Below are 230,686 nucleotides of genomic sequence, written 5' to 3'. Positions count from 1 at the left end.
CATATTTTCTATGGCAAGAATCTTTAGGTAACGGTGATCCTGCTTTTCCAAATCTGGAATATCCAACAGATTTAAACCCAACACCAGCATGCCATACCTGAATTAATTTTGTATCTTTATACAAAGTTATTGTTTTAAATATAGGAACATAATCATCTACAAAAATGTAATCCTGTTTTGCAATAAGCCATAATAATCTTGACCATGTAAAAAAAGTTTTAAGTTTACTTTGCTGTAATGTTTTTGAAAAAGAATAACTTATTTTGAATTCTTTATCTAGACCTCGTTCCTTTATTCTTGAGTCTATCGCTTTTAAATTACCGCCAATAGGCACTCTAGTTTCTGACATAAACAAAATATGTTTCCCATCTTTTTTTCTTATTTTATTTAGTATTGCGTAAATACTTCTTATTGTTGATTTTGTAACTATAAAAACGATTTTTCGTAATCCTTGCTTTAATGAATTCGATTCCAAAATCACATCTTTTTTTTCTGGATGTTTATTTTTTTTCATGTATGTAGTAAACATGCAAAGTATCAAATCATTTTCATTAATAAGGAACTTATCACCAACTATATTTTGCTGGCTTATTTTTTTTTCTAAAATAGATTTATCTACTATCTGAAAATTTATAATATACGAATAACATTCACTTCCATATCGATATATTTTATCTAAATTTTCTAAGGTATATCCAAATTTAGGGTTTATTGATAAAATATTTTTTTTATCATTTTTCATATAATAAAAGTACCATTTACCATTATCTAATAGTTTTGTATCATTTATATTAACGATATTAATCACTAATTGATTATTATCTGCTTTTCCTAAATTATAATCATTTTTCAAATCTGTAACATAATAATCAAAATCATTGACTTCCTCACCTTCAAATTTAATTGTTAAATAAATACTATGCCATGACATTTCTTTTATTTTAACTTTTCCCATCAGGCGTCACCTCTTATCTTCATATTACTAATGATGAACTCCGCAATATCTTTACTTGCGTTTTTGTGATAAATCACATATTTTTTGCAAAATTTATCTAATTTATCAAAATCATAAGTCGTGTTCTCTATTGCATTTATTAATTTTTTAGGATCTTTACTAATGACACCTGGTAATTCATGCTCATAATCAATAGCCAATCCCCTTACACCAGTATACTTGTACATATCAAAATTATAGAAATATAAAGGAATATTTAATAATGCCGCCTCGTAGATAATGCAAGAATAATCGCTAATCAAAGCATCAGCCACAAATAGCATATCAAATGAATCAAAATCAGGTGTTAATAAAACTTTCAAATTATCTATATTAAGTTTAGACAAAGGATGCAATTTTAGAACTAAAATTTGATCATCCTTTAAAGATATACTTAATTGTTCTACTGCTTTTTGCATTTCTGACTCATCTTTTCTAAAAGTTGGTGCATATAATATTACTTTTTTCTCTTTCAATTGTGGATATTTTTGGTAAATCTGTTTCTGTTTTTCAATTTTAAAATTTTTATCTTTTAAAAGATCTACTCTAGGTAATGGCATTATTTTAACTATTTCTTTTGAGCAATTAAAACCTTTAGCTAAATCACTAACATAAGCTGGTGAACTAGCTAAAACATAATCATATTGTTCATGCATCCTCATCATTTTAGCTATACTTTTTTGAGTTCCTTCAGCTGTATCAAGCGTAGTATACCCAAATTTTTTCATAGTCCCAATTGAATGCCACATTTGAATAATGCATAATGATTTTTTGTGTTTTAATAACGATACAACAATACAGTAAGTATCTAATACAACTACTTTACTTGTTGCTATTTCTTTCATTTGTTTCAACATATGAAAAGCATATTTTATTTTATTTAGAATTGATGAATGTAATCCGCCATCTAAAGTATGGCATAGAAATACAACTTCAATATTTGGATTCAATTTATTCAAAGCGATTTTCAATAGTTTAAAATCTCTAGATGGTTCATTACTCTGTCTAGAAATCATAACAACTTTATCTCTAACGGGTAAAAGTTTTATAAAAAAATATATAAAATTTAAAATAGCTGTTAAAAATTTAATTAGTATTTGCATAATTATCCACCATTTCCTTAATCCTTTATAATTATTTTCTTTAAAAACATTGGCATTTTTATTATAAATTTCAAAAATTTATTTATAAACCAGATAATAGGTATCATGATTATAAATATAATTATTGAAGCTAATACTGCATAGACTTGATTTTTTTGAAACAAAGGAAAAAACGCTTGTAAAATGCGTAATAAAGGAATGTGTAATGCCAAAATAATTAACGTATTTTTCCCAATATATGATAAAGCCTTAAAATGCACACCACTTCTGAAAACAACATAAATTAGAACAAACGAAAAAGATAAAGATGTAATTAAAGTATACGTAAAATTCCTATATAATTCATTAGATAAATCCACTTGTTTATTTATTAAGCAAAAAAACGAAGCTATGATAACAATTGCAAGAATTTTCAAAAAGGTTTTATTAGCTAAACATTTTTGAAAGTATCTAAAATTTTTCCTTAGTATATAGCCACTACCATAATAAAACTGAGCTACTAAAGCTACATCAAGATGTAATGGAGCATCAAATTCTTCTTTTCCTAAAGGTGCAATTAAACCAGTCAAGCATATAACGCATGACATTATAAATACAGATTTATCGTCCTTTAAATAATGATATAAAGTATAATAAATAATTTGTGTCAAAAACATAGTCATTAAAAACCAAGTTGCATTAGATGGAGCTCTTACAACACTAGCATTGGAATAGAAAATACCAATTAAAACTTTTATAAATGAATCATGTGGAACCATTCCAGTTATTTTATTAATATACCACAAAGGTAAAACCAAAATATTCAACATTATATAGGGATAAACTAATTTTATAATTTTATCCTTTATACATTCTGATATCCGTTCATATTTATTTGGATTAAAAGTAAAGCCAGAGATGATAAAAAATAATGGCATATGAAATGAATATATTACTTTAAACATTAAATGTTTTTTAAATTTTAGTAAAGAATGCCCTAAAATGACTAAATACATAGAAATAGCTTTTAACTGATCTAGCCAAATTAATCTTTTTGAATTAACACAAATCGTATTATCCATAAAAACCTCCTTTTTTATCATTAGATAGAGCAAAAGCAACAACTAATTGTTGCTGCCTTATTTCTTTGAAAATAGTCTATCAAAAAAGCCTAGTTTAACATCATGTATAACACGTTGTTCAAATTTTTCTTCAAGCTTTTTTTTCTTTTCTTTATCACTTAAAGCATTATATTTATCCACATATTCAGAATAATGATCGCAAACCTCATCAATATTCCCAATTTCTACCAATTTTCCACCCTCAATCCACATTCCTGTTTTACAAAATTCTCTTACTTGTGGTAATGCATGAGATATAAAGAATATTGTTTTACCTTCCTCATCACGTAATTTTTTCATACGGTTCATACATTTTTGAGCAAACCCTTTATCACCAACTGATAATGCTTCATCTACAATAAATATATCTGGATCTAATGCCAAAGATATAGAAAATCCAAGTCTAGATTTCATTCCACTTGAATATTTTTTTACTGGTTGATAAAGAAAATCGCCTAATTCTGCAAATTCAATTACATCATCTGTTATTTCTTGAATTCTTTTTTTAGAAAGTCCCATTAAAGCACCTTTAACATTAATATTTTCTAACCCTGTAAGTTGCTGATTTAAGCCTGTATTGATAGATATTAGCGCTTGTTCCCCATTAATAGTCATTTCTCCACCATCAATATCAGAAATGCCTGCCAATATTACGGACAAAGTAGATTTTCCAGAACCATTTGTTCCTAAAATCCCGACAACATCGCCTCGTTGAATTTTCATACTTATATCCTTCAGAGCATAAAAGCTTTCATGATCATTACTTTTTTGACCATCTTTTTTTTGTAATTTATATATTTTAGAAACATTTTTTAATTCCACAGCATATTGACTACTCTCATACATATTTTTTGACATGATATCACCTCGTTAAATTAAATCAATAAATTTGCGTTTAAATTTATACATTAGCATACATCCTATACCAAAAAGCACTAATACTACACACCAAAAATATAAACCTTGAGCAGGATGTGCTAAGATTGATTTATCATAAAATACTGAATCACGATATCCATTCACTATATAGTATACTGGATTTAATTTCATTAAAGAATTTAAAAGATTATGAAAAGGTACTTTAGCATCAAAATGGCAATCCCATATAACGGGAGAAAAATACATTAACATTCGCATTAATGATGTTATTAGTTTTCTTACATCTCTCCACAACATAGTCAATACTGATAAGATCAAAGATACTGCTTCTACAAAAGCAAATGCACAAATAGCATAATATATCATTCCTAACCAATAAAAATTAGGATAATATCCGCATATCAACAATGTTACAATAGCAATTGCTAACATACATAAATGATTAAAAAATTCTTTCGCACATATTGTCGCAGGTAAAACACTTACTGGAAACTTCATTTTAGTAATAACGCTTGTTTTAGAAAATACAGCGCTACAACCATTTTGAATACAGGGTTGTATAAACCACCATGCTGCATAACCAATAACTAACCAAGGTAGATATTCAACTTTCCCAATTGGTTTTTTATGCCATGCAATTCCAAAAATCAGCCAATAAGTTAGAACTTGAATAGCTGGAGATGCAAAATTCCAAAATAAACCAAATTTAGAATCTCGCATATCTGCAAGTAATTCGTATTTTGCTATACAGAATATACGGTATAGATTTGTAAAATTTTCTTTTAAAACATATTGAATACTCTTAAACATAATAGTAACTCCTTCATCTTTTTTCATCATTGATATACAAAAATCATACACAGCCGACCATATTATACTACAGAAGACAATAAGAAACTAGAAAACTTTTAATTTTTCGTTATTTTCACATTTTCAGACTAATGAAACGCTTAATTTTTCTGATATTTCTGATTTTTTCCTTTCAAATTTACCACCATGATCCCTATTACAACAAGTAATAAAGCCATAATTCCCTGCAAACTAAAAGCCTGTGAGCCTTCCTGCAGAATAATTGCAGATAACAAAACACCAAATAATGGGTTCATAAAGCCATAGATACTTACTTTACTTACAGGATTATACTTCAACAGAATACCCCATAATGTATAGGCTACAGCTGATATAAAAGCCAGATATAATGTAATTAGATAAGAAGATAAATTACCAAAACAGATTTGTCCACCCATCACAAATCCAATTCCAGCAAGTACGATTCCTCCAATAAAAAACTGACCTCCACTCAACATGACAGGATCATCTTCATTTCCAAATTTCTTAATAAAACCACTAGATAAAGCATAAGCAACCTGCGCCAATAATACAAAGCCTTCTCCCATAATCGAAAAAGAAGCATCTAATTGGGCACCAGGAGTTATATTGATAATAACAATTCCAGCAAATCCTAAACAACATCCTATCATTTTTCTTTTACTTAATTTTTCAAAATGGAAAATAAAACTGGAAACTAAAATCGCTAAAAAAACATTCATCCCTGTAATTATCGCACCTTTTACTCCACTTGTATGTGCAAGTCCTACATAGAAGAAAAAGTATTGCCCAATTGTTTGGAATAATGCTAAAATAGCAATTCTTTTCCCACTTCCTCTTTTAAACTGAATACATCTTTTTGTTAGTATCATCTGTAGTAGTAATACCATTACACCAGCCAGCATAAAACGAATACCAGCAAACAATAGAATTGATGGTGTATCTTGTGCATTAATTTGTAGTAATGCATAACCAGTCTTGATAGATGGTGTTGCACTTCCCCATAAAAAGCAACAAATCGCTGCCAATAACAAAACTACTGGACCTTTACTTAAATATTTCTTCATTTCTACCATATGTTCTCTCCTTATTTCAAAACTTTGCTTATTATACTACAAAAATTGGAAAATTCTATCAATATATAAAAATCATTATATGAGAAAAGCGATAGAATCCCCTTATACAAGCTTTGAAATCTAATTTTTTATTTCCCCATTAACAAATAAGAATCATATCATATTTCAGCTTTTTCACTTTATATAATTAGTAATCAATTCTGATGGTGTCATATTTGACATAGAGAATAATGTTAGAACATCTTTTTAAAACACCACTTTTTCTTTATTATCAATCATCACAATATCTATTAAATAATTCTTTTGCTTCTGCTTTACGTTTTAAAGGCTCATTCAGTAAATATTCAATCAATGTAGATATAGATTGTCTACAGTCCTTATTTTCTAATTCCGTTAACGAAATAATCAGTGAAAACAATAAATCTTCTGATTTTTCGTTATGATGTAGATCCTGATAAACCTTGTCAATATCTTCATCTAGTAAACCTTTGACAATCTTTGCGCCTCTTTCATTTAATGTAAAGCATCTGTTTAAACAGAGCAGCATCTGTAATCTTAATTCAACTGATTCTACTTCTTCTATTTCATCATATAATGTATCCAATGTTTCATCATAATCTCCAAATTCTTCATCCACATCATATTCTGCTTCTGATACCCTTAATGCAAATTCCTCTAATTCCGTAACATCTAATGAATAAGGTTTTTTCATCACAGGTAATTGAGGATGATCTTTCAAATACATCAAAGCAGCAATCTCATGTTTACAATCATCCATATACTCACAATTACATTCTAAATCTTCTTCTCCACCATCAAAATGAATGATTACTGTATAAAGAATTGTGCCTTTTACCTTGCATATGACAGTTTTTTCATCGAATTCATAAGCTTCTTTGACTTCACCTTCTTCATAAAGTTCTATACCTCTACTCCAGATTTTCCCCTGAAATAGATTGAATACATGTTCTGGCAACGTAAATGTGTAATACTCCATATGCCTTATCTCCTTTATCTTTTTAATTGTTTAATATCTACTTGTAAATCTTTGTAAGAATAACCATATTTTATACACCAGCCAATACAGGCTAAAGTGATTTCGTTTTGTTCATAACACTCATAATCCTTTAAGATATTATATTTTCGAAATGCATCTTTACAGTTGCGAAATGCTTTCCTACCATAAAAGCAATTATATAAATAATCTGTATCGTAGCGATTAGGATTTAGTCGATCAATAAACCGTTTTAATATTTCTTTCTTATCCAATTCTATTCGATATATTTCATCTTCTTCATCAATATCCATATACATCATATCATCATCTGTATAAAACGATTTTGTTGTTTCATCATAATATCCGTCATTTCCATAAGATGTTAATTGCATTGATGCTTCCAATATCATGGTATCTATCTGTTTTAATTTCATATTTTTAAATGATGGTATCTTCTGTTTAGGAAACATTTTCTTGATTCGCTTTAGTAATTCCATATCAGTTTTATTTTCTGTTTCATATGCTTCTATATAACAAAGATAGTAACTTAATAAATCAGTTGCATATAAATACTTCAAATCATCAATGGTATCATAATGAAAATATGTACAGGTTTGTTCAATTTGATCAATGAATGATGGCAGCATTTCATGTGCTAAATACCAATTGCTTTCTTCATATTCATAATCTCCATTCAAAAAGCTGCAATCTTCACTGATATTATCAAAATATCGATAAGGCAGCTTATCGCTTCGACAAGCAAGCGTTAGAATAGAATCCAGCATTTGATGTTTATTTATCATCGAATATTCTTCATCAAAACCTGGAAACATACAATCTTTTGAAAAAAGTTCTTCCATTGCATCCTCAACATTTGAAAATCTTTTAAGATGTTGTATACAATCTTCTTCATCTTTAAACAAACGCATATGGATCAAATATTGTATGGCATCTTTTGTATTCATTTGTGAAATCATTTTTTTTAAGTTTTCCTGCTGTTTGAAAAAGTCATGTTCTTTCATATACGTATACTCCTTTTCTAAAATTTATCGATTATCTTTGTATGCTTCATTTGTTCTTCAAAATTCATTATTATTCATACTCTTCATAATCCATATAGTTAGAAATAACATCTATTTGATGATATTCCCTAATCACTTCCTCCATCATATTTTTGCTTGTAATTTTATCATATCTAGTTACATTTTTGATTAATGTTGCTTTGACATCATACATTTTTTCCTTAGACCACTTATTTACCGTATCTAATAGTTTCATAAGTATTCCTCATTTCTTGTATAGCTTTATAGTATCACAGAAACAAGGATTCCATTAACAAAAAAATAATTTCATTCTATATTAAGCATTTCTTTACAAATCGCAATTCTTTTTTTAGGAAATTCATCATAGCATTCCCTTCGCACAAATCCTCCACTTTCTAAATTCATCTGACAATGTATAGCTGCCTCAAACCAGTACATTGCCTGCATCCACTGTCCTCGATCAAACAAATGCTGACCTATATCACAACATAGTTCTGCACGTGGAACATCATATAAAAAACTTTCAAAATAACAACGTAGGGCATCTTCTTCCTGATTCACATAGTAACAGCAATACCCCATCATCTCACAGGCATCAATATTATTTTCAATCCAGCCCTGTTTCCCATTTAAAAAGGCTTGGAATTGATCAATTGCTTCTGCATATCTTTGATGATAGTATAATTCTCTTGCATAATAAAATTGTTCTCTTGGTGAGAAAGAAACACCTTTTTGTATCAAACCTTCAAATATTTTTATATTACGATCAGGGTCTGCCACATGTTCTTTGCGATGTGTAATCGCAATGTCTTCATATTGCAGTTTTCCTATCAAAGGAATCACTTCATGAATCACTCCCTGCCACTTTAAATGACTATTGGCATTGATCAAACGCTCCCGATAATACGTGAATACAGGATTCCCGTCTTGATCGAATGCGGTATGATATTTCATCAATACGATATCCACATCTAATGTCAGACGTTGTTTTAAATCTTTGATTTTTTGTATATCCTCATCTAATATGACATCATCCGCATCTAACCACATCCTGAAATCCTTTGTTGCTTTCTCAAATGCGAAATTTCTTGCCTTACTAAAATCATCGCACCATACAAAATCAAATACCTTATCCGTATATGTTTCCGCAATTTTACGACTTTGATCATCACTTCCTGTATCAACAATAATCATTTCATCTGCGAATTGTTTTACACAGTTTAAGCAGCGTGCCAGGACATCCTCTTCATTTTTTATAATCATACAGACACTGATTTCTATCATATCCATCCCCCTATGTACAGGCAGGTTTCCCTGCCCTTATGCATTGATCTGATATGCCACCAGATAGGCATTCACGGTATTATTGCGACAGCATAATGTGATACAGTTTTGACTATCCGCAAGCAGACCTAATTCATCTCCCTCATTTAATGTAAGAATACATACCCCACTGACAAGTGTATTCTCACATATTGCTGGCATTCTGCTTTCTTCTATCAACATGGAATGATTTAACTCCAATGCGATGCTATCTCCATCACATGGTGCATTTCCAATCAACATACCATATTGGACCACATAAGTGCCTGGCTGATGAATGATTAAACTTTGAAAATCATTTGATACGCCTAATCCATAGTTGATATTACTGACATCAAAAGCTACTGGTGCTTGTGAACAGGCTTCTTTTCCACTATAGGAATATAACGCTCCACTGGCAAATTGTGGCATAACTGCAGACTCTCCAGCAGGACCTGTTGCTCCCATGACACCTTGTGGTCCTTGTGCACCTGTTGCTCCAGTTAATCCCCTAGGGCCTTGTAACCCCATAGGGCCTGTTGGTCCAGGAATCCCCTGCATACCAGGTGTGCCTTGTGGACCTGTTACCCCTTGTGGACCTCTTGGGCCTTGTAATCCTTCTCTACCCTGTTGTCCTTGTAAACCACGCGGACCTTGCGGACCACGTGGACCTCTTGGACCCATTGGGCCTACACAACAGGATGACTGTGTACAATTCTGTTGAAAATCATCATCAAAATCATTGTTAAAATCATTGTCATAATCACAATTGCAGCCACAATCACAGCAATCCTCACATCCGCAATCATACTCATATCGATTCTGATACATAGCATGTCCCCTTTCTTGTGAAACACTTCTTTGCTGTTTCAATTTACTATATGCCTGATTCATAAATGTGTTCCTGTCCTATATTTTCCGCCTATGCAAAACAGCGCAATAAACACTCTGTCAACGTTTCCCCATGTTTCGCAATCATATCAAAATCCTCCGGTTTTACCCTTGTTAAGGTTGTCTTATAATCAGCTACTTTCTTTACATCCTGATCATTTAAAGCAGATACCAGTAATTCATCTTTTTGATTTTGTGTCAATTGACAATGATCTAATATTTCATCAACATGTGCATTGATTTTGATATACAGTCCTCGATGATACATTTGAAAATAATTCATAACACTTCTGCTTTTTAAAGATTCTACCTGATCCATATTGATATCTAATAACCGTTTTAAGTTTTGAATAGAAAAACTCATATGCCGGCTTTGATGTTCAATATTGCCAGAGGCGTTGCTTATAATCAAATAGTCAATATCATCAGAAAGACCTGGATGTTCATCAATATGAAATAAGGGATCTAAGCCCATATTATCGTAAACCCCACCATCCCATAAATGTAAGATTTGATCTTGTGGAATGATTGGATTTGCATGATCATCTACCCAATGGTAATCTTTGGTTTTTAATTTATACGGACCAATGAACACAGGAAAACCTGCACTTGCTGCCATGGCATGTGTCAACATAAAATGAGGCTTTACGACATAGCCACTTTGTAAAGAACCCATCTGTGTGGTATCCATACGAAAATCCTTTCCTGTTTCATAAGCGGTTGTATTGATTGTCCATTTGGGATAGACAAAAATATCTTGTAGACAGCCACTTACTTTCCAGCGTTTTTCCATTACATTCGCTAACAGATTTACTTTCTTATCCCAATAATAAGGTTCTACGATTAAACGCAATATCGCATCCCATTGGATATCTTTTTGTGTAATCATCGCTTTAATTTTAGGCAATACAGAAGTTAAGAATACATCATCATTTGGCCAACAGTTTCTATTACAGCCATAAATCAAACCCATACAAATACTTGCGCCTGATACGGTAGAAATATGGGATACCTGAGCTAACATCTTATGCTTCGCCAAGGCTTTTAAAACACCCAGATGAAATACTGCTGCACGCATGCCTCCACCGGATGATGCCAATCCTATTCGCTTTTTCATTATTTTCACCTATTGCATTATATGAAAGCATCTTTCACATGTACAAAAAAGCTCAATCCAATGGATTGAACCTCCTGAATCATTCATGCTTTGGAAATAATACTTCTGTGACAAATCGTTGTGCTTCCTCAACATCTTTTTCATGCACATACAATTGATAAGCATCGCCTAACTCATCATAACCAAATTCTGATTTCGTCGTACGTACCAGATATTCAATATTCTCTTTATCTAATATTTCCTTTACCCGCTCTAAATTTTCTTTGGTATATGTGGAATATACCACAATTCTAGTGACGTACTCCCACCACTTATGCAAAGCATAGAAGTGGGGGCTTCTTGTTCGATGAAACTATCGTTTCAAGCATTCGCAAGCTATCCCCGCTCGTCCTTCGGTTTTTTTTTATTATCCTTCATTAGATACTTTCCAGTATCCGTTTTCCTTCTTCTCTTAGATTCTTTGCTGCATTCTCATCTCGGTCTGCTTCATATCCACATTTTGGACAGATATATCGTCGTTCTTTTAATTCCATCTTTTGTTTTGATCCACATTGATGACATATCTGTGAACTTGCATACCATTTATCTACCTTGACTAAGACTTTCCCTTGTTCTTCTAGCTTGTATTCCAGCATCTTACGAAACATTCCAAATCCATTGTCTAATAGATTCTTTGCTAAATGAAGTGCCTGACTCAATGCTTTCATATCGATATCTTCTACAGCGACATAATCGTAAGAATTGGCTATCTTCCTGCTTTCTTTGTGTAGAAAATCTTTCCTTTGATTAGCGATATGTAAATGTAGTTTTGCAATCTTTGCTTTTTGCTTGATGTAATTGTTACTTCCTTTTTTCATCTTTGATAGTTTCCTGTTTTCTCTTGCCAGCTTTCTTTCACTGACACGATAATAATGTGGATATCCACAATGATTTCCTTCACTATCTACATACAGTTCTTTTTGAGAATAATCTAAGCCAATACCTTTGGTTATCGGGCATTCGCGTATTTCTACTTCTTCTTCAAATAGAATAGATACATAGTATCTGTCTGCTTGTCTGAATACAGTTACTGACTTTAAACTGCCTTTTGGGAGCCTATGAAGTTTTATCTTGACTTCGCCCATTTTGGGAAGCTTGATATACATCCTGTGATCCTTATCTGATTCAGTGATTCTGATGTTATGATTTACGCAATTGGTCGTATAGCTTGCTCTGCACTTATGCTTACATTTGAACTTAGGAAATCCGATATCAGGTTCATCAAAAAACTTTTTGAATGCTGTTTCTAGATTTATCTGTGCATTGGTAAGTGCCATAGAGTCTGCATCTTTTAAGAATGGATATTCTGCTTTATATGGTGCAGGTGTCAAACGGATAGACTTTTTGTTTGTTTCATAGTACTTTATTTTATCTTCTAGCAGTTTGTTGTAGATAAAACGTGCACATCCGATATTCTGTTCGATCTTTTGTGCTTGTTGCTGTGTAGGAGCGATAGCATATTGATATCCTTTTCTCATCTTAATCATCATGTTGTTCACCAAGCTTTCCTTGTTTCTTGATGTAATAAATAAAAAAGACTGAATGTATATTACTATCTAATTGCACTATAATCACCGTCCTTAATTATAATCGACTGACCATACTGCTACCAGCTAATTGATGAGCAAATTATAACACAGAATAGTTGTGATAGCTATAAAAAAAAGAAAAAAACGATAACAAAAATTACATATTGCTGCATTCACGCCCACAGGGTGCACAGAGTGTCCCACCACTTACTTATCGCCGTTGAAGTGGGGGACTTCTGCCTGCTTTTGGTTAAATATTGTCAACATGTATGTGACCCCCTTTTTTTCCTTTGATTCTTATATCTTCATTATACACTTGATTTTGTAAAAATTCTTTAAAAAACAATCAAATAATGAATTACTTTCTATTTACGTAAGAATGGAAGATTTGTATGAGAAAATAGAAAAAGCATCAAAACTTGTGTATAATAAGAACAGGTGGTGAACTTATATGTATAAAATAATGATTATAGAGGATAATGAAAAAATAAGAAATGAATTAAGTGATTTTTTAGGTAAAAACGGTTATGAAACACTTGCGCCTGATGATTTTGAACATGTTATGGAAACAATCCATCAACAAAAACCTGATCTATTATTACTGGATTTAAATCTTCCAGTATATGATGGTCATTTTATCTGTCGTGAAGTACGTAAAACCAGCAATCTGCCAATAATTATCGTCACAAGCCGTGATTCTGATATGGATGAATTGATTTCCATGAATTTAGGTGCAGATGATTTTGTGACCAAGCCTTATAATCTGCAGATTCTGTTAGCAAGATTATCCCGCGTGCTTCAAAGGACCTATGAACATGCCAGCAGCAACATCTTATCTATTCATGATATTGCTCTTGATGTTAGTAAAAGTACCCTTACCTATCAGGGAAAAACAATTGATTTAACCAAAAATGAGCAACGCATCATGCATTGTTTGTTTCAGAATAAAAATAAAATCGTATCCCGCAATGAGCTGATGCAGCATATGTGGGATTGTGACTTGTTTGTGGATGATAATACTTTAACTGTCAATATCAACCGTCTGCGTAAAAAGCTGGAATATCTTCGTTTAGATGATCTGATTCAGACAAAACGTGGTATGGGGTACATCATTTATGAAGACTAGTGCCTATATTAAAGAAAAGCTATATTTGATATGCATTGCTTTTTTAACATCATGTATTACCATATTATTTCTATCCGCAATCAACGTCAATCATGAAATGATCTTGGTGGTATCTTTCCTGTTTTGGGGAATGGTGCTTGCTATTTTGATTATCGAATATCTTCGACGTGTGGGTTATTATCGTCGTCTACAAGAAACCCTTACGCAACTAGATAAAAAATATCTTATCACTGAAATCATGGAAGAACCTCTATTTATGGATGGAAGGATCATGTATGATACATTAAAAATTGTTGATAAAAGTATGAATGATTATGTAAACAGCTATAAGATCACACAAAAAGAATACAAGGAATATGTCGAGATGTGGGTACATGAAATTAAAACACCACTGGCTGCCGCAAAACTGATTATTTCTAATAATCCAAATGAAGTTACACATAGTATCTATGAGGAAATTGAAAAGGTGGAAACATATGTTGATCAGGCGTTATTTTACGCCCGCAGCACTTCTGTGGAAAAAGATTATGCGATCAAAGAAATGCAGCTTGCCCCAACGATTTCAAAGGTGATTCGTAAGCACTCCAAAACCTTTATCTATGAAAAAATCAAAATCACATTAACAGATCTGGATAAAACGATATACAGTGACTCTAAATGGCTGGAATTTATATTTGATCAAATTATCACCAATGCTTTAAAATATACTCCATCACAAAGTGGTGAAATAAAAATCTATACAAGTGAAGAACCACAAATGACTTATGTTCATATACAAGATAATGGTATAGGAATCCCTGCAGCAGATCTGCCAAGAATCTTTGATCGTGGCTTTACTGGAAATAATGGAAGAAAGAATGAAAAAGCTACCGGTATGGGATTATATTTATGTAAAACCCTGTGTGATAAATTATATCTAAAGATTTCCGCATCCTCTGTGCCTTCAAAAGGTACCACAATCACCATTGGTTTTCCAGCAAGTGATATGTATCGAATGCATTCATAATCATAAAATTTTAAAGTTATGGAAGGGAAAATCACACCCTTCCTTTTCTTCCTTACAAGAATGTAAGGATAATGTAATAGACATCCATGGAAGAACTTTTCAGAAACCATTAAACTATAGGTGTAAGGAAGGTGAACCAAAATGGAAGCACTATGGAAATATCGTTTTGAAATTTGTATCGCCTGCTCAGGAGCTTTGTTATTTATCAATATACTGCTGCCTGATTTTCTAAGTGATGGCATCAATCTTTGTATGTTGTTTCTATTTCTGATGTCCATCATCCTATTGAAATTATCAACAATCAATGAACATTTGAAAACTAAAATTCATCAAGGAGGAAATTTATGAAAAACATTTTATCAGTTGAGCATATTGAAAAGTATTATGGTAATAAAGGAAATCTGACAAAAGCCGTCGATGACATTTCTTTTCAGGTAGATGAAGGAGAATTCGTCGGTGTCATGGGACCTTCTGGTTCTGGTAAAACAACCCTGTTAAACTGTATATCTACCATTGATACGGTTACCAGTGGACATATCTTCATCAATGGTTCTGATATTACAAGTATCAAAAAGAATAACTTAAGCAAATTCCGTCGAGAAGAATTGGGCTTTATCTTTCAGGACTTTAATCTGTTGGATACATTAACTGCCTATGAAAACATCGCTATCGCTTTAACCATTCAAAAAGTCAAAGCCAGTGAAATCGATCGTCGTATCAAAGAAGTTGCGATGAAGCTGGATATCATGGAAGTCTTGCAGAAATATCCTTATCAAATGAGTGGTGGTCAAAAACAACGTGTCGCAAGTGCGCGTGCCTTAATCACCAACCCAAGTTTGATTCTGGCAGATGAGCCTACTGGCGCATTAGATTCTAAAAGCAGTCGCATGTTGTTAGACAGTATGGAAAAATTAAACACAGAATATAACGCAACGATCATGATGGTTACTCATGATGCATTTACCGCATCTTATGCACACCGTATTCTGTTTATCAAAGATGGTAAAATCTTTAATGAATTGATTCGTGGAGAAGATTCCCGTAAAGAATTCTTTAACCGTATCATGGAAGTTGTGACATTATTAGGAGGAGAAAACGGCAATGTACTTTAAACTTGCCCTGCGTAATGTCAAGAAAAGCTTTCGGGATTTCTTGATTTACTTTATCACACTTGCCTTCTCTGTATGTCTGTTTTATATGTTTAATTCTTTCCAGGAGCAACAATATGTCATGCAGCTAACCACGGCACAGACAGATATTGTGGAATCTTTATCCCGAATCATGAGTAGTCTGTCAATCTTTGTGGCAGTTGTACTGGCTTTCTTAATCTTATACGCTAACAATTTTCTGATCAAAAGACGTAAAAAAGAACTTGGCGTATATACCTTGCTGGGTATGCCAAAACATCAGATTTCACGTATTCTGGTGTATGAAACATTCTTAATTGGTTTATTGTCTTTGATATCCGGCCTGATTATCGGCTTTTTCCTATCACAGCTGCTTACGGTTGTGACAGCTCATTTATTTGAAGTACAGTTGAACTATACCTTTGTCTTTTCCTTTAAAGCTACCATCATGACTGTCTTGTCTTTTACACTTATTTTTGTGGTAATCATGTTCTTTAATTCCTTTATACTGAATCGTTACCAATTGATTGATTTATTAAATGCTGATAAAAAACACGAACAGTTAAAAATCAAAAATATCTGGGTATCTGTACTAATCTTTATTATCTCCATTATTTGTATCGGATGGGCATATTATAAAGGAATTCATGAAGGCTTATTAGCAATCGAACTATTAGGACCAATCATTCTAGCAGGAAGTATTGGTACAGTATTGTTCTTTTTATCACTGGCAGGTTTTATGTTGACAATTCTACAAAACAGTAAGAATCTTTATTTCCGTAATCTGCACTGCTTTATCGTTCGTCAGATTCATGCTAGTGTCAATAGTAACTTTTTATCCATGAGCGTGGTATGTATTATGCTGTTATTAAGTATTGGCGCATTATCCTGTGGAATCAATATGAGTAGTATTTTAAATAAAACAATAAAATTCTCTACTCCTTACGATTATACATATACCAATCATATGCATTACTATGATTATGAAAAAGATGAATTTGATTTATACACAACTTCTCCTTTAAATATTGAAAAAGCTATTGATGATATTCACTTAGATCCATCATATATTGCATCTAAAACGATAGCCCGCACATATATGGATAAAGATTTATCCACTTCAAATCCAGTATTTATTGATCATATTAAAAAACAAGATATCAAAGATTACTTTAAAAATCAGATTGGCTTTGTGGAAATTGTATCCCTGCATGACTATAACACAGCACGCCAGGCTTATGGTATGGATCCCATTCAATTAAAAAATCATGAGGCTTACTTATATAGCAATTATGAAATGGTCATGGATGGTGTAAAAGAAATTATATCTAAACATCCTGAAATTCCTGTATTTGATCAAAAAGTTAAAGTCGTCAATGATGACTTTGAACGTGTATCCTTATTTACAACCGTGGATAATGGTTCCATGGAATATATGACGCTTGTTGTCCCTGATGCTATAATCCCTGCCAATGCGATTATACATGATGAATATTGGAACGCAAATCTAACAGATAAAATCACACCAGAAAAATTTAGCACATACTTTAAAGATCAGATGTATAAAACATATGATGTTCCTGAGGATATCCATCGTTTCCTACAGGAATATTACATAATGGATAAAGATAATGTTTATCAATCCAGTAAAGGATTATCCGTAACCTTTACTTATATAGGCATCTATTTAGGTATCGTATTTATGATCGCAAGTGCTGTGATTCTTGCGCTTCAGCAGTTATCTAATGCGGATGAAAATAAAAAGCGTTATCTTATCCTAAATAAAATTGGTACGGATCAAAAGATGATTAATCGTACAATTTTCTTAGAAATTGCAGTATATTTCTTACTGCCACTGCTGCTTGCCATTGTTCATAGTATCGTTGGTATTCAGATTGTGAATAATATTATGGTTATGTTTGGAAAAGGAAATATCTTTGTATCTGCTCTGTTTACCGCTGGTATCATCGTTTTAATCTATGGTTCTTATTTCTGTGTAACCTATATTGGATATAAAAACATTTTGAAGTCTTAGCAAAAAAGTGCAAAAAAATTGCACTTTTTTAATTTATATATGATAGCAATTCAGAATATGCTTCTTTATGAAATTTAATATAGCTTCTTTTAAATTCTGCAAACATAGATTTTTTATCTAAAAAACCTTTTAGCGTTCGCTTAACTATGATTGAGTGGTCACCATTTCTATAACGCTCTAAAGTATCAAAAAAAACATTCATTTCACTCAATAGCGCATTTAATCTCATTTGACTTTTATTTTCTCTCATTCCTGTATTTTTTTTATTGAATACTTCCATCATTAATTTTGCAGTAATGACAGCCTCATAATCATTTTCATTTTTTGCTCTAACAACTATATTTTTCCCATTAAATATAAAATCTATGCATTTCTCAGGATCCCGTTTACAACAATCCAAAACATTATCATCATATATATCTTGATTTTTTATACTATTACAATGTCCACAAGACAAAAACAAATTGTCCCAATCAAATTTTCTATCTAAATATTTACCATTTTTATGCGGCAATCGATGTTCTATTTGAGGATCTTGTAATGGAGCTATACCACAGATATAGCATTTATTATGAAAATCATTTATTAATTGCTTTACAACATCTTTTCCATCATATCTCCCGTTTACCTTTTTAGATTCTGTTTCTAATGATTTTGGAGCTGGATAACTTCTTTCAATTTTGATCATTGCAAATCTGTTCTCCTTTCAAACTCCAATTTTAAAGCCTGATATTCTGTCGTAATATCTAATGCTAAATAATCCGGAATTTCCTCTAAAAACATTTGTAATCGTGCTATTTCACTAAAATCTTCATCCTCTAACTGCTCTTTTTTTACTAATTCTTTATAACGGTTAAATTTTTCTTCTAAATCTTTAGACAGTAAATTTACGTTAAAATAGCTTTCGATAATACCCTCATATGGAATATCGTTTAATCCATTTGGAATTAAGGTATGATTTTCTAAATCGTAAATTACTACATTGTTAATACTGTTTATTACAAAAGGTGAATGCGTTGTAACGATAAATTGTATATTAGGAAAAAAACTAGTTAAAAGTTGCAAAATATTTTTCTGTAATTCCAGATGTAAATGTGTTTCTATTTCATCAATTAAAACAATACCAGGCATACGATATTCAAATTTTCTATTTGTATATTTTTCCATTCGCATGATAATATCTACTACGATATCTAAAATAGCTGCGTATCCACTGGATAAGGTATTAAAATCAAATTTTTCTCTATTTCGCATACTAATATAGAATTGAAATTGTTCTTCATCAAAAATCAATTTAATTGATTCATCTCCAAAAATACTTTTTAATAATTTTTCAAGAGATTGAAACCATTCATCAATCTGATCTGCTTTTTCTTTTTTATTGCCTGTTAATGCTAATGCCTGTGTAACTTTTAAATCAACTAAATATTTCACAAATTTCGTGCTCGGCTTTTCATTTATCGAATATTTTTCATTAAAATTAACTTTCTCGACATTTTTCACTTCTTCTGTTTTAAAAACTCTATCTGCGCTGTAATATGCTAGAATCATATTACCATTTTGAAACGCTCTATACATATCAGCTGTTTCCACATTAAAACTGATTTTTAAACCTTTTCTTGTTTCTTGAATTTTATCCTCATAAAATTGAATTTGTGCTTCACATTGATTTATTTCCTGAATATTATTTTGCTGTTTCAATTCTTCTAATCTGTTTTTATAAAACACAAGAGAATCTTCATAATCATTAAATGAACGATCATCAGCAACACTTTTTAAATAAATTGATAATGCTTCTAATACACTTGTCTTTCCACTGCCATTTTTACCTGTTATTATTAAATTTTTTCTCTTCTCACCAAATAAAGGAATATTAATATCTTTTAAATGCCTTACAGAATCAATTTTTATATTAGTGATATAAATTTGTTTCATAATTACCTCCAATGTCTCCTTTATGGTATCATTATAAAAGAGAACTACACGATTGTGTTTTCCATTTTATTATAGCCTTAAAAATAAGTTATTACAATAACATTCTCCCCATATATGTAATGCCACTTTGATAATTGAAGTCAATATAAAAAGTGCAAATTTATGCACTTTTATATTGATAAATCTTTCTTTTTAAATATCATCATACCTAATGTAAATAATAAAATTGCGCCTACATATAGGATGCCTACACTCCATAAAGCACCTTGATCCATAGCGATAATCTCTTCTGGTCGAAATAAAGTTAATGGTGTTACATATTTTAGATTTTCTAATTTATCTCCAACTTGTGACAGCATCTGAATCAATACAGAAACAATACACAAAGCAGCACCTACTCCTGTTGCAAATCTTGTTTCATTAAAGACACATGCAAATAGAAAACACATACTTGCAAAAAACAACATCATGCCATATAAACCAATATTTAATGTCAGGAAAGCAGAAAGATCAATTCCTTCATCAAACATTAAATTTCCACATATAATAACCAAAATCGTTACATACGCAACTAAAATCAATATACCCATTGCAAGCATACACAACTGTGTCAGAATGATTGTTGAGCGCTTGTGTGGTGTAGAAAGTAAATAAGCCATAGAACCACGATCTACATAACGTACAATCAAACGATGACACATAAGGATTACAAAAATCAATGGAAAAACAATCAGAATAAACCCATATAGATAATTTGCGATGAATTCGATTAATGTTGAACCAGGGTTGCTCATGCCAAATGCTTCAAATACGCCTGGCATAGATTCTTTAAACATCTCTAAACTTTCTCCAAGTTTTGGATCATACATCGCCACAATCAATGAGCTATATAAGCTGAGCACCAGTAAAAACAATAAAATAACTTTTATATTTGCTTTGCATTCCCTTTTCCACAATGTTTTAGAAATCATTGATCTTCACCTCCATAATACTGCATAAACAGTTCTTCCAGACTTTGTGTACGCATTTGAAGATCCCGAATGGTATATTTCGATAAATCTTTGATAAATGCATCCACCTGTCCCTTTAAGGTGATCATGATTTCTTTTCCATCCCTTGTACATCCTTCATGGTTTTCCACAAATGCGATTGCATCCTGCTCATTTTCAAAACGCACTTCATAGATTTTTCGCTTATTATGACGTAATTCTTCCATATCTTTTGTGGCGATAATACAGCCATCTTTTATGATGACAACACGATCACATGTATGTTCAACTTCTTCAAAGATATGACTGGACATCAAAATTGTTTTCCCTTTGGCTTTTTCTTTTTTGATTAACTCCACAAATTTACTTTGCATCAAAGGATCGAGTCCACTGGTTGGCTCATCCAGAATTAAAATAGAAGGATCCTGCATAAAGGCAATCACAATGCCAATCTTTTGTTTCATCCCTTTTGACATTCTGCGAATCTTTCCTTTTGGATCTAATTCTAAATAATCAATCAATTCCTGTGCTTTGGAAAAATCTTTGATATGTTTCATATCTGCCATAAAATGGATAAACTCAATTCCTGTCATATCCTCCATAAAGGCAATTTCTCCAGGCAAATATCCAAGCTGTGCCTGTACCTTATCTGCATCCTTGAAACAATCTAGACCCATGATGGATACACTACCTTTATCTGGCGCAATAAATCCCATCAATTGACGAATGGTTGTAGTTTTCCCAGCACCATTAGGTCCTAGAAAGCCCACCACTTCCCCTTTTTCTACTGTAAAGCTTACATCAAATACACCTTTGTGATCCCCATAATCTTTGGTGATCTGGTGAATTTCTATCACACTCATAAATACTCCTTTCGATAGACCATCTGTTTAAACATTTCTTCCCAACGATCATAATCTTCCATAATTTCATTGATATCCAGTTTTTCTTTTGTTTTTTGCTTCGTACGAATATAACCATCAGCCATCCATTGCAGCATCTGAAAGATATAAAATGGATCAATTCCCTCCTTGAATTTAAAAAGATCAATATGTGAAAAATAATCCGCAAACATTGTATTCACTTTTTGTTGGATATCCTGCGTTATTTCTTCTGCAATATTTTCATCATTCATATAATATGCTTTCATACAAAACTCCATAATATAAGCATGATTTGCGATTAATTCCATTTTCTTATCTGCGCCAAATCGCATAATTTCAAAGAAATCTGTTTTATTTTTTACACCAGCTTCATCAATTGTATCTATTAATAATTGTAGACAATATTGATAAACGTATTGATATAAGCTCTTCTTATTTTTAAAATAATAAAACAATAAACCTTTTGATATCCCTGCTTTTCTTGCGATTTCATCGGTCACTGCATGTTTGTATTCATTTGTGCCAAATACTTCCATTGCCGTATCAATAATACGCATTTGCTTTTCCTCTGTTAATTCCAGAAATTTCTCATTCATCTTTTTCCTCCATCACAAAGCATTAACTGACCTGGTCAATTACCATTGTAAAGCATTGACTATTTTTTACAAGCCCCCTTTGATATAAATTCGATATATTTATAAAAAGGCGTTGTCTATTTCTGGAAATATTCTTATTAATCATGCAGACATGATGTTTATGAGCATAGCCTATTTTGCTCATAGTTTATGCTGAAAAACGCCTTTTTATAGTTTTTGTACTGATATGACATACAATATAAAAGGTATAATAAAAAAAATACACTTTATTCATATATATGAGTCAGTGTATTTTTATAAAACTAATTTAATTGTTGTTTGCTTCATTTACCAATATAATGTTTTCACATGCTTCTTTAATTTTTTTCAATTCTTCTGGTTGCATGCGATCATCACTGATCAATGTATCAATCGCGTTAATATCACATAGACTCCAACGCTTAACTAAGCCATATTTAGAACTGTCCGCACATAAAATGATATCTTTTGATGATTCCATCATTGCTTTTTTTATGAGTATATCATCATAATCTGTATGTGTGATACCACATTTAAAATCAAATGCAGATGTTGCCATAAAATACTTATTTGCATTCAATGATTTTAAGATATCTACAGCAGTTGGTCCATAAATATCAAATGAATCTTTATGTTTCATTCCACCTAAGATGATCAATGAAATATTTTCATTTTCAGACAAGGTATATGCTACCTTTAAGTCATTCGTAATAACTGTGATATTTTCTAAATCTTTTCTTGCAAGTAATGCTCTGGCAAGATAATACATCGTACTGCCTGAATCTATGATAATAGATTGATTATTTTCAATCATTGATACTGCTTTTTCCGCAATTTGTTTTTTATAATCTTTATTATAAACTTCTTTTTTACTGCTGGATAATTCAAATACCTGTGAAGCTATTTTACTAACCACACCACCATGGACCTTTTGAATACTGCCTTCATTTTCTAAATCTGTTAAATCACGATTCAGGGTAGCTTTTGATACCTGAAATTTATCAAGCAGTTCCGCAATTGTCACATGTCCTTTCAAATTAATATATTGTTGAAGATCAATTTGACGCTGAAATTTCATCATATCAATTCCACTATCCTTCCATAATTAAACGTTTCAAACTTAATATACCATCTCTTTTCTATATTTTCAATCAATTTTAGCCCTGTTCAGGTATATAATTCACAGAAATTGTAAATTTCTTTATCCGCTTTCGATGTGTCTTGCTGTATAATAGAGCCTTTATATCCAATCACATACATATCTGCAGCTTTACCAGCCTTGATACCATTCACAGAATCCTCAATCACCATACATTCATCATGTTTACATCCTGCCTGCTTTGCCGCAAGATAAAATATTTCCGGATCTGGCTTAGAATGCTTTAGATTTTCTCCACTGATAATGATATCGAAATATTCCCGTACATGTATGCCATCTAATACTGTATTGATCCAATGCATATCAGAGGATGATGCTAGAACAATGGTCATATCTTTTTCTTTTAAATATTTTAAATACGTAATCAAATGAGGCATAGGTGTAAGTATCGTTTCTTTTAATTCTTCATCAAAATATAAATCCTGTTTTTCCATTAATTCCTTTATTGGAATATGATGCAAATGATAAGTATTTTGTAGTTTTTGGGTAATATCTTTTGCATTCATACCAACAAGACAGGATAATGTTTGTAAGTCTTCTTCTATATCAAGGGTTTTCAAATACTTTTGTAATGATTTTAAATAGATCACTTCACTATCGATCAGTACACCATCCATATCAAAGATTACAGTCTTCATCATATTTTTTTCTTAATTCTTTTACTTTATTCATAAATTCAGATACACGGTTCTGATCGATTTCATTTCTGAATACACCATCTCGTTTGAAGCCAGTTCCAATAAAGAATCCATCTACAGTATCCATATAATCTTGCACATTATTGATTCTTACTCCAGTTGCCGCAAATATTACAGCATCTGGGAAAGCTTCCCTACATTTTTTCATAACATTAGCATCTGCTTTTTGTCCTGCTACCATACCTGCAACTGCTATCGCATCAGGTCGATCAAGGAAATATGTAGGCTTCATAATCGAAATGGCATCCCGACAACCCAAATCTGCACTGGATTCTGGCATTAGATAATGTACTAACTTAAAATCAGGAATACTTAACTGATGTTTTAAACGTACAGCTCCTCCACCATCACTATTACAAAGTCCTGCGCTTGTGGCCCATGTTCCATGGAATACACCTCTAGTAAATAAAGCACCGGTTGCACTTGCTAGAGAAATACTAGCCATATCATCACTGATACAGTCATTACCATAAGGCAGTTTGATTTCATCTTTTAATGCGCCCATTACATAAGCCATTGCTGCTACTGTTTCTGGTCCTACTTTAGAAAGATATGGAGTTGAAAATTCATTACTGAATAATAAACCATCTACACCGCCTTCCTGTAAACATCGTACATCATGTCTTGCCATTTCAATTACTTTTTCCATGCCACCTTTTTCATCATAATATGGATCACCAGGCAATGGCTGCATATGTACAAGCCCAATCACTGCTTTTTTTGTATGAAATGTTGATTCTATCCAATTTTTACCCATAATGTTTCTCCTTTAAAATATGCCAACAAAGGCCCCTAAAATACCAATAACAACTAACACACCCATAATCTTTATCACAGAAACATTTTTTCTGATTAAAGCATATAGAATAAATACAGTGCCAACGCTTAGAATGCCTGGCATAATTTCATCTAACAATGTTTGAATTTCTATAACTGTATCACCCGAAGTAAATGTTGCGACTGTTTGTATCGATACATAATTTGCGATCATACAACCAGCAACCGTCATGCCAAGTACACCCATGCAATCTGTCAATTTTCTAACGATGGATGTATCACTGATTTTACTGAATGCATTTTTTCCAAGTTTATACCCAGAAAAGAACATGGTATATCCTACACCAAGAATATAGGCCGTATATAAAACGAAGAAGATAATGGATCCCCAGACATTGCCTTTTAAGCCCATTTCAACACAGATTGCCAACAGAATTGTTTTCACAAGTCCTTGTGTAATTGTATCTCCAACTCCGGCAAGTGGTCCCATCAAACCAATTTTCAACCCATTGATTACTTCATCAGAATAATCTGTGCCATTCGCACGTTCTTCTTCAACAGAGGCAATCATACCAGGAATCAAAGCACCAAACTGATTTTCTGTATTAAAGAACGCCATATGTCTTGTCATTGCATCTGCTAAATCATCTTTATCAGGATATAATCTTTTTAAGATAGGAAGCATTGCATGACAAAATCCTAATGACATCAAACGTTCATAGCTAAGACACATTTCAGATGTCAGTTCCCATATCGCAAAACTTTTCATTAAATCAGATTTTCTTAATTTAATTCTTTTTTCTTCCATAATTTCTTGATTTTCAGCCATGTCAATTAAACCTCCTCACTATTTTCTGGTTCACGATAAGAGAACCAATACATCAATGCAAATGCAACACCTACAAGTGATACGGCGATCATGCCAAGTTCTAGATATGATGATAATACATAACCAATGATGAAATATGGCAAGAATTTCAAGTTGAAAATAGCTTTCATCAACATTGCGATTCCTAATGCAGGAAGCAGCATACCAACAGCTTCAAGACCTGTTAATATCACTTCTGGAAGTGCATCTAGTAAATCAGTTAAATATTCAGCGCCAAAACGAACTGCCAAAAATGCTGGAATAAAATAGAAGAAGAAATTGATGATCTGTGGACATACCACATTATAGAAAGTAATGCCTTTCGTATCTGCCCTGGCGGCACACTTATCTGCACGATGGACAAAGATAGAACAAAGTGTCATTTTTCCAGATTCTGCAAGCATTCCAAATAACCCAAAAGATACCGCAATCGTAACCCCCATTTCCGGTGCAGCACCTGTCGCAACTGCAAGAGCTGTGGCAACACATCCTGCCATAGGATAATCCACAGAGCCTACACCACCAACCATGATGTTTCCCATGTATACTAACTGTGTCGCACAACCAATTTGTAAACCTAATTCCATATTTCCCATGATAGCTCCAACAATTGGTCCAAAAATGATAGGTGAACACAATTGAATAGACCAGCATGTAAATTCAATACCTGAAGCACAAACCCATGTACATAAAGCGACTAAAACTGCCTGTAGCATTATAACCCTCCTTTTATGAGTGAATGTAACTCAATCTGCTTATCATTTGGTGTCGCCTGAAAATAAACTTTCACACCCATTTCTTCGATTTCTTTTAGAATAGCAACTTCTTCCTTGCTTGCGGATACGTTTTTATAAAGCGCTTCACGTTTCGCATTAGCTCCCATTCCACCAACATTTAATTCTTTCAACAGCACTGGACTTTCAAATACTTTTTTAGCAGTATCTGGTGTTTTCATCAAAAGAATAGCATTTGCTTTATTTTCTTCAATTGCCTGAATTGTTTCATCCAAATGTTCTGTTCCTTTGATGATCAGATCCACACCACTAGGTTTTACCATTTTTAATACGTTCTTTAAAAACTCATCCTTTGCAACGATATCATCAATGATTAAAATTTTCTTTGCCTGATATGTTTTAATCCATGCGGTTACGACTTGTCCATGAATCAATCGATCATCGATTCTAATAAACTTTATTGACATTATCAATCCCTCCTTACTAACTTAAGATATCATCTTTTGTGATAATGCTTTGTATCCCTTTCTCTTTAGCAAACGCACATGCATCTTTTAAATCCTTGATTTCTGTATTTAATACGATTTCAAGTAACATCCCCAGATTGGTACCAGCAATAAATGATACTTGCTCTGATTTAAGTTCCTGAATCAGACTATTGAATGGCGTTCCTCCAACGATATCCAAAAATACTAATGTCTGATCATTCCCGATGCAATCAACAAGTCTTTCACGATAGTCATCCACTGACATATCAGGCTGAAGTCCTAAAGCCTGAATTTCAGGATGCTGTCCTACAATCATCTCCATTGTTGATTTTAATGCGTCAGCGAGATTTCCATGAGTCGCTATGATATATTTCATCATGTCCTCTCCTTTCTATACTCAAAGTATATCATAACATTTCATTTTATCAACAATAAATTTCATTATTATATCATTATATTTCTGTTTTATATCGATAATTTCATTATTTTATGAAACAATGAGATAATTCGAAACATTAAACACTTGATTAACATGCGTATTTACTGTCATTTCATAAGAACAGACGGAATTTACTCACAAATCATCTCATTTTTAAATTTTTTTATGAGATTTTTTCCAAATACTGTAAGCACCGTTATTTCAGCCATTTTAATCATTTCAAACATATAAAAACCATGAAGTATATTAGCCTCATGGTTTTTATAGTTTATTTTGTTGTTTTCTTTTTCGTTTTTGTTACTTTATGTTCCAACATTATGCCACCAAATGGAGGAACATTTACTGTAATCGTAAATGGCTGTTTATTGCATTCACCTTTCACAGATTTCACTTTCTGTTTTTCTGTAATTGCACCACCGAATACATCAGATTCTGTATTGATGATTTCATTATAAGTGCCTGCATAGCCTACGCCAAATGTATGAGCTTTATACGTATTAGGTGAGAAGTTTAGAATAATGATATATTCCCGATCTTCACTTACACGTTTGTAAGTAAACATATTTTCATCAGCATTATCCGCATCAATCCACTGGAAAGACTGCCAATCATATTCTTTTTCATACAGTGTTGGTGTCTTTTTATAGATTTCACCTAATTTTGCGAAATATTTATGGAATGCATCATGTACAGGATATTTCAATAAGAACCAATCACATTCTTTCGTTTCATCCCATTCTCTAAAGTGAGCCAGTTCATTACCCATAAAGTTTAATTTCTTACCAGGATGTGTAAACATATACAGATATAATGTTCTTAACTGTGAGAATTTCTGTTCATAAGTACCCCAGATTTTGTCTACGATTGTTTTCTTTCCATGTACAACTTCATCATGAGAGAATTCCATAATAAATTTTTCAGAATAGAAGTATGCCATAGAGAATGTAATATTATTGTGATGCCATTTACGATAAACAGGATCTTTTTCAAGATACTTCAAAGTATCATTCATCCATCCTAAATCCCATTTATAATCAAATCCTAAACCGCCATCCAGTGTGGATTTCGTAACATTTGGATAATCAGAAGAGTCCTCAGCAATCAGCATGACACCATGGAATTTCTGACTCAGATTCCAGTTCATACGTTTTACAAAGTCAATTGCGCCAGTATTTGCGCCTAATTCTTTATTTCCATGCCAGAAAATCACGTTACTGATTGCATCCATACGTAAACCATCAAAATGATATTTATCAATCCAGAATGCTGCCGCAGACATTAAGAAAGAACGTACTTCTTCTTTCCATAGATTAAAGTTTGCAGTTCCCCATTGAGAATCAGCATCTACAGCTTTCTCATATTCATATAATGGTGTTCCATCAAAATAAGATAGTGAGAAATCATCTCTAACAAAGTGTACAGGCACAAAGTCCATAATCACACCAATTCCTGCTTTATGGCAGGCGTTTACCAAATACATCAAATCTTCTGGTGTACCATAACGTGATGTTGCGCTAAAGTATCCACTACACTGATATCCCCAGCTTCCATCAAATGGATGTTCATTTAATGGCATTAATTCAATATGTGTAAAATTGTTCTCTTTCACATATGCAATCAATTCTTTTGCGATTGCTTTATAATTTACCCACTCTACATCTTCATCTTTTCTCCAGCTGCCAATGTGTAATTCGTAAATATTCACTGGTTTATCAAAGTTTTTATCTCTGGCAGCTAACCATTTTTCATCAGACCATTTCTTATAATTTAAATCCACAACAATACTTGCTGTATTCGGTCTAAGTTCACTATAGAATGCATATGGATCCATCTTATCCACAACACGACCTGTTGCCTGGGTTACACGATATTTATACATATCGCCAACTTTTGCACCACCTACAAAGATTGACCAAATACCCTCTTTATCTTTTCTTTTCATTTGATGACCTTTACAACTCCAGTCATCAAAACTTCCGATTACCTGGATCTTTTCCGCATGAGGCGCAAATGTCGTAAAACGAACACCCTTTACACCTTTTTCCACACATGGATGAGCACCGAAATAATCATAGGCATCTAATGCCTGTCCCTTATAGTAATTATCCACAATTTTATTTTTCACAGTCTTGTCCTCCCTGTCTTTTTCTATCTTCTATTTTACTCTATTTCACTCATAAAATATAGCATTTTTATATATTTTTAGTATTTTTTGTAAAGGGTTACATAATTTTTTGCGTTTTTTACGCATATTTGATTAATATTTCATAATACTTTGAAAACGAAAGTTTTCATGCTTTGATAGTAAAAGTTTTTTATTAATCTTGTTTTATCTGATATATTTTTCCCTCTTTAGGACAACTATTGTCATAGTTTTTTACCATATTTTAAATGCGCTATAATGTGGACAATTACTTCAAAAAAACATGTGCATAAAATCAAGCACATGTTTATTCATTTGGGAACACAACAACTAAACACATTTTGAAAGGTTCAATTGCATATACAGAATGTGGTTTATTTGCAGGCATAACGATGGATTCACATTTTGATAGTTCAAAGACTTTTCCATCAATAGTAAATCTCCCTTTTCCATACAAAACGCTAACCATAGCATCACCACCTGATTCATGCGTACTAATTTCTTCTCCCTGATCAAATCCAAATAATGTAACACTTACAGAACCATTTTGTGCAAGTGTTTTACTTACCACCTGCCCTGGCAGGATATCTATCTGATCAGCCAGACGTACTACTGTTTCATGATTCATATTTTTTATACCATTGTTCATAGGAAAGCCTCCTTGTTTTACAAAGCAAGCATAACATATATTCCATACCAATTCCGTTGTATTTCCAACATACGAAAAAAAAGATGAAGTCATTTGGCCTCATCTTTTCATCTTGTTATAATTCTTCACCATTTGTTTCAATTACATGTTGATACCATGCAAATGAATCTTTTTTCATTCGCTTCTGGCTGCCATTGCCAAAATCATCACGATCAACATACACAAAGCCATAACGCTTACTCATTTCTGCAGATGAAGAACTTACAATATCAATAGGTCCCCATGCACAATATGCAAAGATATCCACACCATCTTTAATACATTCTTTTAATTGTTCAATATGCTTTCTTAAAAAGTCTATACGGTATGGATCATGAATGCTTCCATCACTTTCTACTGTATCTAACGCTCCAAATCCATTTTCTCCAATCATCATAGGTACCTGATAACGGTCCCAGTATTGAGATAAGCAGTTATAAAATCCTAAAGGATCCATGCGCCATTCCCAAGGTGTAGGCTGTAAATTTGGATTTTGTTCAGCATCAGTTGGTGACATCCCATTTTTCGTACTATCCACAATTTTACTTGAATAATAAGATACGGCCAAGAATTCCATAGGATTTTCTTTGATAACTTCTTCATCCCCATCTTCCATATGAATATGGATATCGTGTTCTTCAAAATAACGAAGCGCATAAACTGGATATTCTCCACGTAGCTGTACATCTGTGAAGAAATACTGCATGCGATTTCTCTGCATTGTTAATACAACATCTTCTGGTTTACAACTTGCTGGGTAATATGTGCAATCTGCAAGCATTGTTCCTAGTTTTGCTTCAGGATCAATTTCTTTTCCTAATGCTTTTACTTTTGCACATGCAACAAACTGATTATGTACTGCCTGATACATCAGTTCTTCCATATTTTCTGCTTGATCATCATAGATTCCCAGTGAACCAAATTGTACTGTAGGTACAAGATTAATCTGGTTACAGACAATCCAATATTTTACTTTGCCTTTAAATCTTTTTAATAACACACTTGCATAGTTCACAAATAAATCAATAACTTTACGATTCGCAAATCCTCCATATTCTGTTACTAGGTATAATGGCATATCATAATGTGACATTGTGATTATTGGTTCCATGCCATCTCTGATAATTTCATCAATTAAATCATCATAAAATTTTAAACCAGCTTCATTGGGCTCTGTTTCATCTCCATTAGGAAATATTCTGGACCAGGAAATACTTGTACGGAAACATTTAAATCCCATCTCTTTCAATAATGCTAAATCTTCTTTATATGTATGATAGAAATTGATTCCATAACGTTTAGGATAGTATCCTACCTGGTCTGCAGCTTTTGCCTTGATTTCTGCTAATGTTCCACCACCTTCTTTTTCGATAAATGCGCGATTTAAATTTTTCGTATATTCATGGATATCAGATGTAGATAATCCTCTTCCATCTTTATCATATTCTCCTTCACTTTGACAAGCAGCAAATGCGCCGCCCCATAAAAAGTTTTCAGGAAATGTCTTAGGTACTAGTTTCATATTGTTTGTTTCTCCTTTATTTTTAATATATTTTGTAATGGTTTATCCATGCTTTTCATAAAGAAATCAGAGCATGGTCCTAGTAATATCAATACTAATATTGTGCCAGTTGCAAAAGTTCCACCTAACAGGATGCCAATAATCAGAAAACTTCCATCTATCATCCAGCGAACTTTTGTATATGTCAATTTATATCTTTCCAAAATTGCGAAGGCTAAAGAATCATAAGGATTATAGCCAACATTTGTCTTTGATCCAACTGCAATCGCTATTGCCATTAAAGCTATACCTGTAAACAACATAATGTAACATGCAATTATCTGATCACTTTCAGGTAAAATATTCAATCCAATATTCATTGTTGATGAACTAATCAATGGATATAGAAAGCTTACAATACCAAGTCTTGTTTTATCGATCAGAAAGGTTCCTGCCATCATTGCGTACATGATGATAAATATTGCGATATCCACACGGATTGGTGTGTGATGTTGAATGCCCAAAGCGAAGGTGCTCATTGCATCAGTCCCTAAATCTGCTTTAACAAAACATGCAGTACCAAGCCCCAATATCATAGCACTGATGAAAAACACAATCACATGTCGTATGTATGCTGTAAGGGACAAGTTTTGCTTCATAAATCAGTCTAAATCTTCTCCATTACTGCCAATCACTTTTTGATACCAATAGAAAGAATCTTTTCGAATCCTTGTACATTGTTTTGGATCATCATCGCTGCGATCAACATAGATAAAACCATAGCGTTTCTTAACTCCATTGCTGGTAGATAATAAATCTAACGCAGACCATGGCATATATCCAATGACTTCCGCACCATAGTGAATTGCTTTTTTCATTGCTTTTACATGATCTCTTAAATATGCAATACGATATTCATCATGAACTTTTCCATCTTCAGTCAGCGTATCATAAGCTCCTAATCCATTTTCTGTAATCATTAATGGCCTATTGTAACGCGTATATAAATCACGGAAGATATATTCTAAGCCTGTTGGGTCAATTGCCCAATCCCAATCTGTTGTATCTAGTTCAGGATTTTTACACATTTGATAGAAACCAGGCTGTGTTTCAAAACCTGAAATTTCTCCTTTTTTACCTGATTGATTGAATCCAGACCATCTGCGCTGAGTAGTTTCTGGACAGTATTTTGCACATTCACTTGCATAATAATTTAAGGCAAGGAAATCAGAAATTCCTTCTTTCATTAATTCTTCATCACCTGGTTCCATGATTGGTGCCAGATTATTTTCTTCTAAATAAATCCATGCAGATTTGTTGTAGAAACCTTTGAAGTAAACATCCAGATAATAAGAGTTACGTAAATCATGTGCATTTTGCGCTGCCATGACATCTTCAGGTTTACTGGTCAAAGGATAAACTGGCGCATATCCTAGTGCTGCGCCTGCCATACCACCAGGCACTAATTCATGTACCAGTTTTACAGCTATTGCATGGGCTAAATTCATATGATGATTGATCTGATAACGTAATTGATTGTTGTCTTGTAATTCAGGTCGTATATAACATTTCTGCGTCCAATATTGAACGATAATACTTTGTTCATTTATCGTTAGCCAGTATTTGACATCATCTTTAAATTCATTAATCACAAAGCGGGCATAATGTTCAAAGTCTTTCACAACTTCACGATTTACCCAGCCATCATATTCATCGACAAGTGCCATTGGCAAATCATAATGATATAATGTTACAACTGGTTCCATTCCATTTGCTTTTAATTCATTAATCAAATCATGATAGAATTTTACTCCTTCTGGATTAGGCTCTCCTTTTCCTTTAGGGAAAATACGACTCCATCCAATAGAGAATCGATAACAGTTAAATCCCATTTCTTTAAACAATGCCACATCTTCTTTATAATGATGGTAATGATCAGATGCAATGCTTGCATCTGCAAATCCTGTTTTCTGAGAGTATTCTTTATTGACAACATCCTGTTGCGACAATCCTTTTCCTCCTTCTAATGCTGCACCCCATAAAAATCCCTTAGGAAATCCTTTTTCCATCTATATAGCCTCCTAGTTATTTTCTATTTTATTATTCATTATTTCAAAGAAATCAATCAGTTCTTTTGCAAGATTCAATTCACTCATGATTGTCATTAACGTATCCTGAGCATGTGCAAATAATAAACATGGTTCATAAGTTTTACCTCTTGTTTCATTCTGAATGACTTCTGTTTGTGAAATATGTGCCTGATGTATGCATTCTTCTGCTTCCTGAATTGTTTCTTTAGCTTGTGTAAAATTAAACTGTTTTGCCTGTTTTAAAGCTGTTTCTACTTTAATTCGGGCATCTCCAGCATGCAAGATAATCTGCATTGCCACACTAACCAATTCGTTTTCCATGATATCCATAACCTTACCTCCTAGTTTGTTTCTATGCTATGTTTTTATTTTCTTCTTCTAATTTTTCTTTTTCAAATACCTTGAAGAATGGGTACCAAATTGCGAAGTATACAATGAATAATACAACTGCCCATAAGATACCACGCATATCCTGTGTGATCATAACGGTTGAAATTGGTACTGGTACTTGCCCTACCTGGTTCAATGTTGCTGGAATATTTAATAATCCAAGTTTCATAACAACATATACAATCGTTGGTCCAACAATTGCGTTGATCCACATAGGAAGCATCAATAATGGATTGAATACGATTGGCGCCCCAAACATAATTGGCTCATTGATATTAAAGCATGATGGTCCAATAAAGATTCTACCCAATGTTTTCAACTGTTTAGATTTAGAGAAACACATCATGACATTCAAGGCAAGGGTTGCTCCCATACCACCCATTGTAATTAATGCTGCAGTAAATACTGTTTCACTTGTAGCAATATTCGTTGCTGGAAGTCCTCTAGCAACTAAATCAATATTTTCCTGAATACCAGCTAAGAAAATTGGTGTAGTAACTGCACCAAATAACCAGGAAGAAATACCCATAGTATACAATACAGCTGGAATAAAACAACATAATACAAAGCCTGGATATGTCTGTGCAAAGCTTGCTAGTGGTGAGAAAATCCATAAAACGATTTCAAAGATATCAAAGTTACAGTATTTTGTCAGAATCATACCTAATCCTAAAGTAATCAACGTAGGCAGGATATAATTGATCCATCCAACTACAAAATCAGGAATAGAAGTAGAATCTTGTAATACATGTAATTTTGCATATAAGTTAAAGATGATAGATGTAAATAAACCAGCAACAATTCCTACCGCAATACCCGTTGCACCAAGTCTACCTCCTTGAATAATCATATTACCTGCTTCATCAGTTGTTGGTATGATGAACATCATAAATACAGCCATACATACAATTCCACAATTGGTTGTATAAAATGGATGTCCTAATTTTTCCATACATTGTTGACCAACTACAAATGCCAGAATTAAAGAAATTAATCCAAAGCTATAATCTGCGATCATTCCCAAATCAGGAAGCACAGTGATATATGAGCGGAATACGTTATAGAAATAAATAACAGAGCCAGTTAAGATAAATGGTATAATTTTCTGCATAGAAGCGGATACTGCCGCAATCCATGGTTTACTACAAATCTGATTCATTTTTGGTGCAAACGAATTTGCCAGCCAATTCATAAAACTTTTCATTTTTTTCTCCTCTTTTCTCTTTCTTTTTCTCCATAACTTCTTTATAATGGTTATGAAGAAATCTTTTATGAAGTCTGATTTCTTTAAGCTAAGACATCCCCTCTTAGCTTTTTTTATTTATTGATTGTTTTTACAGCAAGATCTAATAATGCATCCCCATTTAACTGGGCATAAACATCTTGTGGTATTACAACTACTGGTACATTATGTGGATCACATAATGTTTTCCATTTGTCTATTTCTCCACCATAGTGTGGTCCAAGCATAAGAATGCTGATAGATGATAAATAGCTTGCTACATCTGTGTGTGAACGTGCTTCAATTGTCACATCCATTTTCTTCTTTTTTGCTGCCTTTCTTGCCTGATTTGCCAAAAAACCACTTGACATTCCGGCACCGCAACAAAGCATGATAAACATTTTTTCCATGAGGTAATGTTCTCCTTTCCGCTTTTATAAGCTGATGTACCTCGTACGCCTATATTATTTCGTATTTCTTCATATCTCTCAACTTGGCTTTTGCACCACATGGTGAAAAACTCATCAATCATTTTTTTGCACCATGTGGGGAAAACTTTCAGTTGTAACACTTATAATGGTAAATTATAATAGTAATAGAAAACGCAAACGGCTGTATAAGGAGAATCATGTGATGAAGAAGAAACATATAGAATTGTTAAATTATTTGTTAAATCATATAAATGCTACAAGCAAAGAAATAGCAGCTGCTTTATCTATTTCCACACGCTCAGTAAAAAACTATGTGAATGAAATTAATTTATTAAATAAAGAAAAAGTGATTCTATCCAGTAAACAAGGATATACCATTCAGAAAACATTAGCTAGAAATTTATTATCTTCTCATGACGAAGAACTTCCACAAACCAGCGAACAAAGGGGCTTTTATATCATTAAACAGATTATGCTGGAACATTCTTCACACGTGGATATCTTTGATTTATGTGATAGTTTATACGTCAGTTATTCCACGATCAAATCAGATATAGCCAAGATGAATAAGACATTCGCAAATTTTCATATTCATTTTACATGTGAAAATGATGTTGTTCGTCTACATGGAAGTGAAAAAAACAAGCGTAAATTAGTTAGCTATGTCATGTATGAAGAAACAGATCAACAGTTCATGGATGCTGGTATTATCAAAGAAAGCTTCTCTGATGTATCGATTGATAAGGTATCTAATATCATCAGAAATACCTTTCAAAAGTATAATTATTATATCAATGACTTTTCTTTTGTAAATCTATTACTGCATTTTGCAATTATCATTGACCGCATGCAAGAGGGAAATTTATTAGAATCGCAAAACGAAGATTTTTATATTGAAAGTGAAATAGAACGTTCTCTAGTTCTTGAATTATGTCAACAACTGGAAGATGTTTTCCACATTAAATTTAATAAAAATGAACAATTTGAAATTTATATGCTATTCAAGACAAACGCCAATTACTCTATGCCCAGCTCAGAAGAAAACCTAAGGAAACTTGTAGGTAATGAAATTCTCCAGCTAACAAAAGATATTGTGCAGAAGGTTAATGAAAGTTATTTGATTGACTTAAATCATGAAAGCTTTGTTACACCTTTTTCTTTACATCTAAAAAATTTATTACTGCGTGCTAAAAATGAAACTTATACCAAAAATCCAATGGTTGACGCAATTAAATCCAGTTGTCCCACTGTTTATGATATTGCTATTTTTATTTCATTAGAGTTGATGCATCGCTATCAAATAGAAATTAATGAAGATGAAGTCACTTTTTTAGCATTACATATTGGTGCGGAGATTGAACGAGAGAAAACTAACGATAGTAAAATTAAATGTATTTTATTATGCCCTGATTATATGAATATGACTTCAATTATCTACAACAAACTATTAATTGATTTTGGGAATCAAATTAATATCATAAAAACAATATCTTACGAACATGAACTGGAAAAACTGCATTATGATATGTTGATCACGACAGTTCCCTTAAAAAACCAAAATGAACATGAGATCTGTACAATACCACCATTTAATTTTGAATCCAGTTTTTCACATCTTCAACAATGTATTGAAAACTTTAAAATAAATCAAAAAAATTTTATTTTAAAAAAGAATTTTAATGATTTTTTCTCAGAAGAACTCTTTTTGGCAAATCCTTTGGAAAATGAAAAAAATGCAGTATTACATCGATTATGTGAGCGAATGGTAGAACTTGAATACGTTACCTCTGATTTTGAAGAAAATGTTCTCGTACGTGAAAAAGCTGCCTCTACTGCTTTCGTAAATATTGCGATACCACATGCTATGGAAATGGAAGCGTTAAAAACATGTATTGGCGTTGTTATTTCTAAGCAAGGTATTCGATGGGATCAACAATGTATTCACCTTGTTTTATTAGTCGCTATCAATAAGGTGGATAAACGTATTTTTCACGACTTATACGAGGCGCTTGTCATCTTATTCAGTAATGATAAAGTGATGGAATTAGTATCTGAATGTACATCTTTTTCTGACTTTGAAAAATTAATTTACTCTAGTATTTCTTATCATGAGGAATAAAAAAAGCAGTTATATATAAGTAAATATAACTGCTTTTTTTTATAATTCGCATTTAAATCCGCTGGCCTTCATTCCGTTGATAGTTTTATCTAAATCAATTTTAAAACGTTTTCCGTCAATATTTGCCTGTCCATTTGTCACAGTATTATAATCATCTGCGGAAATCTTGGTAAAATCAATTGACATGATTTCTGATACCTGTAATTTTTCTTCATCATATTTCAATTCATAGGTAACACCTTTCATATCTTTAGTAGAATCTTTCATATTTGCGCTTTCCATGTATTTTTTTGCGAAGTCATAATTTTCTTTATCTTTTGCGGTAATGACTGCATCCTGGGTTTGTTTCACTACAGTTTTATCCTGATAATCATATTTTGTTGTGATATCCATTGTCAATCCATTCTGCTTTGTTGTATTTGTACATGTTGCTGTCTTTGTTTCTACTGCCTTAGATCCACATCCACATAATGTAAGTGCGATCAAAGCCCCTGCTAATAACTTTTTCATAGTATTCTCCATCCTTTCCAATGCAAGGAAAGTATATCATAAAACTATTGAAAAATATCTGTATAAATCAAAATTTAGAAAACGACTTTTGTAAGCGGTGCTAATTGGACATTAACGCTTATTCATATCTGAAATTTTTACATAGGATAAGCTGATATATGCAATATATGTGCAATACCTGCATGAATAACTCCTACAGGAATATACACAATCAACAACAGGATCATCCCTATTTCATATAATAATGAACTGCGTTGATCTACCTTATCTTTTTGTTTCGTGATTCTTCCTTTTAACGATCCAAAGATAATGCCATATGTATTTCCTGCCATGATTACACAGATTGCGCCCATCATGGCTTTTGTTTTTTCTTTGCCATATTCCTGCATTATTTTTTCCTTAGAAGCCTTAGATGGATGTCCTCTTTGATCAGCATATGCCTGCGCGAACAAAATCGCATTCATTTCATCATCTGGAATATCTTTGAATTCACCATTCAACATAGCTATGATTTCATCATGATCCATACCGCTTTCTAATGCCATTTGCGTATGTGCATAAGAACACATTGCGCATCCATTTACCTCAGTTACTGCCAGCATAATACGCTCTTTTAACTGTTCATCTAATACACCAGATTGTATTGCTTTCTTTAATTGTAAAAAGCTTCGCAATGCTCTATATAAAATCATATACGCCTCAAGTGGCTGATATAACTTTTTACCTTTTTGTTTCATAGACATCATTCCTTTTGTTGTTGATATTATATGTCTATTGAAAGGATAACGTCAAAACATTTGCTTCATTTAAAAGAACAGGCATTAACCTGTCCTTTATCCTTTTAGAATATGTAAACAAACACATAACCGATCCGCAAAGACCATTTCTTTTGGTACTTCTATAATTGTTTCGTCTTCACTTTTATGTACTTTTGCCAATCTTTTTTTGATTTTATGAACGGGCATCTTCTCCATTTTTTCTTCCATCTTTTTCATCGTGCGATAATCTTTGATAAAAGAAATTGCGGCACCTGCTGCAGCACCTACGGCAATCACACTCGCTACTTTTACAATTTTTTTCATATCCGTATCCTTTCTAAAATGGTAAAATGCACCGGCGAACCAGTGCATTTTCTATTTTTATTTGATCATTTCATCCATTGCTTTCTGATAAGCAAGCGTTTTGCTGTGTGCATCTTCTAATGAAGTTCCTTTTACACAGTAATAGAATTTACATTTTGGTTCTGTTCCACTTGGACGAATTGCAATCCAGCTTCCATCTTCCAGATAGTATTTCAATACATCAGATTTTGTAAATCCAGTTAATTCACTTTCTTTACCATCTTCAACGATACGACATTCTTTATAGTCTTCAAAACGTGTAACTTTTACACCATTGATAGCTTCCACATTGCTTGTACGAAGTGTTGCTAAGATTTCCTGAATGCGGGCAGCACCTTCTTGTCCAGCAAGTTTCAAAGAAGTCTGGCTTTCTTCATAATAGCCAAGTTCTGCATACAAATCATAAAGAACATCTACTAATGTTTTTCCTTTTTCCTTGTAGTAGCAAGCTGCTTCTGCAAGCATCAGGCAGGCCTGTGGTGCATCTTTATCACGTACGAATGGTTTGATTAAAGAACCATAGCTTTCTTCATATCCAAAAACATATTGTTTTTCATTTGTTTTTTCGTATTTTGCAACTTTTTCACCAATAAATTTAAATCCTGTCAATGTTTTTTCTGTAGCTACACCATATTTATCTGCGATTTTTTCTCCTAAATCCCCAGTAACAACAGTATTAAACATAACTGGATTATTAGGCATACGGTCTTTATCAATCAATTGAGAGAAAATATATTCAATCAATACAGCACCACTCTGATTACCAGTTAATAAGTGCCATTCACCTTCATGTTTTACGCCTACACCCATTCGGTCAGCATCTGGATCACATACCAGAATAATATCAGCGTCTTCACGTTTTGCATATTCCAATGCTAAATCATATGCGCCTTTTTCTTCAGGGTTTGGTGTTGGTGTATTTGAAAAATCTGGATCTGGTGTACATTGTTCTTCAACTGCAACAAAGTGATATCCAGCTCTTGTATACACTTCTTTTACAGGAATATTTGCTGTACCATGTTCTGGTGTAAAGATGATTTTTACATTATCTTTATTAACATTTGGGTTCAACTGAATACTCAATACATTTTCATAGTACTCTTCATCAACATCTTTTCCAATGACAGTAATCAGTTTTTCCTGATCTGCAGATGGATTTGCGGTAATTGCAAGTTCATCTTCTACTGCATTAACACGATCAATAACCTGTTGTGCAAGTGCTGGAACTAACTGACAACCTTTTTCATCATATAATTTGTATCCATTATATTCTTTAGGGTTGTGTGATGCCGTAACCATAATACCACCAAAGCAATTAAAATGACGTACTGCAAAGCTTAATTCAGGAGTTGGTCGTAAACTCTCAAATACATAGCTTCTAATATTGAAAGTTGCTAATACCTTCGCAGAATCCATAGCGAATTCATATGACATATGACGATTATCATAACCGATTGCCACACCACGTTCCATAGCTTCTTTACCATGTGCTACGATATATTCAGCAAATCCAACATTTGCTTTACGAATCGTGTGAATATTGATACGGTTAGTACCAGGTCCTAATAGTCCCCTCATTCCTGCGGTACCAAACTCGATGGTCGTATAAAAAGCATCTGATTTTTCTTTTTCATCCATGTTTTCTAATACTTCTTTATAAGAAGGATCAAGGTTAGGATGATGTAACCATTTTTCGTAAACATCTTTGTACATATTTCTATCGTCCTTTCCGTTCTCTGGTTCCATTATATCATATTTATCATTGGTTTTCTCACTAAATTGCATTTAAATGTAAGCGAATACATATTTTAATGATAAAAAGATTACCATTTTATATAAACGATATTGATCACCAGTAGCTATATCAATGGAAAATCTTTCTTTGATATTAAACATTTTCGCAATAAAAGTAACATGAAATCCTTCATAGTCCTCTATCTTTTTTATATCACTAATATCCATAATTTCATATGTAACATCTTGGTCATTTACATGCGCAATAATATTTTCAACAATGGATCTAATATTTTCATGATTCAAAGGAATTTGCTGGATATTAAAATCTATATCTGTAGTTGTTCGTGTACTTAATCCTAAAATAGAAGAAAGTAAAAAGCCGCCTTTAAACACAAAATAATTCTGATAGTCACTTAATGAAATTCTTTTTATAAATTCTTCCATGAAAAAGAATAACAATAATGTATTGTAATTAATATTTTGTTCCTTGGCTATTTTCATTAGATGATAGCGTAGTTTTTGCTTATCCATTGGCAAGTACCATAAGATCATCTAATTTCTTCTGTATTTTCATAATATTTGCGTATTCATACAAGTTACTTAAATTCTTATCATTGCAAGCTAAATACATATAGATGGCCTTCCGAAATATTTCTTCATCAATATCATTCCTATGTTTTATCAAATCACAAATCGTGCGTTCTTTATCGTAGACTCTTACTTTATTTCCATAAGCCGTTTCTACTTCTGTTAAGCCTAAATAAAAATATTTCTTATCAACGAAGTGTATTTCAATATCATTCTTTTTCATACTATGAGGATTATATCCTTTATACATTGTAACCTCAATTTTGTATGGAATACGATCAGTTATTTTATGAAGATATAAAGCTGATTGATATGAGTAAATACTCTTTTTATACTTATTTTGAAAAAAATAATAATCATCTAAATCTCCATATGTGGTGTAACTTTAGAAAATCATTGAAACCTCCAAAAAGCCTTTATCTATCGTACTTTTTGCAAGTTTCAAAAAGGATTTATCATTGAATTTATCATTTTCACGGAAAATCTACGTCTTTTATATGCACCTATCTATTGGGTATATGGTACCTGTGTGCAGTTGTATGCGATTATGAGTAATCCAACGTGGAAATAATAGAAGTTAGCCTTAAGTGCCTAGAATTCTATTTGATCGCTGTTCATTTAGCGTGAATCAACAATACTGTCAAACTCTTTATCTATTTAAATCTAGATATTTTTTCCATTACACATATAATAATGGTGTACATGAAGGTTGCTTAGAAATTTGCACAGAAAAGGAAGGTATTGCAGTACTTTCCTTTTTATATGCATTCGTCTGCATAAAAGTTTCTAGAAAGTACTTAAAAATTTTATGAGTGCAAAGCAGCACAAAGCTCCAATTGTACTTAGCAATGTTCCTATTAAGTACTTTTCTTGAAAATGATTTTCATTATTATTGATATCCTTATATCTAACTAAAGTTTTTGCAGCAATAATAAAACCTATGGTAGAAATAGAATCAAAGATACATAATAAAAAAATTATAATCCTCTCTAAATACCCTATATATGTACCAATTTTCAACTCATTATTGCTTTTCTCTTCTTTGAAGATAACTTTAAAAGCCAATGAGATCAGTACGCCAACTGGTTTAATTAATATTAATATCGCTAAAATTGATATTAACGTCATATTTGAAAATACGATTGTTAAATTCATATATGATGAACATAAATAAATAATGAACAAATGAATAAACTGATCACTGCAAAATATTAAGCACTCTTTTTCTTTATATTTATTTTTCAGTTTAACAGAACAAATATCAATTAATAAATGAGATAATGTGATTATTATGAATAAGGATACATCAATTTTAAAATAGATAAAAAGTAAAACAAAAGGTATTGAATAAATAATTGAATGTATCAGCATAAAAGAGTTTAAGTTTTCTTTATGCTTTGCTACTTCATCGCTTTGCAAATAGAAATCTCCAACAACATGAAAAATAATCAATAGTAATATATTATTCATTATCAAGTTCCTCAATCAGCCAACAAGCAATAGAAAAATCAATATTTCTATTTTCCTCTATCTTTCCTAAGCGAATATGTTTATCAATATTTTGACGTGTAGTTCCTAATATTTCTGAAATCATCGTAGACATTCCCTTCTTCCATGTATTTTCCACTAACATATTACTATCCTCTAAAAGCTTATGTAATGGCATAAAATATACTTGCCTAATATCGTTTGAAAGAACTATGTTGTTTTTTAATTCTCCCTTACGAGAACTTCCGATTCTTGAATAACTCAAAGATTGCATAGGTACTATATTAGCTTTCATCTCTAATATCAAATTTAATTGGTCTTTAAATTCAATGTATGAAACCATAATGTTTTCATCAAAAATCGGATATAATAATTCAGCAATTAATTTAACATTTTGTGCATTCAACGATTGTTGTCTTTGAAGAAGCTGTGACGAGTATAACATTGCATTCAAATACTTATCCTTTTTTGTTTTGGTATTTATTCTAATTCCAAAACTGTTTTTACCAGAAAAGCTTTCTATAGCATATCTAGCATTATGATATACTTCACCATCTAATTCTGATGATTTCCAATTTTCATTATCAAAAGCTAATTCTCCATACCCGATTCCTGCCCTAATTTTAACTGGATAACAAATCATCATGCAGAATCGAACACATAAATACGCTGACAATGGTTCATAAAACAAGCCTTGAATTTCATCACCTGCACTAAACATTAGCGGTTTTTTTAAAGATTTATAAAATGTTTTATTCAAGTAGGCAATAATACATTTCATAAACTCTTGGAGCTCATTACGATTTTTATATTTTCTAGAATCAACTATATCGATCATAATAGAGCAATACTTTTTGTTTGACAATGCCTTCACCTCATAACTTAAGTATATAGTAAATAGATAAATAACGCAACCTATTTTGGTTGCGTTATTGAATCGCAACTATTTTAGGTTGCGTTATTCCTGCGATCCTTCATGTGTGGGACCAATTTTTGAATATATAGAAAATGATAAGTTATAATATTTCTAGCTATAATCAATACTTTTCCAAATGTATATTCATTTTCTATTTTATATTAAGTAAAGCAATACTTTTTAATACTCTATATTTAACATTAATTTAATAAATACGATTTTATTATTTCACAGCGATTTCTTATTAATACCAATCATCTGGAATTAATTTTGTTCCCTTATGCCAATCTTCCAATACTGATGACATAAAATTTTCATTATTTTCTAAATTTGCATGATCGACAACAATAACTTGCAATTTCCCCGATAATAATTGTACTTGATTATAAATAAAATCATACATCTTTTCCACCATTTTCCAATCTATATCTTCTTCCTCTTCACCAGATGGGAAATAAACTTGAGATGGTTGATCTATAAATATAAATTGAGGTACAGGCCGCGCATTTTCTATAAAATATTTTTGCAAAGCAAAATATACAATTAAATGTACACCTACCCAATTTGATCCACTTCCTAACTGTCGCAAAGGAACAGGTCGATCTGGTTTATCAACTACCACAGTTACTTTATTCATATCTAATCTATATGGATTTTCTAAATGCTCTAATTCTAATGTTTGAGCCCATTTAGTCATATTACTAGATATACGGGATAAGACAGATTGTTTCCTATCTTCTAAAGTTTCTTTATCTAATAAATTATCTATTTCATCTAATCTTCCTTGAAGTTCTTTTATTGCAAGTTTAATAGAGTTAACATCTGATTTATCAGCAACACTTTCTACCCAGAGACTTATTCTACCTACTATCTTAGCTCTGCGTGTATACAAATCTCTAAGTTTCTTTGCTTCTTTATTATGATTATAAATACCATCTATCTCATACTTTATCTTCTGAATTTCTTCCTTAATTTGTTGCCTTCTTTTTTCTAAACCGTCTATATGTTTTCGAAGTTTTGGTTTCTCTTTACTTACATTTTTAATGTTAGCATCTAATTTCTCTATAGCCGTCTTAATCATATCTACTTCAGGAATTGGATTTGTCAATACATTACTACATAAAGGGCAATGGCCTGGATCAAAATTGAGTTTATCAAACAAACCAATTGAACTTAATCTCAACTTTTGGTGTTCAGCTTCCGTTGAGAACCCCTCCGTTTCACCATTGAAAGACTTAGCAAAGAAAATATCTTCATTTATTTCTACTAACTCAGTTTGCAATGAATCTAACTGATTCTGCAAATAACTTATTTTATCCATTCCAATCACTTCTACAGATTTTGGCTTCCATTCTTCTATGCTGGAAAGCACATAAAATATTTCATCAAAATTATCAATATCATAATCCTCTTTTGAAGATAATAAACCTACAGCTTTTGCTTCTGAAATAAGTGTTAGTGCCTTTTTCATACCTCCACCTTGAAGCATTTCTAGTTCATCAAGTTTCCTTTTTTCAATTGCCAATTTCCGTTTTATAATCATTCTTTCATTTTCTAATTCTAAAGCCTTCTCATTTACTATCCCTAAAAAGTAAGGAAGAGTGTCTTTTATAGATTGTGTAATAAAAGGCTCGGCTTGTCTGTGAAATAAAAACGATCTGGCTGCGATTTCATCTTGAAATTGAAAACAATAATATAAAGCATGTCTTATATTAGCGGCTAAAGCACCCCTTGTTTGACCTTCAGGAGGAATATTTAAATTTTCATTTATTTTTAATCTCTTAGATATCAGTTCTTCTACTCCCTCTACAGTATCATTGGCTTCAAAGTCTTTATTTTCAGGAATTAAAATTTCTTTCCCTATTTCAACATAACAAGCATTAGTCGTTTGCTTACCTACTTTTGGATTTTTTCTTGCAATAAATATCTGCTCATTCTCTAATTGTAATATTATTGCATACCATGTTGAGTTTTCTCTTACTACACCATCAGAAATATTACATGAACTTCCACCTAGACAATAATTTATTATTTCACCTACTGCTGTTTTCCCAGATTTTGAATTTCCAGTAATTATATTTAACTTTCCTAAATTAAATGATAATCTTCGAATTTTCCCATTTTTTCCATATATAATTATTTCCTTAATTTGCATTACGGACGCACCCCCAATCCAATATATATTGTTTCAACTTTACCAGTATTTGCAAACCATTTTCCAACATGTTCACTCTTATTTAAACAATCTTTAATTTCATTATCAATATATTTAGTTTTACTTAACCCTTTGATTTTAGAATTTATTTTTAATTCAGCGTTATCTGTAATCTTTATTATTCCAGTTTGTAAGAGAAACTCTATAGCCTCATTAGTTATTTCGATTAGATTGCTTGCTCTTTGAGCATATCCTATTAATAAGTCAGGATTCATTTGAATCCAGTTCAATAGCTTAGTTCTACTTGAAATCTTTTCTCTGGTCTTTTTATGCAAAATAAGCGGAAGTATTAGGTATACTAAAGGAAAAGGAAATGATTGCTTAGAAGATAGGTTATACTGTCTAACTACTGTATATATTATTCTACCACAAAATGCTGGATTTAATAAAAATGCTATTTCCTGTGGTCTGTTTTCCCAATTATTCATCTCTACTATCCTCTTCTTTCAATAAATACTTTAATCTATTTTTAAAATCAGCGTGCCAACCTATTTTGAATTGATCTGCCAACATGTGATAACTTCCTCTCATAATAAAAGGTTCACTACAACGCTCTCTAACTCTAATATCTTTGCTTTCAATTTGATTTAATAATTGCCTACCTAATTTCTTTACATCAATATCATCTGAAATATTATTCATATCAATATTATCTAGCATATCGATAAAACAATGTTCCCACTCATCAATTAATCTTCTTTCATAACTATCTAACTCGTTTAAATATAATAAATCATTCCTGACCCAGTTAGCACGTTGTCGAAATGCTTTATAATAGTCCTGCAATGCTATAGTCAATTTCCTTGAGCTCACACCTATTAGTTTTAATTGTTCATAAAACATTTGCGTAATAAACTTAGCGTTCTCAAAATCTAAATCATCCTCATATATATCTATTGGGAGATTATCATCTCTATATTGTTGGTTTAAATCAACAATATATGATGTTACTTGTTTCGCATTTATAAATACTGGATCCACAGAATTTAGAGCTTCAATGGATTTATTGTACCACCATCCCTCTAATCGTTCAAACACTGATGAAATATGTTGTTCTTTACACCCATATCGTAACCTCTTTTTTATTTCATTTGCCGATTCGACAATATTATAAGCATTATCTATTATATATATATTTTCAACCAGTTTTTTCGTTATAGTATCTGATTGCACCTTAAAATTTTCATAAAAAAATTCATGGGCTTTATTGTCAGAATTATTACAAATATATAGTAACTTTTCAAAAGCCTTTTCTGTATTTCTAGAATTCATATCATCACTTAATAAGCTGCACGCTGAATCAACAGGTGATTTTGCAGTGGTTATAATCAAAAATTTAGTATTATTTAATATACTTATATCCTTTTTTATTTCATTAATCCAGGCATTTAATGTACGCCAAACATCAGTACTGGAATCAGTTAAACTACCATGATTCTTTGTATGATGTTTTAATTGTATATAAGTATTTAAATTATCATCTTCAGTTGTTAATGCTATATCATCGAATTTTTCTATACTAATGATAGCATCAGGATCATCATTTTGTAATAAAAGATATAATGCGTATCTTATTTGATATATATATCCTAACATTTGCTCGGGTGCTTGATGATTTGACATAATCTCCCTCCTTTTTTTCTGAGTATTTTCTTATTTTTATTATACTTTTACATAATAAAAACTTCAACCATATTTTAACAAATCCATCTCCAACATAGTAAATTTTCACATTGTTATATATTTAATGATTAATCACATTGGAAAGCATTGTAATAAATAGCTTTTTTCACCTTCAAATCTATTTTAATATCTTCTACCCTTCTCATTTCATGTTATACATACAAAATATATTGTAAATGATGCCCATTCATAAAAATGCACCTAAGAAACATTGAAAATTAAACAAACATTTAAATTTTATATAAACAAACTAGCACTTTTAATACTATATCACCAGAAATTGATCTCAATACGACATAAAAAAAGACCAGTCATACATAATAATAACTGGCCATTCTCACGACTTTTTCACGACTTTTTTATTTTTTATCCTTAAACTACTTATTTTTTATCTTTTATATCACATACCTTTCCTTCTCTAATCTTTATGGATTTCCATTTTTTAAGTTAACGCGTTATGGATAGTTTAACATGTTTTTTTAGATTTGCAATAAGATTTTTTACATTTATTCAGGACAATTTTTCATTTATTAATTTTATGTTATTTATTTGATAATAGTATATATTTATATATATAATATAAATGAAACTTTTTTTGCATTTTAAATGACAGAAAATGATACACTTTTTTGACGTTTCATTAATTATTTATCATAAAAATGTTGTTATATGCTCACATGATGCAATAAATCATACACACTCATCGTTTATTGTATATGATTTGTTGCACATATGAATAATATAATTTCATATATATATCCCATCTTTAAGTAAACCGGTTTTGCACTTTTTCTACTATTTACAGCAGTTTCTTCTCATATTTTTTATTTTATCCATGAAAACGCTTGCATTAATTTCGATAATCATCTAGAATATCTCTGTGCATTAGTAAACCGGTTTATATGCAGTTGGGAGGTTCATATGTTAACAAAAATGAAAAAATGGATGTGTCTTGGATTTTCTTTTCTGTTGATTTGTTTCTCTGTCTTAGGCAGTACAAACATATTGGCACAAGAAAAGAAAAACTACATCGCTAACCCAGAATTTCAGGATGTGGATGGAAATTCGCAATTTGATTCCTGGAATTACTGGAGCTCTGGGGGATCAGGCCGTGCGCAAAGCAGTGCTGATCAGGGTATTTTAACAATCAGTGCTAGTGGAGAGAATCTTGTTTTAAATCAGATATTATCGAATGTAACAGCAGAAAACAGCTATCATTTTCATGCCACATTAAAAACAGAAAAATTCACTCATGGAGCCGCAATCATTCGCTATCAATTTTTAAACAAATCCAACCAATCTTTATCAACAACAGAAATTGTAAAAGTCATGAACAATCAGGATTGGAAGGATATTGATCAGGATATCACGATTCCAAAATCTGTGGATAATTCAAAATTCACGGATACGCTTGTCGCAAAAGTAAAACTGGAAATCATGGTATCATCGCCAACGACTGGTGTTATGCATGTAAAAAATCTTCGATTAGAAGATTCCATACAGCCAGCGCAAGATAACCTTTTGATAAATCCTACTTATCAGGATACCAATCAAGATGGTAAAATTGATCATTGGAATTACTGGCCTGCGACTGGTGATTATAAAGTAGCAGCAAAACAAGGTATATTATCAATGCAAACGAATAATACAAATATTACATTGCATCAAAGCGTCATGCTTTCTTCAGAACAATTAAACAAAAAATATCATTTTGAAGGTGATATCGCTTGTGATGAACTAAAAAGTGGCACGGCTTCTTATCGTATCCAGATTGTAGATCATTCTAATCGCAGCCTCATGGTGCTAAATACAAATACTAAAATAAAAGACACCACAGACTGGCAGCACGTTCAACTTGATTTTGATGTACCAAATACCCTAAACAATACTGCAGTTGCGGGTATCAAGCTGGAGCATATCGTATCTAAATCTACTGGGACTGCCTATTTCAAAAATATAAAAGTATCATGCATTGGTGAAATGGATAAACATGAAGAAGGCGATCCTATGAATAGTCTTATATTCAATGGTGGATATGAGAAAGTGAATGGAACAATGCCTGAAAGCTGGAGCTTATGGAAAAGCAGCGGTGGTCTAAATGTGGAAAGTGATGAACATGTATTTAAAGATGGTTATCGCAGTGTACATATACATGATGTTTCTTCTACCACACCATCAAGAGGAACGATTTACCAAAGTATTTCCCCAGTTTCTGATGAGATACAAATGCATGCTTTAAAAATATCTCAATGGATAAAAACAAAAGATTTTACTGGAAAAGGTTTATCTATTCGTTTACAATATGTCGCAGAAAATGGCAGTATACCAACCATGTATACGCAAATACTTCCTGTATCCAATACACAGGACTGGACACAATATACGTATACAATTAATCTGCCGCCATTGCCATTAAAAAGTATAAAACTGGAATATTTATATGATGAATCAAATGGTGATGTCTGGATTGATGATACGTTAGTAAATGGATATGTGAAAGCTGAAAACATTGAAATCACGCCTGCTTCCTGTATCATGAACGTTAATGATACGTTACAATTATCCGCTGATATTACACCAAAACAAGCAACCATATCTACACTGACTTTTGAAAGCAGTGATACATCGATTGTTACTGTTGATGATCAGGGACTGTTACATGCTTTGAAAAATGGAATGGCCGTTATTCGTGTGAAGCATGTAGATGGTATTGAAAAGGAAATCGCGGTAGTGGTAAATCCACAGGGAAAAGAGAATGCCCCCATCCATTTCACTACTAAAATGAATACCATGATTACAAAAAAAATACTGGCAAATGCTGAACTGCTTGCTTCCCCATCTCATGGCACGGTAATATTAGATCATGATCAAATGTCTTATTATCCTGAAAAAGATTATACAGGATCAGATGCTTTTACATTCGTCTTAAAATCAGAAGATGGTTCTGTTGCTTTACAGCCTGTAAATGTTGATGTCACTGCAGTCAATGAAGCTCCACAAATAGAGAAACTCATTCTTCAGATGAACATGAATGAGCCGGTATCTGGTAAATTTCAGGCAACGGACAAGGAGCATGATTCTTTAAGTTATACGTTATTACAACCTGCATCACATGGTACATTTGACATTCATGATGACACGTATACTTATACACCAGAAAAAGATTATCATGGCTATGATCATGCAATGATTCAGGTAAAGGACACTTATGGCAATATTACAAACAGTGAAGTTGTAATCTATATTGCTAATACACCTCAAGCACTCATACAGTCTGTAAAAGATGAGCATCCTCGACTTTTAGCTACTGCAACTGATTTTGATCATATCCGCACAAACATCCAAAAAGATGCAAATGCCAAAGCATGGTATCAGGATGTATTACATGCTGTAGATCCTTTACTAGAAAAACCGGTTGTTCCCTATCAGTTAAGTGATGGTGTGCGTTTGGATACACAGGGGTCTAAAGATGTTGTAAATCTTGCCTTTGTATGGCAAATCACACATGATGAAACATATGCCAAACGCGCATGGAAAGAACTTGATTCCTTATGTCGTCAATATCCAGACTGGCATCCAGATCACTTATTAGATACAGCTATGACAGCAAATGGTGTAGCGATTGCCTATGACTGGCTGTATGATTATTTAAATGAGGAGCAACGTGATGAAGTATCAAAAGCATTATATGAAAAAGGACTACAGGTTGCCTTGAGCGAATATAATGCAAATCATCGTTTTGTGACTGATGGATATAACTGGAATTTTGTCTGTAATTCTGGTTTTGCGACAAGTGCTCTTGCATTAGCACATCATGAAAATCCTGATTATCGTAACTTATCTGGTATCATTCTTCAAAAAGCCTATCGCTCCATTCAATACGGACTTCCTCAATATGCACCTCAAGGAGATTCTCAGGAAGGTATTTCTTATTGGGATTATGGCACTAGATATCTAGTATCCTTCTTATCCTGTATCAGCTCAGCAACAGGTGAAAATGAATTTTTAGCTACACCTGGATTAAAAGAAACAGCATTATTTCCTATTTATATGAGTGGAAAAGCAGGTACCTACAACTATTCTGATAATGATATGATGGATGCTGCCGGTTACTTAAATCTATGGTTCGCAAAAATTTACAATGAGCCATCTTATACTTGGTATCATAAATACTATATGGAACAAAATCCACACAGTGCCAATATCTATGATTTACTATATTATGATCCATCCCTGTATCAGGGAGAAACACCCGTTCTATTAGATAAGCAATATGATGCACAATCCATCATCACAATGCGACATGATTTCACAGATCCTGATTCTTCCTTTTTAGGTTTTAAAGGTGGATTTAATGGTGCCCCACATGGTGATTTAGATATTGGAAGCTTCGTCTATGATGTTGATGGTGAACGCTGGGCATTAGATTTTGGAAAAGAGAATTATAATCTACCCGGTTATTGGGATATGAATCAAGAAGGACTTCGCTGGCAATATTATCGTAAGAATGCCTTAGGACATAATACGCTGGTTATCCATCCTGAAAATGGCGCAAATCAAAGCTTACAGGTAAAATCAAATGTTATAGAAAGTCAGCTGAATGAACAAAACGGTGGATATGGTATCCTTGATATGAGTGATGCTTATCAAAAATATGCCGTTGATGTAAAACGTGGTTTTGCTTATTTTCATCGAAATGAAGTTTTGATTCGTGATGAATTTACTTTAAAGCATAAAGATGATATCTATTGGCAAATGCACACCGATGCAGATGTTACAATTGCAGAAGATGGACAAAGTGTTATCTTAAGCAAAAATGGAAAGCAGGTCAAACTGATGTTAATAGATGACCAACATCTTGGACAACGTTTTGAAGTCATGGATGCGAAAGCTTATCCGGGTATCACAACTGCACCTAATCAAAGTGACAATACCGGTGTACACAAACTGTTTATTCATTCTATTGCTCAAAAAGGGACTTTCAATGTATGGATCATGCCTTTAAATCAAGATAATCAGGATATGCCAGAAATTCTTCCATTATCCAAATGGCATCAATATGATTTTAAAGGTACGAAAAAGCCTGATGTTACTCCTGATGATGAAGGCAACACACCTGTTGTAAACCCAGATCATCCAGATACTACACCTGATGCTAATACTCCTTCAGACACTATAAATACAAATCATTCTCAACAAAATATCCACAACAAAGTTGATACCAGCGATCATACCCATATAGATCGTATTGTATTATTACTTGGCGCATCTGTTGTATTATTAGGCTATATTCTGTATCGTAAAAAAGCAATGAAGAAGTAAATCTTTCACCATAACAGCATATGTTATGGTGTTTTCTTTATATTACAGTCATACATATTTGTTCGTTTTATGCTAACTTTTATTATTTTTGTTAGCACAAAGAGAACACATCCTATATAAAAAGAATCCATCTGTAGACAGATTCTCTTCATGGCTATTCGCCATAAAAACCATAATTGTTTTTTCCACGTTTCTTTACTTGATATAACGCCTCATCTCCATGCTGATACAAAGATGTAAAATCTATGCCATGTAGGGGTGCCAGCGAAATACCAATCGTCGCAGAGATATGTACAATTTGATTTTCTCCTTTTACCTTCATACGCAGATGTTCACATAGCATTTCTGCTTTCTTTTCCGCAATTTCTCTTGTTGTATGCTTCATAAAGACCACAAACTCATCTCCACCGACTCTTCCTGCGATATCTTCAGAACGGAATAAAGTTAAAATACGCTGACTGATTTCATGAATTACTTCATCTCCCATTGCATGTCCCAAGGTATCGTTGACATGTTTAAAGTTATCAATATCAATTAAGAAGAATGCGCATGATGTATCGGGATGCTCATTTAGATACTGTGCAATCATTTGTTGTGTGGTAACCTTATTAAACATACCTGACAATAAATCTTTTTGTGCCTGATCAATCAATCGTACTTCTTTTTCCTTTTCCTCCGTAACATTTTGTATATTACAAATCGCTAGAATATCATGACTTTCTTTTGACTGTAATAAGTGAATAATCGTATTTACCCATATATAACCGGAGGACTGTCGATTGATTCGGCGTCGATAAGTAATACGCTCTCTTAATAATCCCTGTTCAAAATGTTCTAACAGACGTTTTCGATCCACAACTTTCGCAAAAGCAGCAGCATCATCTGGGTGGACATATTCTGATTCAATCCAGCTGTTGACTGCATCAAAATCATCACTTGGTATTAACATATCCTGTTTCCAGCGTTCATGCCCTTCCACAAATTTATTTCTGGACAGATTGATGACATAGAAATCTATTGCATCTTTTAAGATGGTTGCCCTTAATGTAGATTCTTTATCTGCGAATTGCTCCAGCTCTTTTTGTTCACTGATATCATGCAGGATACCAACTGCTTTTCTTGGATCATGATGATCATCGAATATCGTTACTAGTTTCAAGGAGAACCAGCGATTGCGATATCCTGCCTTTTGTAAACGGAATTCACAATATGCCTGTTTTTCTCCTAATTCAACCTTATAGAAACAATCCATCACCACGCCACGATCATCTTCATGGATCATGGAAAACTTCTGTATATCTTGTGGTATACCCTCGATACATTTTGGTATATGATACTTATCTTCAATCATATCATTATCATGCTTGATACAATGCTCCTTAATCAGATAATCAAATACAATGCTATTCGTATTGGATACTGCGATTCGATAACGTTCTGCGTTGATTCTGATTTCTTCATTCTGTTTCTTTTCTTTACTGATATCCATACAGATCCAGATAATCACATCTTGTAAATCTTTATATTGCTCCTTGATGTGTTTTCCTTTGCTGGATACCCAGATCAACTGGTTTTTACTAATCATGCGATATTGTACATCAATGGTTTCTTTATAATCTAACTGACGATGTATTTCATCTTTCAGCTTATCATTTACCTGAATCGGCACAAAGTCAAATAAATGAACACCCTGTGCAATTCTTTCATCATCTAATTCAAATGTATCCTTAAACACAGCATTCGCATATAGAATTTTAAATCGATCATCAAACTTTGTTACCAGCATCATACCATTCATATTCTCAGAAATATAACGTAATTCCAAATTCTTTTCATCTAATTGTTTTCGTATCTTTTCCTGTTCTGTAACATCAATTAATACGTTACAGAATTTCTCCTTCTGATGGTATTTGATCAATTCCCCACAATGATAAATACTGACATATCCTTTATTTTTGGTTTTAAGATGGTAATGTGTTTCAAAGTGAGTCTGTTTTTGTGTAAGTACATGTTGTTTCAGTTGATAGAAAGCTTCCTTATCATCCTCTCTGATCATAGCGGATAATGATTGATGGAAATCCTTTCTGATTTCTTCTTGTGTATATCCAACAATTTCAAGGAAACGATCACTCATTACCTGTATCGTACAGTCTGCATCATCATCACATAACAATACACCACCTGGTATATTATCAATTAGTGTCGCAAGTTCTTTTTCCTTCTCTATGACTTCTGAGATATTCTGGAAGGTTTCTATGAATCCAATCGTTTCGTTTTTTTCATTTTGTAAGAGCGAAGAATTTACCATGTAGGTACAATCATCCCTGATAAAAGAGCTGATTGGATTTTTATGATGCAACAGACGACACACAGCACAGTTCTGGGTATGGCAGTTTTGGGTTTTCCAGATAGAACATGGTTTGCCAACCACCTCTTTTAAGTCTTTTTGTATCATATGTAATGCTGCCTCGTTCATAAAGGTAATATTTTTATCTTTATCCATAATCGTAATTGGTGATGGCACCTTATTCATGACATAGTGAAAATAGCGATTGCTTTTCTTAAGCTGATTATTACTGCGGTAACGACTATAGAAAAATACTGCACTTAAGGCGATAAAACATGCGCCTACCTTGCCAAATAAAATCAATGCTTCTTTTTGAATATCAGAAGAATATGCAGATACCAGTTCTTTTGGCAGTTCACTAACAATATACCAGTTCTGGATACCGATCGGTGCATAGTATAATTCATGTTCTTTATCATTTAATGATATGTTCACAAAGCCACTTTTCTGTGCCTTGATATCCGCAAGAAATTGCTCATAGCTTGCGCCTTTCAAAAAATGGGCAGCGTTTAGTGTATCCTGAATCATTTCATCCTGAAACAGCTGTTTTTCATGTTTGGCCTGGTACAAGAAAAGACCATCCCCGTTCATTACATTAAAATAGCTTTTTCCCTGAAAGATAGAGCTATTTAACATTTTTGATAAATGAGCTGGCTGATAAACACAGCGCAAGCCTGCGATCACCTGATTATCTTTATAAATTGGGATAATGGTACTATAAGAAATACCAGCTTCCACCTGTGTTTTTTCGATTTTCGTATGTACGATTTTCCCCTGCATAACCTCATCCAGATATTCTGAATCATTTATTTTTAATATATGACCATCACTGGTATATGTCATCTTATTTGGTAAATCAATAGCTAATCTCAAAATTTCTTCTTCCTGCTTTTTTACAACCGAGTCTAAATACTGTATATTTTCTTCGCATGTTAATGTGTCACTCCATGTCAGATTGTCCGCTATATCTTTTAAATGATTGCTATCATCTTCTAACCCATGCAAAATTAGTTCCACATGCTGATTGGCAGACTCCTTTAAACGTTCTTCATTGGATTCCTCACTAATGCGATAAACGTCTTTAGCATACTGGTAAAAAAAGAAGATTTCAGCGAAAGCGAAAACAATGAATAAGGCGATAAAAAATCTTAATGTTTGTTTCTGTTTCACGTACGATTGCTCCTTTCTTTTTCATATCCTCTAATATTCTTATAGCACATTTTACAACAGAAATAAACATAAAAAAAGCTATTTTTATGAACTTTGTATTTATTAAATGTAAACTAATCATAACGATATATTTTTATGAATTTTGTTGTGCTTTGTCACTAGTTTTCTACATAAAACATAAACTAAATTTCTGATTATCTTTTCATAAGTTCTTACAACACCGATATATCCCTGTTTTACTGGCTTTGTCGGTGTTTTCCTTTTGGCAGATACTTCTTATAACCCCTCACAACTCCGCACCTTTTGTCCTTTTATCGTAGTAAATTTCGTTGTAAATCACTACGCTATCAGGCTTCGCATTTCCATGTTTGCCCCTGTCTGTGAAGCATGGGCGTACAGGTTCAGCGTTATCATTATGCTGGAATGCCCCATAATATATTGCAGGTTCTTTGGGTTCATGTTCTTCTGTGCTAATCGTGTACAAAACGTATGTCTTAATATATGCGGTGTTATCTTTGGCAAAGGTTCTTCATGGTACTTGTTGTATTTCCTTACGATATTCTTCAATGCAGAAGTATAATTGCAAGCCACCATAGGCATACCTTTCTGATTGAGAAACAGGAAATTGCGGTAACCGTCAATCTGAATGCTTTTTCCAGTTTTTCTTTTCAACACTCTTTGCAACGCTTTTCCAGCTTCTTCACTCATAGGAACTTTCCTTATTCCGCACTTTGTTTTCGGCGTTTCTATGTAATATCCCTCTTGATTGCGTAAGAGCTGGTGGTCGATATTGATTGTATGGTTTTCAAAGTCTAAATCCCTTGCTGTCAGTCCGCATAATTCCGATATTCGCAAACCTGTTTTCAGTAGTATCAATATATCATCATAATACTTCTGATAGACCGTATCCTGTTGAAGAAAGGTCAGTAAATGTTCTTCCTGTTCTTCGCTTAATGCCTGTCTACTTTCGCTGTCGTCCTCAATCACTTCGCTTAACTGAAAATCAAAAGGGTTCTTCCTAACATAATCGTCCTCGATTGCCATGTAGAAAGAAGCCTTTAAGGAACGCTTATAGTTACTGATTGTTTTAAAGCTGTACCCTTTTTCTTTCATTCGGACTGCCCACTCTTTAGCGTCAGACGGTTTAATGCTGTCTATGCTTCGAGAACCCAGCCTGTCCTGTTCCAATGCGTCCATGAGGTACTTTCGCCCTGTCTGTGTGTTTTTCTTGACATTGCTTCTTTGTGCTGTCTTTTTGGCATACAGCTCGCATAAGGTCATTTTCTTGCCTTTGGTATCTATTCCGTCCTCTAAATCACGCTGTATCTCCCGTTCTTTTTCCCTAAGGGATATAGCATCACGCTTTCCTTTTGGAACTCTGTCCGTAGGCACAAGTTTCCATGAATACACAACCTTTGTTTCGCCTGCACGATTAACATATTTATACATATATCTGCCGTCTGTTCTCTGGCTCTCTCCAGTCCTTAAAATGCGACCTTTGTTATCCCGTCTTTTTTCTGACATCTTTCAAAACTCCTTTCAAAGCTGAAAGAGCCTTGTTACGACATATGCTTATCATATCACGCACAAAGCTCTTTTGCATTAGATTTCTTCCAATTTATCAATCAGATGTTCCAGTTTCTTTTTCTTAATCAGCATACGGTTTCCGTTCATCACAACACATTCTTCTTTGTATTCATTTGCAATACGGCGGAGCTTGTTTTCGCCGATACGGAAATAGCTGGACGCTTCCTCAATCGTCATTAGGTAGCGTTCCCATAATGGCATACTGAAATCATACATAAGACTGCACCTCCTTTCTTTTTGATTTTTAAGCAGTCTGACGGCTTTATCATCGCCCACAGGAGTTCCACCTCTGCATAGTCCTTATGTAGCCGTACCCATTGCGTGCGACGCTCTGAACGTTCAAGCTGTGGCTGTACGGGAGTATCATTATCAGACAGGACAGGTCATGGCAATAAAAGGGGATAAATCTTTTACATGGACGCTGACAGTTTCCGCTCGCTTCACAGGGAAAAGGTCATGGCGTATCAGCTCCAACGGCTCGCTGTCTGCCTAACGTATCAGACTGCTTTATTTACTTGTCAAAGAACGGTCAAAAAAAGAAAATCGTCTTTCCTATATACCGCGTTGGAAAAGAGCAGAAGCGTAACCAATATTCAAAACTTTTTCTCTTTTCACTACATATTTGTACAGCAAACGTCCAGTTGCTAAGTTGAAATAAAAATAGTTGAAATCTCTTTTCCTGCACCATATAGGGTAAACAAATATCGGTTTGCTAAGTTGATGATGAAAAAAATCGGTTTTTCTTTTCACACCTTAACTACCCATGCACCACCGTTACTGCCAACAATGGAATGAAAGATTTTCTTTGCACCATATAGGGAACGGCAACTGCCAAATGTTAAGTTGAAAATGAAAAGATTTTCTTCTTTTCATACCAACACTCAAGCGTTACTACCTGTTTGAATACAAATTGAAAATAGTTTTTCCTCTTTTCATAGAACACTGTCCACTAATCATGAATTTCCGTCATATTTCTCAAAAAAGTTTAGATTTTCTCAACTTCCACTTCATATAGGGAATAAACACCTTGTTTTGTTGCAGATTTCTAAAATCTTCTTTCACTCCATATAGGGAATGGAAACCTCGATTTAATGAGTAATTTTGAAAAAAAGTTAGATTTCCTTTTCTCGCACCATATCTGTACGCAAGTAGCTGTTTTGTTGCAGATTTTTTGAAGAAATTAAAAAATACCGTCATTCTCTTGTGGAACAGCGGTATCTATACGTTCTTCTATGGTTGATTTTTCTAATTGTAATAAGTGTTTATGCTTGTCTTTGAGTTCTGCCTGCTCAATCATATCTTTCAGTATCGTTGTATGATTTTCTCTGTCTAATGCCTGCACCATTTTTATGGTCGGTGCAACCTGTCTTTGTAGCCAATGCAATGCCTTTTGCAAGGTGTAAGGCTCTGGTTTTGTAGTTAAGCGTATCGGTTCTCTGTTATCCCCTACAAACCACGCCCAATCCTCATTCATTTTCCATTGACTTTTCGGTTTATCGTCCTCTCTATCTACAAAGCGGACATAATGATTGATGATAGAAAAAGCAGTACGTTCAGCGTCCCGATAAGTCAGTAAGTCTACAACCGCATAATAGGCTCTCTCATTCTTCATGCGTATTTCAAAACGGTTCTTAATCTCGGTATCTTCAATTTCTGTACCATTCTTGACATACTGTTCATAGTTTTTTTGATAAGCACACATATATAGTTCGCTACTTGTTGAGCCAAGATATAAGGTTTCGCCTGTATTCTTTGGCATATCATCACCACATTTTTCTGTACTGCCATAATTTTTCTGTTTACGGAAATAGGAAACACATTCCCCAGCCATATATTTTTCCTTTAGTTTTGGAATATCTAATATTCCTGCTCGGTCATTGATAGCTAAATCAAGCCGTTTCATCACACCGCCAGCCGTCATGCAATCAAGCATAAAATCATACCATGAGCGTTCCTGTGCCAGCAGATAACTTTCCAGTTGCCGACAGCCTTTCCCTTTCAGTTCTAATAGAATTCCTAAATGCTCCTGCATGGAACACATGACATTGATGTCGCCAAGCACATATTTGCTTTCATACCCGTATTTTCCATAATCTTCATACAGCATATAATCGGCTTTCAGTTGCAGTACATCACGGATAATTTTTAATGCGTCCGTAGTAGGAAAGCGGACACGAAAGTAATCAATCAGTAGGAATAATGGCTCTCGTGGATTGAAACGCTCAATCCGTTTTTCTAATGTTTCTTTCAGTTCTTGTGTCAATGGAAGTTTGCCTTTTTCAATGCGGTTATAATACTCACGGCTGATACCACAGGCAACCGCAAGCCTTGTTTGTGTTACTCCGTATTCTTCACGTTTTTGCCTTAATTCTTCAATAAAGTTTTTATCATTCATTTTAAAATTCCTCCAATCAAAAAAGGCAACTACCGTATCTTGATAATTGCCTGTTAATAAAAAATCTGTATAAAAAAAGCAGTCAATCCTAAGACCAACTGCTCTGATTGTAATGAAGTGCTTGTATTTTCTTTATCACTTCTTGTCTGTAATTTTCAATATCTAAAACTCTTTTTTTACCTACCATTAAATACATAATCGGAAAATCAATTTTTTCAAATTTTCAATGCAATAATAGTTCGTCCAAAACGCAAAACAATTCTCAATATTCCCATTGCTAAATATAAATATTAATATATCAGTAAATCGACCGTTCACACTATTGTTGTATTTTATATATGCTACCAATTTTTAAATGAGGCAAATAATACACTTCTACTTTTTCCCCTTCTTTCAAGTTCTTGTGAATAAATCCTATATCAAGTTTTTCTTTTGTTATTTCATTTTCAATAATAACAGAAAAATCCCCATGAGATGTTTTATCCACTTCTACTATTTTTCCTATTACATGTGGATATTGATTTTTTAAAACAAATGGTAAATCTCTTATCCCTGATACTCCAATTGTACAAACACATATCCCCGAAAAAATAATTCCTGCAATATAAAAGCATGTTTGGAAATATTGTATTTTGGGATTTTTAGATAACTGTTCCTTAGATAATTTCTCTTTATACTTTTTGGTTACTAAGTTATATAACATGTTAATAAACACAATACAAACTATTATTATACCAATATAGTAAAAAATAACTTTGTAAATATTCATATTTATATTTTCCTCTATAAGATTATTTTATGTGAAATAGATACTTTTTATATCACACCTTATAAAATGCAGTTTTACCTTGTAAATATAGCGTTTTCCGTTTATAAATGTCCATTGTCTTTTGTTTTTTCTGCCCCCCTTGTTAGATAACGGGGGCTTAATCTTCGCTCGCCACAAGCTCGCTCACAGACGAAGTGAACCAGACACTCGCCAGCAAGCTGGCGTGGCTCTATGTCTTCGACCGCCACCGCGTCTGGATCACTCCACCTGCCCAACTAATAATATCACATTACCAAAAGAGAAAAATTGTATGTTATTTATCTTCTAAATTTTATAGGATAGATAATACAAGCACTTAATGCTATAACAAATAATGAAACTAATATAAACAATCAAAATATAACAAAATCCATAATATTCCTATATAGATAAGTTTTGCATAAATATAGTGATACGATAACCTAAAATTTTAGGATTTGTTTTTTTGATTGCTTAACTCTTTTGGTTCTAGAACAATAATCTCTTTTCCCTCTTTTTCCATTCGTTTTATGAAATTGTCGAAGTGGTCTGTCATAGCATCAACAAAAAATGCTTTTTTCTTTCTTCCATTAATGTACACATTCATACCACCACGTTTCATTTTACAATATGATATATCCGATATTTTCCAATGACTTTTAAATAGAAATACCTTTATAACAGTAACATCATTGTCGTCTACACAAATATCCCAAACGCCCTTGAGTGGTGCAATCATTCCCAAAAACATCAGTCCTAAAAGAGCAACAACTATAATCATAATAAAGGTATTTTTCTTAAATATTTCAGGTTCGTCTATTAGTGCAAATACCATTGCACCAATCACAAAAATAGCTCCAACAGCACAAACTATACTTACATCAGTTATTGTCCTAACCGTAAATTTTTTTAAGGATTGTGTTTGCTTATGATTTCTTCTTTGCATTATGTCCAAAACAAATAAAACAATATATGTTGTTATAATTGCTCCTATATATTTCATACAGTATCCCCTCCAAAACCTCTAGTCTCTATTTATTAGAGTATATCATCAAAAAATCAAGTAGTCATTATTTTTCTGCTATCCGTCACAATATTTTTTATCCCATGTCTTATCAAGAGAGCAAGCATTGCTTACGCAACAAGCTCTTGACAATCCATGTTCTAAAAAAATGGTAGATAATCAAGCAGAAAAAGGACACTTTATGCTATGTTACAGCAACAAAAAGACATCTCATATCTTGTATGAAATGCCATTTTGTTTTTTTTATGTTATTTTCTTTGTCGTATCAAGGTTCTTTCAATCGTAGTAAATTAGTGGTAAATTTCTTTTGTATTTTCATTCATATTGCTTAAAGTCCCTGTATTTATGCAGATAATCAGATTTTTAATCTTTTTTTAACTGAAAAAAGATGACATACATCATCTTTAAAAATCAATCTAATTTTTTCAACAGTGCCCTTTCCTTATGATAATAACTTGGAATCAATAAAACAACAGCACCGATCCATGCAAATACCTCCACCGGATATAAACCATTTCTCCCCATCCAGATGGGCAATATCAATGCGACCGCAATACGTACGATCAATTCAAAGAAACCAGATAGCATAGGAATAAATGTATCGGATAATCCCTGAATGGTAGAACGGTAAATATGCAAAAGATAAAGGATAGGCAGACACGCTGCCATAATACGTAAGAATGTCCATGCGACCTGCATGACTTCTTCATAATTCTCGCTTCCACTTGATATAAAGAAAGACAATAACGTTTTCCCAAACAGGAATAAAATCAATGTAATGGCAAGTGCTGTCACAACACTTAATACCACTGCCGATTTTAATCCCTTCGCAATACGCCTGTAGCATTTCGCACCATAATTTTGCCCTGTATAAGTAACCATTGCATAGCCATAGGATACCGCTGATACTTCTAAAATACCATATAATTTATTTACAGCAGTAAATCCAGCCAAGAATAGTGTACCATAACGATTGATGACACTTGTTAATACCATGCCACCTATAGAAATCAATACATTTTGTAAAGCCATAGGAAATCCAAGCTTCATCATACGCAAATAATACTCCATATCTTTAATCAGATGACGTGGCATATAGGCTTTTATCTGAAGTAATTTATAGACACAATAGCATCCAGCTAAAAATTGTGCAATAATTGTCGCAACACCAGCCCCAGCAATGCCAAAATTAAATACCATAACAAACAGAATATCCAATCCAATATTCAAAACAGATGCCAAAATCATGGCATATAATGGCGTTTTACTATTGCCAAGTGCTCGTAGGATTGCCGCAAATGCGTTGTATAGCATCGTCGCAGGAAGTCCTAAAAAGATAACTCTGGTATATAATAATGTCATATCATAAATCGTATCCGGTGTATTCAACAGATGTAATGCAAATGGTATACAAGGTAATGCGATGCATACAAAAACCACTGTCACAACCAGACAGGATATCATCATTGCACAGATACTGTTTTGTATCTGGTCTTCTAATTTCGTACCAAAAGCATGGGACACCATAATCGAAAAGCCCTGTGCAAATCCTGTGATGATACCAAATCCCATCCAGTTTAACCAGTCACAGCATCCAAGTGCCGCAAGTGCATCCACACCCAGCTTTTGTGAAACAATAATCGTATCCATCACCGTATATAACTGTTGACAGATATTTCCCAGCATCAATGGTAAAGAGAAAAAGAAAATCAACTTCAATGGCTTCCCTTCACACATATTCTTTAATTCCATATAATCCTCCTTCTTCATCCTCTTAATAGAATTAATTATGCCATATAGAGGGTCGCATGGGCAAGAAAAAAAGGTGAGAATATCACCTAATCTAATTGTATCGTTTGTCCAGATGCTACCTGATAGATGCGTTCTCCATTTGATATATACACACAGATAGCACTAGGATTATAAACTTTACTTTGATCTGCGTAAAATATCAAACGCCTGCTGGCTTCTATGTAAGCCTGTAGCTCACCATTCGTGACATACCATACATTATTATGTCCCGTAGCCTTTTGAAAAAACGTTTCTATTTGATTCCATGTTTGATCACGTTCAAATTCATAGCTGTGTCCCCACAGGTAAAATACATTTAACCGCTCTGCATGGTGAATACCTAAAAACTTATCCAGAAACGCAAATATATCTTCATTATGATGACATGTTGGATGCCATTCTAAGAAATCCTGTGGTAATTCAAATTTATATATACTTTTGGTTGTTCTTGCGTATTTTATTCCACATGAACGTAAAATTTCCTTAGATGTCTGATCGTAACAGCCATTTGGATAAGAATATCCAGTGACCAAAGTATCACATATGTTTTCCAAAGCGATACGATTATCTATTATTTCATTTATATTTTGTACACTATTTCCTCTTGTCATCGTGATATGTGAACAGCTGTGACATGCGATCTCATGTCCCTGATATAAACTTTTCACTTCACTTTTTTTGATATAAGGATATTGATGACCTTCACTGACATCAAAATAATCACTGTTCAGATGAAAGGTTGCTTTGATTCCATAACGATTCAGGATTTTCACAAAGCGATGATCCATGATTTTTCCATCATCATAACTACAGGTAAATGCCAATGTTTTTCCTTCTGGAAAACATGTATAAATTCTTTTTCTCATAAATTTTCCTCCAAATTTGTTTAAACAAATTTTGACTTTTTTAAACAATCACGTTACAATTATCGTACGAGGTGATGTTTATGCCAAAAGCAAAATTCACAAGCATATATGAAGCTTTAAAACAAAACATTTTACATGGTGATTATAATCACAGTCATTTACTTCCAACAGAAGAAGTCTTAACTGCCAGATTTCAATGCAGCCGCAATACTGTCCGACGTGCAATCGAAAAACTTCAGGATGAAGGCTATGTGCAAAGTATCCGTGGAAAAGGCGTTGTCTTGTTGGAAAACAAAGCAGCTTCCTCTTTTAAAATCGATTTGCATAACTTCAAAGGTCTAGCATCCATTCAAACATATCAAGATGTAAAAACTGCAACCAGTGTTTTAAAGTTTCAAGAAATTGTAATTGATGATGCGTTATCCGAAACCACCGGTTTTCCAAAGGGCAGTGAAGTATATTATTTACAACGATTACGTTATTTCAATAATGAACCACTGGTGCTGGATATCAATTATTTCTTAAAAAGCATCATCCAAAATCTGAGCGTTGAGATTGCGCAGAAATCCATTTATGATTATATAGAGCATGAGCTTCACTTACAAGTCATTGCTTGTCGCAGAATGATCCGGGTTGAAAAAGCTACTGCATTAGATAAAGAGCTGATCAACCTTCGTGATTTTGATTGTGTAGGGGTTACCTTAAATAATGCATATCTGGATGATGGTAAAATGTTTGAGTATACAGAATCACGCCATGCTCCTGATCATTTTACTTTTTGTGAAACTGTGTCTTTAAAAGATCGCTAAAAATGATCTTTTTTTATATGTGAAACTATACAATCCATGAAATGTTCCCCACATCCCTTCGCAAATGGCGATATCACCGCCTCAAAGGCAATAGGATTTTCATCATATGCTGCCTGATCTGGCATGTAACTAAAATAATCCATAGCATAAGATACAAGAATGATTTCATTTGATAATAAACTTTTCAGATACAAAGCCAAAGAAGAAAACAGTTCTACAGGTACATATACATAACAGATTGTATCAAACTGCATCATATGGACTGGCAGGGAAAGTTGTTTGTTTTCACAATAATATCGCATCTTTTCATATAAATCAAAGAGTTCTTTTTCTCTAGAATTTCGTTGCTGTTTATTCCATAATACCTGTAAATCCTCCTGTGATATATACGTTCTTGCTTTACATGTATATGTAAATGAAGATATTTTTAATTCATTTACCTGCATCCCATCTTTATTCATAACTTCTAATACATGCTGTGCCAATAATGCTCCTAAGCGTTTCACTTCTTGTATACCACTTCCATTTTTCGTAAAACGGGTAGATACATCACCACATGCTCCGTTATAAAACATGGCTAGGGATACCTGTTTTTCCAACATCTCAAAAGCCGGTCCCAATAAGTCACAGCTATATTTTGTATTTTCTTCATGCATAATCGTTGGATGACATGCATAGGAAAAGATGATTGCCTGACGACCAGATTGATTTCTAATATTCAACACAGATAAAGTATCATCGATTGCTTTATCTTTTTGATTTCGATTTGTGCCAATATCTCGAAAATGATCTTTTGAAAAATACAGCACTGCTTCCTCTTTTGTCTGATATGCTTCACTTGCTGCTTGTATTGCTTTTTCCACAAGCATGTCCACCAACGCTTCATCATAATCTCCATCGATATAATCTAATCGTTGATTCCAGCCAGACTTTTCTAATATTTGTGCCGGCCCACTGTGCGTATGAATCGCATTAACGATTATCTGATGCTTTTCTATAGAATATTGTTTCTGTAATCTTTTGATTAATTTATTCACCATCACACCATCTACATATAGTAAATCATATTGAAAGAGAAAGACTTCTTCCTTCTCTTTCAAATAGATACAACGAACATGCAGATTATCTAAGATTCCATCACTTTTCCTTAATCCAATATATCCAGCCATTGGAAGCTGTAAAGATGGAGTAATGATTGCTTTCGCAAATCCGGCAATCATGATTTATTCCTCTTCCATGAATTCTTTTGGTACGGTAAACAGCCAAGTTACTACAAATGATAAGATGGCTGTGAGTATCACCAAGGCAAAGTAAATGAACAGTTGATGTGCATCATACATATATAATAGGAAACCAATAAAGCCACCAGCTCCCATGCCTTTTGCACTTAAGCCAAGAATGGTTGCTAACATACCAGTACAGCCTGCCACAAGACATGCGCCAACAAATGGTTTCATGGTATAACGCAACAAGAAACCAAACATACCAGGTTCGCCAACACCTAACATCTGTGATAAAAATGCACCATAACCAGCAGGCTTCATACGTGTCTTTTTCGTTTTTATTGTAATCGCCAATACCGCAAAACCAAGGGCAAAGAAAATCATGTTATATAATGCATTCAACTGATTAAAGCCTGTACTAGCAAGTAAAGATACCTCTAATGTTGTCATGATATGATGTACGCCTGTGATAACGATAAATGGATATAGGAAAGAAACAAGGAAACCACCAATCCCAAATGGCAAATGCAGTAAGCCTTCCATTAGATTCAATACCAGCATTTCAATCTGATGGAAAACAGGTCCGATCACTAATAAAGAAACAATCATCATAATCAGAATTACAAGGAATGGAGATACCATGAAATCTAAAACATTAGGCATAATCTTTCTGATTTTTAATTCCAGTTTACTGCCGATTACCCCAACCATGATTGCTGGAAGTACACTTCCCTGATATCCTACTAATGGGATATATCCAAATGCCATAATTGGAACGACGCCACTATCTGGAGTTGCCACTGCATATGCGTTTGGCAAGGCTGTAGATACCAGCATTAACCCAATAATCAATCCTAATAATGGTGTTCCTCCAAATGTCTTAAAGGTAGACCAGCAAACAAGTGCTGGCAAGAATGCAAATGTCGTGTCACATAATACAGACAGCATCACTGTCATGGATTCTGATAAACCAGAGCTGCCAAGTCCTAATAAATTCAACAACATTTCATTTGTGATTAAACCACGAAGTCCCATACATAAACCAGTTGCCGCAATGATAGGGATAATGGGGACAAAGATATCTCCTAATAAGCGAATCAATTTCTTTCCTTTTGATTGATCCTGTTGTGCCAGTGCACTTTGATCAGCTTTATTTGTTGTTGATACACCCAGTTTTTCAACTTCCGCATATACTTTATTTACAACACCAGCACCCAGAATGATCTGATACTGTCCTCCTGTAAAGAACACTCCCTTTACTTCATCCACCTTTTCCACTTCATCATCATCAATAATTTCCCGATTCTTTACAATGAGCCTTAAACGTGTTGCACAATGTGCCGCAGATAAAATATTATCCACTCCACCAGTTTTTTCCACAATTTCCTTTGCGATTCGATCATATTGAATAGCCATAATTTTTTCCTCTCTTTCATAAAAAAACACCTGAAAAAGCACACTCCATACCATGACAGCCATGTGTTATTTTCAGGTGTTGCCTGCATTACCAGTGACAATCCTTTATTCACTTTGTATCATCTTTAAGATATGCATCATCAAATAAACTTCCTCACTTAAGGTGATTTGATAGGCATAATCTTTCTTCAACAGTTCACTTATGTGATGCATACATTTCTTCATATCTTTATGCTTCGTAATCAATAAGCGATACATGTCTTCTACATTTACAATTGTTGTTGTCTGATGATGCATCATCCTTTGATAGAAGAATTTCAGATGCGTTGCCAGTCGTTGATTATCCGTGCTGTTAACATCAAACCTGCAATTAAAACTTTCCGCAATAATATCCGTTGTTTCTTTCACAAACATCAACATATCAGAAACATCTTCATTGGATTCATCTTCTCCATTTTGAATATGGATTGCGATAAAACCAGCTTCATCATCTGGCAAGGTTACATTTAGACGCATTTTTATCAATCGTAACGCCCATAAACCGACTTCATATTCTACAGGATACATCATTTTTGTTTCCGCATGAATCAGATTCGGTACCTGCTTGCCTTTTTTCGTTCTTGTGATCGCTACATACAAATGATCCACTAGAGCAGGCAATATCGTATCGCTCACATGCTTAGAAAGCTTTCGGTTTGCCCTGTCTAAAATTGCTTCCGCAATTTCCAGATATTCTACCGACGTTGTTTCCATCATTTGATACAACAATTTTTTCCTTTGGTTTTCTACATAATAATAATTTGTGATTTTTGATTGATCGACAACATCGCCGACCTTTTTTCCAAACCCGATGCCAGTACCACTTAATAGTGCCTCACGTTTTTCCGGGGTAATGGTGGCCACCAGATTGTTATTAAAAACTTTTGTGATTTTCATAACTATCACTCCCAGTAAACATGTAACCGCTTTAGGTTTGTACCTATATGATACCCTCACTTTTACTTAATGTCAACACATTTTTATACATTTTCAATATTTGTTTAAACAAATATTAATAAATAATGCTATTTTCATCATGTAATATCAATATATTTTAGCTTATTGCATTAGTTGTTTAAACAATGAAAAAGGAGCATTTCTGCTCCTTTTTCATTAATCCAGCTCTAAACCCCCGGTATATAATTGATAATAAATCTTTTTCTCTTTCATTAATTTCTCATGATTTCCTCGTTCTATAATATGTCCCTGATCCATAACCATGATCACATCAGAATTACGAATTGTAGATAAACGATGCGCAATGACAAATACGGTTCTTCCCTGCATCAGTTTATCCATACCATCCTGTACGATTTTTTCGGTACGTGAGTCAATAGAACTGGTCGCTTCATCAAGAATTAAAACAGGAGGATTAGCTAAAGCCGCACGTGCAATGGATAATAACTGTCGCTGTCCTTGTGATAGAGATGCACCATCTCCTGTAATCATGGTTTGATAGCCATGATCTAAATGACGGATAAAACCATCTGCGTTCGCAAGTTTTGCGGCGGAAATGACTTCTTCATCGCTTGCGTCATTTTTTCCATAACGGATATTATCCGCAATGGTGCCGGTAAACAAGTGGGTATCCTGAAGAACAATACCTAAAGAACGTCGCAAATCATCTTTCTTGATTAATTTGATATCAATGCCATCATAGGTAATCATTCCTTTTTGAATATCATAGAAACGATTGATCAAATTGGTAATGGTTGTCTTGCCCGCACCTGTTGCGCCAACAAAAGCTACCTTTTGACCACGCTGTGCATATAAATTGATATCAAATAATATCTGTTTATTATCCACATATCCAAAGTCCACATGATCAAAGATAATATCACCAACCAAAGGTACATAGGTAATCGTTCCATCATTTCTTGGATGACGCCATGCCCATTTCCCAGTATGCTGTTCACTTTCCACAAGTTCTCCATTTTCTTCTTTTACATTTGCCAGTGTCACAATACCTTCATCTACTTCTAATTCCTCATCCATTAGCGCAAAGATACGCTTAGCACCCGCAGATGCCATAATAACGGAATTTAACTGCTGGGATACCTGTGTAATAGGTCCGGTAAATGATTTATTCAATTGTAGAAAGCTTGCCAGCGCTCCCAGTGTTAATCCACCAAATCCATTAATAGCAAGTACACCGCCAATGAGTGCTGTTAATACATAAGAAATATTTCCTAAGTTTCCAAGTACCGGCATCAAGATATTCGCATACTTATTTGCCTGATAGGCACTTTCAAATAATGCATCATTTACTTCATCAAATTCTTTTTTGACTGCTTCTTCATGCGTAAATACTTTAACAACCTTCGTGCCACTCATCATTTCTTCAATATAGCCATTGACTTTACCAAGATCTTTTTGCTGACGATGGAAATAAATACTACTTTGTCCAGCGATTTTACTCATCACTGTTTTCATAATCAACACCATCACAATAACGATCAGCGTTAATGGAAGGCTTAAGATACACATGGAAATAAATACACCAATAATCGTAATCAATGATGAAAACAACTGGGGAATACTTTGTGAAATTACCTGTCGCAAGGTATCTGTATCATTGGTATAAACTGACATGATATCCCCATGAAAGTTGGTATCAAAATATCGAATAGGAAGTTTTTCCATATGGGCAAATAAATCATCACGAACACGTTTCATGGTACCTTGTGATATCTCAATCAATAGTTTGCTATACAGATATGTAGAAACCACACCACATAAATAAATACCGCCCATGGTACATAATGCTTGAAATAATGGGGTAAAGGAAGGATTGGCAGTTCCCAGTAATGGTGTAATATAATCATCAATCAGACTCTTAATGAATAAAGAACTGACAACAGTGGCAAGTGAACTGATGATGATAAATATCAATACGAATACACTGACTGCCTTGTAGTGTGCAATCGTATATTTCATTAAACGCAATAATACGTTCATGGAGTCCTTATCGGCCTTCACTCTGCTTTGTTGTTTATTTACTCTCATCATCTTCACCTCCCTTTACCTGTGTTGCATATACTTCCTGATAGATTGGGTTGTTTTTCAATAGTTCTTCATGTGTACCAAAACCAGATACTTTACCATCATCCATCACAATGATTTTATCCGCATCTTCAATAGATGAAATACGCTGAGATATAATAAACTTTGTGATATGTGGAAGATCTTCTTTAAATGCTTTTCTAATCAGATAATCTGTACGTGTATCCACAGCACTGGTAGAGTCATCCAAGATTAATATTTTTGGATTCTTCAATAAGGCACGTGCAATACATAAACGCTGTCGCTGTCCTCCGGAAACATTACTGCCACCTTGTTCGATATGGGTATCATAACCATTTGGAAATGCTTGTATAAAGCTATCAGCCTGCGCCAGTTTACATACATGTATCATTTCTTCATCACTTGCATCGCCTTTTCCCCAGCGAAGATTATCCTTAATACTGCCTGAGAACAGCACATTATTCTGTAATACCATGGAAACCTGATCACGCAATACTTTTACATCATATTCTTTCACATTATGACCGCCAACCAATAGTTGTCCTTTTGTGACATCATATAATCTTGCCAGCAGTTGCACAAGTGAAGATTTTCCACTGCCGGTACCACCCATAATTCCAATCGTTTGTCCTGCTTCTATTCGTAAATCAATATCCTGTAAAGCATCACTTTCACAATGTTCTCCATAAGAGAAACTGACATGATCAAATACCACAGAACCATCTGGAACATCCATCAATGCATTGTCTGGTGATACGATATCACTTTTTTCTTCCAGAACTTCATGAATACGTTTTACAGAAGCAAATGACATAGACAACATAACAAATATCATAGATAACATCATCAAAGACATTAATATATTCATGGTATACGTTATCATACTCATAAGCTCGCCAGTAGTTAATGTGGAGCCAACGATTTTTTGTGCACCCAGCCAAGAAATTGTGATAATACATCCATACATGGCTAACTGCATAGATGGTGAGTTAAATATCAGGATATTTTCAGCTTTCTTAAACATTTTATATATCTGATAAGATGCGCTGTGAAATTTATTGATTTCATGGTCCTCTTTTACATACGCCTTGACTACACGCATATTGGTGATATTCTCTTGTACACTGGCATTTAAATCATCGTATCTTTCAAATACTTTCAAAAAGATCGGATGTGCAAAACGCATAATAATTATCAAGACAATCCCCAGAAATAAAGCCGCATAAAAGAAAACCATAGACAACTCTGAATTGATGATAAATGTCATACTCAAAGCACATACCAGAGTCAATGGCGCACGTACACACATACGCAATACCATTTGATAAGCATTCTGTATATTGGTCACATCCGTCATTAAACGTGTCACAAGGCCTGCTGTGGAAAAATGATCCACATTCTGAAAAGAAAAATCCTGTATATTGGAAAACATTGCTTTCCTTAGATTCCTTGCGAAGCCTGCGGATCCATAGGCAGCATATTTTCCAGACATAGCACCACAAAATAATGAACCAAATGCCGCAACACTCATAATCAAGCCAAACTTTACAACCTCTCCCATATCGCCTTTACTAACACCCAAATCAATGATATAAGACATTAAAAATGGCAGGGATATTTCTAAAAGCACTTCTCCCACCATGAATACTGGCGCAAGAATGGATGCTTTCTTAAACTCTTTTACTTCCAATAATAATCGTTTTACCATAAAGAACTCCTTTCTCTTTTATACCTATAGCATGCTATATATTTAGCCATAAAACGGCTTCAGGTGTTGCCGTATAAAATCTTTTCTAACATATATGCCAGACTTTTTACTTCTTCTTCACTCAAATTTTCTACCAGCTGTTGCTCATTTTCCTGAAATTTTTTGCGTAATACCTTGTCTAATTCTAATGCTTCATTCGTGACATCAATATTTTTTACACGTGCATCTGCCGGATTTACTTTTCGTATGATCAATCCTTTATTCTCTAAACGATTTAATATACCTGTCACAGTAGGATTTGATATATCCATATCACGTTCAATATCTCTTTGATTGATGATTCTTCCCTGATCATGTGCCTTAAATAAATAAATCAAGGTAAACGTTTGTGCACCCGTCAAATCAAACTCTGCAAACATTTCATTTAAACGCACCTGATTCATATGGAATACTTGTTTGATTAAAAAGCCAATTCTTTTATCTGACATATCTTCACCTCATTTAAATAGTCAGCTATATGATAGCATGCTATGTATTATAATCCCAGAATTTATATTTGTCAAACAAAAGAAAACAAGACCAGGCATTACTAAAAGAAAACAAGACCAGGCATTACGCCTGATCCTGTACCTTCTTGAAATGTAAGATGGCTTTAAACAAGTCACCATCAATTTCAATATGGAAGCTTCCCTGCTGAACCTCTGTAAAACTCTTTACAATCGCAAGTCCTAATCCACTTCCTGTTTCATGACGGGACTTATCTCCTCGCACAAACCGGTCCACAATCTCTTCTGCGGTGAAATTCATCTGTTCCATGGATATATTTTTAAATATGATTTCTACATCATCCTTCACATGTACTTCAATATAAACACGACTATTTGGCATTGCATACTTACTTATGTTGGTAAACAGATTCTCAAAGATACGATATGTTTTATCTCCATCCAAATGACAAATGATTTCTGATTCCTCAAAGCAGGTAATGATATTCAGTCCTTTTTCTTCCAGCTGATCCATACATTCTGCCTGTGCCTGTTCAATTAAGGCAATGATATTGATATCCATCAAAGACAGCTTCATATTGCCACTATTTACTTTACTGACATCAAATAAATCTTCTATCAACGTTGTCAAACGATTAGAATATTGATTCAAATTCTCCAGATATTCATGTCTTGTGGCTTCATCCAACTGATCATCCTGTAGTAATACGATATAATTTTTGATACAGCTAAGCGGTGTTTTTAAATCATGTGATACATTACTGATAAGTTCTGTTTTCATATTTTGTGATTTTGTTTCTTCTTTTACTGCTTTCTCAAAACCATCACGAATAGGGGAGAAATCTTCTTTCAGTCCATTAAACATTCCTAAATCTTCCTGTATATTGACATCGAAATTACCATTTCCCAGTTGTTTTGCGGCATCTATGATTTTTAGATAATCCTGCTGTATATTCTTTGCTTTCTTACTGATCCATACAAAACATAATAAAGCATATACAATCGCAAGGAAATAACCAAATACCCAAATCGTACACATGATAAAGATGATAATGGTATTGATCAACACAAATTTAAGAATCGTTTTATCTAATGGATTGGATAAATCAAATTCACTAAGTCGATGACTATAGCTTTTTATCTTTCGGATAAGGGAAGCTATTAATGTATCTTCTTTCAAATATCGCATGATGCCATGCGCAAAAATATACTTGATTTGGAAGATTTCAAGAGAAATAACCCCCAGTGTGATAAACCATACCACAAAGTTTATGATTGGAATCAACATATTTCCCCCACCAATGTTCATCTGATGAAAGAATTCATAGAATTCTTTGTTTATTGTGAATACACTTAACATGATTGTACTAGTAATCCAAATACTGATTAAAAATGCCATCAATAAGATACGTAATCCAGCTTTCAAATGATAAATCCTTTTAAACAAAGGCGCATTTTCCACAACACGAACAGGATATATTAAGAAGAACATAAACAATATTCCACAACTTACTGCCATTGCTGTAGCCGCAAATGCATAGGCATAAGATTCATAATACACATTGCCATAATAATGACTGCTTTTTGTGACTTCTTGAGGAAGTGCAAAACTCACAGATAAGTTTTTTGGAATATTTACTTTGATACTCTCATCGCCATAATGTACACCATGATAATCAAATCCATTCTCTACGTCTTCAACAGAGTATAAATCCATATACCTATCACGATAATAATCTAAAACATTTTTGGCAATAGATTCAAATATCGATTGATTAAATATTCTATCATCTAAATCACCTTTCAATTGTATATTGCTATCCGCATGAAATTGAATGGTGAATTGAAACAGCTTATCCGTTTTTTCCATATTTTCTTTGTGATGGGAAAGCTCTTTATTTGTTTTGGTGTCAACTGCCTGAAACATAAAGTCAGAATCACTTTGAATCACAGTAAGACTGTTTTTTAATACATCATTGATATACTCATCGCATATATTCTGCATATATTCTGGTACTTCTTTGCCATAACTTAGCACTTTATAATCTGGATTCATGGCTTTTTGTAAAGCTAATGCATAATAACCAAATTCGTCACAATAATGTAGTGTAATATCTTCCTTTGACACTTTACTATGTGCTCTTACATTATCATAAAGTGATAAAACAGTACCACTCATGATAGCTAATAATAAACAAAAGATGACAAGAAATATCCCTTGTTTCTTTTTCATAATCTTCACCTGACCTTTTCTATTTTATATCCAATGCCCCAAACCACTTTTAAATATTCTGGTTTACGAGGATTTACTTCAATCTTTTCTCTTAATTTTCGTACATGTACCATAATCGTTTCTGTATTAATGGCATCTTCTTTCCATACGGCTTCATAGATTTCTTCCGCTGAATATACACGCCCGGGATAGCTCATCAATAACTCTAATATTTGAAATTCTTTGGCAGTCAGACGAATCGCATTGCCATTCACAAATGCTTCTTTGCTGTATTGATCAAGTTCTAAACCACCAACAACTAAACGATGGCTTTGCTCAACCGGTTTTCCTGCATTCTTTTTTAAATCAAGAATTTGTTCATAACGGCGGATATGAGAATTGACTCTTGCGATTAATTCCATTGCCTCAAAAGGCTTGGTTACATAATCATCTGCCCCAAGATTTAATCCTGTAATCTTATCGATATCTTCTGATTTCGCACTTAAAAAGATAATAGGAAAATCGTAATTTTTTCTTAGCTGCATAGTCATCGTGATGCCATCCATTACCGGCATCATAATATCGACAATGGCAAGGTGTATTTCATGTTGCGCAACCATTTGTAGACCTTCTTCCCCATTTTGTGCCTGTATAACTTCATATCCTTGATTCTTTAAAAAGATAGATACCGTTTCTCTAATTCCCTTTTCATCTTCTACGACTAATATTGTATGTTTCATATCATCCCATCCTTTATACTTGCTTCTTATTATACCATTTTTTTGACTGTTTCCTCCTTTATGTAACTAAAGTATAAAAAACAAATCAAAAAACAAACTGGCAGGAATTCTTAAAAATTTCTAAACAAAAAGAGATGATGTTACTCACCTCTCATCTCAATCAGGATATCACGAAGTTCTGCGGCACGTTCAAAGTCTAATACTTTTGCGGCTTCCTTCATTTCCTTTTCGATATTTGCCATCAGCTTCTCTTTATCTTTCTTGCTGACTTTATGCTTCTTATTCATATACTTCGCTGTCATTTCCTGCGTTTCTTTACTACGGACAACTTCATGGATTGGTTTCACAATTGTCTTAGGTGTGATACCATGCTCCTTATTATAGGCAATCTGAATCTCACGACGACGTGCGGTTTCATCTAGTGCCTTTCGCATAGAATCTGTAATCTTATCTCCATACATGATAACTTCCCCATGCGCATTACGAGCAGCTCGCCCAATAATCTGAATCAAAGAACGCTCGCTTCTTAAGAAGCCTTCCTTATCGGCATCTAGTATCGCAATCAGGGATACTTCTGGAATATCCAGACCTTCACGAAGCAGGTTGATACCAATCAATACATCATATTTTCCTTTACGCAAATCACGAATGATTTCTGTACGCTCAATGGTTTTTACTTCATGATGTAACCATGCTACCTTAAAGTCCATGCCTTTTAAATAACTGGTTAAATCTTCTGCCATACGCACGGTTAACGTTGTAATCAACGCTCGTTCATTCTTTTCAATACGCTTTCTGATTTCATCTACCAAATCATCAATCTGTCCTTTGGTTGGACGTACTTCTACCACTGGATCCAACAAACCGGTTGGACGAATGATCTGTTCAATGACTTCTCCATGGGTTTTATCTAATTCATAATCTCCAGGCGTCGCACTGACAAAGATTGCCTGATTGATCATCTTTTCAAATTCTTCAAAACGAAGTGGTCGATTATCCAAGGCACTTGGTAAACGGAAACCATAATTTACAAGGGTTTCCTTACGTGCACGGTCCCCATTATACATTCCTCTTACCTGTGGTAAAGATACATGACTTTCATCCACAACCAGTAAAAAATCTGAAGGAAAATAATCAAATAAGGTATAAGGACGTTCGCCTGGTTTTCTGCCATCGATATGACGGGAATAGTTTTCAATACCTGGACAAACACCAAACTCACGAAGTGCTTCTACATCATATCTTGTGCGCTGTTCCAGTCGTTGCTTTTCTAACAGCTTGCCTTCATTTTCTAACACCTGTATGCGATCTTCTAATTCTTCTTCGATTGTTCCAGCGGCGCGATTGATAATTTCCTGTTTGGTCGCATAGCCACTGGCAGGATAGATGACATATACCGTATAGGCATTCAATACTTTGCCAGTCAATGGATCTACTTCGCAGATACGTTCTATTTCATCATCAAATAATTCAATTCTTAACACATAGCTGTCTGTATGTCCCAATGCAATTTCTATGACATCTCCACGTACTCGGAAAGTTCCACGAACCAAGTCCATATCATTACGTGTATACTGACGAGCCACCAGTTTTCCCATTAATTCCTTACGATCAATGATATCCCCCACACGCAGTGAGAAAAACATATCACGATATTGTTCTGGGTTGCTAGCACCATAAATACAGGCAACAGATGCGATAATGATTGTATCACGACGCTCTAAGATACTATTGACTGCGGCCATACGAAGCATATCCAACTCCATATTGGTTGTCGCATTTTTATCGATGTAAGTATCCGTACTAGGCAAATATGCCTCTGGCTGATAATAATCAAAGTTAGATACAAAGTATTCCACACGATTATGTGGGAAAAATTCTTTAAACTCACTGTATAACTGACCAGCTAATGTTTTATTATGTGCAAATACCAGGGTAGGTTTATTCACCTGTGCGATCACATTGGATATGGTAAAGGTTTTACCAGTACCTGTAGCCCCCAGTAATACCTGTTGTTTTTTCCCTTCCCGTATCCCTTCCACAAGATCATGAATTGCCTTTGGCTGATCACCTTGTGGCTGATATTGGGATACCAGATCAAATAATTTTTCTTCTTTATCCATTTGCTATTTCCACCGCTTTCTTCATTTGCGTATCATATTGATCTAAATGTGCATTCCATTCCTGAGAGATACTGGATAATAACGATGTAATGACTTTACTGTCAATGTTTCCATTGGCTTCCATTCCCATTTTTTTCTGATATTGTTTTAAAGCTTCACCTGATGCAATAGAAAAATACTCATCCGTGCGATCCACTGGATATCCTAAAAATTTCAGATATGTCTGAACTGATTTCGCCGCAAGACTCACACTGTCTGGCTTATACACTTCATCTTCATCTAATTTTGGTGCACCTAAAGTCAAGGCAGGATCAAGTTTTACTTCTACATCCGGTTCAATTCCTACTTCATTGATTTTATCACCATTTGGTGTAATCCATTCTCCTACCGTATATTTGAACATACTGCCATCAGAGAACGTTACAGGAATCTGTACAGTGCCTTTTCCATATGTTTTAACACCGACAACTGTTGCGTTCATCTGTTGTTTTAACGCAGCCGTCAATACTTCTGCGGCACTGGCTGTTCCATCATTTACAAGCACCACCAGTTTATCAAATGTATACTGTTCTACATCTTTTGTTTTATAGTCTGTTACTTTTCCATTCTTGTCATCTTCTTTAAAAATCAGTTTATCCGGTCCCATCAAATAGCTGGCAACATCTTGTACAGCCGTCAGATATCCACCGCTGTTATCACGCATATCAATTACTAGACGCTTACAGCCAGCTTTCTTTAAGTCCTCTAAATGTGCTTTTACTTCTTCTCCGGTTGTTTCCGCATAACTATCAATTTCCAGAATACCGACTTCTCCATTCACAGAACTTAACACAGAATCATTGACTTTTCTTCGTTCTACTGTTTTCTTGATATGTTTATTTTCACGAACGATCTCGATTTCAATTTTACTGCCTGTATCACCTTTGATCATATCTGCGACTTCATCAATGGTTAAATCTTTTACTGGTTTTCCTTTGATGGCATAGATCTGATCGCCACTCATAAGTCCTGCTTCTTGTGCAGGAGAGTCCTTATATACTTTTGATATGATAAATACGCCTTTGCTTTGTTCAAAATAGGAAACGCCGATACCTACAAAGCTTCCTTCCATGGAGCTTGTGAAGCTTTTGCTCTGGGTAGGTTCTAAGTACATGGTATGTGGATCGCCACCTGCATCTACCATTCCATTGATCGCACCTGAAATAAGTGTATCTTTCAGATCATCTTTATCTTTCCCAAAATAAAAGTTGGTACTCATTGTTTGATAAATATCAAAGAATTTTTTGAAATCTTCATCACTTGTGGCAGATGTAGACTTGCTCCAGACATTGTTGGATAAAAATCCTCCAATAAAAAACACGATACATGCTGCAACCGTCAGGATCCTTCTTTTCTTGATTTTCTTTTCTGCTTCTATTTCATCCGGCCATTTATGACGTACCAGGTGGTAACGAACAACTTTTTTTGCCATGTCTTTCACCTCTATATTTGATAAGTTTTTTTACGAGTTATATCATACCATATTTATCCAGTATTGATAAGAGCAACACCCAAAGAAAAAGATGTCATTGGACATCCTTTTCCTGAATTTTTTGCTGTATGATCTTTAATTGTTCATTCGCCTGCGTATAAGCGAATAGCTGATACGCCATCAATATAGACACATAAATACATAACATATGAAGATATACAGAAAGATAGTATGGCATGAGCCATAATAAGACATTCATGATCATGATGCCTATATAAACAAGGCGTGTATGTTTTGATAGTACAGGAAGAAAGTAACACCAGCCCTCCATGATTCCTGCCACTAACATAGAGGCGATGAATAAATAAGCAAACACATGGGGATGAAAACCATAGAATGAATCAGATATATGATTGAAATACAATATTTGAAATAATGTGAATGCCAAAGAAAAGAAGAATGTCGCAAACGTATACGCGTAAATTCGATTTTTCATATTGATCACCTCATTCCTAATTTCTTTTTAAATGTTTTCCAATATTGACGAGAGCATTCTAACAAAATACCATTCACCATTTCCATGCTGTAGCATGCATTCAACGCCGGCATGATAATCTTAATCTTTGATATATTTACGATGGTACTTTTATTGATGCGGATAAACATATCATCCCCTAATAATTCTTCTGCTTCATATAAACGATAATTGATTTCATAAGATGCTTTTTCTGTATGCAGATATGCTTCTCTTCGATATCCTTCTATATATACGATATCTTTTGTGGGAATCGGATACATACGATCATGAAGCTTTCCTATCATGATATGCTCCTGTTGATGAAGCATCATTTGCGCAACCTCATGTACTTCTTTTAAATGCTCGATATCAAAGTTGATACAAACACCGTCATAGAAACAGCCTTTTTCCACAAAGACGACAGGCAATGAGCGATAAGGCAGAAACTCCTGCTCCAGCATTGTTTGATGCTGCACTTCACAGATCAGCTTCATGGCTTACTCTCCTGTAATGGTATATGGAATGTTCGCTCATGCATGCCTTCCCCTTGATATTTCATAACGATAACTGCCTGATTATATGTTATCGTCTGTTCATATGTCATTACCCTGTCATCCCAACTGATATACCTGATTTGTCCTTCATCAATATGCTGGTGCACAAATGGTTCCCATGGAATATCTGTTAATTGAATTGTATTGCTTCTTGCCATAACTTTACCATGTTGTAAATATTCTATATACATTTCCACTTGTGTATATCCTTTTGTCTGTGCCATTTGAAATATATTTGTTTTGATGATTGGAGCTTGTAAGATTGCAGTATTTCCTGTGTATAGTTCTGTAATGGTGATTCCTTGTGCATTACCATGATATACATGTTCTTCACGTTCCTTGACAGGATAAGTTTCTTCCAATATCAGCTTTTCCTGTTCATCATATAATTGTACATGCATAGATACTTGTGAACTGCTGTCTGTTTGATATTCCATCATATCATGGCTGCCGGTTAATGCGATACGATATTCCCCATTATTCTGTTTTTCTACCTTCACAATATCCGGCTTCATAAATCGTTTATCTGCTGGTTCTTCTTTAATAGGTTTGCCATCCACATACAGATGATATTTCATAAGTTTTACCTGGTTTGCGATGGTTTCATCCTTTGTATAGAAGTTCACTTTTCCATAATTATAGAAATCGGAATCATTTTGATTTTTTGATATTCTGACTAATCCGGCAATTCGGCTGTTTGTTGTAGAGCCTTCATAAATACGGTCCTGATAATCTGAAGATGGTGTAATCTGCATAGATGATAAATACAGACCCTGTGTTCCATATAAGATACCTGCGGATAAAAGAATCACTACCAGCATGATAATCGAATGCTTTTTTTGAAATGACAATGGTTTTTCATGAACTGGTAAAAGCTCCATATCTTTTAGCTGTCGGTTGATGGATAAAACAAGCATAATAAAATATATATTATTGAAAATACGAAAGCATATGAGAATAAATAGGATTGCCTGTGCCAGTTCGCTATAGAAAAGCATCAAAGCTGATGAAAGATAAACGCCAACAAACATAATAAGATACAGTATTGTGAAATAACGTATCTTTTTTTTGGTTTTCTCACTGCACTCATTTCGTGTACTGTAGAGAAGGTTTAATAAAATGACTGGTTCTACTATACTTGCGACTATGATTGACCAACGTGTGTCTTGAAAACACAATGTCATAAACAACAACACACTGCTTATCACTGCGATGAACAGTTTTCTGTTTTGAATACGTTGTTGAATCTGATATAATCCCATGAACAGAAAAGCAAAACCAATCAGCGACAAATTTGATGTTGAGAAAATCGTTGTACTGATTGTCAAAGGAAACATCATCAGAAAATATGCCAACGCAATATATCCATATCCCATGACCACACCCTCTTTCTACCTTTACTATACAATAAATTATCTAATATACCAGTGAAAATGGCTCCACTTGCATTTTTTGATGTTCCTCTTGCATTACTACTATTTTACCATATTTATAAAAAAGAGGATGTATCAATAGATACATCCTAACGTTTCCAATGTAAATATTTGGTTGTGGAGAAAAAACTTCCCACAAGACCAACGCCCATACCACCTAAAATCAATACTCCACATACTTTTAATGCGAATGGGTATACAGGAAGTAATGCGAACATGCTGGTAACGATTTGTCCATTTGCCATATCGTATAAATAAGCATATCCAAAATATGCGACAAGACATGGAATGATAGAACCAATTAATCCAATCAGCATTCCCTCTATCATAAATGGTACTTTGATATACCAGTTGGCAGCCCCGACATTTCGCATAATAGAAATTTCATTATTGCGGGCATAAATCGTCATTTTGATGGAATTTGATATTAGAAATATCGCCAGCGCAGTTAATAAAACCACAAAAATCATTCCACCGGTTCTTACTTTGTCTAACAGTTTGACCATATCAGAAACACTGGTACCACCATATACTGCTTCTTTCACAAAATCTTTTTTACTAATTTCATCCGTAATTGCTTTGATACGGTCTGCGTCTTTCACAGATACATAATATGCTGGAAATAATGGGTTTTCTTTTCCACGATACATTGCGAATTCTTCGCCCATTTCCTTGATATATAATTCCAGCTCCGCATCCTTATCAGAGAAGGTTGCTTTCTTTACACCGGAGATTGCTTCCAGTTCTTTTTTCATTTTTGTGATATCTTTATCTTTGGTATAATTCTTATTTAATTGCACGTGAATACTTAAGTCTTCCGCAATATTGTCTGTGAACTGTCCAACATTTCCCGCAATTAACAGGAATGCCGCAAATAAAATCAATGTGACTGTTACAGCACTAGAAGCACTTAAAGACATTGCTAAATGACGAAAGATACTAAGAAATGCCGTTTTTATATGTTTTGGCAATGATTTAAAGAAACTAATCATGTTTCAAGTATCCCCCCTTCATAATATCCGCAACGATATATCCTTCCTCCAGACAGATCGTACGTTTTTTAAATCGGTCTACGATTGTTGAATCATGTGTAACCATTACGATTGTTGTGTTTTCCACAGCGTTGATTTTTTCCAAAAGCTCCATGATTTCCGCACTCTTTTCAGGGTCTAGATTTCCTGTAGGTTCATCCGCAATCAATACTTTGGGATGATTGGCAATCGCACGCCCAATGGTTGCTCTTTGCTGCTGTCCTCCACTTAATTCATTAGGAAAAGATTTAGCCTTATCTTCTAAGGATACAAGTTCTAATACCTCACGAACACGACGGCGGATGTCTACTTTGTTCATACCAATGACTTCTAACGCAAATGCGATGTTTTCAAATATTGTCAAACGAGGCAGTAAGCGATAATCCTGGAATACAACACCAATATTTCGACGATATACCGGCACCTTTGAATGTTTTAGTTTTCCTACATTGATGTTTTCCACCATAACTGTACCACTTGATGGTATTTCTTCCCCATCCAGCAGCTTGATCAATGTAGATTTTCCCGAACCAGTCGGTCCAATAATATATACAAATTCTCCATCATCAATTGCCAGATTCACATCGCGTAATGCATGTACCCCGTTTTTATATTCTTTTGAAACATTTTCTAAAAGAATCATCTTCTCACTCCTCACATTTGCTAAATCACTTGTGCTGTTTTAATATCCAAATACACTTTCCGGACGCTGTCTACATGGAGGTCCGCTGACTTCACATGTTCTCGATAATGCGGATGATCCCCATCCACAGCCCCATGCAAAATCGACTGTTGACTGGAAAGATGAGATAGCTGACGACAGACTCATTTTCCCAAGATTAAATACTTCCACATGAGAATGTGGTCCGGTAACATTTCCACTGGCGCCAACTGCGCCAATCTGTTGCCCTTGTTTTACTTCTTGTCCTGCACTTACCGGGAATGGTGATTGTGCCATATGCGCAAAACTTACAGCATAGGTAATACCATCTACCTGAGTTAAAAACATCAATGTGTTTCCACCGCCAAGTGGCCATCCTATCCAGTTTCCCAAAAAGCCATCATAGGTTCCAACTGGGTTATTAGCATATAGAATAATACCATCTGCAGGCGCATAAATTGGTGTTCCTACACCTGCCGCAAAGTCCATACCTAGATGCACACCTCCACCAAAGCTTGCTGGATAATACCATGTACCTGCTGATTTTGATGCTTTGATTGGGGATACCATAGTACCATTTCCAGAATAATCAATTTTTTGTGCTACTGATGTATTGATATTGATAATATTTCCCTGTAACGCACTTAAATCAGCCTTTACACTACGCATCTTCTGATTTAAATCCGCTTCTTGTTTACGATATTCATTTAATAATTTTTCTTTTTCTTTTAACAAGTTTTCTGCTTCTTTTTTATCCTTTTCGTTTTGTTTCTTCTTGTCTGCTTCATCTTCTTTTAATCTTGTTTGTTCGGATTTATCCAGATCAAGCTTCGCTTTTTCTTCCTTTAATTTTTCAATTTCATTTTGATCACTTTCTGTGATTTTCTGAAGGCCTTCTGCCTTTCGTATCAAGTCCACTAAATCACTGGCACCCATCAATATTTCAATATTGGTATTTGTGCCAATCGTAGCCTGACCTTCCACCATACGCTTTTTAATTAGATCATTACGCTTTTTAATATCTGCTTCTTTTTGCTTGATTTCTCCATCAAGCTTTGTGATTGCAGCCTGTATCGTACGAATATTTGCATCATTCAATTCTATTTTCTTATTGATTTTCTTTACCAATGCATCCTGTTTATTGACCATATCCTGAATCGAATCAATATTGCCTTTGATACTTGCAATCTGTTTATCCAAATCATCTGCCTGATTGGCTATTTCATCACTCAAGCCGGCATAATATGATTTGAATTCTGCACATTCTTGTGCCTCTGCACTGGTTTCCTGAGGAACAGAGCACCGCTTTAACCATGCATCCTCATTACCTTCAAAATCATTTGCGTAGAGTGCAGTTCCAGAAGAAGCTAGTACACTCATACACAGCATCGATAGTGCCAATGTTATTTTTATTTTTTTCATCGTCGCCACCTCAAATATTTTGTTACCGCAAAGAAACTGCCTAAAATACCAACCACTGCGCCACACCCAAGCAGCATCAAAGAGATATACATGGTGAATGGGAATGGTTTTTCTAAAACAAACATACTGCTTAAAAATGCACCATGCATACTATCATATAAAACCGCATAGCCGACACATACAATCAAGATTGGAATTACAGCACCAATCATACCGATCAGCATGCCTTCAAACATAAATGGTGTTTTGATATATCCATTGGTTGCGCCAACATTTCGCATGATTGATATTTCTGTATTTCTTGTATAAATTGTCATTTTAATCGTATTGCTAATCAAGAAAACCGCAAGTAAAGACAACGCCAATACAAATACAGCACCGCCTGTACGAAGCGTATCAAAAATCTCAATCATATTATCAATTTGTTCCCCGCCATATTGTGCCTTTTCTATTCCCTCCATCTCATTTAATTTCTTTGTGATGACAGGAATATCACTCGCCTGATTTACCTCTACGATAAATACATTTGGCATAGGATTATTATCTTCATAACGTTTAAATACAGAACCACTTTCATCAATCAACATGGCAAGTTCATCTTCCTTACTGGAAAAATCAATCTGTTTTACACCCTGCATGTTTTTGATTGTTTTCTGCATTGCTTCAATTTCTTTATCTGTTTTTATCTGGTCTATAGAAACGCGAATTTTCAAACTGCTTTCCACATTTACCGCAAAATTATTGACATTACCTGCTAACAAAATAAATAAAGCAATCAATACCAATGTCACAGTAACTGCAGATACACTGGATAATGTCATCGCAAAATGACGCCCCAGTCCTTTTAAAGCTGTAAGAAAATGATGTGGTAAATTCTTTATTCCTCTAATCATAGTTATGATACCCGCCTTTAGTTAGGTCACTCACAATATAACCAGATTCCAGTGCTACTGTACGTTTTTTATATGAATTTACCAGAGATGAATCATGTGTTACCATTAAAATAGTTGTATTTTCTACTTCATTGATTTTTTCCAATAACGCAATAATTTCTTTTGACATTTCCGGATCAAGATTACCTGTAGGCTCATCCGCAATCAACACTTTTGGATGATTGGCGATTGCCCGCCCTATGGTTGCTCTTTGCTGTTGTCCACCACTTAATTCTCTAGGAAAGGCCTTTGCTTTATCTTCTAATGATACCAGCTGCAATACTTCACGTACACGTTTTCGTATCGTTACTTTATCCAAAGCCAAAACCTCTAAAGCAAATGCAATATTTTCAAATACTGTCATGGTTGGTAATAATCTAAAATCCTGGAACACAACACCAATATTTCGACGATAAATTGGAACTCTTGAATGACGTAATTTACCAACATTGGTATTTGCTACCCAGACTTCTCCACTATCAGGAATTTCTTCTCCATCTAAAATTTTAATTAATGTAGATTTTCCACATCCTGTAGGTCCGATAATATAAACAAATTCGCCTTCATCTATTTCAAGATTTATATCTCTCAGTGCTTTTACACCGTTTTTATATGATTTAGAAACATTTTTTAAAAGGATCATGCCATCAACTCCTTATGCATTTCATTATACCATAAAAACGCAATTTCATTGTTAGTAAATTCTTACAATTTTATGGGATACGAAAAACAGGGTGGAAAGTTTTCCACACCCTGTAACCTATGACAGATTCTTTGCGAGCTGTACTGCTAATTTTAAGATTTCTTTTTTTACATCAAAGTTTTCTTCATTCTTTAAACTGCGCATTTCATACTCTTCTTTTCCCAGATTATCCGCTGAATAAAAAAATTGAGCAATTCTTTTTTTACGAAAAGATGCCAAAGCCGCAATTGCAGAACATTCCATATCCACACATATACATCCCTGTTCTTTACGTTTTGCGATTTTCGCTCTTGTTTCACGATAGGCGCATCCGTTGTCCATACTTTCCCCACATGATAATGAAGTTTACATTCATCAAAGAACTTTTTCATTCGATCAAGGGTGTCATGATTGACCTTAATTTCATCACTTGCTTTAACATAATGATAGCTGCAGCCTTCATCACGTATTGCTGCTTCAGGCAATACAATAGCACAATCATGAATTGTCGCATCCAATACCCCACATGTGCCAAAAACCACAATTGTTTCTACACCCATCGCAAACAATTCCTCATATTCCGAAACACAAGCTGATGCTCCAACAGCAGACATAAACAATCCAATTTCCTGTCCATCTACATTTATTCTATATATTGGAAGTTTTCCATTTGCGGATGAAATACAACTTATGATTTCACATTTAAAAATCGATAATGCATGTTCAATCAAGTCATTCGCAAAACAGGTCACTACTGTTTTAGGACAGTTCTCTAATGGCTTTACGATATCCTCAGGGTTAAACAACGCTGTATCATTTGTATCAAATTCTTCTAATATCATACATTTATCTCCTCGTACCTTTTGTCTATTATTATATAGTAACATCTTTTTCTCTGCAATCAGATATATAAGAAAAGCATGAAATATGTTATATTATAGATAACGAATGGAGGCAATTTCATGGATGATAAATCAACAAAACGTATCATTACAATTTTTTTCACAGCTATCATCCTATTGATGCTGTGCGTATGTGGTTTATTATTGTATCAGTCTAATCAGAAAAATGAACAACATACTGCTTTTACCATTACATTAGAAAAAGATTCTATTAACTTTCATGGCGCAATAGGTGATGCTGTTTCCTGTAAAGATATTCAATCTATCCATTACTATGAACAAAAACTTCCTGCCGGAAAGAAACAAGGTGCTGGTGAAGCTACTTCACATTATATCGTGGGTGATGCCAAATTTGATGAAATCGGAAAATGCAGGGCTTATTTATATACTGATAATTCTTCTTATATCAAGGCACAAACAAAGGATAATGTATATCTTTTTAACCTTGCTAATCAAAAAGATACGTATACGTTATATGAGAAAATCAAAAATCTGACCGAATGAAAAATCAAAATCTGACCGAACGAAAAGTAGAAATCAGACCGAATGGAAAATTGTAAACAAAAAAGTTCATATTTTTCAATTCTTATAAAGGAAAAGGAAGTATAAAATCAAACAATGATAATTTCATGATTTTATACTTCCTTTTTTATTTAGCTTTTTATAATTCTTGTTGATACGTAAAGCCTTCTCCTTGCACTTCATTTACATCACTGACAACCACAAAGGCTTCTGGATCTATCATAGAAATCACATGATTCAAGGTCGCAAACTGTTTTTTATAAACGACAATCATGATAACTGGTTTATCGGTATTTGTATAGGCTCCTTTTGCCTGTAAAATCGTGATACCGCGATCAATTTCTTTAAATATCTCTTTGATCATTTCTTCTCGTTTCTCTGTAATGATCATGATTTGTTTTGCATCATGCCCTCCAAATGATATGACCTTATCAATCATTTGCCCACAGATCCATACGGAAATCAAACCAATCATAGCGGCTTCTACGCCATAGGTACTAGCACCTAAGATCACAGTTAAGCCATCTACACACATAACCAAAGTTGGTAAAGGAATTCCTGTATATTTATTAATCACAAGGGGAGGAATATCCATGCCTCCTGTACTGCCACCAACACGATATACCAACCCAATACCAACACCTATACAGATACCGCCATATAGAGAACCTAACAATGGATTGGTTGTAATCGTAACATCTTTTAGAATAAAAGTTGTGAATGTGATAAAAAACGGGTAAATAATTGTACTAATCATCGTCTTTAACGCAAACTTTTTACCTAATGTGCATGCTCCAACGATGTATAGACCAATGGTCAAAGCATTTACTACCAATGTTTTATCTAAATGAAATATTGGTTCAATCGCTACTGCGATCCCTGCGACACCGCCACTTAATATATTCAATGGGAATATAAATAATGCGACACCTGCTGCAATCACGAAATTACCTGCGATCATCATTAAAATAGAGATCATATTCTCTTTCATACCTTTTGACATATTTACACACTCCTGATTTATTTTGCCCACCTGTTATTATAACACGAACATATAAAAAAGCATGGAAAATAAAAAGAATCTGAATTTCTCCAGATTCTATCGAATTAATGATTTTAAATATGCGAAAATAAATCCATCTAAATTACCATCCATAACACCCTGTACATCATTAGTTTCATAGTTGGTTCTATGGTCTTTTACCATACTGTATGGATGGAAAACATAGCTTCTTATCTGGGAACCCCATTCAATCGCTTTTTGTTCACCTTTGATTTCTGCTAGTTTTGCTTCCTGCTCTTCAATCAGCTTTTGATATAAACGACTCTTTAACACGCGTAAAGCCTCTTCACGGTTTTCATGCTGACTGCGGCCGTTTTGACATGTTGCTACCAAACCTGTTGGTTTATGGACCATACGTACGGCACTATCTGTTTTATTGATATGCTGACCACCTGCACCACTGGCACGTTTTGTTTCCACAATCAAATCTTCTGGTTTGATATCAATTTCAATTTCATCATTGAACTGTGGCATTACATCTAAGGACGCAAATGAAGTATGTCTTCTGCCTCCTGCATCAAATGGTGAGATACGTACTAAACGATGAACGCCTTTCTCAGCTTTTAAATATCCATACGCCATATCCCCCTCTACTAAGAAGGTTATGGATTTGATTCCAGCTTCATCCCCTGCCAGATAATCCAATACAGACACTTTAAAGCCTTTCTTTTCCGCCCATCTAGAATACATACGATATAACATATCTGCCCAGTCACAGGATTCCGTTCCTCCAGCTCCAGGATGTAATTCTAAAATAGCACTAGAATGATCATATTCATGAGATAACAATACCTTGATTTCAAAGTCATCAAAAGCAGTTTCCATTTCCTGATATTCCATTTCATACAGTTCAAATATTTCTGGATCAAAATCGTCCTTCAAAAGTTCACCAGTTTCTTCTAATGAAGAAAGCGTGGCATTTAGTTTTTCATATGCACCAACGATATCCTTCAATCCATTTAACTGACGAATAATCCCTTGTGCATGGGATGGATCATTCCAAAATCCTTCTTCTAAAGTACGACTGTCTAATTCCGCAATCTTATGTTTTTTTTCAGCTAAGTCAAAGTGACTCACCAAGAGAATCTAATTTCTCCCGGTGAGTATTCACTCCTTGTTTTATTTCATATAGTTCCATAGGCGATTCCTCCTACGCATTTTGTCTTTGTATCTGAACCTTCAACGCAAAGAATACAACTTCTCTTGCGATACGACTCATCATATCCTCAAACATTTCATATCCTTCTTCAATATAAGCCTGTAAAGGATTGTTTTGTGCATAAGAACGTAAATGAATACCATTTCTTAATTTATCCATCATATCAATATGTTCGATCCAATTACGATCCATGTTACGTAAAACGATGGTTCTTTCAAATGATGTAAATTGTTCACGAATATCCGCAACTTTTCCATCATACAGATTCCAAATTTTATCAGCACAATATTTAGCTGTTTCATCTGTAGATTTACCACGGATTTCTTCTAATGTTACATTTTCTGTTGGTTCTAATCCAAGCATTTCCATACCCTGAATCACACCAGCATAATCAACATTATCATCACGTTTATTTTTATCTGTATTTGCTTCCACAACGTTTTGGATAACACGGTCAATCATATCATGCACAACGCCATGTACATCTTCATTTTCTAAGACATAATTTCTTTGTTCATACATGATTTCACGCTGTTTACGCAAAACATCATCATAATCCAATAATTGTTTACGAACATCAAAGTTATAACCTTCGACACGTTTCTGTGCCTGAGAAATAGATTTTGTGACCATCTTAGATTCGATCTGCTGATCACCTAATGCATTAAATAATTTTTCTACTTTTTCTCCACCGAAACGAACCATCAGTTCATCCTTCAAAGATACATAGAAACGAGAGAAACCAGGATCTCCCTGACGACCACTACGTCCACGCAGCTGGTTATCGATACGTCTTGATTCATGACGTTCACTACCAATAACCGCTAAGCCACCCAATGCTCTTGATTCTTCCGTTAATTTAATATCGGTACCACGACCTGCCATATTGGTTGCGATCGTTACAGATTTCACACGGCCTGCTTTAGCGATAATATCGGCTTCTCTAGCATGGTTCTTTGCATTCAGCACTTCGTGAGGAATATGCATTTTCGTTAATAACTGGTGAACCAATTCACTCTTTTCAACGGAAATTGTACCAACTAGTACTGGCTGTCCTTTTTCATACAGTTCTTTTACTTCTTCCACAAGTGCATTAAACTTCAAACGTTCATTTGCAAAGATTGCATCTGGATAGTCAATACGAGCAACTGGACGGTTTGTTGGAATCACAATAACACGCATGTTATAGATATCTAAGAATTCTTCTTCTTCGGTTTTCGCTGTACCAGTCATACCGGCAAGTTTATCATACAGACGGAAGAAGTTCTGATATGTGATAGTCGCAAGTGTACTTGTTTCTTCTTTGATGCTTACACCCTCTTTGGCTTCAATTGCCTGATGTAATCCATCAGAATAAGCACGACCAGGCATTGTACGACCTGTAAACTGGTCAACGATTACGATTTCATCATCCTGTACCACATATTCTACTTCATTTTTCATAATATAGTTTGCTTTTAATGCCTGTGTGATATGGTGAACCAGCTGTGTATGTTCAATATCATACAGGTTTTTAATCTTAAAACGGCGTTCCGCAGTTGCTACACCTTTTTCTGTCAGCATGATCTGTCTTGTCTTTTCATCGATTTCATAGTCATCGCCTTTTAAAGACTTCGCAAAAGCATCTGCCTGTAAATAAAGGTTTGCGGTTTTCTTAGCACCACCACTAATAATCAATGGTGTTCTGGATTCATCAATCAAGATAGAATCGACTTCATCGACGATTGCGACATGCAATCCACGTAATACACGATCTTTTACATCAGTAACCATGTTGTCACGCAGATAGTCAAATCCTAGCTCTGAATTGGTTGTATATGTAACATCACATTCGTAAGCTGCACGTTTTTCACTTGGTGTTAATGGTCTGGAATTGACACCAACACTTAATCCTAAGAATCGATAAATCTGTCCCATCCATTCCGCATCACGTCCTGCTAGATAGTCATTGACTGTGATAACGTGTACACCTTTGCCTTCCAAGGCATTTAAATACACACACATTGTAGAAGTCAAGGTTTTACCTTCACCTGTTTTCATTTCAGCGATATCACCGCCATGCATTGCAGCTGCACCCATGATCTGTACTTTATAAGGGAATTCTCCTATTGTACGTTTTGCAGCTTCTCGAGCTACAGCAAAAGCTTCTACCTGAATATCATCCAGTGTTTCACCATTTGCCAATCTATCTCTGAATATCTGTGTCTGCTGTTTTAATTCATCATCACTCATTGCAGCCATTTTATCTGCAAGTGCGATAACTGCATCAGCTGTTTTTTCCAAACCGTGCAGTATTTTCTTTTCTCCGCTGAATAAGCGTTCAAATACATTTGCCATACATAACCTCCATGTATCTTAATCTCATCTTTATAATATATAGTGAACTCATAATACCTTAACATTGTATCACAAACGAGGCAACTATCAAACAAAAAAAACAGGCAAAGCCCGTTTTTTCAGATAATTAAAGTTTAACGATATTGTGAGCCTGTAAACCTCTATCTGTTTCAACAACTTCGAATTCAACTTTTGCGTCGTTTTCGATTGTTTTAAATCCATCCATCATTAATTGTGAATAGTGGAAAAATACATCTTTGCCATCATCTAATGTGATGAACCCGAATCCTTTTTCCTGGTTGAACATTTTAACTTTTCCTTGCATTGCTTAAAAACCCTATACCTTTCTATGCTACTCAACTGCATACGTTCATTATAGACACTTTTTTTCCAAAAATCAATGCACTATATTCATAATTTACATTTTTTTCACAAAAGTTTTCTGTAATTTTTCCTATAGTGTAGAACCGCTTTCTTTTGTCCGTACTTATTCTTTTGAAAAAAAGCATAAGAATAACTTATGCTCTTTCCTGCTGTCTTTTGGCGACATGAAAAATCATGGACTGCTCGCCACATTTCAATTCTTGTTTTGTATAGCTGCTCATGAACGTTAGTGCCTCATGAATCTCTTTTTCATCATTTAGCTTCATGATCATAAAACGTCCATTGAAATCATTAATCAGATGTTTATTTGCTTCATAATAATCCTGTAGATCAGTTAAAGCAATCACTTCTTCATATGTATCCAATAAAGAGTCAACTGTTGTTTCTAATTCACTAGTTCTTTTCGTCTTTAACAAAAAAACATGTTCATTTTCTATTGTCTGGAAACGAAAATTACCAGCTGATTCTAATACTACTGCCAGTTTTTTCATCGTACTCCTCCTCGTGTTAAAAAAACACGTAAGCATTATAACTGAATGGTACCGATCCCGCAACTACCCTTATACAAAATTTGGAAATTAACTTTCAAAACAGCATATGTAATCGTTTACACAATATAAAGAAAGGCGTTTCTACAATTGGAAACACCTCATCTTTTTAACATTTTTCTACATTTCTGGCCTGTAATCCCTTATCGACTTCTACAATATCGAAGGAAACAGGTTGTCCTTCATCCAAAGATTTGTATCCATCCTGTAAGATATGAGAATAATGAACAAAGATATCTTTGCCATCTTCTGTCGAGATAAAACCATACCCCTTTTCTGTGTTAAACCATTTTACTTTGCCTTTCATAAACTTCACCTTCCATTTCTTACTACAGTTTCAAGTATAGAGAAACTTTTACGATGCAGCAAACCTTTTTTATCGCAGGATTCGACAAATAAAGGATGCGCACATAAGACCAGCGCCTCTATTTTATATGTATGCTCTTTTATCAAATCATATGCTCTTTTTAACGAAGAACCGCTTGTACATACATCATCTAACAAAAGCAAAGGGGTTTTAGGTAAAGAAATCTTGTAATCACGTTGAATAATACGATCGATATGTGCCCTTTCTTCAAAGCTTTGTAGGGATTGTTTATGATTTTCACTCTTATAAAATGGTTCTACGATGTTCATGGGAATACCTTTCAACATTTCCTTTACTGGCTGAAACCCACGTTCTGCGTACTTCTCTTTACTACTTGGCAAAAGCACAATGGTACTATGTCGATATCTGTCGATAATCTTTTTTCTAAATGAATGAAAAAATACAGGAGCCAGAGCAATATCTCTGCCCTCTTTCATCTGAAATATCATACTCTCCATCGTTTCATTATATTCATATAGAATATGTAAAGGCATTTTTTCTAATTGGGTATCTAACTGAAGTACATGCAGTTTTGATTTACATTTTCCACATAAAACATCATCCTGTCTTAACCAGTCGTGAAATGATAAATTGTTTTGAATATTCTCAAAACAATATAAACAACGCTCCTGTTTCATTTAACCACCTTCATTCATCTTTCTTAATGATGTAATACATTGCGTAATATCCTTCGTTTTCCGCTTACAAAGAAACAACCCTTTTCCTGTGGGCATTTCTATACTTCTTCCTACCCGCCCAATCATCTGTATTAAACTGGCTTCATTGAATACAGGATGATCAGCAAACAAAATCACTACATAAATCCCTTTGATGGTGATTCCTCGTTCTAATACGGTTGTTGCGACAAGAAACTCATAGGCCCCTTCATGGAATTCTTTTATGATTTTTTCTTTGTTTTCTGTCTTAGATGTAAATGCACAGCAAGCATATTTCAAGGATAGAAAGCGGGTTAAACGATGGGCGATACGAATCGTTGGCACAAACACCAAAGTCTGTATCTTTGCTTTTCTTTGTGATGTTAGAAAAAGCAGCAGGTATGTAATCTGCATCCAGCTATATCCTCGTTTTACTTCCGGTACAATCAAAGGGTATCCATGTGGTCTTTGAAATAATTCTACCATGTTTAAATGGTGGGCAGATACCTCCTTTCGCATCTCATCATCTGGAGTGGCAGTAAGATAGATTTTCTCACCGACACATGCATGCATAGCAATTGCTTTCAATATCGCGTTGCCCCTGTAAGGAAAAGCATCGACTTCATCCATGATTAGCAGATCAAAGGTCTGATGATATCGATACAATTGATGCATAGTACAAATAATTAAATCGCCGTCCACAATATCGGTATATCCTTCACATACCGCAATGACACTAAGAGATGGAAAAGCTTCTTGCATACGTTCAGCTATTTCTAATACTACTTGTCTTCTCGATATCGCAAAACCAACTTTTTTCCCCATTGCTAAATAATCAGCGATTGCTTCCATCACAATCTCTGTTTTTCCCGCTCCACAACATGCGAAAACCAGGCTGTCTTGTTTTAATGCCAAATTTCTTCTTAACTCATCACTTGCCTTTTTCTGTGCTGGTGTCAATGGATACTTTAACTGTGGGTGACAAGTATGCCGTTTTCTTTGATATTGTTTACGCGGCGGTAACTCATTCACATTCACACGTCCAAAGGCGATGCACTTTCGACAATACCAGACATCTTGATCCTGATAGAAGTAGACTGGGTCTGTATTTCCACATCTAAGACATTTCATTTTTTTCACCTCCACTTATATACATACGTATTTTTATAGTGAAAATCCTAAATTATTTTGAAAAAAGTAAAAAAAACCTTTACATAATTAATTTCAAGGTATATTTAAACCACAAATAATTAATTTCTTACCATTTCACTATTCATATATGACCATGACTTTTATAAGATTTGCAAAAAGGAATAGATTATATTAGCTAAGTAATCCTAATCCATTCCTTTTAATAATATATATTTCACAAATATTTACCTGCTTCTTTTATACTGAGCTTCGACATATCTTCCTGATGCTCCTTGATGAACGCCTTTACCCATGTTGGGTTTGTTTTAGAATATTCACGAAGACTCCATCCAATTGCTTTATTGATGAAAAATTCATCACTTTTTAAGTTATGAACAATGATTTCACCTAATAATTCTTTATTTGTTTCACCTTTTCTATTCAGCTGATGGTCAATTGCAAGCCTTCTCATCCACATATTTTCATCTAATGACCAGCTTAACATGATTTGATTTACTCGCTGATCACTAAAGCCAATATTCCCTATGATGGTATCAAAAGCATCAATACTGTCCCACCATTGTTTATTTCTAACATAATATTCGATTCTCTCAATATCTTCATAATGCAAATATTTCTGCATCATCATCAGATAATCAGATACAACATATTGCATCTCACGATGCGGATGATCAAAACATTGGTTTAAAAATTCCCAATCGATCAATTTAGACTGTTTCTCTTTTTTGAAAATATCTTTTTCTAATGCTTTTCTTTGTTTACTACCAATTCCAAAAAAACGAAAATGATTTTTCATATAGGCAGCCATTGCTTCCGCCTGTTTCTCATTTCGATGCTGCTCAAATAAGGATACAATCTGACTGTATTTTTCACTCATTTAATCACCTTCATATCCTTCATAAAAAACAGGAGGAATATTCATCTTTTTCATCTTATATACTTGAACTTTTGTGAGTAGTATCTCATAAGGATGATTATTTTTATATTCACCTGCTAATATGTCTTGATACAGCTTCTGCATCAATGTATTCCAAGCATTTTGACAGCTGTTTCCATTTATCAAAAAGCCATATCCATCACCGAGATAAAATATCTTGATTGCTAATGCTAAATCACATAACGGCTCATTTAGTAGGTTTTTCACAAACTCAAAGCCATCATCCCAATTATATTGGTCAATTTGCTTTTGCATATCTTCATAAGTCATCATAAATCACCTATAGTATAGAGGCAGGATCATTGAAATATTGTTCAATGATTTCTAATACACCATCTGATTCATGATGTGGCGCATGTCGATGAAACTTCGCCAATAAATCCGGGCTGCCATTTTCCATTACATAGCCATATTTAGCGATACGAAGCATTTCTTCATCATTTCCTGCATCACCAAATGCCATAACTTCTTCTGGTTTGATATGCCATTGTTTCATCAGCATTTGGACAGCATTGCCTTTATGGATACCTTTCACAATCAAATCGATATCTTCATGACCGCTGCTTACAACGCTGATATGATCATCAACAGCCTGTTTCAATTGTGATAATACATGTTCAAAATCTTCGTTGGCCACCAAAGCAAATTTTAGTATTTGATCATCTATTTCATGAAGGGAATCCACTTTCTTTAATCTTGGAAAATAATTTATATAAAACGCATACTCTTCATCTTTAATATTTTTTAACGTATATGCACTTTCTTTTCCACAAACGATCGTTAATAAAGATGGATAGTGATCCAATACATCTAAGATATTATTGAAAGTATCTTTTTTTATTTCTGTGGAAAATAGTTCTTTTCCCTGATCAACGATATAAGCACCATTTTCTGATACAAATGTTAATTCATCTTTTATTTCATCAAAGAAAGATATCAACTGATAATATTGATTACCACTAGCGACTACAAAGTGAATACCCTGCTGTTTCATTTTTTCATATAGACGCATAAAGCGTGCTTTATCATACGTTAAATCACGATGGTAAAAGGTACCATCTAAATCCGTTACAATCATTTTAATACTCATAAATTTTTTCTCCTCTTTTTTCAATTATCACAATCATTCTTTTTTCCTTTTAAAATAAATGTGATTAAATCTTCTACATTCTCGAACTCATCATAATCACCAACAATGTCTTGTAGATGGTATACTTCTTTTTATCTTTTATTACTTACATTGTAACATATAAAAAGGAAAGTCGAAACTTTCCTCGCGAATCTTATTTGCCATTAGCGATATCTTTTGGCACACCATAATTTTCATCTAATTGCAGTAGATAATCTTTTTCATGCTGCATCAATGTAGAATATGTCACAAACTGATATCCATCTTTTGATAAGGCTGCTAAAATGGGTTCAATACTGTCTTTAGAGAAATCGTGGATATCATGTAAAAGCACGACCATGTTTCCAGCTTTTGTAGATTTTACAACCGAATTTTTTATAGCACCAGCTTCTTTCAACATCCAGTCCTGAGAATCTACATCCCAGAATGCATAACCGGTTTGGTTTGCGTTTAATACCGTTTCATTTAATGCCCCATAAGGAGGTCTGAAATATGTTGGTTCATAGCCAGTCAGCTTATAAATAGCATCCTGTGTATCGTAAATTTCTGAAACAACACCTTTTTTATCCAATGTTCTTAAATCCTCATGATCCCATGAATGGTTTCCAATTTCAAAGCCGCGTTTATATACATCTTTTACGATATCCGCATTGATTTCCACATTTTTCCCTAACATAAAGAAAGTTGCACGACCATTATATTTTTCAAACGTTTTCATAATTTCTTCTGTATTTTCATAATGTGGTCCATCATCAAAGGTAATCGCAACCATTGGTTTATTTGGGTCAACTTTTGGCTGCGCTGTTGGTGTTTCTACATTCCCTTGATATAAGGAAGGAATATTTTTATCCGCAAGCTTCATATAAGCGCTGTTATCTTTATAATTTACAGACATCTTTTGATCAAGAGTATCATTCAGATAGAAAGTGACTGCATTTTTACCTAAAATAAAATTAGATAACTGCTCGCTTTTTAATGATTTTACATCCAGCTTCGCTGTTTTTGCTTTATCATTTAACAGATTTAAATAATCTCTGCGCAATACATCTTTTACACCTAAGATTTTATCTGTTTTCTTATCATAATTAAATGAAGTATCTTTCTTCGCAACGACTTTATCATCTTTATCTTTTACAATCTGATGAAATGTTACTGTCGTGAATCGATCAAACAGCTGTTCACTGTCATAATCAACACTGATGAAATGCATTCCCTCATGCTTGATATTGGTCAATAGTTCTTTTTCTTTAAAATCCTTAATTTTTTTATCCAATACAGGTATATTAAATTCTGGATAATAAACAGAAAGATAATATTGATCCTCGACCTCGTTTGTATCATGCTCCATGGAACCAGCCAGTTTTGTTTCTTCATTATATTCTTCATATTTTGCATATGGTGAACTGCTTGTTAAAAATTTTACAATTCCCAAAATCACACCAACAGGAATCAATATTACCAATAATAATATCAATACCCGATCGATCCTCAATTTTCTTTTACGTGTACTTCTTTTTACTTCCTGCATATTCCGTTCTCCTTCATGTTTTGTTTCATTATATCATGAGTTTGTATACAAGTTGTAAAGAAACGCTTAAGATACCTTAAATTTGTAAATTTTAATAAAACTGTGCAGATTTTTTACATCTACACAGTATATTTATGATTTTTATGAAAAAGAACATTTCTATAGTTACCTTATCATAATGTAATTATTATATTAATTTAAATGTATCTTTAGGCTATTGCCTTCCACTGCTTCTCCTTTGGAGAACGTGATTGGTAAGCGCTGATCCTGTGAAAATCCAATCGTTTCGCCATCTTTTAATACAACATTGCTTGTTAGAACATAATAGGCAATATCAAACAGCATATTGCGCAAATCCATAGGATTCATATCCACATGTAAGATTTCCATTTCTTCTTTGTGGAAATCCTGCATACCATACGTGTATGCATTCCAAAGATGATCTTTTTGATACAATCCAAAATAAACCAGATTGTCTAAAGGAAAGTCCTGTTCCTTTATCGCTTGGGCACAATCGATATAAAATGCAGGTTCAAAAACCGTTCCAGCTGTATAGATACCTAGTGCATGTTCATTTTTTAATGCACTGGACGCAATCTTTACGAATAGTTCTCCTGCTTTACGACATGGTTCTTCATGCCCCAATACCGCAAGAAGGATTTGTGAAACATGACGTTTTGTGACTTCTACACCATCTTTCCAAAAATAATTACTTTGCGCAAAGTACTCTGCTTCATTATCTGGCACTGGTGCGTCAATAAAACTAATAGCCACCAGCATATCATCGATATCCATCACAATTGCATCATCACTTTGCTCCTGATCACTTGACAGCTCTACATTTAGATTCCAGTCTTCTTTCATCTGCTTCACAACATTTGAAACATCAAAATGATGGGTATCCATCAACACAAAGCCGTTGAAATTTCCACTTTCTTCATTAGATTGCACATCCTGATGATTATTATTTCGCTGAATTTCTTCATCTGCACGTTTCATCCAGTAATCCCGTATCATCTCAACAATGTCAATTGCATCTTGTACTTCTGTTTCTTTGTGATATTCCACATATCGTGAAAATACATGACCACAATGTTCATGTTCATCCACTTCATAACCACCACATACTCCTAATAGCCATGGATCATGCTTTTGTTCACGAAAACGGAAAATATAGTAATGTAACTGGTGAAGATCAAATTCATTTGTGCATTCTAAATCTTGTGGTATCTGTTTTAATACATGGTCATCCATTAACCATGATAACATAGCATTTACTGCAGCATCTTTTTGTGTTGTCATCATGTTCACCCTCTTTTTCTTCGTATTTATTATACTTCGTAATTGTAAAATGGGATATCATTTTTGTTAAAATTACGTAAAAAAACATAAAAACTTCACATTTGTCTTTATGCCTTTTTTAAAACATATAAATTTACATATTAAATCCAGCCAAAATGTTTACATGCAAGATAGATTCCATCATGATCACTATCTTCACAAACATAATCCGCAATTGCTTTTAACTCAGGAATTGCATTTCCCATCGCAATGGAAAAGGGTGCTTCTTGAAACATCTTACGATCATTCATTCCATCCCCAAATACCACAACATCGTTTTCATCTTTTCCAAGACGTTTGCACATCTTGGTGATACCTGTGTATTTATGATCTGGTTCTACGATGATGAATTGATCATTTCCATAGTGCATTCGACCAATCAGATCGATTTCAGGAATCATATCTTCTTTTCCTTTGGGGATGGTTAGAAACAGACGACGGATTATACCAGCATTTTGATAATCCAGTTTTTCATCAATCACAACATCCATGAAATCATGGAAATCTCCAGCATCTTCAATAAAGCGCTTATTTGGTGTAAATCTGACACGTGTATCACTGGTAGATATCGCAATGCCAAAGTCATATGCTAATGCTTTTTCACAAATTGTCTTTGCCACTTGTTGATCAATTGGTGTATACTCCACAGTTTCCCAGTTCATAATCAATTGATTGCCACCTTCACAAATCATATTTTCTATGCCAATTTCTTCTTGAAACATACGTGCACGAAACGCTGCACGACCTGTCGCTAATGCCACAAAATGCCCGTTTGCCTTTAATTGTCTGATTGCCTCTTTTGTGCTTTCATAAATATAACCGGGTTTTTCTACACCTGTTAATGTTCCATCAATGTCAAAAAAGAATAATTTTCCCATATCCAACCCGCCTTTCAAACGGGTTCATTATAACAGAGATTTCCTGAATGTGAAAGGTGAAATACAGAAACAAAAACAGTAACCAAATCATATATTATTTTCGGTTACTGTTTTTCATTTGTTTAATTATCATAAAGATGCTTGCTGTATTCGATTTTATCAAACCCATCATCTAATGCAATCAATGTTTCAAATTTTTCAATTTTCATTGGCGCATAGAAATAGAAGCCCTGTACCATATGACAGCCACATCGATTGACAAAATCCAATTGATCTTTTGTTTCAATTCCTTCTGTAATCACTTCTACTCCAAGACGATTTGCCAGCTGTATGATAACATCCACGATGGCGTGGCCTTTTTCTTCATTGTTTTTTTCTGTTCTAAAGAACCCCTGATCTATTTTTAAGATATCAAATGGAATTTGTTTCAACATACTCAATGATGAATATCCACTGCCAAAATCATCCATGGCAATCTTAAAGCCATAATGCTTCATTTCCATGATGATATTGATCAACTGATCAGGTTTTTCAAACAACATGCTTTCTACGATTTCCACAACGATGTTTGATTTATTCACAGCGTAGATATCTGCGATATCATTCAATCTTCTCGCAAAGCCTTCTTTAAATATATAAGAACGTGAAATATTAAATGATATTCTCAGATTAGGATCAATTTCCCGATTCCAACGTGCAAGATGCATACAAATCACATCAAAGGTATATAAATCCAGATTTTCTAAAAAGCCATTATGTTCAAAAAGTGGTATAAATCTTGATGGCTGGATATATCCTTCATCAGGATCACGCCATCGTACAAGTGCTTCTGCGGATATGATCTTATTATTTAAATCTGTATCTACTTTCGGCTGGACAAAAACCTCAAATTCTCCTTTGCCTAGTGCATGATACATACGATTTTCCAAGCGGCGTTCCATCATCCGGCTTTCATACATGGAATCATCATAAAACATAATCTTCATATCTGGTTTACAATAATTCTTACAGTATTTTGCTTTATCAATACATTTCACAAAACTGGAATCTGTATCTTTGATAAGATATACGCCATAGTACAATAATAATTCTTCATGGAATTTTCTTATAGGGAAGGAATTGGTGATTTCTGAATCCAGACGTTCTATTCTTTCACGAATGGCTTTTTCATCATGTAAATGCCATAACACAACAAAGCGGTCCGCTTCTACACGTGTACAGCATTCTTCCTCCTTACAATCTGATTGTATGATATCAAATACATTCTTTAATAGACGATCAGCTTCAATGTATCCTAACATACTGTTTATAATTTTAAAGTCTTTGATATCAAAATGAATAATACACCAGTCATTTCGATTACCGACTCTGAGCCATTTTTTAACTTTTGTTAAATAGGCTGTATAATTTTCACTGTCTGTGACCTCATCATATGTCGCTAAGCGCTCCATTTCCCGTTTGGTATTAGCTTTCGTTTTTAGATATTGATAAATAAAGAATATGACCGCTACCAGTATAATCAACACAAATGCACCTGTCAGCATTCTTGCGTCCCTTGTCTTATCATTGATGATATTTGCGGAAACAATACTTGCGGAATACCAGTTATTATAATCTAAGGGTTCATAATATAATAGAAATTCGTTATCATGTTCATCATAATAATGATATAATTGTTCACTCAGATTTGTTTCATCTATTTGTGATAAATGTGTCTGAATATGATCTTTTACTTCTTCATCCGCAGTAATCATTTTCCCATCTTCATCGATAATCGCTGTATGAATCAGTTCTTTTTCATTCGTCAAGGTAATCGTACTGATGAAACTTTGTTTGGATTGAATCATGATCAATCCACCCTGATAAACATCACGATTCAGAAAAGGTGTAATGAAAACACAGTCATCATTGGTATTAATTGCCTCATTTGTGACAATAGATTCGCCATTTTTTACCTTATGAAAATATGCAGTATCCGCTAATGAAAATTCTTTGCCGCTATTGACAAGCACAACATTTCCATCCACATCAAAATATCCGATATCCTGATATTCTATTTCTTTCTCTGATTCTTTTAAATCTTTGATAATTTTATCCTTGTCATAGTAGTTTCCATGAAAAAGACGTTTTGTCATGCCTTTTAATACATGCACGTTGTTTTCTATCTTTAAATTCATGATTTCTGAATTTTGTATAGATACATCTTTTAGATAATTGTAAAGCTCCTCTTCAAAGCGATTATTTGTCTGATAAATAAAGGAGATACAAGTAAAAAAGAATAAGCACCCACAAAACAATAGAAATATGACATGTCGTAATCGTATTTTCGTCTGTCCCATTTTAGCTCCCTCTCAATTCGTTATTCTCGTCCTTGTATACGACTTAGAAATATCTTACTTCACGATTGTCTAAATTAAACAGTGCCAATTGTGTCCCAGCATTATTGGCGGCACAACCGCAGTCGATATTTATTAAATCCGTATCTTTACATGAAGCCCCGCGATACCATATCTCATATGGCATACAGGATTGATAATACAGTGTAGGTGTATGACCCACAATCACACATCGATCATTAAAGAATTTTTCTTTACCTTCCATGCGATTCCACACAGCACTTTCTATCATATATCCCTGTTTTTCAATATCCTGACAATTCCATGTACCCTCATGTAATTGTTGAATCGGGCACCCATGTACCAGATAATATATCTGATCATTGATATGTAAATCCGCAATGATGACAGGCAGCTGTGCAATGAATTTTAATATTTCTTCCTGCGTTGTGTTTGGAAGTTTTTCAAATGCCTGACGTGTTGGTTCACTATGATTCATTTTCCAGCGTGTAGTGACCTCCTGTTTCATCATTGGATCTTTTATCAAATCATATTTTGCATCATAATACTGCTTCATCATATACTCATGATTACCTAGCAACATGACAACATTTTTTCTTTTCATAACATCCAGTAAAATCGCAATTCCATCTTTTCCACGATCTATGACATCACCTAAAAGATACAAAGTATCTTCTTCTTTGATATACTCCATCATATGATCATAACGTTCTTTTAAACCATGGATATCACTGCATGCATAATTTGTCATAATTGCCCCTCTTTCTTCTCTATTATTTTAACACGCTTTGTGCTTTCAGGATACGTTGTTTTCAAAATTTGGAAATTATATGAAAAAAGGCAGCAGAACTGCCTCTTTTCATCTATTGAAACCAATTTTCTTCCCAAAAAAAACAAAACAATATTAATAATTAAAAGAATAATATCTATCGATAAGATATGTATGAGGCAAGCTACATTCCCTTTAGCTTACATTAATAGTTTACGGTGTCAAACAAAAAAAATCAACATGTGACAAAGATTGTGACATTGTTTCTGTCACAATCAGAAATAATTTGTTATAATAAATGCAAAAGGTTGGGATATTTATGAGTGATTTTTCTAATTACTTTAAAGACTGTATTCATCAAAACCATGTCAATGTTTCCTTACTGTCCAGACAAAGCGGAATCAATCGTACACTGCTTCAAAAAATCATAACAGGCGCAAGGATTCCATCAGAGGAAAGCTTCTTTGAAAAAGTACTGCCTTATATGATGCTTTCTCTTCGTCAACAAGAAGAACTAATGCGCTTATATCACATTGAAAAGATTGGAAAGGAAGCTTATTCTCAGCATATGATTATCAAATCCTTCATTGAACATCTACAGGCAAATGCCCATGTGGAATCGCCAATGTTGAAGATGAGTATCGAAAGTGAACCAAAAAAGGAAACCTATTGTGTATATGATAAATACAGTTTGATTCAATGCATGTCCAGTGCTCTTGGACGTGTCAAAACAAAAAAAGATCCTGTAGTCTATCTATTAATGCAGGATGCTGATCCAAGCATTTACGATTTTATCGCAAGTGCCCTGTACGGTCGTAAAGATGTTACCTTAATTCATCTGTTGTGCTTTCAAAGTGCAAATGTGGCTAGTAAAGCAGAACTGCTATTCAATATCAAGTTGTGTGAAAGCTTTACACCTTTATTACTATGTGGATGTAACTATCAGCCATTATGCTACTATCATAGTTCGGCAGTTGATCAATCTTATTATGCGCCTTATCCATATGTTTTCTTAACAGATGATTGTGTCATCAATTTCAGAAAAGATTTATCTGGTGCGTTAATCACCCATGAACCTGGTATTTTAAATCAGTTTCAGGATTTCATTGAAAAGCGCAAGTCTATATCGATTTCTATTATTCAAAGACATCACAGACCAACAGAAATCTTACAGCCGTATCTTCAGGAGCTGAACAAAACATCTTTTGATGATCCAATATGTTCATTCATGCAGGAGCCATGTGTATTGCCTTTATTTCCCATGGAAGAGATCATTAAGAAGATAAAACCAGAAATACGCAAAGATCAACATGCGATGCATATGTTGCAGGATTATCTGGAAAAGCTTCATCAGATGAAAGACATGACCATCTATTTCACAAGAACTGGTTTATATCGATTTATGGAAACTGGACAGATATCAGAAGTGCCAAGTTATATGTATGAGCCATTTAATAAGCAGGAACGTAAAATGATTTTGAAAAAAATGATTGAACAACAGGAAAGCAGTCATTATCATGCCTATCTGGTAAATAATAAGTTTACCTTTCATCAATCCTTATCCATTGCCGTGTATAGTGAAAATCGCATACTGTTTCGCTATGGCATGGATGATCGTGGCACAAGCTTTTTGTTTCATGAATTAAGTTTTGGGACAATGCTTTCTGATTTCTTTCAGTTTTTAAAAACCAGCTCCATGGTAGAAAAGCCTGAAGATACCATGGCTTTCCTATTAAGTGTTTATCAACAAACATTATAAAAAGAAGTGTAGATTCATTTACACTTCTTTTGCTTATATTGATATATAAGCAGGATGATCAAAGATATCAAAAACAATACTATGGCAATCATCCATGCCAGCATGATATCTGGAATATAGACAACAAGTGCCGCATTCACGAACATGATAAGACCCCAGAAAGATACAGCCTTTCCATCGCTTTGTCCTTTTTCCATACGGATACGATTGCCATATCGCATAATGACAACACCAATTATCAGCCATAAGATAGCAGATAAAATTGAATAGATTTCCGTTGATGCTAAATGAATGCTTTCCATTATTTTTTACTCATTTCCTTACCACGGTTTGCGCAAGCTCTCATACCTTCTATAATTGCACTGCGTAATCCCATTTCTTCCATTTTTGCGACTGCTTCAATCGTTGTGCCGGCTGGTGAACATACCATATCTTTTAATTCACCCGGATGTTTTCCCGTTTCTAACATCATCTTTGCGCTGCCAATCATTGCCTGTGCCGCAAATGCATAGGCATCATTTCTAGGAAGCCCCTGCATCACTGCCCCATCTGCCATGGCTTCTAACACCATGAATATATAAGCAGGGGATGAACCAGAAACAACCATGACAGCATCCATCAAACGTTCTTCTACTTCTCGACACTGTCCAAAGCTTTCAAAGATTGCGATGACATCCTCTTTATCATCTTGATCACAGTTATCACTAAAGGATAACGCACTCATTGCCTCCTGTACCATTGCAGGAGTATTTGGCATGGCTTTTACTGTTTTTACTTTACGTCCAAACATTTCTACAACATCCTGTGTAGAGATTCCGGCCGCAATATTGATGATAATAACATCATCCTTCACAATATCTTTGATAGAAGTAATTACTTCTTTATATAAATATGGCTTAATCGCAAGTACCACAATATCACTGTTTTTCGCAACACTTTCATTATCAGATATATAACAATCATAAATTTCTGATAATTCACTTAATCTTTCGGGATGGGCATTACTGACGATCATATGATCTCCATCTACCAGATTTGCTTTCATAATACCTTCCACCATGGCTCTTCCCATGTTTCCACAACCTATAAATCCTATCGTTTTCATATTTCTTCTCCTTACATTATATAGCGCTTTGTTTCACATATATGCTTGATCAGCGCTTCACGTTTTACTTTATCATGTGCATCTTCAAATTCCTGTTGACTGATTCCTGCAATCCATAATAGATGAACACCGTCTTTCTTTATATCTAAAGGAATGGGATGTTTCATACAGGCATCATCAATAACGATCGCATAAGGGTACTCTTTAATTTTCATATCCAGCGTATGCCCATGTGCCACACAGCTGATGGTATGCCATGGCACCCCACATAATCCCGCTAAAGAAGCGTAAAGATCTAAGCGCTGCTTTTCATCAAAATGTGCCTGATCTGTAGCGATAATATATTCTGCCTTTGCCTCCATCATACTCTCATAACAGGTAAGTCCTTGTGGCATTGGAAACATTCCACAACCAATACTTACACCATAACAAATATTTTCTTTTTCAAATGTTAACAGCAGTCTAGTTGGAAATTCATCTTTATTTAAATCGAAACATTGCTTTGCTTTCCCAAAGTAATCATTTAAGTTTTCAAAAAAGGAATTATTGTAGGTTTTCCACTCCAGATTGAATTCCTGTTTCCAAAACTGTTTCCCTTTTTCCACATCCTCGATATATCGTCTGCCTTCCTCCATCTTCATAGCTGCCAGACTATTTTCTTTTACATATTTAGAAAAACCACTACTGTTTTGATTTTTCCTATATGGCATAACGCATATAAGCTCATCATCATGATATAATCCAGCAGTTTCTCCAGATGGACTCCATACGATTTCAAGGGCCGGGGACAACCATTCTACATGATCATGCTCCTCACAATAACATTTTGGTAATACCGGCTGTACACCCTCCAGCATTTCATCAGGTTCAAAACGTTCCTTTGCGTCTACCAGATTTTTTATCCAGCAGCCACTATGAGCGATAAGCCGTTCACTTTCAAAATCCAAATCATAAACATACATATAAATACTTTGTCCATCACTGATAACATCCGCCGCAAGCGGACACAGCGGTGATTGTGAAAATATTAAACTTTTTTCATTTTCCATAAAGCTCTCCTTACGTTTGTTATATTATACCAAGATAATGAATCAAAAAACATACGTTTTTCATAGTTCATTGCATTTCAATATAAAATTATCGTTTTTCGATAAAAATATATTGATTTTCATATTATCTCATGATACACTAAACATGTAGAAAGAGGTGATTTCCTTGTGGAATAAAGATCATTCCTTACAATTATCCCTATGGGCTATTCGTATCTTCTTTGTTTTATGGATATGTTTTTGTGTATTTGGCTATTTCATTGTGAAAGCTTATGTCGAATACAATCATGTCTATGAAGCTTTTGAAGTGATATTGATCACATTATATCTGTGTCTTGCCATCGCAATCTTCTTATTGTTTGACTTATACAAACTATTGACCAATATCAAACAAGAAAAAATCTTCATCCATGACAATGTCTATTGTTTGCGCAGGATATCCTGGTTATGTATCATAGTGGGCATCATTACTCTTATATCCACCATGAAATATATGCCATTTATCATGGTATCTGTAACCTTTGCGTTTATCGCCTTAATTGTTCGCGTAGTAAAAAATGTTATGGAGCAAGCAATCTTTATCAAAGAAGAAAATGATTACACCATATAGAAATGAGGTGCCTGTATGCCAATTATTGTAAATCTGGATGTCATGATGGCCAAGCGCAAAATTTCAGCTGGTGAACTGGCACAAAAAATTGGTATCACCAATGCCAATTTATCCATCTTAAAAAACAACAAAGCCAAGGCAATTCGTTTTTCCACATTAGAAGCGATTTGTGAAGCCCTGGATTGCCAGCCAAGTGACATTTTAGAATATGTAAAAGACTAAAGAAAAGAGGAACATATTATGTTGAAAAAAAGCATCACATCTGATGTGGGTTTTCGTGTACCCAAAATGAGCCTTAAAACACTGGATATCCTGTTTAGTATCACACTATTTATCCTGACGCTGTTATTTATCTATCAAACATCCTTCTTCCACACAGACACCTTAAGTGCCTTATATATGCTGGTATTATTAGGTATTTCCTTACTGTATCAATACTTAAGGATGAGAAAGTTAAGGAAACAAAGCTGGTATCTTGCGATTTTTCTATTTGTGGATATTCTGCCAAATATCATCTATCAAAACCAGCCTTTCCTGAAAATGGTCAACTTTCTATTCTTCAACATCATCTATGCCTACTGGTTTTTAGAATGCGGAAATCATCTGATCAAAGAAAAAGAAAGTGATTGGATCATCAATGATATCCTACATGCGATTCTGCATGCGCCATTTCATTATCTATCCGCAAGCTTTCAATTATTTAAATCCGCATTTCCTTTCAAGTTCAACGACAGCTTAAAGATTTTACTTGGACTATGTTTCAGTATTCCACTGCTATTTTTGATTATTCCTTTATTAATGCGTGCAGATAATATGTTTGCTTATTACATTGAACAGATCCATTTTGATGAGGAATTTATCTTTCGTTGGCTTATGACCCTGTTTTTTACCTTTCCATTGTTCTTTTATTATCTGTCTTTAAGCTATGGAAATATCGCTCATCAATCTGTTTCATTATATCAAGAGGATATCATGCTACAACGAAGAAAACGTCTTTGTTTTCTGCCTTCTACCATCTGCACAACCATAGAGCTGGTATTATGTGCGACATATTTCTTGTTCTTTATCGCAGGTATTCAAGGCATTATATCCTCTATGGGAATGAATCGTGATGTATTCAGTTTTTCCGATTTTGCACGTCAGGGATTTTTTGAATTATGTGTGATTGCCACCCTTAATTTAACAATCATCATTATGATCAATGTCACAAGTGAATATCGTACACAGTTTGCGATATGGGTAGAAAGATGCTTGATTATCTTGACCGTTTTATTGGTGCTTTGTGCTATGACAAAACTTTATCTTTATATTTCTGCCTATGATGCCCTTACCTATTTACGTATGTATGCTGCATGGTTTTTATGTTTATTATTAGGTGTTTTTCTATTACTGTTATTTTGTAAAAAAGATGGTACGCCACATATTCTGTGGATTACACGCTTTGTGATGGCAGCCTTTCTCATATTGAATCTTATAAATGTACCACACTGGGTAAACAGCAGTTATGATGAAACTGCACCATATACCATAATGGAATACCATGAAGAATGATATCAAAGGATTATTATCCTGTAGTATCTTTAGCTTTCTGTTTGTTCATCTTCAGGTCAGTATCGCAGAAATACCCTGTTCCCTATATCAGATTTCCGTTGTATTTTCTGTGATTGCATGGATGATATCCATCGTATATCTGTTTATATCCATGATCTGTAGTAATAGGTATTGCACCTGTATGCAGATGCTAATCAAGGATTTTTTATACTTGGAAATTTACTTAACCCTCTTATTACTATTTTCCCTATTTGATGCTGGCAAAACATTCGTCCTATGGCTGTGGATACCATATCCCCTTTGTGCGATGCTGTTATTATGTTTTTTCCTTTTACAATTTTCAATATCGATTCTGATGAAGTGCTATATGACCATTATTTCTTTTCAGGATATCCTAAACCAATCGTCTTAACCATCTTAGACAAATTATTCATTATGTAAATACATTGTAAACAAATTTGAAAGAATTTGAAAAATATTTGAAAAATCATTGACACATGTTTCTTATCGTTTTATAATCAAACCAATAAATTTGATGATTCAGGAGAAGTAGCATAGATAAATGATTTTATAGAGAGTTGGCGATGGTGGAAAGCCGATAAATGATCCTATGTGAATGGACCTGATAGAAGCACAGGCGAACGTAATCACTATTAGCTTGTGACGCAATTCCAGCGTTATCAAAGGAAACAGACATGGTGGTGTTTGTATAAGAGTGTTTGATAACACAAAATTAGGTGGCATAACGAAGCAGATTCTTCGTCCTATTGTGGATGGAGAATCTTTTTTATATCCACTCTTATACATCCTGAAAGAAAGGACGTATGAAAAATGAACAATAAAAAATTTTCCATGAAGGTGAAACGATGGTGTAGATCGTAATCTGCCACCTGATTGGAAAGGAGCTAATATGTATTACCCAGACAAAAAAACATTGCGTATATTACGCAGTCAGTATGATACGATTCCCGTATATGCAAAACTTCCCTATGATGGAAAAGATATATTGGAAATCTATCAGGCATTTCATGGACCTTATGCCTTCCTATTGGAAAGTGAAACACAGATGTACAATGGACATTATTCTATCATTGGCCTTCCTTGTGATCATCGCTTTCTCTATGATGGGATGCATAGTTATGATATCCATGAAGATAAAAAGATACAATTACATGGTCATCCAATGAAGCATTTAGAAGCCATGTTAGAGAAAAAAAGTCCTGTATATCCCGACATTCCTGTATTTACAGGAGGAGCCATTGGACATTTCAATTATGATATTGCCGGACTTTATGAAAATATTTCAAATCATGAACAGGAATCACTTCATCTGCCAATGATGCATTTTGGGTTTGTGAATGCATGTATCGTCATTGACCATACCCAGAAAACTGTTTATTTCATCATCCATGCAGATGCAGACAGCTGTTTAGAAAAATATGATACCATCTGTGAAAACCTTAAACAGATGATAACACGCTATCAACAATCTACACCTTATACAATCTTAAAAGATACAAAGCATAGAGCGTTTCAGACAAGTCATGATAAAGAAAGCTTTATGCATATGGTAGAAAAAGCAAAGGACTATATTTATGAAGGGGATATCTTTCAGGTTGTTTTAAGTCAAAGAATGGAATGTGATTATGATGAAGACCCACTTAGCGCATATGCGAAATTACGCACGATGGGTTCTTCTCCCTATATGTATTATTTAGATTTTGACAGCTATGTGATTGCTGGTGCATCTCCAGAATTACTTTTACAAGGTCGAAAGGACCTGATTACGACCAAGCCAATTGCTGGCACTAGAAAACGTGGAAAAGGCACAAAACAGGATCAACAGCTGATGAAAGAATTAATACACGATCCTAAAGAAAATGCCGAGCATATGATGCTGGTAGATCTTGGAAGAAATGATATTGGTAAAGTATCTAAAAGTGGAAGTGTTGAGGTAACTTCCTTAAAACAAATAGAATATTATCCCTCAGTTATGCATCTATGCAGTGAAGTTTCAGGCACCTTAAAAGATGAAATGAGTGTTTTTGATGCATTTGCCTCTGTATTACCTGCTGGTACTTTATCTGGAGCACCTAAAATCAAAGCAATGCAGATTATCAATGAATTAGAAGCGATACAACGTGAAATTTATGGTGGGGCAATTGGTTTTCTGGGATATAACCAATTGTTTGATACCTGTATTACCATACGTACCATCTTATTTCATAAACAAAAAGCCTATATACAGGCAGGTGCTGGTATTGTGAAGGATAGTCAACCAGATAAAGAATATGAAGAAACATTTCATAAAGCCACTTCCCTTCTACATGCTTTGGGTTGTGAGGTTGCGCTATGATACTGGTCATTGATAATTATGACTCTTTCACATATAACCTTGTACAATACGTCAGTGAAATAGAGCCTGATATATGCGTGAAACGAAACGATGCTATTACACTTAATGAAATTGAAACATTAGCACCAGATGCCATTATATTTTCACCCGGCCCTGGCATACCTTCCAAATCCGGTATCATGGAAGATATCATCCAAGCGTATTATCAGAAAATCCCAATGTTAGGCATCTGTCTTGGTCATCAGGCAATCGCAGAAGTGTTTCAAGCGACCATTACACATGCGAAAACAATGATGCATGGAGAAAGCAGCAGGATTCAAATCATAGATACTGGTGGAATATTTGAAAATATGACAGATACCATCATGGCAGGCCGTTATCATTCCTTAATTGTAGAGAACATCAAAGCTCCCCTGATGATTACCGCAATCAGTGAAGATCAGGAGGTTATGGCAATCGCCCATCAACACTACCCTGTATATGGCGTACAATTTCATCCCGAAAGCCTGTTAACACCAAATGGTAAACAAATCATTATGAACTTTATAAGGAGGATTTCAAAATGTTGAAAAAATATATTAGAAAAATCAGTGAAGGACAAGACTTAAATAAAGCGGAAATGATCGATGCTATGACTTCCATCATGGAAGGAAATGTCAGTCCCGAACAAGTCAGTGCCTTTTTAATCGCAATGAAAATGAAAAAAGAAAGTCCGGTAGAAATTGCTGCCAGTGCTCAGGTCATGATGGAAAAAGCCACAAAGCTTCCTGTGCATATCGATGATGTACTAGATATCGTTGGTACTGGTGGAGATTGTTTAAATACATTCAATATTTCTACGACTTCTGCTTTTGTCTTATGTGGAGCAGGTGTTCATGTCGCAAAACATGGAAATCGTGGTGTATCAAGTAAAAGCGGCAGTGCAGATACCTTAGAGGCACTTCATGTCAATATCAGCTTAACACCACAAAAAGCCGCTTACCTTTTAAAAACTGTAGGCATCACCTTCCTGTTTGCCCAGGTATATCATCAGAGTATGAAATATGTAGGCCCTATACGAAAAGAGCTGGGAATCAAAACCATGTTTAATATTTTAGGCCCTTTAAGCAATCCTGCATGTCCAGATACCTATGTCATTGGTGCTTATAGTAAAGAAATGGCAGATATGATGATTCGTGTATATCAGGAGCTACAGGTGAAACGTGCCATTGTTGTACATGGAGAAAATGGTATGGATGAGGTATCCTTAAATGGTCCTACTTATATTACAGAATTAAAAGATGACAAAATCATTTCTTATACGATTCAACCTGAAGATTTTGGTATGAGAAGTTGTGAATTATCTGACTTAATTGGTGGTGATAGTGAAGAAAATGCTTCTATATTTATGGATATCCTACAAGGTAAAAAAGGACCAAAGCGTGATGCTGTCATCTTAAACAGTGCCCTTGCTTTATATGCACATCATAAAGTAGACACCATAGCAGATGGTATTACTCTAGCAAAACAAAGCATTGATACCAAAGCCGCTCTTCATAAATTTGAACAGTTTCGTGAATTATCCAATCAAGAGGTTGCCCTATGATTTTAGATACCATTATTGAAAAGAAAAAAGAAACGCTGGAGCAGTCTTTTCAAAATCAAAATCTTTTGTATCATCCCATTGCGCACCAAATGAAAAACAAAGAAGATTTATTCGTGATTGGAGAGATAAAAAAAGCAAGTCCCAGCAAAGGCGTCATTGTAAAAGATTTTAATGTAGAAAAGTTCACGAAAGAATATACGATGGCAGGTGTGGATGCCCTCTCTATCCTTACTGAAGAAAATTTCTTCCAGGGTTCTTTAGAAAACATCAAGCTTGCGAAAGCTTTCAGCCATATTCCTGTGTTACGAAAAGATTTCATTATGGATGCCAGAGAGATCATTCAAAGTAAACAAGTCGGCGCCGATATGATTCTACTCATTACAGCGATGTTGAGTGATGAACAGCTTCGTACATTTTATCAGATGGCGAATATGTTATATCTTGAATGTATTGTGGAAGTTCATAATGAAGAAGAATTGACACGTGCCTTAAAGATTCATCCCGAAATCATCGGCATCAATAATCGTGACTTGTACACATTTGAAGTATCCTTAGAAACCACAAAGCGCTTAGCACAAAAGATTCCAGATGATATATGTATCGTTTCAGAAAGTGGTATTTTTACCCACGATGATATGGAATTTGTGAAAGCTGCCGGCGTCGATGCGGTACTCATCGGAGAAAGTTTTATGCGATGTGATAACTTTATGGAACATCTGCAGCAGCTGCGTTATGGTTCATATTAAAATCTGTGGCATGTGCAGCATACAGGATATTCAATGTGTTAATGAAGTAAAAGCAGACTATGCCGGCTTTGTATTTGCATCGGGGAAACATCAAATATCCATCAGTGAAGCAAAAAATCTTATTCCACATTTAAACCACAGTAAAAGTGTAGGTGTCTTTGTGAATGAAAAAATAGATAAAATCGCACATATCGCAAATACAATCCATCTGGATGTGATACAGCTACATGGAGAAGAAAGTCAAAAAGATATACAATATCTGAAAGAAACCACCCCATGTGAAGTATGGAAGGCGATTCGCCTTCACACTTTGAAAGATTATCAATTATTTCATGAACTTCATCCCGATCGTTTCCTTGTGGACAGTTTTGATAAATCAAGCTATGGTGGAACCGGGAAAAGAATTAAAAAAGAATTACTGGCATCCTTAGATTTAAGTGACAAAATACTGGCAGGTGGTATCAATACACAAAATGTACATGAAATACTATCGTATCATCCTTATATGATTGATGTATCCAGTGGTGTAGAAACAAATGGCAGTAAAGATATACAAAAAATAAGAAAATTAATAAGCGAGGTAAAAAAATGATAAAAGGTATGTATGGAAGTTATGGCGGTCAATATGCCCCAGAAACTTTAATGGTTGCGTTAAATGAGCTAGAAGAAGCCTATGCGGCAGTAAAGGATGATCCATCCTTTCAAGAAGAATTAGCATTTTATTTAAAAGAATATGCCAATCGTCCTTCTTTATTCTATTATGCGAAAAAGATGAGTGAAGATTTAGGCGGTGCGAAGATTTATTTAAAACGAGAAGATTTAAATCATACAGGTGCCCATAAAATCAATAATGTTTTAGGACAGACATTAATTGCGAAACGTATGGGAAAAACCAAAATTATCGCAGAAACAGGAGCTGGTCAACATGGTGTTGCCAGTGCGACTGCCGCTGCATTATTCGGTATGGAATGTGAAGTATTCATGGGAGAAGAAGATATCAAAAGACAGGCATTGAATGTCTTTAAAATGGAACTTTTAGGTGCGAAGGTAACCAGCGTATCTAGTGGTACTGGAACATTAAAGGATGCGACCAATGAAGCCATGCGTACATGGGCACAACGTTGTGAAGATACATTCTATGTATTAGGTTCTACCGTTGGACCACATCCCTATCCGATGATTGTACGCGATTTTCAAAAGATCATCAGCGAAGAAACCAAAGCACAATGCTTAAAAAAAGAAGGTAGATTACCTGATTATGTCATTGCCTGTGTAGGCGGTGGCAGTAATGCCATGGGCAGCTTCTATGATTTTATTGAAGATGAGCAGGTACAATTGATTGGCTGTGAAGCAGCTGGAAAAGGTGTAGATACGGCATTACATGCTGCCACGATCACAAAAGGCAGTACAGGTGTTTTGCATGGTATGAAATCCATATTCCTTCAAGATAAATTTGGACAGATTATGGATGTATATTCTATATCTGCCGGTCTAGATTATCCAGGTGTTGGACCTGAACATGCGCATTTAAATGAAATCGAACGTGCAAAATATGTGCCTGTCACAGATGAGGAAGCAGTTCATGCATTCTTGTATTTGACAAAGACAGAAGGCATCATACCAGCTATTGAAAGCTCCCATGCCTTAGCATATGCAATGAAGCTGGCGCCAACGCTTTCAAAAGATAAAATCATCGCTGTTACGCTATCAGGTCGTGGAGATAAAGATGTAAAAAGTATTGCGGAATATATGGAGGTACAAATCAATGAATAGAATCGATCAAAAAATGCAAGACCTGAAAGAGAAACATCAAAGTGCTTTTATTGGCTTTTTAACTGCTGGTGATCCCGATATCCCCACATGTCTTGCCTGTTTAAAACAAATGGAGGATAACGGTTGTGATATCATAGAAATTGGGCTTCCCTTCAGTGATCCCATCGCAGAAGGACCATTGATTCAGGCAGCAAACCTGCGTGCATTGACTCATGGCATAACCACAGATGATGTCATGGATATGGTAAAAATATTTCGATTACAAAGTGACATTCCTTTATTATTCTTATTGTATTACAACCAGATTTTCACTTATGGCATAGAGAAATTTCTAAAAGCCTGTCATGACGCAGGCATTGATGGACTCATTATTCCTGACTTGCCATTGGAACATCGGGAAGAAATCGTACCATTCGCAGATGCATACGATATCGATATCATTTCCCTCGTTACTCCTGTATCCAAACAAAGAAAACAAGAAATCGTATCTAACAGCAAAGGCTTCTTATACTGTGTAACTTCTACTGGTGTAACAGGTGAGCGTAGTTCTTTTAAAACAGATTTAAAAGCCTTTATTGATGAATTAAATCAATATACAGATACACCAAAAGCACTGGGCTTTGGTATATCTACACCTGAACAAATTAAAGAAATGAAAAATTATGCGGATGGTATTATCGTTGGTAGTGCAATTGTTAGAAGAATTGAAGCAATCACAACCCAAAATAAAACCCCAAAGGATGTCGGGGCATTTGTGAAATCATTAAGTGATGCCTGCCATGCTTAAACTATTTCCCAGGAAATAGACAAAATTAATGAATTATTCCTATATAAAGCCAAAAAGGACTATTTTAGTCCTTTTTTAGTCTTTGATATCATGATAATACAAGTCTTTTAATTCTTCTTTTACATTGCGTGAACCAAGTTTACGCATAGCTTTATTTTCAATCTGACGAACACGTTCTCTGGTAATGCCATAAATTTTACCAATATCCTCTAAGGTCATTGGCGGTTCTCCATTTAAACCATATCGTCGTATGATAACATCTCTTTCCCGCTCTTTCAAAACAGATAACGATTTTTGTACAGTTTCTTTCATATACATAGCATCTGCATTTTGTTGCGGTGTTAAGGTAGCTTCATCGGATAACATATCTCCAAGACTGGTATCCCCATCCTCATCTATTTGAGCATCAATGGATACTGTTGTTTGTGTTAATCCCATTAACTCGCGAACCTCTTCAGGTGTCATATTACAATCTTTTGCAATTTCCTCGATGGTTGGCTCTCTTTGCAGCTCTTTCATCAAACGATCAATCGCCTTACGGATCTTAAATTCACTTTCTGCGATATGCACAGGTATATGAATAATCTTTTCTTTATCTAAAATATAACGTGTGATATACTGGCGAATCCATTGGGTTGCATATGTGGAAAACTTAAACCCTTTACGATAATCAAACTTTTCTACAGCACGAATTAATCCAAGATTTCCTTCTTGAATCAAATCCATAAATGGTACATTATAACGGTTAAACTGCTTTGCGATATTTACGACAAGCTTTAAATTACAATCAATAAAATACTCCTTCGCATTTTCATCGCCTTCTTCAATTTTCTTGAAATATTCAATTTCTTCTTCATGTGTCAATCTAGGATATCCACCAATAGAACGCAGATAGCTTTGTACATTGCCACGGATAGATTGTGAATTTCCCATACTTCCGCCCTCTTTCATGTATCCTTCTATGCCTTTATTTTATCGTATCCACTCTTGAATTACAAGAAAAATAAAAGCCCTTTCAATGAGCTTTAAAAGGGCAATTTATTTTAATTAGGATTCTTAGTAATACTTAATACTTTATAGCCACTTGCTTCTAAATCTTTTTCCAATTCATCTGTTTGGAATGTATCAATACGAATGATCATATCCGCAAAGCCGTTATGTTGTGAATATACCCCTAAGTGGGTAATATTGCAGTTATTGCGAACAAAGATTTCTGACAAGCTTCCGATTGTGCCAAGTTCATCTTTTACTTCGATACAAACACGGCTTCCTCTTTCGCGATATCCTAAGATATCAAGGAATGCGCTTAATACATCGTTGCTTGTTAAGATACCAACAACTTCTTTATCATCATTTACAACTGGTAAACATCCGATATCATGTTTATACATCAACAATGCTGCATCTTCCAAGAAAGAATCTTCGTGGATGGTAATGACATCACGAATCATGATTGCATCAACGGTTGTTTTACTTAACAGATAATTTAATTCATAGATACTCAGACTGGTCGCTTTTGTTGCGCCATTCTTTGAAATCATTCCTTCTGTCACTAGACCTACTAATTTTTTGCCATTGACAACAGGAATACGGTGTAATTTTTTCTCATTCATGATATCGACGACTTCACTGATCTTATTGTTTACACCAATACAAATAGGATTTTTCGTCATTCTGTTTTTTACATACATGGTTTCTTATCCTCCTAAGTACGCTTTCTGGATTTCTTCACTTTCAGATAGTTCTTTTCCTGTACCACTCATTACAATATTTCCGGTTTCCATAACATAAGCACGATGAGCGATGGATAAAGCCATACGTGCATTCTGTTCCACCAGCAATACAGTTGTGCCCTTCGCATTGATATCTTTGATGATATTAAAGATTTCTTTTACAAGAATTGGTGCTAAGCCCATACTTGGTTCATCCAGCAACAGAATTTTTGGATTTGCCATCAATGCTCTTCCCATGGCTAACATCTGTTGTTCACCACCGGATAAAGTTGCTGCATTTTGTTTACTACGATCCTTCAATATTGGAAAACGTTCATAAACTGCTTCTAAATCACGTTTGATACCATCTTTATCTTTTCTCTGATAAGCTCCAAGCTCCAAATTTTCTAATACAGTCATTCCCGCAAAGATTCTTCTTCCTTCAGGAACATGACTGATACCTAGTTTCATTATATCCTGTGCTGAACATTTATTCAACACTTTCCCATCATAGGTAATCGTACCAGCACTTGGTTTTACAAGTCCACTTAAGGCTTTTAATATACTTGTTTTCCCAGCCCCGTTCGCACCAATCAAGGTTACGATTTCGCCTTCATTTACTTCCAAGTCAATGCCTTTTACCGCATGAATAGCACCATATTTTATATTCAGTCCTTCTACCTTTAACATACTATATCTCCTCACCCAAATAAGCTTCAATTACTCGTTTATTTGTTTTGATTTCTTCTGGTACACCTGATGCGATAATCTTGCCATAATCTAATACATAGATTCTTTCACACAGATTCATAACCAGTGACATATCATGTTCAATCAATAGAATACTGATATGGAATTCATCTCTGATAAAACGAATCAGCTTTGTTAATTCAGCTGTTTCTTGCGGATTCATACCGGCAGCAGGTTCATCTAAGAATAATAGTTTAGGATTTGTTGCCATGGCACGGGCAATCTCTAATCTTCTTTGTTCCCCATAAGGCAGGTTGCTAGCAAGTTCATCCTTTTTATCCTCCAAATGGAAGATTTTTAATAACTCCATTGCTTTCTTACGCATCTTTTCTTCTTCTTTATAAAAGGCAGGTAAACGTAACAATGCTGTAATGGTTCCATATTTTACATCTTTGTTCATGGCAATTAAAACATTATCTAAAACTGTCATTTCTTTAAACAGACGAATATTCTGGAATGTTCTCGCAAGACCCATAGCTGTAATCTTATATGGTTTTACACCATTTAGTTTTACTGCTTTTCCATCTTTTTCAAATTCAATTGTTCCCTCACTTGGAACATATACCCCAGTTAACATGTTAAACAATGTTGTTTTACCAGCACCATTTGGTCCAATCAGACCAACTAGTTCTCCTTCATTGATTTCCATATTTACATTGGAATTTGCACAAAGACCATCAAAGTTCTTTGTTAATTTTTTTACAGAAAGTAAAGGCATATTAATCTACCTCCTTTTTCTTTTTCCACTTCGCAGGAAGAAAATCTGTGATTTCTTTATTGCCGAATAATCCCTGTGGTCGATATACCATGATTAAGATAATCGCTAATGCATAAATGATCATACGAATTTCCGCATAACTCTGTAAGAACAGGTTGATTAATCCTAATACGATTGCCGCAAGGATACTTCCAGATAGAGAACCCATTCCACCAAATACAACGATAACCAAAATATCGATGGATTTCATAAATCCAAATGTAGATGGTTTTAATACATAGAAATAAGAAGCATATAATGCACCAGCTATGGATGCCAGTACAGCACCAATAACAAATGCCAATGTTTTATATTTTGTTGTATTGATACCCATAGATTCACTGGCAATTTCATCTTCACGTACAGAAATACAGGCACGTCCATGTGAAGAACGAACAAAGTTGTGTACAACCAGAATGCTAATGACGATAAAAATAAATACTAATGGAAATGTTGTCAGTTTAGGAATACTGCTTAAGCCAGCAGCACCACCTGTGATTTCCATATTCTGAATTGCAATACGAATGACTTCTGAAAAGCCTAATGTTGCAATGGCAAGATAATCTCCACGCAAACGAAGAGTTGGAATAGCAACGATTAAAGCAACAATAGATGTAATGATTGCACCAATCAACATTCCTAAGAATAATCCTCCCATATTAGGGATTTTCAATAATGTAATAGCTGCACAATATGCGCCAATTGACATAAAACCTGCATGTCCTAAAGAGAACTGTCCGGTAAAACCGATAATCAGGTTAAGTCCTAATGCTAATATAATATTTATACCGATTGTAATGATTGTTACCTGATAAGTATTTGGAATCAAATTTCCCATAATCATTGCCTGAAAGATACCAAAGATCACACATGCAATGATGGTCCATATCAAATTGCGTTTTGTAAATTGATTTTTCATAGACGATTCCTCCTAAACTTTCTCTTTCACATTTTTACCAAGTAAACCACTTGGTTTGATGATCAGAATAATGATCAGGATCAGATATACAACAGCATCTTTTACCATTGAGAAGCCATATCCACTAGCTAATGTTTCAAGAATACCGATAGCCTCTCCACCTAGCATTGCGCCAGGAATAATTCCGATACCACCAAATACTGCGGCGATAAATGCTTTCAGACCTGGTATCATACCCATTAAAGGGTCAATAGAGTTATAATACATACCAATCATAACACCAGCAGCACCGGCTAATGCACTACCAATGGCGAAAGTAAATGAAATTGTGTGATTTACATTGATTCCCATTAATTCTGCTGCATCAGGATCTGTAGACACAGCACGCATTGCTTTACCGATTTTGGTTTTCTTAACGATCAACTGTAAAGCAATCATTAATACAATAGAAGTAATGAAAATCATAATCTGATGATTACTGATTTGAAGTCCAGCAACGGTATACACTTCTTTAGGGAAGAAATCAGCTGGATATGTACGAATGTTTGGTCCCATTACATACATCATTGCATATTCCATAAATAAGGAAACGCCAATTGCAGTTATCAAAGATGTAATTCTTGATGCGTGACGTAATGGCTTATATGCAATCTTTTCAATTAGTACACCTGTAAACATACAGATCAACATTGCGATAATCAAAGTTGGGAAAAATCCTAACCCCCATGATGTAGAAGCAAAGAAACCAACATATGCACCTAACATATAAATATCACCATGTGCAAAGTTAATTAATTTGATAATTCCATAGACCATGGTATAACCTAGAGCGATCAATGCGAAAATACTACCTACCGACAGACCATTGATCAGCTGTTGTAAAAATATTGTCATACGAATACCCCTTCCTATATACATTTGAAACGTCAAATAAGGTGAAAGTGCGCTTTCACCTTATTTATGTTGTTTATCAAATATCTTCTTATTTTGTTACATCAACATCAACAGCAGAAGCCTGTTCGCCATCTTTTAATTCAACGAATTTAATTGATTTAATAGGTGTGTGATCATCATCCATTGAGAATGTTCCTGTAACACCTGTGAAGTCTTTATATGCAGCAATTGCATTTGTAATTGCTTCTGGATCATCACTACCAGCTTTTTCGATTGCATCTTTAACAAAGTAAGCTAAGTCATATCCTAATGCAGCAAATGTATCAGGAGCTTTGTCATATTCATCTTTATAAGCTTTCAAGAATGCATCAACTTTTTCGTTCTTTTCTGTAGTAGAGAAGTGAGTAGTGAAGAATACGTTATTTAATTTATCTGCACCAACAACTTCTTTTAATTTAGGTGAATCAAATCCATCAGGTCCTAAGATTGGTTTTTCAATACCAGCTTCACGAGCCTGTTTTACGATCTGACTTGCTTCTTCATAATAACCTGGAATCAACATTGCATCATAATCTTTGCCTTTGATTTTTGTTAATACAGAACTGAATTCTTTATCACCCTGTGTATAGCTTTCATTTCCAACAATGTTTCCACCTAATTTTTTGAATTCATCAGAGAATACTTTTGTTAAACCTTTTGCATAATCACTTGAGTTATCAGAATATACTAATACATTTTTCCATCCTTTATCAAAAGCAGCTTTTGCTAATGCTTTCCCCTGGAATGAATCAGAGTAACAAATTTTAAAGCCATATGGCTGTACACTTCCATCAGTTTTCAAAGTCGCATCATCTGCTGTAGCTGAAGCTGAAAGTGTTGGAATTTTGTTTTCTGAAGCCATTTCAAATGCCTGTTTTGTCAATGATGAAATTGCAGGTCCTAAAATAACCTTAGATCCATCCTGTACCAACTGATTATAAACGGTTGGCATGTCTGTATCACTTGTTTTATTATCCAATACATCTAAATCAATTTTCTTTTGTTTGTCGCCGACTTTTACACCACCAGCAGCATTGATTTCTTTAACAGCTAATTTAATGCCCTCAACGTGACTTGTTCCATAAGTAGCTGCTGTTCCTGTTTGTTCATAGTTTACGCCCCATTTAACTGAATCTCCATTAGAGCCTTCATCTTTACTGCCGCAACCAGTCATTGTAAATGCCATTGCCGCACATGCTGCCATTGCAACATATTTCTTAAAATTTCCCATGTTTTTCTCTCCTTCTCTTTTTTTTCTTTCCTCAAAATAATCAATACGTTTAATTGATTAACAATATTATAGCGCATTGAAATTACATTGCAAGTGTTTTCTGCAAATTTTTACAATAATTTTCAGTAATGCTATCATTTTATTTCAAAGTATTCTAAAATAGTTAAAACCTCCTGTTTTTCATAAATAAAGGAGTGAACCTGGGCAAAGTCCACTCCTTCTCGTGATAATTAATATTTACTCATACCTCTTCGACGAAGATAATTTTTTATTGGTTTATAATAATACAACAATAAAGCCGGAATCAACAGACATAATAATCTTCCAAATATCGTATTTGCAAATAGCAGCAGTACACCAAGCCAAGGATTTCTTCCTGTAAGCGTTCCATACACATCTTCCTTGCGTATGATGATATCCTGCTTTTGGGCTGTATGCTTTCTGGTTTCTACAACCATATTATGATTTTCATCGATTGTTTTGATAAATCCTGTCCTTGGACCCTCTTTTGTTTCGTAAAGAATGATTTCATTTTCATATACTTCATCTGTACGTCCAATGGAATCAAAGAATGCCAGATCATTACAAAGTAAATCAGGTTCCATTTCATCTGTTTCTACTATATATGCAATTTTACCAAATGCCTCTGATTTTTTCTCAGGTGATGCAGTGGAAACATATAATACAAATAGATTCACAACAATGCTGCAGGTAATCGCAGCAATCAAAACAGTCATAACCAGCTGATCAAATCCCTTATGACGCTGATTTCTTACGAATTGATTTACAATATCTTCATAGCTGTCTTGTTTCGGTATCACGATACGAACGCCATCATCTAAATCCATGTCTTTTTCATAAAAGGGGAAATTTGTATATTGGGATATCTTTTGAGCACGCACGACCAACGTGATCAAAGCGATGATGACAACGATCAGAAAGTAGAATAAGTAATTTGACTGTCCAAAGTAATCAAACAGATGGGTAATGTTCTGCATACTGACAGGATCACTTATCAAATTATAGTAGCCACTGCTTAAGCGTAATATCCAAATGATGATTGCACTGATCACAATGACATATCTTGCGTCACGCTGTTCTGTTATAAATAGCGAACATTCCATCGTAACGACCGTAACAAATATGATATCAACAAGCCCTACCATATAGAGCGATATCATGTAATTCACAATGAATGGATATTGTAACAACATGGTCAACAGGATAGTAACGATATATCCTATTGTATAGTAGATAACGATTTCCTTTAAACGTATCAACAACTTGGTCAAAATCATCTTCAACGGATCATATCCGTTTTTTGCCAGTGTGTACCATTTATTTGCTGATATCTCCGCAAATGTAAGTAAATCGAAATAGCGTATCATATAGACAATATACATAGTGAAAGCAACTAAAACATAAAGACTAATCGTAGAAAAATAGCTTGGCATCATAAACTGTGGAACACTTTGTGACAGGACACTGCGCGTTAATGCCTGTAACACCAGATGAATAATAAAAGAAAGAATAGCAATACTCACTCCGTACCATAGAATGCTTTGACTTTTTCTTTTCTTTTCAATATATGACAATTTTCTATCCGTTTGTTTTACTATTTTGTTCATACTGATATACGATCTCTTTCCACGCGTTTTCAACACAATATGGGTGCTGTTCTATAAACTTTGGGTAGTAGTAGTTCTTTCCCAGCGTTGCACATATTGCATCATATCCAGCAATATTATTATGCTGATCCCAAACTTCTAATCGATTGCCATTTCTGCGATATTCATAATCGGGCATTGTTTTCATTAGATATTCTTCCATTTCCTTTGCACGATCGTCCCTTATGATTGCACACAGGTGATCCCAAGTTTTGATAAAATCCTGTACGGGAGAATTACAAAGAAATCTACCATCATACAAGGGGGAAATATGGGTTGCACAGGCTTCTATCATTTTGTAATCAAAAGAAGAAAATAACAATGTCCGTTTTTGTCTTTGCAATTCCTGACATATCGTTTGAATCGCAAGAATACATTTCTCATCATAATATAATCTTGCTAAATTCCAGATAATCAGTTTGCTTTCTGTATAGTAACCAGCCATTAATTCCACTACGCTTTTTTCTGGTGGAGTTAATGTACTGATTTCTCTTTCACTTAAATAACCTAGATTAACATCCAGCAAATCTTTGGCAATCTGATGCTTCCTTTCATCAATACTGCCAGGCTCCTTTGCTGTAATAAATGTGAGATATTCAAGAACACTCATGTTCTCAAACATCATGTTTGTACTTCCTATATAGTAGACATGCGGTAAAATCAAACGTTTTTTCCGCATCATCCCTGTCTCATTTAAAACACATCTGCCATCTTTATACGGTCTGGCATTCGCAACGATTTCAAGAAACAAACGCACTTCAAATGCTTTATTTCCAATAATCGCCCAGATTTCGCCTTCTAAAGCTTCAAAATTCAGGTCCTGAAATACTTGGACAGGCTGCTCGTTATCCTTTTGGTAAAATTCCATACTTGCAACATGTTCCATCAGAACACTTTGTTTTCTCCTCTGTTCCTCCATACGCCACACCTATTTCATTTCCACAGATGGATATGACAGTTTCCAACTGTTTACGCAATTCTCAGCGTTCATATGCCATCAACAGGAAAAACAGTCCTTTCCCTACACACTAATCATAACTTCCAGGGACACAGACTGTCAAACGTTACTTTTATTTTTACGTTCCTGTCTATCAGCAATAATCGCTTTTCGGCCACTATTTGGTTATTTATTAAATTTTGACAACTCGTTTCCAGCTTATGATTTCACTATCCTAGCCGATAGCGAATCCTAAGACTTTCTCGTTAAATATGCTTTTCTTAATAAACGCCGCTGGAATTTGATTGTCTAGGGAAGGTGTATGTAAAAATATCCATTTAGCCAAAATGTTTGTCTTCATTACCTTAGCGTTTCTGCATATAGCCTTTATGCAGCTTTCCGCATTCCCATTTGGAAGTGCCAACGCACCATCAAATAAAGTTTTTTTCATGTTTCTCTCTCCTCCATTAAACATGCTTTATTCTTCGGCAACTGGCTGTCGTATTTTCTAATAAATAGACCCTATAGCTTTGCGTCACCAGATCACTCTGGCTTTGCCTTGTTTCCTCCAAGTGGTATATACCACTTGGTCTATACCAATTATAGACCATGTCTTATTTTAATGCAAGCGTTTACTTAAAATTTTTATCGTTTTTTTGTAAAAATCGCTTTCATTTGTTACAAATCTTTTTCAAAACTCCAATTTTCCTTATAGTAACGGCATATATTTCAATAACCTGCTCTTTTTTTTATCTATGGAATTGTATATATGTCCTATACTTCTCATAAAAAAACCTATTGCAATTTCAAATAATCATAGTATACTAATACCAGTTATTATTTTTACCAAGGAGGATCGTGGGTAGTAATAATGAGCGCCTGGACCTACGGGTTGACGAGGATAACAGTTATCGAAAGATTCGGCGGGTACTGTTACGGTTATTGTGGATCGAAAGAGAATAGACAAAAGCAACATCATAATGCTACAAAAACTATTCTCAACACACTATTTTTTATCATGGAGGAACATAAAATATGTGTGGAATAATTGGCTATGTGGGATCAGAGAAGATCTCAAATAGTGTTTTGATTGCGGGTTTACACGCCTTAGAATACCGTGGGTATGACTCTGCAGGATTAGCACTGGCACAAAATGATCAGGTAACAATTATCAAAGCAAAAGGAAATGTCAGCTTTTTAGAGGAAAAGCTTAAAAAGATGAACACAAAAGGAACAACATTGGGAATTGCCCACACACGTTGGGCAACGCATGGTGAACCAAATGAAACAAACAGCCATCCCCATCAAAGTGGATTGGTAACGCTTGTTCATAATGGTATTATTGAAAATTATAATACGATCAAAGAAGAACTGGAAAACGCAGGTTATGATTTTTATTCACAAACAGATAGTGAAATTGCGGCAGCTTATATTGACTATTGTTATTTTCTGACAAAAGATAAAGTGTCTGCTTTAACGAAAGCTTATCAGCATTTCAAAGGAAGTTTTGCATTTGCTATCATCTTTCAGGATGAACTGGATGTAATATATGCTATGCGAAAGAATTCACCGCTTGTTTTAGGTGTTGGTGAACATCAGAACTTTCTGGCAAGCGATATTTCAGCTTTCTTAAAATATACAAACCAATATATTGTATTAGAACATGAAGAAATTGCTGTTCTTCATAAAGATCAAATTACCATTCAAAATCTGAATGGTGATCTGTTGGATAAAGAAATACAAACTAGTGAAATGGATATCACAGATATCCAAAAGGGCGGCTATGAACACTTTATGTTGAAAGAAATTCATGAAGAACCAGATGTTGTGAAAAAAACAATCGATTCACTTATGCAAAATAATCTATTGGATCTATTGAATACAATGCCCAATTTAAAACAATATGATCAAATACATATCATTGCCTGTGGCAGTGCCATGTATGCTGGTATGATAGCGAAATCCTTGATTGAATCAAGAGCACGCATTCATGTAGATTGTATCTGTGCAAGTGAATATCGTTATGCAAATCCTATTTATTCAGGCAACACATTAGCCATCTTCATTAGTCAATCTGGTGAAACTGCGGACACAATAGCTGCTTTACAACTAGCAAAAGCAAATGATGTCGCAACCCTGGCAATCGTCAATGTCATTGGTTCTACTATAGCACGTGATGCTGATCATGTTATTTATACGAAAGCTGGACCTGAAATCTGTGTGGCAACGACAAAGGCTTATTGTACACAGGTAGCTGTCTTATCTTTACTTGCCTGCTATCTGTCCTATGTTCATGGCCATATGCAGGATGATGAAGTTATGCAGTTAAGTAAAGAAATCAAAACTTTACCGAAATTAATGCAACAGCTTATTGAAAAAGATTATTCTGCGTTTGCAAAGAAAATATATCAGCATAATGATGTGTTCTTTATCGGGCGTGGATTGGATTATTCTTTATCCATGGAAGGCAGTTTAAAACTAAAAGAGATATCTTATATACATAGTGAAGCCTATGCGGCTGGTGAATTGAAGCATGGAACGATTTCTTTAATTGAAGAAGGCACCCCTGTCATCGCACTTGCGAGTGATGAGGATTTATATGAAAAAACGATTAGTAATATCAAAGAAGTAAAAGCCCGTGGTGCTTATGTTTTATTGATCATCAGTGATGATTTACAGATAGCACATGATGGATATGATGATATTTTGCGTATACCAAAAACTGATAAATTGATTCAGGCAATACTGGGTGTTATACCATTACAGTTATTAGCTTATGAAATCGCCAGACTTCGTGGTTGTGAAATAGATCAGCCCAGAAACCTAGCTAAATCGGTTACTGTTGAATAACGGTATTTACCTGTAAAGTGCCTTGACTTCCTAATATTACACACACTTTGGTACTTTACAGTTAAATATATAAAGAAAGAAGCGACATGAATAAGCCGCTTCTTTTTCTTAGAATAAAATTTTAGATACAATATTGGAGTAGAAATCAATGATAGCAGATCTTACATAAAGTAATGGTCCATCCAACACTCCTGATAATAGAATCGCAATCATAAATATTGCGATATAGCGTTCATACTGCATAATCTTAAAGTATGTTTCTTCATCCAGAATTCCCATTAAAATCTTAGAACCATCTAGTGGTGGTAATGGTATCAGGTTAAATACGCCTAAACCAACATTCATCACAATAGAATATACACAGAAGTAATATAAGTAATTCCCAACAGGTCCATTGATGAAAAGGCCTGTTTTTATTGTCAACTGCATAAGAATGGTAAAGACAAACCCTAAGATCAGATTAGCTAATGGACCTGCCACAGCAGATTGTATCATTCCATTTTTACGATCTTTAAACATATAAGGATTGACTTGTACCGGCTTTGCCCAGCCAAAACCAAACAATACCAAACTGATAAACCCAATTGGATCAATGTGATTGATTGGATTCAATGATAATCTGCCACTTTCCTTCTGTGCGGTATCTCCTAATTTATATGCAACAAAACTATGTGCAAATTCATGAAAGGAAAAAGCAATAAATACAGCTGGTAATATATATATCCAATTTGATAATAAATCTTGTAACATGATGTATACCTCCATCCAACATATCTTACAGTATAGCAGAAATGACAGAAAAGGTAAACCATACCCATTTTTTTCACACAGGACATTTTCTATGCTATAGCTACTTTAAATCTAGACTTCGTTTACAACCGATATATGCCATCATATAGTAACGAAGATAAATCACCATATACAAAAGCATACATCCAAATGCAACCGTATAAATAGAATAGTTTCCCGGTATCCTTAGAAACAGTAAATTAACAATATATAATAATGGAAATATATACACTGCAGGCAATATCATTGGCACAAAGAAGTAGATACCAATTTGTTTACGTAGAATCGCATAGATTTCTGCCTTATCCATTCCTAATTGATGCATTAATTCATATTCATATTTCTGTCTTGTCGCATCCATCATCTGTTGTGTTGCCATAATCGTTGCCGCAATACAAATAAATACAAAAGATAAATAAAATAATGCGAAAATAATTGTTACAGAAGAACTGATGGATGCCTGCTGTGTATCACTACGGACATTTACACTCGCATATAGTGGCAAATTCATACTTTTTGTTATCTCTTTTTCCATTCCTATAGGGAATGATTTATCACTGTCTGCGACATAAGAACATGTGAGCATCTGACTGTCTTTTAAAACTTCATCTTTTACTACAAAAACTACATCATCGTACAGTTGTCCAATAGAATCATTTCTAATTTGGAATGGTACCATTTTTTCATCTTTAATGCTTAGCTGTATGCCTTTTTCTTCCGCTCTTTTTTTATCAAATTCATTTACCAATAAGATATAACCATGAGAAGGTATGGAAGCTGCTGTCTTATGTTTTAACTTTAACAGTTTTTGATAGTCACTTTCTTTCATAAATGATGTTCCATATATCGCCTGATCCTGTGTAAAAATCATGTCCACATTTGTTTTTGCATCTGCACATGAGTATAAACAAAATATATCATCCTGTATTTGATATCCTTTTTTCTCTAGCATTGTTTTGATTTCATCGCTTTTAAATGGTTCTGTTGCATTAATCTGTAGCTCATAAGGACAAATGATATCCATCTGCACGTTGGAGGAGTCGTATAGTTTTAATGCAAAGCTACTTAACATGATGGTAAAAATCAACAACATGGATAATGTTGCTAATACCATACGATTGCCATTGATTCTTCCTTTGATATGTCCATAAAGCGGCAGTATCCCAAAGGAATATTTGATCTTTTTTTGTCTGTTCACAAAAGCATCTGACAAAGCAATCATGCCATAATAAAATCCATAATTGCTTATAATCAATAATATGACACCTATTAATAAGACTGGCGATCCTTCTCCATAAAGCATATCCAATATGCCCTTTTTTGTGGCGATGATTCCAAAAAAGAAGCATATACATGCTATTAATAATACCATCCATTTGATGAAACGGTGTTTGACAACGGGATCGTTTTTATTTTCTTCATATAACAACTCTTTGATATTGACTTTCATGATGGTTCTTCGCTCTTTCCATAATGTCAATATCCACATAAACAGGAAATATAGAAAGGTAGCTCCTATCGTTTCAATGGAGAAATGAAAGACAAACTGAAAGTCTTTAGAAAAGAACTGTAAAATCAGCATACGCAATACTTCAGATAGAAAGCTTCCTAAAAAGCAGCCGATGATAAAGGATAAAAATCCCATAAAAAACATTTCGACCACAAGCATGCGTGCAATGACTTTACGCTCAATACCCGATAATAAATAGATACCAAATTCTCTACTTCTATTTTTTATAATAAACCCACTAATATATCCAATGAGCCATGTCATCACGATAACTAATAAAATACTGACCATCAAAAAGGCATATAGCATGTCCACATGTTCTCCAAACAATCTGATAATCTGCTCTGAGAACATCAAAGATTGAAATGCATAAAGTAATGTCATGACCATGGTTATGGTAAACATAAAGATACTGTATTGTTTTATACTTCGTAATGCACAACGCATTGTTAATTTTAAATACATGCCATCTATCCCTCCATACTTCGTTTACAGCTTTGATATGTCAAAATAAAGTAACAGCCATAAATTAACAGGAAGATTACCGGTGCTAAGATGATGGCAGAGTTGGTTGGTACGCTATACACCAGTAATGAAAAGAAAACATTCATTCCATAGATCACAAATGGAAGATACAAACATGGTAAGAGTAGTGGTGTAAAAAAGTAAAAGCTTACCTGTTGAAACAATAATTTCTTGATTGCCTGTTTATCACATCCCATTTTCCACATCATATGATAAGTTTCTTTTTGTTCATTCATATCAGAAAGCTGCTGGGTCGCAATAATCGTTGCCAGAATACACACGGCGATCATGGACACATATAATAATGCAAAGATGACCATGGTATAGATAGATAATTGATCTTTGATATAGTAAGGTTTTACACGATATAGATAAAAGCCATCTTCTTTAACATCTAAAATCGTTTTTGTTTCATCATATAATGTATCCGGAATCGTTCCATTTACATTCATCACAAGAACATTTTCTTTGATTGTGCAGTTTTGAACATAGGCATCTGGCAAAATTAAATAATAATCCACATATACTGATTGCCCAATACGTGAGCTTTCTATATAAGTACAGGATAGTTTCTGATCATTGACTTGTACTTTTCCCTGCTTCATAAATGCTTCCATATGTTGCTTTAGTTCTGGTGTCACAAGCAAACCATATTGCTGTTTATTCAACGGTTGTAATGCATCATAACCTTCTAACTTCAATAGTGCCTGTACATCACTTTCTTTTATGATATAAGTTTTTACTCCCGGATAATCAAATGGTGTATCAAAAAGAGCATTCCTCAGATTTTCATTAATCATATCACTTTGATATATTTGATAAAAATGATCCTGATAGCTTATATCATGCTTATTTAAATAGTCATATAATACATCTTTATTTAAGGTTTCACTTGTATATGCCATAATATCAAATGGGATTTCTTCTTTTATTTTTCTATCATAAACATTTTTTAACTGCATACTCATGATCATTAATGAAATAATCAGGATCGTTAACACGGAAATAGTTGCTAAAACAAAACGGTTACGCTTAATTTTCGTACATAACTGTGCACTTAAAAACATCATATTCCCTTGATACTTCTTTTGCTTCCACCTTTGAAGAAATAACATGACGACCTGGGATATCCCTTGATAGATCAAATAGATGGATAAAATCATCATCAAAATAGACAGCATCATGGAATTGATATCTCCACGTATACTGTTATCTTTAAGCGAACGATAAAAGATATATACAATAAAGATACAGATTCCCATACAGAAGGCACCCGCAATAAAACATAATATACTTTTGGTTTTTGATGCATGAATAGTTGTATGCTCATCTTTGCGATAAAATAGTTCTTTTAAGGTACAACGATGAATCAAACGGATTTCCCGTATGACTTCTAATATATAAATTAACACGAAGCATCCCAAGGTTAGTAAAAATGCTTGCAAAGAAAATGATAAAACAAAGTGATAATCCTGTCCAAATACCTGAAATAAAATTGCCTCTAATGCCTGCGACAATACCATACCCAGTATACAACCAATAACTAAAGCAATGGCTCCCATAATCAGCTACTCCGCAGAAAACATCAATGCGACACTGCTTCGTTTCATTCCAGACAATAGATACAGACCAAATTCACGGCTTCGTTTCTTCATGATAAAATCTGTGATATATATAATCATCCAGCCAAGCACCAGCGTAACACCAATACTTGCGAAAATTGCAATTGGTAAAAAGCTGTAAAACGTATAAAAGATACTTAGGATACGATCACTTAGTGCCAGCGAGAAAAAAGCATACATCAATGTCATACTCATAATCATCGTCGCCATAAACAGTGTATATTCCTTGATACTATGCGTTAAATTACGCAATGTGAGTTTAACGTACAGCATGTACATCACCGCCAAGCAATGTCATTACATCTAAAATCTTCTGATAGAAAGCCTTGCGGTCTAATTCACCTCGATAGATTTCATTGAAGATCCGCCCATCCTTTAAAAACAGGATACGTTTAGCATAAGATGCGGAAAAAGCATCATGTGTAACCATCAGGATACTGGCATGGCGTTCTTCATTCAGTTTCCCTAATTCTTCCATAAACAAATAAGAAGCATGAGAATCAAGGGCACCGGTTGGTTCATCTGCCAATATCAAAGACGGTTTATGAATCAAAGCTCTTGCGATTGCTGTTCGCTGACGCTGTCCTCCACTTACTTCATATGGATATTTATCCAGGATATCTAAAATACCCAAAGTTTTTGCCATTTGTTTCACAGAAGCATCAATGACTGCCGGTTTTTCTTTTAATAGTGTCAATGGCAACGCGATATTTTCTTCCATGGACAGCGTATTTAACAGATTATAATCCTGAAAGATAAAGCCAAGCTCCTTTTTACGAAAAGCGGCCAGTTGTTTTTCTTTCTTTGTGGAGATATTCTCTTGACGCACATAGATATCCCCTGCACTTAAGGTATCAATGGTACTGATGACATTCAACAGGGTTGTTTTTCCACTGCCGCTTGCCCCCATGATTGCCACGAATTCGCCTTCTTTCATATCAAAACTGATATCATTTAATGCTTTGGTGATATTACCACCATTGCCATAATATTTCTGTACATGTTCAACTTTTAATAAACACATGATCATCCCTCCTTGTCTTACAGTATATCGTAAAGATGAAATTTTCTGTATCAGGTTATTTTACAATTCCCTTACAGAGTTGTAAGAAGGAAAGGACAAAATCATATCACATCCTTGCATGAGTGAAGAAACTACATGGATGTCGATGCCTAAATCATGGCATAATTTCTTACATAAATATAATCCAATACCCGTCGCATGACGATTGGCATTTCTTCCATTTTCTCCGGTAAAGCCTTTCTCAAAGATACGGTCAATATCATTTGCGCAAATACCAATACCATTATCTTTCACATGTAGTTCCACTTCATCATCTTTTTCCACAATAAAAATAGAAAGCGTGCTGTCAACGTCACTTCGACGATATTTTACTGCATTTTCAATCAATTGATTTAATAAAAATACAATCCATTTTTCATCACTGCGTATCCAATAGCTTTCTTCGGGTATATCCACATGAATCCCATTGCTGGTACATAAATATTTACATTGCAATAAGGCTTCCTGTACAACTTCTTTGATATCCATTTTCTGTATACAAAAATCTTTTTCCACATTCTCGCTGCGCGCATAAAATAATGTCTGTTCTACATAATGTTCAATACGTTCTAACTGGGTATATGCTTCCCGTTTTTTCTTTCCCTCCTGATTTTCTGCCCATAGCTTCATTGCGGCAATCGGCGTCTTGATCTCATGTACCCATTGCTCGATATATTCTTGATAATCTTTACGGGTACGCTCGATTCCTGAAACATGTTCCAACATGCTTTTATTCCCCATACGCAATAAATAACGATAAAACTGTTCTTCACTGTTTCCACCGCTTCCCATAACTTCATGCAGCAGATATTTCTGATCTAACTGGTTTAACATTTGCTCCAGCTCTTTCATACGCTTTTCTTTTCGATGGAAAGATAACACAAAATATCCAATAAACAGAATTGCCCAGACACAGCCTAACATGACGACCATACTGATTTCCACACCCAAAAGCAATAATAAAAAACTTTCCAGCATTAAAAACAGGAAACATGTCACCAAAAAAACAATATGATCCTCTAAATAATCTTTTAAACTCATATGTAATACCCCTGACGATGTTTTGTGATAATAAAATCCTCTACCCCCATCTGAAGCAGTTTATTACGAATACGTGTAATATTCACACTGAGTGCATTATCATCGATAAACAGTTTATTATCCCATAAATAATCAATCAAATCATCTCTTGGGACAATTTCACCTTTATGTTGAAACAGATAGTATAAAATACGCACTTCATTTTTGGTTAATTCCTGATCTTTATCTCCATAGGTTATTTTGGATAATGCAACATCTAAACTCACACCTTTATGTTGATAAATATGTTCACTTACATGTTGATAACTACGTTTAATAACTGCCTGTAGATGTGCCAGCAACACAGAGGGATTATATGGTTTTGTGATAAAATCATCCCCACCAAGGGTCATGGAGCAAAGCTCGTCCATATCACTGTTACGACTGGTCACAAAGATAATAGGCACACTGCTTTTAGCTCGTATACGTGTACACAGTGTAAAACCATCTTCTTTAGGAAGATTGATATCTAATAAAATTACATGCGCACCTTCTGCTTCTAAAAAGGATACAATATCTTCCTTCATATTCCAGATACATACATCATATCCCTGATTTCTTAATAATACATCCAATTCTTTTTGAATTGCTTCATCGTCTTCCACAATCATTATTTTATACATATTCATCACCTAACCTTTATTATACAATAAATCCTTAAGAAAAAAGATGGCAAATCGCCATCTTTCAATGTTGTAAGAACTTTACTGATTCTTATCATACATATCTATAATCTAAAGTATGCAAAAGGGTGGCAAATCGCCATCCCTAATCCTCTTTATATGCCAAATTAACAAGTGAATGAATCCCACTAAAAAACAATGAAATAATCGTTAAACCTGTGGTCGCACACAGAGAACCAAACGTATCCAGAAATACATCACTCATAGAACTAGTTCTGCCTGTAAAGCTTTGATGATATTCATCACCAAATGCAAAACAGAAACAAATACCAACTGTCAAAATAAAACGCATGGTTTTATTTACCCCTAATATAGCAAGTGTGATATACACCATACAAGCCAGCGCGAAATAAATAGAAAAATGCGCCAGTTTTCGTATATTCGCATTCCAGTCACTGCCATATGGCGAATGCATAATCACAAAATATTTGATTTTCTCACTTAACAACATTCCCTTTTCACTATTTTCCAGCTTAGAACTTACTTCCTCTTTTATCTTTTCTGTCACGATTTCACTTCGCATATTGGATTCATATCCATTCTCTGCCGAAAGTGAATAAATCGTATACATCACAATTCCACTGATGCCAAGAAATAAGATAGCACATAAGATACGGACCTTAAAATTCTTTTTCATATACTCACCGCCTACCTTGTATGACATTGTATCGCAAATTGATTTCATCATCAAGAATGCGGTAGAAATCGTCATAAATTCTTAAGAATGCGTAAAAAAAGATGCGTTCCAGCTATCCGAAAAGCCTAAAACATGGTATATTTATAGTATTAAGGGAGGCGCGCTATGGACAGTAAAACATTATTCAAAGACTTCTCGATAGATCCTTATCTTTTTTATGAAGCCATCACAGGCAGCACAGATGATTATGTTTATATCACGAACATCCAAACTGGACAATCTCTCGTTTCTGAAAACATGTTTCAAGACTTTGATTTACCTGGGCGTATCGTGGATAATCTAATTGATGTGTGGGGAGATTTAATTATCGATCGTGATAAACCGGCTTACTATAATTCAATAGACGAAATGCTGAATGGCATTACAAATGAACATAATGTAGAATATCAAATTAAAAATCGTAAGAATGAATATATCTGGGTGGTTTGCCGTGGCCTTTTACAGCGCAATGCTCAAGGGGATACAACCATTTTCGCAGGTATTGTGACCAATCTTGGAAACAAGCGTAAAATTGATCCAATCACCGGCTTATTCCTTCAAAGTGAATGTGCTTTACAGGTAGGTCATTATTTAGAAAAGGAACATGATCATGGTGGGATTCTGTTATTGGGATTAGATGATTTCTCCCGTATCAATGCTTTGAATGATCATATATTTGGAAATAACGTACTTCGTCAGTTTGCACAGGATGTTTTACGTATGCTGCCTCAACATGCATTGATGTTTCGTTTTGATGGTGATGAATTTGCGATTTTCTATCCTGATGCCGATGCACAGGAAATTTATGAATCTTATCAGAAGCTGCATGCCTATTGCAACTCTCATCATTTTATTGATGGTGTATCTTATTATTGTAGTGTATCTGGCGGTGCCGCAATTCTTCAAAAAGATGCCGACAATTATCTAGATTTGATCAAATATGCATCATGTGCCCTTGATGCCAGTAAGAAAAAAGGAAAAAACACCTGTACCTTCTTCTCATCTGATTTAATACAGGCACAGAATCGCTCTATGGAAATCAGTGATCAATTATCTCACGCAATTGTAAAAGATATGGAAAACTTTGAAGTGCATTATCAGCCTTTAACAAATGTAAAAACGCGCAATATCAAAGGTGCAGAAGCCTTGCTTAGATGGAAGAGTGATACTTATGGGGTTATCTCTCCTGCCGAATTTATTCCTTTATTAGAAAGCAGTGGATGGATCATTAAAGTTGGCAAATGGGTGTTAGAACAGGCTATAAGAACATGTAAAAAGTGGACAGCGTATCTACCTGACTTTGTGATGAATGTGAATGTATCTTATCTACAAATGCTGGATTCTGATTTTATTCCTTTTATACAAAAAATATTAAAAGAGAATGATTTAAAAGCCAAACATATTGTTATTGAACTTACTGAAAGCTATTTCGTTACAGATATGGAAGCCTTAAAAGGCATCTTCCAAAGCCTTCGATTATTAGGCATACAAATCGCAATGGATGATTTTGGTACTGGTTATTCATCTTTAGGCATGCTGGCACAAATGCCCGCAGATATTGTGAAAATCGATCGTCTGTTTATCAATGCCATTCATGATAATACCTTTAATCTTGATTTTATCGGTGCTGTCATTCGATTATGTCATAGTGTTGGTATTAAAGTAACAATCGAAGGTGTAGAGGATCAAATACAATGGGATACGGTATGTAATATCCATGCGGATTGTATCCAGGGATTTTATATCTCTAGACCGATTGCCAAACAAGATTTTGAGCGTATATTTATTAAAACAGCTGTCCAATCGTGAACAGCTGTTTTCTTATGCTAAACGTTTTTCAAAATTACCATCAATATTCATACCCTCATTAAAGATCACAAAGGCTTTCGGATCACAATCATGAACGATTTGTTTCAACCGATTGACTTCCTGCTTAGAAACCACAGTCATAATGACATATGTATCCTCATCCGTATAACTGCCACTGCCTTTCCAATAGGTGACTCCACGGCGTAAACTGTATGTAATCACTTTATCCACATGATCAACTTTTGTGAATATTGTCGCACTCATTTTGATATTCTGATAATGAATCTTATCCACCATCTGACTCATAAAATAGCTGTAGATAATAGAATAAATCGCAATTTCTAAATCATATAAACCAGCACATGCTGCATAGACACATGCATTAAATACAACTGCAAGCTTGCCAATACTGAAATCTGGCATTTTGATACTCAAATACATACCTAAAATATCAATACCCCCACTGCAGCTTCCACCCCGCAGCATAAATCCACTTCCAACACCTGCAATGATACCACCAATTACTGCATTAGCCAGGATCACATCTAAAATAGGCTTCTCCAGAATTGGCACAATCGTTAAAAAGATAGTTTGAGCACCAACACATAACAATGTATTGATACAGAACTTTTTAGATATTTTAAACCATGCCAACATTAACAATGGGATATTGAATAAAAAGTTTAAGATACCAACAGTAGATATCGGCAAATGGATAAAGGTGAATCGATCCAATGCTTCACGCACAATCTGAGAAAAACCAATGACGCCACTATTGTTTAATGAACTAGGCACAATAAAACAGTTACATGCCAACGCAAATATCAGTGCTCCTGCAAGCATCATTCCATAATTGGTAATGATCTTTTGTACTTTTGTTTCTTTTTTCTTATGCTTCATATGCAGTCACCTCATCCTCATATATCTAAATTATACTCTTGAAACAGGAAAAATGTTATTTTTTACTTCCTATGACTTAGGAAATGTAATTTTTAAACATTTTTTAAAAATTCTATGTTATAATATAAAAAATTAATAGGAGGATTGAAATATGAATATATTGGTTTTAGGTGGAACACGTTATTTCGGAATCCATCTGGTGAATGATTTATTAGCGATGGGGCATAATGTCACCATAGCAACACGTGGACAAACACCCGATACATTTGGCGATCAGGTCACACGTATTCATGTAGATCGAAATGATCTAAAAGCAATGAAACAGGCATTTCAGGGATCAACATATGATATTGTTTATGATAACATTGCCTATTGCTCCAACGATGTAAAAAATATCTTAAACTTTGTTCATTGCAATCGTTATATTCTGACATCTACTGTATCCGTTTATAAGGAAAATGATATGAATATGCGAGAATGTTATTTCGATAGCGATAAATATCGTCTGCTTATGGGAAATCGTGATGATTTCGATTATGGGGAAGGAAAACGTCAGGCAGAAAGTGTGTTAACACAGGTGTATGCTTTTCAGAAAGCAGCCATTGTTCGTTTCCCATTTGTTTTTGGTGAAGATGATTACACCAAACGTTTATATTATTATGTAGAGCATATCGTACAAGGCAAGCCAATGTATATTGATAATCTGGATGCAGAATTCCCTTTGATATCCTCAAAGGATGCAGGTGGATTCTTAGCATTTTTATCCAACAAACGTTTGAATGAGGTCATTCAGACAGCTTCACCTGAAACCCTTACTTTGCAGGAAGTTGTTGACTATGTTGTAACAAAAACTGGTAAAAAAGCTATTCTTACGGAGTGTGATGACAAAGCACCGCTTAATGGCTTTACATCCTTCTCTATCAATTGTGATAAAGCAAAGAAAAAAGGATATAAGTGCCAGTCCTTAAAACAATGGCTATATCCTTTATTAGATACTTATATTGAAGAAGCTAAAAAGTAAACCGCATTTGAAGATACGTCCGCATAGTTTGTGCGGATGTTTTCTTTTGATACAGCTGTGTAAGTAAAAATCCACATTCTCGATAACATTTGATTGCCCGTATATTGTGGAAATCTACTTCCAGGTACAACTCCCTCAAATCTTTTGCATAATACAAAAGGATTTCATGGAGTGCTTCTTTTCCTATTCCTTTTCCACAATATGATGGTGCTAGTCCTATGCCAAGATATGTCTTATCGCCTATTTGATAACTGCGAAAGTAACCAACACATACATCTTCCCTATATAAGGTGTAAAAAACATGTTGTTTTGCTGGATCAAGGATTGCATAGCCTTGCTCTTTTGCGACCTCTAAGGATGGCATATCATATTGTTGATAAGGAGTCGGGTATTTCCATGAGAAAATTGTTTGTATATCAGATGTGTTGATTTCTTTGATTTCCATATGATCGCCTCTTCTTATATATTATATCATTCCCTTACTAAAAAAAGCCATTTGGCTTTTTATTCAATATCACAATCATCTTCATCAGCATCAAATGCCGGGGCAATAACACCATTTTTTCCTACTTCACATAGATAATCAGCTAATGCATGAACATCTTCCAGCTGAGATACACTGTATTCAATGACCATTCCAAGATTTAATCCTGAAACAACACGAATATTATCATTTTTTTGAGCATTGATAACAGCCACATTAAAAGGTGTTCCTCCATATAAGTCTGCTAATATAACTATGGATTCATGATTGCATGAAGCAATCGCTTCCTGCATTTTTTTAGTTGTTCCTTCTAATCCATCTTCTGCTGCCATGCATACAGTTTTGATACTAGATGTATCTCCAACAATCATATTCGCAGAATTTAAGATTTCAGATGCCAGATTTCCATGGCTGGTGATAATTAAATTAGGTTTCATGTTTATTCCTCCAAATATATTTGATTTAACTTTTTACGAAATTTCAAAAAATCAGTTTGATGACGAGTAGGATGAATTCTATTCGTAAGTAAAATAAAGCCTTGTTTCTTTTCCATATCCAGCAACATACTGGTACCAGTAAACCCAGTATGATATAGCACATGGCATCCATATGGCTTCTCCCATCCTAGTCCTCGTTGTTCTTGCTCTAACTGCTTTAAAAGCAAATAAGTTTCTTTATGAAACAAGTGTTCGTCTTGTCTTAATATTGCCTGCGCAAATAATATTAAATCGTCCAGTGTAGAAAAAAGTCCTGCACTTCCACTTTGACCTAATAAATGCGCTTTTCTATCATGAGCTTCCTTACAGATACATCCTCTTTCAATTGTGATTTCTGTTGGAATATATCGTTTTGTATCATCACAAAGATATGAAGTATCATGCATATTTAGTCTTTTAAATATATGCATCTGCATGCTTTCTTCTAATGACATCTGATCAATTGCCTCAATAAGAAAACCAAGTAGAATAAATCCAATATCTGAATAACAAGTTTTATGATACATATCCATAGAGCCTTTTACAGCGTAGATACGATCTTTAATATTATCCTTTGTCAGGGTTTCTTTATGAAGAATATCCTGTGGTAATCCACTCCTGTGTAATAATAAATCTTCTACACATATTTGATTATTTTGAAGTTTAGGTAAAATTGATGATACCGGTGTATGTAAAGACAACTTTTTCTCTTCAATCAACTGTAAAATACGTGTCGTTGTTCCAACTACTTTTGTTAAGGAAGCAAGATCATAACGATCGCCTGCCTCTAAAATCTGATGATGATAAGGTGCTATACATCCTGCAATCCCATCATAGTAATTCCTTGATGATGTATCTGAAAGAAAAGCGTACGACGCTCCGCATATCTTATGTTTTTGGATATATTGATGCAACGCACGCTGAATATTTTCTTCTTTCATATTACAGTTGTTGTAATGCTTCAGAAACTTTGCCATGACATGCGGACAATGCAGCATGTGCTTTATCTTTATCTACATGTTTTTCATGCATTAAAATAGCTGCTGCCACACTCATGTCAGAAGCCTTTAATAGTTCATAAGCTTCATCATAACCAACACCAGTAATTGAGGCAATCATGTTGGTTGCACGGATAACCAGTTTTTCATTGGTTGGCTGTACATTTACCATATAATTCTGATATACTTTTCCACTCGCAATCATGGTTGCTGTCGATAACATATTCACAACCATTTTTTGTGCAGTTCCAGCTTTCATACGTGTAGAACCGCTGATAACCTCTGGACCTACAACAGGCGCAATAGAGATTGATGCAACTTTTGCCATTTCACTTTCACCATTACATGTAACTGCTATCGTTAATGCATGCACCTGATTTCCATATTCAAGCGCTGAGATGGTATAAGGTGTTCTTCCACTGGCCGCAATACCAATGACAATATCTTTATCTGTTAAATTGACATCTTTTAAATCCTGAATAGCTAATTCTTTAGAATCCTCTGCACCTTCAATAGCACGATACATTGCTTCTTTTCCACCTGCCATCAAGCCAAATGCCAAAGATGGATCTACATTATAAGTAGGCGTTAATTCTACTGCATCAAGTGTTCCCATTCGACCAGAAGAACCAGCTCCAGCATAGATAATTCTTCCACCATTCAAGAATCTTTCTTTCATTAAATCTACTGCTTTCGCAATCTGTGGCAATTCTTTTTCCACAGCTGCTGCGACTTTTTTATCTTCATTGTTGATTTTCTTTAACATTGTTAATGTATCAACACGATCAATATCCCTTGTATCAGGATTCACTGTTTCTGTTGTCAGTGAATGGATATTTTCCATTGTTTCACCACTTTCTATTAATCTTCTTTTAACTCTCTTACTAATAGACTGGTGTTAATAAGTTTATCCTCAAACATTTTATCATCTTTCTGTGTAATGCCAAGATATAATAAGTCAACGATCTCCATAGATGAAAAACGAGAACTAATGGCACCAATTCTGGTTAAATGTTCTTTATCAGGAACGTGTAGAATCATATTCGCAAGATCACTTAATTTTGATGGTGCATTACGAGTCACAGCAATAATGTTGGCTCCTTTTTCTTTTGCAATTTCACAAGGATATGTTACTTCTCTTGATAAACCGCTATAAGAAAATGCTACAACACAGTCTTTTTCTGTGACATAGTAAAAAAACTCAACTGCCATATGCGCATCAAATTCATAGTGAGCTTTAAAATTAATACGTTTTAATTTATGATACATATCATATGCAGGCAACATAGATGCCCCTATTCCCAATAAATATATATTTTCACTATTCTTCAGACAATCAATTGCCTTAGACAGTACATCTTTATCCAGTAATTCAAATAAATCATGATTGGTATTATCTACTAACATTTCTACTTTTTGACATAGTGTTTCAATATCATCTGTTTTTGAAATAATTGTATCCACATCATAAATTTTTTCTTCTTTAGAAAGGTCTTTGGCTAATGCGATTTTAAACTCATCCAGTCCTTTGTATCCTAATGTTTTCGCAAAACGTATGATAGAAGCGGAGGAAGTCTGATAACTTTCCGCAGCATCCAATGCTGTCATCTTTAAAAATCCATCCGTATCAGAAAGAATATGATCCGCAATCTTTCTATTGGTTTTTGATAAGTTCTGATAACGTTCTCTGATTTTTAATTTTACATTCATATGACTTCCTCTTTTCTATGTTATTTTGGAAGGTATTCTATAATGGATTGATCTGATTCTGCAGGTATCATCTGGGCAGTTACACGGATGCCTTTATCAATCAGATGATGAATCGAATCGATATCCTCTTTGGTTACATAAACAGATTTCTTGATCTGTGTAGAACCTTCCCTTTTCGCAATATTTCCTACATTTATTGTACCTGTTTTTACACCATTTTCCACTAAAAATTCCATATCTTGCAAATTTTTTGTGATCAAGAATACTTTATCGTTGTCATATACATCACTTTGAAACTTTTCCACAGCCTTTTTCTTAGATAAAATAGATAATTTTACACCAGCAGGCTTTGCCATTTTTAATCCTGCAATGATCATTTCATCCTTTACTGCTTCATCATTTACTACTGCAATTCTTGTAGCTCCTACAGTATTTGTCCATACCATAGCTACTTGTCCATGAATCAAACGCTCATCAATTCTTGCGTGTACAATTGCCATAATTTATATCTCCTTTTCTTAAAATAATGCAACTAGCCAGTTTAACATATTTTGTAAGTTACCTAAAATCATACCCAATCCCAATAAAACAAAGATCAAGCGTGTAGAATTCATATTTTTCTTACCTAATAACCAATAAGACAACATAACGATTCCTAATGGGATCATACATGGTAAAATCTTATCCAGGTTTTCCTGAACAGATAAAGTTACTTCACCCATTGTAAATGTTAAATCTAGTTTATAAGAAATAACTGAAGCAATCAAGCCACCAACAACAGTTAAACCAAGAATTGCAGCACCTTCTGTAATTGGTGCTATCTTATCTGCGAAACCTGTTGCCAGTTTTTTACCCTGAGCATATCCCATTGTTGTGAATTTGTAACGAACAGCCATTACTGCGATACATGCGATAATTGGAATCAGCAGTCCTAGTGCATTTCCTTCTAATGCCATATAAGATGCGATTGAGAAAACAATTGCACGATAGATAGCAATAAACAAAGTATCACCAACACCAGCAAATGGTCCCATCAAGCCGGTTTTTAAACCAGCAACTGCATTTTCAGCTTCAATACCAAACTCTTCTTCCAATGCCATATCTGCACCAACAATCAAATGTGACATGGCAGGTGTTGTATTAAAATAACTCAACTGCATTTTTAATGCTTGTTTCATTCCTTCAGGATCGTCTTTATAGATACGTTTTAATGCAGGCATGATTACCCATGCATATCCAAGACCTTGCATCTTTTCATAATTCCATCCCCATTGTAAACCAAACAGGTTACGAACATATACTTTATTAATATCGCTCTTTGTCAGCTTATTTCCTGAGTTAGCCATCGATTTCTACCTCCTCATCATCTTCAACTACAACACTTCCACTACCACTTACCGCAGTAGTTTTTTCTTTCATCTTTGTATATTGTAAAGCTGCAAACGCGAAGCCAACAAGTGCTACAGATAATACAGTAAACATACTGCCGCCATATGCAATCATTACAAAACCAATAATGAAATATGGATAGTATTTTTTAAGTGGTAGATAACGCATTAAGATTGCCATACCCAATGCAGGTAATATAGCGCCAGCCGCTTTTAAGCCTGTCATAAACCATACTGGAATAAAACTGTTGATAGAATTAACAACTGCTTCTCCGAAACATAAGCCAATGAATACTGGAATGACACGTGATAGAATCCATGGCAGCATGCCCAATACATTCGCAAGCTCTACACCTCTTGCATTTCCTTTTTCAGCACAACGATCTGCATAGTGTTGACAGAATGAATTTGCCATACGTCCAATAATATCAAGTTGAGTTAATAATAAGCCAATTGGTACTGCAAGTGCGATTCCATATTCAGCACCTTCACCTGAGATGATCGCATAAGCTGTTCCCATAATTGCACCAGATAAATAATCAGGAATGGTAGCTCCACCATAAGTCGCAACACCAAGTGTCATTAATTGCAATGTTGCTCCAACTGTTAATCCAAGTTCGATGTTACCAAGTAAAGCTCCAGTAACTGTTGCCGCAAATAATGGTGTGTAAACTCCAATCTGAATGGATATTTGGTCTAATACACCAATTGCTGTGTACAGACATAGTACGAAAATCAGCAGTAATGAAATTTCAGTCATAGAAATCCTCCTCTTTCAATGTTTTTATTGTAAAGCGCTTCCACGTTGATATTATAACCAAAATGTAATATTATTTCAATATATTTTTTAAAATATTTTTATTTTTGTATTTTTATTATATTTTAAAGAACTTTTTAATTGAATTATCTACGCGATATTACCTTTACTTTTTAACATTTAAAGTTTTCAACCTTACTGCTGAATATTACAATCTTTTTAAGATTATTTAAAATATGGAAACCAGCCAATTAAAAAATGGTTGTAGATTTCCAAGTATCATTCCCAGTCCTATCAAAATAAATATCAATTTGGTAGAATTCATTTTCTTCTTGCCTAATAACCAATAGGAAAATAATACAATTGCAAGTGGAATTAAGGATGGCATAATTTTATCAAGATTATCTTGCACTGACATGCTTACTTTACCCATTGTAAATGTTAAATCCAGCTTATATGATATTACAGAAGCAATTAATCCACCTACTACTGTTAACCCTAAAATAGCTGCACCTTCTGTAATTGGAATCATTGTAGTCGCAAAACCTGTTGCTAATTTTTTTCCTTGTGCATATCCTATTGTAGTGAATTTATAACGAATCGCCATAACGATCATACATGCGATAATTGGTATGATTAAACCAAAAGCATTGCCTTGCTGAGCCATATATGCTGCAATTGAAAATACAATTGCACGATAAATTGCTACAAATAAAGTATCTCCTACTCCTGCAAAAGGTCCCATCAAACCTGTTTTCAGACCTAAAACCGCATCTTCAGCTTTATTTCCAAATTCTTCTTCCAATGCAATATCAGCACCAATAATCAAATGTGACATGGCTGGAGTTGTATTAAAATAACCTAGTTGCATCGTTAGTGCTTTTTGTAATCCTTCTGGATCATCGCGATATATTTTTCGTAAAGCTGGCATTATAACCCATGCATAACCTAAACCCTGCATTTTCTCATAATTCCAACCCCATTGCAAACCAAATAAATTACGAATATATACTTTACGAATATCGCTTTTTGTTATCTTATTATTCAAGTTAACCATCGATTTCCACCTCCTCATCATCACTTTCGCTAACTCCTGATTCTATTACTAAGCTTTTTTCTTTTAGCTTTGAATATTGTAATGCCGCAAAAGCAAATCCTACCAATGCTACAGAAAGCACTGTAAACATACTCTTACCATAAGCAATCATCACAAAACCAATAATGAAATATGGATAATATTTTTTAAGTGGTAAATAACGCATCAATATTGCCATACCTAAAGCAGGAAGGATCGCACCGGCTGCTTTTAAACCAGACATAAACCATACAGGGATAAAACTATTAATCGAATTTACAACTGCCTGACCAAATAATAATCCTACAAAAACAGGAATTACACGAGATAAAATCCAGGGAATCATCCCAAGTTTATTTGCTAATTCTACACCATTTATATCATTTTTTTCTGCACATCGTTCAGCATAATGTTGAAAGAAAGAGTTTGCCATACGCCCTATGATATCTAGTTGTGTAAGTAATAATCCAATTGGTACTGCAAGTGCAATACCATATTCAGCACCTTCTCCTGAAATAATTGCATACGCAGTACCCATAATAGCTCCTGATAAATAATCTGGTACAGAAGCTCCTCCATAAGTTGCAACACCAAGTGTCATCAACTGTAAAGTAGCACCAACACTTAGACCTAACTCAACGTTTCCAAGCAAAGCTCCCGTTATTGTAGCTGCAAACAATGGTGTGTACACACCAATTTGAATGGAAATTTGATCTAAAACACCAATAACGGTATACAAACAAAGTATTAAAATCATAATTAGAGAAATATCTGTCATAAAACTCTCCTTTCTCATTCTTCTAAAGAACATTAATAAGCGCTTACACTACGAATTATAGTCCTGATGAAATTAAATTTCAATATATTTTATATTAATATTTAAATTATGCAATTTTATTACAATATTGTGGTATTAAAATATACAAGATATATAAAAAAACAGCAAGTCTTTTATGAGTTGCTGTTTTATACAAAATCATAAGTCCTGTATATTCATTTTATGAATTTGTGCCTCTCTTTTTTGTTTTTGATGCACGACTAAGAAAATGATGATAAATAGGATGGTAGGAAGATTACTGATCAAAAAAATCTCAATTGCTTTTGGAAGGATTGTCTGGATAGGAAAATTACTTGTTGTATTTGTTATAATGGATGACATTAAATTACCATTATTTGAATACACTTCTGAGATTTCATATGAATGCAGAAAAGTAACTGCACTGATTGTAAAAAGAATAGATAAACAAAAGAATATACCAGGCAGAATCCATCCTAGCCATTTTTTTGACTTTAATGATATGTAATACTGTAATACGCATAATCCAATGACACAGATAAGGGCGAAAATAATGTAAACACTATTTGTTTTCATAGATTCTTTTCCTCCTCTAGTTTTTGATATTCATGAATTAACAGCTTTGCTGTTTCAAAATCTAGTTTATCCTCTAAAGCCAAACGTTTGATCAATGCGATATAAGGCTCCTCCCCCATTATCTGATCATTTAAATTAATCTTTTGTATCAGCCTGTCTAAGCGTAAACGCACCGTAGGATAAGAAACCCCATATTCCTTTGCGACTTCCTTTAATGAACCACTTGATAAGATGAAGCGCTTGATAAACGCAAAATCTTCACTATCTAGATTTAATAACCATTCTGGTATATTCTGCATATCTATCACCTTCAATTTTATGATAGCACTTATTTTTATGAATGTAAATATAAACAAAAACTTTAATAATATTAATTTTATATTTAATATTATTAAAGTTTATCACTTTTTATGATGATCGTGATAATATTGCATAAATCGTGCATAACTAATGATGACGACACCAACGATCACAAATGCAATCAGCGCATATAACATGGTAAATAAGAATTTCATAGGACTCTCCCTTTCCGTCTAAACATTTTACTGGTACCATTATCATAAATCGATTATAATAAATAAGCAAGGAGGTGCATGAAAATGATTGATCGATCTATAAAATCAAAATACATAAATGTAGATGATCATCGCCGCATCATTGCTATTAGTGATATTCATGCGAATCTGCCTGTTTTAAAAAAATTATTGAAAAAAATTGCTTTTGATATGCATCAGGATGAATTGTTTCTTGTTGGCGATTTATTAGAGAAAGGTGCTTACAACATGGAAACTTTGCACTTTATAATGGAGCTTTCTAAAAGTCCACATGTACATCCTATGATGGGAAATTGTGATTTTGTATGTAAGAATGTTCTTTATGAATATCGCCTGGATTTTCTAAAAGAAGTCCTATTACATCGTCAAAATAGTATTCTGCATGAAATGGCTGCTACACTTGGCATTCATTTTCATAAAGATATAGATATGATTGAATATGCCAGAATATTAAAACAACACTTTCCAAAGGAATTAGCGTTTGTAGACCAGCTCCCTCATGTGGTGGAAACACAACATTATATCTTTGGGCATGCGGCGATTCTGGATGAAGATCATTATGGAAAAGAAATGCGTGATATTATGACGCATAACCGTTTTTTAGATGATGCGAAACGATTCCAAAAATATGTTGTTGTAGGTCATCTACCAGTAAGTGAATATTGTGATGGTATCTGTTGCTTTAATCCAATGATTGATGATTTTCGCCATATCATTGCGATTGATGGTGGAAATGAAGTAAAGAGTGCAGGACAGTTAAATGCATTGTTAATTGAGCATGGAAATTTCTCGTATGCGCATAGTGACTGTTTAAAGAAAGCCAAAGTATTAGACAGCATACAGCCCATAAATTCTGATCCTTTTTTTATCAAATGGTATGACAGCTCTGTGAAGATATTAAAAGAAGATGATATTCGTTACTTATGTCGCCATCTTTCCAGTGGAAAAGATTTTTGGATACCGAAAGATTTTATTTTTCATAAAGGTGATGAAATTCATGTGGATAACTTTACCACCTATCATTTACCTGTGGAAAAAGGTGATTATGTAAAAATTGTTTCCACTTGTGGTGAACATGCCTTAGTGAAAAAGAATGGTATTATGGGATGGATTCCAAGAAAAATATTAAGCAAATGAAAACGTCCAAATCGGACGTTTTTATTAATTTATTTGTAGTATTAAATAAAAAAACACTTAGTTTTCCCTAGAGAAAGCTGAAACTCTGAAACATTTGAATATGTTAAAAAACAGTCCATTCCATTTGGAACAGACTGTTCATCTTATTCAATTATTTAGTTTTTTCGATGATTTCGATAAAGCTATCAGCTTTTAAGCTTGCTCCACCAATTAATGCACCATCGATATCTGGCTGAGCCATGTATTCCTGAATGTTGTTAGGTTTAACAGATCCACCGTACTGTACGCGTACGTTTTCAGCTGCATCATCACCATACATTACACGAACCTGGTCACGAACGATACGGCAGCAGTTTTCTGCGATTTCTACTGATGCACTCTTACCAGTTCCGATTGCCCAGATTGGTTCATATGCGATAACCATATTACCAACACATTTTGGACACATATCAGCTAAAGAACCAGTTAACTGGTCACGAATTACTTTTTCAGAATCACCAGCATCATACTGAGCTTCTGTTTCACCAATACATAAGATTGGAGTAATTCCAGCTTCGATTAGACGTTTTGCTTTTTTGTTTACAGTTTCGTCTGTGTCACCGAACATTGTACGACGTTCAGAGTGACCAATGATACAGTGAGTAACACCGATTTCCTGTAACATAGGTACAGAAACTTCACCAGTGAATGCTCCAGTATCTTCAAAGTGGCAGTTTTCTGCAGCAACGATCAGATTCTTAGCACCAGCAACTGCAGTTGATAATGCAGTATAAGGAGCACCGATTCCATAAGTAGCGTTTTCGCTAGCAGCAGCTGCATCTACAGCTTCCATGAATTCTTTTGTTTCCTTCATGGTTTTATTCATTTTCCAGTTTCCAACGATAATTGGTTTTCTCATAGTTATATTTCCTCTTTCCTATTTTTCAGCGATTACTGCGATACCAGGTAATTCTTTACCTTCCATGTATTCCAGAGAAGCTCCTCCACCTGTAGAGATGTGAGAGAATTTTTCAGCGAATCCTAACTGAATAGCAGCAGCAGCAGAATCTCCACCACCGATAACAGTAGTAGCACCTTCTAATTCAGAGATTGCTGTACATACCTGTAATGTACCATTAGCGAATGGTTTCATTTCAAATACACCCATAGGTCCATTCCATACAACTGTTTTAGCACCAGCTAATTCAGCTTTGTATAATTCAACAGTCTTAGGACCAATGTCTAATCCCATGTAATCTGCAGGAATGTTTTCGTTGTCAGCAACAACAGTGTTTGCATCTTCAGCAAATGCATCTGCACATACGTGGTCAACTGGCAGGATTAATTTTCCTTCAGCTTTTGCGATGTATTCTTTAGCTAATTCCACTTTGTCTTCTTCAACAAGTGATTTACCTACATTTAAGCCCATTGCTTTCAAGAATGTATAAGCCATTCCACCACCGATTAATACTTTATCAGCTTTCTTCAACAGGTTGTCAACAACAGCGATCTTGTCAGATACTTTTGCTCCACCGATGATAGCAACGAATGGACGTACTGGAGTATCAACAGCAGCACCTAACATTTTTACTTCTTTTTCTACTAAGAAACCTAAAGCGTTAGGAAGGATTGAAGGGATACCAGCAGTTGAAGCGTGTGCACGGTGAACACTACCGAATGCATCTTCAACGAATAAATCACCTAAGCTTGCCCAGTACTGAGCTAATTCAGGATCATTTTTGCTTTCGCCTTTTTCGTAACGAGTGTTCTGCATAACAACGATTTCACCATCATTTAATGCAGCAACAGCATTTTCTAATTCTTCGCCTCTAGTAACAGGAACGAATGTAACTTTTGTATCAACCAATTCGCTTAAACGATCAGCTACACAACGTAAGTCGTTTTTTGCTTTGTCTTCTTCAGTTTTAACTTTTCCAAGGTGAGACATCAGAATGATTTTTGCCTTGTTTTCAATCAGATATTTGATTGTTGGTAAAGCCTGAATGATTCGGTTGTCATTTGTGATTTTTCCATCTTTTCTTGGTACGTTGAAATCGCAACGAACGATAACTCGTTTACCAGCAACATCTAAATCTTTTACTGTTCTTTTTGCCATAGTAAAATCCTCCTTAAGTAACGAGTTTATTATACCACTATCCTTTTTTTTCGTAAACGCAAATTTGCGAAATATTTCACATAAAACCCTTTTTTAATACCATTTTCTACATTTCTTAATATGACGAACCACTTTTCCTCTATATATCAAAAAAAGTATATTACAAATATTAAAATTACCGTCGAACTTGAAAGCGCTTTATTGTATAATAGAGAAGAAGGGTGAGAAAAGATGGAGAATAAAGAAGAAAATTTAAAGGAATTCATTCAAAATAAAATGGAAGCTATCCAAACTGTACATCATGTTGATTTAAAAAAACAAAAAAAGTACAGTAATGAATTATTAGAAGCAGCGAAAAAGATAAATGATTTTTATGGAATTGCCTTTGCCTATGCTTTTCTTGCGGATTATTATGTAACCATTCGTGAACATCACAATTGTATCCATTACGTGCAAAAAACAAAAGAAATCGCACTCGCCTATAACTATTTAGATTTATTAATCAAAATACATATTATTGAAGGCATGTATCATAACGCAAACTTTGATGAAATAACGGCAGTACAATGCTACTTGGATGGATTAAAAGTGGCACAGCAGGCACATGACATCAATACGCAGATTGCTGTTTATAATAACATCGGTGTCATGTTTGAAGAAAAAGATGATAATACGGATGGCTTGTTATATATCCAGAAAGCCTTTGACTTGTTTAACGCAAATAAAGATGCGATCAGAGATCATATCGACTGTGTTGTTATTTTCAATCTGATAGAGCTGTATTTAAAAAATGGTCATATCAAAAAAGCCATTGATTTATATGACAAATATTACGATGATTTGAAAATATATGTTGGTGAAGAAAACATTGGTATTTTATATGTTTCTCAATTATATATGGCATATTATATGAAAAATGAAGAATATACTTTGCAGATGATTGATTTTTTTATCAACAGTGGCCTACATAATACATTAAATCGAAATATGTACTTCTCTTTCTATCGTGATGCTTTTCAAATCACTTTAAAACTGGAAGATAAAGAGCGTGCGGATAAATTATTGCGTTGTATGGGAACTTTATGTCTTGAGGATGATATCGCCCAGCAATTACAGCTGCATTTATGCTGGATCAATTTTGCGGAAACTTTCCATATGGAAAATGCTTTAATTTATTCTTATAAACAATATTATCAGCTTCAGAAACAAGTAAGTGATGTCACTAATAAATTCAAAGCCGAAAGTATGCGTGAAAAAATTCTGGTAAACGATATGCAGACAGAAAAAGAATGTATTATGAAAGAAAAACAAGTACTGGAATCTAAAGTGAAAATTGATGGATTAACAGGCTTATTTAATCGTTCTTATTTCATTAATCTAATCAATAGTCTTCATCATAATCATAATGTGGAAAAACTTGGCATTATTCTGTTAGATGTAGATTATTTTAAACAATACAATGACTGCTATGGACACACACAAGGAGATAAGGTTTTACAAAGTGTGGCACGCTGTCTGGACATCAACTCTGATAGCCGTATTTTTGCGGCAAGATATGGTGGCGATGAATTTATCTGTGTCTGTGTAAATATGAGTGATCATGAAATTGAATATTATTTAGGCAAAGTAAAAGAAGATTTAAACAACATGCATATCGAACATAAAAAATCTAAGGCTGCGGATATCGTAAGTGTTTCGGCAGGCTATGCGAACTTGAAAAATGATAAGTATTTTCAATTAGATGTGGCAGTAAATGTTGCGGACAGTGCCTTGTATCAGGTAAAAGAAAACGGTAGAAATCATTTTGCTTCATTGAATAAAAACAGTTGTGCTCAATAACTATTTAGGACAGATAATTAAAAAGAGGTTTCATTTGAAATCTCTTTTTTTAACCTATGTGCAAATAAGAATCTGATTTCCTGGTATTATTTTTTTGCCCGGTTGCCTTTTATAATGATTTGCAAGGTTTCACAAGCTTTTAAACATTCTTCTACACTTTCCTCTACCAAAGTTGGATCAAGGGTAGGATGTTGTTCATAAAATTCCTGAATAGCCAGATCATATTTATTTTTATATTTCGTATTTAATGCTTTCCAGTTCACATTTTTAAAAGCTGGAAGAATTTCTTCATTTACTGGTAATCGCTTTTGAAGCATCAATACTGCTAAAATCGGATATCCAGCATAATGCTGCCATATCGTTGCATTATCATTACTGGAATATACATCATCTTGAAAACGTACTGTATATCGTTTTGATTCATCACTGCTAGTAACATATGCTTCCTGTTCATGAAGTTCTACACGCTTATCCGCAATAGCGCTATAGGCCTCATATACCTTTGCTGCTGGTGGTAATTTTCCCATTCTATTCCTTCTTTCATCATTAGCATCTCACAAATATGATTCTTCTATACTCATCTTGCGACATGTGTATGTACTGCCTCAAGTGGAAAATCATGATGCAGCAGCATCTTATCTTTTAAACAGGCATTCTGCGCAAAAGCTTTCTGAATACGATCTATGATACATTGTATTCCCTCTTCTTTGGTATCCAACGCCATTACCAGAAACTGAAAACTGCTGTATTGTGTAAAAACATCTCCCAGTCTTAATGATGATTGAATAATCCGTTTCAGCGCAAACATACACTGTTCTTGTTGTTCAAAGGAAGGATACGCTCCCTTTGGATTCATTAATGTGAATAAAATCAAGCCGGCTTCCCCCTGAATACGGGACATTCTGCGTTCGATAAAACGATAAATATTTTGAAAAGAGTGATAATCCTGACAGAAAGCGCCAGGTATAATTTCCTGTTCCCGTAATTCTTTACGAATCAGTTCAATATCAACCAATAAATTTTCTGACATATAAATATCATTATACACATGTTCCCCATCTAAACGTCTTCTAATGTGCTTTTCCTTTACAAGTAAGGCATCTGCACGACGAAACATACTGATGTAATCATCATTAGGGCGATACATACAGCCGCATATGGAAACATAAATAGATGCACCATCTGTTACCTGTATCTGTTTTAACAATGAACGTATTTCTTTACGTTTTTCTTCAATAAATGATTCATCATCAGCTTCAGGATAGAATATGACAAATTCATCCCCGCCAACACGCCCAGCTGATCCATTTTTATATGTTATTTTCTTCAAAACTGCAGCAATTTTCTTCAAAGCAACATCCCCACAAATATGCCCATATTGATCATTGATCTGTTTAAAATGATCAACATCCAAAACAAATAAAGCGCCTTTTTGATACATTTGCAACTGTTGATTGATTTTTAATTCGATTGTTCCACGATTATATATCCCTGTTAGCCAATCCTGTTCTACCATGACTCTCAATTGTCGATTTTCTTCTTCTAGTTTTTGCAGCTTTTCCATCTGCAACTCATAAACTTGTTCTGTTTCTTCTATCATAACTACATCATCCTTTAATACCATCCCTGTGTTTGTAAACGCATCCATTGCTAATTTCTATTATAAGGTATTTTTACATAATTGAAAATGGTAACTTTTAAGAATTTCTTGTTTTTTCCCTTAAAAAAAGCTCCGCTTTCTTAGGAAAACGAAGTTTTTTTAATTCTTATTTTACTTTTGCATCTAATGTATTATCTTTAACAACAACATCATGTGCGCCACCTTCTACGATACTTGTAGAAGATACCAATGTGATTTTAGCTTTTTCCTGAAGTTCTGGAATTGTCAATGCACCACAGTTACACATCGTGTGTTTAACTTTACTCAATGTCAAATCTACATTGTCTTTTAATGCTCCTGCATATGGAACGTAAGAATCTACACCTTCTACGAAAGAAAGTTTCTTACTTCCTCCCATATCATAACGCTGCCAGTTACGTGCACGAGCACTTCCCTCGCCCCAGTATTCTTTCATATATGTACCATTGATGGTAACTTTCTTTGTAGGAGATTCTTCAAATCTTGAGAAGTAACGTCCTAACATAACAAAGTCCGCTCCCATAGCAAGTGCTAAAGTAATGTGGTAATCATGTACAATACCACCATCACTACAGATTGGAATATAGATACCTGTTTCTTTAAAGTATTCATCACGTGCACGTGCTACATCAATGGTAGCTGTTGCCTGTCCGCGACCAATACCTTTTTGTTCACGAGTAATACAGATACTGCCTCCACCAATACCAATTTTAATAAAATCAGCACCAGCTTCTGCTAAGAATCTGAATCCTTCTGCATCTACAACGTTACCAGCGCCTACTTTTACACTATCACCGTATTTTTCACGGATCCATTTCAAAGTCAATGCCTGCCATTCACTAAATCCTTCACTAGAGTCAATACATAATACATCTGCGCCGGCTTCTACTAATGCAGGAACACGTGTTTCATAATCTCTTGTGTTAATACCTGCACCGACGATGTAGCGTTTCTGATCATCCAGCAATTCATTTGGATGCTCTTTATGAGAATCATAATCTTTACGGAAAACGAAAGATTTTAAATGACCGTTTTCATCAATAATTGGCAACTGATTTAATTTGTATTCCCAAATCAAGTTATTTGCTTCTGTTAATGACATACCATCTTTTCCTACAATCAGCTTTTCAAATGGTGTCATGAATTCACTGACTTTTGTTGTAGGATCCATTCGTGATACACGATAATCACGACTTGTTACGATACCAACCAGTTTGCCTTCTGGTGTGCCATCTTCTGTAACTGCCATTGTCGCATGTCCTGTTTCTTCTTTTAATGCCAATACATCAGCCAGTGTTGCATCTGGACGAATATTGGAATCACTGTAAACAAAGCCTGCTTTTGTTGCTTTAACACGAGCAACCATTGCTGCTTCATCTTCTACGCTCTGAGAACCATAGATGAAAGAGATTCCTCCTTCTCTTGCTAATGCACAAGCCATTTTTTCTCCTGATACAGACTGCATAATTGCAGATACCATAGGAATATTCAAAGATAATGCAGGTTCCTCGCCTTTCTTGAATTTAACTAATGGTGTTTTCAAAGACACGTTTGCTGGTGTACAATCTGCACTGGAATATCCAGGTACCAACAGGTACTCCGCAAATGTACGTGACGGTTCGTTAAAGTAATAAGCCATGTTATCTCTCCTTTTTGTTCTATAAACTTTCCTTAAATTGATATAATTATAAAGATTATCCCTCGTGAAGTCAAGGGACTTTGAAAATTTTTTCATTAAATCAGTTAAAAATTAAATGTTGTTCTGATTTTACTGATTATCCTATAGTCATTCTTCAACTAATACTTCTTTAAATCATATATCAGGCGCTTTCCTAAACTATATATAGGTTATTTTCGCAAATTGCAAAATAATTTAGGATTTTCGTACCTAAATTACGTATATGTATTAGTAGGAGGTAAATTCCAAATGGAAAATATATTTTCGTTTTGGGAGAGGAAAAGAATACATATGGATGCACTAGTACTACTAGTTGTGATCTTAACATTACTTTGTGTTATCCTAAAAAGATAAGCTAAGGTAATGTAAAATCATGTTCAGAAGCGGTCCTTATCACACTTTTGGAAAATCTGTACGAAAATCTTTTCCACTCTTGGGACCTCTTGTTTTAAAAAAGGAATGGATAACCGGCAAAGTAATCCATTCCTTTTCTGATGTCTTTCGACATCCACTCTTGGTGCCTTTATAATACTATAAAATGTTATCAACGTCAAGAGAAAATCATTTATATTTCAATGAATTTTAAGTCGTCATTCTAACCATCAATAGGTTATTTTCACAAATTGTAAAATAATTTAGGATTTTCGCACCTAAATTACGTATATGTATAGTAGGAGGTAAATTCCAAATGGAAAATATATTTTCGTTTTGGGAGAGGAAAAGAATACATATGGATGCACTAGTACTACTAGTTGTGATCTTAACATTACTTTGTGTTATCCTAAAAAGATAAGCTAAGGTAATGTAAAATCATGTTCAGAAGCGGTCCTTATCACACTTTTGGAAAATCTGCACGAAAATCTTTTCCACTCTTGGGACCTCTTGTATTAAAAAGGAATGGATCACCTCACCGTTATCCATTCCTTTTATGATGTCTTTCGACATCCACTCTTGGTGCCTATATAATACTATAAAATGTTATCAACGTCAAGTAAAAACAGACTTAAATTCTCAAAAAGGTTTAAGAACAATTCAACTCATAATCCTTTACTTTCTCTTTTTCTTCTTCACTTTTTTGCATATAGCTGTCACGGTAGAAAGAGAACCATAACTGTAAACACATGCAACACCAGATTACCGGCTCACAAATAATAACACCAAAGTAATCCAGCAACGGAATAAACAAGATTACAAAGACTATTTTTCCACAGAACTCAATCACACTGGATACAAGTGGTATTACTTTTCTACCTAGCCCCTGTAAAGAATTTCTCAGATTTAGCAAGATTCCTAACACTGCATAAAATGGAGCATTGATCATCAAATATAAAGACCCATTATCTAATACAGCTGCCTCATTAGAACCAGATATAAGCGCAACTAGTGGTCTGGCAAAAAAGAACATTAAGACAAGTGCTATTCCACCCCAGCAAATACTGATGATATTAGCTGTTTTTACTCCCTGACGAATTCGTTCCTTTTGATTTGCGCCTTTATTCTGTGATACAAAGGTAGATAATGCCATACAGAATGTAGAAGCTGGCATCATACAGAAAGAATTGATTTTTCTTGCGGTAGAATGACCTGCGATAATCAAATATCCAAATTTGTTAATCGCTGTTTGCAGGATTACAGTACCTGCTGATACAATTGCCATCATAAATCCCATAGAAAATCCTTGTCCTGCAAGCTCCTGATACATTTGTTTTCCTACATGAAAATGTTTTCTTTGTGGTATTAATAATGGTGCTTTGAAATAAATGTATACGAAACACAGCACTGCACTAATCGCCTGAGCAATGACTGTCGCAACTGCTGCACCCTGTACACCCATAGAAAACTGTGTAATAAACACGATATCCAAAACAACATTAATAGCACTGGATATAATCAAAAACACAAGTGGCATCACACTATTTCCAATTGCACGTAACAATCCTGCACACATATTGTACGCAAACATCACGCCCACAAAAATCGTTACGGTGAATATATAGGAATATGACTCTTCTATAATTTCAGGTGGTGTATTTAATAACTGTAATAATGGATATAAAAACAGTTTCGCAATGATCATAATCACGATGGTTAAAAATACCCCAATCACGATAGAACCTGCGACTGAACGTTTTATTGCATCTTCATCATTTGCTCCATAACAGCGGGCGGTGACAATGCTTAACCCATTGCCAACCCCTAATGCGAATCCTATCATCAGCTCATATATTGCTGAAGCAGAACCAATGGCCGCAAGTGAAGCATCTCCCAGATAATTTCCTACGATCATGGTATCCATCGTATTGTATAACTGCTGGAACACATTAGCGATAAAAATCGGAATCGCAAACAGTAACAGCGCTTTAAAAATATTGTCTTTTGTTAAATCTACTTGTAAATGAAACATACTACGCATCCCTTCTCTTTTTCCTATCTATGGTACACTTTTTTGTTTCATTTCGTCAATGATGTTTTTTCGATTGTACATAAGTTTCATAACTTTGTATCTTCTGCCTCCATGATATCTACTTTTCCAAACATTATCATGTTGCCTTGATCAATGATGATGCCGCCTTTTTCATAGATGCCATATACATCTTTTTGTTTTTCTTTTATTACAAGCTGCATGCTTTCTTTTTGTATCCTGGATGCTTGATAGTGTGGTTCTATTCCAAAACCTTTTAAACATCCTAAACCTTTTTCATACACAAATGATGGATAATCTTCATCTGGAGTAATGTGATATTCATCAAATTGCATCATTGCTCCTGCACTATATCCCATCATCACACCCTGATAATTTTTCAATAAAGATGTTAATTTAAATTCACGAATACGTTTCATCATGAGATCTGGTGCACCTCCGGTAAAAAACACGATACTGCTGTTCATAATCTTATTTTCCATCTCTATTTTACTGTCTGTGAAATAATTGACCCAATGAATTTGTTCACGTTTCAATCCATAGCGAAAGAATACATCGGTATTGCTTTTGTACCAGATGCCCTGTCCTGGTTTATATTGACGGTTCCAATCATCTAATGTCTTGGTATCATCAAAGAAGCTAAATGCCATCACACATACTTCATCCTGAGCAGATATATATTTTTTCAAAGCTGGATAACACCAGTTTTCATCAATCATACTGGTATTCATCAAAATATGTACACATTCCTTTTGATTCAGCCATGCTTTATCATCATGAATAAATGGTACACAACGTTTGATTTCGTCATGTTGAATCATGCCATATACACAAGGAAATGCGTGCCCTTTATGATCCTTCACAAAACGTATACGATTTCTTACTTTATCCATATCCACAACCAAAAAGATATATTCACGGGTATCTTTATAGAAAGCTGGTGCGAGGTAACGAAAACTGTTCCATGTCGCAAACTGGATATATCCTTTCGCCTTTATCTCTGATGTTCCATACGTTCCATTTTCTATTTCTTTTTCAAATGCTTCTTTTAAACAACAATGTATGATTTCCATTCTATAACCCCATTTCATCTTTATCATTATGCCATGATTCAATCCCTATCACAAGTAAATGTTTGACATCCTTTAAAAACCATGTTAAGCTGAATACAGACCAAAAGTCTGTATAGGAGAAAATTATGGCTAGATATGCACATCCAGAGAGAACAGTAGAAAATATCATCACAACTGCAACTGCCTTATTTCTTGAAAAAGGTTATGAACAAACCAGTATTCAGGATATATTAGATGCTTTGCATTTATCAAAAGGTGGCTTATATCATCATTTTGAATCTAAAGAAGCCATATTATCCGCAGTGATGGAGCATTGTAGTAAAGAATATCAGAAACAATTACACGATATCATAAATTCAATAGAAGCTGAGAATGGAAAAGCTAAATTAAAAGAATTATTACGTTATCTTGCCACGCATGCACAACGATATGGCTTTGAGAAAACAACAGCTATAGAAGCGAAAAATCCACATTTTGTGGTCAATGGTATGAGAAACTGTATGGAAGTTGATGCGCCCTTAATATCAAAATTTATTGAAGAAGGTATATCTGATGGTTCCATTCAAACAAGCGATCCTGATTTATGTGCAGAAGTATTCCTATTTCTTATTAACTATTGGATCAATCCTATCATCAATCCAGATGATTGTGACCAGATCAAACGGCGTTTATCATATTTAAAGCATATGATGGATCGTATTGGCTTTGATATTCTGGATGATGAATTAATGGAAGATATATGGCATGCCTATCAAAAAAATAATTAAAATATCTGCCTAAGCAGATTATTTTATACAGCAATACAGACCAATAGTCTGTAAGAAAGGAAGAACGCTGATGAAAAGAATGGATCCAATGGAAAAGACTAAAAAGGTATTACAAAAAACACAAGCTTTCAATAATCGTGTATGCACAAAAAGTAAAAAGATAAGCCACCCTTCAAAAGAGGTCATGGAGAAAGGTAATCATATTGGCGATATCATTGCTGGCGGATTGATTGTCGTTGGTGGTGTGCAGTTATGTTTTGGTTTCCCCTATTATGCTTTAGGTAGTAGTGGCATTGGAATTGTGACACTGATATCTCACAGAATATGTAAAAATCTAAATCACTAAGCGAAAAGGCAGAAAAATTATAATCATTCCTGCCTTTTTATATAACATGCTTGATAGATCATTTGCTTGATTTGTTGTGGGGATATGGAAATCGGGTTGATAGAAATATTTTTTTGTATCATCATTTCTATTAATCTATCTGCATCTTCTAACGTATGGATATAGTCGCTAAGTTGTGGATAATGAAACTGTTGTTGTATTTGTATGATCCAATTTATACAATCCATTTGGATGCGATCATTGATTTGATCATATCGACTTTTACATGTGCTGGCATTATACTGCATAATATATGGCAACAACATTCCTACACACATTCCATGATGTAATTGAGGAAACATCTCATGAATGCATCCCGCAAGTATATGATTGGCATGTAAATCATTTTCCATTGCAATTCCTGCATATAAACTTGCGAGTTGTAGCTGCATACGATCGTGTAATTCACCAAACAAGGCTGGTTTTAAATGTTTTGTTACCAACTGTATGGATGTAAGGGCACATTCATCAATAAATTCATCTGGCATCGTCATTGATTTTTTATTCGTATATGCCTCAATCGCATGCGCAAGAATATCCATGCTGCCATATAAAACCATGTCCACTGTTAATGATTTCATAAATTCACAATCTATCATCATAAAATCAGCACGAGCAGCTTTCTCAATGATACGATGTTTCCTACCGGTTCTATGATTCTTTACGACAATATTTTTACTAATTTCACTTCCTGTGCCAATGGTTGTCGGTATACAGATAAGTGGTATTGTTTTTTCAATATCATATGATTTATCATGTATAAAATTTAAAATATGTTGCTTTTGATCATACATCAAGGATACAGCTTTTCCAGTGTCTAGCACACTTCCTCCACCTATCGCAATCACACCATCACATTGATATTTTCGTGCTGTATATAATGCGTTCATAATCATATCATCATCAGGATCTTTTTCTATTTGATTATATTCGATATACGTAATATCTAGTGAAGATAATGCAGTTTGATAATATAGAGATCGTTGTATGGTTTTAGATATAAGTATCAACGCTTTTTGTATAGCATATTTATCTACGATATCCTGTAATTGATATAATGACTTATCTTGTATGACGATATCTGTCTGCTTGTAATGCTGAATCATTTCTTTTATGAAAACGATTGATCGTGACGATCAATCGTTATCTCCTAAATCTTCTCCATTGCTTGCGATTACTTTCTTATACCAATAGAAAGAATCTTTTTTATAACGTTTCAATGTTCCATTGCCATAATCATCCTGATCTACATAAATATATCCATATCGTTTACTCATTTCTGATGTACCAGCACTGATGATATCAATACATCCCCATGAAGTATAGCCAAACACATTTGCTCCATCATTGATTGCTTCTTTCATTTGGCGAATATGTTCACGCAGGTAGTCGATACGATAGGCATCATGAATCGTACCATCTTCATTTAATTGATCATATTCTCCCATTCCATTTTCTGCGATAAATATTGGTTTGTGATAACGATCCCATAATTCATTGATAATGATTCTAAATCCTATTGGATCTATCTGAAAGCCCCAGCTGGTTCTTTTTAGATGCTCATTAGGCACAACTGGGATACCGAAATCAGGTAAACCATTTGCACCGCCATTTCCATGCAAGGCACGTTCACTGACACTCATTGTGTAATAATAACTAAAGGAAATATAATCCACAGTATTATTTTTTAATATTTCTAAATCATTGGGCAACATTTCTATATGAATATTCTCTTTCTCCCACTCATTTAAGATATAGGTTGGATATTCTCCTTTGGATTGCACATCCACAAAGAAATAATTGTTGCGGTTTGCCTTTTGTGATAACAGATTGTCTATTGGTTTATTGGTTTCCGGATAGGTATGTGTAATTCCCAGCATACACCCTACCTGTACATCCTCTATGATTTCATGTGCAAGTTTTGTTGCTAAGGCACTTGCGATGAATTGATGATGAATGGCCTGATATTTTGCCTGTTTTTCATTTTCACATGTTTCAATAAAGACACCACCTGCGGTAAATGGCAAATTTAACATCATATTGATTTCATTGAACGTCATCCAGTATTTCACTTTATCTTTATATCGACGAAATACTGTTTCACAATATTTCAAATAAAAATCCACAGTTTTTCTATTCACCCATCCGTTATATTCCATTGCTAAATGTAATGGTGTTTCATAGTGTGATAAAGTAATCAATGGCTTGATACCATATTTTAAACATTCATCAAATACCTGATCATAAAACCGCAAACCTTCTTCATTTGGTGTTTCATCATCTCCATTTGGATAGATTCTTGCCCAGTTGATAGACATACGGAAAACTTTAAATCCCATTTCCGCAAGTAATGCGATATCTTCTTTATAGTGATGATAAAAATCAATTCCTCTACGTTTTGGATAATTACGAGTTTCTCGATTTCCTTTTAATATTTCTTCCACTTCGCATCTTGGAACAGTTTCCATATTCTTGCCTTTTGATTCTTCTTTTGTATAATATTGAACGACATCGGCAGTGCTATACCCTTTGCCGCCTTCCTTCCAGCCACCTTCCAACTGATTAGCAGCTGTTGCGCCACCCCATAAAAAATCTTTTGGGAATCCTTTTTCTTTCATAACGATAACCTCTTTCTTTTATGCTTGTGTTTCTTCCTTTTTTTCTTGTTTTGCAGCTTTATTTGCTGCGATGACAAATGGCAGATAAATAAGGGTTGCTACGGTGATTGCCAATATCTGAGATACAATAGATTGCCATGCACCGGATGTAGATAAGAATGCCTTAATTGGTTGTGGTGTTGCCCATCCTGCATCCAGCACTCCCGCAGGAACCAGTCCAAGGAAGATTTCCAATGCACCAATGGCAGTATTGACAAGTGGTGCCAGGACAAATGGAATCATTAAAATTGGATTTAATACGATTGGTAAACTAAATCATAGGTTCATTGATACAGAATAATCCAGGAATCAATGACATCTTTGCTACTTTAGAATAATCATCCTTTTTCCATTTATCCTTCATAAATTTAGCACAAATTAAAATGGCAATAATCAAACCTAATGTATTTCCTGTACCACCGATACAGCCAAAGTTTTCAAATAATGATTGCCATGTAAATGGATAAGGAGCACCTACAGTTGTCGCATGTGCAGCTGCAAAATCTAAGTTTACGATATTTGCTTCAGCGAACAATACTTTATAGATTGGTGATACTGTCGCAGTCCCATGGATACCAAAGCACCACAATAACATTGCCAAAAATTCTAAAATGAAGATGGTTGCCACATTGCCTCCCAGAGCAGTTAATGGTGTTTGAAGCATAGTATAGATCAAAGCGTTTAATCCATTAGGATCAATTTGTAATACGATAAAGTTCAAAATCGCACATACGACCAATACAATAATGATTGGAATTGTGACATTAAAGGATTTCGCAACTTCTGGTGGAACGGTATCCGGCATAGTGATACGAATCTTTTCAATACGTGCAAGCTTGGTAAAGCCCCATCCAACAATCAAACCGATAATGATGGCGATAAATAAACCATTTGCGCCAAAATAATTTGTAGAAAAATAGCTGCCGCTTTCTAAATTTTCAATTGGATAAAAAATGAAGAATGCAGTTAATGCAGTAATACCAGCTTTATTCCCCTCACCTTTGTATTCACGTGCCATATTTCTTGCGACAAGGAAAACAATGAATAAAGACATGACAGTATTGGTACCTGTCAACACGGAATTTAATACAGCCTGTGCCTGATCAATATTAGGGAACATTCCTACTAAGAATTGTCCAATAAAACCATTAGATGCGAATATTACATTGTTGATTACAACGACCAGCGAACCAGCAAGTGTAAATGGGAAAATCTGTAAGAATGCATCACGTATTGCGCAAATACCCTTCACATTCGCGATACGCATTGCGACTGGGATGAACCATCGATTCATGATGGCATCGAATGTTTTCATAACTTAATAATCCTCTCTTTCTGTGAATGAGATCCTGATCAGGGATCACGTCATGACGTATATATGTTATGATCAGTTTTTTACTGATGTATAACCTGATTGAATAAAACCTGCATCATCGGATTAATTTCTTTTAGTTCTTTATAAAAGATTCCATATTTGATGTTGCCTTGATGTTTATCGTAATACATATGTGTATCCTCACTTTTTTGTATAACGATACTGCCAAATACCGTATGCATCGTTATCGCATATTGGTTTGTTTTAAAATCACATTCCTCAAAACAAATGGATATATCTTTAGGATTCATATGTTTATGTTTTCTTAAATTTTTTAAATAATGGCGAATTGTCGCAATATCCGTTTCATCACAAAACAGTGATACTGCGATATATGGTAAATTCATCGAAACGTTGCCTGTTGTTAATATCAAATCAATATTTTCCATATTTACCTGATTTAATTTACTTGGTGGTAAGATTTCTTTTATCACAACATCTTGAAATGTGTTTTCTAATCTTGTTTTTAAGAGTTGCGCAGAACCTACACTTTGCCCTGTGACCAAGATTGCTTGAATCGTATGTAAATGTCGTTCAATTGCACTTTGAAAATATACCATGATATAAGCTACTTCTTCTTTTGATGGTTCTTTAATTTCATATCTTCTACTTGTCAGAATACAACTTAACTGTGTCAGATAGAATTCCAATGGATAACGTTTTTGTATTTCTTCCACCATCATGTTATTGATCTTAATATCATAGCGTAATCGATTAATCATTGGTTTGATATGAAAACGCAGATTCGAATGCAAATATACCTGATTAGAAAAATCAATACCAAACAGAATCGACATATGTTCGATCAGATATCTTGTATAGGCAAGTGTAAGGGAGTTTAGATCATTTGCTTTTGTATTACGCTCTACGATCTCAATTTCTTTTTTGCTTAAACCTCCACTGATCAAATGCCGATAAACATTTATCGCCTCAGCTTCTGTGATCTGTATATCGTATTGATGATTGATATTACGACATAATTTATTTGTAAATTCAAAATCTGTTTCATCAATCGCATCATCGTAATATACCAATTCTTTTACATCTTGTATGTAGTTGCCATGTTTGATTCTCAAAATCATTAACACAAGATACAAGAAGGCATTACTGTAATATGGTTCATTGATAATCTTTTTCGATACTGCTTCTATATGATTCATATTCTGTTCAAGAAATTCAATAATCGCTTCTATATCATCAACTTCCATATCATGAAATCTCTTAAATTTTTCACTTAAGTGTTGATAACGTTCAACTTCCATCACATGTTCATAAAGATAACGTTCCATATAATCAAGCAATGCTTTTCGTATGTTAATTTCACTTCCATGAATACATGTACCCTTTTTACTTTTTTCCATTGTAATATCATATCGTGTTAGTTTTTCAGATACGATATCCAAATCTTTCATAATAGAGCTGGCACTAACGAAATATAGATCTGAAAAATATTGAATGCTGTAATATGCATTGGGATTCCAAAGATACTGAAGATAAATTTCTGTTCTTCTATCCGATATACTGAGATATTCATCTTTTCCACTTTGTTCCTGTAATAGCTTATTTAATTCATTGATTTGATCATGTTTTAAATTTAAACGAATGCCACAATGTGGTTTTTTATCGACTTCTATATGAATGTCTGCCAGAGTTTTCATTAAAACATTTACATCATTAGAAACTGTCTTATAAGAAATCTGAAGCATATCTGCATATTCTTGCAAGGTCTTATAATCGTTTTCTTCAATCAATGATTTCAACAATACTTTTTGTCTTTCATTCAATTTCATTTTCATCAGCTCTTTCTTTACATCTTCATTATAGACGATTTTATGATTACCCGAAATAACAAAGCAATACCAGATTAATGTGGCAAAAATAGAATACACAGGTATATTTTCTCCATAAAAGAATAAAAAAAAGGAAGGATCTTTCATAAGAAACATTCTTCCAACTATATTAAGCAACTATTTTGTATTGTCAATCCTTTTATCTCGCTAATGAATATCTATACAATATCCATTTGCTTTTTCTAGTATTTCTTTCCAATTATATGGAAATCCATATTTTTTCTTATCAACTTTAGTCTTTTTAAATTCACTTAAAAGTCTGAAAATCAATCTTTTTCCTAAATCATGATTAGGATTAAGCAAAATAATAACATATATAAAATAAAAAGTTGAACTATTGTCTTTATCTGGATCATAAAACGGAGTTTTATATAACAACATTTTAATTGTATGTTTAACATCATACAATCTATGAAAATGACAACATTGATTTCTAAAGTAGGCGATAGCATGGTAGAAACTTTCAATATATGTATAACTAATATTTTTATAGGATTGCTTCACCATATTTTTTTTATCTTCATTCGTCATCATACTAAATAATTTCGAAACATTTCCAAATGATAATAATTCTATTACAACCCATAACGGCATATCGCCTCCATATTTAGTTTTGTGATGCTTAATAATTAGATTGTTAGGGTTATTATTTTTTAAATCTTCAATTTTCTTTAACAAATTTCTATGTTTATTTTTGGCTATTTCTTTAAAATTGCTATCATCCATATATCCATCAGCGCCATAAGCCAAAGAAAAATAATTTGCTAATCTTGTTTTAAAATAGACTTCTACATCATTAATAATTTCAATTATCATACCTCTTAAAACTTTATCAAATTTATAAATACTATATATTTGTTCAAAAGTGATATATTGATAAAAGATATCATTATTATCTACAAAGTTTATCCAATAACCACTTAGTCTATAGTAATTTTCCTTCTTTAACACTTTTAATGCATTGCTCTTATTCCCAACTTTCAATTTTTTATCTATCATTAAATGTTTTAATTGTGTTTCAAAAGTCAATGCTTCTTTCAACTTACTTTTTTCATCCTCCATATTATTCCCCCTTATCATTTTACAAAAAAGAGCTCCGGTGGTACGCATTGTTAAGAGGCGGCGGAGCTACTGTCAACATTATTATATGATGTTTTTATTTTTTTTGCACTTTATGTATAGTTTATTTTTGCTTTTAACATTATTTATAGTATTTATCTATTATTGCAATATTTAGAGGCCTTCTAAACACCATAAAAGGACAGGTACTCCCTGTCCTTCATTTCTTATAGATGTAATTGTGAATACAACTGGCAATACGTATCCGCACTGTGGTCCCAGCTCACGTCTGTGTCCATTGCATTGCGTACCAATGTCTTCCAGTCTTCTGGACGATCATAGTAAACGCTGATTGCATTGTACATAACCTGAATCATTTCATCAGAGTTATAATTTGTGAAACTGAATCCATTACCAGTCTTATCAAATTCATTGTATGGTGTAACCGTATCTTTTAATCCACCAGTTTCTCTTACAAGTGGTAAAGTACCATAACGCATACTAATCAATTGAGAAATACCACATGGTTCAAACAAAGATGGCATTAAGAACATGTCACAAGCTGCATAGATACGATGTGCCAAAGAATCATTGTATCCTTTATAGAATGCAATTTTTCCACGGTTTCCTGCTTCTAATTGTGCCATTTTTTCTTCAATGCTTGCCTCACCACTACCAAGTACAGCTAACTGAATTGGCATCTGACAAATTTCAGAAAGTTTTTCCATCATCAAGTAGAATCCCTTCTGCCATGTTAGTCGGGAAACGACCCCAACCAACATGACATCCGGATCTACTGTAAGACCTAATTCTTTTTGTAATGCTTCTTTGTTCAACGCTTTTGCTTTTTTCACATTGACCTTGTTGAAATTGTAAGGAACCTGTGGATCAGTCATAGGATTCCATGATTCAATATCAATTCCATTTGTAATGCCCCATAAATCATATTTACGGATATTCAATACCATTTCCAGATGTTCTCCGTACTGTGGTGTTAAAATTTCTTGTGAATATGTTGGAGATACCGTTGTGACTTTATCAGCGTATAGAATACCTGATTTCATAAAACTGATACCGCCATCATAACGTACGTTTCCATTGTCATAGATACGATAATCAAGACCTAAACAGCTATCCAGCATTTCCACGCCGAAGTTGCCCTGATAAGCCAGATTGTGAATCGTATATACATGACGAATGTTACGATAACGTTCATCAAAGCTGTGTCCTTCTTTACACATTGCAGGAATCATACCTGTGTGCCAGTCATGACTATGCATGATTTCAGGGAAGTAATTCAGCTGATTCAACATTTCAATAACAGCTTTCTGGAAGTAAGCAAAACGCTCACCATCATCCATATAGCCATACATGTTATCTCTTTCGAAATACCCTTTATGTTCTACAAAATAGAACTTTACATCTTTTACCATACTGCTCCAGATATTTACTGGTACTTCGTGGTAGGCAATAGAAACACTGTATTGTGCTTCTAACTGAAAATCCTGATGGTATTTTTCAGCAATTGGTCTATACAAAGGAAGGACTACGCGCACTTCATGTCCTTTGTTAGACAGTGCCTGCGGCAAAGAACCGATAACATCTGCAAGTCCACCACTCTTGATGAATGGAAGACCTTCGGCAGCAACCATTAATATTCTTGCCATTAGATTTTATCATTCCTTTTCACGTACATAGGCTTATCTGGCTGCGCAAGAATTTCTTTCTTACGTAAGATTCTAGCCTGTTTATCTACAACTACATTTTCAATATGAACATCTTCACCAATGACAGCACCAGGAAGAATGACACTGTTTTTCACAACTGCGCCTTTCTTAATGACACAACCACGTCCGATGACAGAGTTTACGACATCTCCTTCAATCAGACATCCATTGGATACCATGCTCTGTTTTACTTCTACACCTGAATAGTATTGTGCAGGACAAGAGTCGTTGGTACGTGTATAGATTGGCCAGTCTGGTTTAAACAGATCTAATACACGATCATAATCCAGAAGGTCCATATTTGCATTGAAGTAGCTGCGGAAATCATTAATACATGCTACATATCCACGGTGTGCTACACCACGAATATCTAATTCTGTACATTCATCATTTACGATATCTCTGAACCAGTATAAAGAACTAACATTGGCAGCCTTTTTCACAAGGTCCATAAATAATTCTTTGCTTAATACATATGTTTCAAGAGAAATTGCTCTTGATTTATAATTTCCACGGTTCTTATCAATTGAAAGAACACCCTTCTGCTTGTTTAAATTTAAAACGTCGCAATTGATAAATGCTTCTTTGGCATTATCAACGTTTTGATATAATACTGTAATATCAGCACCGCTTTCTACATGTGTATCCAGCAAATCACTGAAATCCTGACGATAAATCATATGAGGTGGTGTAATGATAACATATGGATAATTGACATTTTCAATAGCCAGCATGTTATTCATAAAAGAGTTGATATCTGTACTATACAGATCATTGACTCCATAGGATGGTAAAATATGCATCTTACCACGTTTTGAGTTAATATTGTAATGACGGCCTGTACCTAAGTGCTCAATCAGACTTCTTGGATTTGATTTTACAAACACTTTGATGTGGTTGACACCACTATTGCTCATATTACTTAATGGAAAGTCCACCAAACGATATCTTCCCAAAAAGCTGAATGCTGATAATGGACGATAGTCCTGCATTCCCTTGACAAATACATCAGGTCCTTCATAGTTTACAATTCCAAATGCGTTACACATAACTATTCACACCTCACTCTCTTGCTGATCAATTCAATATGTTCACTGTTTGGATCACCGACAACTGCACCTGCATCAACTTTCACACCTTCAGCAATAATTGCTCGGTTGATGACGGCACCTTCTCCAATTTCAACATCTGGCATCAATACAGAGTCGTTGATAACAGCTCCTTTTGATACTTCCACGTTTGTAAACAATACAGAATTGTTAATTTCACCATTGATCATACAGCCCTGATTGATATAAGCATTATCAATCTTAGCGTCTGGTCCAATGAAGTGAGGTATTGTAGCAACGTCTTCTGTGTAGATCTTCCAGTTAGGATCGTTCAAGTCAAGCTCGTTATTCTTTCCTAAAAGATCCATGTTTGCTTCCCACAGAGAATCAACAGTTCCTACATCTTTCCAATAACCTTTGAACTGGTAAGCAAATAAACGTTTGTTTTCATTCAGCATTGCTGGAATGATATCCTTACCAAAGTCATGGTTACTGTTTGGGTCATCCATATCTGCAACCAGCATTTTTCTCAGCTGTTTCCAGTTAAAGATGTAAATACCCATTGAAGCCAGATTACTCTTTGGATGTTCTGGTTTTTCTTCAAACTCAACAATGCGTCCTGTTTCATCCGTATTCATAATACCGAAACGGCTTGCCTCTTTCATAGGCACTGGCAGAACAGCAATCGTTGCGTCAGCATCACAAGCTTTGTGATGTGATAACATCTTGGAGTAATCCATTTTGTAGATATGATCTCCTGACAGTATCAATACGTAATCCGGATTGTGACTATCAATGAAATCGATATTTTGTGAAATTGCATCTGCGGTACCACGGTAAACATCAAATGCCGCTCCGTCTTTTTCACGAGGTGGCAATACATACACTCCACTATCTTTTGCGTCAAGTCCCCAACGCTGTCCTGCTGCTGCATAAGAGTTCAGTAAAACTGATTCATACTGCGTCAGCACACCAACAACGTTAATATTGGAGTTTGCACAATTGCTTAGTGGAAAGTCGATAATTCGATATTTCCCTCCATAGTACACTGCAGGTTTTGCAATCTTTTTGGTCAAGGCATATAGACGAGTACCTCGGCCTCCGGCCAGTATCATGGCCAACATGTTGTTTTGTCTCACAGTAAATCCCCCCTTAGGAATTTTCATCTATATATCTAGTATAATAACTTTTGTCACAAATTTCCAGCATTTTTTATATATTTTTAAACTTTTTGTATGCGTTTTCAAATTTGGGACTATTTTGCGGTGCACAAGCAAAAACATGCAAAAAAAGTCAAGTTAAAATTTTATGTATTTTTCATGAAAATTTTTAACTTTTTATTTCCCGCATGTTCAGTATATTAACATAGTTTTCAAAATATTCCTTATTTTTTTCAAAGGAAATATCTGGAAAAGGTAAATTTTAGATAAAGTCATACATTTGTAACAAATCTTCTACAGTTGTGGACTTACGTTCCTCTCCTTCTAATACCTTTACAATTTTTCCTTCATTCAAAATGATAGTCTTATTTCCATATTCGAGTGCCTGACGCATATTGTGGGTAATCATCAGGGTTGTGATGTTATGTTCTTTTACTATTTTATCAGTGATCTCCATCACCTGTGTTGCGGTTTTAGGATCTAAAGCTGCTGTATGTTCATCTAGCAGCAACAGCTTTGGTGTCACAATGGTAGCCATTAATAATGTTAAGGCCTGCCGCTGTCCTCCTGACAATAAACCAACATTGGTCGTGATGCGCTCTTCTAATCCTAAATTCAACTCTTTTAATTTTTCAATAAAGAAAGAACGGTCGCCTTTTTTGATTGCACGTGATAACGTCGTACGTTTTCCACGACTGTAAGCCAGACCAAGATTTTCTTCAATCGTCATATTGGGAGCTGTTCCTTTTAAGGGATCCTGAAACAATCGACCGATTTTCTTAGCACGTTTATATTCTGGAAAAGAACTGATATCTTCACCATCTAATATAATACTGCCAGAATCATTTGGCAAAGAACCGCTGATGACATTCAATAACGTACTTTTTCCAGCGCCATTGGTACCCAATACACTGATGAAATCACCTTCCTCAACATGAAAGGAAACATGATCTAACGCTACTTTTTCATTAACTGTCCCCGGATAAAATGTTAGGCATAAATCTTTTAAATCAAGCATGTTTCTTCCCCCTTTTTCCAACCAGCTGAGGTAATGATATGGCAAGTGCCACAAGAATTGCACTGACTAATTTTAAATCCGTGCTGGCAATACCAATCTGCAAGGCTATCGTCAATATAAATCGATAAGCGATTGCGCCGACAATAACAGCCATAAAATGATATACAAGTGTCTTTTTGCGCAAGAAAGCTTCCCCAACAATGATGCTGGCAAGTCCTACGACCATCATGCCGATACCACCACTGACATCCGCAAAATTCTGATATTGTGCAAAGATGCCACCGCCAAGTGCCACGATCGCATTTGCTAAGGATAAACCCATGATTTTCATCATATCAGAATTGATACTGGAAGCTCTTACCATGGCTTCATTATCTCCTGTTGCACGTAGACTCATACCCAACTGTGTCTTTAAAAAGGCATATAATACAACTGCAAGCAATACTAAGATCAAACCAATCAAAACCGCTTTATGATAACGTCCAAGACCTTCAAAAGCAGTAAAAATCGTTGTTAAGCCAAAGGTAGAAATATTAGGTTTTCCTGCCATGATTTTTAAATTGACAGAGTATAAAGCAGTCATCGTCAAGATGCCCGCAAGAAGGGGCTGTATTTTGCCTTTTGTCTGTAAAAGACCTGTCACAATACCTGCCACTCCTCCTACGATAAATGCCATAAGAATGCCTAGATAAGGATGTCCTGCCACACAACAGATTACACTTGCGGCACAACCTGTGGTAAAACTTCCATCAATGGTTAAATCCGGGATATTTAAGATACGAAAGGAAATAAATACCCCAAAGGACATAATCGCAAAAATCATCCCCAACATGATTGCATCCATGATTACATCTAAACTCATAACTGCTCACCCTCTCTTGTTTGTATACGTTTATTCTTCGATCATGACTAAGTTTTTATCATTCTTCACTTCATCTGGAAGTGTGATCCCCAAGGTATCCATTGTCTTTTTATTTACATAGATATTTAAATTTGTATTGAATACTTTTACTGGGATATCTTCTACTTTTGTACCTTTTAAAATCTGATCTACCATCTTTGCTGTTTCCTGTCCAAGTTCTGTATAATTGATACCTACTGTCGCAAATCCACCATCTTTTACCATAGAATCAGCACCTGTGTATACTGGCACCTTTTTCTTATTTGCGGCTTCCACAAGTGGTGCCATAGAGCTTGCGACGGTGTTATCATTTGGTGCTAAAATAGCATCTACAGAATCTGTCAATACAGAAATAGCACTCTGTAATTCTGAAATATTTGTTCCACTGCCTTCGACTAATTCAATATTGTTTTCTTTACAATATGCTTTGGCTTTTTCAAGGTTAGTTACTGAATTGGGTTCACCGGGATTGTATAAGAAGCCCAGTTTTTTCATTTTTGGATCAATCTTTTGTGCTAAAGCAATGATCTGATCAATTTGAATTTCATCACTTGTTCCTGTGATATTTTTATCAGGTTTTTCCACATTTGTCATTAACTTAGAACCTACAGGATCACTGACTGCCGCAAATACAATAGGAATATCTTTGCTGTAGTTTGCTGCTGCTGTCGCTGTTGGCGTAGCAATTGCTACAATGACATCTGATTTATTTCCGGCAAATGTTGACATGATAGAATTAGCTGTTGTTGGATCATTTCCAGCATCTTTGAAATCATATGCAATGTTTTCGCCTTCTTTATATCCTAATCTTTCCATCTCCGCTTTGAATGAATCACGAATTTCATTCAGACTTGTATGCTCCACAATCTGTGCTACAGATACAAGTGGTTTTTTCTCATCCTTATTACTGCTACATCCTGCTAATACACCTGCACACATCATGCATGCCATTAAAGTTTTTACTGTTTTTTTCATTTTCAATTTCCTCTCTTTCATCATTGTGTTGTTTGTTTTTTATTTGTTTTATTGGCTTACGCCATCGCCATTCTCCTGTGTTTAACACAATGACCACCTCCCTTTTGTTATAAAAAAAGCACCCGTCCAAAAGTCTTTTGACTTCAGGACAGATGCTGTATCTTCATCTGCGGTACCACCTGATTTGATGTTTTCCTTATTTTAAAACATCCTCTCATTCAAAATGCTATCACATTTCTAGCCCTTTAACGCGAGCACACGTCTTGGATACTAAGCATTTGCTTTTCCCCTCGCCCTCCAAAGTCCATTTACAAGCCTGCATCTCTATCATGATTCCACCATCCATGACTCTCTATCAGCGCACAACATGTTTTATCTCTTTGTCGTAGGTTTCTTCTAATTTACACCGATTTTTCTTTTATGTCAACCCAAAATTGAAAATTTTATCATTTATTTTGTGAAAATTATTTCAGTCAATCTTTCCATTTCCATGCAGCCTGGCCAGCGCCTGCTTCAAAATGATACTTCACAATACCTAAATCTATTTTTGAATATTTCCCTGATAATGCCTTTACACTTACACAATGATCTTGATGAAGTGTAAATTGAAATTGTTGTTTATTCATCGCAGTTGGTGCTATCTGTACACATCGCATACCATCTAAAAACCATGATGGCATCTTAGTTTCTGCCACACAAAGTTCTTCTATTGGTTTTGATTTATGAGGTTTTCCACTTTCTTTGCCATAACCGATGGCTATGACACAACATAATTGTTCATCATCATGTATGGGAATATGTTTCCTTTGAAAACTGCCTGCCACCCAGCAGGTATCAAGTCCTAATGCGATGGCCTGACATACGATTTTTTCACCATAATAGCCACAGTTTTCTTCCAGTTTCTCACCTGGTTTTCCTATCAATGCGATATAGTTTTCAACATTTGAAAACCTTCCAAAATGCGTAAAAAAGCTTTGAAATGCCTTTGGCTCCTGAAGATACATACGTATATGTAAACCACTTTCTTTATTACAGGCTTCTATCATTTGTCTTAGTTTTCTTATGGTATCCTGATCAATAACCTCTTTTGAATATTTTCTTATCGCATGGCGCTTTTGTAAGATTGCTGCTTCATTCATCATTTTTTCCACAGTTTCTTTCCTCTTCGCTCATTTCATTCATCAGCTTTTCCACATGCTGTATCAAATCAGTAAAACGTTTCCAGTTTGCTTCCTTGCCACTCATATGATAGAAATTTTTTGTGCCAATAGAATACATTTCCACAATACCCGCTTCCTTCAACACCTTTAAATGATGAGATACCGCAGGTCTGGAAAGGTGAGTTTCCTGCGCAATATCATTCACACGCATGCCTTCAAAATGACACATCAAACTTATCATGATCAGTTGACGGTTTTCATCTCCCATCGCAGTAAATGCTGTTCGACAATTCGCAAATTCCTTTGCGAGCTGTTTCATTTTTTCTTTGCTGTCCTGCATTTGATCACATCCTTATCCCTTGTATTATACAGGATATTTCATACTTTTGCGCATTGGTAAAGCAAATCAAGACGAAAGAAAAAGCATGGTAAGTTCCCATGCTATTTTCTTAATTGATATCCTTTTTCAAATTCTTCTTTTGTATGATCTTTGATCCAGAATCCAAAATGGGCACCATATTTACCTTTTCGATCAGCACCAGCTGTTTTTATACGACCTGTTGGCTGCTCTATGCCTGCAATCTTACAATCAAAAAGAATCTCCTGTCCATCCATCACGTCCACAAGATCACCTTCCTGAAAGCTTCCCTGTACAACATCTACACCTAATACACAGGAGCCATCTTTCATAGCGAAACAATCTTCTATAATCGCAACAGGTGCTTGTTTTATCACTGGTTTTTTATAAAATAACGTCTTATAGAAGGGTTCTATATTTTTCACTACATTCATGGAAAAATCATCGTGCAGCGGCACAAAATAAATTGGAAATCCTTTTCTATAAGGCATTGCGGCTTTTGCTAACTGATCAAATACTGTTGTTTGATCTCCACAATGATCCACAATGAGCAGCCAGCTTTCTTCAGCATTTCGCACCATAAACTGTAAATAGATCGCATGCACATCTTTTATTCTTTTCGCAGCTTTTTTTAATGCCTGTACCATTTCATTGGGATCGTCTTTTGGCTGTCCATAAGTTATCGTTTCATCTTTTTCTACACGTTCTTTTTGCACATGTGTTCTTGCGTCTAATTGCTGTTTCAGATTCGCAATCAGATCTTTTGTGAACAGTTTATTTTCATGGAATGGATTGATCACAAAACCACTTGCGTTTCCATCTTCCTTTAAAACCAAGGAAGCATAATCATCAAAATGCATCACAACAGTTTGTTGTTGTGCGACATCCTGCCATTTCTTTAATTCCTTCCAATCTGTAAATGCCAAAAAGAAGCTTTCATTATTAGAATTAGAAATCATCGCAAACTGAATGATTGTAGATTCCTTTAATGTAACAGTGCCATTTTCATCTGGTTTTTCTTTGATATCCATCATTACAGGACATAAAAAATCTGCCTTCATGACTTCATCAATCATATGATTTAAATCTTCCAGGCTTTGCGTTTCATCATAGTGTTTCATTGCCTCCACTAAGGTAGGATTGGTAACTGGTTTTTGAATATCCATAATGTTCTCCTTATTTATGATATGGATTATGATGCTGAATCATATATCCTCTGTAAATCTGTTCTAATACAAGGACTCTGGTCATTTGATGTGTAAATGTCAAATCGCTTAGTTTCCAGCGATAATCCGCACGTTTTACAACTTCTTTTGATGGTCCCAGACTGCCGGCTATAACAAATGTGATATTAGGACTTTGATAGATCTGTATAGATTCTAGTTTCTTCGCAAAGGCGATGCTATCAATCATTTCTCCCCATAAATCTAATAAGATCACATATTCTCCATCTTTGATTTTGCTTAACAGACGTTCGCCTTCTTTATCCTTTACGATTTCATTTTCCGCCTCACTATTGCTTTGTGGGGCATTTTCATCTGGCACTTCTACAATTTCCAGTTTTGTGAACGGACGAAGACGTTTTTCATATTCTTCAATCTGCATTCGCAGAGCTTTTTCTTTTAACTTACCTACTGCCACTATTTTTATCATATACTTACTCCTAACACGGTGAGTGGATGATGCATATATTTTCGTTTTAACGTGTGAAAGATACGATGAGCAATCAACACTTCCATCACACTGGAAAAGGTATCCACAGCATTCACAACCCATGCCTCTCTACAGGTTGGGGGAATAATCGTCAATGGCCACATATGTTTTCGTATGATTTCTGCTTCTTTTGCATTGATATTAAAATCACGTAATGCATTATGATATGCGAAATTCGCATGACGAAAGCCATGCCATTTATGCCATTTTTCTTTTTCATGCCAGTCATACAGGAAATAATCATGTAATAATGCCCCTGTAATCAGACTTTTTTCATCACTGTGCAAGTGTAGATGACAATTCATCGCATAACTGTAATAAGCAACCAAAATGCTGTGTGTCAGCGTTGAAATATCACCATGCTGCGTATAACTTTGCATCTGTTTTAAAGATGCCTGTGACAGCAGTTCTTCCACTGTAGTTTTAAAAAAATGTAATTGTTCCTGTTTCATCTCATCACCTGGGTATGTTATATCACAATTTTTGTAAAACTGCCATATTTTCACTTCTTACTTTTTCTTCTTTTTTCCAAGCAAAGCTGCCGCCGCAATGGAAACAACCCCTGCCACAGCTAATGTACTTTTATATGCTTTTTCTTCCAGCTTCATGATTTTATCTTTTGTTTCCGTGTTTTTTATTTCCTTTGGTTTATGAATTACACGAACTGGTGTTTGATAGCTTTCCACCATACAGGAAGCCATTGCTCTTAAATCATCGTAAGATGTACAATTATTTTCTTCCATAATCGCCTGAACAGCATCTTTTTGCTGCTTTGTTAAATCTTCAGGATTTGGTTTCTTTTTCGCATATGTTTTGATAAAACTAATAATATTTTTATAAAACAATTTTGCCTGAGATAACATTTCTTCATATGTATGTGTTCCCTGCATCAACAACTGTTGATTTATTGCCTTTTTTTCATCCTCAGACATTGCATTCCAATCTTCTTCTCCTGACAGAATAATGGAATAGTTTTCTGCACTGACTTCTTGAAAAGCACCCTTCTGATCACTCATATAAAGACTTATAAATTCCTGTAACATATATTCTACTTCTTTAGCATCCAGGATAAAATCTTCATATATTTTACAATCATAATTTAATAATATTTGATCAATGATTTCTTTTTCCATCTTTGACATGCGTTTCCAATAGCTTCTTCCAAGCATGATCTGTTCATAATTATGAATATCAATTTCTGAATAGATTTCTCCATCTTGATTGGATACATACACTTTAACAAATGATTTTGTGGAGCTATCCAGCATTTGCGCAACATTCAATAGCTGTTCATATGGCTGATTGAGCTTTGCGTTAATTGCTTCTTTTGTGCGAAGGGATAATAAATTCCAATCAATCTCCCCGGATAATATCTTCTGATAATTGGATGCATCCACACTGAAGTAACATCTTCCATCCTCACCAATCATATGTGATGATAAAAAAGTTTCCACTGTTTTTGATAAACTGTTTGCTTCAGATAGCATTTGTTCATAAGTACTGCCACCATTTGCCTGTAAGATTGCATTTACAGCTGCTTTTATTTCATCTTCCATACCTTCATATGCAGATTTTCCCAGCATGATTTGTTCATATTGATTGGCGCAGACCTCCTGATATATATTTTCTTCATCATCCATGAGATATGTATGCATAAAAACATCCGTTTTTGATTTTAAACGTTTTGCTTCCGCCAACATCTGATCATAGCTTTTGCTTTGTGCTGCCAGCAGGATACCATTGGCAATTGTCTTTTTATCTGCACTCATATAATTCCAGATATTTTCCCCTGATAAAATTGTCATAAAATTAGAGGAAGTGATATCCTGAAAAGGATGTCCATGATGATCTTTGGCGTAGCGATTAATGAATGCTACCGTCTGATTCAACGATGCAACTGCACCCTCTTTTTTCTGCTTGGTTTTCATGAAAACTCACCTTCCCTCATTTTTGTTTATATGGTCTATACCATTATATTGTTTGAAAGGCAACTTTGCAAGCGTTTTCGATAAATGTTTACTATTTTCATTTCATTTACATCTTATGTAAATCACAACTATAAAAATTATCATACCACGATAACAAAAAGCTTACACGATAGCTCGTATATCAATTTTATTTTTTACAATTTGATAAATAAAAGCTCTCATCTAAGTGCTGTTTGATTTCTTCATCACTGAGTGTTTCATCAAGTACCAGTGTGATCCAGTTTTTTTTGTTCATATGATAAGCTGGATAATATCCTGGTTTATTTAAGAGTTCTTCTAATTGTTCTGGTTTTATTTTTACATCTAAAATTTCTATTTCTTTATCTTCATTCATAATTTTTGACGCATGGATATTTAGAATAATACCATACCATTTTTGATTTTGTGTATTACGAAACACGCCATGTCCAGGATATTTTTTCCACAAAAACTCTGGTGTTGTTCCATAGGTTTCTTTCAGATATACAGCGATTCTATTTGACTGATTTCCTATAAATGGCTGTGCATTGTAACAATTTGATACAATATCATATAGAATTTCAAAATATGCTTCTCTCATTTTTGACACAAATTCTCCCGTTTGTTGTTTGATCCGATGATTGACATATTCTTCTCCACTTTCCATATCATATAGTTTTCCACTTAAATTTCCTTCCTCATCAACATGAATTTCCACATTGAAAACATCCATCATGATGGTGTGATATATGTATTGTCCTACTTGTTTTTCAAAACCATATGCGATTAGCTTATGGAAATTACAACGTGCTTTTCTGGTTACTTCATTTTCCATTTGTGTCAACTCCTGATGCTTATATTATATCGTATAAACATAATTTCTGTATATGCAAAAAAGACCTGCCTATTCGACAGGTCTGATTCATTAAGCATCTTTCATGGAATCTAAAATACCATCAACCAAAGCATCCATTTCATTACGATTTGCATCGTTCATACTGGATACAAAGGATAATTCTTCATTCAGAATACTCATCTGTTTCATTTCATCTAAGCATTCTTTCATCAAGCTGCCTGATTTAGGTGCCCAGGAACCATTTTCAATGATACCCACCACACGTTTTTGAACATTTAATGCTTTCATATCCATAAGGAAATTATGCATAACCGGATAGATACCTAAATTATATGTCACACTGGCTAATACTAGATGACTGTATTTAAAGGTTTCAGAAATCAGCTGGGATACGTGTGTATTTGATACATCATAAAGTGCTACATTGTGCATGCCTTTTTCCACAAGTTTTGTGGCTAACACATGAGCGGCATTTTCAGTATTTCCATACATAGAAGCATAGGCAATTAATACACCTTTTTCTTCTGGTTCATATGTGCTCCAGTGTTGATATTTATCAAGGATATATCCTAAATCATTACGCCATACCGGTCCATGAAGCGGACAGATCATCTTGATATCGATCGTCGCAGCTTTTTTCAATAATGCCTGTACATGTGCACCATATTTCCCAACAATATTGGTATAGTAGCGTCTAGCATCATCGATCCAATCACGATCAAAGTTCACTTCATCATTAAACAGCTTGCCATCTAAGGCACCGAATGAGCCAAAGGCATCAGCGGAGAATAATACACCATTGGTAATATCAAAGCTTACCATGGCTTCTGGCCAGTGTACCATAGGTGCTTCTACGAATGTAATCGTATGTGTACCAAAACATCTGGTATCGCCTTCTTTTACTTCTTCCATTTTTTCCACATCAAAGCCAAACTGGCGCATTAACAGGAAGCCTTTTTCTGTAGAAATCACGGTAACATTTGGATAACGCAACAGGATTTCTTCTATACTTGCCGCATGGTCTGGTTCCATATGATTAATAATCAGATAATCCAGATCTCGTCCTTTTAATACAGCTGCTACATTTTCTAAGAACTGGCGCCCAATAGACCAATCAACTGTATCAAACAGCACTGTTTTTTCATCCAAAAGAAGATAGGAGTTATAGGAAACACCTCTTGGAATTGGATGAATATTTTCAAATAACGCAAGTCGATGGTCATTTCCACCTACCCAATATAAATCATCACATACTTTTCTTACGCATTCCATTGATTTTTCCTCCTACTCTTCTATAAACTGGCCTTTTGCTTCCCCACATTCTGGGCAAATCCAGTCTTCTGGCAATTGTTCAAATGGTGTACCTGGTGCGATATCTGCTTCCGGATCACCTAACATTGCATCATATTCATATCCACATCCATTGCAAACATGCAGTTTGTATGGCAATGCATCTTTTTTGATAAATGGTTTCTTCATTTTTACCATTGGTGGTGCTGCCTTCTTTGGCTTTCCATTATCTAATGCAGCAGTTAATAATGGCAGAATTTCATTGACATCTCCAACAATACCATAATCGGCATTCTTAAAGATTGGTGCATTTTTATTGGTATTGATTGCCACAATGGTTGTCGCATCTTTGATACCTTTTAAATGCTGACTGGCACCTGAGATACCACATGCGATATACAGATTGCCACTGAATTTTTGTCCTGACATACCCACATAACGATCAATTGGCACATATTTTAATGTTTCCGCAACTGGTCTTGATGATCCAATAGCTGCACCTGCCTGTTTTGCCAGTGCTTCAATTAATTTCATATTTTCTTTTGATCCAATACCTTTTCCGGCACTGACAACACGTTCAGCCTGTGTAATTGGTGTATCTAGTGGAATACCAACTGTGAAATCATAACCATCAGCTTTTAATGATTCCACTAATTTTGCGACTTTTTCTTCTGCGCTGCCATCTTTAAAAATCATTTTCTTACGCATACCAGTAATGTCTGTTGGAGCTGCTTTTGTGGCAGCACGATCTTTCTTTTTAGGTTTACCTAAGATATGTGATGCGATAACCACACGCTGGATTTCATTGGTACCTTCATAAATTGTACAAATTTTTGCGTCACGATATGCACGTTCTACTTCCATACCCTTCAAATATCCACTGCCTCCAAATACCTGTAATGCATCATTGACAACCTCTAAACAGATATCAGAAGCATATTGTTTTGCCATGGCAGATTCCATACCATATGGTTCATGATGTTCTTTTAATTCTGCGGCGCTATATACTAAGAATCTTGCACAGCGAAGCTTGGTAGCCATATCCGCAATCTTAAAGGAAATGATTTGTTGCTGGGCAATTGGTTTTCCAAACTGTTCACGTTCTTTCGCATATTCTACCGCATGTTCAAATGCACCCTGTGCAATACCTAAAGCCTGAGATGCGATACCAATACGTCCTCCATCCAAAGTTGCCATTGCGATTTTAAAGCCCTGACCTTCTTTACCAAGTAGGTTTTCTTTTGGCACCTTCACATCATTGAAGATCAATTCTGCTGTTGATGATGAACGAATGCCCATCTTGTCATAGTGATCGCCAAATGTAAATCCTTCCCAGCCTTTTTCCACAATAAAAGCGCTGATTCCCTTTGTGCCGATATTTGGTGTCGTAACCGCAAATACCACATACGTATCGGCTTTTGGCGCATTGGTGATAAAGATTTTATTACCATTCAAGATATAATGATCACCTTGTAATACGGCTGTTGTTTCTGTACCACCAGCATCACTTCCAGCGTTTGGTTCTGTTAAACCAAAAGCACCAATTTTTTCACCTTTGGCAAGTGGTACTAGATATTTTTGTTTTTGTTCTTCTGTACCAAATGCAAAGATTGGCCAGCTTCCTAATGATACATGGGCAGATAGGATAACCCCTGTGCCACCATCTACACGACTCAATTCTTCTACTGCAATTGCATAACTTCCAACATCTAAGCCAGCTCCTCCATATTCTTTAGGATATGGAATACCCATTAGACCCATTTTGCCAAGTTTTTTGATTGCTTCCGTAGGAAATTCATTTTCCTTATCCAGCATAAATGCGATTGGTTTCACTTCTGTTTCCGCAAACTCACGGATTTTGGCACGTAATTCTTCCTGTTGTTGTGTTGTTACATAATTCATCAACGTATACCTCCTCTTTTTACCTTAACCTATGATGACGATGTTCTTTCAGCTACTCGCTTTTTAGGTTCTATGCCTCTTACACCGATAGGATAACATATATGTAAGCGCTTATACAACTAAAACGCTCATAATTCTTAAAACTTTTCTAAGAATTATTTTTATGTTTATAAAAAAGAAAAGACCTGCCTTATCGGCAAGTCTGATTTATTCTAAAACTTCACGACTTTATAATCATCGCTTCTTGTTCAAGTGCTTTTCTATGCTTTAAAATCGCATCCATTACATCATGAAAGATTGTCAAATCTTCACGATCTCGTGCTTTTTCTATCTTATCAAGATAGGCTTCATCCACACTTCTTGCATATTTCAAATATTTTTCATAAATATCAAGTGACATATGATAAGGCTTTAAATTAGGAAATACTTCCTCTTTTAATCGTGCAAACATCAAAAATCCACCTAAATCGATATCGGAGGATAAATATATTTCTCCATGAAATCCTTCCCGCATACATTCATATAATTGTTTTCTAACAGGACTAAAATGACCACCTGCAAATACGATTGCTTCATCTGGTCGTTTTTCTTTGATACGGCTATAATAATTCGCTTTATTTTCAATCAGCACCAAACGCTTTGCCTGTATTTCCATATGTTCTATATCAGAAAGCATATCTCCATTTAGGATAAACCCTTTTTGAAATGGGGTTGTATCGATACAAGTACCATCTTTTAAATAGAGTTGAATAGGCGCACACCATGCAAATTCCTCTGGATATAATTGAAATCCAAGACTGCGAAATATCTCACTTTCCCGCATTTCATAATCATCTGCTTTTGCCATAAGATAATTAGGTTCATATCGATGAATCAGTGATAAGAAGCTACTTTTTAGTTCATTTTCAAAGTACTTGGTATCATGAAAGAGAGCATTGGACATCGCACGCATAAAGTTATTTCGCCCTTCATCAATATAGTCAAGTACCATAAAAAGCTGTTTGATATGCTCCATATCTTTTCCCACATATTTATGCAAAGTTCCATTTTTTACAAGATATGCTTGTTCATCCTGAATAAATGATTGTATCCATGGAGTTTTTATCTTTTCCTGATAGTCATGAAGTAATTGTGATAATTGTTGCGCTTCATCATTTTTCGATTGTTTACCATAGTATTCCTGATAGATATCATTCACATGCTCCAGATTTAATATGATGGTTTTCATATGGTTGGTATGTTCTTGATCATACACAATTTGAATATATCCTTTGTTTTGCAGTTCTTCCATATCCGCATTGATTTCTTCCACACTATCAAAATCCTGTACATCATATGCATGATAGCTTTTCAAATGAAACATGATTCGACGCTTACTGTTATCTTTATTGGGATTGGCATGGGCACTGTTTTCGTACTTCTGAATCAGTTTATCCAATAACTGCTTCTGATGCTTGCTCATGTATTGCCTCTTTCTGGGTCCATTTGGTTACGGTAGATACACGTTGATGGTTACGTTCATCACTTGTCGCAATCAACGTCATATCCGCCACTCTGCTTAAATTAGAGATTTTATCGGTTGGTGTAACAATGATTGCCTGAAAGCCTAAAGACTTCAATAGATTGATACATTCCTCAATTCGCTCATTATCCATCTTATCAAAGGCCTCATCAAATACAGCTAATTGTAAGCCACCTGCTGGTCCATCATAAACACTAAATAATGATACTAAAACAGCCACATAAAATGGTGTTTGTGTTTCTCCACCTGAACTTGATCCGATGGTCTTTCCAAGCGAATTTCCATTCTCTAGAATATCAAATTTCAGATAGGTCGTAAAGCGTGATAACATCTTCACTTCTTTTTCTAATTCATGATATGCCTTAGGATCATTTAAAGATGATAATGCGGATATTTTATCAAACAATTCCCGTATTAATTCTTCATTTTCTTCATACACATGCGTATTTAATAAGTTATGACCATTTAATTCTTTGTTGGTAATCAGATTATAGTATTCACGATAATCTTCGTTACAGGTACAAACGAATTCATATTGAGAGCGGCCAAACTGATGACGTTTGATAGAACGATTTAATCGGTCGATTTGCATTTTTACATTTTCAATCTTACTGTTTAAGGCATTAAAGAAATTGTTTTGGAAACATTCATATGCTTTCTGTTCAGCAAGATGACATTTCTCTATATATCCTTCTACCACATTCTGCGCAAACTTCTCATATTCTCGTTCATAATCTTCACTCGCAAAGGATGGATCTAAATGAATGCGAAACATCAGATTATATTGTTCCTTTTGGCTCTTTAATTCCATCTGATCAATACCTAAAGAATTTTCCAGATGCTTATACTGACTATCTATCTGTTGTTTTCTTTGTATCATTTTATCCAGTTCTTTAATATTTGCGATACTATCAGGGATACCATAAACTGGTTTTTCACTCTGTTTCAAACGTTCTTCTAATTCCTGCATACGTTTGTTATCGCTGGTAATTTCTTTTTCTAGTTGTTTGGCATTGCTTCCCTGTTCTACCTGGATACCATAAATACGATTTCTTTCTTTTTGCGTAGCCTTAATTTGTTCATCAATATCCATTAATTCTTGTAAAGACTGTGGCGTCATCGCATCTTTCAGCTCTTTCATTTCTTTTTCCAAAGCATTCATTTGTTCGGCCTTTGTCATAGCGGCTTCTACCTGACGGATAAAATCATCATTGATAACATACGCAATATGAATATCCTTCACGATATCATAAAGCTGTTGTAATTGTGCTTCGTGTTGTTGGTTTTCTTTTATTTCACGTTCAACTTCAATCAATTGTTTTTCAAGGGAATCCGCCCCGATAAATGGGATTTTATAATGGTTGGGATTCATATGAGAAATCGCATAGCCACTATACAACATACAATCTGGTGTAATGCTGGTGTGATATTTACGAATATCTGCTTCCTTTTCACAACATGCGACTCTTCCCAACAAGTATTTCACATACGGCTTTAAATCTTCACGATCGACTTCCACATGATCATATAAGGTGGTTGTATCTAAGTCAGGTCCTGGTTTTGCTTTAGCCTGATCGACAATGGAATATGTATGAATATCTAATTCATTTTTCATAGAACGATACATTCGATAGGCATCCATAAAGTATGCTTCATCTACAATCAGATTTAATTTTTGATTACGGATGTATCCTTCAATTGCATTTCGCCATGTTTCATCTTTGATGGTAATATGGTCTGCCAATATGGTTACTGAAATTTCTTTTTGATGCAACATGGATAAACGTTTTTGTAGTTCTTCTTTGAATAAAAGAAGTTGTTTAGAATATGGTTTCTTTCCATTTTCCAGCTTTTGTTTCTTCACTAGCAGCTCTTTCATTTCTTCCTGTTGTTTTACCAATGCATTTTTCAGATTACTTCTACAATTTACAACATGTTCATCTATGTTTTGCAGATTTTCATAAAGTGTCTTATATTCATCTAAATCAAAACGTTCCAGATGTTCCACCTGATTGATGGACTTTCTGACCATTAAACGCTGTGTTGATGAAATTCCTTCTTCTAATGCAAGCAGCTCCTCATCTTCAATATCTTCTAAAGTTTCCAGCTGTTCATCCAGATCTTTGCCCTTCTGGATTAACTGCTCACTCACAACACTGACATCCTCATGGTGAATATCCCATTGATTCTGACAGTTTTGAATTTTACGTTCCAAAATATCCGCAGCATTATCTTTACGCTTATCTTTTATTTCTTCCAGCTGTTTTTCTACTACCTCATATTCTGCAGCACTTTGTGCACGTTGTTGTTTTAGTGTCTGAAATTCTTCATTGTGTTGATGATAAGATGCAACCACCTGTTCATGCTCCAATACCATCATTTGATAGTTTATGGCTTGTTGTTCTATCGCTAAAGTATCAAAGCGTTCTTTATCCTGCAGGATATCCATATATTTATCATGAATGATCTGTAGTTGCTCCTTCTTAGATTGTACAGTTTCTAATTGTTCCTTCATCTGGCGATAATCCTGAATTTCTTCCTGCATTTCTTCCAGATTTAAATCTTCTTCTTCCTGACAGATATTTTTTACGATAAACTCTGATATATTCATCATTGGTGTATAGGCAACTGCCATTTTAAATACATCAAAGAAACGTTCATCTTTGATCATCATACGTTGTTTAAAGTAATTACGATAATCGGTATTGGTCGTAAACATACGGCATCCTCGATCAGAAAAGCTGTCTAAAAACTTTTTCATGCGGCGGATATCATATACTCGTTTTTCATGATCCAGCAATCCATCACTTTCCACAAATTCATGTTCAGGAATTGGATGATTCATCATATAGAAACGATAATCCATTTCATTTCTTGTGGCACCTTCGCAATCAAAGACGATACCAAAGCAATATGTCTGACCTTTTTCATCTTCAAATTGCATACAAAGATGAGAACTGAAGAAGCCTTTATCTCGTTTATAGGTACCGTTTTTATACTTTCCTTTCAGATATCCCATCAAATCTCGTGTGGTTTTATCATTGGCGGATTTATTAAATAAAGATTTATCTGTTTTTCCTAATATGACGATCTGCATCGCATCAATCAGCGCAGATTTTCCTTCACCGGTTTTTCCACTTAAAAATACGATATCATCAAAATCTAACATGACTTTCTCATAGTACAGCCAGTTAATCAATAGCATTTTCTTCAGTTTCATCTTCATCACCTTCTTCCTCGTTATGTATATTCTTTAAGATATGATCTATATGCTCTGGAGTTAATACACAAGTGATATATGGTAAAACCCACAGATATTCCTCTTCCTCAACGTGATATCGCTGTACCACATTCAATCTTTGTAACGTCATGATCGCAGAAGAAATCATGGTAGAAGATGGTTTTGAGGACACAAGCGCAAATACATCCACCAACAATCGAAGCAGTTCATTGGTTGTGATACGTATCGTTAAGGAGGCATCTAATTCCAGCATTTTTTCTTCATAATAATTACGTAAAATCAATAGGAACATCGTTTCCAACATATTCAACTGATATTTACATGCACAGTCTTCCCGCTCATTTGTGATATAAATCATCCCCATATAGGAAGAACGATCTTTTTGAAGGATCCATCCTGCATATCGTAAATATTCATCAAAGTATTCCCAATGATCTGAAATAAATGTATAGTCCTCATTGCGTTCTTTTTTCTCAAAATTCTTGATTTTATTGTACTGATAAACACAATTTTCAGCTAATAAAATATTCACGATACGTGAAAATTCTTCACGTTGATTTTCCATTAATGTTTCTACTTTCATGAATCGCCCTTCTTTCTTATTAATAGATTTGGATAGTGGAAGTTACCTTCTTCAATACCTTGTGTTTCATTTGGCAGAAGTGTAGCCTCTATATCCATCTTTCGATCTCGTCCATAGACATAAATCAGAATAGATCGTATATAATCATCCATATCTTTTACCCCGATATCCTTTAATTTACCGGCAGACTGATCTTTTAATTTATCTTTATAATAAGCCGCCACTTTTTCTTTTGTGAAGCGTTCATAACGATCTAAGCCTATTTTTTCTTCCAGCTGGCTTTGATCAGGTGCTTCTTCATCAAAGGTGAAACGCATGATATCTTCGCTTTGTTTACGTTTACGTTTGGCGAAGGAATACACCTCATTCTTTGGTATATATTGTGTCTTTTGAATATTCATGGTCTGTGAAATCATATCTGAGGTAATTTGTGGTTCTTCCTTCATATGATGAATCAGTTCCACAAGTTTTCCTTTTAAGCCTTGATCACTATTACATAAATACATAATTTTCTGTTTCGCAAGTCGACGATAACTTGCATCACTATTTACAAGCTGAGCTGTCAGATTTTCCACAATATTTAAATCGTTATACATCGCATATAACATAGACTCAATTGATTTTTTCGCATGATCACGGCCATTTACTCGATAATGACTGGTAGCACTGTCAATGATTTTTTCCTTTAATGTTTCATCATGAAGCAGTGTTTCCAATATATTGGCAACTGGATTTTTAAAACGTTTTAAACTATCCTCTACAAGTGTTGGGAACACATATCCTTCCACAATATCCCCATAGTATACATCAAAGAAATCATGATATATTTTCGTCGATACTTTTTTCACCTGAATGGCATAATAATCACGGATTCTGGCATTGGTCTGTTCAAGTGTTAAGATTAGCTCTTTAAAATCTGCATAGGCATTACGGATATGCTGATAGCTGTCCTCAATTTTCATTGGATCTTCCATATCTTTTAAAGACGCATGAATACGAATCATATATCCAATCTGTTCACGCTCTTTGATAATATCATTCACAAATGTGATAAATACGCGGCTGTGATAAGGCAAAGACACCATTTTCTTCATCGTATCCATATGTAAATCTACATTGATCCAGCCATGTTTTTCAAACAGGCGCAATAAAAACTGGATATCTTTTCCATACGTATCCTTTTCCTGCCTAAGTTCTGTTTCTATTTGCGCATACTCTTCTTCCTCTTTAAAATCTAACGATATTTCACGGTCTTTCACGTATTCTTCTAATAAATCCACAAGCAGGGAACGTTCCATACTCATTGTTTGATTTCGATATATACAATCATGGATTTCTAATAATAAATCCACATACCTATCTTTATTTTTTGACACCAGTATCGTAAAAAAAGATGCATCCATCTTTTCAAATAGTGACATAACTTCACCTCCGATAAACCTCGTCCTTTTATTTTACATGAATACTTGAAAAATATCCATAAAGAATTACCTGTTTCATTATGACTTACTCCTTTAATTAAGAAAATTTTGATTATGAATGAAATATAAAGTATCATAAATAATTTATGACAAAGATATAAACTCATCTAACACCCAAACCATCACAATCAAAAAAAAGAAGTATGTTCTTGAATAGAAACCATACTTCCTTCTTTTTACTCTAATGTTACTTTAATTTCTTTTTCCTTACCACTTCGATTAATGGTCAGGATTGCTTCATCGCCAACATTTTTACTATATAAAAGCGTACGGAATGTTTTGAAATCGGTACAAGCTTTGCCATCAAATTTCACTAAGACATCCCCACTCTTTATACCCGATTTACTTGCTGGTGAGCCTGATGTTACTTTCATGATATACAAGCCACTATCAATATCTTTATCGATATCAAAATAGCTGCGTTCAAAGCTTGTTAACTGTGCAATTTCCTGTACAGAAATACCCAAAATAGGACGAATAACTTTACCTTCCTTTTCTAACTGGGTAATGACAGGCAATACTTCATTGATTGGTAGCGCAAAGCCAAAGCCTTCCACTTCTTCTGCACTGATTTTCATAGAATTGATACCAATCAGTTCCCCTGCCATATTGATGAGTGGACCTCCACTGTTGCCAGGATTGATAGCTGCATCTGTTTGAAGAACGGATACATCAAAGTCTGCGACACCATTGTTATCGGTATCTACCTCCATGTGACGATCTACACCGGAAATTAAGCCACCAGAAACACTTCCCTGATATTCGATTCCAAGAGGACTTCCCATAGCGATGACGTATTCCCCTTTTTTCACCAACGAGCTATCTGCCATCGTAAAGGCTTCCGCATCAAAATCAACTGTGACCTTCAATAATGCCAAATCCATGACTTCATCTAGTCCTTTGATTTCTGCTTTTATTTCTTTCCCATTCGCAAATGTGACAATTGCGCCATCTCCATCAGAAACTACATGGTTGTTGGTAATAATATATACATCTTTTCCATCAACCCGATAGATTGCGCCACTACCACTTCCGATGGAACGATTGCGAAGTGTTGCTGTTACAGTCACAACCTTGTTTTCACATTTTTGTACAAGCTCCGTTACATCATTATTGATTTCCACTCTTGCCTGTTGTACATTCCCCTGTGTTGTGGTTGTCTGAATCTGATTACTACTTTTATCTGTGGAAACTCGATACAGCTGAATACTGATCACAATATTCCAGCCCAACAACATGACTACCAAAAATGTTAGTGTTTTTTTCATGCTTATTTCGCACCCTTTCCTCCAACATAAATAGAAAACTGATCTGCAGGATATAACTTCATCTGATCATGATGGATTTGTTTTTTATCCAAATGAGATATCAGTGTATTTAATGCCAGCTCCCGTGTATTTCCTTCTTGAGAAATATGGGCTAGTATAATTTCTTTGGTGTTGTTTCCAATCACATCACATAAAACATTCGCACTGTCATCGTTGCATAAATGCCCATAGTCATTGATGATTCGCTGTTTGATATATACAGGGCGATTGGTTTGCATCAACATCTCTATATCATGATTACTTTCAAATATATAATAATCAGCGTCCTTGATATAATCTTTTACTTCTTCTTTAATATACCCCGTATCAGTCACATAAACCATTTTTTCATTCTCACATTCTATCACATAACCAACAGTTCCTTCACAATCATGACTCATTGGTAAAACGGTAATGTGGAAATCTTTGATATCCAGTGTATCATAAGGGGCAATCCCATGAAGATGCTCTGTTTCAATATTTTGTGTTGCGTAAGTATGAATATCATTGAACATCTTCATCTGGGATACATGATCACTGTGTGTATGTGTAATCAATATCGCATCAGACTGGGTGGGATCATATTGAATGCGTTCAAAGCATCCTTTCAGATATCGTTTGGTCGTGCCACAGTCGATGACGATTTTTGTGTCGTTATGTTTAATCAGGCAGCAGTTTCCTTTGGAGCCACTGGCCAATAATGCAAATTTCATAAGGTAACCAACTTTCTAAATCTTCGCCATGTTGAAAAATGCGGAAATGTTTTTTTGAAATGCCAGCTGGATTCTGGCAGTTGCCCCATTACGATGCTTGGCGATTTCCACATCGGTAGGCTCTGTCACATTTTCAGCCGCTTCATTTTTGTCTTTATTGTAGTATTCTTCACGGTATAAAAACATAACGATATCGGCATCCTGCTCGATGGCTCCGGATTCACGAAGGTCTGACAGCATTGGATGTTTATCAGGTCTTGTTTCTACACTACGTGATAACTGTGATAATGATATAACGGGACATTCCATCTCTCTGGCAAGCCCTTTTAAAGAACGTGAAATTTCTGAGATTTCCTGTTGACGATTATCCGATCCACCTCTGCCGCTTCCTGATATCAGCTGAAGGTAGTCAATGACCACAAGATCCAGACCATGTTCGCTTTTTAATTTACGACATTTAGAGAATATCTCAGATATTTTGATATTACTGGAATCATCGATAAACAGTTTACATGCCATCAGTTCGTTGGCAGATTCATTCAGTTTATTAAATTCTTCATCCAGAATGTTCCCACTTCGAAGTTTACTAGATTCGACTGCACTTTTTGCGCTTAATATACGTTTCATCAAGGCTTCCGCAGGCATTTCCAGTGAGAATACCGCAATCGCACCTGGATTATAGAAGGATGCATTTAGCGCCAAGTTTAACGCAAATGCAGTTTTTCCCATCGCAGGACGAGCCGCTAAAATAATCAAATCACCACGCTGAAAACCATTGGTCAATCGATCCAGGTCATCATAGCCGGTTTTGATTCCAGTTACACGATTATCTGAAGAACGAAGTTTGATCAATTCCTGCATTACACCACTGATGACATCACGGCTGCTTTTGAAATCCGTTGCTTTACGGCTTCTTGTGACATTTAATATTTCACGCTCTGCGTTATCCATGATAACATCAAGGCTTTCACTGGTATCAAAACTGTCTTCCGCAATCACCTGTGCTGTTTCAATCAAGCGCCGTAAATGGGCACGGCTTTTAATCATTTCAATATAGTAAACACTATTGGTACTGGAGATCGCTGTATCACTTAATTTGATGATATAATCAGCACCTCCGACTAAATTCAATTGATCTGTATCTTGTAAACGGGTAATGACGGTCGTTACATCCACCGGTTTTCCCATATCCACAATATCTAACATACAACGAAAGATTCTCTGGTGGATATCCAGATAGAAATCCTCTGCCACAAGTCCTTGATCATACACGACACCCGCAACATTGGGATACACCATCATGGCGCCTAATATGGATTGTTCCGCCTCATTACTGTGTGGCAGTTCTTTACTCATGGTTTCCTCCTATCCATTGACATGAACACGAATCACACCAATGACTTTGTTTTTATATAAATCAACTTTTACATCGGTATATCCTAAATTAGAAATTGGTTCATTGTCGATAACTTTACGTTTTTCTACTTTGATACCATATTTATCATGCAACTGGGCAACAATCTGTTTTGTGGATACACTTCCAAAAACTCTGCCGCCTTCTCCCGTTTTTACATGGAATTCTAAAACGATTTTACTTAATTCTTTTTTTAGTTCTTCAGCCTCTGATTCCAGCTGTTTTTCTTTTAAATCATGTTGAAGATTCTCTTCATCTAAGATTTCCATACTTTTCTTTGTGGCCAAAACAGCCAGTTTTTTGTTTAACAGGAAGTTTCTGCCATAGCCATCACTGACCTCTACAATATCTCCTTTTTTACCAACCTTTTTTACATCACTTAGTAGTATTACTTTCATCTGTTGTATCCTCCTTGTTTTCTTCTATATATTCATCAATCATTGCGCGTAGTTCATCATCTACTGCCGCAACACTGGTATCATCACGTTGCAATGCCGCAGCAGAGAAATGTCCACCACCATGCATTTTTTCCATAATGACCTGCACATTGATTTCACCTTTACTGCGTGCAGAAACAGCAACTTTGTTATCTTTGATATTGGCAATGACAAAGCTTGCCTCAATACCTTTGATATTTAATAAAGAATCCGCCGCCTGTGACATCATGGTACGATCTTCTATCGTATTGTCATTAACAGCCGCAATAATCATATTTCCACGGTATTTTTCAGACCAGTTCATGATAGAGGTTTTTGCTTCAAAATCATCATAGTCCTCTTTTAACATGTTTTCGGCTTTCATACTGTCTGCGCCAATCTTTTTCAGATAAGCAACGGCTTCAAAGGTACGACTTCCTGTACGCATTCTAAAGCGATTGGTATCAACCAAGATACCATTATACATAATCGTAGCTTCACTTTCTGATATATTCACCTTATTTGTCTGATATGGCAAAAGCTCTGTTGCAAGTTCACTTACAGAACTGGCACTGGTTTCCACATAGACAAGAAGTGGGTTTCCAATAAAATCTTCACTTCGACGATGATGGTCAATCACAATAATACGTTTTGCGGACATGACAGTCATTGGTGCTCCAGTTTGTTTTGGGTTATGATGATCCACCGCAATGACCAGATCACCATCTCCAATCAATTTTGTGGCTTCTTCATCTTCGATAAAACGATGACGGGAATCTAATTCATCTTCCAAAGCAGTAAATGCTTCTTTCAACTGTGGCTCCATACCACCGCTTTTACTAACCACGTAACATTCTTTTCCATAAGCACTTGCGATACGTGACATACATAATGCACTGCCCATACAGTCAAAATCCATATTGGAATGTCCAACCACAAATACACGTTTACTTTCCATTATCGCTTCTTTGATTGCCTGTGCCATAACACGTACACGCACTTTACTACGTTTTTCACTTGCTTCACTATTACCGCCAAAGTATTTGACACTTTCTCCATATTTCTTAACAGCAGCCTGATCTCCACCACGACTTTGTGCAAGCTCCAGCAAATCATTTACCATGGTATCTAATAACTGATAATCATCTGTACCACGAGCAAATGACATACTTAATGTGATGGATACATCTATTTCTTCTGCATTTTTTCTTATTGTATTTAATATCGAAAAACGATCTTTTACAACCTGCGCAAAAATCCGTTCATTTAAGATAACCAGAAAACGATCACTTCTCAAACGACGAATAAACATGCCGTATTTATTTGCCCATTCCACACATGGCTGACGCAGCTGTAAGTTGATTTGTGCCATTTTGCCTTCATCCACATACTGCTGGATTTCCATATAGTTATCCAATTGTAATAAACCAGCCACAACACCATCAGATTCAAAGCGTTTTTTCAATACAGCATATTCTGTAATATCACGGACATACAATACCTGCGCATTTTCTTTTCGGGTAATTTCATATACATGATCATCATCCGTTGCGGTAATCACATCTACATCACCAGTAAATAAATCCGTGATTTCCGCAATCCAGCTGGAAAGTTTTTTTCCAACGACATCAATTTTTCTTTCTTCCAAAAAGTCATTGATCCATGTGGCATTATATTGTTCATCATAGGTAATAATTCCTACTTCACCAAATAACAATGCATCTTTAGCATCATGCCCTAAAATTCTTGAGATATCAATATCTCGTTGTTCTCTATCCTTTTGAAATTTTACCATGATCCAGACGATAATAGCGATATTCAATACTAACATTACTACCATTGGCACCATATTGATATCATTAAACCCTACAGAATATAACGATATCAATGCCAGAATCTGTAATATCACAATAATAGCGATTTGTACCTTAAAATTTTCTAAGCGATCCATGTAATAACACCTCACTCATTTTCTGTTTCAAATCTAATAACATGTCCAATACGCCAATGCATGCCACTACAAAATTCACGTATGGAACAAATATAGCAATCATGACAAGAAACACAGCAGCACGTTTACGAAGCAATACAATCAACCACATCAAGGCCAATGCACCATAGCCAATCGCAAACACCATTGCACATAGATAACATGCGAACAGAACATTTAAAAGTTCTTGGTTTAATTTTATCACATTTTGCATATAAAATAGTAGCCAAATAACAATTATTATGAATCCTATGATTTTTGGCACCTTTAATTCATAAAGTGGCTTCATTGGGCGCACCTTAATTTTAAAGCGTTTTAACATTACATTTCCCAGCATATGAATACACATCGTTTGTAGAATACTCATTAGTAACGTTGATAAAATACTGATGATGGATATGACTTTTGCGATATTAAAGCCAACATCCAAGTGAAACATGGATAATAACATATTGGCAATTTCTACATCTTCCGATGGATCATATCCAAAAATAGAGGCAAATAAAACAAAAGTGATCAAATAAGAAAACAGTGTAAAAAGAAACGTCCAGAACATCAGCGTTCCATTCTTCCATTCTTTTCTTATCCCACCGCCATAAACCATACCAGTTACAATACAGCTGAACATATAAAAGATAGTGGTAGGCACACTCAGCATAAAGCTTAAAATCAACATACAGACACTTGGCACCATTGCATTCTTTACACCATACTTTGCGGTATAAATTAAAATAGGGAATGTCAAAATCCAATACATCATATATTCAATCATTCCAGCCAACTGACGATTAATAAACAGCATCAATCCTACAATCGCCACCATCATGGCCCCTTCGGTTATTTTTCTGGTATCGTTTTTCATAAGAACCTCCTAATTATGACAAAAACCTCCACCCGTTTGACAAGTGGAGGTAATCTATTCTTATTCGCTTACGTAAGGCAATAAAGCCATCTGGCGAGCACGTTTGATTGCTGTAGCCAGCATTCTCTGATATTTAGCACGTGTACCTGTAACACGTCTTGGAATGATTTTTCCGTTTGCGCTAATAAAACGTTTTAATAATTCAACGTCTTTGTAATCGATAGTTTCAATATGGTTCTTTGTAAAGTAACATACTTTTTTACGTCCCATACGCTGTTTTTTGAATGCCATAGAAATATCTCCTTTCTTTAGAATGGTAAATCATCACTTGCGATATCAAGTGTATCGCTTGATGCAAAATCACTGGAATAAGATGACTGTGAACTTGATGTATCTGGTTCATAACCCTGGTTGTTTGCATTGTAATCAGGTGTATATCCAGCTTGTGCATTGTTTGCACTTGCAGATTTGCTTTCCAGAAACTGTACGCTGTCAGCAACTACTTCAGTAACATATACACGTTTTCCTGTCTGGTCATCATAGCTGCGTGTCTGGATTCTTCCTTCCACTCCAACTAGACTTCCTTTATGAAGGTATTGTGCCATTAAATCAGCAACTTTATTCCATGCTACGCAATTGATAAAATCGGCTGTTGGCTGACCTTCGGTTTTTATACGGCGATCACATGCAACGGTAAAGGATACCACAGATGCTCCTGAGCCGGTTTTTCTTAAGATTGGGTCTTTTGTAAGACGTCCAACCAAAACGACACGATTGATCATAGTCTATCTCTCCTTTATCGAGCGATTATTCTTCGCCTTCAGTTTTGATGATCATATAACGTACGATGCTGTGGTTGATACGAGCCAAACGATCGAATTCTTTGATTCCTTCGTTGTTAGCTGTAACGTTCATTACAACATAGTAACCTTTTTTCATGTGATTGATTTCATATGCGAACTCTTTTACACCCCATTCGTCAACCTTATCGATTGATCCTTCGTGGTCTGTAATGATCTTGTGTAAGCCATTCATAACTTCGTTACGAGCTGCTTCTTCCAAAGATGCGTTCACAATGTACATGATTTCGTATTTTTTCATTCTGTACACCTCCTCATGGTCTTCGGCCCTATTTCCTGAATAGAGCGGGGAGTAGAGATTTCTACCCATTTATATATTTTATCATTTGGTTCCGGCAAAGTAAAGTTCTTTTTTATTTTTTTGACAATCTTATCCAAAGTACATCTTATGATTCATATTTTTCAATCATTTTGCGCCATAAGCCATAATATATATGCTAAAAAGATTGTATATGCCAATGCATTTCCCTCTTGACACCTATCGACATCGTCATTATAGTGTAAGATGCTTGTTTCTAAATGCGCCTTTTCTATATATATGGCAACTTGCTTACTATCGCATGCAAAAATTGCCTGTATCAGATTCATAGTATCTTCATGATTCACTCACTACACCCAGTTAGAAACTTCTATATAATTCACAAAGGATTTCCACTACTTCATTATTAGAATATATATCATTTGTTTTTTTATCATATCCTAAATATCCCAAGTGTACAAGCTTCGTCTTTTGATGATGGATATCGCTTAAATGAAGAAGTATCTATTTTATATCCGCGCTCTGTTGTATGTTTCTTATTAGATCATGAATTCTATGATTATCGGACTGTCACAGAAATATTTTACCAAATTAAACCGTCATCAGCGATGTAACCATTTACATTGAAAATAATGTAAAAAAATAATTGACAATAAAATCAGTTTGATTTAAACTATTCGCATACACAAGCAAAGAAGCTTATGATTTTACAATCATAGGCTTCTTTTTCTATTTTGTGTATACAAGAAAACTATCTTTTTCTATACCACAAAGGCGTGTGTTTCAATTTTGATACGTACGCTTTTTTTTGTATAGAAATGGATGTATGTAAAAAGAGGAGGAAAAACATATGGAAGAAATTTTAAGTCAAATCTTTGGCATATGGTACCTGATTGGTGCAGCCTTTGTATTCTTTATGCAGGCAGGTTTTGCGATGGTAGAGGCAGGATTTACACGAGCAAAAAATGCCGGTAACATTATTATGAAGAATCTGATGGATTTCTGTTTAGGAACTGTCGCATTCTTATTAATCGGTTATGCCTTATTATGTGGTGATGATCTTGGTGGTTTCATTGGCTGGTTTGATTTCAGTAAAGGACCTTTGTTTGATTTTACAAACACCAACTGGTCAGCATTTGTATTTAACTTGGTGTTCTGTGCAACCGCAGCAACCATAGTATCTGGAGCGATGGCAGAACGTACAAAATTCATTTCTTATTGTATTTACAGTTTCGTCATCAGTTTGATTATATATCCAATTGAAGCTCACTGGATTTGGGGTGGTGGCTGGTTATCTCAATTAGGTTTTCATGATTTTGCCGGTTCTTGTGCAATTCATATGGTTGGTGGTATTACTGCTTGTATTGGAGCCAAATTACTTGGACCCAGAATTGGAAAGTTCAATAAAGATGGTTCTCCAAATGGTATCCCAGGACATAACATCACCATTGGGGCACTTGGCTGTTTCATCCTGTGGTTTGGATGGTATGGATTCAATGGTGCTGCGGCAACCAATGGATTACAGTTAGCAACGATTTTTTCGACAACAACAGTTGCCCCAGCACTTGCGACTTGTACAGTTATGATAATCACATGGGTAAAATATGGAAAACCAGATGTTGCCATGTCTTTAAATGGTTCATTAGCAGGACTTGTCGCTATCACTGCCGGATGTGATGTTGTTAATGTATTAGGCTCAGCCATCATTGGTATTTTAGCTGGCATCGTCGTTGTATTTGTCGTCTGGCTATTAGATTATAAATTAAAAATCGATGATCCTGTTGGCGCAGTTGCCGTTCATGGAGGATGTGGTATTTTAGGTACTATCTGTGTTGGATTATTTGCATGTGGTACAGACACAATGCCTGAAGCTGCTGGTTTATTTTATGGTGGTGGTACGAAATTATTATGTACACAGCTGCTTGGTGTTGGTAGTGTTGCATTATGGACTGCCATAACGATGACGATTGTATTTGTGATCATCAAAGCTACTGTTGGACTACGCGTTACCGAAGAAGAAGAGGTAACTGGTCTAGATAAATTAGAACATGGATTAGAAAGTGCATATGCTGGATTTGCATTAGAAACAGAAACATTAGGTATTGAAGCAACGCCAGTTGTAAAGCCACAACAAGTAAGTGTGGAGGAAGCCATTCCTGCCAAAGTTGAAAAAGGCGCTGGTAAATTAACAAAAGTTGTTATCATTACCAAAGCAGAAAAATTTGATGCATTAAAAGCTGCTATGGATATTCTTGGCATCACAGGTATGACAGTCACAAAAGTCTTGGGCTGTGGTGTTCAGAAAGGTCAAACTTCTTACTATCGTGGAGCTAAGGTAGAAATGAAGCTGTTACCTAAATTAAAAGCAGAAATCGTTGTATCTAATGTACCTGTACAGGCTGTTGTGGATGCCGCAAGAACTGTATTATATACTGGTCATATTGGCGATGGAAAAATCTTTGTATATGATGTAGAAAATGTTATCCGAATTTCTTCTGGTAAACAAGGTGTAGAAGCTTTACAATACGAAACCAAATAACTTTAGAAAAGGCTATAGAATGCGATACGATATCATATGTTCTATAGTCTTTCTTTTTCATATCATCTGTTTAAATATGATGGTCTGCTGTATTTTTGTTTATTAATATGCTTCATATATTTAGTGTACTCCCACACCTCTTATCCCTATTTAAAGTGATATACGTTTCTGATACATTCAATTTATATGCTTTAAAAGAAATAAAGGAAAGCGTTCATTTACCCTTTCCTTTTGGTCGTATTGTAAGTTCTTATGTATTGGTCTACTGATAATGCTTCAACTTTGATGAAGGACATACTATGAGCATTCCCATAGATATATGAAAGCAAATATTTTTGGTTAAATCCATAGTATCGTTTTTGTCTTCCTCCTTTTCAAAGCTTTATGATTTTCATGTATATCTTTCTATAGACCAAATACTTGATAGATTTTATCTTCCTCAATCTGGCGTTCGCTTTTATCATCAGCATGTTCCAGCATCACTTCTACTTTATTCTGTAATGTCACATTGATAAAACGATTCACATCAATACCTCTTAATTCAAAGAACAAGAATGGATTTTCATCAAATCGTACCGCAATGCCATATAACACTGCCGAAACATGTTTATCATATCAATTATTACTACACGATTCATATCATACTGTGTTCTATAAGCCACACATGAAGTAAAAGACTGTGTTATTCACACAGTCCTCATTTATCCTTATCTTCATAATAGCCATAATAACCAGCATGGTGTTGATCTAAACGATTTAATGCGACGCCAATCACTCTTCCTTCATTCCTTGTGATAATACGTTTACTTTTCTCAATCACTTTACGTTTCACATAATCACTCCTTACTACCAACAATACACCATCAACCGCCCTGGCGATAATGGTCGCATCTGTGGCACTACATACCGGTGGTGTATCGATAAATACATAATCATATTGTTCTCGTAGTTTTTCCATCATCGCAGGAAAATTATCCTGTATCAAAAGTTCTGATGGATTAGGCGGACATTTTCCACTCAACATAAGAGATAGATTTTCTATGGATGTGGAAAAAACCTTTTCTTCATGTTGTTGGCTTAAAAATTCGCTTAATCCCGGATATTCTTTTCCAATTCCTAAGTATTTACAAAGTCTTGAACGGCGCAAATCTCCATCAATCAATAGGGTTTTCTTTCCTGCATTCGCAAAACTCAATGCTAGATGAAAGGATGTAACTGATTTTCCTTCATTTGCTAATGAGCTTGTAATCGCAATCATTTTTGTATCCTTCATAAATAATAAATTGGTGCGTAATGCCATAAAGGATTCTTTAACTGCTGGTGCTAGTTCTGGTATGGATAATGTTATCGTATCATTATTTTTTAAAACCATGTCGCATTCTCCCTTCTTTACGATCATAGTTGCAGCTTTTACTTTCTACAATTTCACACAGAACCGGTAAATCCAGATATTTTTCCACATCTTCACTGGTCACGATATGATCATTCAATAAGTATTGTATAAAGATAACACCCAGCATGAGAATGCAACCCGCTAATGCTCCTACCATCATATTCATTTTCTTATTAGGACTGACAATATCCAAGTCCTTGACAGCTTCTTCTACCAGATATGGATCTTTTTGATCGATTTCTTTTGCGCTATCCATACCATGTACAACGATACGATTCACAATCTTTTTTGCTAATTCTGGGTCCTGGTCTTTGATGGCTACCTTTAAGATACGCGTATCACTAGGATTAGAGATTTCTACACGCGCCGCAAGCTGTTTATATGTCATTGGTAAGTCTAAATCTTCAATTACCTTTTCCATAATTGGTCGGCTTCTAAAAATCAATTCATAATCTTTTGTTAAAGCAGTACTTACTTGTATATCCTGAAAGCTTGCGGTAGGATCTGTTGAGCTGCCTCGCAAATACACCATAGAGGATGCTGAATACATTGGTGTTACACATTTATCTGTATATAACCAGGATATCCCTGTTCCCACAATCATCCCTATGACGATAAGCCACCAAAACTTTTTCACCCTTAGTAACAATCCTATCAAATCAATAGTGATCTCATCATCTCTTGTTGTTTCTTCATTACTTGTTTCTATTCCCATTTTTTATTCACCTGCCTGCCTATTATTATAATGGCAAACATATGGTTTCTTTCTTTTCTATGAAGGATGATACATATAATGTTTTATTTTACTTTTCCTTTAGATTTGAGAATGGTATTATTTTTAATATGTGACGTAAAAAAGACTACATAAATTTACGCAAAAAAAGCCATAGCAGATTGGTGCCATGGCGAAATGCTAATCGTTTTTTATGATTAAATTACTATACATTCTTTAACGTATTATGCTGACAATTTTACATCTTTATTAAATTAATTTTAAAAAAATCTTTGAGTAAAATAAATCTTATATATTTTCAAAAAAGCAATTATTTTACTAATTGTTCTATATAATATTAATTTTTATGGTGCTTTAAATTAACGTATGGATGTGGATGACCTTTAAACTTTGGTGTTGCTGTTTATTGTCATATCTAAATTCTCATGTAGATACCTCTGAACTTTTTTGTGGGTACCTTTTTAAACAAAAAAATAGCCTGTTTAATCAATTTTAGTATGATAAATAGTTTCATATGCCTTCAATGTCATGATAACACTATCATTTCCTATCTGAAGCATACGCTCTTTTACACCTTTCACATATATCAATAGTTCTCTACCATCTAAATCAATTTCCGTGTTTTTGATATTACATAACTCAGACACCCTGATGCCTGTAGAAAACAATAATTCAATGATTACAGCATCTCTGATTGCAGTATTCTTCTTATACTTCGCCTTATTATAAACATTAATCTGATGCTCAATATCCAATCTATTCACAAGCCATCAACGTGGAATACACATGTTAATAAAATCATCTATTCGATTTACTCCATTCATTTCCTTTAAAGTGATGACAACTCTCAAAAATAAGATTATCTTTTTTACTAGAATGCAACCTTTCTTTCATATTAATCTTCAGACCCCAATTACCAGATTCTGTAATAACTTTTCTTGGAATCTTTTTGTCCGTAATCTTTTCGCAAATATGTTTAACATTATCCCATTTCCTATACATCTTTCTAGCATCTTCATAAAGAGTCAAAAGACCTTCTTCTGATTGCTTACTACGGATTTTATTTATACATTTCCTTTTTTATCAAAATAAACACTATCAAAGTGTATATCCATTTCCATACTAGTATAGTCTACCCCTTGATTTCTATCGCAATTAGAAAAATACACCAAAGTTGCTCTAGCATAATATGGATGTCCGTTATAGTTTCACGGAACATGTAGATTGAAAGTACGCGTTTAATATTAATCAACTATATCAGTCAAAACAAACTTTATTTCATCATTTGTTGTTTGTATATTTCGCTAATATATATAAGAACAACACCATACCCAATTTTATGAGAAGCATCATCTTTTCTATCTCATCCAGCAGCATTAATAATTAATGTTTTTGCAACTTCACGGTTTAATCTCATGATATGTATGAAATAAGCTAGTTTCCGAGATATCCAAGGGGGGAGCAAAAGAAGTACCACATACATAAGAAGTGCCGAATTCATCTTTACATACAACCATTTTTTCATTTACGGTTGAACCATTCTCACTATAAAAACTTACATCCGGTTTATAAAAAAACGATAACACAGGGCCTCCTCTTGTATATGAGGTAATAAATGCGACTTATCTGTAAAAATTATGCAATGTTTTACTTACCCCCCCGCGTTATTTTCGTCTTATACAAAATCGTCTTTATAAATTTTTTTGTACATCTCTTAGGATAGCTAATCCAAACGCATCGTTTAAATTTTTTTCCTTTATTTATTTCTTTTAGAAATTTATCACGCTGTTTTGGTTTTATTGATGGATGATTAAGCTGATGGTTCCATTGTATTGCTCGCTTCAAATCAACATCCAACAGATGCAAATCAGTTTGCTCCAAAAGTGCTTTTCCCTTCTCGGTTTGGCAAAGTACCAATGACACTCCTTTGCGTTGAATATCCTCTGCCAGTTCACTTCCCCAGGAATCACCTAATGTAATATCACTAACACGTTCTGGTTTGGCATATTTACAATTATAACAATTTTCAGTATATGAAGCGGAATCTAAAAATGTCATTAAATAATTATCTACAACCGTGGGTACTGTAAAACGCTTTTTATCACTTTCCAAATAGAACTTGGTCTTTACACGAAATTTTATATTTTGAGCATTCCTAATATCTAAATGATAATCATTAAAAAAATGTTCAAGTATCTTTGGCGAAGGGGTACCATGACAAATCAAATCTATCGTATATAATTTTTCTTTATCACCTACAAAATTCTTTACAGCAGCCACCTGGCAAGGCAATCCTACAAATAATACATTCTCACCTTTTTTTAGTTTATCATTTATTTTCCTATAAATGCCTTCTGGATTACTTTTTACATATTTTGAGCCAGTAAATTTTATTACTTCTTTTTCAGTATGTGCGAAAGAAAAGCAGAAATCCCCATTCTTCAAAGAACAGCTACAAACAGTCCCACCATTATTTACAAAAGCTAATTCTATTGCAGTTGCCATCCCTCCAGATGAAGCTTTTTCCCTGATCTTCTGATCATTGGCCCACCCCTCTTTCCATATTATTGGTTCTAGTTGAACTGGCAGTTTATTTGCTTGACATATTTTATGACAAGCACCGCAATTAATACACTTATCTTCATCTATGATAGCATTATATGCTACCACAGAATCCACTATCTGAATTGCTTTCTTCGAACATATTTCAACACATGCTTTGCATCCTGCACATTGGTCTTTTTTACATACAGTTTTCATAACTTAATCACTTCCTTTTAGTACCAATAACTTTCTTCAACATCTGTAACCATGGCTTACCTAATATACAAACAGCCACTCCAAAAAGTAGAAGCTGAATTACGAATCCAATATTATTATTTATATATATAATAGCTGAAGAAAAAATCAAAATAATGCTTCCTAAGATAAACTCAATATTTCCTATTTTGTATTTAATATATTTTTTTGTGTGAATTAGTCTAAATATAAACACAAAAAAATAGCTCATACAAGTTGCTATTGCTGCACCATATACATTAATTATAGGTATCAACACAAAGTTTAATATAATATTAAAAATTGCCCCAAAAATTCCAGAAAAAAGATATCCAAAGCTATCTTTGTGAACAGTATAACTGGTAGCCATAAATGATCCCAATGTCAGATAGACATATCCGATTATAAGAAATGGGGTATATTTCCATGCAATAAAGAACTTATCAGAAACATATATGCTTAAAAACGGTTTCACAAATGTTATTATGCCAATTCCAATCAACATAACAATTCCGATAAGCATTTTAAAAATGCGATTATTATATTCTTCTTCATCACATGCACCGTCTTCCCTAATAGCGGAATAACTCCAAGCTTGATTAAAAATTGATGTTAACGTAGAAACAAGTGTCGGTAATTTGTACGAAACTGCATATATACCATTAGCAGCAATTCCCACCATACTTGAAACCATTATTCGATCAGAGGAATTCATAATCCACCACATAAAAGAATTTGGAATCAATACTATAGAATATTTTGCCATATCTTTTAAAAGTTTTTTATTAATTTTTTTCAATCTAAAGCTTTTATATCCCTTACCTACAAGCAACGCATAAAAAAATGTAACGAGGTTGGCACAGATAAATGCCAATAAATATCCTTCTATCTGCATTTTAAAAGCAAGTAGAAAAATAATATTGAATACCGCGATAAAGAAAGTATGTAGTATATTACCTATAGAATAAAAGAGCAACTGTTCTTTTCCTCTTAAATCGCATAAATAAAGTTGACTTGCTGCCAATGTTATTACATAAAAATAGGTCAATACTGCATATGGCGAAATCTGTTCAAATTGAGCGCAAATTGGAATAACAATTGTTCCAAATAGACACGCAATAAAAAATATATATGTACCTATCTGTGTAATTTGTTCCTGATCTGCATCCTTATCCAACGCAAATCTCATAACTGATTCACATATGTTAATTGTAAGAAGCGGAATCGCCACTGTACTAACAGTCGTCACTAAATCCACAACGCCATACTGCGCTGTAGTCAAAGCACTCGTATATAATGGAATCAAAAAAAACGTAATTAATTTTGATCCTAAATTACCTAATGTAAATATTAGTGTGTTTTTTATTAAATATTTTTTCCTGTTCTTTTCCATTCGTTATCACTTTCACTTATGCACATCCTGATACAAATTTCCTTCTAAATAGTTGAATGCCTCTTTTCTTGCGTCTTTAAGCAAACAATCAATTCCGGCTCTATCGAGTTCGATACTCAATATTTTTTCAAGTTCATTAATATCTGTAAGAATGTGACCTTCTATTCCTAATCTCTTAGTTAAATCTTCTAACTTGTTTCTATTACTATCTCTAATAATTACTGCCAATTTTTTACTAAACTTAGCACCAAATATCGTTCCATGAAAAGTATCTGTAACAATACATTCCGCATTTTCAAAAGCCTTAAGTAACTCAAACGGAGTGAGTGGTTTCATGTTTTTTATCCATTTTTGTTTTCCAAAAGGAGCAATTGGCACCAAATTGTATTTTTTACAATATTTTTTTATCGCATTTATTGTATTTTCATCTGATATTCTATCTTTATAAGCATAAACAATACAATATCGCTTAGGCACTTTTCCTTTTAAATCAATATTTTTAATTTCTTCAGAAAAATCACCAACTGCAACAGGGTCTAAGTTGTAGTTACATTCTTTTCCAGTTAATATTCGTGCAAATTTTGCTGTATTTTCATCACGAACAGATATTGACTTCAAATTATCCATAGCTGCAACAATAGCTGTTCTAAGCTCTTCCGAGAGATCCTCTACTTTTGTAGAACCACAGCATGCCGCATAAGTAATTACTTTTTTAGCATTTTTCACATTACCAAATAACTGCGAATCGAATCCCCATTTAGATTTTTGCAAACAATTAAAAACTTCATCACTACCAATTACGCACACATCATACATAGTATCATTATTTGTGTTTGATATTTCCAATTTATCAATTCTAAATTGTTCAAAATGTTTTTTTGCTTCTAAATTAGAAAATTTGTTTTTCACGCGAATAATTTGCTTTACAAACCAATTTCTACTTTTTTCATCATTATGCAAAACGAGTTTTTCACACTGATCATTTAATGCCTGATTCTCACCTCTTTTTATATCTATAAATTCAACTTGATTTCCTAACGATTCAATGATTTTTTTTAAAGAATATGCCTGCAATAGTGAACCATAATTATTTATCCTTTGCATAGACAATATAGATACCTTCATTTCTTATCCTCCACACTTTCCTATAATTTCTTGAAATCTTTAACCTTAATTTATTAAGGTTAAAGATTTCAATTTTATTAAAAATTTACCTCTTTTTTGTCAAAACACTTGATAATTTTATCAAAAAATGCGGTGTTTTGCGCTATTAACTTATTGTACCATTCTCTTGCAGACGGTGCACATTTATTGATTAGTAACGATTTTTGTTCCCTGTTAATTATGGTAGTTATGTTAACTACCTAAACTTTGTTCTTAAAAAATTCACGTAAATACTATCCTGATTTCATTACTCACTTTTCATAGAATATCATTGATCAGTTTTTAAATCTTGACCTTTCCTTCACAGATGAAGAGAAAGATGGTGTTAAGCTTACTTACAAGAACAGCATTATCATTGACAAAAATGGTGTTTCTATATGCAAAGAGAGTCGACATATAAATCATGGTAGTTTTGAACTTTCAAAATACCCTATGAAATTCAGATGAATTCTAAAATTGGAAGAACCATGCATGTCTCAATGAAGGATAGTCCAAGGCTGTTTAGTATCATCATGTGACTCTGTCCAAAGGCAACTAATAAGTGAAAAGCCTCTTTGATAGTTAAAGAAAATTAAGCAAGTAGGCTTTAAATTAGGCAACATCGACACATTTCAACTAAGATATGGTACTGTCACCTCTATCACATCTTGATGCTACAGCATCTGGATACATGGGATATACCTTTTGAATTGCCCTGAGAAAATAGATTCTACGAGTGGTATAATCATTACCTACTATAACCAATTTCTCAAGGCATAACGACAGTTATGTTTATTACTTATGCTCTCTTTTTCAAATCATTCTTTGTTTTGGATAATATTCACTTTTCAGTGTTCTGATTCCTGCAAAGCTAGCATGATTAACCAGGGGTTCAAGAGATCATTCCTATATAACCAAAAATCTAAAACTTTTTTCTAATTTTCTTTCGGCTCACGTTTTCATCTAAATTACAATTCCATCTGATTAAGCATATTCCCAACATAAAGAACCAATTTAGTGAAATCTCAAACACTGCAGCTATTATCATTCCATACACAATTAATGATAAATAGAAAACTTGAATCCCTTTATCACTTTTTTTATAACAATAGTAAACAGTATATATTAGAGCAACAACGCCCAAAAATCCGAAGCTAACAAACATTTCGAGCAAACCATTCTGAGCATTCGCATAAACACCTGTAAGATTCTTCATAACTGAATTACTATATCCATGACCAACCCAAAAACTACTTAAGATTACATTCGTCAAGTATTTACCGTAAATTTCCAAACGCCCTGTAACAGTATAACTTTTTTCAAAATATTGAAATACTAGTTGATTGATAAAATCAACATTTAGTATTCTTTCAATCCATATTACAATAACTGCAGACATGATCAATGCAAGCACCACATATTTTTCATTAACTATTAACTGTCTTATTCTATCAGAAATTAGGCAAATTATAAGTAAAACTACCAACGTTACTGTTGCAGTTCCGCAATCCATATAAAATGAAAATGCGATAGAAAATACAAATATTGCACACAAAGTCACTTTATTTCGTTTTTTACTCATCTTGTGTGAAGCCCCATATAATGCTACAAGAAGAATAAACAGATACGCTGATGTAAATTTATTTCCAAACAAATAAACATCTGTATTACTATTGTTTTGTACGCCAACTATGGCAACTGAGATTATAGTTAACATGCAGTAAACAAAATTAATTTTGTACATACTATTAACTAATTTATATGAACACCCTTTATTTTTACATAATCCAGCAAAAGTATAGAGATCATAAAAAGTAAGTGCATATAACACAGAATCTAAAATATCTCTAAATGTGTAATTTTCTCTAATACCAACCACTATAGCAGATAACAGTACACACGATACAAAAATCAACGAGCAATTAAATAACTGCTTTCGTTTGCTATTACATACTATAAAGAAAAAAGTTCCTACTAATATCGCAATTTTCAATGCCTGCCTTATCGTTGCTGGCAAAAAACTCGGTTTAAATACTGCAAAAAATAAAGCATATGACATTAAACTATATACACTAATTTTATATTTATTCATCTTTCATTCCTTATTTCAAATTATTTGCAAAATAATACATCCTCAAACTTAATGCAAACAACATAGCTTTAGCTTTATCCTTAGGAAAACATGTTTTTTTCAATGGATAAAACCTATTCACATATTTATTTTTTTCTCTTTGAAAGAGTTTCCCCTCACTCATTGCTTTCATATACAGCATTGCTATATGATTATCCATCAGTTTACGTAATCTTGAATCGGTTAGCTGGCTAGATAAATAATCCAGTTCTTTACAACTATTTATTAAGTCAATTCCATTTTGTGACTTATCTTGTTTTCTTGTTATCGAATCACAACGTCTTACATAATGATAATAGGCATAATCAGAAGTAAAAATTGTATATGCACTGCAAACAACTTGCGGAGTCCATAGTTCATCTTCATGAAATATGCCAACTTTGAAATATATATTATTGGAAATCAAAAATTCCTTTTTATATACCCCAAAACAAGCGGCAGCATATAAGGATCTCTGTGACAACTCACTTTTCACAAAATCAATACCAACGTATAACTTATTTTTATCACTTTTGTAACCGTATCTCTTCTGCATTGTATTCTCATTTTCCTCATAAAAGCCAAAATAAATAACATCTGGATCATTTTGAGTTTTTATAATATTGCAAATTGTATTTAGGGAACCATCTTCGATATAATCATCTGAGTCTAAAAACAAAATATAGTTACCTCTTGCTTCCCTTAAACCAATATTTCTAGTATCAGATAATCCAGAATTCTTTTCCTTCCCTATAATCCTAACATTACTTCGATTTTCATAACGCTTTGCAATATCCAAAGAATTATCCGATGAACAATCATCAATCAATATCAATTCAAAGTTACATTTATCTTGAATCAATACGCTTTCTATACACTTTTTCAAATAATTTTCTACATTGTATATTGGTACAATTACAGATATCAACATTCTCAGCTCATCCTTCCTCACCTTTTGATTACCTCTATTCATAAACTCTATTGTATATTAATTCCATTTTCTCATATAGTATTGCTGTAGCATATTTGCTGTAGCATCCATATCAAATCCCGCATCTATCACATACTTTTGCATATTAGTATGGCATACAGAGTTTTCAGCAGAATAAAGTGCCAGTTCTGCCCATTTTCTAGCTCCTTCTTTTATGTTTATACGATTAAACAATGGCGTAATTTCTATTTCCCGTGGCAATCTTTCTGAACCTATTACTGGGATACCAGCTGCCTGAGCCTCAACTGCAACAATCCCTAAGCCTTCAAAAAGCGAAGGGAAGATAAATATATCAAATGTTTGATAAATTCGGTTCATATCTTTTCTATTACCTAAGAAAACAACACTATCTGTTAACCCCATATCAGATACTTTTTGCTTGATTTCTTGTTCTAAAGGTCCCGTACCTACAAGAACTAACATCGCATTTTCTTTCATCTTTTTAATCTGTGCAAAGACATCTATTAAAAACATGTGATTTTTTTCTGGACATAATCTTCCCACGTGTCCTACTACAAATTTCTCGTTTAACCCAAATTCTTCTCGCAAATTATTTCGCACATCTATTTGAGCAATAAATTGGGAAGAATCAATAGCATTATTTAACACCACATAATCTTTTCCTTCAAATAGATACTTTCCTGCTTCTTCTGAACAAGCCATAAAATCAGTAGCATGTCTTAAAAATAGTTTTTGCATTAATAATTTTATAAAATATTTTTTATCATGAACAATCCCATTGCTATGAGAATGAGCAATTCGAACAGGAACACCTGCTTTTTTTGCTGTTCGAAGACAAAAGTATCCTATCGTATATGCATGTACATGCACAATTTTATATTCAGGATAATCTTTTAAAATTTGATAAAGTTTTCTTTGAAATTTTGCCAAATTGAAATCTTTCCGGATAGAAGTATAGTAAATTTTTCCGCCTAATGCTATGATTTCATCATCATAAAATTGCTTTTCTGGATATTCTACAATGAAATCAAATTGTATTTTTGATCGATCAATTTTTCTGTAAATACTCATTAAAAGTGCCTGGGTTCCTCCTGCTTCCATCCGTTGTAATATATGTAAAATTCGAATTGGTTCATTCATATTATCTTTCTTTCTCCTAATCTATATACTGCTTCAACTTCTCTACCACTTTAGATGGAATAATACTTTTTACACGTTCTTTTATTCTCAAACCCACTTTTATTTTTTTAATAAATCTTTCATCATCAATTTCAAAATAAAAATTATCACGTGTTAATGGTCTTAAAGTTGGTTGTTGTAAATTATGCTGCTTAATTAGCACTTCATCCAATGTGACAGGAATAATTTCTGAATCAACTCGCATCAAATCTAAAAGTTTTTTTCCATTTTCAGTGTTTACAACTACTGAAGAAACACCTAATGCAGATGAAAATTCCGAATGACATCTATTTATTCCCCAAAAATCTCCTACCGTTAAATCTGCTGGCCTATTTAGATTAGCAAATTTACATTGATAGCAGCTTTCTCGATAACAGTCTCCATCCATGAAGTGTTTTCCATATTTATCAAGAGCTAATATCTTTGTCTTTATCTTTGTCTTTGTCTTTGTCTTTAAAAGATACTGTGTGCCCCAACCACGTTTATCTTTGGAACGAAAATTAAAATAAATAATACTACCTTTCATTCTTCGTTCTTGATATTCAAAATATTTTTGCAGAAATTTAGGAGAGGGTACACCATGGCAAATCAAATCTATAGTATATAGGTTATCATAATTTCTTCCTAAGAACGCATACAAACCTGCAATTTGGCATGGTGATCCTGTAAACAGAACCATTTTACCACTTTCCAATCTTGCTTTTGCCTTTGAAAATGTATCTTTTAAATCAGATTGGACATATTTAGATGATTGAATTCTCTTTCGACCTTCCTCATCTGATACTTCAATATGACTTACTGAAAAATTCTCGTCATAGGCTGCACCATAAGCATAACCGCCTTGATCCAACACTGCTTTGACCGCTACATCCGATGCACCTCCAGATGCAGAATTAAATAAGAAGCTTTTATCTTTTGCCTTTAATGCATAAGCCTCTAGTGGATGATGTTCTTCTTTTTCAGTCTTATTTATCGGACATTTCTTTAAACATAGACCACACTTCACGCAAACATCCTCTGCAATAACAGGATATAGAAAACCCTCAGAGTTTTCTTTGATTGTAATACATTTTAGGGGGCAAGATTGTTCACAGCTTCTACAACCTACGCAATCCATTCCAATTTTAGCTATTGTTTCCATTCTAAGCCCTCCTGACTTCAATTCACTTCATGTTTTAAATATTCAAACGTTCTCATTCGTTCTTTATTAATAAATGTATGCACCGTATCATAATCAATGGACTCGCTCTGATGTGCAAAGACTTCATCAATATTAAAAGCAATTCTCTCTGGTAACCCCAATCTAACTAATAAATCTGTTAATTTCTCCTCATTTCCATATGATGTACCAACACTTTTACGTACAAGTGTTGTAAATTTTTGTCTTGTAATAATAGAAAAAATCGTACCATGAAACGTATCTGTAATAATTTCTTCAGCATTTGCAAAATAAGCCAAAACTTCAAAGGGAGAACAATTTACAAAACGATCTGCGCATCGTTGTACCCCTCCTATTGCATAAATTTTTAATCCTTTATTCTTTGCATACGCTGCAATTTTATCTGATTCTTCTTTTGAAATACGTCCAGAATATGCGTATAAAATCATGTATTTTTCTTTGATTTGAAGTGTAGGTATTCTATTGCATTTTCCGATATAGTCATATGCTAACACTGGATCAAGATGATTTAGTACTTCTCTTCCTGTCAAAACATGTACCGTCTGTCTTGAATTTTCATCCCGTACAGATATACAATTGAACTTCTTTAATAACTCACCAACTTCACTAGTTTTATTGTATTCTTTAAGTTTTTCTACTGTTGTATTTCCAAAAGATGCAGCATAAGAAATTAATTTATTTGCTTTATTATTTGCACCAAATAATTCAAGGGAATATCCAACATTTGGATTCTTCTGCACACAATTAAATACTTCATCACTTCCAATAACCAAAACATCCAATTCAGGAGTATAATTGGGTTGAACAGTCAATCCAAGTAAATTATGATATTTATTCGCAAATTGCTTCTTGTATAAAATAAATTGCAATTTTTGCTTTAACGGTGCATCATATGCCAACGCTTCAAACACTTTATATATTTTTCCTAAAGCACTTTTTTTATTTGCATCATTTGACTCGATTAAAGGCATTCCAACTCGATAATCTACAAATTGAACTTCATGTCCTTGTTCTTCAAGAAGTGTTTTAAGTGCGTATGCTTGAAGAAAAGACCCATAATTTATTATCCTTTGCATTGATAAAATACCGACTTTAGTCATTTTGTTTTCTCCTTTTAGTAAAATCGTTTACTATTGTCTCGAGTCCTTGATTAAAAGCCTCATTATTATTTTTCATCCCAGAAGGCATACCATCAACAGCTTCATCATAATTTTCAATAATTTGCTTTAATTCATTTATCTCATTGACTAGTATAATTGTTCCCATTCTCTCTGCAACAGCTTTAGCAAACTCCACTTGATGATCATTAACATGCTCATTGAACTGCTTCTGTCTAGGTACAACAATCGGTGTCTTTCCAATTTGAAGAGGCATTATAAAACTTGCTGGTCCTCCATGAGTAATAACAATTCGAGCATCAGCAACATTTTCCACCATTTCTTTATACGGAAGTAGTTTGCTCCATTTGCAATATTTGGGTTCATAAGTACTATAACCTGTTTGCATTATTACTTCCTCACTTATAAAACCATCTCGTTTTAAGTTATCTATATACTCAATCAACCTATTAAAAGGCTGTTCATGTGTTCCAACTGTAACAAATATCATATTAATCCCCCTCTTAAAATATACTACCTAAATTTATCGCTTTAGGATAAACGCTTTTCATTTCTTCCCATTGTACAATGAATTTATCCGTAATAGGATATACTAATTTTCCAGATAAAGTAGGTTTATCAATACGATCAAAAACTTCTATATATATTAGTTTAGCACCAAAAATTTTACCTAAATAAAAGAAAGGAACAGACACTGCTGCACCAGAAGAAATAATTACATCTGGTTTTTCAGTATGAAGAACTTTCCACGCAACAATTGTATTTCGTATCAAATTTTTTATATTTCTATTCGTTGGATAATAACATGGATACATTTTTTCATCTTTTAGTAGACTTTTTGCATCTTTTTTATCAAATGTAACCCAAAATCTATCCTTATTTTCCCAAAATGGTTTTAACATATATAAATGAGTTAAATGTCCTCCACTAGATCCTACTAAACATACTTTCATTTCTTCACCTCATTTTATTTAATAATTTCATTTACAAAAGTTTTCGCAGAACTAATAGAATCAGTATTTGGTCGCATAACATACAAAGGTGTACTTCCATAAGAATACGTAGGCACCATATCGCCTGTACCATCTACTAGAGTGCTTTGTACATCCCATTTTGACATATCATTGATTTGCATCTGAATTAGTGCTGTTATCTCATCTGTTTTCAAATTTGTTTGAAACATACCTTGTACTGCGTTTAGTATTGATTCATAATTCTTGATAATATTGGTTGTTGTCATCTTATTAATCATTGCACGAATCACTTCTTGTTGGTTCTCACCACGATGACGATCTCCTGCATTATAGGCATAGCGTTCTCTTGCAAAGCCTAACGCACAAGCTCCATTTACATGATTCTTGCCTTGTTTGATATTACATCCTGCACCATGAAGTAAATTCACATCTTGATCTGAATTAATATCTATACCACCTAATGCATCTACCATCGTTGTTAAGGTATCAAAATTGATTCTGACATTGTAGTTAATATCTACTCCTAAGATGTTTTCAATTGTTGCCTGACTTACTTCCACGCCATACAAACCAGCGTGTGTCAGTTTATCCATGGCTCCAGTTTCACAAACACCATCATGGCATTGTAATGGAACATAATAATCACGTGGAATAAAGATTAATCCAATCTTTTTCTTCACTGGATTTACTGCCATCAACATATTCACATCACTACGACTTGTTGTTGTGATAGGCCCTGTTGTATCAATGCCTGAAATATAAACAATGAAACTTTCTTTTGTCACTGAAGCTGATTTAAGATTTTCAATCGTTTTTTGTTTATCCAATGTGTAAATTACCTTCGTATCAGATTCAAATTTTTTATCAATCAGATTAAAGCTGTCGCGAAATCCTTCATTCATGATGATTGCATCTGTTTTTTCGTCTAACAGATCTTGAAGCATTTCTTCTCCACTTGCGTATTCTGTTTTAGATACTTGATTCCTAAATTGCTCGTTTAAACGATTTAACATAAAATCAGTATTCTCACGATCAATATTTTTCATGATACCGAACTGTTTTCCATCTAAATCTTCTATTTTTTGAAAAGCGCTATTTTTTTTCACAAGTACTGAAACTGTTGTTGTTTGGATATTTCCATTTGAAATCTTATCGATGGTTTGTTGAACTTTATTGATGACTTTTACATTCACAAATATCATTAAAATACTCAAAACAATAGCTAATACTTTACTACCTATTTTCACTGCTTTATTCGTTTTACTTGCTACTTGCATAAATATTACTAAACCTAATAAAATAGCTAAAACTAGAATAACTAAAATCAAATACTTCATTGGAAGAATTTTATAAACACTATAAGATAAAATCAAGCTGGCAATTAATTGTATAATCCAGAAAATATGTTTACCAAATTTTTTTATATTTTCCATTACGATTTGCCTTCTTCCTTTTCTAATTTCAACTTGTATTCATGTACTAATTTGTAATAAGTTGATCTTTTCATACCCAATTCTTCACGATAAGATTCATGAGTTAGTTCTTTATTAAAAATTCTATCTAATTGATATTCAAAATCATCCGGTCTTACGACTCTTGGACGCCCAAATCTTCCTTCGCCTTTATATTTTTTCTCTAAAGCTTTCTCAATTCCTACTCTTTGAAGCTCTCTTGCTTTATTTCTTCTGCTGAAATTTAAAAACTCTATCAATTCCAACAACAAAGTCGCATCAATCGTTTTCTTATCTAAACATGTTAACTGAATTTTCCTATTTTTAACTGTTTCTAATTTATTCTTTAATTCTTCTTCATCAAAAGATAACATTTCTATAGAAGGAATAAAAACTGTATCTTCTTTTTTAATCTTTGATAATAAATCTTTCCAGTTTTTGTCTTCTCTGTTTTCATCGATATAAACTTGTTTTTCTGACAAATGCACAGATTGTAAAATCGCATCCTGTTGCTTATGATCAGGAATATACGCATAAAAATAATTCACCTTATGCCTCCTTTATGACTCACTATTATAGTAATAGCCATAATAATGTTTCGCTTCTGCTTCTACTTTTGTAAGTACAGTTCCAAGAATATTGGCACCATTTCTTTGAAGCTGTGTGATTGCCGCTTTTGCATCATTTTTGTTTGTTTCTTTCGCTGATACTACATAGATTGTTCCATCAGTAACTGTACTCACTGGAATTGCATCTGCCACCGCATCTACTGGTGGACAATCAATCACGATGAAATCAAATCTTGTTCTTAGTTTTTCTATTAAATGATTAAACTTTTCACTTGATAAAAGCTCCAATGGATTAGGTACCTTCATTCCACTTGTTAGTAAATAAAGCTTTCCATCACTTGTGTTATCCTTGAATTTCTGGAAATATGTATCATCATTTACATCAAAACTATCAAAGTTCTTCATTAAGTTGCTTAATCCGACTTTATTAGAAACATTAAATATCTTATGTTGTACTGGTTTTCTTAAATCACAATCCATCAATAAGACATTGTGATATTTCGCAATACTCACTGTTGCTAAATTTGATGCCACAGAACTTTTTCCTTCAGCTGGATTTGTACTTGTTAGATTGACTACTTGAATATCTCCTTCAAATTGTGAATATTCAATATTCGTTCTTAACTGTCGATATACTTCTGAAAAATCAAACTGCGATTGTTTGATAGTTTTTTTCTTTTTCTTATCATGTCGCTTTGGCGCAAGTTTTCTTTCCATCCTATCTTCCTTTCTTTCTTAATCTATCGAAGATAGATCTTTTCTTTATGACTTCCATTCCTTCTAAAGTTTCATTTTGAATAATATGTTTGGGATTAACTTGTAATAAAAGGATTGCATTTTCTTTTCCATATTCTTTTTCAATTAGTGAATACACATCAGAAAGCTTTGCGATACGATGACCTTCACTTCTGTGTGTATCACTTGCTATCACATGTACCATGCCTTCTCTTAAAAGCTTTTCTGCATTCTTCCTACAAATATCCCCATGTGTTCCTAAAAGACTTGTTCGATTGACTTGGATATAACAACCTAGTTCTATCCATGACTGTACTCTATCTAAATCAATACCTTTTGGAAAATAACGCTCTACATGTGCGATAACAGGTCGATATCCTCTGACTTTTAATTCATACAGATAATCTTCCGCATAATCGTTATGATCCATATTTCGTCTAACATCAAATTCCACTAATAAATATTTAGAATCTGCTAATGTATTAAATGCTTTGCTATCAATCATATCTAAATACTCATGGTTCAGAAAAACTTCTGAACCGCTGTATATTTCAATATCATAAGTTTTTGCTAATTCCTTCAATTCCTCTATTCGATCATTGATGATATCAATATTTGATACATCATGAAGCCCTGGCACAAAATGAGGTGTAGATATGATCGTTGTAATACCATCTTTTTTTGCTTGTTGTAATGCAATGATGGCATCTTCTTTAGATGGCATCCCATCATCGATTTCCCAAGCTAAATGATTGTGTATATCAATAAACTCCATACCTTAATCCTCAAACCAAGGAATTTCTCCTAATACTGGTACACCTAAGAAGCTTTCTGCCTCCGCTTTCGTTTTCAAACGTTTATCAAATAGATATTGTAAGAATACATATCCACATGAAAGCAATAGACCGGCCATAGCACCAATTACTGTATTCATCTTTTTACTTGGTGATACAGGTACATCGTTTACTTTTGGCTGATCAGATATCGTCATATTTTTGATATCCAGTTTTTCCTGCATTTCCTTAAAGAAGATATCTACTGTTTTACTAACGATTGCCTGTGATTTCTTAGGATCATCGGTTGTTGCTTTTACATCTATAATTTCTGTTTCGTTCACATTCGTAATAGAAAGTGAATTTTTTACTTCTTCTACATTCTCAATATTCAATTCATCCGCAACTTTAGATAAGATTGTTTCCCCCTGCATCAAGGAAACATAGTTATTGACCATCTTTGAATTTGAGTTTACCGCATTATAATCTGCATACCCCTGTTCGGTTACTTTTGGTATCAGATAGATTCTTGCGGAACTTGCATACTTCTTCGTCATAAAGAAATTGGTCACAAGAAATGCTATGACTGCACCTAATACTGTACAGATTACAATCATCTTGATATTCTTCTTTAAAAGCTTCATTAAAGCACTGATATCAATTTCTATTTCATCATTTGTTTTATTTATTTCATCCATAAAATTAACTCCTTCATTTATCCGCTTCAAACAAGTAAAAAGGACATACTTCTCCCTTCCCCCACATGCAGTGTTGAACGGTTAAGTATGTCCTTGAATGTTTGTATAGTGCGCTTTGACAACTACTACGCTGATTCATATCTTTTTAATAATCTCTAAAGAGACTGTAACATTGACTTCCTTGTTTAATAAGTCAAGACTAAGCACTGCTTTTTTCTTATGACGATCAATTCTGGTGATATAACTTTCATAACCTTTTAAAGGCCCTTCTGTAATCATAACTTTATCATTTTCAATATAGCCTGTAGACTTTGTGACTTTATAATCATGATTCAATAAGCCTTCCAGATACTTTCTTTCATAATCTCTCAGTGCTGGTGTTTCCTCATCAAATTTTAATTCTTTGATGATACCTGTTTTCTTCATTCTGATATTTTTCAACAAATCTTGAAAATCTTTTGAAGGGATATCACTTTCAATAAACAGATAGCTTGGAAACATCACTTTTTCCACAAAAAATTCTTTGCCTTGTTTGGTATGAATGATTTCAATCTTAGGGATGAATACTTTCCAGTTATCATATTCCTGATTCATAAAATCACAAATCTGCTGTTCCTTGCCACCCATGACAAATAGCACATACCAGTTTGTTTTATTCTCCATCAAAGGGCACCCTCGCCTTTGAATACCATCTTGACTGTTTTAATTAATATCGTTAAATCCAGCCAAATGGTCCAATTCCTATAATAATAATCATCCATTTTCAGACGATCATCGAAGCTGACATCGCTTCTTCCATGGCTTTGCCACATCCCGGTAACACCAGGTGTACAGCCAATTACACTGTTATAATATATGCCCATATCTTTGATTTCTCTTGGCAGATATGGTCTTGGTCCCACCATGCTCATTTCACCTTTAATGACATTAATGAACTGTGGAAACTCATCTAAGCTCTTTTCTCTCAATACTTTTCCTGCTGCGGTGATTCTTGGGTCATTACGTAGCTTTTTGTTTGTTTCATATTCTTCTCTGATAGCAGGATTTTCTTCCATCAGCTTTTCTAACACTGTTTCAGCATTCGGTACCATCGTTCTAAATTTATAAATTTTAAACGGTTTGCCATTTTTACCAATACGCTCCTGTGTAAAGAAGATGGGATCATAATCCCCATTTGCATGGTTCTTTTTACGAACATAGAAATATAGTGGCAATAAAATAATCATTCCTGCAAGTCCCCCAGCAATATCAATCAACCGCTTCATGATCAAGGCACCTTTCGTTGTTTTTCCTTTCGCAGTAGAAATAACCAACATTCCATCAAAATCCTGTACTTTGGTATCAAATGTTACCATCCCAGAAGTTCTTGGCAGATATTTGATTTTTTCTACTTTATTGTAAAGAATACTCATAAAGTGATCCATTTGTTTTCTTGAAGCATTAGGAATGGCGATAATCGCTGTATCAATATCCTGTTGTTCAATAACCTTGACTAAATTTTTAACAGGATAAATATCTCCTTCTACCTCAATCGATTGATGAATGCGTGGAAATAATTCTTTATCATTTACATCCACATATCCAACAACTTCCATGAGTGAAAATCGATTTGTTTTTACCACATGTCCAAGCTGTTGTGCTTCTTTTCCAGTACCGATGATTAATACACGTTCCTTGGCATAATTGCGAAGAAGAATACGAATGGTACGGCTGATAAACACATCAAATATAAACATCAGAAATGTTATCAATAAATTAAATAACAAAAGATATAAAACACGTTTACCAATAGGGATCAATAGCAGACTTGCCATATAGAAACATAAATGGCTTTTGATCAGCAATTGAACCTCTTCCCAGATAAGTAAAGTAGATACCCGGTAATGGCCAAACATTGCTTGAATCATAAAATAAAGAATAACAAAACGTAACGTATAATCCATTGAATTACGAACCAACAGCATGATTAGCAGAACAAAGAGTACCTCAGATAAGAAATTAACAATTCCTATATTTGTTTTTGTCCTCATTGTTTTCGAAATTCATAGGAACCATTTCTGGTCTACTTTCTTTCCCCTCCTCCTTCTTCATAGCTGTACGATAATCTATATAAGTTCATATTTATAGATTTAATATATATGATAAAACCAGTATAAACTGTTTTTATACACATTTTAAGTTCCTTAAATATAAGTTTTATAGATTTAACTGGTACAGAATCAAACTCGTTATGTAAAGATAACGAGATGTATTTATGACTCTCCCTAATCATGTAACCTTTACCATTCTACTACATATAAATTCCATAATCAAGAAAAATTTTCTACTTTTGTAATCTTTTTTAGACTTTTAAACAAAACGAATTTATATACATTAATGTAAGCCTTTTCGCTAATACATTTAAAATACGTGTACGTTTGTATCTTATAAAGGATAAACCAGCAATATTGCCTGTACATGAATTCATTCTTCTTAGAAATATCGCTTTATTAATAATTCAAAGTTTTCATAAATCTTAACAAACCTATATAGCCTCCTATGGAATTCTTTACTTTTTAAACCTCTTTCTCTATCTTTTATCCTTACATCGGCGTATAATAATACAGTAATTAAGGGAGCGTTTTAAATGAAAAATGAAGGTAAAACAAAAGGTCTGATGACCGAGGGTGTCATCTGGAAAGAACTGCTGCTGTTTTCCATTCCATTATTATTAGGAAACCTGTTTCAGCAGTTATACAACGCAGTGGATTCCATTGTTGTAGGAAATTATATAGGACCACAGGCACTTGCGGCGGTAGGTTCCAGTGCACCTCTGATTAACTTGCTGGTAAGTTTTTTTATGGGATTGTCTGTTGGTGCTGGAGTCATTATATCCCGTTATTTTGGCGCACGCATGCATGATTCTCTACAGGATGCAATTCATACATCTTTAGCATTTACACTATTAGCGGGTATCGTCATGACGATTGTTGGTGTCATCGCCAGTCCATTAATTCTGGAACTGATGGGAACACCAGAAGATGTTATGGTCAATTCTGTATTGTATTTGCGTATTTATTTCTTAGGTGTAATTTCCGTTATGATGTATAACATGGGAAGTGGAATCTTACGTTCTGTAGGAGATAGTAAAAATCCCCTATACTTCCTGATTGTATCATCCGTATTAAATATTATTCTGGATTTATTGTTTGTTGTGGTATTTAAAATGGGGATTGCCGGTGTGGCATGGGCGACATTGATTGCTCAAACAACAAGTATGTTACTAACGATGCTTTTGCTTGTGAAAACAAAACAGGAATACAAAGTCACCATACGTAAAATAAAAATCCACAAGCAGACATTAATGGATATCATTCGTTTAGGTCTGCCTAGTGGACTTCAAAATGCAATCGTATCTTTCTCAAATGTCATTGTACAAACAAATATCAATGCCTTTGGTTCTTTGGCAATGGCAGGTTGTGGTTCTTATACTAAAATTGATGGATTCGTCATTCTACCTGCGATGAGTTTTGCGATGGCACTTACAACATTCACAGGCCAAAATATGGGTGCACAAAAATATGATCGTGTTAAAAAAGGTGGAAAAACAGGCTGTATTATGAGCTGTATTACCACAATCTCCATTAGCGCAATCTTATTAATCTTTGGACCACAGGTTCTTGAAATCTTCTCTAGTGACCCTGTTGTTATCGATTATGGTTTATATATGATGCATGTACTTGTGCCAGGATATGTATTCTTAGCATTATCTCATGCATTTGCAGGAATTGTTCGTGGTGCCGGTATTACTACAATTCCTATGATTGTCATGGTTACTTGCTGGTGTGGTATTCGTATGGCATGGATTCTAACAAGCGTTCCACTATTCCATGACATTGGCTTTGTTTTCGCAGGATGGCCAGTCAGCTGGGTGATTAGTTCACTATGGTTATTTATATATTATCGCAGAGGCAAATGGTTAAAGAAATACGAAACAGTAGAAGCTTAGTAAACAAAAAGCTCTTGTCAGCTATTGGCAGGAGCTTTTCTAATCTAAAATTTTTAATTTTATATATTGCTTAGGACTATTTTTGGGACCTATACGTTCAACTAAACCTTTATTGATCAATTTTCTTATATTGGAATTAATGGTAGTAGATGATAATCCCATATAGCTTTCAATTGACTTTCTTGTTGCTTTCCCTCTATTTGAAATAAAATAAAGAATGCGTCTTTCATTATCATCTAATGAATCCCACAAATTTTCATTAAAAACATTTTCTAACCATGTTTTTTTTCTTAATCTTCTCATAACGATATTATTTTTTAAAATTAAAAGAACATTATTGTATGGCATAGAATACTCTGGTTCATCTAGAAAATACATTTCCATATCTTTGTAAATCCTTTTTACTCCTTCATTTAATTCACGTACCCATCCAAACTCAGTTAATACTCTTGCTATTTTAGGATTACGTGAATATCTCGTCTCTTTTATATTTTCCAATGTCACAATATTTGGCAATTTCCCTGGACTTGATATTTCCAATCGATCGTCAAACATAGAAATTTTGATATAATCTCCTTGTAAAGAATAAAGACGATGTGTAACAGCATTTGTGATGCCTTCTAACCAAGCAAATTCAGGATATTCTGGCACAGTAATAAATTTTCCTGATTCACTTAACATTGTAAACTCTCGTAATTGTGAAGATATCACTTTTTTAGCTTCTTCTATAATTTTCAATAATGGATATTCAATATTAATGTCCTTAATTATGTTAATTTCTTTTCCTACTTGCATATACTCACCATCATAACGCAAAAATCGTATTCTACAATTAGGATAAAATTGCATTATATTTTTAGCAAATAACAATACTGCAGCATTCGTTAAATATTCTTTATTATCTTTCTTCATGATAAATCCTCTAGCCTTTAACACTTGATATGTAGTTAAATGATTTGCGGAAATTTTATCTTTGTATTGATTCAATAAGTCATCATCTAAATCCTCAATACTAGCATTATAATTTATTTCATCTTCATACATCCTTGTATTTTTAGAATATTCGAGATTTAATAAGTCATCTCCTTTTAATTCTTTACTCTTATCTCCTATCCTCAAATATGTAGAATCATTTGATGTTCTAATGATCCTTTCTGTTTCTGCCATTATATGAAACAAGATAATTTTATCTTTTTCACCCTTATCATTTATAACATCTAGATATTCTATTTTATGGTTAGGTGTTGGTTTGCAATATTCATGAGGAGCAGCAATAAAGTCATTTAAATTTTTATGATCTAAATGATTAATTCCTTCAATCTTTCTAGTTTTATCACTAACGCCAACTACAATAACACCACCCTCCGCATTTGCAAAAGCAGAAAAGTGTGGAGCTAAATCCTTTGGTTTAATTTGAGAGGATTTTAAATCAAAATATATGCATTCAGCCTCATTCTTAATATAATTTATATCTATAATCGGATTAATTTCAGATTGTTCCATATTTTTCCCTCCACTAAGTACTTTCTATATTTTACCCCAAACTGCATGAAACTTAAACATTTTTAAGTATTCTATATATTTTGAAGTTTTAAATATATCTGATAATCGCTTATTAAACATCTCGTTACAACACCACTTAACAGATGTTGTTTCATACTTAACGGCGATATTTCAGGACTTAACGCTTGATTTATCTGTTATTTACTGCATTTTCAACATCTACTTAACACCTTTTTATAGCTACTTAACGGACCTTTAAACCTACTTAACAGCGATATTTCAGGACTTAACGCTTGATTTACCTGTTATTTACTGCATTTTCAACATCTACTTAACACCTTTTTATAGCTACATAACGGACCTTTGAGCTTACTTAACGGCGATATTCTCAAACTTAACACTTGATTTTTCCTGTTATTTACTGCATTTTCAACATCTACTTAACACCTTTTTATAGCTACTTAACGGACCTTTGAACCTACTTAACGGCGATATTCTCAAACTTAACACTTGATTTTTCCTGTTATTTACTGCTATTTCAACATCTACTTAACCCCTTTTTATAGCTACATAACGGACCTTTGAGCTTACTTAACGGCGATATTCTCAAACTTAACACTTGATTTTTCCTGTTATTTACTGCTATTTCAACATCTACTTAACCCCTTTTTATAGCTACATAACGGACCTTTGAGCTTACTTAACGGCGATATTTCAGGACTTAATTCTTAATTTACCTGTTATTTACTGCTATTTCAACATCTACTTGACACCTTTTTATAGCTACTT

The 230,686-nt window shown here is 34.4% G+C and carries 214 protein-coding genes, 2 pseudogenes, 1 riboswitch and 1 other annotated feature (1 of these 218 cut by a window edge); of the genes and pseudogenes, 29 read left to right on the top strand and 187 right to left on the bottom strand.

The window, feature by feature from the left end:
* From DW761_RS03285 to DW761_RS03220, 14 genes are all read right to left on the bottom strand, one after another.
* On the bottom strand, nucleotides 1–955 hold the 5' portion of the coding sequence (locus DW761_RS03285; RefSeq protein WP_117516410.1) for a CDP-glycerol glycerophosphotransferase family protein. Its footprint begins 701 nt before the window's first position; 955 of the gene's 1,656 nt are visible here — the first part of the coding sequence; it begins with the start codon at nucleotides 953–955; the stop codon falls past the left edge of the window.
* Nucleotides 955–2,097: a CDP-glycerol glycerophosphotransferase family protein gene (locus tag DW761_RS03280; RefSeq protein ID WP_117516409.1), complete on the bottom strand. Its 1,143-nt coding sequence runs from the start codon at nucleotides 2,095–2,097 to the stop codon at nucleotides 955–957. Before DW761_RS03280 ends, DW761_RS03285 begins: the two co-directional genes overlap by 1 nt.
* Nucleotides 2,098–2,114: 17 nt before the next feature.
* Nucleotides 2,115–3,158 (bottom strand): acyltransferase family protein, encoded by a 1,044-nt coding sequence (locus tag DW761_RS03275; protein WP_117516408.1) that lies wholly within the window; start codon nucleotides 3,156–3,158, stop codon nucleotides 2,115–2,117.
* A gap of 57 nt (nucleotides 3,159–3,215) precedes the next feature.
* On the bottom strand, nucleotides 3,216–4,055 hold the full coding sequence (locus DW761_RS03270; RefSeq protein WP_117452987.1) for an ABC transporter ATP-binding protein: 840 nt from the start codon (nucleotides 4,053–4,055) through the stop codon (nucleotides 3,216–3,218).
* Nucleotides 4,056–4,067: 12 nt separating this feature from the next.
* Nucleotides 4,068–4,886 (bottom strand): ABC transporter permease, encoded by an 819-nt coding sequence (locus DW761_RS03265; RefSeq protein WP_117452986.1) that lies wholly within the window; start codon nucleotides 4,884–4,886, stop codon nucleotides 4,068–4,070.
* Between the two features lie 140 nt (nucleotides 4,887–5,026).
* Nucleotides 5,027–5,980: a DMT family transporter gene (locus DW761_RS03260; RefSeq protein WP_117516407.1), complete on the bottom strand. Its 954-nt coding sequence runs from the start codon at nucleotides 5,978–5,980 to the stop codon at nucleotides 5,027–5,029.
* Nucleotides 5,981–6,251: 271 nt separating this feature from the next.
* Entirely contained in the window at nucleotides 6,252–6,977 is a 726-nt protein-coding gene (locus DW761_RS03255; RefSeq protein WP_117516406.1) for an SWIM zinc finger family protein, read from the bottom strand.
* A 14-nt stretch (nucleotides 6,978–6,991) separates the two neighbouring features.
* A complete protein-coding gene (locus DW761_RS03250) occupies nucleotides 6,992–7,999 on the bottom strand; it encodes a hypothetical protein (protein WP_117516405.1) in 1,008 nt (335 codons plus the stop codon).
* A 70-nt stretch (nucleotides 8,000–8,069) separates the two neighbouring features.
* Complete coding sequence (locus DW761_RS03245; RefSeq protein WP_117452982.1) at nucleotides 8,070–8,255, bottom strand: hypothetical protein; 186 nt, start codon at nucleotides 8,253–8,255, stop codon at nucleotides 8,070–8,072.
* Nucleotides 8,256–8,326: 71 nt separating this feature from the next.
* The gene (locus DW761_RS03240; protein WP_117516404.1) at nucleotides 8,327–9,304 is read right to left on the bottom strand and encodes a glycosyltransferase family 2 protein; all 978 of its coding nucleotides are present in this window, start codon (nucleotides 9,302–9,304) and stop codon (nucleotides 8,327–8,329) included.
* 36 nt (nucleotides 9,305–9,340) lie between these two features.
* Entirely contained in the window at nucleotides 9,341–10,216 is an 876-nt protein-coding gene (locus DW761_RS21735) for a collagen-like protein (protein ID WP_233513012.1), read from the bottom strand.
* 28 nt (nucleotides 10,217–10,244) lie between these two features.
* On the bottom strand, nucleotides 10,245–11,330 hold the full coding sequence (locus DW761_RS03230) for a patatin-like phospholipase family protein (protein WP_117516403.1): 1,086 nt from the start codon (nucleotides 11,328–11,330) through the stop codon (nucleotides 10,245–10,247).
* A 79-nt stretch (nucleotides 11,331–11,409) separates the two neighbouring features.
* Nucleotides 11,410–11,616, bottom strand: a complete 207-nt coding sequence (locus tag DW761_RS03225; RefSeq protein WP_233513011.1) for a putative signal transducing protein — start codon at nucleotides 11,614–11,616, stop codon at nucleotides 11,410–11,412.
* A 130-nt stretch (nucleotides 11,617–11,746) separates the two neighbouring features.
* The gene (locus DW761_RS03220; RefSeq protein WP_233513010.1) at nucleotides 11,747–12,859 is read right to left on the bottom strand and encodes an RNA-guided endonuclease InsQ/TnpB family protein; all 1,113 of its coding nucleotides are present in this window, start codon (nucleotides 12,857–12,859) and stop codon (nucleotides 11,747–11,749) included.
* A gap of 490 nt (nucleotides 12,860–13,349) precedes the next feature.
* Here DW761_RS03220 and DW761_RS03215 point away from each other — a divergent pair, with 490 nt between their 5' ends.
* The 5 genes from DW761_RS03215 (at nucleotide 13,350) to DW761_RS03195 (ending at nucleotide 18,192) form a co-directional block, all read left to right on the top strand.
* Nucleotides 13,350–14,024 carry a response regulator transcription factor gene (locus DW761_RS03215; protein ID WP_117452978.1) on the top strand — a complete coding sequence of 225 codons (675 nt, stop codon included), beginning with the start codon at nucleotides 13,350–13,352 and terminating at the stop codon, nucleotides 14,022–14,024.
* Nucleotides 14,014–15,030: a sensor histidine kinase gene (locus tag DW761_RS03210; protein ID WP_117516402.1), complete on the top strand. Its 1,017-nt coding sequence runs from the start codon at nucleotides 14,014–14,016 to the stop codon at nucleotides 15,028–15,030. The genes DW761_RS03215 and DW761_RS03210 overlap by 11 nt, the downstream gene beginning before the upstream one ends.
* A 141-nt stretch (nucleotides 15,031–15,171) precedes the next feature.
* On the top strand, nucleotides 15,172–15,378 hold the full coding sequence (locus DW761_RS03205) for a hypothetical protein (protein WP_117452976.1): 207 nt from the start codon (nucleotides 15,172–15,174) through the stop codon (nucleotides 15,376–15,378).
* A complete protein-coding gene (locus DW761_RS03200; protein ID WP_117516401.1) occupies nucleotides 15,375–16,142 on the top strand; it encodes an ABC transporter ATP-binding protein in 768 nt (255 codons plus the stop codon). The genes DW761_RS03205 and DW761_RS03200 overlap by 4 nt, the downstream gene beginning before the upstream one ends.
* On the top strand, nucleotides 16,132–18,192 hold the full coding sequence (locus DW761_RS03195) for an ABC transporter permease (RefSeq protein ID WP_117516400.1): 2,061 nt from the start codon (nucleotides 16,132–16,134) through the stop codon (nucleotides 18,190–18,192). Before DW761_RS03200 ends, DW761_RS03195 begins: the two co-directional genes overlap by 11 nt.
* 28 nt (nucleotides 18,193–18,220) lie before the next feature.
* Here DW761_RS03195 and DW761_RS03190 read toward each other — a convergent pair whose 3' ends face one another.
* From DW761_RS03190 to DW761_RS03095, 20 genes are all read right to left on the bottom strand, one after another.
* Entirely contained in the window at nucleotides 18,221–18,880 is a 660-nt protein-coding gene (locus tag DW761_RS03190) for a hypothetical protein (protein WP_117452973.1), read from the bottom strand.
* Nucleotides 18,877–20,127 (bottom strand): AAA family ATPase, encoded by a 1,251-nt coding sequence (locus tag DW761_RS03185; RefSeq protein WP_117516399.1) that lies wholly within the window; start codon nucleotides 20,125–20,127, stop codon nucleotides 18,877–18,879. Before DW761_RS03185 ends, DW761_RS03190 begins: the two co-directional genes overlap by 4 nt.
* 170 nt (nucleotides 20,128–20,297) lie before the next feature.
* Nucleotides 20,298–21,098 (bottom strand): ABC transporter permease, encoded by an 801-nt coding sequence (locus DW761_RS03180; protein WP_199485580.1) that lies wholly within the window; start codon nucleotides 21,096–21,098, stop codon nucleotides 20,298–20,300.
* Nucleotides 21,095–21,979, bottom strand: coding sequence for an ABC transporter ATP-binding protein (locus DW761_RS03175; RefSeq protein ID WP_117452970.1), 885 nt, complete (start codon nucleotides 21,977–21,979; stop codon nucleotides 21,095–21,097). The genes DW761_RS03180 and DW761_RS03175 overlap by 4 nt, the downstream gene beginning before the upstream one ends.
* Nucleotides 21,976–22,596: a TetR/AcrR family transcriptional regulator gene (locus DW761_RS03170; protein ID WP_117516398.1), complete on the bottom strand. Its 621-nt coding sequence runs from the start codon at nucleotides 22,594–22,596 to the stop codon at nucleotides 21,976–21,978. The genes DW761_RS03175 and DW761_RS03170 overlap by 4 nt, the downstream gene beginning before the upstream one ends.
* Before the next feature lie 307 nt (nucleotides 22,597–22,903).
* Complete coding sequence (locus tag DW761_RS03165) at nucleotides 22,904–23,695, bottom strand: DeoR/GlpR family DNA-binding transcription regulator (RefSeq protein ID WP_117516397.1); 792 nt, start codon at nucleotides 23,693–23,695, stop codon at nucleotides 22,904–22,906.
* A gap of 86 nt (nucleotides 23,696–23,781) precedes the next feature.
* Nucleotides 23,782–24,414, bottom strand: a complete 633-nt coding sequence (locus DW761_RS03160) for an HAD family hydrolase (protein WP_117516396.1) — start codon at nucleotides 24,412–24,414, stop codon at nucleotides 23,782–23,784.
* Nucleotides 24,392–25,228 (bottom strand): BtpA/SgcQ family protein, encoded by an 837-nt coding sequence (locus tag DW761_RS03155; protein ID WP_117516395.1) that lies wholly within the window; start codon nucleotides 25,226–25,228, stop codon nucleotides 24,392–24,394. Before DW761_RS03155 ends, DW761_RS03160 begins: the two co-directional genes overlap by 23 nt.
* 12 nt (nucleotides 25,229–25,240) lie before the next feature.
* The gene (locus DW761_RS03150; RefSeq protein WP_117516394.1) at nucleotides 25,241–26,077 is read right to left on the bottom strand and encodes a PTS system mannose/fructose/sorbose family transporter subunit IID; all 837 of its coding nucleotides are present in this window, start codon (nucleotides 26,075–26,077) and stop codon (nucleotides 25,241–25,243) included.
* 5 nt (nucleotides 26,078–26,082) lie between these two features.
* The gene (locus DW761_RS03145) at nucleotides 26,083–26,832 is read right to left on the bottom strand and encodes a PTS mannose/fructose/sorbose/N-acetylgalactosamine transporter subunit IIC (protein WP_207732782.1); all 750 of its coding nucleotides are present in this window, start codon (nucleotides 26,830–26,832) and stop codon (nucleotides 26,083–26,085) included.
* On the bottom strand, nucleotides 26,832–27,317 hold the full coding sequence (locus DW761_RS03140; protein WP_117516393.1) for a PTS system mannose/fructose/N-acetylgalactosamine-transporter subunit IIB: 486 nt from the start codon (nucleotides 27,315–27,317) through the stop codon (nucleotides 26,832–26,834). The genes DW761_RS03145 and DW761_RS03140 overlap by 1 nt, the downstream gene beginning before the upstream one ends.
* Nucleotides 27,318–27,333: 16 nt before the next feature.
* On the bottom strand, nucleotides 27,334–27,714 hold the full coding sequence (locus DW761_RS03135) for a PTS sugar transporter subunit IIA (protein ID WP_158552201.1): 381 nt from the start codon (nucleotides 27,712–27,714) through the stop codon (nucleotides 27,334–27,336).
* 331 nt (nucleotides 27,715–28,045) lie between these two features.
* Nucleotides 28,046–29,902: a 1,4-alpha-glucan branching protein GlgB gene (gene glgB, locus DW761_RS03130; RefSeq protein ID WP_117516392.1), complete on the bottom strand. Its 1,857-nt coding sequence runs from the start codon at nucleotides 29,900–29,902 to the stop codon at nucleotides 28,046–28,048.
* 325 nt (nucleotides 29,903–30,227) lie between these two features.
* Entirely contained in the window at nucleotides 30,228–30,569 is a 342-nt protein-coding gene (locus tag DW761_RS03125; RefSeq protein ID WP_117453072.1) for a cupin domain-containing protein, read from the bottom strand.
* 115 nt (nucleotides 30,570–30,684) lie between these two features.
* Nucleotides 30,685–32,130 carry a glycoside hydrolase family 1 protein gene (locus DW761_RS03120; protein ID WP_117452960.1) on the bottom strand — a complete coding sequence of 482 codons (1,446 nt, stop codon included), beginning with the start codon at nucleotides 32,128–32,130 and terminating at the stop codon, nucleotides 30,685–30,687.
* Complete coding sequence (locus DW761_RS03115; protein WP_117516391.1) at nucleotides 32,127–32,768, bottom strand: YczE/YyaS/YitT family protein; 642 nt, start codon at nucleotides 32,766–32,768, stop codon at nucleotides 32,127–32,129. Before DW761_RS03115 ends, DW761_RS03120 begins: the two co-directional genes overlap by 4 nt.
* 3 nt (nucleotides 32,769–32,771) lie before the next feature.
* Nucleotides 32,772–34,178 carry a glycoside hydrolase family 1 protein gene (locus DW761_RS03110; protein ID WP_117516390.1) on the bottom strand — a complete coding sequence of 469 codons (1,407 nt, stop codon included), beginning with the start codon at nucleotides 34,176–34,178 and terminating at the stop codon, nucleotides 32,772–32,774.
* A 12-nt stretch (nucleotides 34,179–34,190) separates the two neighbouring features.
* On the bottom strand, nucleotides 34,191–34,529 hold the full coding sequence (locus DW761_RS03105; RefSeq protein WP_117516389.1) for a PTS lactose/cellobiose transporter subunit IIA: 339 nt from the start codon (nucleotides 34,527–34,529) through the stop codon (nucleotides 34,191–34,193).
* 22 nt (nucleotides 34,530–34,551) lie between these two features.
* Nucleotides 34,552–35,793, bottom strand: coding sequence for a PTS sugar transporter subunit IIC (locus DW761_RS03100; protein ID WP_117452956.1), 1,242 nt, complete (start codon nucleotides 35,791–35,793; stop codon nucleotides 34,552–34,554).
* Nucleotides 35,794–35,906: 113 nt separating this feature from the next.
* On the bottom strand, nucleotides 35,907–36,221 hold the full coding sequence (locus tag DW761_RS03095; protein WP_117452955.1) for a PTS sugar transporter subunit IIB: 315 nt from the start codon (nucleotides 36,219–36,221) through the stop codon (nucleotides 35,907–35,909).
* A gap of 223 nt (nucleotides 36,222–36,444) precedes the next feature.
* On the opposite strand from DW761_RS03095, the gene DW761_RS03090 reads away from it, so the two are divergent.
* Nucleotides 36,445–38,361 (top strand): BglG family transcription antiterminator, encoded by a 1,917-nt coding sequence (locus DW761_RS03090; protein ID WP_117516388.1) that lies wholly within the window; start codon nucleotides 36,445–36,447, stop codon nucleotides 38,359–38,361.
* 39 nt (nucleotides 38,362–38,400) lie between these two features.
* Here DW761_RS03090 and DW761_RS03085 read toward each other — a convergent pair whose 3' ends face one another.
* From DW761_RS03085 to DW761_RS03035, 11 genes are all read right to left on the bottom strand, one after another.
* Nucleotides 38,401–38,871: a DUF1307 domain-containing protein gene (locus DW761_RS03085; RefSeq protein ID WP_158552200.1), complete on the bottom strand. Its 471-nt coding sequence runs from the start codon at nucleotides 38,869–38,871 to the stop codon at nucleotides 38,401–38,403.
* 137 nt (nucleotides 38,872–39,008) lie between these two features.
* Nucleotides 39,009–39,608 (bottom strand): carboxymuconolactone decarboxylase family protein, encoded by a 600-nt coding sequence (locus tag DW761_RS03080; protein WP_117516387.1) that lies wholly within the window; start codon nucleotides 39,606–39,608, stop codon nucleotides 39,009–39,011.
* Between the two features lie 96 nt (nucleotides 39,609–39,704).
* Nucleotides 39,705–39,953, bottom strand: a complete 249-nt coding sequence (locus tag DW761_RS03075; protein WP_117516386.1) for a hypothetical protein — start codon at nucleotides 39,951–39,953, stop codon at nucleotides 39,705–39,707.
* A gap of 57 nt (nucleotides 39,954–40,010) precedes the next feature.
* Nucleotides 40,011–41,705 carry a phospho-sugar mutase gene (locus tag DW761_RS03070; protein ID WP_117516385.1) on the bottom strand — a complete coding sequence of 565 codons (1,695 nt, stop codon included), beginning with the start codon at nucleotides 41,703–41,705 and terminating at the stop codon, nucleotides 40,011–40,013.
* A 72-nt stretch (nucleotides 41,706–41,777) separates the two neighbouring features.
* Complete coding sequence (locus DW761_RS03065) at nucleotides 41,778–42,281, bottom strand: nucleotidyl transferase AbiEii/AbiGii toxin family protein (protein ID WP_117516384.1); 504 nt, start codon at nucleotides 42,279–42,281, stop codon at nucleotides 41,778–41,780.
* Nucleotides 42,253–42,540: a type IV toxin-antitoxin system AbiEi family antitoxin domain-containing protein gene (locus tag DW761_RS03060; RefSeq protein WP_147323299.1), complete on the bottom strand. Its 288-nt coding sequence runs from the start codon at nucleotides 42,538–42,540 to the stop codon at nucleotides 42,253–42,255. The genes DW761_RS03065 and DW761_RS03060 overlap by 29 nt, the downstream gene beginning before the upstream one ends.
* Nucleotides 42,541–43,103: 563 nt before the next feature.
* Nucleotides 43,104–43,787, bottom strand: coding sequence for a DUF3307 domain-containing protein (locus DW761_RS03055; protein WP_117516382.1), 684 nt, complete (start codon nucleotides 43,785–43,787; stop codon nucleotides 43,104–43,106).
* On the bottom strand, nucleotides 43,780–44,643 hold the full coding sequence (locus DW761_RS03050; RefSeq protein WP_117516381.1) for a SatD family protein: 864 nt from the start codon (nucleotides 44,641–44,643) through the stop codon (nucleotides 43,780–43,782). Before DW761_RS03050 ends, DW761_RS03055 begins: the two co-directional genes overlap by 8 nt.
* Nucleotides 44,644–44,965: 322 nt before the next feature.
* On the bottom strand, nucleotides 44,966–46,876 hold the full coding sequence (locus tag DW761_RS03045) for a DUF3732 domain-containing protein (RefSeq protein WP_117516380.1): 1,911 nt from the start codon (nucleotides 46,874–46,876) through the stop codon (nucleotides 44,966–44,968).
* On the bottom strand, nucleotides 46,876–47,364 hold the full coding sequence (locus tag DW761_RS03040) for a three component ABC system middle component (protein ID WP_117516379.1): 489 nt from the start codon (nucleotides 47,362–47,364) through the stop codon (nucleotides 46,876–46,878). Before DW761_RS03040 ends, DW761_RS03045 begins: the two co-directional genes overlap by 1 nt.
* On the bottom strand, nucleotides 47,357–48,559 hold the full coding sequence (locus tag DW761_RS03035; RefSeq protein WP_117516378.1) for an ABC-three component system protein: 1,203 nt from the start codon (nucleotides 48,557–48,559) through the stop codon (nucleotides 47,357–47,359). The genes DW761_RS03040 and DW761_RS03035 overlap by 8 nt, the downstream gene beginning before the upstream one ends.
* A 981-nt stretch (nucleotides 48,560–49,540) precedes the next feature.
* Here DW761_RS03035 and DW761_RS03030 point away from each other — a divergent pair.
* Entirely contained in the window at nucleotides 49,541–53,941 is a 4,401-nt protein-coding gene (locus tag DW761_RS03030; protein ID WP_117516377.1) for an Ig-like domain-containing protein, read from the top strand.
* A gap of 154 nt (nucleotides 53,942–54,095) precedes the next feature.
* Here the strand turns inward: DW761_RS03030 and DW761_RS03025 are convergent, their stop codons facing one another.
* From DW761_RS03025 to DW761_RS02975, 8 genes are all read right to left on the bottom strand, one after another.
* Nucleotides 54,096–57,458, bottom strand: coding sequence for a diguanylate cyclase (locus tag DW761_RS03025; RefSeq protein ID WP_117516376.1), 3,363 nt, complete (start codon nucleotides 57,456–57,458; stop codon nucleotides 54,096–54,098).
* Between the two features lie 339 nt (nucleotides 57,459–57,797).
* Nucleotides 57,798–58,982, bottom strand: coding sequence for a site-specific integrase (locus DW761_RS03020; protein WP_054344614.1), 1,185 nt, complete (start codon nucleotides 58,980–58,982; stop codon nucleotides 57,798–57,800).
* Between the two features lie 78 nt (nucleotides 58,983–59,060).
* Nucleotides 59,061–59,261: an excisionase gene (locus DW761_RS03015; RefSeq protein WP_054344615.1), complete on the bottom strand. Its 201-nt coding sequence runs from the start codon at nucleotides 59,259–59,261 to the stop codon at nucleotides 59,061–59,063.
* 964 nt (nucleotides 59,262–60,225) lie between these two features.
* Complete coding sequence (locus tag DW761_RS03000; RefSeq protein WP_077735090.1) at nucleotides 60,226–61,440, bottom strand: replication initiation factor domain-containing protein; 1,215 nt, start codon at nucleotides 61,438–61,440, stop codon at nucleotides 60,226–60,228.
* 319 nt (nucleotides 61,441–61,759) lie between these two features.
* On the bottom strand, nucleotides 61,760–62,143 hold the full coding sequence (locus DW761_RS02990; RefSeq protein ID WP_142793769.1) for a hypothetical protein: 384 nt from the start codon (nucleotides 62,141–62,143) through the stop codon (nucleotides 61,760–61,762).
* 535 nt (nucleotides 62,144–62,678) lie between these two features.
* Complete coding sequence (locus tag DW761_RS02985; protein ID WP_054344618.1) at nucleotides 62,679–63,230, bottom strand: DUF6560 family protein; 552 nt, start codon at nucleotides 63,228–63,230, stop codon at nucleotides 62,679–62,681.
* 432 nt (nucleotides 63,231–63,662) lie between these two features.
* A complete protein-coding gene (locus tag DW761_RS02980) occupies nucleotides 63,663–65,003 on the bottom strand; it encodes an MATE family efflux transporter (RefSeq protein WP_117516375.1) in 1,341 nt (446 codons plus the stop codon).
* Between the two features lie 86 nt (nucleotides 65,004–65,089).
* Nucleotides 65,090–65,908 carry a polysaccharide deacetylase family protein gene (locus DW761_RS02975; RefSeq protein ID WP_117516374.1) on the bottom strand — a complete coding sequence of 273 codons (819 nt, stop codon included), beginning with the start codon at nucleotides 65,906–65,908 and terminating at the stop codon, nucleotides 65,090–65,092.
* 80 nt (nucleotides 65,909–65,988) lie between these two features.
* On the opposite strand from DW761_RS02975, the gene DW761_RS02970 reads away from it, so the two are divergent.
* A complete protein-coding gene (locus tag DW761_RS02970; protein WP_117516373.1) occupies nucleotides 65,989–66,717 on the top strand; it encodes a UTRA domain-containing protein in 729 nt (242 codons plus the stop codon).
* On the opposite strand, the gene DW761_RS02965 is transcribed toward DW761_RS02970, so the two are convergent.
* The 19 genes and pseudogenes from DW761_RS02965 to DW761_RS02875 all read right to left on the bottom strand — a co-directional run bounded on the left by DW761_RS02965 (nucleotide 66,714) and on the right by DW761_RS02875 (nucleotide 89,253).
* Nucleotides 66,714–67,937: a neutral/alkaline non-lysosomal ceramidase N-terminal domain-containing protein gene (locus DW761_RS02965; protein WP_117516372.1), complete on the bottom strand. Its 1,224-nt coding sequence runs from the start codon at nucleotides 67,935–67,937 to the stop codon at nucleotides 66,714–66,716. The genes DW761_RS02970 and DW761_RS02965 overlap by 4 nt on opposite strands.
* Nucleotides 67,938–67,940: 3 nt before the next feature.
* A complete protein-coding gene (locus DW761_RS02960; RefSeq protein WP_117516371.1) occupies nucleotides 67,941–69,356 on the bottom strand; it encodes a PTS transporter subunit EIIC in 1,416 nt (471 codons plus the stop codon).
* Nucleotides 69,357–69,461: 105 nt separating this feature from the next.
* The gene (locus tag DW761_RS02955) at nucleotides 69,462–70,292 is read right to left on the bottom strand and encodes a PRD domain-containing protein (RefSeq protein ID WP_117516370.1); all 831 of its coding nucleotides are present in this window, start codon (nucleotides 70,290–70,292) and stop codon (nucleotides 69,462–69,464) included.
* A 216-nt stretch (nucleotides 70,293–70,508) separates the two neighbouring features.
* Nucleotides 70,509–72,404: an ABC transporter ATP-binding protein gene (locus DW761_RS02950; RefSeq protein WP_394336545.1), complete on the bottom strand. Its 1,896-nt coding sequence runs from the start codon at nucleotides 72,402–72,404 to the stop codon at nucleotides 70,509–70,511.
* Complete coding sequence (locus DW761_RS02945) at nucleotides 72,388–74,127, bottom strand: ABC transporter ATP-binding protein (RefSeq protein WP_117516368.1); 1,740 nt, start codon at nucleotides 74,125–74,127, stop codon at nucleotides 72,388–72,390. Before DW761_RS02945 ends, DW761_RS02950 begins: the two co-directional genes overlap by 17 nt.
* A gap of 59 nt (nucleotides 74,128–74,186) precedes the next feature.
* Nucleotides 74,187–74,615: a MarR family winged helix-turn-helix transcriptional regulator gene (locus DW761_RS02940; RefSeq protein WP_117452937.1), complete on the bottom strand. Its 429-nt coding sequence runs from the start codon at nucleotides 74,613–74,615 to the stop codon at nucleotides 74,187–74,189.
* A 124-nt stretch (nucleotides 74,616–74,739) separates the two neighbouring features.
* Nucleotides 74,740–76,866 carry a sensor histidine kinase gene (locus tag DW761_RS02935; RefSeq protein ID WP_117516367.1) on the bottom strand — a complete coding sequence of 709 codons (2,127 nt, stop codon included), beginning with the start codon at nucleotides 76,864–76,866 and terminating at the stop codon, nucleotides 74,740–74,742.
* 5 nt (nucleotides 76,867–76,871) lie between these two features.
* Nucleotides 76,872–77,585, bottom strand: a complete 714-nt coding sequence (locus DW761_RS02930) for a response regulator transcription factor (protein WP_117516366.1) — start codon at nucleotides 77,583–77,585, stop codon at nucleotides 76,872–76,874.
* Between the two features lie 140 nt (nucleotides 77,586–77,725).
* Nucleotides 77,726–79,708: an excinuclease ABC subunit UvrB gene (gene uvrB, locus DW761_RS02925; RefSeq protein WP_117452934.1), complete on the bottom strand. Its 1,983-nt coding sequence runs from the start codon at nucleotides 79,706–79,708 to the stop codon at nucleotides 77,726–77,728.
* Nucleotides 79,701–81,179 (bottom strand): S41 family peptidase, encoded by a 1,479-nt coding sequence (locus tag DW761_RS02920; RefSeq protein ID WP_117452933.1) that lies wholly within the window; start codon nucleotides 81,177–81,179, stop codon nucleotides 79,701–79,703. Before DW761_RS02920 ends, uvrB begins: the two co-directional genes overlap by 8 nt.
* Before the next feature lie 94 nt (nucleotides 81,180–81,273).
* Nucleotides 81,274–81,675, bottom strand: a complete 402-nt coding sequence (locus DW761_RS02915) for a hypothetical protein (RefSeq protein ID WP_117516365.1) — start codon at nucleotides 81,673–81,675, stop codon at nucleotides 81,274–81,276.
* Nucleotides 81,676–81,680: 5 nt separating this feature from the next.
* Nucleotides 81,681–82,190 (bottom strand): LytTR family DNA-binding domain-containing protein, encoded by a 510-nt coding sequence (locus DW761_RS02910; RefSeq protein WP_117516364.1) that lies wholly within the window; start codon nucleotides 82,188–82,190, stop codon nucleotides 81,681–81,683.
* Nucleotides 82,187–83,626 carry a hypothetical protein gene (locus DW761_RS02905; protein ID WP_117516363.1) on the bottom strand — a complete coding sequence of 480 codons (1,440 nt, stop codon included), beginning with the start codon at nucleotides 83,624–83,626 and terminating at the stop codon, nucleotides 82,187–82,189. The genes DW761_RS02910 and DW761_RS02905 overlap by 4 nt, the downstream gene beginning before the upstream one ends.
* A gap of 146 nt (nucleotides 83,627–83,772) precedes the next feature.
* Complete coding sequence (gene ftsX / locus DW761_RS02900) at nucleotides 83,773–84,675, bottom strand: permease-like cell division protein FtsX (protein ID WP_117516362.1); 903 nt, start codon at nucleotides 84,673–84,675, stop codon at nucleotides 83,773–83,775.
* Nucleotides 84,668–85,357 carry a cell division ATP-binding protein FtsE gene (gene ftsE / locus DW761_RS02895; RefSeq protein ID WP_117452928.1) on the bottom strand — a complete coding sequence of 230 codons (690 nt, stop codon included), beginning with the start codon at nucleotides 85,355–85,357 and terminating at the stop codon, nucleotides 84,668–84,670. Before ftsE (DW761_RS02895) ends, ftsX (DW761_RS02900) begins: the two co-directional genes overlap by 8 nt.
* A 39-nt stretch (nucleotides 85,358–85,396) precedes the next feature.
* Complete coding sequence (locus DW761_RS02890; RefSeq protein WP_117516361.1) at nucleotides 85,397–86,797, bottom strand: murein hydrolase activator EnvC family protein; 1,401 nt, start codon at nucleotides 86,795–86,797, stop codon at nucleotides 85,397–85,399.
* Nucleotides 86,794–87,690, bottom strand: a complete 897-nt coding sequence (ftsX, locus tag DW761_RS02885) for a permease-like cell division protein FtsX (RefSeq protein ID WP_117516360.1) — start codon at nucleotides 87,688–87,690, stop codon at nucleotides 86,794–86,796. The genes DW761_RS02890 and ftsX (DW761_RS02885) overlap by 4 nt, the downstream gene beginning before the upstream one ends.
* Complete coding sequence (gene ftsE, locus DW761_RS02880) at nucleotides 87,683–88,372, bottom strand: cell division ATP-binding protein FtsE (protein WP_117452925.1); 690 nt, start codon at nucleotides 88,370–88,372, stop codon at nucleotides 87,683–87,685. The genes ftsX (DW761_RS02885) and ftsE (DW761_RS02880) overlap by 8 nt, the downstream gene beginning before the upstream one ends.
* Before the next feature lie 117 nt (nucleotides 88,373–88,489).
* Nucleotides 88,490–89,253 (bottom strand): annotated as a pseudogene (locus DW761_RS02875) (nucleoside phosphorylase).
* A 120-nt stretch (nucleotides 89,254–89,373) separates the two neighbouring features.
* On the opposite strand from DW761_RS02875, the gene DW761_RS02870 reads away from it, so the two are divergent.
* Entirely contained in the window at nucleotides 89,374–89,817 is a 444-nt protein-coding gene (locus DW761_RS02870) for a hypothetical protein (RefSeq protein ID WP_117516359.1), read from the top strand.
* Nucleotides 89,818–89,974: 157 nt separating this feature from the next.
* Here the strand turns inward: DW761_RS02870 and DW761_RS02865 are convergent, their stop codons facing one another.
* From DW761_RS02865 to DW761_RS02790, 16 genes are all read right to left on the bottom strand, one after another.
* On the bottom strand, nucleotides 89,975–90,838 hold the full coding sequence (locus DW761_RS02865) for a YitT family protein (protein WP_117516358.1): 864 nt from the start codon (nucleotides 90,836–90,838) through the stop codon (nucleotides 89,975–89,977).
* A 96-nt stretch (nucleotides 90,839–90,934) separates the two neighbouring features.
* Nucleotides 90,935–92,036, bottom strand: a protein-coding gene (gene prfB, locus DW761_RS02860) for a peptide chain release factor 2 (protein WP_117452921.1) whose coding sequence is annotated in 2 segments (ribosomal slippage) — nucleotides 90,935–91,963 and nucleotides 91,965–92,036 — 1,101 coding nt in all. Because the reading frame shifts where the segments join, the coding sequence is not laid out codon by codon here.
* A 12-nt stretch (nucleotides 92,037–92,048) separates the two neighbouring features.
* Nucleotides 92,049–94,394: a preprotein translocase subunit SecA gene (gene secA / locus DW761_RS02855; RefSeq protein ID WP_117516357.1), complete on the bottom strand. Its 2,346-nt coding sequence runs from the start codon at nucleotides 94,392–94,394 to the stop codon at nucleotides 92,049–92,051.
* A 127-nt stretch (nucleotides 94,395–94,521) separates the two neighbouring features.
* Complete coding sequence (locus DW761_RS02850; RefSeq protein ID WP_117452919.1) at nucleotides 94,522–94,719, bottom strand: cold-shock protein; 198 nt, start codon at nucleotides 94,717–94,719, stop codon at nucleotides 94,522–94,524.
* Nucleotides 94,720–94,912: 193 nt separating this feature from the next.
* Nucleotides 94,913–95,269, bottom strand: a complete 357-nt coding sequence (locus tag DW761_RS02845) for a hypothetical protein (protein ID WP_117452918.1) — start codon at nucleotides 95,267–95,269, stop codon at nucleotides 94,913–94,915.
* Nucleotides 95,270–95,435: 166 nt separating this feature from the next.
* Nucleotides 95,436–95,633: a cold-shock protein gene (locus tag DW761_RS02840; RefSeq protein WP_117452917.1), complete on the bottom strand. Its 198-nt coding sequence runs from the start codon at nucleotides 95,631–95,633 to the stop codon at nucleotides 95,436–95,438.
* A gap of 5 nt (nucleotides 95,634–95,638) precedes the next feature.
* Entirely contained in the window at nucleotides 95,639–96,331 is a 693-nt protein-coding gene (locus DW761_RS02835) for a ComF family protein (protein ID WP_199485579.1), read from the bottom strand.
* Nucleotides 96,332–97,480 carry a helicase-related protein gene (locus DW761_RS02830; RefSeq protein ID WP_117516356.1) on the bottom strand — a complete coding sequence of 383 codons (1,149 nt, stop codon included), beginning with the start codon at nucleotides 97,478–97,480 and terminating at the stop codon, nucleotides 96,332–96,334. It lies immediately after the preceding gene.
* 235 nt (nucleotides 97,481–97,715) lie between these two features.
* The gene (locus DW761_RS02825) at nucleotides 97,716–98,378 is read right to left on the bottom strand and encodes a DNA alkylation repair protein (protein ID WP_117516355.1); all 663 of its coding nucleotides are present in this window, start codon (nucleotides 98,376–98,378) and stop codon (nucleotides 97,716–97,718) included.
* Nucleotides 98,379–98,711: a DUF4274 domain-containing protein gene (locus DW761_RS02820; RefSeq protein ID WP_117516354.1), complete on the bottom strand. Its 333-nt coding sequence runs from the start codon at nucleotides 98,709–98,711 to the stop codon at nucleotides 98,379–98,381.
* 7 nt (nucleotides 98,712–98,718) lie between these two features.
* Nucleotides 98,719–99,528 (bottom strand): Cof-type HAD-IIB family hydrolase, encoded by an 810-nt coding sequence (locus DW761_RS02815; protein WP_117516353.1) that lies wholly within the window; start codon nucleotides 99,526–99,528, stop codon nucleotides 98,719–98,721.
* Nucleotides 99,529–99,721: 193 nt separating this feature from the next.
* Nucleotides 99,722–101,095, bottom strand: coding sequence for a polysaccharide deacetylase family protein (locus DW761_RS02810; RefSeq protein ID WP_117516352.1), 1,374 nt, complete (start codon nucleotides 101,093–101,095; stop codon nucleotides 99,722–99,724).
* Nucleotides 101,096–101,287: 192 nt separating this feature from the next.
* Nucleotides 101,288–102,400: a DUF4261 domain-containing protein gene (locus tag DW761_RS02805; protein ID WP_117516351.1), complete on the bottom strand. Its 1,113-nt coding sequence runs from the start codon at nucleotides 102,398–102,400 to the stop codon at nucleotides 101,288–101,290.
* Nucleotides 102,401–102,537: 137 nt separating this feature from the next.
* The gene (locus tag DW761_RS02800; protein WP_117516350.1) at nucleotides 102,538–103,314 is read right to left on the bottom strand and encodes a Cof-type HAD-IIB family hydrolase; all 777 of its coding nucleotides are present in this window, start codon (nucleotides 103,312–103,314) and stop codon (nucleotides 102,538–102,540) included.
* Between the two features lie 122 nt (nucleotides 103,315–103,436).
* Nucleotides 103,437–105,653 carry an EAL domain-containing protein gene (locus DW761_RS02795; RefSeq protein ID WP_117516349.1) on the bottom strand — a complete coding sequence of 739 codons (2,217 nt, stop codon included), beginning with the start codon at nucleotides 105,651–105,653 and terminating at the stop codon, nucleotides 103,437–103,439.
* Between the two features lie 43 nt (nucleotides 105,654–105,696).
* Entirely contained in the window at nucleotides 105,697–106,422 is a 726-nt protein-coding gene (locus tag DW761_RS02790; protein WP_117452902.1) for a metallophosphoesterase, read from the bottom strand.
* A gap of 337 nt (nucleotides 106,423–106,759) precedes the next feature.
* Between DW761_RS02790 and DW761_RS02785 the strand changes: the two genes are divergently transcribed.
* On the top strand, nucleotides 106,760–108,199 hold the full coding sequence (locus tag DW761_RS02785; protein ID WP_117516348.1) for a hypothetical protein: 1,440 nt from the start codon (nucleotides 106,760–106,762) through the stop codon (nucleotides 108,197–108,199).
* A gap of 14 nt (nucleotides 108,200–108,213) precedes the next feature.
* Here DW761_RS02785 and DW761_RS02780 read toward each other — a convergent pair whose 3' ends face one another.
* The 3 genes from DW761_RS02780 to DW761_RS02770 are packed head-to-tail and all read right to left on the bottom strand — an operon-like array spanning nucleotide 108,214 to nucleotide 110,353.
* Nucleotides 108,214–108,501 carry a hypothetical protein gene (locus tag DW761_RS02780; protein WP_117516347.1) on the bottom strand — a complete coding sequence of 96 codons (288 nt, stop codon included), beginning with the start codon at nucleotides 108,499–108,501 and terminating at the stop codon, nucleotides 108,214–108,216.
* Entirely contained in the window at nucleotides 108,501–109,304 is an 804-nt protein-coding gene (proC, locus tag DW761_RS02775; protein ID WP_117516346.1) for a pyrroline-5-carboxylate reductase, read from the bottom strand. Before proC ends, DW761_RS02780 begins: the two co-directional genes overlap by 1 nt.
* Before the next feature lie 11 nt (nucleotides 109,305–109,315).
* On the bottom strand, nucleotides 109,316–110,353 hold the full coding sequence (locus DW761_RS02770) for a suppressor of fused domain protein (protein ID WP_117516345.1): 1,038 nt from the start codon (nucleotides 110,351–110,353) through the stop codon (nucleotides 109,316–109,318).
* A gap of 166 nt (nucleotides 110,354–110,519) precedes the next feature.
* On the opposite strand from DW761_RS02770, the gene DW761_RS02765 reads away from it, so the two are divergent.
* The 10 genes from DW761_RS02765 (at nucleotide 110,520) to trpA (ending at nucleotide 119,761) form a co-directional block, all read left to right on the top strand.
* Nucleotides 110,520–110,963, top strand: a complete 444-nt coding sequence (locus DW761_RS02765; protein ID WP_158552195.1) for a DUF2975 domain-containing protein — start codon at nucleotides 110,520–110,522, stop codon at nucleotides 110,961–110,963.
* Between the two features lie 15 nt (nucleotides 110,964–110,978).
* Nucleotides 110,979–111,185 carry a helix-turn-helix domain-containing protein gene (locus DW761_RS02760; RefSeq protein WP_117452896.1) on the top strand — a complete coding sequence of 69 codons (207 nt, stop codon included), beginning with the start codon at nucleotides 110,979–110,981 and terminating at the stop codon, nucleotides 111,183–111,185.
* 18 nt (nucleotides 111,186–111,203) lie between these two features.
* Nucleotides 111,204–112,514, top strand: coding sequence for a DUF4153 domain-containing protein (locus DW761_RS02755; RefSeq protein WP_117516344.1), 1,311 nt, complete (start codon nucleotides 111,204–111,206; stop codon nucleotides 112,512–112,514).
* Nucleotides 112,515–113,040: 526 nt separating this feature from the next.
* Nucleotides 113,041–113,284: a binding site (T-box leader), on the top strand.
* Nucleotides 113,285–113,424: 140 nt separating this feature from the next.
* A complete protein-coding gene (locus tag DW761_RS02750; RefSeq protein WP_117516343.1) occupies nucleotides 113,425–114,870 on the top strand; it encodes an anthranilate synthase component I family protein in 1,446 nt (481 codons plus the stop codon).
* Nucleotides 114,867–115,439: an anthranilate synthase component II gene (locus DW761_RS02745; RefSeq protein WP_117516342.1), complete on the top strand. Its 573-nt coding sequence runs from the start codon at nucleotides 114,867–114,869 to the stop codon at nucleotides 115,437–115,439. The genes DW761_RS02750 and DW761_RS02745 overlap by 4 nt, the downstream gene beginning before the upstream one ends.
* A complete protein-coding gene (gene trpD / locus DW761_RS02740) occupies nucleotides 115,433–116,455 on the top strand; it encodes an anthranilate phosphoribosyltransferase (RefSeq protein ID WP_117516341.1) in 1,023 nt (340 codons plus the stop codon). Before DW761_RS02745 ends, trpD begins: the two co-directional genes overlap by 7 nt.
* On the top strand, nucleotides 116,452–117,201 hold the full coding sequence (trpC, locus tag DW761_RS02735) for an indole-3-glycerol phosphate synthase TrpC (RefSeq protein WP_117516340.1): 750 nt from the start codon (nucleotides 116,452–116,454) through the stop codon (nucleotides 117,199–117,201). The genes trpD and trpC overlap by 4 nt, the downstream gene beginning before the upstream one ends.
* Nucleotides 117,188–117,793 (top strand): phosphoribosylanthranilate isomerase, encoded by a 606-nt coding sequence (locus DW761_RS02730; RefSeq protein WP_117516339.1) that lies wholly within the window; start codon nucleotides 117,188–117,190, stop codon nucleotides 117,791–117,793. Before trpC ends, DW761_RS02730 begins: the two co-directional genes overlap by 14 nt.
* Nucleotides 117,790–118,974 (top strand): tryptophan synthase subunit beta, encoded by a 1,185-nt coding sequence (gene trpB, locus DW761_RS02725; RefSeq protein ID WP_117516338.1) that lies wholly within the window; start codon nucleotides 117,790–117,792, stop codon nucleotides 118,972–118,974. The genes DW761_RS02730 and trpB overlap by 4 nt, the downstream gene beginning before the upstream one ends.
* Nucleotides 118,967–119,761 carry a tryptophan synthase subunit alpha gene (trpA, locus tag DW761_RS02720; RefSeq protein WP_117516337.1) on the top strand — a complete coding sequence of 265 codons (795 nt, stop codon included), beginning with the start codon at nucleotides 118,967–118,969 and terminating at the stop codon, nucleotides 119,759–119,761. The genes trpB and trpA overlap by 8 nt, the downstream gene beginning before the upstream one ends.
* Nucleotides 119,762–119,836: 75 nt before the next feature.
* Here the strand turns inward: trpA and DW761_RS02715 are convergent, their stop codons facing one another.
* The 10 genes from DW761_RS02715 to DW761_RS02670 form a co-directional block, all read right to left on the bottom strand.
* The gene (locus DW761_RS02715; protein ID WP_158553738.1) at nucleotides 119,837–120,694 is read right to left on the bottom strand and encodes a sigma-70 family RNA polymerase sigma factor; all 858 of its coding nucleotides are present in this window, start codon (nucleotides 120,692–120,694) and stop codon (nucleotides 119,837–119,839) included.
* Between the two features lie 110 nt (nucleotides 120,695–120,804).
* On the bottom strand, nucleotides 120,805–121,452 hold the full coding sequence (locus DW761_RS02710) for a CBS and ACT domain-containing protein (RefSeq protein ID WP_117452885.1): 648 nt from the start codon (nucleotides 121,450–121,452) through the stop codon (nucleotides 120,805–120,807).
* A gap of 6 nt (nucleotides 121,453–121,458) precedes the next feature.
* Nucleotides 121,459–122,163, bottom strand: a complete 705-nt coding sequence (locus DW761_RS02705) for an ABC transporter ATP-binding protein (protein ID WP_117516335.1) — start codon at nucleotides 122,161–122,163, stop codon at nucleotides 121,459–121,461.
* Nucleotide 122,164: 1 nt separating this feature from the next.
* Nucleotides 122,165–122,941 carry an ABC transporter ATP-binding protein gene (locus tag DW761_RS02700; RefSeq protein WP_117516334.1) on the bottom strand — a complete coding sequence of 259 codons (777 nt, stop codon included), beginning with the start codon at nucleotides 122,939–122,941 and terminating at the stop codon, nucleotides 122,165–122,167.
* Between the two features lies 1 nt (nucleotide 122,942).
* Complete coding sequence (locus DW761_RS02695) at nucleotides 122,943–123,899, bottom strand: branched-chain amino acid ABC transporter permease (protein ID WP_117452882.1); 957 nt, start codon at nucleotides 123,897–123,899, stop codon at nucleotides 122,943–122,945.
* A 12-nt stretch (nucleotides 123,900–123,911) separates the two neighbouring features.
* Complete coding sequence (locus tag DW761_RS02690; protein ID WP_117452881.1) at nucleotides 123,912–124,793, bottom strand: branched-chain amino acid ABC transporter permease; 882 nt, start codon at nucleotides 124,791–124,793, stop codon at nucleotides 123,912–123,914.
* 88 nt (nucleotides 124,794–124,881) lie between these two features.
* Nucleotides 124,882–126,063 (bottom strand): ABC transporter substrate-binding protein, encoded by a 1,182-nt coding sequence (locus tag DW761_RS02685; RefSeq protein WP_117516333.1) that lies wholly within the window; start codon nucleotides 126,061–126,063, stop codon nucleotides 124,882–124,884.
* Nucleotides 126,064–126,293: 230 nt separating this feature from the next.
* Nucleotides 126,294–127,691 carry a hypothetical protein gene (locus tag DW761_RS02680; protein ID WP_117516332.1) on the bottom strand — a complete coding sequence of 466 codons (1,398 nt, stop codon included), beginning with the start codon at nucleotides 127,689–127,691 and terminating at the stop codon, nucleotides 126,294–126,296.
* Nucleotides 127,663–128,649, bottom strand: a complete 987-nt coding sequence (locus tag DW761_RS02675) for a hypothetical protein (RefSeq protein WP_117452878.1) — start codon at nucleotides 128,647–128,649, stop codon at nucleotides 127,663–127,665. The genes DW761_RS02680 and DW761_RS02675 overlap by 29 nt, the downstream gene beginning before the upstream one ends.
* A 253-nt stretch (nucleotides 128,650–128,902) precedes the next feature.
* The gene (locus tag DW761_RS02670; protein WP_117516331.1) at nucleotides 128,903–129,118 is read right to left on the bottom strand and encodes a hypothetical protein; all 216 of its coding nucleotides are present in this window, start codon (nucleotides 129,116–129,118) and stop codon (nucleotides 128,903–128,905) included.
* 33 nt (nucleotides 129,119–129,151) lie between these two features.
* A riboswitch (cyclic di-GMP riboswitch) is annotated at nucleotides 129,152–129,236 on the bottom strand.
* 466 nt (nucleotides 129,237–129,702) lie between these two features.
* Between DW761_RS02670 and glmS the strand changes: the two genes are divergently transcribed.
* On the top strand, nucleotides 129,703–131,517 hold the full coding sequence (glmS, locus tag DW761_RS02665; protein WP_117516330.1) for a glutamine--fructose-6-phosphate transaminase (isomerizing): 1,815 nt from the start codon (nucleotides 129,703–129,705) through the stop codon (nucleotides 131,515–131,517).
* 108 nt (nucleotides 131,518–131,625) lie between these two features.
* Here glmS and DW761_RS02660 read toward each other — a convergent pair whose 3' ends face one another.
* From DW761_RS02660 to DW761_RS02625, 8 genes are all read right to left on the bottom strand, one after another.
* Nucleotides 131,626–132,267, bottom strand: a complete 642-nt coding sequence (locus DW761_RS02660; protein WP_117454223.1) for a site-2 protease family protein — start codon at nucleotides 132,265–132,267, stop codon at nucleotides 131,626–131,628.
* Nucleotides 132,268–132,367: 100 nt separating this feature from the next.
* Nucleotides 132,368–134,281 (bottom strand): FtsX-like permease family protein, encoded by a 1,914-nt coding sequence (locus DW761_RS02655; protein ID WP_117516329.1) that lies wholly within the window; start codon nucleotides 134,279–134,281, stop codon nucleotides 132,368–132,370.
* A 5-nt stretch (nucleotides 134,282–134,286) separates the two neighbouring features.
* Entirely contained in the window at nucleotides 134,287–135,903 is a 1,617-nt protein-coding gene (locus tag DW761_RS02650) for a hypothetical protein (protein ID WP_117516328.1), read from the bottom strand.
* Nucleotides 135,904–135,909: 6 nt separating this feature from the next.
* Nucleotides 135,910–136,215 carry an FtsX-like permease family protein gene (locus tag DW761_RS02645; RefSeq protein ID WP_233513009.1) on the bottom strand — a complete coding sequence of 102 codons (306 nt, stop codon included), beginning with the start codon at nucleotides 136,213–136,215 and terminating at the stop codon, nucleotides 135,910–135,912.
* Between the two features lie 7 nt (nucleotides 136,216–136,222).
* A complete protein-coding gene (locus DW761_RS02640) occupies nucleotides 136,223–136,987 on the bottom strand; it encodes an ABC transporter ATP-binding protein (protein WP_117516326.1) in 765 nt (254 codons plus the stop codon).
* 60 nt (nucleotides 136,988–137,047) lie between these two features.
* The gene (locus DW761_RS02635) at nucleotides 137,048–138,067 is read right to left on the bottom strand and encodes a sensor histidine kinase (RefSeq protein ID WP_117516325.1); all 1,020 of its coding nucleotides are present in this window, start codon (nucleotides 138,065–138,067) and stop codon (nucleotides 137,048–137,050) included.
* The gene (locus tag DW761_RS02630; RefSeq protein WP_117454228.1) at nucleotides 138,064–138,729 is read right to left on the bottom strand and encodes a response regulator transcription factor; all 666 of its coding nucleotides are present in this window, start codon (nucleotides 138,727–138,729) and stop codon (nucleotides 138,064–138,066) included. Before DW761_RS02630 ends, DW761_RS02635 begins: the two co-directional genes overlap by 4 nt.
* 145 nt (nucleotides 138,730–138,874) lie before the next feature.
* Nucleotides 138,875–139,426 (bottom strand): VanZ family protein, encoded by a 552-nt coding sequence (locus DW761_RS02625; protein ID WP_117454229.1) that lies wholly within the window; start codon nucleotides 139,424–139,426, stop codon nucleotides 138,875–138,877.
* Between the two features lie 165 nt (nucleotides 139,427–139,591).
* Here DW761_RS02625 and DW761_RS02620 point away from each other — a divergent pair, with 165 nt between their 5' ends.
* Nucleotides 139,592–141,274, top strand: coding sequence for a bifunctional diguanylate cyclase/phosphodiesterase (locus DW761_RS02620; protein WP_117516324.1), 1,683 nt, complete (start codon nucleotides 139,592–139,594; stop codon nucleotides 141,272–141,274).
* Between the two features lie 12 nt (nucleotides 141,275–141,286).
* On the opposite strand, the gene DW761_RS02615 is transcribed toward DW761_RS02620, so the two are convergent.
* Nucleotides 141,287–142,174, bottom strand: coding sequence for a YitT family protein (locus DW761_RS02615; protein WP_117454231.1), 888 nt, complete (start codon nucleotides 142,172–142,174; stop codon nucleotides 141,287–141,289).
* A 151-nt stretch (nucleotides 142,175–142,325) separates the two neighbouring features.
* On the opposite strand from DW761_RS02615, the gene DW761_RS02610 reads away from it, so the two are divergent.
* A complete protein-coding gene (locus DW761_RS02610; protein WP_117516323.1) occupies nucleotides 142,326–143,195 on the top strand; it encodes an NAD-dependent epimerase/dehydratase family protein in 870 nt (289 codons plus the stop codon).
* Here DW761_RS02610 and DW761_RS02605 read toward each other — a convergent pair.
* From DW761_RS02605 to DW761_RS02550, 12 genes are all read right to left on the bottom strand, one after another.
* A complete protein-coding gene (locus tag DW761_RS02605; protein ID WP_117516322.1) occupies nucleotides 143,185–143,640 on the bottom strand; it encodes a GNAT family N-acetyltransferase in 456 nt (151 codons plus the stop codon). The two genes, DW761_RS02610 and DW761_RS02605, sit on opposite strands and share 11 nt — an antisense overlap.
* Nucleotides 143,641–143,699: 59 nt before the next feature.
* Nucleotides 143,700–144,116 carry a PTS sugar transporter subunit IIA gene (locus tag DW761_RS02600; RefSeq protein ID WP_117454234.1) on the bottom strand — a complete coding sequence of 139 codons (417 nt, stop codon included), beginning with the start codon at nucleotides 144,114–144,116 and terminating at the stop codon, nucleotides 143,700–143,702.
* Nucleotides 144,117–144,118: 2 nt separating this feature from the next.
* Nucleotides 144,119–145,132, bottom strand: coding sequence for a serine hydrolase domain-containing protein (locus DW761_RS02595; protein ID WP_233513008.1), 1,014 nt, complete (start codon nucleotides 145,130–145,132; stop codon nucleotides 144,119–144,121).
* Nucleotides 145,098–145,997, bottom strand: a complete 900-nt coding sequence (murQ, locus tag DW761_RS02590) for an N-acetylmuramic acid 6-phosphate etherase (protein WP_117454235.1) — start codon at nucleotides 145,995–145,997, stop codon at nucleotides 145,098–145,100. The genes DW761_RS02595 and murQ overlap by 35 nt, the downstream gene beginning before the upstream one ends.
* 17 nt (nucleotides 145,998–146,014) lie before the next feature.
* Nucleotides 146,015–146,863 carry a MurR/RpiR family transcriptional regulator gene (locus DW761_RS02585; protein ID WP_117516320.1) on the bottom strand — a complete coding sequence of 283 codons (849 nt, stop codon included), beginning with the start codon at nucleotides 146,861–146,863 and terminating at the stop codon, nucleotides 146,015–146,017.
* Nucleotides 146,864–146,883: 20 nt separating this feature from the next.
* On the bottom strand, nucleotides 146,884–147,363 hold the full coding sequence (locus DW761_RS02580; RefSeq protein WP_117454237.1) for a PTS system mannose/fructose/N-acetylgalactosamine-transporter subunit IIB: 480 nt from the start codon (nucleotides 147,361–147,363) through the stop codon (nucleotides 146,884–146,886).
* Between the two features lie 18 nt (nucleotides 147,364–147,381).
* Entirely contained in the window at nucleotides 147,382–148,209 is an 828-nt protein-coding gene (locus DW761_RS02575; RefSeq protein ID WP_117454238.1) for a PTS system mannose/fructose/sorbose family transporter subunit IID, read from the bottom strand.
* A complete protein-coding gene (locus tag DW761_RS02570) occupies nucleotides 148,202–149,011 on the bottom strand; it encodes a PTS mannose/fructose/sorbose/N-acetylgalactosamine transporter subunit IIC (protein ID WP_117454239.1) in 810 nt (269 codons plus the stop codon). The genes DW761_RS02575 and DW761_RS02570 overlap by 8 nt, the downstream gene beginning before the upstream one ends.
* A gap of 226 nt (nucleotides 149,012–149,237) precedes the next feature.
* A complete protein-coding gene (locus DW761_RS02565; RefSeq protein ID WP_117454240.1) occupies nucleotides 149,238–150,065 on the bottom strand; it encodes a PTS system mannose/fructose/sorbose family transporter subunit IID in 828 nt (275 codons plus the stop codon).
* A complete protein-coding gene (locus DW761_RS02560) occupies nucleotides 150,058–150,861 on the bottom strand; it encodes a PTS mannose/fructose/sorbose/N-acetylgalactosamine transporter subunit IIC (protein WP_117454241.1) in 804 nt (267 codons plus the stop codon). The genes DW761_RS02565 and DW761_RS02560 overlap by 8 nt, the downstream gene beginning before the upstream one ends.
* A 198-nt stretch (nucleotides 150,862–151,059) precedes the next feature.
* The gene (locus DW761_RS02555) at nucleotides 151,060–151,455 is read right to left on the bottom strand and encodes a hypothetical protein (RefSeq protein WP_117454242.1); all 396 of its coding nucleotides are present in this window, start codon (nucleotides 151,453–151,455) and stop codon (nucleotides 151,060–151,062) included.
* Complete coding sequence (locus DW761_RS02550; protein ID WP_199483591.1) at nucleotides 151,452–151,754, bottom strand: DUF2089 family protein; 303 nt, start codon at nucleotides 151,752–151,754, stop codon at nucleotides 151,452–151,454. Before DW761_RS02550 ends, DW761_RS02555 begins: the two co-directional genes overlap by 4 nt.
* Before the next feature lie 300 nt (nucleotides 151,755–152,054).
* Here DW761_RS02550 and DW761_RS02545 point away from each other — a divergent pair, with 300 nt between their 5' ends.
* Complete coding sequence (locus DW761_RS02545; protein ID WP_117454243.1) at nucleotides 152,055–153,146, top strand: metallophosphoesterase; 1,092 nt, start codon at nucleotides 152,055–152,057, stop codon at nucleotides 153,144–153,146.
* A 151-nt stretch (nucleotides 153,147–153,297) separates the two neighbouring features.
* Here DW761_RS02545 and tpiA read toward each other — a convergent pair whose 3' ends face one another.
* Together tpiA and DW761_RS02535 are read right to left on the bottom strand one after the other, a co-directional pair.
* Nucleotides 153,298–154,044, bottom strand: coding sequence for a triose-phosphate isomerase (gene tpiA, locus DW761_RS02540; RefSeq protein WP_117454244.1), 747 nt, complete (start codon nucleotides 154,042–154,044; stop codon nucleotides 153,298–153,300).
* An 18-nt stretch (nucleotides 154,045–154,062) separates the two neighbouring features.
* Nucleotides 154,063–155,241 (bottom strand): phosphoglycerate kinase, encoded by a 1,179-nt coding sequence (locus DW761_RS02535; protein ID WP_117454245.1) that lies wholly within the window; start codon nucleotides 155,239–155,241, stop codon nucleotides 154,063–154,065.
* Nucleotides 155,242–155,472: 231 nt separating this feature from the next.
* Between DW761_RS02535 and DW761_RS02530 the strand changes: the two genes are divergently transcribed.
* Complete coding sequence (locus tag DW761_RS02530; protein WP_117454246.1) at nucleotides 155,473–157,080, top strand: GGDEF domain-containing protein; 1,608 nt, start codon at nucleotides 155,473–155,475, stop codon at nucleotides 157,078–157,080.
* An 86-nt stretch (nucleotides 157,081–157,166) separates the two neighbouring features.
* On the opposite strand, the gene DW761_RS02525 is transcribed toward DW761_RS02530, so the two are convergent.
* The 5 genes from DW761_RS02525 to DW761_RS02505 form a co-directional block, all read right to left on the bottom strand.
* Nucleotides 157,167–157,607 carry a hypothetical protein gene (locus tag DW761_RS02525; RefSeq protein ID WP_117454247.1) on the bottom strand — a complete coding sequence of 147 codons (441 nt, stop codon included), beginning with the start codon at nucleotides 157,605–157,607 and terminating at the stop codon, nucleotides 157,167–157,169.
* A gap of 50 nt (nucleotides 157,608–157,657) precedes the next feature.
* On the bottom strand, nucleotides 157,658–158,680 hold the full coding sequence (locus DW761_RS02520; protein ID WP_199483592.1) for a GGDEF domain-containing protein: 1,023 nt from the start codon (nucleotides 158,678–158,680) through the stop codon (nucleotides 157,658–157,660).
* 166 nt (nucleotides 158,681–158,846) lie between these two features.
* Complete coding sequence (locus DW761_RS02515) at nucleotides 158,847–160,358, bottom strand: IMP dehydrogenase (protein ID WP_117454248.1); 1,512 nt, start codon at nucleotides 160,356–160,358, stop codon at nucleotides 158,847–158,849.
* A gap of 1,060 nt (nucleotides 160,359–161,418) precedes the next feature.
* Nucleotides 161,419–162,801, bottom strand: a complete 1,383-nt coding sequence (locus tag DW761_RS02510) for an MATE family efflux transporter (protein ID WP_117454249.1) — start codon at nucleotides 162,799–162,801, stop codon at nucleotides 161,419–161,421.
* 86 nt (nucleotides 162,802–162,887) lie between these two features.
* Nucleotides 162,888–163,892 (bottom strand): DUF952 domain-containing protein, encoded by a 1,005-nt coding sequence (locus DW761_RS02505; RefSeq protein WP_158552271.1) that lies wholly within the window; start codon nucleotides 163,890–163,892, stop codon nucleotides 162,888–162,890.
* Nucleotides 163,893–164,017: 125 nt separating this feature from the next.
* On the opposite strand from DW761_RS02505, the gene DW761_RS02500 reads away from it, so the two are divergent.
* Nucleotides 164,018–164,659: a TetR/AcrR family transcriptional regulator gene (locus tag DW761_RS02500; protein WP_117454251.1), complete on the top strand. Its 642-nt coding sequence runs from the start codon at nucleotides 164,018–164,020 to the stop codon at nucleotides 164,657–164,659.
* A 70-nt stretch (nucleotides 164,660–164,729) separates the two neighbouring features.
* The gene (locus DW761_RS02495) at nucleotides 164,730–165,005 is read left to right on the top strand and encodes a hypothetical protein (protein WP_117454252.1); all 276 of its coding nucleotides are present in this window, start codon (nucleotides 164,730–164,732) and stop codon (nucleotides 165,003–165,005) included.
* A gap of 23 nt (nucleotides 165,006–165,028) precedes the next feature.
* Here the strand turns inward: DW761_RS02495 and DW761_RS02490 are convergent, their stop codons facing one another.
* The 36 genes and pseudogenes from DW761_RS02490 to DW761_RS02325 form a co-directional block, all read right to left on the bottom strand.
* The gene (locus DW761_RS02490) at nucleotides 165,029–166,150 is read right to left on the bottom strand and encodes an iron-containing alcohol dehydrogenase family protein (RefSeq protein WP_117454253.1); all 1,122 of its coding nucleotides are present in this window, start codon (nucleotides 166,148–166,150) and stop codon (nucleotides 165,029–165,031) included.
* A gap of 30 nt (nucleotides 166,151–166,180) precedes the next feature.
* Nucleotides 166,181–167,662, bottom strand: a complete 1,482-nt coding sequence (locus DW761_RS02485) for a glycoside hydrolase family 1 protein (RefSeq protein WP_117454254.1) — start codon at nucleotides 167,660–167,662, stop codon at nucleotides 166,181–166,183.
* An 18-nt stretch (nucleotides 167,663–167,680) separates the two neighbouring features.
* On the bottom strand, nucleotides 167,681–167,944 hold the full coding sequence (locus tag DW761_RS21330; RefSeq protein ID WP_207732783.1) for a PTS sugar transporter subunit IIC: 264 nt from the start codon (nucleotides 167,942–167,944) through the stop codon (nucleotides 167,681–167,683).
* Between the two features lie 28 nt (nucleotides 167,945–167,972).
* A complete protein-coding gene (locus DW761_RS02480) occupies nucleotides 167,973–169,016 on the bottom strand; it encodes a PTS sugar transporter subunit IIC (protein WP_207732784.1) in 1,044 nt (347 codons plus the stop codon).
* A gap of 80 nt (nucleotides 169,017–169,096) precedes the next feature.
* Nucleotides 169,097–170,965 (bottom strand): BglG family transcription antiterminator, encoded by a 1,869-nt coding sequence (locus DW761_RS02475; RefSeq protein WP_158552272.1) that lies wholly within the window; start codon nucleotides 170,963–170,965, stop codon nucleotides 169,097–169,099.
* A 108-nt stretch (nucleotides 170,966–171,073) separates the two neighbouring features.
* Entirely contained in the window at nucleotides 171,074–171,988 is a 915-nt protein-coding gene (locus DW761_RS02470; protein ID WP_158552273.1) for an Abi family protein, read from the bottom strand.
* Nucleotides 171,989–172,212: 224 nt separating this feature from the next.
* Nucleotides 172,213–173,652 carry a glycogen synthase GlgA gene (gene glgA, locus DW761_RS02465; protein WP_117516319.1) on the bottom strand — a complete coding sequence of 480 codons (1,440 nt, stop codon included), beginning with the start codon at nucleotides 173,650–173,652 and terminating at the stop codon, nucleotides 172,213–172,215.
* Nucleotides 173,652–174,761: a glucose-1-phosphate adenylyltransferase subunit GlgD gene (gene glgD / locus DW761_RS02460; RefSeq protein ID WP_117516318.1), complete on the bottom strand. Its 1,110-nt coding sequence runs from the start codon at nucleotides 174,759–174,761 to the stop codon at nucleotides 173,652–173,654. The genes glgA and glgD overlap by 1 nt, the downstream gene beginning before the upstream one ends.
* Before the next feature lie 2 nt (nucleotides 174,762–174,763).
* Nucleotides 174,764–175,900, bottom strand: coding sequence for a glucose-1-phosphate adenylyltransferase (locus tag DW761_RS02455; protein WP_117454259.1), 1,137 nt, complete (start codon nucleotides 175,898–175,900; stop codon nucleotides 174,764–174,766).
* Nucleotides 175,901–176,183: 283 nt separating this feature from the next.
* Nucleotides 176,184–176,939: an ABC transporter ATP-binding protein gene (locus DW761_RS02450; protein ID WP_117454260.1), complete on the bottom strand. Its 756-nt coding sequence runs from the start codon at nucleotides 176,937–176,939 to the stop codon at nucleotides 176,184–176,186.
* Nucleotides 176,932–177,801: an ABC transporter permease gene (locus DW761_RS02445; protein WP_117454261.1), complete on the bottom strand. Its 870-nt coding sequence runs from the start codon at nucleotides 177,799–177,801 to the stop codon at nucleotides 176,932–176,934. The genes DW761_RS02450 and DW761_RS02445 overlap by 8 nt, the downstream gene beginning before the upstream one ends.
* Before the next feature lie 30 nt (nucleotides 177,802–177,831).
* A complete protein-coding gene (locus DW761_RS02440) occupies nucleotides 177,832–178,815 on the bottom strand; it encodes an ABC transporter substrate-binding protein (protein ID WP_117454262.1) in 984 nt (327 codons plus the stop codon).
* Nucleotides 178,816–179,288: 473 nt separating this feature from the next.
* Nucleotides 179,289–179,957 carry a nitroreductase family protein gene (locus DW761_RS02435; RefSeq protein ID WP_207732834.1) on the bottom strand — a complete coding sequence of 223 codons (669 nt, stop codon included), beginning with the start codon at nucleotides 179,955–179,957 and terminating at the stop codon, nucleotides 179,289–179,291.
* Nucleotides 179,947–180,315, bottom strand: coding sequence for a winged helix-turn-helix domain-containing protein (locus DW761_RS02430; protein WP_117454263.1), 369 nt, complete (start codon nucleotides 180,313–180,315; stop codon nucleotides 179,947–179,949). The genes DW761_RS02435 and DW761_RS02430 overlap by 11 nt, the downstream gene beginning before the upstream one ends.
* 101 nt (nucleotides 180,316–180,416) lie before the next feature.
* Nucleotides 180,417–181,499 carry an enhanced serine sensitivity protein SseB C-terminal domain-containing protein gene (locus tag DW761_RS02425; protein WP_117454264.1) on the bottom strand — a complete coding sequence of 361 codons (1,083 nt, stop codon included), beginning with the start codon at nucleotides 181,497–181,499 and terminating at the stop codon, nucleotides 180,417–180,419.
* A gap of 10 nt (nucleotides 181,500–181,509) precedes the next feature.
* Complete coding sequence (gene rlmH, locus DW761_RS02420) at nucleotides 181,510–181,986, bottom strand: 23S rRNA (pseudouridine(1915)-N(3))-methyltransferase RlmH (protein ID WP_117454265.1); 477 nt, start codon at nucleotides 181,984–181,986, stop codon at nucleotides 181,510–181,512.
* Nucleotides 181,983–182,498 carry an HD domain-containing protein gene (locus tag DW761_RS02415; protein ID WP_117454266.1) on the bottom strand — a complete coding sequence of 172 codons (516 nt, stop codon included), beginning with the start codon at nucleotides 182,496–182,498 and terminating at the stop codon, nucleotides 181,983–181,985. The genes rlmH and DW761_RS02415 overlap by 4 nt, the downstream gene beginning before the upstream one ends.
* Before the next feature lie 57 nt (nucleotides 182,499–182,555).
* Complete coding sequence (locus DW761_RS02410; protein ID WP_117454267.1) at nucleotides 182,556–183,974, bottom strand: hypothetical protein; 1,419 nt, start codon at nucleotides 183,972–183,974, stop codon at nucleotides 182,556–182,558.
* A 187-nt stretch (nucleotides 183,975–184,161) separates the two neighbouring features.
* Complete coding sequence (locus tag DW761_RS02405; RefSeq protein WP_117454268.1) at nucleotides 184,162–184,827, bottom strand: MmcQ/YjbR family DNA-binding protein; 666 nt, start codon at nucleotides 184,825–184,827, stop codon at nucleotides 184,162–184,164.
* A gap of 90 nt (nucleotides 184,828–184,917) precedes the next feature.
* Complete coding sequence (locus DW761_RS02400; RefSeq protein ID WP_117454269.1) at nucleotides 184,918–186,120, bottom strand: FprA family A-type flavoprotein; 1,203 nt, start codon at nucleotides 186,118–186,120, stop codon at nucleotides 184,918–184,920.
* 12 nt (nucleotides 186,121–186,132) lie between these two features.
* Nucleotides 186,133–186,834: an FAD-binding protein gene (locus DW761_RS21805; RefSeq protein ID WP_394336493.1), complete on the bottom strand. Its 702-nt coding sequence runs from the start codon at nucleotides 186,832–186,834 to the stop codon at nucleotides 186,133–186,135.
* 84 nt (nucleotides 186,835–186,918) lie between these two features.
* A pseudogene (locus tag DW761_RS21800) lies at nucleotides 186,919–188,040 on the bottom strand (acyl-CoA dehydrogenase); the annotation flags it as partial.
* A gap of 220 nt (nucleotides 188,041–188,260) precedes the next feature.
* Nucleotides 188,261–189,502, bottom strand: coding sequence for a Wadjet anti-phage system protein JetD domain-containing protein (locus DW761_RS02390; protein ID WP_117454271.1), 1,242 nt, complete (start codon nucleotides 189,500–189,502; stop codon nucleotides 188,261–188,263).
* The gene (locus DW761_RS02385; RefSeq protein ID WP_233511368.1) at nucleotides 189,471–192,782 is read right to left on the bottom strand and encodes an ATP-binding protein; all 3,312 of its coding nucleotides are present in this window, start codon (nucleotides 192,780–192,782) and stop codon (nucleotides 189,471–189,473) included. The genes DW761_RS02390 and DW761_RS02385 overlap by 32 nt, the downstream gene beginning before the upstream one ends.
* Nucleotides 192,754–193,386 carry a DUF4194 domain-containing protein gene (locus DW761_RS02380; protein ID WP_117454272.1) on the bottom strand — a complete coding sequence of 211 codons (633 nt, stop codon included), beginning with the start codon at nucleotides 193,384–193,386 and terminating at the stop codon, nucleotides 192,754–192,756. Before DW761_RS02380 ends, DW761_RS02385 begins: the two co-directional genes overlap by 29 nt.
* Nucleotides 193,383–194,807 (bottom strand): Wadjet anti-phage system protein JetA family protein, encoded by a 1,425-nt coding sequence (locus DW761_RS02375; protein ID WP_117454273.1) that lies wholly within the window; start codon nucleotides 194,805–194,807, stop codon nucleotides 193,383–193,385. The genes DW761_RS02380 and DW761_RS02375 overlap by 4 nt, the downstream gene beginning before the upstream one ends.
* A 236-nt stretch (nucleotides 194,808–195,043) precedes the next feature.
* Complete coding sequence (locus DW761_RS02370) at nucleotides 195,044–196,135, bottom strand: S1C family serine protease (protein ID WP_117454274.1); 1,092 nt, start codon at nucleotides 196,133–196,135, stop codon at nucleotides 195,044–195,046.
* A gap of 2 nt (nucleotides 196,136–196,137) precedes the next feature.
* Nucleotides 196,138–196,887: an MBL fold metallo-hydrolase gene (locus DW761_RS02365; RefSeq protein ID WP_117454275.1), complete on the bottom strand. Its 750-nt coding sequence runs from the start codon at nucleotides 196,885–196,887 to the stop codon at nucleotides 196,138–196,140.
* A gap of 15 nt (nucleotides 196,888–196,902) precedes the next feature.
* Nucleotides 196,903–198,243: a replicative DNA helicase gene (gene dnaB, locus DW761_RS02360; protein ID WP_117454276.1), complete on the bottom strand. Its 1,341-nt coding sequence runs from the start codon at nucleotides 198,241–198,243 to the stop codon at nucleotides 196,903–196,905.
* 9 nt (nucleotides 198,244–198,252) lie between these two features.
* Nucleotides 198,253–198,699, bottom strand: a complete 447-nt coding sequence (rplI, locus tag DW761_RS02355; RefSeq protein ID WP_117454277.1) for a 50S ribosomal protein L9 — start codon at nucleotides 198,697–198,699, stop codon at nucleotides 198,253–198,255.
* On the bottom strand, nucleotides 198,677–200,668 hold the full coding sequence (locus DW761_RS02350; protein WP_117454278.1) for a DHH family phosphoesterase: 1,992 nt from the start codon (nucleotides 200,666–200,668) through the stop codon (nucleotides 198,677–198,679). The genes rplI and DW761_RS02350 overlap by 23 nt, the downstream gene beginning before the upstream one ends.
* Entirely contained in the window at nucleotides 200,646–201,569 is a 924-nt protein-coding gene (locus DW761_RS02345; protein WP_117454279.1) for a DUF2232 domain-containing protein, read from the bottom strand. Before DW761_RS02345 ends, DW761_RS02350 begins: the two co-directional genes overlap by 23 nt.
* A gap of 60 nt (nucleotides 201,570–201,629) precedes the next feature.
* Nucleotides 201,630–201,860, bottom strand: a complete 231-nt coding sequence (gene rpsR, locus DW761_RS02340) for a 30S ribosomal protein S18 (protein ID WP_117454280.1) — start codon at nucleotides 201,858–201,860, stop codon at nucleotides 201,630–201,632.
* A gap of 17 nt (nucleotides 201,861–201,877) precedes the next feature.
* Complete coding sequence (locus DW761_RS02335; RefSeq protein ID WP_117454281.1) at nucleotides 201,878–202,351, bottom strand: single-stranded DNA-binding protein; 474 nt, start codon at nucleotides 202,349–202,351, stop codon at nucleotides 201,878–201,880.
* Nucleotides 202,352–202,376: 25 nt separating this feature from the next.
* Nucleotides 202,377–202,670 (bottom strand): 30S ribosomal protein S6, encoded by a 294-nt coding sequence (gene rpsF / locus DW761_RS02330; protein WP_117454282.1) that lies wholly within the window; start codon nucleotides 202,668–202,670, stop codon nucleotides 202,377–202,379.
* 161 nt (nucleotides 202,671–202,831) lie between these two features.
* A complete protein-coding gene (locus DW761_RS02325; RefSeq protein ID WP_117454283.1) occupies nucleotides 202,832–203,035 on the bottom strand; it encodes a hypothetical protein in 204 nt (67 codons plus the stop codon).
* Nucleotides 203,036–203,538: 503 nt separating this feature from the next.
* Between DW761_RS02325 and DW761_RS02320 the strand changes: the two genes are divergently transcribed.
* Complete coding sequence (locus tag DW761_RS02320; protein WP_117454284.1) at nucleotides 203,539–205,227, top strand: ammonium transporter; 1,689 nt, start codon at nucleotides 203,539–203,541, stop codon at nucleotides 205,225–205,227.
* Nucleotides 205,228–205,632: 405 nt separating this feature from the next.
* On the opposite strand, the gene DW761_RS21310 is transcribed toward DW761_RS02320, so the two are convergent.
* The 21 genes from DW761_RS21310 to DW761_RS02205 all read right to left on the bottom strand — a co-directional run bounded on the left by DW761_RS21310 (nucleotide 205,633) and on the right by DW761_RS02205 (nucleotide 226,349).
* Complete coding sequence (locus DW761_RS21310; RefSeq protein WP_117454285.1) at nucleotides 205,633–205,821, bottom strand: hypothetical protein; 189 nt, start codon at nucleotides 205,819–205,821, stop codon at nucleotides 205,633–205,635.
* Nucleotides 205,822–205,924: 103 nt separating this feature from the next.
* Nucleotides 205,925–206,599, bottom strand: a complete 675-nt coding sequence (locus DW761_RS02310) for a CpsD/CapB family tyrosine-protein kinase (RefSeq protein ID WP_158552274.1) — start codon at nucleotides 206,597–206,599, stop codon at nucleotides 205,925–205,927.
* Nucleotides 206,583–207,335 carry a YveK family protein gene (locus DW761_RS02305; RefSeq protein WP_117454287.1) on the bottom strand — a complete coding sequence of 251 codons (753 nt, stop codon included), beginning with the start codon at nucleotides 207,333–207,335 and terminating at the stop codon, nucleotides 206,583–206,585. Before DW761_RS02305 ends, DW761_RS02310 begins: the two co-directional genes overlap by 17 nt.
* Before the next feature lie 500 nt (nucleotides 207,336–207,835).
* The gene (locus DW761_RS02300; RefSeq protein ID WP_117454288.1) at nucleotides 207,836–208,117 is read right to left on the bottom strand and encodes a tyrosine-type recombinase/integrase; all 282 of its coding nucleotides are present in this window, start codon (nucleotides 208,115–208,117) and stop codon (nucleotides 207,836–207,838) included.
* 883 nt (nucleotides 208,118–209,000) lie between these two features.
* Nucleotides 209,001–210,113 carry a Coenzyme F420 hydrogenase/dehydrogenase, beta subunit C-terminal domain gene (locus tag DW761_RS02285; RefSeq protein ID WP_117454291.1) on the bottom strand — a complete coding sequence of 371 codons (1,113 nt, stop codon included), beginning with the start codon at nucleotides 210,111–210,113 and terminating at the stop codon, nucleotides 209,001–209,003.
* Nucleotides 210,114–210,120: 7 nt separating this feature from the next.
* The gene (locus DW761_RS02280) at nucleotides 210,121–211,524 is read right to left on the bottom strand and encodes a lipopolysaccharide biosynthesis protein (protein ID WP_117454292.1); all 1,404 of its coding nucleotides are present in this window, start codon (nucleotides 211,522–211,524) and stop codon (nucleotides 210,121–210,123) included.
* A gap of 12 nt (nucleotides 211,525–211,536) precedes the next feature.
* Nucleotides 211,537–212,649 (bottom strand): polysaccharide pyruvyl transferase family protein, encoded by a 1,113-nt coding sequence (locus tag DW761_RS02275; RefSeq protein WP_117454293.1) that lies wholly within the window; start codon nucleotides 212,647–212,649, stop codon nucleotides 211,537–211,539.
* 940 nt (nucleotides 212,650–213,589) lie between these two features.
* Nucleotides 213,590–214,759, bottom strand: a complete 1,170-nt coding sequence (locus DW761_RS02270) for an O-antigen ligase family protein (protein ID WP_117454294.1) — start codon at nucleotides 214,757–214,759, stop codon at nucleotides 213,590–213,592.
* 10 nt (nucleotides 214,760–214,769) lie between these two features.
* Entirely contained in the window at nucleotides 214,770–215,708 is a 939-nt protein-coding gene (locus DW761_RS02265; RefSeq protein WP_158552275.1) for a glycosyltransferase, read from the bottom strand.
* 57 nt (nucleotides 215,709–215,765) lie between these two features.
* Nucleotides 215,766–216,869, bottom strand: coding sequence for a glycosyltransferase family 1 protein (locus DW761_RS02260; RefSeq protein WP_117454296.1), 1,104 nt, complete (start codon nucleotides 216,867–216,869; stop codon nucleotides 215,766–215,768).
* Between the two features lie 16 nt (nucleotides 216,870–216,885).
* A complete protein-coding gene (locus DW761_RS02255; protein ID WP_117454297.1) occupies nucleotides 216,886–218,049 on the bottom strand; it encodes a Coenzyme F420 hydrogenase/dehydrogenase, beta subunit C-terminal domain in 1,164 nt (387 codons plus the stop codon).
* A 17-nt stretch (nucleotides 218,050–218,066) separates the two neighbouring features.
* Entirely contained in the window at nucleotides 218,067–219,188 is a 1,122-nt protein-coding gene (locus DW761_RS02250; protein WP_117454298.1) for a polysaccharide pyruvyl transferase family protein, read from the bottom strand.
* The gene (locus DW761_RS02245) at nucleotides 219,181–219,696 is read right to left on the bottom strand and encodes a glycosyltransferase (RefSeq protein WP_117454299.1); all 516 of its coding nucleotides are present in this window, start codon (nucleotides 219,694–219,696) and stop codon (nucleotides 219,181–219,183) included. The genes DW761_RS02250 and DW761_RS02245 overlap by 8 nt, the downstream gene beginning before the upstream one ends.
* Nucleotides 219,697–219,709: 13 nt before the next feature.
* Complete coding sequence (gene pssD / locus DW761_RS02240; protein ID WP_117454300.1) at nucleotides 219,710–220,159, bottom strand: PssD/Cps14F family polysaccharide biosynthesis glycosyltransferase; 450 nt, start codon at nucleotides 220,157–220,159, stop codon at nucleotides 219,710–219,712.
* A gap of 14 nt (nucleotides 220,160–220,173) precedes the next feature.
* Nucleotides 220,174–221,613, bottom strand: coding sequence for an LCP family protein (locus tag DW761_RS02235; protein ID WP_117454301.1), 1,440 nt, complete (start codon nucleotides 221,611–221,613; stop codon nucleotides 220,174–220,176).
* The gene (locus DW761_RS02230; protein WP_117454302.1) at nucleotides 221,613–222,179 is read right to left on the bottom strand and encodes a hypothetical protein; all 567 of its coding nucleotides are present in this window, start codon (nucleotides 222,177–222,179) and stop codon (nucleotides 221,613–221,615) included. The genes DW761_RS02235 and DW761_RS02230 overlap by 1 nt, the downstream gene beginning before the upstream one ends.
* A 12-nt stretch (nucleotides 222,180–222,191) precedes the next feature.
* Complete coding sequence (locus DW761_RS02225; RefSeq protein ID WP_117454303.1) at nucleotides 222,192–222,917, bottom strand: CpsD/CapB family tyrosine-protein kinase; 726 nt, start codon at nucleotides 222,915–222,917, stop codon at nucleotides 222,192–222,194.
* A 1-nt stretch (nucleotide 222,918) separates the two neighbouring features.
* Nucleotides 222,919–223,710 (bottom strand): tyrosine-protein phosphatase, encoded by a 792-nt coding sequence (locus DW761_RS02220; RefSeq protein ID WP_117454304.1) that lies wholly within the window; start codon nucleotides 223,708–223,710, stop codon nucleotides 222,919–222,921.
* A gap of 3 nt (nucleotides 223,711–223,713) precedes the next feature.
* The gene (locus tag DW761_RS02215) at nucleotides 223,714–224,406 is read right to left on the bottom strand and encodes a YveK family protein (RefSeq protein ID WP_117454305.1); all 693 of its coding nucleotides are present in this window, start codon (nucleotides 224,404–224,406) and stop codon (nucleotides 223,714–223,716) included.
* Between the two features lie 135 nt (nucleotides 224,407–224,541).
* Nucleotides 224,542–225,069 carry an antiterminator LoaP gene (gene loaP, locus DW761_RS02210; RefSeq protein WP_117454306.1) on the bottom strand — a complete coding sequence of 176 codons (528 nt, stop codon included), beginning with the start codon at nucleotides 225,067–225,069 and terminating at the stop codon, nucleotides 224,542–224,544.
* Nucleotides 225,069–226,349, bottom strand: a complete 1,281-nt coding sequence (locus DW761_RS02205) for an exopolysaccharide biosynthesis polyprenyl glycosylphosphotransferase (protein WP_158552276.1) — start codon at nucleotides 226,347–226,349, stop codon at nucleotides 225,069–225,071. Before DW761_RS02205 ends, loaP begins: the two co-directional genes overlap by 1 nt.
* A 683-nt stretch (nucleotides 226,350–227,032) precedes the next feature.
* Between DW761_RS02205 and DW761_RS02200 the strand changes: the two genes are divergently transcribed.
* Nucleotides 227,033–228,394, top strand: coding sequence for an MATE family efflux transporter (locus DW761_RS02200; RefSeq protein WP_117454308.1), 1,362 nt, complete (start codon nucleotides 227,033–227,035; stop codon nucleotides 228,392–228,394).
* A 39-nt stretch (nucleotides 228,395–228,433) separates the two neighbouring features.
* On the opposite strand, the gene DW761_RS02195 is transcribed toward DW761_RS02200, so the two are convergent.
* The gene (locus DW761_RS02195) at nucleotides 228,434–229,897 is read right to left on the bottom strand and encodes an ATP-binding protein (protein ID WP_117516316.1); all 1,464 of its coding nucleotides are present in this window, start codon (nucleotides 229,895–229,897) and stop codon (nucleotides 228,434–228,436) included.
* Between the last annotated feature and the right edge of the window lie 789 nt (nucleotides 229,898–230,686).

The sequence above is a fragment of the Absiella sp. AM29-15 genome, from assembly GCF_003434225.1.
GTDB classification, from domain to species: domain Bacteria; phylum Bacillota_I; class Bacilli_A; order Erysipelotrichales; family Erysipelotrichaceae; genus Hoskinsella; species Hoskinsella hominis.
Note: the sequence above shows the minus strand (reverse complement) of the source record. Positions and strands in the feature narration are given on the sequence as shown.

Bases quoted from the DNA above. Each gene is read 5' to 3' on its own strand.
- DW761_RS02610 (WP_117516323.1), top strand. From the start codon at position 142,326: ATGAATATATTGGTTTTAGGTGGAACACGTTATTTCGGAATCCATCTG.
- DW761_RS02635 (WP_117516325.1), bottom strand. From the start codon at position 138,067: ATGAGTTTAAAAGATTATTTAGAGGATCATATTGTTTTTTTGGTGACA.
- DW761_RS02215 (WP_117454305.1), bottom strand. From the start codon at position 224,406: ATGGATGAAATAAATAAAACAAATGATGAAATAGAAATTGATATCAGT.
- DW761_RS02770 (WP_117516345.1), bottom strand. From the start codon at position 110,353: ATGGAAAATGAAAAAAGTTTAATATTTTCACAATCACCGCTGTGTCCG.
- DW761_RS02515 (WP_117454248.1), bottom strand. From the start codon at position 160,358: ATGGCTTATTACTTTAACGAACCGTCACGTACATTTGCGGAGTACCTG.
- DW761_RS02890 (WP_117516361.1), bottom strand. From the start codon at position 86,797: ATGAAAAAAATAAAAATAACATTGGCACTATCGATGCTGTGTATGAGT.
- DW761_RS02335 (WP_117454281.1), bottom strand. From the start codon at position 202,351: ATGATCAATCGTGTCGTTTTGGTTGGACGTCTTACAAAAGACCCAATC.
- pssD (WP_117454300.1), bottom strand. From the start codon at position 220,159: ATGAAAGTATGTTTAGTAGGATCTAGTGGAGGACATTTAACTCATTTA.
- DW761_RS02310 (WP_158552274.1), bottom strand. From the start codon at position 206,599: ATGGTTTTAAAAAATAATGATACGATAACATTATCCATACCAGAACTA.
- DW761_RS02715 (WP_158553738.1), bottom strand. From the start codon at position 120,694: ATGGGAAATTCACAATCTATCCGTGGCAATGTACAAAGCTATCTGCGT.
- DW761_RS03185 (WP_117516399.1), bottom strand. From the start codon at position 20,127: ATGAAACAAATTTATATCACTAATATAAAAATTGATTCTGTAAGGCAT.
- DW761_RS02350 (WP_117454278.1), bottom strand. From the start codon at position 200,668: ATGGATCGCTTAGAAAATTTTAAGGTACAAATCGCTATTATTGTGATA.
- DW761_RS02430 (WP_117454263.1), bottom strand. From the start codon at position 180,315: ATGCAGGACAGCAAAGAAAAAATGAAACAGCTCGCAAAGGAATTTGCG.
- DW761_RS02450 (WP_117454260.1), bottom strand. From the start codon at position 176,939: ATGCTTGATTTAAAAGATTTATGCCTAACATTTTATCCGGGGACAGTT.
- DW761_RS02550 (WP_199483591.1), bottom strand. From the start codon at position 151,754: ATGCAGAATATACCAGAATGGTTATTAAATCTAGATAGTGAAGATTTT.
- DW761_RS02695 (WP_117452882.1), bottom strand. From the start codon at position 123,899: ATGAAAAATCAATTTACAAAACGCAATTTGATATGGACCATCATTGCA.
- DW761_RS03255 (WP_117516406.1), bottom strand. From the start codon at position 6,977: ATGGAGTATTACACATTTACGTTGCCAGAACATGTATTCAATCTATTT.
- DW761_RS02555 (WP_117454242.1), bottom strand. From the start codon at position 151,455: ATGAAAACAAATAGTGTTTACATTATTTTCGCCCTTATCTGTGTCATT.
- rlmH (WP_117454265.1), bottom strand. From the start codon at position 181,986: ATGATAAAAATAGTGGCAGTAGGTAAGTTAAAAGAAAAAGCTCTGCGA.
- DW761_RS02600 (WP_117454234.1), bottom strand. From the start codon at position 144,116: ATGAAACCTAATTTAATTATCACCAGCCATGGAAATCTGGCATCTGAA.
- DW761_RS02245 (WP_117454299.1), bottom strand. From the start codon at position 219,696: ATGATATTTGTTACAGTTGGAACACATGAACAGCCTTTTAATAGGTTG.
- DW761_RS03240 (WP_117516404.1), bottom strand. From the start codon at position 9,304: ATGATAGAAATCAGTGTCTGTATGATTATAAAAAATGAAGAGGATGTC.
- glmS (WP_117516330.1), top strand. From the start codon at position 129,703: ATGTGTGGAATAATTGGCTATGTGGGATCAGAGAAGATCTCAAATAGT.
- DW761_RS02970 (WP_117516373.1), top strand. From the start codon at position 65,989: ATGCCAAAAGCAAAATTCACAAGCATATATGAAGCTTTAAAACAAAAC.
- DW761_RS02930 (WP_117516366.1), bottom strand. From the start codon at position 77,585: ATGAAACATACAATATTAGTCGTAGAAGATGAAAAGGGAATTAGAGAA.
- DW761_RS03245 (WP_117452982.1), bottom strand. From the start codon at position 8,255: ATGAAACTATTAGATACGGTAAATAAGTGGTCTAAGGAAAAAATGTAT.
- DW761_RS03270 (WP_117452987.1), bottom strand. From the start codon at position 4,055: ATGTCAAAAAATATGTATGAGAGTAGTCAATATGCTGTGGAATTAAAA.
- DW761_RS02380 (WP_117454272.1), bottom strand. From the start codon at position 193,386: ATGAAAGTAGAAACATTAATGGAAAATCAACGTGAAGAATTTTCACGT.
- DW761_RS03045 (WP_117516380.1), bottom strand. From the start codon at position 46,876: ATGCAAATTAAGGAAATAATTATATATGGAAAAAATGGGAAAATTCGA.
- DW761_RS21805 (WP_394336493.1), bottom strand. From the start codon at position 186,834: ATGATTTTTAAAGATGGCAGCGCAGAAGAAAAAGTCGCAAAATTAGTG.
- DW761_RS03020 (WP_054344614.1), bottom strand. From the start codon at position 58,982: ATGTCAGAAAAAAGACGGGATAACAAAGGTCGCATTTTAAGGACTGGA.
- DW761_RS02990 (WP_142793769.1), bottom strand. From the start codon at position 62,143: ATGTTATATAACTTAGTAACCAAAAAGTATAAAGAGAAATTATCTAAG.
- DW761_RS02865 (WP_117516358.1), bottom strand. From the start codon at position 90,838: ATGTCAAAAGGTATGAAAGAGAATATGATCTCTATTTTAATGATGATC.
- DW761_RS02655 (WP_117516329.1), bottom strand. From the start codon at position 134,281: ATGTATTTAAAATTAACAATGCGTTGTGCATTACGAAGTATAAAACAA.
- DW761_RS02445 (WP_117454261.1), bottom strand. From the start codon at position 177,801: ATGAGTTTAGATGTAATCATGGATGCAATCATGTTGGGGATGATTTTT.
- DW761_RS02485 (WP_117454254.1), bottom strand. From the start codon at position 167,662: ATGAAAGAAAAAGGATTCCCAAAAGATTTTTTATGGGGTGGCGCAACA.
- trpA (WP_117516337.1), top strand. From the start codon at position 118,967: ATGAATAGAATCGATCAAAAAATGCAAGACCTGAAAGAGAAACATCAA.
- DW761_RS02405 (WP_117454268.1), bottom strand. From the start codon at position 184,827: ATGGAAAATGAAGTAACCAGAAAAGCACGTTGTAATTTCCATAAGCTA.
- DW761_RS02825 (WP_117516355.1), bottom strand. From the start codon at position 98,378: ATGAGTGAAAAATACAGTCAGATTGTATCCTTATTTGAGCAGCATCGA.
- DW761_RS02870 (WP_117516359.1), top strand. From the start codon at position 89,374: ATGGATGATAAATCAACAAAACGTATCATTACAATTTTTTTCACAGCT.
- DW761_RS02495 (WP_117454252.1), top strand. From the start codon at position 164,730: ATGAAAAGAATGGATCCAATGGAAAAGACTAAAAAGGTATTACAAAAA.
- trpD (WP_117516341.1), top strand. From the start codon at position 115,433: ATGTTGAAAAAATATATTAGAAAAATCAGTGAAGGACAAGACTTAAAT.
- DW761_RS02940 (WP_117452937.1), bottom strand. From the start codon at position 74,615: ATGTCAGATAAAAGAATTGGCTTTTTAATCAAACAAGTATTCCATATG.
- DW761_RS02950 (WP_394336545.1), bottom strand. From the start codon at position 72,404: ATGATGAGAGTAAATAAACAACAAAGCAGAGTGAAGGCCGATAAGGAC.
- DW761_RS02935 (WP_117516367.1), bottom strand. From the start codon at position 76,866: ATGAAAAAGAAACAAGGGATATTTCTTGTCATCTTTTGTTTATTATTA.
- DW761_RS02280 (WP_117454292.1), bottom strand. From the start codon at position 211,524: ATGGAAAAGAACAGGAAAAAATATTTAATAAAAAACACACTAATATTT.
- DW761_RS03230 (WP_117516403.1), bottom strand. From the start codon at position 11,330: ATGAAAAAGCGAATAGGATTGGCATCATCCGGTGGAGGCATGCGTGCA.
- DW761_RS03190 (WP_117452973.1), bottom strand. From the start codon at position 18,880: ATGATCAAAATTGAAAGAAGTTATCCAGCTCCAAAATCATTAGAAACA.
- DW761_RS02620 (WP_117516324.1), top strand. From the start codon at position 139,592: ATGGACAGTAAAACATTATTCAAAGACTTCTCGATAGATCCTTATCTT.
- DW761_RS03150 (WP_117516394.1), bottom strand. From the start codon at position 26,077: ATGGCTGAAAATCAAGAAATTATGGAAGAAAAAAGAATTAAATTAAGA.
- glgD (WP_117516318.1), bottom strand. From the start codon at position 174,761: ATGTGTAACGCATTTGGAATTGTAAACTATGAAGGACCTGATGTATTT.
- ftsX (WP_117516362.1), bottom strand. From the start codon at position 84,675: ATGATTAGTTTCTTTAAATCATTGCCAAAACATATAAAAACGGCATTT.
- DW761_RS02745 (WP_117516342.1), top strand. From the start codon at position 114,867: ATGATACTGGTCATTGATAATTATGACTCTTTCACATATAACCTTGTA.
- DW761_RS03070 (WP_117516385.1), bottom strand. From the start codon at position 41,705: ATGTACAAAGATGTTTACGAAAAATGGTTACATCATCCTAACCTTGAT.
- DW761_RS03160 (WP_117516396.1), bottom strand. From the start codon at position 24,414: ATGATGAAGACTGTAATCTTTGATATGGATGGTGTACTGATCGATAGT.
- DW761_RS02575 (WP_117454238.1), bottom strand. From the start codon at position 148,209: ATGGCTAACTCAGGAAATAAGCTGACAAAGAGCGATATTAATAAAGTA.
- DW761_RS03105 (WP_117516389.1), bottom strand. From the start codon at position 34,529: ATGGATATCATGGAAAACGAATTGGTTAGTGTGGCAATGCAGATTATC.
- DW761_RS02955 (WP_117516370.1), bottom strand. From the start codon at position 70,292: ATGAAAATCACAAAAGTTTTTAATAACAATCTGGTGGCCACCATTACC.
- DW761_RS02780 (WP_117516347.1), bottom strand. From the start codon at position 108,501: ATGGAAAGCATTCATTTAGCATCAACGGAAATCTATTCAATTTTATCT.
- DW761_RS03250 (WP_117516405.1), bottom strand. From the start codon at position 7,999: ATGAAAGAACATGACTTTTTCAAACAGCAGGAAAACTTAAAAAAAATG.
- DW761_RS02760 (WP_117452896.1), top strand. From the start codon at position 110,979: ATGCCAATTATTGTAAATCTGGATGTCATGATGGCCAAGCGCAAAATT.
- DW761_RS02795 (WP_117516349.1), bottom strand. From the start codon at position 105,653: ATGGGACAGACGAAAATACGATTACGACATGTCATATTTCTATTGTTT.
- DW761_RS02530 (WP_117454246.1), top strand. From the start codon at position 155,473: ATGGAGAATAAAGAAGAAAATTTAAAGGAATTCATTCAAAATAAAATG.
- DW761_RS03030 (WP_117516377.1), top strand. From the start codon at position 49,541: ATGTTAACAAAAATGAAAAAATGGATGTGTCTTGGATTTTCTTTTCTG.
- DW761_RS02680 (WP_117516332.1), bottom strand. From the start codon at position 127,691: ATGAACAAAATAGTAAAACAAACGGATAGAAAATTGTCATATATTGAA.
- DW761_RS02490 (WP_117454253.1), bottom strand. From the start codon at position 166,150: ATGATTCAGCATTACAAGCAGACAGATATCGTCATACAAGATAAGTCA.
- DW761_RS02750 (WP_117516343.1), top strand. From the start codon at position 113,425: ATGTATTACCCAGACAAAAAAACATTGCGTATATTACGCAGTCAGTAT.
- DW761_RS02585 (WP_117516320.1), bottom strand. From the start codon at position 146,863: ATGAATGTAAAATTAAAAATCAGAGAACGTTATCAGAACTTATCAAAA.
- DW761_RS02945 (WP_117516368.1), bottom strand. From the start codon at position 74,127: ATGGTAAAACGATTATTATTGGAAGTAAAAGAGTTTAAGAAAGCATCC.
- DW761_RS03015 (WP_054344615.1), bottom strand. From the start codon at position 59,261: ATGTATGATTTCAGTATGCCATTATGGGAACGCTACCTAATGACGATT.
- DW761_RS03165 (WP_117516397.1), bottom strand. From the start codon at position 23,695: ATGATGAAATTTCAGCGTCAAATTGATCTTCAACAATATATTAATTTG.
- DW761_RS02400 (WP_117454269.1), bottom strand. From the start codon at position 186,120: ATGGAATGCGTAAGAAAAGTATGTGATGATTTATATTGGGTAGGTGGA.
- DW761_RS02910 (WP_117516364.1), bottom strand. From the start codon at position 82,190: ATGAAGCTGATCTGTGAAGTGCAGCATCAAACAATGCTGGAGCAGGAG.
- DW761_RS02630 (WP_117454228.1), bottom strand. From the start codon at position 138,729: ATGTATAAAATAATGATTGTGGAAGACGATGAAGCAATTCAAAAAGAA.
- DW761_RS02385 (WP_233511368.1), bottom strand. From the start codon at position 192,782: ATGAAACTGAAGAAAATGCTATTGATTAACTGGCTGTACTATGAGAAA.
- DW761_RS02960 (WP_117516371.1), bottom strand. From the start codon at position 69,356: ATGGCTATTCAATATGATCGAATCGCAAAGGAAATTGTGGAAAAAACT.
- DW761_RS03115 (WP_117516391.1), bottom strand. From the start codon at position 32,768: ATGAAGCAAAACTTGTCCCTTACAGCATACATACGACATGTGATTGTG.
- DW761_RS02415 (WP_117454266.1), bottom strand. From the start codon at position 182,498: ATGAAACAGGAACAATTACATTTTTTTAAAACTACAGTGGAAGAACTG.
- DW761_RS02820 (WP_117516354.1), bottom strand. From the start codon at position 98,711: ATGATGACTTATGAAGATATGCAAAAGCAAATTGACCAATATAATTGG.
- DW761_RS02650 (WP_117516328.1), bottom strand. From the start codon at position 135,903: ATGGGAGCCATTGCTTTAGTTATTGGTTGTATACTGGGTATGGTATTG.
- DW761_RS02480 (WP_207732784.1), bottom strand. From the start codon at position 169,016: ATGAAAACATTCGATGCCATCATGAATCGATGGTTCATCCCAGTCGCA.
- DW761_RS02980 (WP_117516375.1), bottom strand. From the start codon at position 65,003: ATGGAATTAAAGAATATGTGTGAAGGGAAGCCATTGAAGTTGATTTTC.
- rpsR (WP_117454280.1), bottom strand. From the start codon at position 201,860: ATGGCATTCAAAAAACAGCGTATGGGACGTAAAAAAGTATGTTACTTT.
- DW761_RS03100 (WP_117452956.1), bottom strand. From the start codon at position 35,793: ATGAAAAGTTTTATGAATTGGCTGGCAAATTCGTTTGCACCAAAAATG.
- DW761_RS02225 (WP_117454303.1), bottom strand. From the start codon at position 222,917: ATGGAAAGAAAACTTGCGCCAAAGCGACATGATAAGAAAAAGAAAAAA.
- DW761_RS03275 (WP_117516408.1), bottom strand. From the start codon at position 3,158: ATGGATAATACGATTTGTGTTAATTCAAAAAGATTAATTTGGCTAGAT.
- DW761_RS02285 (WP_117454291.1), bottom strand. From the start codon at position 210,113: ATGAAAACTGTATGTAAAAAAGACCAATGTGCAGGATGCAAAGCATGT.
- uvrB (WP_117452934.1), bottom strand. From the start codon at position 79,708: ATGGATAAAGAAGAAAAATTATTTGATCTGGTATCCCAATATCAGCCA.
- DW761_RS03210 (WP_117516402.1), top strand. From the start codon at position 14,014: ATGAAGACTAGTGCCTATATTAAAGAAAAGCTATATTTGATATGCATT.
- DW761_RS02390 (WP_117454271.1), bottom strand. From the start codon at position 189,502: ATGAGCAAGCATCAGAAGCAGTTATTGGATAAACTGATTCAGAAGTAC.
- DW761_RS02800 (WP_117516350.1), bottom strand. From the start codon at position 103,314: ATGGGAAAATTATTCTTTTTTGACATTGATGGAACATTAACAGGTGTA.
- trpC (WP_117516340.1), top strand. From the start codon at position 116,452: ATGATTTTAGATACCATTATTGAAAAGAAAAAAGAAACGCTGGAGCAG.
- DW761_RS03175 (WP_117452970.1), bottom strand. From the start codon at position 21,979: ATGAGTGTGATAGAAATTCACCAGATCACCAAAGATTATGGGGATCAC.
- DW761_RS03085 (WP_158552200.1), bottom strand. From the start codon at position 38,871: ATGAAAAAGTTATTAGCAGGGGCTTTGATCGCACTTACATTATGTGGA.
- DW761_RS02915 (WP_117516365.1), bottom strand. From the start codon at position 81,675: ATGAAAAATCGAATTTACGCGTATACGTTTGCGACATTCTTCTTTTCT.
- DW761_RS02700 (WP_117516334.1), bottom strand. From the start codon at position 122,941: ATGCCTTTACTTTCTGTAAAAAAATTAACAAAGAACTTTGATGGTCTT.
- DW761_RS02690 (WP_117452881.1), bottom strand. From the start codon at position 124,793: ATGACAATATTTTTACAACAGCTGATCAATGGTCTGTCGGTAGGTAGT.
- DW761_RS02790 (WP_117452902.1), bottom strand. From the start codon at position 106,422: ATGACAAATTATGCATGCAGTGATATCCATGGTTTAAAAGAACGTTAT.
- DW761_RS02640 (WP_117516326.1), bottom strand. From the start codon at position 136,987: ATGTGTTTATTAAAAGTTGAACATGTACAGAAATATTATGGCAATGGT.
- DW761_RS03090 (WP_117516388.1), top strand. From the start codon at position 36,445: ATGAAGAAGAAACATATAGAATTGTTAAATTATTTGTTAAATCATATA.
- DW761_RS02570 (WP_117454239.1), bottom strand. From the start codon at position 149,011: ATGACTGAAATTTCATTACTGCTGATTTTCGTACTATGTCTGTACACA.
- trpB (WP_117516338.1), top strand. From the start codon at position 117,790: ATGATAAAAGGTATGTATGGAAGTTATGGCGGTCAATATGCCCCAGAA.
- DW761_RS02985 (WP_054344618.1), bottom strand. From the start codon at position 63,230: ATGAAATATATAGGAGCAATTATAACAACATATATTGTTTTATTTGTT.
- DW761_RS02500 (WP_117454251.1), top strand. From the start codon at position 164,018: ATGGCTAGATATGCACATCCAGAGAGAACAGTAGAAAATATCATCACA.
- DW761_RS02730 (WP_117516339.1), top strand. From the start codon at position 117,188: ATGGTTCATATTAAAATCTGTGGCATGTGCAGCATACAGGATATTCAA.
- DW761_RS02975 (WP_117516374.1), bottom strand. From the start codon at position 65,908: ATGAGAAAAAGAATTTATACATGTTTTCCAGAAGGAAAAACATTGGCA.
- DW761_RS02580 (WP_117454237.1), bottom strand. From the start codon at position 147,363: ATGGCAATTGTACACGCAAGAATTGATGAGCGTTTGATTCATGGACAA.
- DW761_RS03170 (WP_117516398.1), bottom strand. From the start codon at position 22,596: ATGAATGAGAAATTTCTGGAATTAACAGAGGAAAAGCAAATGCGTATT.
- DW761_RS03095 (WP_117452955.1), bottom strand. From the start codon at position 36,221: ATGGAAAAAATGTTTATCATGCTTTGTTGCGGTGCCGGAATGTCAAGT.
- DW761_RS02965 (WP_117516372.1), bottom strand. From the start codon at position 67,937: ATGATTGCCGGATTTGCGAAAGCAATCATTACTCCATCTTTACAGCTT.
- DW761_RS02320 (WP_117454284.1), top strand. From the start codon at position 203,539: ATGGAAGAAATTTTAAGTCAAATCTTTGGCATATGGTACCTGATTGGT.
- DW761_RS02850 (WP_117452919.1), bottom strand. From the start codon at position 94,719: ATGCAAGGAAAAGTTAAAATGTTCAACCAGGAAAAAGGATTCGGGTTC.
- DW761_RS02905 (WP_117516363.1), bottom strand. From the start codon at position 83,626: ATGGGATATGGATATATTGCGTTGGCATATTTTCTGATGATGTTTCCT.
- DW761_RS03040 (WP_117516379.1), bottom strand. From the start codon at position 47,364: ATGAATAATTGGGAAAACAGACCACAGGAAATAGCATTTTTATTAAAT.
- DW761_RS02220 (WP_117454304.1), bottom strand. From the start codon at position 223,710: ATGGAGTTTATTGATATACACAATCATTTAGCTTGGGAAATCGATGAT.
- DW761_RS02845 (WP_117452918.1), bottom strand. From the start codon at position 95,269: ATGAAAAAACTGGCAGTAGTATTAGAATCAGCTGGTAATTTTCGTTTC.
- DW761_RS03195 (WP_117516400.1), top strand. From the start codon at position 16,132: ATGTACTTTAAACTTGCCCTGCGTAATGTCAAGAAAAGCTTTCGGGAT.
- DW761_RS02615 (WP_117454231.1), bottom strand. From the start codon at position 142,174: ATGAAGCATAAGAAAAAAGAAACAAAAGTACAAAAGATCATTACCAAT.
- ftsE (WP_117452925.1), bottom strand. From the start codon at position 88,372: ATGATCCTTTTAAAAAATGTTTCTAAATCATATAAAAACGGTGTAAAA.
- DW761_RS03110 (WP_117516390.1), bottom strand. From the start codon at position 34,178: ATGGAAAAAGGATTTCCTAAGGGATTTTTATGGGGTGCAGCATTAGAA.
- rpsF (WP_117454282.1), bottom strand. From the start codon at position 202,670: ATGAAAAAATACGAAATCATGTACATTGTGAACGCATCTTTGGAAGAA.
- DW761_RS21330 (WP_207732783.1), bottom strand. From the start codon at position 167,944: ATGATTCCATTTGTCCTGGCACCACTTGTCAATACTGCCATTGGTGCA.
- secA (WP_117516357.1), bottom strand. From the start codon at position 94,394: ATGGCAAATGTATTTGAACGCTTATTCAGCGGAGAAAAGAAAATACTG.
- DW761_RS03220 (WP_233513010.1), bottom strand. From the start codon at position 12,859: ATGATGATTAAGATGAGAAAAGGATATCAATATGCTATCGCTCCTACA.
- dnaB (WP_117454276.1), bottom strand. From the start codon at position 198,243: ATGAGTAAAGAACTGCCACACAGTAATGAGGCGGAACAATCCATATTA.
- DW761_RS02440 (WP_117454262.1), bottom strand. From the start codon at position 178,815: ATGAAAAAAACAGTAAAAACTTTAATGGCATGCATGATGTGTGCAGGT.
- DW761_RS02545 (WP_117454243.1), top strand. From the start codon at position 152,055: ATGATTGATCGATCTATAAAATCAAAATACATAAATGTAGATGATCAT.
- DW761_RS03075 (WP_117516386.1), bottom strand. From the start codon at position 39,953: ATGAAAAAAATTGTAAAAGTAGCGAGTGTGATTGCCGTAGGTGCTGCA.
- tpiA (WP_117454244.1), bottom strand. From the start codon at position 154,044: ATGAGAAAACCAATTATCGTTGGAAACTGGAAAATGAATAAAACCATG.
- DW761_RS02265 (WP_158552275.1), bottom strand. From the start codon at position 215,708: ATGTTGATATCTGTAATTGTACCAATATACAATGTAGAAAATTATTTG.
- DW761_RS02275 (WP_117454293.1), bottom strand. From the start codon at position 212,649: ATGAAGGTATCTATATTGTCTATGCAAAGGATAAATAATTATGGTTCA.
- DW761_RS02370 (WP_117454274.1), bottom strand. From the start codon at position 196,135: ATGAAAAAAACACTAACATTTTTGGTAGTCATGTTGTTGGGCTGGAAT.
- DW761_RS02250 (WP_117454298.1), bottom strand. From the start codon at position 219,188: ATGACTAAAGTCGGTATTTTATCAATGCAAAGGATAATAAATTATGGG.
- DW761_RS02920 (WP_117452933.1), bottom strand. From the start codon at position 81,179: ATGGCAAAAAAAGTTGTTCGTTACCACCTGGTACGTCATAAATGGCCG.
- ftsX (WP_117516360.1), bottom strand. From the start codon at position 87,690: ATGATTAGAGGAATAAAGAATTTACCACATCATTTTCTTACAGCTTTA.
- DW761_RS03265 (WP_117452986.1), bottom strand. From the start codon at position 4,886: ATGTTTAAGAGTATTCAATATGTTTTAAAAGAAAATTTTACAAATCTA.
- DW761_RS03125 (WP_117453072.1), bottom strand. From the start codon at position 30,569: ATGAACAATGGTATAAAAAATATGAATCATGAAACAGTAGTACGTCTG.
- rplI (WP_117454277.1), bottom strand. From the start codon at position 198,699: ATGAAAGTAATACTACTAAGTGATGTAAAAAAGGTTGGTAAAAAAGGA.
- murQ (WP_117454235.1), bottom strand. From the start codon at position 145,997: ATGGAAAATATCCATTCACTGACAACAGAAACAGTGAATCCTGATACA.
- DW761_RS21735 (WP_233513012.1), bottom strand. From the start codon at position 10,216: ATGAATCAGGCATATAGTAAATTGAAACAGCAAAGAAGTGTTTCACAA.
- DW761_RS03200 (WP_117516401.1), top strand. From the start codon at position 15,375: ATGAAAAACATTTTATCAGTTGAGCATATTGAAAAGTATTATGGTAAT.
- DW761_RS03155 (WP_117516395.1), bottom strand. From the start codon at position 25,228: ATGGGTAAAAATTGGATAGAATCAACATTTCATACAAAAAAAGCAGTG.
- DW761_RS02525 (WP_117454247.1), bottom strand. From the start codon at position 157,607: ATGGGAAAATTACCACCAGCAGCAAAGGTATATGAGGCCTATAGCGCT.
- DW761_RS03035 (WP_117516378.1), bottom strand. From the start codon at position 48,559: ATGTCAAATCATCAAGCACCCGAGCAAATGTTAGGATATATATATCAA.
- DW761_RS02270 (WP_117454294.1), bottom strand. From the start codon at position 214,759: ATGAATAAATATAAAATTAGTGTATATAGTTTAATGTCATATGCTTTA.
- DW761_RS02505 (WP_158552271.1), bottom strand. From the start codon at position 163,892: ATGGAAATCATACATTGTTGTTTAAAAGAAGCATTTGAAAAAGAAATA.
- DW761_RS02345 (WP_117454279.1), bottom strand. From the start codon at position 201,569: ATGAAAAACGATACCAGAAAAATAACCGAAGGGGCCATGATGGTGGCG.
- DW761_RS02375 (WP_117454273.1), bottom strand. From the start codon at position 194,807: ATGTCACTATTTGAAAAGATGGATGCATCTTTTTTTACGATACTGGTG.
- DW761_RS02195 (WP_117516316.1), bottom strand. From the start codon at position 229,897: ATGGAACAATCTGAAATTAATCCGATTATAGATATAAATTATATTAAG.
- DW761_RS02520 (WP_199483592.1), bottom strand. From the start codon at position 158,680: ATGATAGAAGAAACAGAACAAGTTTATGAGTTGCAGATGGAAAAGCTG.
- proC (WP_117516346.1), bottom strand. From the start codon at position 109,304: ATGAAAACGATAGGATTTATAGGTTGTGGAAACATGGGAAGAGCCATG.
- glgA (WP_117516319.1), bottom strand. From the start codon at position 173,652: ATGGCAAGAATATTAATGGTTGCTGCCGAAGGTCTTCCATTCATCAAG.
- ftsE (WP_117452928.1), bottom strand. From the start codon at position 85,357: ATGATTCTTTTAGAAAATGTTTCAAAAGAATATAAAAACGGGGTACAT.
- DW761_RS03180 (WP_199485580.1), bottom strand. From the start codon at position 21,098: ATGATTTCTAAAACATTGTGGAAAAGGGAATGCAAAGCAAATATAAAA.
- DW761_RS02435 (WP_207732834.1), bottom strand. From the start codon at position 179,957: ATGATGAATGAAGCAGCAATCTTACAAAAGCGCCATGCGATAAGAAAA.
- DW761_RS02670 (WP_117516331.1), bottom strand. From the start codon at position 129,118: ATGAAAAAAACTTTATTTGATGGTGCGTTGGCACTTCCAAATGGGAAT.
- DW761_RS02510 (WP_117454249.1), bottom strand. From the start codon at position 162,801: ATGTTTCATTTACAAGTAGATTTAACAAAAGACAATATTTTTAAAGCG.
- DW761_RS03000 (WP_077735090.1), bottom strand. From the start codon at position 61,440: ATGAATGATAAAAACTTTATTGAAGAATTAAGGCAAAAACGTGAAGAA.
- DW761_RS02410 (WP_117454267.1), bottom strand. From the start codon at position 183,974: ATGAAAACCAAGCAGAAAAAAGAGGGTGCAGTTGCATCGTTGAATCAG.
- DW761_RS03205 (WP_117452976.1), top strand. From the start codon at position 15,172: ATGGAAGCACTATGGAAATATCGTTTTGAAATTTGTATCGCCTGCTCA.
- DW761_RS03260 (WP_117516407.1), bottom strand. From the start codon at position 5,980: ATGGTAGAAATGAAGAAATATTTAAGTAAAGGTCCAGTAGTTTTGTTA.
- loaP (WP_117454306.1), bottom strand. From the start codon at position 225,069: ATGGAGAATAAAACAAACTGGTATGTGCTATTTGTCATGGGTGGCAAG.
- DW761_RS03065 (WP_117516384.1), bottom strand. From the start codon at position 42,281: ATGATCTTATGGTACTTGCCAATGGATAAGCAAAAACTACGCTATCAT.
- DW761_RS02785 (WP_117516348.1), top strand. From the start codon at position 106,760: ATGAGTGATTTTTCTAATTACTTTAAAGACTGTATTCATCAAAACCAT.
- DW761_RS02255 (WP_117454297.1), bottom strand. From the start codon at position 218,049: ATGGAAACAATAGCTAAAATTGGAATGGATTGCGTAGGTTGTAGAAGC.
- DW761_RS03140 (WP_117516393.1), bottom strand. From the start codon at position 27,317: ATGTCAATAAAGTTTATTAGAATCGATGATCGATTGATTCATGGACAA.
- DW761_RS02835 (WP_199485579.1), bottom strand. From the start codon at position 96,331: ATGAAACAGGAGCGTTGTTTATATTGTTTTGAGAATATTCAAAACAAT.
- DW761_RS02200 (WP_117454308.1), top strand. From the start codon at position 227,033: ATGAAAAATGAAGGTAAAACAAAAGGTCTGATGACCGAGGGTGTCATC.
- DW761_RS02710 (WP_117452885.1), bottom strand. From the start codon at position 121,452: ATGTATGTAAAAAACAGAATGACGAAAAATCCTATTTGTATTGGTGTA.
- DW761_RS02830 (WP_117516356.1), bottom strand. From the start codon at position 97,480: ATGAAATGTCTTAGATGTGGAAATACAGACCCAGTCTACTTCTATCAG.
- DW761_RS02535 (WP_117454245.1), bottom strand. From the start codon at position 155,241: ATGGCAAAAAGAACAGTAAAAGATTTAGATGTTGCTGGTAAACGAGTT.
- DW761_RS02235 (WP_117454301.1), bottom strand. From the start codon at position 221,613: ATGGAAAATATAAAAAAATTTGGTAAACATATTTTCTGGATTATACAA.
- DW761_RS02805 (WP_117516351.1), bottom strand. From the start codon at position 102,400: ATGATGACAACACAAAAAGATGCTGCAGTAAATGCTATGTTATCATGG.
- DW761_RS02565 (WP_117454240.1), bottom strand. From the start codon at position 150,065: ATGGTTAACTTGAATAATAAGATAACAAAAAGCGATATTCGTAAAGTA.
- DW761_RS02840 (WP_117452917.1), bottom strand. From the start codon at position 95,633: ATGAAAGGCAAAGTAAAATGGTTTAACACAGAAAAGGGGTATGGTTTT.
- DW761_RS02595 (WP_233513008.1), bottom strand. From the start codon at position 145,132: ATGGCAAAGTTTCTGAAGCATTACAACAACTGTAATATGAAAGAAGAA.
- DW761_RS02810 (WP_117516352.1), bottom strand. From the start codon at position 101,095: ATGCAGGAAGTAAAAAGAAGTACACGTAAAAGAAAATTGAGGATCGAT.
- DW761_RS03120 (WP_117452960.1), bottom strand. From the start codon at position 32,130: ATGAAACTAGTACCTAAGACATTTCCTGAAAACTTTTTATGGGGCGGC.
- DW761_RS02365 (WP_117454275.1), bottom strand. From the start codon at position 196,887: ATGAAATTTGCATTATTGGCCAGTGGCTCCAAAGGAAACTGCTGCCTG.
- DW761_RS03050 (WP_117516381.1), bottom strand. From the start codon at position 44,643: ATGATCGATATAGTTGATTCTAGAAAATATAAAAATCGTAATGAGCTC.
- DW761_RS02685 (WP_117516333.1), bottom strand. From the start codon at position 126,063: ATGGGAAATTTTAAGAAATATGTTGCAATGGCAGCATGTGCGGCAATG.
- DW761_RS02755 (WP_117516344.1), top strand. From the start codon at position 111,204: ATGTTGAAAAAAAGCATCACATCTGATGTGGGTTTTCGTGTACCCAAA.
- DW761_RS02660 (WP_117454223.1), bottom strand. From the start codon at position 132,267: ATGTTACAAGATTTATTATCAAATTGGATATATATATTACCAGCTGTA.
- DW761_RS02260 (WP_117454296.1), bottom strand. From the start codon at position 216,869: ATGAATGAACCAATTCGAATTTTACATATATTACAACGGATGGAAGCA.
- DW761_RS02470 (WP_158552273.1), bottom strand. From the start codon at position 171,988: ATGGAGGATGAAAAAAGTAAGTTGAAAGAAGCATTGACTTTTGAAACA.
- DW761_RS02625 (WP_117454229.1), bottom strand. From the start codon at position 139,426: ATGAAAAAGAATTTTAAGGTCCGTATCTTATGTGCTATCTTATTTCTT.
- DW761_RS02675 (WP_117452878.1), bottom strand. From the start codon at position 128,649: ATGGAGGAACAGAGGAGAAAACAAAGTGTTCTGATGGAACATGTTGCA.
- DW761_RS03060 (WP_147323299.1), bottom strand. From the start codon at position 42,540: ATGAAAAAGAATGATATTGAAATACACTTCGTTGATAAGAAATATTTT.
- DW761_RS03080 (WP_117516387.1), bottom strand. From the start codon at position 39,608: ATGAAACAAAAAGGTAAAAAGTTATATCAGCCACTTGAGGCGTATATG.
- DW761_RS02425 (WP_117454264.1), bottom strand. From the start codon at position 181,499: ATGGATATTCAAAAACCAGTTACCAATCCTACCTTAGTGGAGGCAATG.
- DW761_RS03145 (WP_207732782.1), bottom strand. From the start codon at position 26,832: ATGCTACAGGCAGTTTTAGTCGCTTTATGTACATGGGTTTGTGCTTCA.
- DW761_RS03135 (WP_158552201.1), bottom strand. From the start codon at position 27,714: ATGAAATATATCATAGCGACTCATGGAAATCTCGCTGACGCATTAAAA.
- DW761_RS03215 (WP_117452978.1), top strand. From the start codon at position 13,350: ATGTATAAAATAATGATTATAGAGGATAATGAAAAAATAAGAAATGAA.
- DW761_RS02605 (WP_117516322.1), bottom strand. From the start codon at position 143,640: ATGGAAATCAAAGAAATCAACACATCTGATATACAAACAATTTTCTCA.
- DW761_RS03280 (WP_117516409.1), bottom strand. From the start codon at position 2,097: ATGCAAATACTAATTAAATTTTTAACAGCTATTTTAAATTTTATATAT.
- DW761_RS02560 (WP_117454241.1), bottom strand. From the start codon at position 150,861: ATGACAGATATTTCTCTAATTATGATTTTAATACTTTGTTTGTATACC.
- DW761_RS02205 (WP_158552276.1), bottom strand. From the start codon at position 226,349: ATGGATTATACGTTACGTTTTGTTATTCTTTATTTTATGATTCAAGCA.
- DW761_RS02815 (WP_117516353.1), bottom strand. From the start codon at position 99,528: ATGAGTATTAAAATGATTGTAACGGATTTAGATGGTACCTTTTACCAT.
- DW761_RS03055 (WP_117516382.1), bottom strand. From the start codon at position 43,787: ATGAATAATATATTACTATTGATTATTTTTCATGTTGTTGGAGATTTC.
- DW761_RS02305 (WP_117454287.1), bottom strand. From the start codon at position 207,335: ATGGGAATAGAAACAAGTAATGAAGAAACAACAAGAGATGATGAGATC.
- DW761_RS02705 (WP_117516335.1), bottom strand. From the start codon at position 122,163: ATGTTAAAGGTAGAAGGACTGAATATAAAATATGGTGCTATTCATGCG.